225 protein-coding genes, 5 tRNA genes and 2 riboswitches (2 of these 232 running past the window's edge) are annotated in these 227,785 nt (G+C 62.4%); of the genes, 154 read left to right on the top strand and 76 right to left on the bottom strand.

Features of this window, described 5'->3' with window-relative positions:
- The 3 genes in view from BGO80_RS17485 to BGO80_RS17495 are tightly spaced (each overlapping or abutting the next) and all read right to left on the bottom strand, a layout consistent with a single transcriptional unit that may run on beyond the window.
- Positions 1-1,048 carry the 5' portion of an FUSC family protein gene (locus tag BGO80_RS17485; protein WP_286722645.1) on the bottom strand. The gene continues 944 nt to the left of window position 1, outside the view, so 1,048 of the gene's 1,992 nt are visible here — the first part of the coding sequence; its start codon is at positions 1,046-1,048; its stop codon lies off the left edge, out of view.
- Positions 1,029-2,072 (bottom strand): multidrug transporter subunit MdtN, encoded by a 1,044-nt coding sequence (gene mdtN / locus BGO80_RS17490; protein WP_286722647.1) that lies wholly within the window; start codon positions 2,070-2,072, stop codon positions 1,029-1,031. The genes BGO80_RS17485 and mdtN overlap by 20 nt, the downstream gene beginning before the upstream one ends.
- Positions 2,072-2,350, bottom strand: coding sequence for a YtcA family lipoprotein (locus BGO80_RS17495; RefSeq protein WP_286722649.1), 279 nt, complete (start codon positions 2,348-2,350; stop codon positions 2,072-2,074). The genes mdtN and BGO80_RS17495 overlap by 1 nt, the downstream gene beginning before the upstream one ends.
- A 194-nt stretch (positions 2,351-2,544) precedes the next feature.
- Between BGO80_RS17495 and BGO80_RS17500 the strand changes: the two genes are divergently transcribed.
- The 3 genes from BGO80_RS17500 to BGO80_RS17510 all read left to right on the top strand — a co-directional run bounded on the left by BGO80_RS17500 (position 2,545) and on the right by BGO80_RS17510 (position 6,198).
- Positions 2,545-3,279, top strand: coding sequence for a tetratricopeptide repeat protein (locus BGO80_RS17500; RefSeq protein WP_286722651.1), 735 nt, complete (start codon positions 2,545-2,547; stop codon positions 3,277-3,279).
- A gap of 30 nt (positions 3,280-3,309) precedes the next feature.
- Positions 3,310-4,779 carry a ribosome biogenesis GTPase Der gene (der, locus tag BGO80_RS17505; RefSeq protein ID WP_126151261.1) on the top strand — a complete coding sequence of 490 codons (1,470 nt, stop codon included), beginning with the start codon at positions 3,310-3,312 and terminating at the stop codon, positions 4,777-4,779.
- Between the two features lie 132 nt (positions 4,780-4,911).
- Positions 4,912-6,198 (top strand): hemolysin family protein, encoded by a 1,287-nt coding sequence (locus BGO80_RS17510; protein ID WP_126151262.1) that lies wholly within the window; start codon positions 4,912-4,914, stop codon positions 6,196-6,198.
- A gap of 449 nt (positions 6,199-6,647) precedes the next feature.
- On the opposite strand, the gene BGO80_RS17515 is transcribed toward BGO80_RS17510, so the two are convergent.
- From BGO80_RS17515 to BGO80_RS17570, 12 genes are all read right to left on the bottom strand, one after another.
- Positions 6,648-7,241, bottom strand: a complete 594-nt coding sequence (locus BGO80_RS17515; RefSeq protein WP_286722653.1) for a GNAT family N-acetyltransferase — start codon at positions 7,239-7,241, stop codon at positions 6,648-6,650.
- 2 nt (positions 7,242-7,243) lie between these two features.
- Entirely contained in the window at positions 7,244-7,978 is a 735-nt protein-coding gene (locus BGO80_RS17520; RefSeq protein ID WP_286722667.1) for an SDR family NAD(P)-dependent oxidoreductase, read from the bottom strand.
- Entirely contained in the window at positions 7,978-9,468 is a 1,491-nt protein-coding gene (gene purF / locus BGO80_RS17525) for an amidophosphoribosyltransferase (RefSeq protein WP_386849521.1), read from the bottom strand. Before purF ends, BGO80_RS17520 begins: the two co-directional genes overlap by 1 nt.
- Before the next feature lie 147 nt (positions 9,469-9,615).
- Positions 9,616-10,242: a CvpA family protein gene (locus BGO80_RS17530; RefSeq protein ID WP_286722668.1), complete on the bottom strand. Its 627-nt coding sequence runs from the start codon at positions 10,240-10,242 to the stop codon at positions 9,616-9,618.
- Positions 10,243-10,353: 111 nt separating this feature from the next.
- Positions 10,354-11,754 carry a DNA repair protein RadA gene (gene radA / locus BGO80_RS17535; protein WP_286722669.1) on the bottom strand — a complete coding sequence of 467 codons (1,401 nt, stop codon included), beginning with the start codon at positions 11,752-11,754 and terminating at the stop codon, positions 10,354-10,356.
- 15 nt (positions 11,755-11,769) lie between these two features.
- Complete coding sequence (locus tag BGO80_RS17540) at positions 11,770-12,354, bottom strand: DUF1697 domain-containing protein (protein WP_286722670.1); 585 nt, start codon at positions 12,352-12,354, stop codon at positions 11,770-11,772.
- Between the two features lie 379 nt (positions 12,355-12,733).
- On the bottom strand, positions 12,734-13,861 hold the full coding sequence (gene alr / locus BGO80_RS17545) for an alanine racemase (RefSeq protein WP_286722671.1): 1,128 nt from the start codon (positions 13,859-13,861) through the stop codon (positions 12,734-12,736).
- Positions 13,862-13,863: 2 nt separating this feature from the next.
- On the bottom strand, positions 13,864-15,348 hold the full coding sequence (locus BGO80_RS17550) for a replicative DNA helicase (RefSeq protein WP_126151270.1): 1,485 nt from the start codon (positions 15,346-15,348) through the stop codon (positions 13,864-13,866).
- A gap of 235 nt (positions 15,349-15,583) precedes the next feature.
- Positions 15,584-16,150 (bottom strand): 50S ribosomal protein L9, encoded by a 567-nt coding sequence (gene rplI / locus BGO80_RS17555; RefSeq protein ID WP_353744216.1) that lies wholly within the window; start codon positions 16,148-16,150, stop codon positions 15,584-15,586.
- Positions 16,151-16,343: 193 nt separating this feature from the next.
- Positions 16,344-16,598, bottom strand: a complete 255-nt coding sequence (gene rpsR / locus BGO80_RS17560; RefSeq protein WP_067450285.1) for a 30S ribosomal protein S18 — start codon at positions 16,596-16,598, stop codon at positions 16,344-16,346.
- Between the two features lie 18 nt (positions 16,599-16,616).
- Complete coding sequence (rpsF, locus tag BGO80_RS17565; RefSeq protein WP_126151272.1) at positions 16,617-17,021, bottom strand: 30S ribosomal protein S6; 405 nt, start codon at positions 17,019-17,021, stop codon at positions 16,617-16,619.
- 241 nt (positions 17,022-17,262) lie between these two features.
- Complete coding sequence (locus BGO80_RS17570; protein WP_286722673.1) at positions 17,263-18,747, bottom strand: sensor domain-containing diguanylate cyclase; 1,485 nt, start codon at positions 18,745-18,747, stop codon at positions 17,263-17,265.
- 168 nt (positions 18,748-18,915) lie between these two features.
- Here BGO80_RS17570 and fabD point away from each other — a divergent pair, with 168 nt between their 5' ends.
- The 8 genes from fabD to BGO80_RS17610 all read left to right on the top strand — a co-directional run bounded on the left by fabD (position 18,916) and on the right by BGO80_RS17610 (position 26,682).
- Positions 18,916-19,866 (top strand): ACP S-malonyltransferase, encoded by a 951-nt coding sequence (fabD, locus tag BGO80_RS17575; RefSeq protein WP_286722675.1) that lies wholly within the window; start codon positions 18,916-18,918, stop codon positions 19,864-19,866.
- A 48-nt stretch (positions 19,867-19,914) separates the two neighbouring features.
- Positions 19,915-20,652 (top strand): 3-oxoacyl-[acyl-carrier-protein] reductase, encoded by a 738-nt coding sequence (gene fabG, locus BGO80_RS17580; protein WP_126151275.1) that lies wholly within the window; start codon positions 19,915-19,917, stop codon positions 20,650-20,652.
- Between the two features lie 296 nt (positions 20,653-20,948).
- The gene (locus BGO80_RS17585; protein WP_046103861.1) at positions 20,949-21,185 is read left to right on the top strand and encodes an acyl carrier protein; all 237 of its coding nucleotides are present in this window, start codon (positions 20,949-20,951) and stop codon (positions 21,183-21,185) included.
- Positions 21,186-21,213: 28 nt separating this feature from the next.
- Positions 21,214-22,476, top strand: coding sequence for a beta-ketoacyl-ACP synthase II (gene fabF / locus BGO80_RS17590; protein WP_126151312.1), 1,263 nt, complete (start codon positions 21,214-21,216; stop codon positions 22,474-22,476).
- 159 nt (positions 22,477-22,635) lie between these two features.
- Positions 22,636-23,751 carry an endolytic transglycosylase MltG gene (mltG, locus tag BGO80_RS17595; protein ID WP_286722681.1) on the top strand — a complete coding sequence of 372 codons (1,116 nt, stop codon included), beginning with the start codon at positions 22,636-22,638 and terminating at the stop codon, positions 23,749-23,751.
- Positions 23,748-24,638 (top strand): YicC/YloC family endoribonuclease, encoded by an 891-nt coding sequence (locus tag BGO80_RS17600; protein WP_286722683.1) that lies wholly within the window; start codon positions 23,748-23,750, stop codon positions 24,636-24,638. Before mltG ends, BGO80_RS17600 begins: the two co-directional genes overlap by 4 nt.
- A 9-nt stretch (positions 24,639-24,647) precedes the next feature.
- Positions 24,648-25,286, top strand: a complete 639-nt coding sequence (gmk, locus tag BGO80_RS17605; RefSeq protein ID WP_223214238.1) for a guanylate kinase — start codon at positions 24,648-24,650, stop codon at positions 25,284-25,286.
- Positions 25,287-25,452: 166 nt separating this feature from the next.
- The gene (locus BGO80_RS17610) at positions 25,453-26,682 is read left to right on the top strand and encodes an MFS transporter (protein ID WP_286722684.1); all 1,230 of its coding nucleotides are present in this window, start codon (positions 25,453-25,455) and stop codon (positions 26,680-26,682) included.
- Between the two features lie 32 nt (positions 26,683-26,714).
- Here the strand turns inward: BGO80_RS17610 and rsmA are convergent, their stop codons facing one another.
- From rsmA to BGO80_RS17635, 5 genes are all read right to left on the bottom strand, one after another.
- Positions 26,715-27,557: a 16S rRNA (adenine(1518)-N(6)/adenine(1519)-N(6))-dimethyltransferase RsmA gene (gene rsmA / locus BGO80_RS17615; RefSeq protein WP_286722686.1), complete on the bottom strand. Its 843-nt coding sequence runs from the start codon at positions 27,555-27,557 to the stop codon at positions 26,715-26,717.
- A complete protein-coding gene (gene pdxA, locus BGO80_RS17620; protein ID WP_286722688.1) occupies positions 27,554-28,555 on the bottom strand; it encodes a 4-hydroxythreonine-4-phosphate dehydrogenase PdxA in 1,002 nt (333 codons plus the stop codon). The genes rsmA and pdxA overlap by 4 nt, the downstream gene beginning before the upstream one ends.
- A 94-nt stretch (positions 28,556-28,649) precedes the next feature.
- Positions 28,650-29,546, bottom strand: coding sequence for a peptidylprolyl isomerase (locus BGO80_RS17625; RefSeq protein ID WP_126151280.1), 897 nt, complete (start codon positions 29,544-29,546; stop codon positions 28,650-28,652).
- A 100-nt stretch (positions 29,547-29,646) separates the two neighbouring features.
- Positions 29,647-30,717: an LptF/LptG family permease gene (locus BGO80_RS17630; RefSeq protein WP_286722690.1), complete on the bottom strand. Its 1,071-nt coding sequence runs from the start codon at positions 30,715-30,717 to the stop codon at positions 29,647-29,649.
- Complete coding sequence (locus BGO80_RS17635; RefSeq protein ID WP_286722693.1) at positions 30,714-31,781, bottom strand: LptF/LptG family permease; 1,068 nt, start codon at positions 31,779-31,781, stop codon at positions 30,714-30,716. Before BGO80_RS17635 ends, BGO80_RS17630 begins: the two co-directional genes overlap by 4 nt.
- A gap of 146 nt (positions 31,782-31,927) precedes the next feature.
- Between BGO80_RS17635 and BGO80_RS17640 the strand changes: the two genes are divergently transcribed.
- Together BGO80_RS17640 and BGO80_RS17645 are read left to right on the top strand one after the other, a co-directional pair.
- Positions 31,928-32,374, top strand: a complete 447-nt coding sequence (locus tag BGO80_RS17640; RefSeq protein WP_286723077.1) for a DNA polymerase III subunit chi — start codon at positions 31,928-31,930, stop codon at positions 32,372-32,374.
- On the top strand, positions 32,371-32,988 hold the full coding sequence (locus BGO80_RS17645; protein WP_286722694.1) for a YitT family protein: 618 nt from the start codon (positions 32,371-32,373) through the stop codon (positions 32,986-32,988). Before BGO80_RS17640 ends, BGO80_RS17645 begins: the two co-directional genes overlap by 4 nt.
- A 54-nt stretch (positions 32,989-33,042) precedes the next feature.
- Here the strand turns inward: BGO80_RS17645 and BGO80_RS17650 are convergent, their stop codons facing one another.
- From BGO80_RS17650 to BGO80_RS17665, 4 genes are all read right to left on the bottom strand, one after another.
- Positions 33,043-33,864: a DUF4344 domain-containing metallopeptidase gene (locus tag BGO80_RS17650; RefSeq protein WP_126151284.1), complete on the bottom strand. Its 822-nt coding sequence runs from the start codon at positions 33,862-33,864 to the stop codon at positions 33,043-33,045.
- Positions 33,865-33,895: 31 nt separating this feature from the next.
- Positions 33,896-34,759: a DUF4344 domain-containing metallopeptidase gene (locus tag BGO80_RS17655; protein WP_286722697.1), complete on the bottom strand. Its 864-nt coding sequence runs from the start codon at positions 34,757-34,759 to the stop codon at positions 33,896-33,898.
- Positions 34,760-34,833: 74 nt separating this feature from the next.
- A complete protein-coding gene (locus BGO80_RS17660) occupies positions 34,834-35,256 on the bottom strand; it encodes a cupin domain-containing protein (RefSeq protein WP_286723078.1) in 423 nt (140 codons plus the stop codon).
- Positions 35,257-35,261: 5 nt separating this feature from the next.
- Positions 35,262-37,139, bottom strand: a complete 1,878-nt coding sequence (locus tag BGO80_RS17665; protein ID WP_286722699.1) for an ABC-F family ATP-binding cassette domain-containing protein — start codon at positions 37,137-37,139, stop codon at positions 35,262-35,264.
- A gap of 194 nt (positions 37,140-37,333) precedes the next feature.
- Here BGO80_RS17665 and BGO80_RS17670 point away from each other — a divergent pair, with 194 nt between their 5' ends.
- The 4 genes from BGO80_RS17670 to BGO80_RS17685 all read left to right on the top strand — a co-directional run bounded on the left by BGO80_RS17670 (position 37,334) and on the right by BGO80_RS17685 (position 41,805).
- Complete coding sequence (locus tag BGO80_RS17670; protein WP_286722701.1) at positions 37,334-37,750, top strand: hypothetical protein; 417 nt, start codon at positions 37,334-37,336, stop codon at positions 37,748-37,750.
- A 178-nt stretch (positions 37,751-37,928) separates the two neighbouring features.
- Positions 37,929-39,113: a GGDEF domain-containing protein gene (locus BGO80_RS17675; RefSeq protein ID WP_286722702.1), complete on the top strand. Its 1,185-nt coding sequence runs from the start codon at positions 37,929-37,931 to the stop codon at positions 39,111-39,113.
- A 93-nt stretch (positions 39,114-39,206) separates the two neighbouring features.
- Positions 39,207-39,629 carry a nucleoside-diphosphate kinase gene (ndk, locus tag BGO80_RS17680; RefSeq protein WP_126151290.1) on the top strand — a complete coding sequence of 141 codons (423 nt, stop codon included), beginning with the start codon at positions 39,207-39,209 and terminating at the stop codon, positions 39,627-39,629.
- 235 nt (positions 39,630-39,864) lie between these two features.
- Positions 39,865-41,805 carry a DEAD/DEAH box helicase gene (locus BGO80_RS17685; RefSeq protein WP_286722705.1) on the top strand — a complete coding sequence of 647 codons (1,941 nt, stop codon included), beginning with the start codon at positions 39,865-39,867 and terminating at the stop codon, positions 41,803-41,805.
- Positions 41,806-41,862: 57 nt separating this feature from the next.
- Here the strand turns inward: BGO80_RS17685 and BGO80_RS17690 are convergent, their stop codons facing one another.
- The gene (locus tag BGO80_RS17690; protein WP_286722707.1) at positions 41,863-42,474 is read right to left on the bottom strand and encodes a MarR family winged helix-turn-helix transcriptional regulator; all 612 of its coding nucleotides are present in this window, start codon (positions 42,472-42,474) and stop codon (positions 41,863-41,865) included.
- A gap of 140 nt (positions 42,475-42,614) precedes the next feature.
- On the opposite strand from BGO80_RS17690, the gene BGO80_RS17695 reads away from it, so the two are divergent.
- Positions 42,615-44,201, top strand: coding sequence for an MDR family MFS transporter (locus BGO80_RS17695; RefSeq protein ID WP_286722709.1), 1,587 nt, complete (start codon positions 42,615-42,617; stop codon positions 44,199-44,201).
- A 51-nt stretch (positions 44,202-44,252) separates the two neighbouring features.
- Here BGO80_RS17695 and BGO80_RS17700 read toward each other — a convergent pair whose 3' ends face one another.
- Both BGO80_RS17700 and BGO80_RS17705 read right to left on the bottom strand, forming a co-directional pair.
- Positions 44,253-46,124, bottom strand: a complete 1,872-nt coding sequence (locus BGO80_RS17700) for a flotillin family protein (RefSeq protein WP_286722711.1) — start codon at positions 46,122-46,124, stop codon at positions 44,253-44,255.
- Positions 46,124-46,762, bottom strand: coding sequence for a YqiJ family protein (locus tag BGO80_RS17705; protein WP_164550418.1), 639 nt, complete (start codon positions 46,760-46,762; stop codon positions 46,124-46,126). The genes BGO80_RS17700 and BGO80_RS17705 overlap by 1 nt, the downstream gene beginning before the upstream one ends.
- Positions 46,763-47,109: 347 nt before the next feature.
- Here BGO80_RS17705 and BGO80_RS17710 point away from each other — a divergent pair, with 347 nt between their 5' ends.
- Entirely contained in the window at positions 47,110-47,730 is a 621-nt protein-coding gene (locus BGO80_RS17710) for a hypothetical protein (protein ID WP_126151294.1), read from the top strand.
- 205 nt (positions 47,731-47,935) lie between these two features.
- Positions 47,936-50,026, top strand: a complete 2,091-nt coding sequence (locus BGO80_RS17715; protein ID WP_286722714.1) for a molybdopterin-containing oxidoreductase family protein — start codon at positions 47,936-47,938, stop codon at positions 50,024-50,026.
- Positions 50,027-50,109: 83 nt separating this feature from the next.
- Here BGO80_RS17715 and BGO80_RS17720 read toward each other — a convergent pair whose 3' ends face one another.
- The gene (locus BGO80_RS17720) at positions 50,110-50,877 is read right to left on the bottom strand and encodes a sulfite exporter TauE/SafE family protein (protein ID WP_286722716.1); all 768 of its coding nucleotides are present in this window, start codon (positions 50,875-50,877) and stop codon (positions 50,110-50,112) included.
- A 280-nt stretch (positions 50,878-51,157) separates the two neighbouring features.
- Here BGO80_RS17720 and BGO80_RS17725 point away from each other — a divergent pair, with 280 nt between their 5' ends.
- The gene (locus tag BGO80_RS17725; protein WP_286722718.1) at positions 51,158-51,598 is read left to right on the top strand and encodes a glyoxalase superfamily protein; all 441 of its coding nucleotides are present in this window, start codon (positions 51,158-51,160) and stop codon (positions 51,596-51,598) included.
- Positions 51,599-51,732: 134 nt separating this feature from the next.
- Positions 51,733-52,371, top strand: a complete 639-nt coding sequence (locus tag BGO80_RS17730; protein ID WP_286722719.1) for a glutathione S-transferase N-terminal domain-containing protein — start codon at positions 51,733-51,735, stop codon at positions 52,369-52,371.
- 36 nt (positions 52,372-52,407) lie between these two features.
- Here the strand turns inward: BGO80_RS17730 and BGO80_RS17735 are convergent, their stop codons facing one another.
- Positions 52,408-52,905: a DUF2147 domain-containing protein gene (locus BGO80_RS17735; RefSeq protein WP_286722721.1), complete on the bottom strand. Its 498-nt coding sequence runs from the start codon at positions 52,903-52,905 to the stop codon at positions 52,408-52,410.
- Between the two features lie 181 nt (positions 52,906-53,086).
- A complete protein-coding gene (locus BGO80_RS17740; protein WP_126151299.1) occupies positions 53,087-53,374 on the bottom strand; it encodes a PRC-barrel domain-containing protein in 288 nt (95 codons plus the stop codon).
- Positions 53,375-53,519: 145 nt separating this feature from the next.
- On the opposite strand from BGO80_RS17740, the gene BGO80_RS17745 reads away from it, so the two are divergent.
- From BGO80_RS17745 to BGO80_RS17760, 4 genes are all read left to right on the top strand, one after another.
- Entirely contained in the window at positions 53,520-53,660 is a 141-nt protein-coding gene (locus tag BGO80_RS17745) for a DUF418 domain-containing protein (protein ID WP_286723079.1), read from the top strand.
- A gap of 322 nt (positions 53,661-53,982) precedes the next feature.
- Positions 53,983-54,444, top strand: a complete 462-nt coding sequence (locus BGO80_RS17750) for a hypothetical protein (RefSeq protein ID WP_286722722.1) — start codon at positions 53,983-53,985, stop codon at positions 54,442-54,444.
- Between the two features lie 3 nt (positions 54,445-54,447).
- Positions 54,448-55,218 (top strand): hypothetical protein, encoded by a 771-nt coding sequence (locus tag BGO80_RS17755; RefSeq protein ID WP_286722724.1) that lies wholly within the window; start codon positions 54,448-54,450, stop codon positions 55,216-55,218.
- 237 nt (positions 55,219-55,455) lie between these two features.
- On the top strand, positions 55,456-56,733 hold the full coding sequence (locus BGO80_RS17760; RefSeq protein ID WP_286722726.1) for a tyrosine-type recombinase/integrase: 1,278 nt from the start codon (positions 55,456-55,458) through the stop codon (positions 56,731-56,733).
- Here the strand turns inward: BGO80_RS17760 and BGO80_RS17765 are convergent.
- Positions 56,690-57,223, bottom strand: coding sequence for a helix-turn-helix domain-containing protein (locus BGO80_RS17765; RefSeq protein WP_286722728.1), 534 nt, complete (start codon positions 57,221-57,223; stop codon positions 56,690-56,692). The two genes, BGO80_RS17760 and BGO80_RS17765, sit on opposite strands and share 44 nt — an antisense overlap.
- A 109-nt stretch (positions 57,224-57,332) precedes the next feature.
- Here BGO80_RS17765 and BGO80_RS17770 point away from each other — a divergent pair, with 109 nt between their 5' ends.
- The 26 genes from BGO80_RS17770 (at position 57,333) to BGO80_RS17895 (ending at position 74,436) form a co-directional block, all read left to right on the top strand.
- Complete coding sequence (locus BGO80_RS17770) at positions 57,333-57,521, top strand: helix-turn-helix transcriptional regulator (RefSeq protein ID WP_286722730.1); 189 nt, start codon at positions 57,333-57,335, stop codon at positions 57,519-57,521.
- Positions 57,518-57,844, top strand: coding sequence for a hypothetical protein (locus tag BGO80_RS17775; RefSeq protein ID WP_286722731.1), 327 nt, complete (start codon positions 57,518-57,520; stop codon positions 57,842-57,844). Before BGO80_RS17770 ends, BGO80_RS17775 begins: the two co-directional genes overlap by 4 nt.
- Positions 57,845-57,895: 51 nt before the next feature.
- On the top strand, positions 57,896-58,291 hold the full coding sequence (locus BGO80_RS17780) for a hypothetical protein (protein ID WP_286722733.1): 396 nt from the start codon (positions 57,896-57,898) through the stop codon (positions 58,289-58,291).
- Complete coding sequence (locus BGO80_RS17785) at positions 58,288-58,506, top strand: hypothetical protein (RefSeq protein WP_286722735.1); 219 nt, start codon at positions 58,288-58,290, stop codon at positions 58,504-58,506. The genes BGO80_RS17780 and BGO80_RS17785 overlap by 4 nt, the downstream gene beginning before the upstream one ends.
- The gene (locus tag BGO80_RS17790; protein WP_286722736.1) at positions 58,506-58,982 is read left to right on the top strand and encodes a hypothetical protein; all 477 of its coding nucleotides are present in this window, start codon (positions 58,506-58,508) and stop codon (positions 58,980-58,982) included. The genes BGO80_RS17785 and BGO80_RS17790 overlap by 1 nt, the downstream gene beginning before the upstream one ends.
- Positions 58,979-59,464: a hypothetical protein gene (locus tag BGO80_RS17795; protein ID WP_286722738.1), complete on the top strand. Its 486-nt coding sequence runs from the start codon at positions 58,979-58,981 to the stop codon at positions 59,462-59,464. The genes BGO80_RS17790 and BGO80_RS17795 overlap by 4 nt, the downstream gene beginning before the upstream one ends.
- Before the next feature lie 144 nt (positions 59,465-59,608).
- A complete protein-coding gene (locus tag BGO80_RS17800; protein ID WP_286722740.1) occupies positions 59,609-59,920 on the top strand; it encodes a DUF6074 family protein in 312 nt (103 codons plus the stop codon).
- A complete protein-coding gene (locus tag BGO80_RS17805) occupies positions 59,920-60,132 on the top strand; it encodes a hypothetical protein (RefSeq protein ID WP_286722742.1) in 213 nt (70 codons plus the stop codon). The genes BGO80_RS17800 and BGO80_RS17805 overlap by 1 nt, the downstream gene beginning before the upstream one ends.
- A gap of 7 nt (positions 60,133-60,139) precedes the next feature.
- The gene (locus tag BGO80_RS17810) at positions 60,140-60,448 is read left to right on the top strand and encodes a hypothetical protein (protein ID WP_286722744.1); all 309 of its coding nucleotides are present in this window, start codon (positions 60,140-60,142) and stop codon (positions 60,446-60,448) included.
- Positions 60,449-60,590: 142 nt separating this feature from the next.
- Complete coding sequence (locus BGO80_RS17815; RefSeq protein ID WP_286722746.1) at positions 60,591-61,826, top strand: phage portal protein; 1,236 nt, start codon at positions 60,591-60,593, stop codon at positions 61,824-61,826.
- A 9-nt stretch (positions 61,827-61,835) separates the two neighbouring features.
- Entirely contained in the window at positions 61,836-63,488 is a 1,653-nt protein-coding gene (locus BGO80_RS17820; protein WP_286722748.1) for a phage major capsid protein, read from the top strand.
- A gap of 11 nt (positions 63,489-63,499) precedes the next feature.
- Positions 63,500-63,886: a hypothetical protein gene (locus BGO80_RS17825; protein ID WP_286722749.1), complete on the top strand. Its 387-nt coding sequence runs from the start codon at positions 63,500-63,502 to the stop codon at positions 63,884-63,886.
- Between the two features lie 148 nt (positions 63,887-64,034).
- Positions 64,035-64,232: a hypothetical protein gene (locus tag BGO80_RS17830; protein WP_286722754.1), complete on the top strand. Its 198-nt coding sequence runs from the start codon at positions 64,035-64,037 to the stop codon at positions 64,230-64,232.
- 502 nt (positions 64,233-64,734) lie between these two features.
- Positions 64,735-65,070, top strand: coding sequence for a head-tail connector protein (locus BGO80_RS17835; RefSeq protein WP_286722756.1), 336 nt, complete (start codon positions 64,735-64,737; stop codon positions 65,068-65,070).
- Positions 65,070-65,447 carry an HK97-gp10 family putative phage morphogenesis protein gene (locus tag BGO80_RS17840; protein ID WP_286722758.1) on the top strand — a complete coding sequence of 126 codons (378 nt, stop codon included), beginning with the start codon at positions 65,070-65,072 and terminating at the stop codon, positions 65,445-65,447. The genes BGO80_RS17835 and BGO80_RS17840 overlap by 1 nt, the downstream gene beginning before the upstream one ends.
- Complete coding sequence (locus tag BGO80_RS17845) at positions 65,444-65,773, top strand: phage head closure protein (protein WP_286722759.1); 330 nt, start codon at positions 65,444-65,446, stop codon at positions 65,771-65,773. The genes BGO80_RS17840 and BGO80_RS17845 overlap by 4 nt, the downstream gene beginning before the upstream one ends.
- Position 65,774: 1 nt before the next feature.
- Positions 65,775-66,164, top strand: a complete 390-nt coding sequence (locus BGO80_RS17850) for a phage terminase small subunit P27 family (protein ID WP_286722760.1) — start codon at positions 65,775-65,777, stop codon at positions 66,162-66,164.
- The gene (locus BGO80_RS17855; protein WP_286722761.1) at positions 66,136-67,764 is read left to right on the top strand and encodes a terminase large subunit; all 1,629 of its coding nucleotides are present in this window, start codon (positions 66,136-66,138) and stop codon (positions 67,762-67,764) included. The genes BGO80_RS17850 and BGO80_RS17855 overlap by 29 nt, the downstream gene beginning before the upstream one ends.
- Before the next feature lie 67 nt (positions 67,765-67,831).
- A complete protein-coding gene (locus BGO80_RS17860) occupies positions 67,832-69,922 on the top strand; it encodes a tape measure protein (protein ID WP_286722763.1) in 2,091 nt (696 codons plus the stop codon).
- Positions 69,919-70,542, top strand: coding sequence for a hypothetical protein (locus BGO80_RS17865; RefSeq protein WP_286722765.1), 624 nt, complete (start codon positions 69,919-69,921; stop codon positions 70,540-70,542). The genes BGO80_RS17860 and BGO80_RS17865 overlap by 4 nt, the downstream gene beginning before the upstream one ends.
- A 14-nt stretch (positions 70,543-70,556) precedes the next feature.
- The gene (locus BGO80_RS17870) at positions 70,557-71,873 is read left to right on the top strand and encodes a phage tail protein (RefSeq protein WP_286722767.1); all 1,317 of its coding nucleotides are present in this window, start codon (positions 70,557-70,559) and stop codon (positions 71,871-71,873) included.
- Positions 71,874-71,876: 3 nt separating this feature from the next.
- Positions 71,877-72,278 carry a hypothetical protein gene (locus BGO80_RS17875; RefSeq protein WP_286722769.1) on the top strand — a complete coding sequence of 134 codons (402 nt, stop codon included), beginning with the start codon at positions 71,877-71,879 and terminating at the stop codon, positions 72,276-72,278.
- Between the two features lie 34 nt (positions 72,279-72,312).
- The gene (locus BGO80_RS17880; RefSeq protein WP_286722771.1) at positions 72,313-72,735 is read left to right on the top strand and encodes a hypothetical protein; all 423 of its coding nucleotides are present in this window, start codon (positions 72,313-72,315) and stop codon (positions 72,733-72,735) included.
- Entirely contained in the window at positions 72,719-73,066 is a 348-nt protein-coding gene (locus BGO80_RS17885; RefSeq protein ID WP_286722773.1) for a hypothetical protein, read from the top strand. The genes BGO80_RS17880 and BGO80_RS17885 overlap by 17 nt, the downstream gene beginning before the upstream one ends.
- A 13-nt stretch (positions 73,067-73,079) precedes the next feature.
- On the top strand, positions 73,080-73,472 hold the full coding sequence (gene gp17, locus BGO80_RS17890) for a tail completion protein gp17 (RefSeq protein ID WP_286722776.1): 393 nt from the start codon (positions 73,080-73,082) through the stop codon (positions 73,470-73,472).
- A gap of 1 nt (position 73,473) precedes the next feature.
- Complete coding sequence (locus tag BGO80_RS17895; RefSeq protein ID WP_286722779.1) at positions 73,474-74,436, top strand: hypothetical protein; 963 nt, start codon at positions 73,474-73,476, stop codon at positions 74,434-74,436.
- A 158-nt stretch (positions 74,437-74,594) separates the two neighbouring features.
- Here the strand turns inward: BGO80_RS17895 and BGO80_RS17900 are convergent.
- A tRNA-Ser gene (locus BGO80_RS17900) sits at positions 74,595-74,684 on the bottom strand.
- Positions 74,685-74,829: 145 nt separating this feature from the next.
- Positions 74,830-75,723 carry an N-acetylmuramic acid 6-phosphate etherase gene (locus BGO80_RS17905; protein WP_286722781.1) on the bottom strand — a complete coding sequence of 298 codons (894 nt, stop codon included), beginning with the start codon at positions 75,721-75,723 and terminating at the stop codon, positions 74,830-74,832.
- A 225-nt stretch (positions 75,724-75,948) separates the two neighbouring features.
- Between BGO80_RS17905 and BGO80_RS17910 the strand changes: the two genes are divergently transcribed.
- The 5 genes from BGO80_RS17910 (at position 75,949) to BGO80_RS17930 (ending at position 82,481) form a co-directional block, all read left to right on the top strand.
- The gene (locus tag BGO80_RS17910; protein WP_126151301.1) at positions 75,949-76,737 is read left to right on the top strand and encodes a GntR family transcriptional regulator; all 789 of its coding nucleotides are present in this window, start codon (positions 75,949-75,951) and stop codon (positions 76,735-76,737) included.
- Positions 76,734-77,762 (top strand): SIS domain-containing protein, encoded by a 1,029-nt coding sequence (locus BGO80_RS17915; protein WP_286722783.1) that lies wholly within the window; start codon positions 76,734-76,736, stop codon positions 77,760-77,762. Before BGO80_RS17910 ends, BGO80_RS17915 begins: the two co-directional genes overlap by 4 nt.
- Positions 77,759-78,919, top strand: a complete 1,161-nt coding sequence (nagA, locus tag BGO80_RS17920) for an N-acetylglucosamine-6-phosphate deacetylase (protein ID WP_286722785.1) — start codon at positions 77,759-77,761, stop codon at positions 78,917-78,919. The genes BGO80_RS17915 and nagA overlap by 4 nt, the downstream gene beginning before the upstream one ends.
- 460 nt (positions 78,920-79,379) lie before the next feature.
- Positions 79,380-80,822, top strand: coding sequence for a porin family protein (locus tag BGO80_RS17925; RefSeq protein WP_126151304.1), 1,443 nt, complete (start codon positions 79,380-79,382; stop codon positions 80,820-80,822).
- Between the two features lie 231 nt (positions 80,823-81,053).
- Positions 81,054-82,481 carry an OmpA family protein gene (locus BGO80_RS17930; RefSeq protein ID WP_286722787.1) on the top strand — a complete coding sequence of 476 codons (1,428 nt, stop codon included), beginning with the start codon at positions 81,054-81,056 and terminating at the stop codon, positions 82,479-82,481.
- Positions 82,482-82,491: 10 nt separating this feature from the next.
- On the opposite strand, the gene BGO80_RS17935 is transcribed toward BGO80_RS17930, so the two are convergent.
- Positions 82,492-83,379 carry an alpha/beta fold hydrolase gene (locus tag BGO80_RS17935; protein ID WP_286722789.1) on the bottom strand — a complete coding sequence of 296 codons (888 nt, stop codon included), beginning with the start codon at positions 83,377-83,379 and terminating at the stop codon, positions 82,492-82,494.
- Between the two features lie 243 nt (positions 83,380-83,622).
- Between BGO80_RS17935 and dapA the strand changes: the two genes are divergently transcribed.
- Both dapA and smpB read left to right on the top strand, forming a co-directional pair.
- Positions 83,623-84,498 (top strand): 4-hydroxy-tetrahydrodipicolinate synthase, encoded by an 876-nt coding sequence (gene dapA / locus BGO80_RS17940; protein WP_126151307.1) that lies wholly within the window; start codon positions 83,623-83,625, stop codon positions 84,496-84,498.
- Between the two features lie 6 nt (positions 84,499-84,504).
- Positions 84,505-85,005 carry an SsrA-binding protein SmpB gene (smpB, locus tag BGO80_RS17945; RefSeq protein ID WP_126151308.1) on the top strand — a complete coding sequence of 167 codons (501 nt, stop codon included), beginning with the start codon at positions 84,505-84,507 and terminating at the stop codon, positions 85,003-85,005.
- Positions 85,006-85,567: 562 nt separating this feature from the next.
- On the opposite strand, the gene BGO80_RS17950 is transcribed toward smpB, so the two are convergent.
- Positions 85,568-86,119: a LabA-like NYN domain-containing protein gene (locus tag BGO80_RS17950; protein WP_286722792.1), complete on the bottom strand. Its 552-nt coding sequence runs from the start codon at positions 86,117-86,119 to the stop codon at positions 85,568-85,570.
- A 198-nt stretch (positions 86,120-86,317) separates the two neighbouring features.
- On the opposite strand from BGO80_RS17950, the gene rpoZ reads away from it, so the two are divergent.
- The 13 genes from rpoZ to BGO80_RS18015 all read left to right on the top strand — a co-directional run bounded on the left by rpoZ (position 86,318) and on the right by BGO80_RS18015 (position 100,670).
- Positions 86,318-86,686, top strand: coding sequence for a DNA-directed RNA polymerase subunit omega (gene rpoZ / locus BGO80_RS17955; RefSeq protein WP_126152075.1), 369 nt, complete (start codon positions 86,318-86,320; stop codon positions 86,684-86,686).
- Between the two features lie 211 nt (positions 86,687-86,897).
- Positions 86,898-89,180, top strand: coding sequence for a RelA/SpoT family protein (locus BGO80_RS17960; RefSeq protein WP_286722794.1), 2,283 nt, complete (start codon positions 86,898-86,900; stop codon positions 89,178-89,180).
- Positions 89,170-89,763, top strand: a complete 594-nt coding sequence (pyrE, locus tag BGO80_RS17965) for an orotate phosphoribosyltransferase (protein WP_286722795.1) — start codon at positions 89,170-89,172, stop codon at positions 89,761-89,763. The genes BGO80_RS17960 and pyrE overlap by 11 nt, the downstream gene beginning before the upstream one ends.
- A 166-nt stretch (positions 89,764-89,929) precedes the next feature.
- Complete coding sequence (gene acpS / locus BGO80_RS17970; RefSeq protein WP_126152078.1) at positions 89,930-90,349, top strand: holo-ACP synthase; 420 nt, start codon at positions 89,930-89,932, stop codon at positions 90,347-90,349.
- 30 nt (positions 90,350-90,379) lie between these two features.
- The gene (lepB, locus tag BGO80_RS17975) at positions 90,380-91,204 is read left to right on the top strand and encodes a signal peptidase I (RefSeq protein WP_286722797.1); all 825 of its coding nucleotides are present in this window, start codon (positions 90,380-90,382) and stop codon (positions 91,202-91,204) included.
- On the top strand, positions 91,201-91,908 hold the full coding sequence (gene rnc / locus BGO80_RS17980; RefSeq protein ID WP_286722799.1) for a ribonuclease III: 708 nt from the start codon (positions 91,201-91,203) through the stop codon (positions 91,906-91,908). Before lepB ends, rnc begins: the two co-directional genes overlap by 4 nt.
- A complete protein-coding gene (gene era / locus BGO80_RS17985) occupies positions 91,905-92,828 on the top strand; it encodes a GTPase Era (protein WP_286722801.1) in 924 nt (307 codons plus the stop codon). Before rnc ends, era begins: the two co-directional genes overlap by 4 nt.
- A 145-nt stretch (positions 92,829-92,973) precedes the next feature.
- Positions 92,974-93,678: a DNA repair protein RecO gene (recO, locus tag BGO80_RS17990; RefSeq protein ID WP_286722803.1), complete on the top strand. Its 705-nt coding sequence runs from the start codon at positions 92,974-92,976 to the stop codon at positions 93,676-93,678.
- 157 nt (positions 93,679-93,835) lie between these two features.
- Positions 93,836-95,041: an aq_1923 C-terminal domain gene (locus tag BGO80_RS17995; protein WP_286722805.1), complete on the top strand. Its 1,206-nt coding sequence runs from the start codon at positions 93,836-93,838 to the stop codon at positions 95,039-95,041.
- Positions 95,038-96,225 carry an aq_1923 C-terminal domain gene (locus tag BGO80_RS18000; protein ID WP_286722807.1) on the top strand — a complete coding sequence of 396 codons (1,188 nt, stop codon included), beginning with the start codon at positions 95,038-95,040 and terminating at the stop codon, positions 96,223-96,225. The genes BGO80_RS17995 and BGO80_RS18000 overlap by 4 nt, the downstream gene beginning before the upstream one ends.
- Before the next feature lie 180 nt (positions 96,226-96,405).
- Entirely contained in the window at positions 96,406-98,706 is a 2,301-nt protein-coding gene (gene parC, locus BGO80_RS18005) for a DNA topoisomerase IV subunit A (RefSeq protein ID WP_286722808.1), read from the top strand.
- A gap of 41 nt (positions 98,707-98,747) precedes the next feature.
- Positions 98,748-99,098, top strand: coding sequence for a VOC family protein (locus tag BGO80_RS18010; RefSeq protein ID WP_286722809.1), 351 nt, complete (start codon positions 98,748-98,750; stop codon positions 99,096-99,098).
- Between the two features lie 198 nt (positions 99,099-99,296).
- Positions 99,297-100,670 carry a hypothetical protein gene (locus tag BGO80_RS18015; RefSeq protein ID WP_286722810.1) on the top strand — a complete coding sequence of 458 codons (1,374 nt, stop codon included), beginning with the start codon at positions 99,297-99,299 and terminating at the stop codon, positions 100,668-100,670.
- Between the two features lie 30 nt (positions 100,671-100,700).
- Here BGO80_RS18015 and BGO80_RS18020 read toward each other — a convergent pair whose 3' ends face one another.
- Both BGO80_RS18020 and BGO80_RS18025 read right to left on the bottom strand, forming a co-directional pair.
- Positions 100,701-101,147 (bottom strand): hypothetical protein, encoded by a 447-nt coding sequence (locus BGO80_RS18020; protein WP_286722811.1) that lies wholly within the window; start codon positions 101,145-101,147, stop codon positions 100,701-100,703.
- Between the two features lie 9 nt (positions 101,148-101,156).
- The gene (locus tag BGO80_RS18025) at positions 101,157-102,629 is read right to left on the bottom strand and encodes a DUF4344 domain-containing metallopeptidase (protein ID WP_286722812.1); all 1,473 of its coding nucleotides are present in this window, start codon (positions 102,627-102,629) and stop codon (positions 101,157-101,159) included.
- Between the two features lie 276 nt (positions 102,630-102,905).
- On the opposite strand from BGO80_RS18025, the gene ku (BGO80_RS18030) reads away from it, so the two are divergent.
- Both ku (BGO80_RS18030) and ligD read left to right on the top strand, forming a co-directional pair.
- Complete coding sequence (ku, locus tag BGO80_RS18030; RefSeq protein ID WP_286722813.1) at positions 102,906-103,763, top strand: non-homologous end joining protein Ku; 858 nt, start codon at positions 102,906-102,908, stop codon at positions 103,761-103,763.
- Positions 103,764-103,765: 2 nt separating this feature from the next.
- The gene (ligD, locus tag BGO80_RS18035; RefSeq protein WP_286722814.1) at positions 103,766-106,312 is read left to right on the top strand and encodes a DNA ligase D; all 2,547 of its coding nucleotides are present in this window, start codon (positions 103,766-103,768) and stop codon (positions 106,310-106,312) included.
- A gap of 233 nt (positions 106,313-106,545) precedes the next feature.
- Here ligD and ku (BGO80_RS18040) read toward each other — a convergent pair whose 3' ends face one another.
- Together ku (BGO80_RS18040) and BGO80_RS18045 are read right to left on the bottom strand one after the other, a co-directional pair.
- Complete coding sequence (ku, locus tag BGO80_RS18040) at positions 106,546-107,352, bottom strand: non-homologous end joining protein Ku (RefSeq protein ID WP_286722815.1); 807 nt, start codon at positions 107,350-107,352, stop codon at positions 106,546-106,548.
- Between the two features lie 54 nt (positions 107,353-107,406).
- Positions 107,407-108,402: a LacI family DNA-binding transcriptional regulator gene (locus BGO80_RS18045; RefSeq protein ID WP_286722816.1), complete on the bottom strand. Its 996-nt coding sequence runs from the start codon at positions 108,400-108,402 to the stop codon at positions 107,407-107,409.
- Between the two features lie 223 nt (positions 108,403-108,625).
- Here BGO80_RS18045 and BGO80_RS18050 point away from each other — a divergent pair, with 223 nt between their 5' ends.
- From BGO80_RS18050 to BGO80_RS18095, 10 genes are all read left to right on the top strand, one after another.
- Positions 108,626-109,324 (top strand): 6-phosphogluconolactonase, encoded by a 699-nt coding sequence (locus BGO80_RS18050; protein WP_286723081.1) that lies wholly within the window; start codon positions 108,626-108,628, stop codon positions 109,322-109,324.
- A complete protein-coding gene (locus BGO80_RS18055; RefSeq protein ID WP_286722818.1) occupies positions 109,317-110,090 on the top strand; it encodes a sugar isomerase domain-containing protein in 774 nt (257 codons plus the stop codon). The genes BGO80_RS18050 and BGO80_RS18055 overlap by 8 nt, the downstream gene beginning before the upstream one ends.
- Positions 110,087-111,238: an N-acetylglucosamine-6-phosphate deacetylase gene (locus BGO80_RS18060; RefSeq protein ID WP_286722820.1), complete on the top strand. Its 1,152-nt coding sequence runs from the start codon at positions 110,087-110,089 to the stop codon at positions 111,236-111,238. Before BGO80_RS18055 ends, BGO80_RS18060 begins: the two co-directional genes overlap by 4 nt.
- The gene (locus tag BGO80_RS18065) at positions 111,235-112,506 is read left to right on the top strand and encodes a neutral/alkaline non-lysosomal ceramidase N-terminal domain-containing protein (protein WP_286722821.1); all 1,272 of its coding nucleotides are present in this window, start codon (positions 111,235-111,237) and stop codon (positions 112,504-112,506) included. Before BGO80_RS18060 ends, BGO80_RS18065 begins: the two co-directional genes overlap by 4 nt.
- A gap of 49 nt (positions 112,507-112,555) precedes the next feature.
- Positions 112,556-113,857, top strand: a complete 1,302-nt coding sequence (locus tag BGO80_RS18070; RefSeq protein WP_286722822.1) for an ABC transporter substrate-binding protein — start codon at positions 112,556-112,558, stop codon at positions 113,855-113,857.
- Positions 113,858-113,929: 72 nt separating this feature from the next.
- A complete protein-coding gene (locus tag BGO80_RS18075) occupies positions 113,930-114,817 on the top strand; it encodes a carbohydrate ABC transporter permease (RefSeq protein WP_126152098.1) in 888 nt (295 codons plus the stop codon).
- A complete protein-coding gene (locus BGO80_RS18080; protein WP_126152099.1) occupies positions 114,814-115,677 on the top strand; it encodes a carbohydrate ABC transporter permease in 864 nt (287 codons plus the stop codon). Before BGO80_RS18075 ends, BGO80_RS18080 begins: the two co-directional genes overlap by 4 nt.
- Complete coding sequence (locus BGO80_RS18085) at positions 115,674-116,924, top strand: AGE family epimerase/isomerase (protein ID WP_286722823.1); 1,251 nt, start codon at positions 115,674-115,676, stop codon at positions 116,922-116,924. The genes BGO80_RS18080 and BGO80_RS18085 overlap by 4 nt, the downstream gene beginning before the upstream one ends.
- The gene (locus tag BGO80_RS18090) at positions 116,925-118,001 is read left to right on the top strand and encodes an ABC transporter ATP-binding protein (protein WP_286722824.1); all 1,077 of its coding nucleotides are present in this window, start codon (positions 116,925-116,927) and stop codon (positions 117,999-118,001) included.
- 700 nt (positions 118,002-118,701) lie between these two features.
- Positions 118,702-119,010: a Dabb family protein gene (locus BGO80_RS18095; RefSeq protein ID WP_286722825.1), complete on the top strand. Its 309-nt coding sequence runs from the start codon at positions 118,702-118,704 to the stop codon at positions 119,008-119,010.
- Between the two features lie 35 nt (positions 119,011-119,045).
- Here BGO80_RS18095 and BGO80_RS18100 read toward each other — a convergent pair whose 3' ends face one another.
- Together BGO80_RS18100 and BGO80_RS18105 are read right to left on the bottom strand one after the other, a co-directional pair.
- Positions 119,046-119,783, bottom strand: a complete 738-nt coding sequence (locus tag BGO80_RS18100) for an arginyltransferase (RefSeq protein ID WP_286722827.1) — start codon at positions 119,781-119,783, stop codon at positions 119,046-119,048.
- 117 nt (positions 119,784-119,900) lie between these two features.
- Positions 119,901-120,419: an RDD family protein gene (locus tag BGO80_RS18105; protein WP_286722829.1), complete on the bottom strand. Its 519-nt coding sequence runs from the start codon at positions 120,417-120,419 to the stop codon at positions 119,901-119,903.
- Positions 120,420-120,574: 155 nt separating this feature from the next.
- On the opposite strand from BGO80_RS18105, the gene BGO80_RS18110 reads away from it, so the two are divergent.
- Complete coding sequence (locus tag BGO80_RS18110; protein WP_286722830.1) at positions 120,575-121,513, top strand: DMT family transporter; 939 nt, start codon at positions 120,575-120,577, stop codon at positions 121,511-121,513.
- A gap of 18 nt (positions 121,514-121,531) precedes the next feature.
- On the opposite strand, the gene hemB is transcribed toward BGO80_RS18110, so the two are convergent.
- Positions 121,532-122,542: a porphobilinogen synthase gene (gene hemB, locus BGO80_RS18115; RefSeq protein WP_286722831.1), complete on the bottom strand. Its 1,011-nt coding sequence runs from the start codon at positions 122,540-122,542 to the stop codon at positions 121,532-121,534.
- A 96-nt stretch (positions 122,543-122,638) separates the two neighbouring features.
- Between hemB and BGO80_RS18120 the strand changes: the two genes are divergently transcribed.
- Entirely contained in the window at positions 122,639-123,028 is a 390-nt protein-coding gene (locus tag BGO80_RS18120) for a DUF6163 family protein (RefSeq protein WP_126152107.1), read from the top strand.
- Positions 123,029-123,037: 9 nt separating this feature from the next.
- Here BGO80_RS18120 and BGO80_RS18125 read toward each other — a convergent pair whose 3' ends face one another.
- Entirely contained in the window at positions 123,038-123,772 is a 735-nt protein-coding gene (locus tag BGO80_RS18125; protein WP_286722832.1) for a helix-turn-helix domain-containing protein, read from the bottom strand.
- Positions 123,773-123,927: 155 nt separating this feature from the next.
- Between BGO80_RS18125 and BGO80_RS18130 the strand changes: the two genes are divergently transcribed.
- The 8 genes from BGO80_RS18130 to nusB all read left to right on the top strand — a co-directional run bounded on the left by BGO80_RS18130 (position 123,928) and on the right by nusB (position 130,674).
- On the top strand, positions 123,928-124,347 hold the full coding sequence (locus BGO80_RS18130) for a hypothetical protein (RefSeq protein WP_286722833.1): 420 nt from the start codon (positions 123,928-123,930) through the stop codon (positions 124,345-124,347).
- Positions 124,348-124,632: 285 nt separating this feature from the next.
- Positions 124,633-125,142: a transcriptional regulator LdtR gene (ldtR, locus tag BGO80_RS18135; RefSeq protein WP_126152110.1), complete on the top strand. Its 510-nt coding sequence runs from the start codon at positions 124,633-124,635 to the stop codon at positions 125,140-125,142.
- Between the two features lie 265 nt (positions 125,143-125,407).
- Positions 125,408-126,673, top strand: coding sequence for a L,D-transpeptidase family protein (locus BGO80_RS18140; RefSeq protein ID WP_286722834.1), 1,266 nt, complete (start codon positions 125,408-125,410; stop codon positions 126,671-126,673).
- A gap of 294 nt (positions 126,674-126,967) precedes the next feature.
- A complete protein-coding gene (locus BGO80_RS18145) occupies positions 126,968-127,180 on the top strand; it encodes a DUF6898 family protein (RefSeq protein WP_126152112.1) in 213 nt (70 codons plus the stop codon).
- Between the two features lie 73 nt (positions 127,181-127,253).
- A riboswitch (ZMP/ZTP riboswitch) is annotated at positions 127,254-127,337 on the top strand.
- Between the two features lie 119 nt (positions 127,338-127,456).
- Positions 127,457-128,755, top strand: coding sequence for a serine hydroxymethyltransferase (gene glyA, locus BGO80_RS18150; protein ID WP_126152113.1), 1,299 nt, complete (start codon positions 127,457-127,459; stop codon positions 128,753-128,755).
- A 370-nt stretch (positions 128,756-129,125) separates the two neighbouring features.
- Positions 129,126-129,593, top strand: coding sequence for a transcriptional regulator NrdR (gene nrdR / locus BGO80_RS18155; protein WP_286722835.1), 468 nt, complete (start codon positions 129,126-129,128; stop codon positions 129,591-129,593).
- A 115-nt stretch (positions 129,594-129,708) separates the two neighbouring features.
- Positions 129,709-130,182 carry a 6,7-dimethyl-8-ribityllumazine synthase gene (locus BGO80_RS18160; protein ID WP_126152310.1) on the top strand — a complete coding sequence of 158 codons (474 nt, stop codon included), beginning with the start codon at positions 129,709-129,711 and terminating at the stop codon, positions 130,180-130,182.
- Positions 130,183-130,674: a transcription antitermination factor NusB gene (gene nusB, locus BGO80_RS18165; RefSeq protein WP_126152309.1), complete on the top strand. Its 492-nt coding sequence runs from the start codon at positions 130,183-130,185 to the stop codon at positions 130,672-130,674.
- Between the two features lie 202 nt (positions 130,675-130,876).
- Here nusB and BGO80_RS18170 read toward each other — a convergent pair whose 3' ends face one another.
- Complete coding sequence (locus BGO80_RS18170; RefSeq protein WP_126152308.1) at positions 130,877-131,314, bottom strand: outer membrane protein assembly factor BamE; 438 nt, start codon at positions 131,312-131,314, stop codon at positions 130,877-130,879.
- A 166-nt stretch (positions 131,315-131,480) separates the two neighbouring features.
- Here BGO80_RS18170 and BGO80_RS18175 point away from each other — a divergent pair, with 166 nt between their 5' ends.
- The 11 genes from BGO80_RS18175 to BGO80_RS18225 all read left to right on the top strand — a co-directional run bounded on the left by BGO80_RS18175 (position 131,481) and on the right by BGO80_RS18225 (position 141,188).
- Positions 131,481-132,008: a ubiquinol-cytochrome C chaperone family protein gene (locus tag BGO80_RS18175; protein ID WP_286722836.1), complete on the top strand. Its 528-nt coding sequence runs from the start codon at positions 131,481-131,483 to the stop codon at positions 132,006-132,008.
- Positions 132,005-132,553, top strand: a complete 549-nt coding sequence (locus BGO80_RS18180) for a YceD family protein (protein WP_126152306.1) — start codon at positions 132,005-132,007, stop codon at positions 132,551-132,553. The genes BGO80_RS18175 and BGO80_RS18180 overlap by 4 nt, the downstream gene beginning before the upstream one ends.
- A gap of 83 nt (positions 132,554-132,636) precedes the next feature.
- Positions 132,637-133,707, top strand: a complete 1,071-nt coding sequence (gene plsX / locus BGO80_RS18185) for a phosphate acyltransferase PlsX (protein ID WP_286722837.1) — start codon at positions 132,637-132,639, stop codon at positions 133,705-133,707.
- Positions 133,704-134,681: a beta-ketoacyl-ACP synthase III gene (locus BGO80_RS18190; RefSeq protein WP_164550493.1), complete on the top strand. Its 978-nt coding sequence runs from the start codon at positions 133,704-133,706 to the stop codon at positions 134,679-134,681. The genes plsX and BGO80_RS18190 overlap by 4 nt, the downstream gene beginning before the upstream one ends.
- Positions 134,682-134,911: 230 nt before the next feature.
- Complete coding sequence (locus BGO80_RS18195; protein WP_126152304.1) at positions 134,912-135,223, top strand: integration host factor subunit alpha; 312 nt, start codon at positions 134,912-134,914, stop codon at positions 135,221-135,223.
- 27 nt (positions 135,224-135,250) lie between these two features.
- Entirely contained in the window at positions 135,251-135,706 is a 456-nt protein-coding gene (locus BGO80_RS18200; RefSeq protein WP_126152303.1) for a MerR family transcriptional regulator, read from the top strand.
- 877 nt (positions 135,707-136,583) lie between these two features.
- Entirely contained in the window at positions 136,584-137,534 is a 951-nt protein-coding gene (locus BGO80_RS18205) for a sugar ABC transporter substrate-binding protein (protein WP_286722838.1), read from the top strand.
- 86 nt (positions 137,535-137,620) lie between these two features.
- Positions 137,621-138,745 carry an ABC transporter permease gene (locus tag BGO80_RS18210; protein WP_126151685.1) on the top strand — a complete coding sequence of 375 codons (1,125 nt, stop codon included), beginning with the start codon at positions 137,621-137,623 and terminating at the stop codon, positions 138,743-138,745.
- A 2-nt stretch (positions 138,746-138,747) separates the two neighbouring features.
- The gene (locus BGO80_RS18215; RefSeq protein ID WP_286722839.1) at positions 138,748-139,530 is read left to right on the top strand and encodes an ATP-binding cassette domain-containing protein; all 783 of its coding nucleotides are present in this window, start codon (positions 138,748-138,750) and stop codon (positions 139,528-139,530) included.
- 65 nt (positions 139,531-139,595) lie between these two features.
- Complete coding sequence (gene iolG / locus BGO80_RS18220) at positions 139,596-140,633, top strand: inositol 2-dehydrogenase (RefSeq protein WP_286722840.1); 1,038 nt, start codon at positions 139,596-139,598, stop codon at positions 140,631-140,633.
- A gap of 84 nt (positions 140,634-140,717) precedes the next feature.
- Positions 140,718-141,188: a hypothetical protein gene (locus BGO80_RS18225; RefSeq protein WP_286722841.1), complete on the top strand. Its 471-nt coding sequence runs from the start codon at positions 140,718-140,720 to the stop codon at positions 141,186-141,188.
- 1 nt (position 141,189) lies between these two features.
- On the opposite strand, the gene iolB is transcribed toward BGO80_RS18225, so the two are convergent.
- From iolB to BGO80_RS18255, 6 genes are all read right to left on the bottom strand, one after another.
- The gene (gene iolB, locus BGO80_RS18230) at positions 141,190-141,990 is read right to left on the bottom strand and encodes a 5-deoxy-glucuronate isomerase (RefSeq protein WP_286722842.1); all 801 of its coding nucleotides are present in this window, start codon (positions 141,988-141,990) and stop codon (positions 141,190-141,192) included.
- A complete protein-coding gene (locus tag BGO80_RS18235; RefSeq protein WP_206437873.1) occupies positions 141,935-142,186 on the bottom strand; it encodes a DUF3329 domain-containing protein in 252 nt (83 codons plus the stop codon). The genes iolB and BGO80_RS18235 overlap by 56 nt, the downstream gene beginning before the upstream one ends.
- 59 nt (positions 142,187-142,245) lie before the next feature.
- Complete coding sequence (gene iolE, locus BGO80_RS18240) at positions 142,246-143,163, bottom strand: myo-inosose-2 dehydratase (RefSeq protein ID WP_286722843.1); 918 nt, start codon at positions 143,161-143,163, stop codon at positions 142,246-142,248.
- Between the two features lie 221 nt (positions 143,164-143,384).
- Positions 143,385-145,232, bottom strand: coding sequence for a 3D-(3,5/4)-trihydroxycyclohexane-1,2-dione acylhydrolase (decyclizing) (gene iolD / locus BGO80_RS18245; protein WP_286722844.1), 1,848 nt, complete (start codon positions 145,230-145,232; stop codon positions 143,385-143,387).
- 260 nt (positions 145,233-145,492) lie between these two features.
- The gene (locus BGO80_RS18250) at positions 145,493-147,406 is read right to left on the bottom strand and encodes a bifunctional 5-dehydro-2-deoxygluconokinase/5-dehydro-2-deoxyphosphogluconate aldolase (RefSeq protein ID WP_286722845.1); all 1,914 of its coding nucleotides are present in this window, start codon (positions 147,404-147,406) and stop codon (positions 145,493-145,495) included.
- 161 nt (positions 147,407-147,567) lie between these two features.
- Positions 147,568-148,401, bottom strand: coding sequence for a MurR/RpiR family transcriptional regulator (locus tag BGO80_RS18255; protein ID WP_286722846.1), 834 nt, complete (start codon positions 148,399-148,401; stop codon positions 147,568-147,570).
- A gap of 125 nt (positions 148,402-148,526) precedes the next feature.
- On the opposite strand from BGO80_RS18255, the gene BGO80_RS18260 reads away from it, so the two are divergent.
- Positions 148,527-149,642 carry a Gfo/Idh/MocA family protein gene (locus BGO80_RS18260; protein WP_286722847.1) on the top strand — a complete coding sequence of 372 codons (1,116 nt, stop codon included), beginning with the start codon at positions 148,527-148,529 and terminating at the stop codon, positions 149,640-149,642.
- A 116-nt stretch (positions 149,643-149,758) separates the two neighbouring features.
- On the opposite strand, the gene BGO80_RS18265 is transcribed toward BGO80_RS18260, so the two are convergent.
- Positions 149,759-150,730, bottom strand: a complete 972-nt coding sequence (locus BGO80_RS18265; RefSeq protein ID WP_286722848.1) for a DMT family transporter — start codon at positions 150,728-150,730, stop codon at positions 149,759-149,761.
- A gap of 99 nt (positions 150,731-150,829) precedes the next feature.
- A riboswitch (FMN riboswitch) is annotated at positions 150,830-150,979 on the bottom strand.
- A 249-nt stretch (positions 150,980-151,228) separates the two neighbouring features.
- Between BGO80_RS18265 and BGO80_RS18270 the strand changes: the two genes are divergently transcribed.
- The 3 genes from BGO80_RS18270 to BGO80_RS18280 all read left to right on the top strand — a co-directional run bounded on the left by BGO80_RS18270 (position 151,229) and on the right by BGO80_RS18280 (position 156,121).
- On the top strand, positions 151,229-152,851 hold the full coding sequence (locus BGO80_RS18270; RefSeq protein WP_286722849.1) for an ABC-F family ATP-binding cassette domain-containing protein: 1,623 nt from the start codon (positions 151,229-151,231) through the stop codon (positions 152,849-152,851).
- Positions 152,852-153,291: 440 nt separating this feature from the next.
- Entirely contained in the window at positions 153,292-154,710 is a 1,419-nt protein-coding gene (locus tag BGO80_RS18275; protein WP_286722850.1) for an MFS transporter, read from the top strand.
- A gap of 112 nt (positions 154,711-154,822) precedes the next feature.
- Positions 154,823-156,121 carry a diguanylate cyclase gene (locus BGO80_RS18280; RefSeq protein ID WP_286722851.1) on the top strand — a complete coding sequence of 433 codons (1,299 nt, stop codon included), beginning with the start codon at positions 154,823-154,825 and terminating at the stop codon, positions 156,119-156,121.
- Between the two features lie 75 nt (positions 156,122-156,196).
- Here the strand turns inward: BGO80_RS18280 and BGO80_RS18285 are convergent, their stop codons facing one another.
- The 5 genes from BGO80_RS18285 to BGO80_RS18305 all read right to left on the bottom strand — a co-directional run bounded on the left by BGO80_RS18285 (position 156,197) and on the right by BGO80_RS18305 (position 162,438).
- A complete protein-coding gene (locus BGO80_RS18285) occupies positions 156,197-158,200 on the bottom strand; it encodes an aldo/keto reductase (protein WP_286722852.1) in 2,004 nt (667 codons plus the stop codon).
- A 28-nt stretch (positions 158,201-158,228) separates the two neighbouring features.
- A complete protein-coding gene (locus tag BGO80_RS18290; protein ID WP_286722854.1) occupies positions 158,229-159,308 on the bottom strand; it encodes an ABC transporter ATP-binding protein in 1,080 nt (359 codons plus the stop codon).
- A 12-nt stretch (positions 159,309-159,320) separates the two neighbouring features.
- Positions 159,321-160,139 (bottom strand): carbohydrate ABC transporter permease, encoded by an 819-nt coding sequence (locus tag BGO80_RS18295; protein WP_126151669.1) that lies wholly within the window; start codon positions 160,137-160,139, stop codon positions 159,321-159,323.
- Positions 160,136-160,966, bottom strand: a complete 831-nt coding sequence (locus tag BGO80_RS18300; RefSeq protein WP_126151718.1) for a carbohydrate ABC transporter permease — start codon at positions 160,964-160,966, stop codon at positions 160,136-160,138. The genes BGO80_RS18295 and BGO80_RS18300 overlap by 4 nt, the downstream gene beginning before the upstream one ends.
- 197 nt (positions 160,967-161,163) lie before the next feature.
- Positions 161,164-162,438: an ABC transporter substrate-binding protein gene (locus BGO80_RS18305; protein ID WP_223214267.1), complete on the bottom strand. Its 1,275-nt coding sequence runs from the start codon at positions 162,436-162,438 to the stop codon at positions 161,164-161,166.
- A gap of 130 nt (positions 162,439-162,568) precedes the next feature.
- On the opposite strand from BGO80_RS18305, the gene BGO80_RS18310 reads away from it, so the two are divergent.
- The 3 genes from BGO80_RS18310 (at position 162,569) to BGO80_RS18320 (ending at position 166,777) form a co-directional block, all read left to right on the top strand.
- The gene (locus tag BGO80_RS18310) at positions 162,569-163,456 is read left to right on the top strand and encodes a helix-turn-helix domain-containing protein (protein WP_223214266.1); all 888 of its coding nucleotides are present in this window, start codon (positions 162,569-162,571) and stop codon (positions 163,454-163,456) included.
- An 11-nt stretch (positions 163,457-163,467) separates the two neighbouring features.
- On the top strand, positions 163,468-165,552 hold the full coding sequence (locus BGO80_RS18315) for a CHASE2 domain-containing protein (RefSeq protein WP_286722855.1): 2,085 nt from the start codon (positions 163,468-163,470) through the stop codon (positions 165,550-165,552).
- A 220-nt stretch (positions 165,553-165,772) separates the two neighbouring features.
- The gene (locus BGO80_RS18320) at positions 165,773-166,777 is read left to right on the top strand and encodes a DUF4214 domain-containing protein (RefSeq protein ID WP_286722856.1); all 1,005 of its coding nucleotides are present in this window, start codon (positions 165,773-165,775) and stop codon (positions 166,775-166,777) included.
- Between the two features lie 78 nt (positions 166,778-166,855).
- Here BGO80_RS18320 and BGO80_RS18325 read toward each other — a convergent pair whose 3' ends face one another.
- The 6 genes from BGO80_RS18325 to BGO80_RS18350 form a co-directional block, all read right to left on the bottom strand.
- Complete coding sequence (locus tag BGO80_RS18325; RefSeq protein WP_286722857.1) at positions 166,856-167,836, bottom strand: phosphotransferase enzyme family protein; 981 nt, start codon at positions 167,834-167,836, stop codon at positions 166,856-166,858.
- 58 nt (positions 167,837-167,894) lie between these two features.
- Positions 167,895-167,971 (bottom strand) — tRNA-Pro (locus BGO80_RS18330).
- A gap of 138 nt (positions 167,972-168,109) precedes the next feature.
- Entirely contained in the window at positions 168,110-169,396 is a 1,287-nt protein-coding gene (locus BGO80_RS18335) for an O-antigen ligase family protein (RefSeq protein ID WP_126151664.1), read from the bottom strand.
- On the bottom strand, positions 169,393-170,916 hold the full coding sequence (locus BGO80_RS18340; protein ID WP_126151663.1) for an undecaprenyl-phosphate glucose phosphotransferase: 1,524 nt from the start codon (positions 170,914-170,916) through the stop codon (positions 169,393-169,395). Before BGO80_RS18340 ends, BGO80_RS18335 begins: the two co-directional genes overlap by 4 nt.
- A gap of 66 nt (positions 170,917-170,982) precedes the next feature.
- Entirely contained in the window at positions 170,983-172,119 is a 1,137-nt protein-coding gene (locus BGO80_RS18345; protein ID WP_286722858.1) for a glycosyltransferase family 4 protein, read from the bottom strand.
- 5 nt (positions 172,120-172,124) lie between these two features.
- Positions 172,125-172,679 carry a polysaccharide biosynthesis/export family protein gene (locus BGO80_RS18350; RefSeq protein ID WP_164550453.1) on the bottom strand — a complete coding sequence of 185 codons (555 nt, stop codon included), beginning with the start codon at positions 172,677-172,679 and terminating at the stop codon, positions 172,125-172,127.
- A 151-nt stretch (positions 172,680-172,830) separates the two neighbouring features.
- Here BGO80_RS18350 and BGO80_RS18355 point away from each other — a divergent pair, with 151 nt between their 5' ends.
- Together BGO80_RS18355 and BGO80_RS18360 are read left to right on the top strand one after the other, a co-directional pair.
- Positions 172,831-175,257 (top strand): GumC family protein, encoded by a 2,427-nt coding sequence (locus BGO80_RS18355; protein WP_286722859.1) that lies wholly within the window; start codon positions 172,831-172,833, stop codon positions 175,255-175,257.
- 13 nt (positions 175,258-175,270) lie between these two features.
- A complete protein-coding gene (locus BGO80_RS18360) occupies positions 175,271-176,311 on the top strand; it encodes a polysaccharide deacetylase family protein (RefSeq protein WP_286722860.1) in 1,041 nt (346 codons plus the stop codon).
- On the opposite strand, the gene BGO80_RS18365 is transcribed toward BGO80_RS18360, so the two are convergent.
- Positions 176,301-176,528 carry a DUF2842 domain-containing protein gene (locus BGO80_RS18365; RefSeq protein WP_286722861.1) on the bottom strand — a complete coding sequence of 76 codons (228 nt, stop codon included), beginning with the start codon at positions 176,526-176,528 and terminating at the stop codon, positions 176,301-176,303. The genes BGO80_RS18360 and BGO80_RS18365 overlap by 11 nt on opposite strands.
- A 78-nt stretch (positions 176,529-176,606) precedes the next feature.
- Between BGO80_RS18365 and BGO80_RS18370 the strand changes: the two genes are divergently transcribed.
- The 6 genes from BGO80_RS18370 to BGO80_RS18395 all read left to right on the top strand — a co-directional run bounded on the left by BGO80_RS18370 (position 176,607) and on the right by BGO80_RS18395 (position 181,543).
- Positions 176,607-177,668: a COX15/CtaA family protein gene (locus tag BGO80_RS18370; RefSeq protein ID WP_286722862.1), complete on the top strand. Its 1,062-nt coding sequence runs from the start codon at positions 176,607-176,609 to the stop codon at positions 177,666-177,668.
- A gap of 208 nt (positions 177,669-177,876) precedes the next feature.
- Positions 177,877-178,341, top strand: a complete 465-nt coding sequence (gene rplM, locus BGO80_RS18375; protein WP_126151657.1) for a 50S ribosomal protein L13 — start codon at positions 177,877-177,879, stop codon at positions 178,339-178,341.
- A gap of 1 nt (position 178,342) precedes the next feature.
- Positions 178,343-178,822 (top strand): 30S ribosomal protein S9, encoded by a 480-nt coding sequence (gene rpsI / locus BGO80_RS18380; RefSeq protein ID WP_126151656.1) that lies wholly within the window; start codon positions 178,343-178,345, stop codon positions 178,820-178,822.
- 180 nt (positions 178,823-179,002) lie between these two features.
- Entirely contained in the window at positions 179,003-179,290 is a 288-nt protein-coding gene (locus tag BGO80_RS18385; RefSeq protein WP_286722863.1) for a GIY-YIG nuclease family protein, read from the top strand.
- Positions 179,291-179,354: 64 nt separating this feature from the next.
- Entirely contained in the window at positions 179,355-180,002 is a 648-nt protein-coding gene (locus BGO80_RS18390) for an SdpI family protein (RefSeq protein ID WP_286722864.1), read from the top strand.
- Between the two features lie 167 nt (positions 180,003-180,169).
- A complete protein-coding gene (locus BGO80_RS18395) occupies positions 180,170-181,543 on the top strand; it encodes a dicarboxylate/amino acid:cation symporter (protein WP_286722865.1) in 1,374 nt (457 codons plus the stop codon).
- Positions 181,544-181,750: 207 nt separating this feature from the next.
- Here the strand turns inward: BGO80_RS18395 and BGO80_RS18400 are convergent, their stop codons facing one another.
- Positions 181,751-183,007: a cytochrome P450 gene (locus BGO80_RS18400; protein ID WP_502686565.1), complete on the bottom strand. Its 1,257-nt coding sequence runs from the start codon at positions 183,005-183,007 to the stop codon at positions 181,751-181,753.
- A gap of 134 nt (positions 183,008-183,141) precedes the next feature.
- Here BGO80_RS18400 and BGO80_RS18405 point away from each other — a divergent pair, with 134 nt between their 5' ends.
- From BGO80_RS18405 to BGO80_RS18435, 7 genes are all read left to right on the top strand, one after another.
- Positions 183,142-183,387: a BrnT family toxin gene (locus BGO80_RS18405; RefSeq protein ID WP_286722866.1), complete on the top strand. Its 246-nt coding sequence runs from the start codon at positions 183,142-183,144 to the stop codon at positions 183,385-183,387.
- Positions 183,384-183,668 (top strand): BrnA antitoxin family protein, encoded by a 285-nt coding sequence (locus tag BGO80_RS18410; protein ID WP_286722867.1) that lies wholly within the window; start codon positions 183,384-183,386, stop codon positions 183,666-183,668. The genes BGO80_RS18405 and BGO80_RS18410 overlap by 4 nt, the downstream gene beginning before the upstream one ends.
- A 13-nt stretch (positions 183,669-183,681) precedes the next feature.
- Positions 183,682-183,912, top strand: coding sequence for a hypothetical protein (locus tag BGO80_RS18415; protein ID WP_286722868.1), 231 nt, complete (start codon positions 183,682-183,684; stop codon positions 183,910-183,912).
- 4 nt (positions 183,913-183,916) lie between these two features.
- Positions 183,917-184,243 carry a hypothetical protein gene (locus BGO80_RS18420; protein WP_286722869.1) on the top strand — a complete coding sequence of 109 codons (327 nt, stop codon included), beginning with the start codon at positions 183,917-183,919 and terminating at the stop codon, positions 184,241-184,243.
- A 242-nt stretch (positions 184,244-184,485) separates the two neighbouring features.
- Positions 184,486-185,115 carry an ATP-dependent Clp protease proteolytic subunit gene (locus BGO80_RS18425; RefSeq protein WP_126151647.1) on the top strand — a complete coding sequence of 210 codons (630 nt, stop codon included), beginning with the start codon at positions 184,486-184,488 and terminating at the stop codon, positions 185,113-185,115.
- 173 nt (positions 185,116-185,288) lie between these two features.
- Entirely contained in the window at positions 185,289-186,566 is a 1,278-nt protein-coding gene (gene clpX / locus BGO80_RS18430) for an ATP-dependent Clp protease ATP-binding subunit ClpX (protein ID WP_126151646.1), read from the top strand.
- A gap of 206 nt (positions 186,567-186,772) precedes the next feature.
- The gene (locus BGO80_RS18435) at positions 186,773-187,948 is read left to right on the top strand and encodes a GGDEF domain-containing protein (protein ID WP_286722870.1); all 1,176 of its coding nucleotides are present in this window, start codon (positions 186,773-186,775) and stop codon (positions 187,946-187,948) included.
- On the opposite strand, the gene rocF is transcribed toward BGO80_RS18435, so the two are convergent.
- Entirely contained in the window at positions 187,949-188,917 is a 969-nt protein-coding gene (gene rocF / locus BGO80_RS18440; protein ID WP_286722871.1) for an arginase, read from the bottom strand.
- A 272-nt stretch (positions 188,918-189,189) separates the two neighbouring features.
- On the opposite strand from rocF, the gene lon reads away from it, so the two are divergent.
- From lon to BGO80_RS18455, 3 genes are all read left to right on the top strand, one after another.
- Positions 189,190-191,616 carry an endopeptidase La gene (gene lon, locus BGO80_RS18445; protein ID WP_126151715.1) on the top strand — a complete coding sequence of 809 codons (2,427 nt, stop codon included), beginning with the start codon at positions 189,190-189,192 and terminating at the stop codon, positions 191,614-191,616.
- A gap of 152 nt (positions 191,617-191,768) precedes the next feature.
- Positions 191,769-192,041 (top strand): autorepressor SdpR family transcription factor, encoded by a 273-nt coding sequence (locus BGO80_RS18450; protein WP_286722872.1) that lies wholly within the window; start codon positions 191,769-191,771, stop codon positions 192,039-192,041.
- A complete protein-coding gene (locus BGO80_RS18455) occupies positions 192,034-192,681 on the top strand; it encodes an SdpI family protein (protein WP_286722873.1) in 648 nt (215 codons plus the stop codon). Before BGO80_RS18450 ends, BGO80_RS18455 begins: the two co-directional genes overlap by 8 nt.
- A 270-nt stretch (positions 192,682-192,951) precedes the next feature.
- On the opposite strand, the gene BGO80_RS18460 is transcribed toward BGO80_RS18455, so the two are convergent.
- Positions 192,952-194,283, bottom strand: a complete 1,332-nt coding sequence (locus tag BGO80_RS18460; RefSeq protein ID WP_286722874.1) for a glycosyltransferase — start codon at positions 194,281-194,283, stop codon at positions 192,952-192,954.
- 411 nt (positions 194,284-194,694) lie between these two features.
- Here BGO80_RS18460 and BGO80_RS18465 point away from each other — a divergent pair, with 411 nt between their 5' ends.
- From BGO80_RS18465 to BGO80_RS18525, 13 genes are all read left to right on the top strand, one after another.
- Entirely contained in the window at positions 194,695-195,909 is a 1,215-nt protein-coding gene (locus BGO80_RS18465) for an LL-diaminopimelate aminotransferase (RefSeq protein ID WP_126151641.1), read from the top strand.
- 70 nt (positions 195,910-195,979) lie between these two features.
- A complete protein-coding gene (rlmC, locus tag BGO80_RS18470; protein ID WP_286722875.1) occupies positions 195,980-197,128 on the top strand; it encodes a 23S rRNA (uracil(747)-C(5))-methyltransferase RlmC in 1,149 nt (382 codons plus the stop codon).
- Between the two features lie 80 nt (positions 197,129-197,208).
- Complete coding sequence (locus BGO80_RS18475) at positions 197,209-198,189, top strand: ABC transporter substrate-binding protein (RefSeq protein WP_286722876.1); 981 nt, start codon at positions 197,209-197,211, stop codon at positions 198,187-198,189.
- A 102-nt stretch (positions 198,190-198,291) separates the two neighbouring features.
- A complete protein-coding gene (locus tag BGO80_RS18480) occupies positions 198,292-199,263 on the top strand; it encodes an iron-siderophore ABC transporter substrate-binding protein (RefSeq protein ID WP_286722877.1) in 972 nt (323 codons plus the stop codon).
- Positions 199,264-199,517: 254 nt separating this feature from the next.
- On the top strand, positions 199,518-200,858 hold the full coding sequence (locus BGO80_RS18485; protein WP_286723086.1) for a homoserine dehydrogenase: 1,341 nt from the start codon (positions 199,518-199,520) through the stop codon (positions 200,856-200,858).
- Positions 200,859-200,895: 37 nt separating this feature from the next.
- Positions 200,896-201,882 (top strand): class II fructose-bisphosphatase, encoded by a 987-nt coding sequence (gene glpX / locus BGO80_RS18490; protein WP_286722878.1) that lies wholly within the window; start codon positions 200,896-200,898, stop codon positions 201,880-201,882.
- A gap of 47 nt (positions 201,883-201,929) precedes the next feature.
- Positions 201,930-202,304, top strand: a complete 375-nt coding sequence (locus BGO80_RS18495) for a VOC family protein (RefSeq protein ID WP_286722879.1) — start codon at positions 201,930-201,932, stop codon at positions 202,302-202,304.
- Positions 202,305-202,467: 163 nt separating this feature from the next.
- The gene (gene recJ, locus BGO80_RS18500) at positions 202,468-204,258 is read left to right on the top strand and encodes a single-stranded-DNA-specific exonuclease RecJ (RefSeq protein WP_286722882.1); all 1,791 of its coding nucleotides are present in this window, start codon (positions 202,468-202,470) and stop codon (positions 204,256-204,258) included.
- A 236-nt stretch (positions 204,259-204,494) separates the two neighbouring features.
- Positions 204,495-205,730, top strand: a complete 1,236-nt coding sequence (locus BGO80_RS18505) for an SAM-dependent methyltransferase (protein WP_126151634.1) — start codon at positions 204,495-204,497, stop codon at positions 205,728-205,730.
- Between the two features lie 184 nt (positions 205,731-205,914).
- Positions 205,915-206,856 (top strand): ABC transporter substrate-binding protein, encoded by a 942-nt coding sequence (locus BGO80_RS18510; RefSeq protein ID WP_286722883.1) that lies wholly within the window; start codon positions 205,915-205,917, stop codon positions 206,854-206,856.
- A gap of 3 nt (positions 206,857-206,859) precedes the next feature.
- Positions 206,860-207,885 (top strand): FecCD family ABC transporter permease, encoded by a 1,026-nt coding sequence (locus BGO80_RS18515; protein WP_286722885.1) that lies wholly within the window; start codon positions 206,860-206,862, stop codon positions 207,883-207,885.
- Positions 207,882-208,934, top strand: coding sequence for a FecCD family ABC transporter permease (locus BGO80_RS18520; RefSeq protein ID WP_286722887.1), 1,053 nt, complete (start codon positions 207,882-207,884; stop codon positions 208,932-208,934). The genes BGO80_RS18515 and BGO80_RS18520 overlap by 4 nt, the downstream gene beginning before the upstream one ends.
- 14 nt (positions 208,935-208,948) lie before the next feature.
- Positions 208,949-209,776, top strand: coding sequence for an ABC transporter ATP-binding protein (locus BGO80_RS18525; RefSeq protein WP_286722888.1), 828 nt, complete (start codon positions 208,949-208,951; stop codon positions 209,774-209,776).
- A 76-nt stretch (positions 209,777-209,852) separates the two neighbouring features.
- Here BGO80_RS18525 and BGO80_RS18530 read toward each other — a convergent pair whose 3' ends face one another.
- The 6 genes from BGO80_RS18530 to BGO80_RS18555 all read right to left on the bottom strand — a co-directional run bounded on the left by BGO80_RS18530 (position 209,853) and on the right by BGO80_RS18555 (position 214,352).
- The gene (locus BGO80_RS18530; RefSeq protein WP_286722889.1) at positions 209,853-211,403 is read right to left on the bottom strand and encodes a hypothetical protein; all 1,551 of its coding nucleotides are present in this window, start codon (positions 211,401-211,403) and stop codon (positions 209,853-209,855) included.
- A complete protein-coding gene (locus tag BGO80_RS18535; RefSeq protein ID WP_286722890.1) occupies positions 211,400-212,353 on the bottom strand; it encodes a glycosyltransferase family 2 protein in 954 nt (317 codons plus the stop codon). Before BGO80_RS18535 ends, BGO80_RS18530 begins: the two co-directional genes overlap by 4 nt.
- A gap of 690 nt (positions 212,354-213,043) precedes the next feature.
- Positions 213,044-213,118, bottom strand: a tRNA-Glu gene (locus BGO80_RS18540).
- A gap of 44 nt (positions 213,119-213,162) precedes the next feature.
- Positions 213,163-213,237 (bottom strand) — tRNA-Glu (locus BGO80_RS18545).
- A gap of 74 nt (positions 213,238-213,311) precedes the next feature.
- On the bottom strand, positions 213,312-213,788 hold the full coding sequence (locus BGO80_RS18550; protein ID WP_286722891.1) for a YcbK family protein: 477 nt from the start codon (positions 213,786-213,788) through the stop codon (positions 213,312-213,314).
- A gap of 147 nt (positions 213,789-213,935) precedes the next feature.
- Positions 213,936-214,352, bottom strand: coding sequence for a VOC family protein (locus BGO80_RS18555; RefSeq protein WP_286722892.1), 417 nt, complete (start codon positions 214,350-214,352; stop codon positions 213,936-213,938).
- A gap of 240 nt (positions 214,353-214,592) precedes the next feature.
- Between BGO80_RS18555 and BGO80_RS18560 the strand changes: the two genes are divergently transcribed.
- Together BGO80_RS18560 and BGO80_RS18565 are read left to right on the top strand one after the other, a co-directional pair.
- A complete protein-coding gene (locus tag BGO80_RS18560; RefSeq protein ID WP_286723088.1) occupies positions 214,593-215,168 on the top strand; it encodes a cold-shock protein in 576 nt (191 codons plus the stop codon).
- A gap of 80 nt (positions 215,169-215,248) precedes the next feature.
- Positions 215,249-215,746, top strand: coding sequence for a DUF192 domain-containing protein (locus BGO80_RS18565; protein WP_286722893.1), 498 nt, complete (start codon positions 215,249-215,251; stop codon positions 215,744-215,746).
- A 50-nt stretch (positions 215,747-215,796) separates the two neighbouring features.
- Here the strand turns inward: BGO80_RS18565 and trhA are convergent, their stop codons facing one another.
- Positions 215,797-216,486 (bottom strand): PAQR family membrane homeostasis protein TrhA, encoded by a 690-nt coding sequence (trhA, locus tag BGO80_RS18570; RefSeq protein ID WP_286722894.1) that lies wholly within the window; start codon positions 216,484-216,486, stop codon positions 215,797-215,799.
- Between the two features lie 167 nt (positions 216,487-216,653).
- Here trhA and BGO80_RS18575 point away from each other — a divergent pair, with 167 nt between their 5' ends.
- Positions 216,654-217,115 carry an ArsR/SmtB family transcription factor gene (locus BGO80_RS18575; RefSeq protein WP_286722895.1) on the top strand — a complete coding sequence of 154 codons (462 nt, stop codon included), beginning with the start codon at positions 216,654-216,656 and terminating at the stop codon, positions 217,113-217,115.
- A 57-nt stretch (positions 217,116-217,172) separates the two neighbouring features.
- On the opposite strand, the gene BGO80_RS18580 is transcribed toward BGO80_RS18575, so the two are convergent.
- From BGO80_RS18580 to BGO80_RS18590, 3 genes are all read right to left on the bottom strand, one after another.
- A complete protein-coding gene (locus tag BGO80_RS18580; RefSeq protein WP_223214271.1) occupies positions 217,173-217,952 on the bottom strand; it encodes an HAD hydrolase-like protein in 780 nt (259 codons plus the stop codon).
- 127 nt (positions 217,953-218,079) lie between these two features.
- A tRNA-Arg gene (locus BGO80_RS18585) sits at positions 218,080-218,156 on the bottom strand.
- An 89-nt stretch (positions 218,157-218,245) separates the two neighbouring features.
- Entirely contained in the window at positions 218,246-219,289 is a 1,044-nt protein-coding gene (locus BGO80_RS18590) for a LacI family DNA-binding transcriptional regulator (protein ID WP_223214262.1), read from the bottom strand.
- 223 nt (positions 219,290-219,512) lie between these two features.
- Here BGO80_RS18590 and BGO80_RS18595 point away from each other — a divergent pair, with 223 nt between their 5' ends.
- The 8 genes from BGO80_RS18595 to BGO80_RS18630 all read left to right on the top strand — a co-directional run.
- On the top strand, positions 219,513-220,742 hold the full coding sequence (locus BGO80_RS18595) for an ABC transporter substrate-binding protein (RefSeq protein ID WP_126151621.1): 1,230 nt from the start codon (positions 219,513-219,515) through the stop codon (positions 220,740-220,742).
- Between the two features lie 75 nt (positions 220,743-220,817).
- Complete coding sequence (locus BGO80_RS18600) at positions 220,818-221,708, top strand: carbohydrate ABC transporter permease (protein ID WP_223214261.1); 891 nt, start codon at positions 220,818-220,820, stop codon at positions 221,706-221,708.
- 55 nt (positions 221,709-221,763) lie between these two features.
- A complete protein-coding gene (locus BGO80_RS18605; protein WP_126151620.1) occupies positions 221,764-222,645 on the top strand; it encodes a carbohydrate ABC transporter permease in 882 nt (293 codons plus the stop codon).
- Positions 222,646-222,649: 4 nt separating this feature from the next.
- Entirely contained in the window at positions 222,650-223,735 is a 1,086-nt protein-coding gene (locus BGO80_RS18610) for an ABC transporter ATP-binding protein (RefSeq protein WP_126151619.1), read from the top strand.
- A gap of 173 nt (positions 223,736-223,908) precedes the next feature.
- On the top strand, positions 223,909-224,658 hold the full coding sequence (locus BGO80_RS18615) for a sugar phosphate isomerase/epimerase family protein (RefSeq protein WP_286722896.1): 750 nt from the start codon (positions 223,909-223,911) through the stop codon (positions 224,656-224,658).
- A gap of 4 nt (positions 224,659-224,662) precedes the next feature.
- Positions 224,663-225,805, top strand: coding sequence for a Gfo/Idh/MocA family protein (locus BGO80_RS18620; protein ID WP_286722897.1), 1,143 nt, complete (start codon positions 224,663-224,665; stop codon positions 225,803-225,805).
- Between the two features lie 162 nt (positions 225,806-225,967).
- Positions 225,968-227,026, top strand: a complete 1,059-nt coding sequence (locus BGO80_RS18625) for a sugar phosphate isomerase/epimerase family protein (RefSeq protein WP_126151616.1) — start codon at positions 225,968-225,970, stop codon at positions 227,024-227,026.
- 132 nt (positions 227,027-227,158) lie between these two features.
- Positions 227,159-227,785, top strand: the 5' portion of a protein-coding gene (locus BGO80_RS18630) for a Gfo/Idh/MocA family protein (protein ID WP_126151615.1). The gene runs 525 nt beyond the window's last position; 627 of the gene's 1,152 nt are visible here — the first part of the coding sequence; the start codon lies at positions 227,159-227,161; its stop codon lies beyond the right edge, outside the window.

Consider the following 227,785-nt stretch of genomic DNA (forward strand, 5'->3'; position numbering starts at 1 on the left):
CGGTGTAGATGCCATAGGTGATGAACACCGCCAGCAAGGTCTTGAGCGCGAACTGCGCGTAAGCGGGATTGGTAAAGGTATCGGCAGGCTCTTTGGGCGCCGAAGCAGGGCGCGCGGGCAGCGCCATCGCGCCACACCAGATGCGGCCCATCGCGTCAGCGGTCGCGGCGAGGGGGCGCGCCGCGCGGGTATCGGCGACGAGCGGCGCGTGGTGGCGTGTCGTGTCGCGCTGCTCGATGCGCTGCGCCAACTGCTCGATTCCAGTGGCCAGCCGCTGATCGGCAACGGCGCTCAGGCTCAGCGCCAGCAGCTCCTGCGCCTGTGGCAGCAGAACGTTGAGCCTTGCTGCCTCGTCCGTGCCCTGGAATCCGAACGCTGCGCCCAGCCGCGACGGCGAGGCCAAAGCGCCGACATTTTCGCGGAGCAGCGCGTCGGCTTGTTTAAAAGCACCCTCTTCGCGCCGCAAGAGCGCCGCGCTGGCCAGCAAGCGCCTGGCCACGGCCTGCCGCACCAACCTTGCCGGATTGGGGCCGATCAGCGCATTGACCAGCACCAGCACCGCCATGGGCACGAACACCACCACCCACATCCAGCTCAGCGCCCGCGACATCAGTTCCGGAATGGGCACGAAGTCGTTAAGCGTCATCACGAATGCGAAGACGAATCCCACCGTCGCGGCGATCGGACCGGCCTTGGTGGCAACGGAAAAATACATGCCGGCAAAGGTAAAGCCGGCCATCAGCGCCAAGCGCAGCATCGGCTCGTCCGAGGCGATCTGCAGAAACAGCAGACCCAGCCCGATGCCCACAGTCGCCGCGATGATGAGGCCCAGGCCGATCAGGATGCCGCTTGCCGCATTGTCGCGACTGGCAAAAAAGATGAGGTAGCAGGACAGGGCCGCTTCCGGCACCTGTTGGCTCATGGAAAACGCCACCACCAGCACGCAGCACAGCGCCATGCGCACGGCAGCGCCCAGCCGCCCCTCGCGCGGCCGCAAGTCCTCGGCGACAATGTCGAACAGGCCCGGCCTAGTGTTCGGCCGCGACATGTTCGGCGTCCGCGTGACCGGTGACCACCACGATGGCCGACGCGCCGACGCGCATCAGGTCCGCTGGTGGATCCTCGATTTCGACATAGACCGGGAAACGCTTCGCAACCTTCACCCAGTTGAGCGAATTGGAGATGATCGGGAGGCCTAGGATATTGGCCGCATCGGCCGAGCGCACGCCCCAGCCAATGGCCGACACCTTGCCCCGAACCGTCGCCTGCGAATTGGCCATGATGAACACCTCGACGCTGTCACCCACGGCGATATTGGGCAGTTCAGTCTCCCGGAAAAAGGCCACCGCTTCCCATTGCGCCGTGTCGATCATGGCGAATACGGTCTGGCCGGTGATCACATATTGCCCGGCGGGCATTGTAAGCCCCGAAATGATGCCGTCGAAGGGGGCACGCACCGTGGTATTGTCGAGATCGCGCTGCGCCAGCGCCACCGTCGCCTGCGCCGTATCCACCTGCGCCTGTCGCGTATCCAGCGTGCCGATCACCTGGCTCGCGCCCTGCGACTGCTGCAGCGATTGTTCGAGGCTCACAAGCGCGTCATTATAGGCGGTGCGAGCCTGGTCGACCTGCTGCGCGGTCACGAAGCCGCGGTCGAGCAGCGGCGTCAGCCGGTCCAGCGTCTGCTTGGCCAGGTCGGCATTGAATTGCGCCCGCTCGATCTGTTTCTGCGCCACATCGGCATTGGACTGTTCGGTGGCGATATTGCGCTCACCCTGCGCCAGTTCCGATTGCGCCGCGCGCAATTCTGCCTGCGCCTGGTCCAGACGCAATTGATAGGGCTCGGGGTCGATCTGGAACAGCACATCGCCCTGCTTGACCGCCTGATTGTTGTGCACCGCGATGGAAATGATCCGCCCCGGCACGTTGGAGGAAATCTGCACCACCGGCGCCTCGATCTCGGCGACGTCGGAGCGCGGATTGGCCAGGCCATTGCTCCAGGCCAGAAAGATCATGAAGGCGGTGAGCGCGAAGATGGCGTAGCCGAGGATTTTTCCGATGATCGGGCGCATCAAACCGTCCCCGTCCAGAGCATGTAGAGTCCGATGCCGAAGCTGATCGACAGGCAGAGATAGACCAGCGGCGGCGCCGGCAGGTGCTCGTCGATATGGGTGGCGATGAACAGCGCCCGCATGGCGACGGCCAGCACGATTCCACCCACTGCGCAGATCACCCAGGCCGGAAAGAACGAGCCGAACACCGAAATCGAGGGTGCACGCGCAGCGCTGCTGCTGCATCCCTGCACCAGCAGGGCGACAAGGGCCAATGCCCCGAACCGCTGAGATTTCACCGTGCACCCCTTTACCAAACCGCCCGGCCGTCGCATTGCCCGAAAGCAGGCGAAGCCACGGCCCATTGGCCCGCTCTTACTCCTAAACAGGGTGCTCGACCAGTTTGCGGTGATCAAGCCGCCCTGCGGTTTGCATTCGCGGGTGCGCGTGATAAAGCTGCGCCAAATTTGGAACGAATTGGTTCAGGCTGGCCATGTCGCAGGACAATATCTTTCGCGAAGTCGATGAAGAGCTCCGCTCCGACCGGATGCGGGCGCTTTGGCGTCGCTTTGCCCCCTTCGTAATTGGCGGCGCCATCGCCATCGTGGCCCTGGTTGCGATCAACGAGGGCTGGGCCTGGTATAGCAATAGCCAGTCGGCCAAGGCCTCGGACGAATACTACGCCGCGCTCAACGCCGCCGATGCGGGCGATCTCGCCGGGGCGCAGGCCCAGCTCGATACACTCGCCAACGGTTCGGGCGGTTACGCCGTACTGGCCGGCTTCCGTCGTGCCGCGCTGCTCGCCGAGCAGGGCGACAGCGCCGGCGCCGTGGCGGAATATGACGCGCTGGCCAATGCACAGTCCAATCCGCGCCTGCGCGAACTGGCTTTGGTGCTGGCGGCCAATATCCTGGTCGATACCGGCACCCTGGCCGATGTTGAAACCCGTATTGCCTCCGTCGCCAGCGACGATAGTCCGCTGCGCCGCGTCGCGCGCGAGCGCCTCGGCCTCGCCCAGTACAAGGCCGGCGATTTCGCCGCCGCTCAGGCCAGCTTCGAGGCCGTGCTCAACGACCCGCTGACCCAGACCCCGACGCGCAATCGCATGGCCTACTATCTCGGCCAGCTTTTGTCGGATGGCGTCACCACCGTCCCCACCGATGCCGAAGTGGCTGCCGATGCCATTGACGCCGCCGTGCAGAGCGAAGCCGCGCCTGCGGCCGAATAGTCGCGTTCTCGCGGCGGAAGGATACCGGCCATGACGGTCACACTCGCCATTGTCGGCCGCCCCAATGTCGGCAAGTCGACGCTGTTTAACCGCCTGGTTGGCCGCAAGATCGCGCTGGTCGACGACACGCCCGGCGTCACCCGCGATCGCCGCGAAGCCGAAGGCCATATTGCCGATCTCAGCTTCCGCGTGCTCGATACCGCCGGCTATGAAGACGTCACCGACGGTAGTCTCGAAGACCGCATGCGCCAGCAGACCGAGCTGGCCATCCGCGAAGCCGACATCATCCTGTTCATGATTGACGCCCGCGCCGGCGTCGTGCCGCTCGACCAGCGCTTTGCCCAGGTTTTGCGCAAGGCCGGCAAGCATGTGCATCTGGTGGGCAACAAGGCAGAGAGCAAATCGGCCGAAGCCGGTCTGGTCGAGGCCTTCAAGCTCGGTTTCGGCGAACCCATCGCCCTCTCGGCCGAGCATGGGCTGGGCCTTTCCGAGCTCTATTCCATCGTGTCCGCCGCCATTGACAAGGCGGAGGAAAAGAAGGCCAGCGACGCCGCTGCCGAAGCTGAGGCAGCTGCCGATCTCGATATGCTGCCCGAGGTCGATGTCGACATCACCCCGGACATGCTCGAAGGCGAGGGCGACGAGGCGACGCTGCGCTGGAACCCGCGCCGCCACCTCAACGTCGCCATTGTCGGCCGTCCCAATGCCGGCAAGTCCACTTTGGTCAACCGTATGGTGGGCGAAGACCGCGTGCTCGTCGGCCCCGAGGCCGGCATTACCCGCGACAGCATTCTCGTGCCGTGGGAATGGGAAGGCCGCACCATCAACCTGGTCGATACCGCCGGCATTCGCCGACGTGCCCGTGTCCAGGAAAAGCTCGAAAAGCTGGCCGTGGGCGACAGCCTGCGCTCCATCCAATATGCCGAAGTCGTCGTGCTGCTGCTCGACGCCACCATCCCCTTCGAAAAGCAGGACCTGGCGCTGGCCGATCTGGTCGAGCGCGAGGGCAGGGCCATGGTCATCGCCCTCAACAAGTGGGACCTGATCGAGGACAAGAACAAGGCGCTGTCCGAGCTGCGCGAGGCCTGCGAGCGCCTCTTGCCGCAGCTGCGGGGCATCCCGCTGGTGACCCTGTCGGGCCTCACCGGCAAGAATATCGACCGGTTGATGGACGCCATCTTCGCCATCGAGCGCAGCTGGAACGCCCACGTTTCCACCGCTCGCCTCAATCGCTGGCTGGCCGGCATGCTCGAGAGCCATCCGCCTCCGGCCGTTTCCGGCCGCCGGCTCAAGATGCGCTACATGACGCAGGCCAAGACCCGTCCGCCCAGCTTCATCATCTTCGCCTCGCGCCCCGATGCCGTGCCGGCCTCGTATCAGCGCTACCTCGTTAACGGCCTGCGCGAAGCCTTCGACCTGCCGGGCACGCCCATTCGCCTGTGGATTCGCGGCAATACCAAGAACCCCTACGACGACAAGAACGCGCGCCGCATCGGTTGATCTCGGGGGAGGGGCGGTGCGCAGGCGCTGTCCCTTCATCCTTATGGTCTCTTTACGTGTTTCCGCTTTGCCCTATAGTGCGCGCCACTGAAACACCCGCCATGGGTTGCGGCGTGTAATTGAAGCACTTTGGTGTTAGAAGAAATCCTTATCGTCGTCGTTCTGATTATCGTGAACGGCGCCTTGGCCATGTCCGAACTGGCCGTTGTTTCCTCCCGTCCCGCGCGCCTCAAGGCGCTGGCCGATCAAGGCAATAAAGGGGCGGCCACGGCCATCAAACTGGCCGAAGACCCGGGCAAATTCCTGTCCTCCGTGCAGATTGGCATCACCCTGGTCGGCATCCTGTCGGGCGCCTTCTCCGGCGCCACTCTGGGTGCGCGCCTCAGCGAGGGTCTGAAAAGCATTGGTGTTCCCGTCAACATCGCCGATGTCGGTGGCGTGGGCCTCGTGGTCGTTGTGATCACCTATTGCTCGCTGATTTTGGGCGAATTGGTGCCGAAGCAGATCGCCTTGCGCAATCCGGAAGCCGTCGCCTCCCGCGTGGCCCAGCCCATGGCCATTCTTGCACTCATCGGTACCCCGATCGTCTGGTTCCTCGATATCTCGGGCAAGCTGGTGCTGCGCCTGCTCGGCCAGACCGGCCAGAGCGAAGAGTCGGTGACCGAAGAAGAAGTGCGCACCATCATTGCCGAAGCCACGACAGCCGGCGTGCTGGAAACCGGCGAGCATTCGATGATCTCCGGCGTCATGCGCCTCGCCGATCGTTCGGCACGCGGCATCATGACCCCGCGTCTCGACGTCGAGGTCATCGACGTTCAGGACAGTTTTGTGGACAACCTGCGCATCATCCTCAACAGCACCCATTCGCGCCTGCTGGTGCAGGATGGGGACGCGGATTCCATTCTCGGTGTGCTGGCGCTTTCCGACCTGCTGCCCGATCTTGCGGCTGGCCAGCAGCCTGACCTGCGCAAGTTGGTCAAGCCGGTGCCTGTTGTCATGGAGCATTCCGACGCGCTGGACGTGATGGAATCCATCCGCAAGTCCAAGGTGCAGATGGCGCTGGTGGTCGACGAATACGGTCATTTCGAAGGCATCGTGACTTTCGGCGACGTGCTTGAAGTCATCACCGGCGTCTACAACGAAGAACCGGGCGACGATCCTGTCGTGGTGCAGCGCAAGGATGGCTCCTGGCTGGTCGCCGGCTGGATGCCGGTCGACGATCTCAGCGAGCGCTTCAAGATCAGCATCCCCAAGGACGCGCGTTACGAGACCCTGGCCGGCTTCATCCTGGCCAATCTCAACCACCTGCCGGCCGTGGGCGAAACCTTCGACCGCGAGGGCTGGCGCTTCGAAGTCGTCGACCTCGACGGCCACCGCATCGACAAGGTGCTGGTATCCTCCCTCGTCGTCCCGAGCTGATCGTGACCTAGTCGCCTGTCGACGCTCCCCTTTCGGGGAGCGTTTTTGTATGGGGCAGGGCGCGTTATCGCCCTCCTGGCCTTCCCAAGCTCGACGGGCGCGAATTGGCGCTGCCTGATGGCGCACCGCCTCCTCCCCCACCATTCCGCCCTCGGGCTCGTTGCACGTGTCGCGCCGAAACCGAGATCATTTCAACTTTGAGGTGGACTCTGGGCGCTCCCCTCAAGGGGACGTGTTCATTTGATCGCGTTGGGAGGCACGGAGCCCTCGGCTCCTGCTCTCCCTCCCCCTTCTACAGGGGGAGGTTAGGTGGGGGTGCTGCAGGTTCAGCAAACTCCCATCAACAAACGGGTTCCTGGATGGTTCAGCACCCCCACCCCGGCCCTCCTCATCAAGGGGGGAGGGAGCGATGGAGCGATGGAGCCGCATCAACCAGAACGTGAACCGCCCTAAATATCCATCCCGAACCAGGCCGTGGTGCCCACCACCTGCTGCTCGATAAAGCCGCCACTCTTCCAGAACGCAATGCCGCCGCTATTACCGGCATTGGCGCCGAGGTGAATACCGCTCACCCCTGCCAGGCGAGCCGCGTCCACCCAGCGCTGCAACAGCCGTGTGCCGACTTTCTGCCCGCGCAGGCGCGGCAACAGGTTCATGTGGATATGGGCAGGAAAGCGCGCCACCAGCTCGGCTGGTGTCCTGTGTGGCTTGATGATGGCGGCGACGCGGCGGCTATCGGCCTCTGTCAGGTCCTCGACCGCTGCATATTGCGCGCGCAACGCCGGCCACCACTGGTCTTCGAGCTTTTGGGCAAAGCGGTCCGTGTCATAGGTGCCCACGATATAGCCGGCCACGCCCAAATCGTCTTCGGCCACCAGTACCTGATCGGGCTCGATAACCGCGTAAGGCGCGGCATAGAGATGCCCGATCAACTTGGGATGGTTGTGCAGCGGCGACGCATCGCGACCGGAATCGCCGGTCACGAGGCAGATATGGTAAAGCGCCTCAAGGTCGTCGGACCGGTAGGGGCGCAGCTCCACCATGGTCAGAGGTCGCCGAATTTGCCGCTGGGCATGTCGAAGAGCCGCCCGTTTTCGGTGAGCGTGGGGCTCAACAGGTCGATCAGCTTTGGCGCGATCTCGGTCGGTTGCGGCAGGGTTTCCGGGTCTTCCCCCGGCATGGCCTTGGCCCGCATCGCCGTGCGCACGGCACCGGGATAAAAGATGTTGGCGCGGGCCTTGCTCTGCTCCAACTCGCCGGCATAGGACTTCACCAGCGCATCCAGCGCCGCTTTGCTGGCGGCGTAGAGCCCCCAGAACGGGCGCGCCGAGCGGGCGGCAGACGACGACACGAAGACCGCGCGTCCTGCCTCGGACTGGCGCAGCAGCAGGTCGAGCGAGCGCAGCAGGCGGTAATTCGCCGTGACGTTGACGGCCATGACCTTGTCGAATTCGTCAGGCTTGATGTGGCTGACCGGGCTAAGCACGCCCAAAAGGCCGGCATTGGCAACGAGCCCATCGAGATGTCCCCAACGCTCATAAATTGCGGCGCCGACGCGGTCGATGGCGTCGCCGTCGCGCAGGTCCAGCGGCACCAGCGTGGCGGAGGAACCGAGCTCCTGGATGGCGTCATCGAGTTCCTCGAGACCGCCGACCGTGCGGGCGACAGCCACCACATGGGCGCCGCGACGTGCCGCTTCCAGCGCCGCCGCATAGCCAATGCCGCGCGATGCGCCGGTGACCAATACGACCTTGCCCGCCAGTTCCTTGTTTTCAGCCATTAGCCCGCTTCCCTCAGCATCGAAATCTGCTTGGGGTCGTTCATGGTCCGGCCATTGAGGTCGGTCAACTGTGTCGGATAGTCGCCGGTGAAATAGTGGTCGGTAAACTGCGGCGCCTTGGGATCGCGCTTCTTGCCGCCCACCGCTTCGTAGAGCCCGTCAATGGACAGGAACTGCAGCGAATCCGCGCCGATGAACCGGCACATGGCCTCGATATCGGCATATTGGTTGGCCAGCAGCTTGTCGGGATCAGGCGTGTCGATGCCGTAATAATCGGAGTGGAAGATCATAGGGCTGGCGACGCGGATATGCACTTCCGTCGCGCCGGCATCGCGGATCATCTGCACGATCTTGAGCGAAGTGGTGCCGCGCACGATGGAATCGTCGATCAGCACCACGCGCTTGCCGGCGATTTCGGCCCGGTTGGCCGAATGCTTGAGGCGCACGCCAAAGGCGCGGATCTGCTGGGTTGGCTCGATGAAGGTACGGCCCACATAGTGGTTGCGGATAATGCCCAGCTCGAACGGGATGCCGCTCTGCTGCGCAAAGCCGATAGCCGCGGGCGTGCCGCCATCGGGAACCGGCACCACCACATCGGCTTCGACCGGGGCTTCCTTGGCCAGGTTGATGCCGGCATTCTTGCGCGCCTTGTAGACGCTGCGGCCGGCCACCATGCTGTCGGGGCGGGCGAAATAGACATATTCGAACAGGCATGGCCGCTCGGGCACCTTGCGGGCCGGCTTACGGGCATCGATCGAAATCGAGCCGTCCGGCTGGATCTCGCAGATGATCACTTCGCCATTTTCGACATCGCGCACATATTTGGCGCCGATAATGTCGAGGGCGCAGGTTTCCGAACAGAAAATAGGCTTGCCGTCGAGCTCGCCCATCACCAGTGGGCGGATGCCCACCGGGTCGCGCGCCGCGATCAGCTTGGTGCGCGTCATTGCCAGCATGGCATAGCCGCCCTCCATCTGGCGCAGCGCGTCGATGAAGCGGTCGCTGGTGGAGGAATGGCGCGAGCGGGCGATCAGGTGCAGCACCACCTCGGTGTCCGACGTGGACTGGCAGATGGCGCCGGTGGCGATGATCTGGCGGCGCAGCGTCAGCCCATTGGTGAAATTGCCATTATGGGCAATGGCGATGCCCCCGTCTTCGAGTTCGGCGAATAGCGGCTGCACATTGCGCAGCGCCACTTCGCCGGTGGTCGAATAGCGGGTATGGCCGATGGCGATGGTCCCGGGCAGCTTGGCCAGCACGGCGGGGTCCGTATAATGGTCGCCCACCAGCCCCATATGCTTTTCCTGGTAGAACTGGCGGCCGTCAAAGCTGACAATCCCGGCTGCTTCCTGGCCGCGATGCTGCAGCGCATGCAAGCCGAGAGCGGTCAGCGTCGAGGCGTCGGTGTGCCCCAAAATGCCGAACACGCCGCACTCTTCATGCAGCGTGTCCCCAGAGAGATCGAAATCGTCATCGCTCGGATGGGTCACCTGGGTCTCCATGCCAAAAATCATGTCCGCTGGGGCGGCGGGCCTATCGCCTGGCCGATTGCCAACGCCAATAGCGCAAAATCCTGTCGGCCACCACGGATAAGTGTGGCCGGCATGCCTGAACGGGGCGCAAGGACCCGTCCGAGATCAGCTTCGTGTTTGCACTTCGTCTACCGGGTCGGTCGGATCGACCGTGCCGTCGAGCGAGGGATCGACGCCATCCAGGCCGCCAGCAGGCGCCTGCGGATCCTCGGTCAGATTGGCCCCACCGCCCTTGATGACTTCGGTGACCTTCTGCTCGAGCCCATCGGGCAGCATCGAGATCAGCGTCTCGCCCATGCTGCGCAACTGCGGCAGCGACTGCGAATTGCGCGCCCAGTCCGGCAGGTTGCTGCCCAGCAGCCACAGGCCGAAAATGGTGATGACAATGGCAATCAGCACGCCGCGCAGCACGCCGAAGACGAAGCCCAGCGTCCGGTCGATCGGTCCGATGCGGCTATCGACGACAAAGTCGGCGATGCGCATGGTCAAAAGGTGCAGCACGATGAGGGCGACGATGAAGGTCACCACCACGGTGGCGATATTGGCCACCAGCTCCTCGGCAATATATTGCTGCGCGATTTCGGGGTGGTAGAGATACATATAGACGGCGATCGCGGCCGAGCCGGCCCAGGTGGCCAGCGACAGCACTTCGCGGGTGAGGCCCCGCGCCGTCGCCAGGATCGCTGAAATCAGCACCAGTACGCCCACACCAACGTCAAATGCAGTCAGCATATATCTTCGCCTAGTTTTACTTGCGCCCCGGCCTTGAGGGGACCATTAGCCGCTTTGATCGCCCCTGCCAAGGGCGGCGGTCGCGCTTGCATGAAAACTCTTTGTTAACTTTTACCACCCTTCCGGCTCTGGCATGGGCTTCTTGCCATTGGCGGCGATGCGGCTGACCATGTCGCTGAGCTGGGCATATTCGGTGACCTCGAGCCCCGGTGCCTTGTCGGCCGCCCCCAGCCGCCCCGTCGCCACCGAACGGAAGCCCAGCTTCTGTGCCTCGCGCAGCCGCAGCGCCCCATGCACCACCGGCCTGACGCCGCCGGCCAGCGAAATCTCGCCGAAATAGACCGCTTCCGCCGGCAGGGGAGAACCGGTCAGCGAAGAGATCAAAGCCGCCGCAACCGCCAGATCGGCCGCTGGCTCGTTGATTTTGAGACCGCCGGCCACATTGAGATAGATGTCATTGGCCCCGATGCGGACGCCGCAGCGCGTTTCCAGCACCGCCAGCACCATGGAGAGGCGCGAGGAATCCCAGCCCACCACGGCCCGACGCGGCGTGCCGAGCGGGGAGGGAGCCACCAGCGCCTGGATTTCGATCAGCAGCGGTCGCGTGCCTTCCATGCCGGCAAAGACGGCGGAGCCCGCCGCGTCCTTGTCGCGCTGGTCGAGAAACAGGGCGGAGGGGTTGGCGACCTGTTCCAGCCCGCGCTCGGTCATGGCGAAGACGCCGATCTCGTCGGTGGCGCCATAGCGATTCTTCACCCCGCGCAGGATGCGGAAAGTGTGGCTGCTGTCGCCCTCGAAATAGAGCACAGCATCCACCATGTGCTCGACCACGCGCGGCCCGGCGATCTGGCCGTCCTTGGTGACATGCCCCACCAGCACCACCGCCGCGCCGCTCTTCTTGGCCATACGCGTCAGCGCCTGCGCCGAAGTGCGCACCTGCGTCACCGTGCCCGGTGCCGAGTCCACTCGGTCGGTCCATAGCGTCTGGATCGAATCGATGATGACGAGATCAGGCGGGGGCCCGCTTTCCAGCGTGGCGAGAATGATCTCGACATTGGTTTCGGCCGCCAGCAGCACGCCGGCATCGCCCAGGCCCAGCCGCTGCGCCCTCAGGCGCACCTGCGCCACCGCCTCTTCGCCCGACACATAGATGACCCGCTTGCCCTTGGCCGCCAGCGCCGCCGCCGATTGCAGCAGCAGCGTCGATTTGCCGATGCCGGGATCGCCACCGACCAGGAGTGCAGAGCCCTTCACAAACCCGCCACCGGTGACCCGGTCAAGTTCGGCGAGCCCGGTCACCACGCGCGCGGCGCTTTCGGTCTCGCCCGATAGCGGCACCAGATTGGCCGGCCGCCCATTGGACTTGGCGGCTTTCGGCCCCGCGCCCACGCCGGAATCCACGATCTCCTCGACCATGGAATTCCACTCGCCGCAGGCATCGCACCGGCCCTGCCAGCGCGTCGAGACAGCGCCGCAGGACTGACAGATGAATTGCGATCGATTCTTGGCCATGGGTCGTTTCGTTCTCTATTCGGCGCAGCTGGCGGCATTGGTGTTCTGGCGGGTCGCTCGCTCCCGCACCTTGGCGGCGATCTTGCACATGCTGCTCCAGCTGCGCGCAGTGTTGAGGCCGCAATGCTTGTCGATGAGCCGGATCAACCGCGAGGACTTCGCCACATCCCGGGTGAAGTCGACAATCAAATGGTCCGAGACCACATGTGTCTTCTCCGGGCCGTCATGGTCGCCAAGCCAGGCAAAGTCCGGCTTGTCGGAGCCGAAGAAGAACACGGCGGTTTCTGCCGGACGATCCCTGGCCGCCGCGGCGATCGGATCTGCCGCGATCAGCGTCTCCAGCAGGGCAGGGCGCCGCACGATCGGGGCCACATTCTCTCCCAGCCCGAACCCGCGCAGCACCACGCGCATCGCTTGTCGGGCGGCAGTCGCATCCCCTGCAAAGTCGGCCACCATATTGCCGGTGTTGAGCACTGTTTCCGGCGCCAGGAACCCCGCCTCTTCAGCAGCCTCCCGCCACTGCCCCATCCCCATCAGCCGATGCGTCGCCGGCCCAATGGCGCGCAGCAGGATGACATAGGGGTGGGCTTGATGAGGCAAAAGCAGGGTCTCTCAGCACGATGCCGGACGCTATCACCGTGCCTGTTTTGTATCAAGAACAAAAAGAGAACTACGTTGTGGATACACTCCGGAATGACCCGAACTGACCTGTGGGTAAGAGGGCTCTGCCTCAACAGGCACAACGATCACTGGTCCGCCCTCGGGCTCGGCCCGAGGGCCTGTCAGCGCGCCACCAGAGTGGCACTGACGCGCGTGGGGCTTGGCCTTTGGGTCGAGCCCGAGGGCGGTGTGGTGGGTGGGACGCCGCCTGCCCGCGAGATAGAGCGAGGAACCAACAGCACTCTCTGCGCCAAGGTCCGTCACCTCTGCCCTCCCCCTGTTTGAGGGAGAGGCCGGGTGGGGGTTGTGAGAGAACGCCCTATTCCGGCAGCCGTCCGTCCCCGACATAGTTCCGGTTGTACCGCCCCTTGAGGCTGGTGAGCATCTCATAGCCGATAGTGCCGGCAGCGTCGGCCTGGTCGTCCACGCTCACATGCGGCCCGAACACCTCCGCGCCCTCGCCCGGCATCGGCAGGTCCGATCCCAGTTCGGTCACGTCGATGACGGAAATGTCCATGGAGATGCGGCCAACCACCGGGCAGAGCTTGCCGCGGATATAGACCTTGCCACCCGGCCGCTGATTGGTGCCCGAGAGCGAGCGGAAGAAACCATCGGCATAGCCATGGGCGATGATGGCCAGCTTGGAATTGCGGTTGAGCGTATAGGTGGCGCCATAACCCACCGATTCCCCGGTCCGCCCCTCGGTAACCTGCAGGATCGGCACATGCAGCGTTACCACTGTGCCCATGGGGTTCTTCCGGCCCGCCACGGCGCGACCGCCATAAAGGGCAATGCCCGGCCGCACCATCTGGAAATGATAGTCGCGCCCGGTCATCAGGGCGGACGAATTGGCCAGTGACGCGGGGATGCCGGGAAACTGCGCCATGACCGAACCGAACAGCGCCAGCTGGGTACGGTTCTTTTCGTGGCTTGGCTGATCGGCACAGGCCAGGTGGCTCATCACCATTTGCGGGGCATAGCCCAGCCGCTCGATGCGCTCGCGCACCAGCGCCGCCTCGTTGAGGCGGAATCCCAGCCGGTTGATGCCGGTGTCGAAATGGAAGGCGCTGGGATAGGCCTCATTGCGCTCGATGCACTTGCCCAGCCATTCCTCCAGCATCGCCATCGAGCCGATGACCGGCATCAGGTTCTGGCGGATATAGAGATTTGCGGCGCCCGGATAGAGGCCGCCGAGAATGAAGATATGCGCATCGGGCAGGGCGGCGCGCACCGCCATGCCTTCGTCTGGCGTCGCCACGAAGAAGAAGCGGGCGCCAGCGGCATGCAGCGCCTTGCTCGACATGTCGATACCGGTGCCATAGGCGTCGGCCTTCACCACGGCGGCAGTCAACGCGCCGGCGCTCACCTTGTCGAGGGCGCGCCAGTTGCGGGCCAAAGCGCCCAGATCGATGCTCAATTGCCCGCCAAGGCCAGAGGTCAGCGTCATGCCTATTCCATGCGTTCGGGCAGGTAGTCTGCCCGAGCAAGGTTACCAAAGCGGGTAAACTGCGCCTCGAAGCTCAGCTGCACCGTGCCGGTGGGGCCGTGACGCTGCTTGGCGATGATCACTTCCGCCTTGCCGTGCACTTTTTCCATTTCCGCCTGCCAGGTCAGATGTTCGGGCGTACCCTCCTTGGGCTCCTTGTTCTTGAGATAGTATTCTTCGCGATACACGAACAGAACCACGTCCGCGTCCTGCTCGATAGAGCCCGATTCGCGAAGATCCGCCAGTTGCGGATGCTTGTCGTCGCGGGCTTCCACCTGGCGGGAGAGCTGCGACAGCGCGATGACGGGCACTTCCAGCTCCTTGGCCAGGGCCTTGAGCGTGGTGGTGATCTCGGTCAGTTCCTGCACGCGGTTCTGGCTCGAGGCTTTCGAGGAGCCGGACAGCAGCTGCAAATAGTCGACGATCAAAAGGTCGAGCCCCTTCTGCCGCTTCAGCCGCCGCGCCCGCGCCGCCAGCTGCGCCACGCTGAGACCGCCGGTATCGTCGATATAGAGCGGCACCTTGCTCATGATGTTGGACACATCGACCAGCTTGGTGAACTGGCTGTCATGGATACGGCCGCGGCGGATGTCCGAGGAGGAAATCTCCGCCTGCTCGGCCAGAATACGCGTGGCCAGCTGTTCCGAACTCATTTCCAGGCTGAAAAAGCCGACAATGCCGCCATCGACGGTCTTGCTGTGTCCATCGGCGGTCACGTCGCCGCGCCAGGCTTTTGCGACATTGTAGGCGATATTGGTGACGAGCGAGGTCTTGCCCATGGCGGGGCGGCCGGCCAGCACGATCAAGTCCGAGCGCTGCAATCCGCCCATCTGCCTGTCGAGGTCGTGCAGGGCCGTGGCGACGCCGGAAAGCCCGCCATCGCGCTGAAAGGCTTCGCCAGCCATCTGGATGGAGGCGGTCAGGGCGCTCGAAAAGCTCTGAAAGCCCCCGTCATAGCGACCCTTTTCGGCCAGCTGGAACAGCTCGCCCTCCACCTTTTCGATCTGCTTGACCGGCGTCATCTCGACATCCGATTCATAGGCGACCGACACCATTTCCTCACCCACGAGGATCAGGCTGCGGCGAATGGCCAGGTCATAGATCGCCTGCCCATAGTCGGCGGCGTTGATGACCGTAGTTGCCTCGGCGGCGAGGCGCGCCAGATATTGCGCCATGGTCAATTCGGGCAACAGTTGGTCGGGCAGGTGTGTCTTGATGGTGGTCGGGTCGGCCGATTTGCCGGCGCGGATGATTTTGCCGGCAATCTCGTAGATATTGCGGTGCACCGGCTCGTAGAAATGCTCGGGCATCAGGAAGTCGGCGACGCGATAGAAGGCGTCGTTATTGATCAGGATCGCGCCCAGCAGTGCCTGTTCGGCTTCCACATTGTGGGGCGCGAGGCGGAAGGACTTTTCTTCGGCGATAGGCAGCCTAGCAATCTCGGCCATGACGGTTCCTGGGGTGTTAACCTTTCTTAATCACGCGACTCGGGCATGAGTCTTGGGCTAACGGCGCGCCGGTTAAGTTAGTGCGAATGGCGGCTGTGATCACTGGGGACAACGGGGAATGTGATCGTCCGGGCTTGTGCCGGGTGTGGGCTGATTCTTTGTCGGCCATTGCTCCGCAAAATGCAAAAGGCCGGGCGCTGGGCCCGGCCTTTCGACTGTGGTTTGGCGGCGAAGACTACTCTTCGAAGCGGTCTTCCAGGGCCGCATCGGCCTGGCCAGCGGCGAAGTCGCCGCCTTCGTCGGCTTCGAAAGTGTGCACGGTGACGTCTTCACCGGCAGCCTGGCGCTCGGCTTCGTCGCCCGAACGGGCCACGTTGACGGTGATCGAGACGGCAACGTCGGCATGCAGCGACAGCGACACGGTGTGGACGCCGACCGACTTGATGGCGTCGGGCAGGTCGACCTGGTTGCGCTGGATGGTGAAACCGTCATTGGCCAGAGCCTCGACGATGTCACGTGCAGCGACCGAACCATAGAGCTGACCGGTTTCGCCGGCCTGACGGATCAGCACGACGGCATGACCGTTGAGACCTTCGGCGATGCCGGCAGCGGCATTGCGGCGCTCTTCGTTGCGCTGCTCGATGTGAGCACGCTCGTTTTCGAAACGCTTGCGGTTGGCTTCCGTAGCGCGCAGGGCCTTGCCCTGGGGCAGGAGGAAGTTACGGGCAAAACCGTCCTTGACGTTGACTTCGTCGCCGATGGTACCGGTGCGGCCGATGCGCTCGAGCAGAATGACTTTCATGTCTTTTATCCTTTGGCTGTCCCGCCTCGTAGGCGGTTAGGAGCCGCGAACCATTCGCGACCCCAGCTTTGGTGGAGGCAAACTGGATGCCACCACCATCGTCACCACCCGGCTTGACCGGGTGGTCCATACTTCCGCGCCGCTGGATTGCCCGGTCAAGCCGGGCAATGACGGCAATCAGGAAGTCTGTGTTTTACTGCACTGCGTAGGGCATCAGGCCGATGAAGCGGGCGCGCTTGATGGCACGAGCCAGTTCACGCTGCTTCTTGGCAGAAACGGCGGTGATGCGGCTCGGCACGATCTTGCCGCGCTCGGAGACGTAGCGGCTCAGCAGGCGCACGTCCTTGTAGTCGATCTTCGGCGCGCCTTCACCCGAGAACGGGCAGGTCTTGCGACGACGCTGGAACGGGCGGCGGGCCTGGGAAGTGGTAAGGTCTTTAATAGCCATTTTTACTCGTTCCTTATCTTAGAAGCGGCGCGGACGGCGTTCGCCGGAGAAGCCACCGCGGTCGCCACCGGGACGGCCACCGCCATCGCGGTCATCGCGATCGCGCTTCTGCATCATCGCGGACGGGCCTTCTTCCAGCTCGTCGACGCGCACGGTCATGAAGCGCAGGATGTCTTCATTGATGCGCATCTGGCGTTCCATCTCGGCAATGGCAGCAGCCGGAGCGTCGAGGTTCAGCAGGGTGTAGTGCGCCTTGCGGTTCTTGCGGATGCGGTAGGAGAGACCCTTGAGGCCCCAATATTCGTTCTTGGTCACCTTGCCGCCGCCCTGGGCCAGGATGTCGGTGAGGGCCGTGGTCAGTTCTTCGACCTGCTGCTGGGACACGTCCTGGCGCGCGAGGAAGATATGTTCGTAGAGGGCCATTGATGCGCCTTCCTTTCGAGTTTCACTCAGCAATGCCTGGCGCGGAGCCCCTTCGAAGCCGGAAAGGCGTCAAAGCAGTCTTGCAAAGAGCGGGAACACGGGAGGCCGGGTTCGAAGAACCCTATCTTTCCCAAAGCATGGTTCGGAGAACCTTGTCTTTCAAAAGGAAAAACCCTCCGTTCAGCCCCCGGCCAAACGAATTGCTGGCGTCGCTATAGGGGAACCGGCTCGGTCTGGCAAGTCACATCGTCCGTCTGATGACGTTGCGACGCCGCGGCGCTGACGGTTTTGTTGTCGGCGCCTCGGTGGGCCGGTGCGGGCAAGGAGCGGCGCTGACGACAAGGTTTCGCCCGCCATGTTTGGCGGCGTAGAGGGCCGCGTCGGTGACCGCGAGCAGTTCGGTCTGATTGCAGCCAGACGTGCCCATGCCGACGCCGATGCTGACCGTGGCATGGATTGCTACCCCGTCCGGCGTCAGGATCGCGGTGGCGGCTATCGCCGCGCGCAAAGCCTCGGCTGTCGCAAGATTGGCCGCATCGTCGGGTTGGGCGAGAATGGCGGCAAATTCCTCGCCGCCAAGGCGACCGATTATGGCCTGCTGCGGCAGGGCTTGGCGCATCACCTCCGCCAGGGTCCGCAGCGCATTGTCGCCCGTGGCATGGCCAAAACTGTCATTGATCGACTTGAAGTGGTCGACATCGAGCATCAGCAAGCCGAACGCGCCGTTTCGGCCACTGACCTGCTGATTGAGACGGGTCAGGAAAGCGCCGCGATTGAGCACGCCGGTCAGCGGATCGTGGGCCGCCAGGTGCCGCAACTCGGTGTGCATGCCGCGCCAGGCGCTGCTGATCGCCGAAACCGCAAAGGCGCCCATTGCCATCATGCCGATCGAAAGCCTGAAGGATGTGACTTCGGCCGGGGTCACCAATTCATAGGGCAGGCGGAAATAGCCCAGCGGTACCGCAATCAATATCCAGGTGCAGGTCGCCGCGGTCAGGATGGCACTGGCGAATGGCCGGAAAACGATGGCGCACCACAAAAGACCCGGCACCACATAGGTCGGTGCGCCCGGACCGCCAATGCCGCTCATCGACAGGATGAGTACGGAAAGGCATGCCAGTGCCCCATATTGGTGCAGCCTTTGCTGGCTGCTGCGGGACAGGAAGCGCAAGGAGCCGGAGGCGGCAGCCAGCACCAGTGGCAAATAGAGGGCGTAATTGACAAATTCCGCCGCCAGCCAGATGCCGAAAGCGCTCCCCGCCGGCATTCCAAACAGGATGGGGCCGCTGAGCCCGCCGGCCACTGCAGTGGTCACCGAAGCCACGGCAACGACGACAATGGTCATCACCACGTCTTCGGGCGATCCCAGCCGCAGCGGGGTCACGCCACGCCATCGGGCGAGCGTGAAGCCGGCCGCAATGCCCACCAGATTGGCGCCATTGAGCAGGACAGTGCTCAAAAGGCTCGAACCCGCGTAAAGGTCGCCCAATCCATAACCGATGATCGCGCCGATCCAGACGAGCACCCGATTGGCGCGCGGCCGCACCAGCAGCCAACCCAGCAGCAGCGCATTGGCAGGCCAGATGCTGGCCAATGAGAACAGAAAGCGCGAGTGAATGCCGACGAGGCAGGCCGCCAAAACCATGACGCACACGACAAAGGCTTCGACCAGCGGTATGTCGAGATCGATTTTCCAACGGTGGCCCTGACTTGGCCCGTTCAGCATCGTATCCGTTCTCCTCGCCAGAGCCTCGCGCACATCCCCTAAGAAAGTGTGCGTTTGGCCCATGGGGGTTTACGCGCCTTGACTCTGCCACAACCAGACTGCAAAGCCGCAGGTAAGCGTGCGCTCAGTTAACGAAGTGGCGCATTGAGGTCTTTAGAGGGGGCGCAGATGTCCGTTACAGCATTCACTTTCCCGGGGCAGGGCAGCCAGGCCGTGGGCATGGGCAAGGATCTTGCCGCCGCCTATCCCGAGGCTCGCCAGGTCTTTCAGGAAGTCGATGAAGCCTTGGGCGAGCGCCTGTCGGCCACCATGTTCGAGGGCCCCGAAGATATTCTGCGGCTTACGGAAAATGCCCAGCCGGCGCTGATGGCAGTCAGCATGGCGGTCATCCGCGTGCTCGAAGCGCGCGGTGTCTCCATCAAGGACCACGCCAAATTCGTCGCCGGCCACTCGCTGGGTGAATATTCCGCCCTCTGCGCGGCTGGCACCTTCACCATTGCCGATGCCGCCCGCTTGCTGCGTACCCGTGGCCAGGCCATGCAGAAAGCCGTCCCCGTCGGCCATGGCGCCATGGCTGCCCTTCTCGGGCTTGATGTCGAAACCGCGCGTCAGGTCGCGGCTGAAGCCGGGCGTGGTGAGGTCTGCGACGTTGCCAATGACAACGCGCCCGGCCAGGTCGTCGTATCCGGCGCAACCGGCGCCGTCGAACGCGCCGTCGAAATCGCCAAGACCAAGGGCGCCAAGCGCGCTCTGCTGCTGCCGGTCAGCGCCCCTTTCCACTGCTCCATGATGCAGCCGGCCGCAGACGCCATGGCCACGGCCCTCGCAGAAGTCAGCATGCAGGCGCCGGTGGTGCCGTTGGTCGCCAATGTGCTGGCTGCGCCGATTTCCGACCCGGCCGAAATCCGCCAGCGCCTCGTCGAACAGGTCACCGGCGTCGTCCGCTGGACCGAGAGTGTCTCCTGGCTCACCACGACCGGGGGCGTCACCAACCTGGTCGAACTCGGCTCCGGTAAGGTGTTGACTGGCCTCGCCAAACGCATTGCGCCCCAAGCCACTGCCCAGGCCATCGGCACTCCGGCCGATATCGATGCTTTCGTCGCCCAGCTCGGTGCTTGAATCACCATCTGAAGTGCTTGACTCTGTTTCTCTTCCAAGAGGCCTTAAATGTTTGATTTGACAGGTAAACGCGCACTCGTCACTGGCGCCAGCGGCGGTATTGGTCGCGAGATCGCCAAGGCCCTGGCCGCTGCAGGGGCCACTGTTGCGCTTTCGGGTACCCGCATCGGGGCGCTGGAAGATACGCAGAAGGAAATCGGCAAGGACTGCCCGATCCTGACCGCCAACCTTTCCAAGCTCGAGGAAGTCGACAAGCTGGTCCCGGCTGCCGAAGCGGCCATGGGCGGGCTCGACATTCTGGTCAACAATGCCGGCATGACCCGCGACAACCTCTTCATGCGTATGAAGGATGAAGAGTGGGACGAGGTCATCGCCGTCAACCTCACCGCCGCCTTCCATCTCAACCGCGCCGTGCTCCGCGGGATGATGAAGCAGCGCTGGGGCCGCATTATCGGCATCTCCTCGGTTGTGGGCGTGATGGGCAATCCGGGGCAGGGCAACTATGCCGCCTCCAAGGCCGGCCTTATCGGCATGAACAAGGCTCTGGCTCACGAAGTCGCCAGCCGCAACATCACCGTCAACTCCATTGCCCCCGGCTTCATCGCCTCGGCCATGACCGACGAGCTCAACGACAAGCAGCGCGAGTCGATCCTCTCCAGCGTGCCGGCCGGTCGTCTCGGCACGGCCCAGGAAATCGCCGCATCGGCCGTTTTCCTGGCCAGCGATGCAGCCGCCTACATCACCGGACACACGCTGAATGTGAACGGCGGCATGGCCATGATTTGACTTCGAACCGTCCCGCAGGGCAAATCTCTCCTGTGGTGAGATTTGAGGTGAGAAGGCCATGAGAGCTGTGCTCGAATGGCAAGCGAGGCCAAAAGCCTTGGAAACCGGGCAGAACGCGGTTGGCTATTGCGTATGAAACGTGTTACGTCGCGCCGCGTTTACCCTTGCCGGTCTGCCTTGCAGGCGCCCATCGGGCCGCTTACACTGCGTCCGAGCAAGCCAACACAGCTTGAAGAATTGGCGATCCGCCAATAAGAAGCGAAACGAAACGTCGATTTCTAAAAGGGAAGTCAAATATGAGCGATGTCGCTGATCGGGTCCGCAAGATCGTTGTGGAACACCTCAATGTGGATGCCGAGAAGGTCACCGAAAAGGCCAGCTTCATCGACGATCTGGGTGCAGACTCGCTCGATCAGGTCGAACTGGTCATGGCTTTCGAGGAAGAATTCTCGGTCGAGATTCCCGATGACGCCGCCGAGTCCATCCAGACCTTCGGTGATGCCGTCGCTTTCCTGACCAAGGCCACCAGCTGATCTGGGGGCTAGGCCGCTGACCATGGAATTGCGCCGAGTCGTCGTCACCGGATTGGGACTTGTCACGCCTCTTGGGTGTGGCGTTGAGCCTACCTGGGCCAACATCCTTGCCGGTAAGAGTGGTGCCAAGCGTATCGACGACTTCCAAGTCGACGATATTGCGTGCCAGATCGCCCACCGCCTTCCATTGGGAGACTATGCCGATGGCAAGTACAATCCCGATGAATGGATGGAGGTGAAGGAACAGCGCAAGGTCGATCCTTTCATCGTCTATGCCATGGCTGCGGCAACGCAGGCCATTCAGGATGCCGGCGTCGAACCCAAGACCCAGGAAGAACAGGAACGCACTGGCGTCCTGATCGGCTCTGGTATAGGCGGTGTCGGCGGCATCTATGATGCGTCGGTGACCCTGCACGAAAAGGGTCCGCGCCGCATCAGCCCGTTCTTCATCCCCGGCCGGCTGATCAACCTTGCCTCCGGGCAGGTGTCGATTCGCTTCGGCCTCAAGGGCCCCAACCACTCCGTCGTCACTGCCTGTTCGACCGGTGCGCATGCTATTGGCGATGCGGCCCGTCTGATCGCGCTGGGTGATGCGGACGTGATGGTTGCAGGCGGTGCGGAAAGCTGCGTCAACCGGCTGTCTCTGGCCGGCTTCGCTGCTGCCCGTGCTCTGTCCACCGGCTTTAACGACAACCCCACCGCGGCTTCGCGTCCCTATGACAAGGATCGCGACGGTTTCGTGATGGGTGAAGGCGCCGGCATCGTCGTGCTCGAGGATTACGAGCGCGCCAAGGCCCGCGGCGCCAAGATTTATGGCGAAGTGATCGGTTATGGCCTGTCGGGCGATGCCTATCACATCACCGCCCCGTCGCCCGATGGCGATGGTGGTTTCCGCGCCATGAGCGCGGCGATCAAGCGCGCTGGCATTTCGGCCGCCGACATCGACTACATCAATGCCCACGGCACCTCGACGCCGCTTGGCGACGAGATCGAACTGGGCGCGGTGACCCGCGTTCTGGGCGATGCTGCCCCCAAGACGGTGATGAGCTCCACCAAGTCGGCCGTTGGCCATCTGTTGGGTGCTGCCGGTTCGGTCGAGGCCATCTTCTGCCTGCTCGCCATGCGCGACGGCATCGCGCCGCCGACGCTGAACCTCGATAATCCCTCGGTCCAGACCGAGATCAATCTTGTGCCGCACAAGCCGCTCAAGAAGGAAATCAATGTGGCCCTGTCCAACAGCTTCGGCTTTGGCGGAACCAATGCCACGCTGGTCATGCGCAAGGTCAGCTGATTTTTCCACCTTTTGTGAGGGGCACATCGCGTTAACGCGCGATGTGCCCCTTGTTTTTGTCGCGCGTCATGCAAACAATGCAGTCGCTTCGCCATAGTTTGGCGCAAAAGATAATGAAACAAGGCCGCAACAAGGCCTTTTGCGAGTGAAGCCGATACCATGAACGACCGCAGGACACGCCGCCGCCGCCGCTCGGGCAACGCCTTGATCGACGTCTTGAACGGCATGTTGACACTGCTGGTCATCGGTCTCGTCGTCGTGGGCGGCGGCTTCTTCTACGTCGCTTCGCAGTATTACGGCGCCGGTCCGGTCCAGGAAGAACGCACCTTCCGCGTCGAATCCGGCAACACCCTGACCACCACCGCCAATCGCCTCGAGGAGCAGGGCTTTATCTCCAACGCGCTGATTTTCAGCCAGTTCGGCGGCAGGGTCGAGAAGAACACCGTGGTCAAGGCCGGCGATTTCAGCATTCCCGCCCAGGCCAGCATGTCCGACATTTTGCGCGAGCTGACCGAGGGCAACCCGATCCGTTACGCCGTCACGATTCCCGAAGGCTGGACCGCCTGGCAGGTGCTGCGCCGCCTTGCCGACGATGACCGGCTGACCGGCGAAATCACCACTCTGCCACCGGAAGGCTCGATCCTGCCCGGAAGCTATGATTACACTCCCGGCGATACCCGCCAGTCGGTGCTCGACAAGATGCAACTTGCCATGACCCAGGCGCTTGCCACCGTGTGGGAGGGCCGTGTCGCCGACCTGCCGCTCAAGTCACCAGCCGAGTTGCTGATTCTGGCGTCCATCGTCGAAAAGGAAACCGGCGTCGCCTCCGAGCGCCCCGAAGTCGCTGCCGTCTTCGTCAATCGCCTGCGCACCGGCATGCGCCTGCAGTCCGACCCGACCATCATCTATGGCATTACCCTGGGTCAGAGCACGCTCGATCGCGGCATTCGCCGCTCGGAAATCGAGCAGAAGACCGCCTACAACACCTACCAGATCGACGGCCTGCCGCCGACGCCCATCGCCAATCCAGGCATCGAGGCCCTGCGCGCCGTCGCCAATCCCGACACCCACAAATATCTCTACTTCGTGGCCAAGGGCGCAACCCCGAGCGAGGGTCACGTCTTTGCCGAGACCTATGCCGAGCACCAGACCAATGTGGCTCGCTATCGCGCCATAGCCGCCGAGGCTGCGGCACAGGCGGAGGCCGAGGCTGAGCAGGCCCGCCAGGCGCTTGAGGCCGAGCAGGCCGAAGAAGCCCAAGACAGCGCACAGTGAGCGGCCCCATTGCCAGCATGACCGGCTACGCCCGCGCCGAACGCGCGGACGGGCCGCAGCGGGTCCGCCTCGAGATCCGCTCTGTAAACAGCCGCAATCTCGACATGCGGTTACGCCTGCCGCCCGGTTTCGACGCGCTGGATATTCCGCTGCGCCAGGAAATCTCCCGCGCTCTGTCGCGCGGCTCCATCAATCTCGTCGTTACCCTCGAACGCGACAGCGGTGGCGGTACCGTGCGCGTCAACCCGGTAGTGCTCGAAACGGTACTCGCGGCCATGGAGACACTCTCCGCCCGCATTTCCCCCAGCGCACCGCCGGCTCTCGAAAACATCCTCGCCTTGCCGGGCGTGCTGGTGCTCGACCAGCCGGCGATTGCCGAAGACGAGGACGGTATTGCGGCCCTGGTCATGGACTGCGCCGCCGAAGCCATCGAGCACCTCTGCGCCATGCGTGTTGAAGAGGGCAGGGCCACCGCCATGATTCTCAACGGTGTCCTCGACAGCATCGAGGCATTGGTTTCAGACGCCCAGGATCATCCGGCTCGCGCGCGCGAGCACATCGAGGCGCGGCTGCGCGCCCAATTGGCCAATCTTGTCGCCGATGCCGGCCTGCCGCCGGACCGGCTGGCCCAGGAGGCGCTGCTGCTCGCCACCAAAGCCGACATCCAGGAAGAGCTCGATCGCCTCCGCGCCCATATCTCGGCGGCCCGCAAGCTCATTGCCGATGGCGGGCCGGTCGGCCGCCGCCTCGACTTCCTCGCCCAGGAATTCAATCGCGAAGCGAATACGCTCTGCGCTAAGGCGAACGCAGTGGAGCTCACCGCGATCGGTCTTGACCTCAAGGCGGCGATCGATCAACTACGCGAGCAGGTTCAGAACATCGAATAGAGTGCTCAGATGGAATTTCAGCGCCGCGGCGTGATGCTGGTGATTGCTTCCCCTTCCGGCGCCGGAAAGTCATCGATTTCGCGCTCGCTGTTCCAGCAGGACCCCAATATCCGTCTGTCCGTGTCGGTGACCACGCGCGCGCGGCGCAGCGACGAGGTGGAGGGCACGCACTATTATTTCGTTGATGTACCCACCTTTAACCGCATGAAGGCCGAGGGCGGCCTGCTTGAATCGGCCGAGGTGCACGGCAATTTCTACGGCACACCGCGTGCCAAGGTCGAAGAACAACTCGCCGCCGGCAAGGATATTCTGTTCGACGTGGACTATCAGGGCACCCTGCAGCTCTATGAAAAATGCCGCGCCGACATGGTGACTGTGTTCATCCTGCCGCCCACCATCGAAGAGCTCCGCGCTCGCCTCGAGCGCCGTGCCCAGGACAGCGTCGGCACCATCGAAAAGCGCCTGCGCAATGCCCGTATCGAGCTCGATCACGCCGGCGAGTATGACTATGTCATCATCAATCGCGATCTCGAGCAGTCGGTGCAGAACGTCCGGTCAATCCTCGCCTCGGCCCGGCTAAAGCGCGAGCGCCAGCTGGATTTGACCAGCTTTGTCAAAGACTTGCAGCAGCAGATCGATTCTCTTTGAGAGGGTGAGGTGCAGTTATTCCAAGGCCCCCGATCGTCACGCTCGGGCTTGCCTCGTGGGACCTGCACTTTGCGAGGCCGCAGGACGTAAAGGCCCCTCGGCTCAAGCCCGAGGGTGACAAAGTAGGCGCGGAAATGATCGTGCTTGTCGGCTTTCGGTGCCAGTCATGACCAGCCCTGCCATTCGGCGCGGCACGCCGGCATTTATTCGCGCCAATGTGGCCTTCTTCCTTTCGGCCTTCTCGGTTTTCGCCTCGCTCTACTCCGTGCAGCCGCTGCTGCCCATGTTCGCGCAATATTGGGTGCGCGATGCTGGCACCGCCTCTCTTGCCCTGTCCGCAACCACGGCGACCATGGCGCTTGCGCTTATCCCCGCGAGCCTCCTGGCCGATCGTCTCGGCCGCCGCACGCTCATTGTCAGTGCCTTGTTGCTCACCGCCATTCTCGGCTGTCTGCTGCCATTCACCCAAGTGTGGTGGCAACTCATCACGCTGAGGACGCTCATGGGCATCAGCCTGGCAGGTGTCCCGGCCGTGGCCATGGTCTATCTCTCTGAGGAAATGGATGCTGACGCTCTGGGCTATTCCATGGGGCTCTATATCGGCGGCACCGCCCTTGGCGGCATGGCTGGTCGTGTCATTTCCGGCATACTGTCCGACTTTCTCGGCTGGAGGGTGGGTACAGGCGTCCTTGCCGGTCTCATCCTTGTGGCCGCGATTGCCGTGGCCGTGCTGCTGCCGCAACCACGCCAATTACTGCGCGATCCCATCCGCCTCGGTGAATTGTGGCGGCGATGCCTTGCCAGCTTTTCCGATGCCGCACTGCCCTGGCTGTTTGCCAGCTCATTTCTGCTGATGGGCGGTTTTGTGACGCTCTACAATTATGCCGGTTTCCGGCTCGCCTTGCCGCCCTTTGCGCTGAGCCACTCGGCCGTCGCCGCGATCTTTCTGGTCTATATGCTGGGCAGCGCCAGCTCGACCTGGGCCGGGGCGCTGTCGCAGCGTCTCGGGCGTCGCAAGGTCTTCTGGGCGCTGGTCGCCATGCAGGGACTGGGTGTCGCCATCACCGCCGTGCCGTCCACCCCGATTGTCATCGCCGGCCTGGCCGTCGCCACAATGGGCTTCTTCGCCGCCCATGGCATCGCCAGCGCCTGGGTCACCCGCCGCGCCCGTATCGGCAAGGCGCAAGCCTCGGCTATCTACCTCGTCGCCTATTATCTGGGCGCTTCCATTCTCGGCACTCTGGGTGGCTTTGCCTGGACGGCCTGGGGTTGGCCCGGCGTCATGCTGGTATCGGGCGGCGCCGCGTTTCTGGCCTTGCTGGTAGCGATACGGCTGGTCTTCATCGCGCCGCTCTCAATGCCCGAAAGCACACCTGAGCCAACTTCGATGGATTAGCTCTGTGGGGGCCCGGGTCCTTCGAAAAGATCTTATCGCAGGTCCGGTAGCACCCGCGCCATGGCGAGAAAGGCCGCGATCGGCAATTCCTCTGCCCGCTCGTCGCCCTTGAGGCCTGCGGCGGCCAATAGACCCTCCACCGGCACACCGAGCGCTTTGAGCGATTGCCGCACCATCTTACGACGCTGTCCGAAGGCAGCCTTTGTCACCTGTTCGACCAGCTTGACCGGCAGGTCCGGTTCAACCGGTTTGGGCACCAGATGCACCACGGCCGAGGTGACATTCGGTGGCGGCACAAAGGCCTGGCGGCCGACATTGAAGGCGATCCGCGCCTCGGTGCGCCAGCCGGCGAGCACACCAAGCCGGCCATAGGCGTCGTCTCCGGGCTTGGCAACGATACGCTCGGCCACCTCGCGCTGGAACATCAGCGTCAGGCTTTCGAAGAAGGGCGGCCAGGGCTCCATGGTGAGCCAGCCGGTCAGCAGCGGCGTGCCGATATTATAGGGCAGGTTGGCAATGATCCGCGTCGGTCCTTCCGCCAGCAGCCGATAATCCATCTCCATGGCGTCGCCCGAGATCACCGTAAGGCGATTGGGATAGGCCTCGGCAATTTCGGCCAGCGCCGGAAGCGCACGCGCATCGCGCTCGATGGCAACCACCTCGCGTGCGCCTTCGGCTAGGAGCGCCCGGGTCAGCCCGCCGGGCCCCGGCCCCACCTCGATGACGCGCACGCCTTCCAGCGAACCCCCGACCCGGGCGATGCGAGCAGTCAGATTGAGGTCGAACAGGAAATTCTGCCCCAGCTCCTTCTTGGCCCGGAGGCCATGGGCAGCAATGACCTCACGCAGCGGGGGCAGGGAATCGATCTGGCTCATGTGGTGGTTTCAGTCATTCTGTCGGCCAGGGCGATGGCCGCGGCAAAGCTGGTGGCCGATGCTGTGCCCTTGCCGGCATGGTCAAAGGCGGTTCCGTGGTCGGGCGAGGTGCGTACTATGGGAAGGCCCAGCGTGACATTGACACCGGCGTCAAAGGCCACGGTCTTGATCGGGATCAGCGCCTGGTCGTGATACATGGCCAATACGGCGTCATAGCTGCGCCAGTGTGGCGGGAAAAACAGCGTATCGGCAGGCAGCGGCCCGACGGCATCGATTCCATCGGCCCTGGCCTTTTCGATAGCCAGTGCGATCACGTCGATATCCTCCCGCCCGATGGCCCCGCCTTCACCTGCATGCGGATTGAGGCCAGCCACAGCAATGCGCGGATCGGCGATGCTGAAGCGCCGCCGCAGATCATAATCCATGACGCGCAGCGTGTGGTGGATCAGCTCGGCCGTCATCAGCCCTGGCACGTCCTTGAGCGGCACATGGATGGTCAGCGGTACAGTGCGCAGATCCTCATGCGCCAGCATCATCACCGGCAGCGGCACGACGTCGTCTTCGGTACAGAGCGCAGCCAGGAACTCCGTATGGCCGGGAAAAGCAAAGCCGGTGTGATAGAGCGCGCCCTTGTGGATCGGCGCCGTCACCAGCCCTCGACACTCTCCGCGCTGAATGGCGGCTACCGCCTCGGCAATGGCTGCGACCACCACGGCGCCGGCGGCGTCATGCGGCTGGCCCGGCTGGTCGGGCACGTCGCCCGCAATGTCCCAAACGGGGAGGGCGCGCGCGAAGATTGCCGCCGCATTAGCCGCAGTAGCGGCTTCGATGGCGATGTCGAGCCCCAGCCGCGCCGCGCGCGACCGCAGGAAGTCGATATTGCCGAAAACGATGAAGGGCGGCAGGGCGCGTTCACCGCGGCGGGCGAACAGCATCAGGATGATGTCGGGTCCGACGCCCGCTGGCTCACCCATGCTGATCGCCAGCGGTTTGGTCATTTCGGCCCTCGGGCGGACGGAGGGATGTGCATAACACGAGGCTCCGGCCGCATCAGTCAGTCTCAGGCGTTGTCGCCGTGTCCGCAAGACCGGATCAGTTGTAGATGATCTTGGCGTTCTTGCGCAGCGTTGCCAGATATTCCTCGGTCTTGCCCTTGAGCGCGCTATTGCCGGCTTCGGCTTCCAGTTCGCTCTTCACGAAGGTCAGGTCCTGCGCCTGCACCTTTTCGCAGATCGCCAGCATCGAGACGCCGGAATCGACCACGCGCGGCTTGGTGATGCCACCGACATTCAGACCGGCCAGTTCCTTGGCGATCGGGTCGGGCAACTGGGTTGCATGGCGACGGCCGACATCGATCACGGCGGCGTCGGTATAGGTCAGCGAGAGGTCGACGGCGGTATCGCAGCCGGCAAAGCTCGAACGATAGCGATTGGCCTGGCCGGTGCGGGCGCCCGAGCCCTGGCCCACAAAGATGATCTCTTTGAGGATGTAGTCGAAATTCTGGTAGTCAGCGATCTTGCTGGCGGCGCGCTGGTCGAGTTCGGCGTCCGAAATCTGCACCTGCGACATCACCGCGCCTTCGACCACCGCGTTCCATGCAATGGCGGCACGGAGGCGATCCTTGAGCGTATCGGTGTTGATACCGCCCTGGCGCAGCATATCGGCCAGCTTGTCCTGGCTGACCTTGAGATTGCGCGCAATCTGCAGAAACGCCTCATCGACCTGCGCATTGGACACGTTGACGCCCAGGCGCTTGGCCTCCGCCATCTGAATGGCCTCAGTGATCAGCTGCTCCATGGCGCCGTTACGTCCGGTATTGTTGCCTTCCAGGCGGAACAGGCGCAACCGCTGGTCGACCTGCACGTCGGAAATCTGCACGCCGTTGACGGTAACGACAGTGGCGGCGAACGAGGGCGCGACGGCAGTAAACGCCATGGCCAGGCCGAGGATCGCGGCGCCTGCGACGCGCCGAAGAGAAGCAAAGGTCATGTTTGTGTCCGCTTTCTGCAACCCGCCTTCAATGAGGCGTCTGGTCTGCGCTGTCAATTGCTGGATGAATACGGCCAAAATCCGGACCCTCACGACTTGGTCAGGTCCATCCGTCCTCTTTGTAGAGCATGATGGTTATTCCCACGAAAATGGCGATCAGCGCTGGCGCGACTGCAGCGAAAACCGGGTCAAGCACGCCGGTGGATCCGGCGCGGTCGGCCATTTCGGTGATCACGAAAACGATGAAGCCCAGCACCATGCCATAGAGCACCGACGGCCCCAGTTGGGCATTGCGACGGTACCCGGCGGTGAAGGCAAAGGCGATGAACAGCGAGCCGGTAAGCACCAACGGCAGCGCCATCAGCTTGACCAGCCGCATCGTGCTGGCCGCGCGGATCGAGGGATCGGCCACCCCGCGCTGCAACATGTCGACCAGCTCGAAAAAGGTCGTGTCCTCGGTGGAGGCCAGCTTGAGATTGATTTCGCTGGGTGTCGAGCGGGTGGGAAGGGCGAAATTCAGCACGGTGCGCGCCGGCTGGTCGGGGGAGCGGGCGATGGCGACGGGAAACACCCATTGTCCGGTTTCGAGCCGCGCTTCGCTGGCCTCGAGCCTCGGAATGTCGCTAGCGCCCAGCTGGAACACCGTCACCTCGCCCAGCACCGCGCCGCCGGCCGACATGCTGCGCGCCAGCATCACGTAATGGGCGCCGTCGCCTTCCTGCTCCAGCCAGATTTCGTCTGCCGGCGTCAGCAGCACCGCCTGGCCGGGCGGGGTCGGGGAGAGCTCGCGATTGACCCTCGTGCTGATCGTCTCGGCGCCCAGCGCGATGACGAAACTGATCACCATTAGCGCCAGGGTCGGCGCCCTTACGGTGCGCCACAGCGAAATGCCGCTGGCCTTGATGACAGTCAGTTCGTGGCGGGCCTTGAGGTCGACGAAGCCGATAATGGCGCCGAGCAGCACCGTCACTGGCAGGGTCTTGATGGTCCAGCGCACCGCGCTCATCGCCACCATCAGGATGGCGAGGCCGATACCCTTTTCCTGCGCCACATAGTTGAAGCGCCAGGTGTCAAGCGACTCCACCAGCGCGATCAGCCCGTAGAAAATGAAAACGGTGGCCCCGATGCGAGTGGCGAGGCGGTTGAGAACGAGCCAGTCGATGCGGGTCATGCCGGCTCCTCGATAATTGGGCGCGGCCACAGCCGCACGGCCAGGACGACGCCGGATATGAGGATCAGAATAACTGCGCCGGTGCCCATGCCAAGGGGGCTATAGGCACTGAGTCCGCGTTCGGCGAAACCGCAGAGCATGACGATGGCTTCCAGCGGCAGCCGCACCCGCGTGCGCCGTCCCGAGGGAAAACCGGCCAGCGCCAGGGCCAGGAGACATATCGCGATCACCCGCAGTCCCTCGGCCGAACGATCGAGCAGACGCTTGGTGATTTCGGGTGTCCATTCCCCGGTCTCCATAGCCTGGCGCACCATCTGGAAGCTGTCGGTCTCCGACAAGGGATCGCCGGCCGCAAGAGGCTGGCTCAGGCTATCGACGCTGATGTCATAGCGCGCGAAACGCACTTCCGAATAGCGCCCATCGGCCTCCACATATTGCAGCGCGCCATTATACAGCTCGATCACATAGAATGCGCCGTCACTCGACACCCGGGCCCTTTCGGCTACATAGGTGCGCCGCGTCTCCGGATTGCGTCGGTCGTCGGCAAAAAACTCGATGACTTCACCCCCGGCGCGACGGCCGCCGATCAACAGCACGACGCCCGGCGTCACCTGCGTGAACCGGTCGGGCTTCAGCGTCGAACTCACGAGATCGGCGGCAATCTCCGCCGCCAGCGTGTTCACCCGCTTATTGGCCAGCGGTTCGACCACATGGGCCAGCAACAGCACCGCGGCGACGGCCAACCCTCCGACCACGAGGCTCGCGCGCCATAGATCGCCCAGGCCGCCGCTGATGTGGATGATATGCATTTCATGGCTGGTCTGCAGCGCCGAGAGCGCCCGGACCATGCCGATGCCGATACAGATGTAGAAGAAGGACAGCAGCAGTGGCGGCATGGTGAACAGCGCCTGCACCGCCAGCGTGTCAAATCCCTGGCCCTTGACCGACACCACCTCGAACGAGCGTAGGCAATTGACCAGCCAGAGCAGGAAGCAGACGATTCCCGTCAGGATGAGGGCATCGGTTGCAAACAGCCGCGCCAGATAGGTGGTGAGCTTCCTCATCGAAACCGGGTCGTTCTGTCCATGGTCGAGCGTGGTCGGTGGTGCGCACCATGAGCGAATCCGTGGTGCGACACAATCGCTCCCTGCATAGCCGCCAGCGCAGCGATTGTCTGGCAGAGATCATGGCGAACCGATATGGTGAGACCATGGCCGAAATTCTGTTCTATCATCTCGAAACCCGTCCGCTTGAGGCCGTCGTGCCCCAACTGCTCGAAAAGACGCTCGAGCGGGGCTGGCGTGCCGTGGTGGAGGTGGGCTCACTCGAACGGGCCGAAGCGCTCGACGCGCATCTCTGGACCTATCGCGACGACAGCTTTCTCGCCCACGGCCTGGCCGGCGAGGAGACCGACGCCCATCAGCCGATCTTGCTGACCACCGAGAACGACAATCCCAATGGCGCCGCCGTGCGCTTCTTTGTCGACCGGGCGGTGCCGAAATCCGGCGAGGGCTATGAGCGGCTGGTTTACCTCTTTTCTGGCCTCGACCCAGACGCCGTGGCCGAAGCGCGCGAAGCCTGGCGGCAATTGCGCGACGGCAATGCGGTTACCTATTGGCAGCAGACTCCCGAAGGCCGTTGGGTGAAAAAGGCATGACCCCCGACCTCTCTTCGCCCAGCCGCCACAAATTCCACGAGGATGTTTTCGCCATCCTCATCGGTACCACTTTGGTGGCCTTGGGAATCGCGCTTTATGGCCACGCCCAGCTTACCACCGGCAGCACGGCCGGCCTGGCGCTGCTGGTGCAATATGCCACCGGCATTCCCTTCGGCTGGGCCTTCTTCGCCATCAACCTGCCGTTTTACATCCTCGCTGTGCTGCGCATGGGCTGGCCCTTTGCACTCAAGACCATGGTCAGCGTCGCGCTGGTCTCATGGATGGCGACCCAGATCCCGGCATGGGTACAGATTTCCCATATCGAGCCGCTGTTCGCAGCGCTGGTGGGCGGCGGGCTCATGGGCCTCGGCATTCTGTCGCTGTTCCGCCACAAGGCCAGCGTCGGCGGCATCAATATCCTGGCGCTCTACCTGCAGGAGAATTTCGGCATTCGCGCCGGCTACTTTCAGCTCGGTGTGGATGCAGTGATCCTGGTGGCCGCCTTCTTCATCCTGCCGCTCGACCGCGTGGTCTATTCCATTCTCGGCGCGCTGGTCCTCAACCTCATCATCGCGCTCAATCACCGGCCCGGCCGCTATGTTGGCTTCAGCTGACCGGGCGGTGACTGCGGTGTCCAGACCCGCCTATTCGGCGGTGTCCAGACCCGCCTATTCGGCGGTGTCCGACCAGCCGACAATGTCGTAGAGATAGAGGTAGTAGAGGTCCTCGGCCAATTCGTAGCAATAGGTCACTTCGCTGTCGCTGGGAGAGTAGTAGGCATTGGCCTCACCGCATTGCGCGGCGCGGAAGGTGACGGGGCCGGGGAGTACGTAATTGCTCATCACCAGTTCGGCCGCATGCTCCATGATGCCGCGCGCCTTGAGCTCCTCGGCGAACATCTCATAGTCGCCGGCATCCTCGTAAATGACCTCGATCGGCGCGCCTTCGTCCTTGTCCACCGCATGAGGCGCCAGCAGGGTTTCCCACGATGTGGCCGCCTGCTCGTAGGTATAAGAACAGGCTTCCTGCTGGTCAGTGTCCATCTCGTAATTGTCGGCGGTTTCCCCGAAGGCGTCAGGGTCCTTGCCCACCATCAGGCACACCATGTTGTAAGCGCGCTGAATGTCGAGGCTGTGGTCGGTATAGTAGGAAAAATCCTCGAGGCTCGACCCCGTGGAATTGACCGCGTTGAAGTACCAACCATCGGCGCTGTCGACGAGGGCGTTGTAGCTGTCCTCGTCGCTGTCGTCGGTCAGGAGCCAGATGGTGGCGAGCGTATCCACCGCATCCTCTTCCTTGCCCAGCACCGGCAGCCCCAGCTCGCCCACCAGCATGTGTCCGATCTCGTGATACATGGTAAAGGCAGCGTCGTGCATGGCGAAGTCCATGGCCTGTGCCAGAATTTCGTCATCGCTCTCCTGTGCGTAGGCGCCCCCCGCCAACCCGCACACGCAAATCGTCGCCGCCAATGCTGCACGCAGTGCCGTCATGATGTCCCCCGGGGCCCTCGTCCCCACAAAACTAGATTTCGCCGGACTTTTCCTTGCCCGCGCCGGTCGGTCGCGTCACCGGAGCCGCCGGTTCGGGCAGTTCGTCGACATAGAGCTGCATGTAGTCCTGCATCAGCTCGTAGCAGAAGATGATCTCAACCGTGTCGGCGTAGTAGAAGGCATTGGCCTCGCCACAGCGCCGCGCATTGAAGCGCACCGGGCGAGGAATATTGTAGCTCTGGCGGATTTCCTCGGCCACCTGGTCGAAGATACCGCTCGAGCGGAAGGCGTCGGCCGCCAGCTTCAGCTTGCCGCCGGCATCGTGATAGGTCACCGTCACCTGCGCACCATCGCCGGATTTGCTGCTGCCCGGCTTGAGCAGGCCGCGCAGGCTGCGGTCGATCAGGCTATAGTCGAGATCGCAGGTGTCCTGTCGGTCGCGGTCGAGCGCATATTGGTTGGCGATGGGCCGGAAGGCATTCTGGTCGCTGCCCACCATCAGGCACACGATCTGGTAGGCGCGCTGCTTGTCGAGACTATGCGCGGCGGCATAATCGCTTTCGACCCCACCGCTGTCATAGGCCACGCCCGACAGCATCCAGCCCTGCGCCGCATCGGCCAGCACCTGGTCGGTGTCCGAGGTCCGCTTGTTGAGCAAGACCCAGGTGGCGAGATTGTCCGCCGCATCTTCTTCCTTGCCCAAAACTGGCAATTGCAGCTGATGCACCAGAAGGTGTGCCACCTCGTGATAGAGCACGAAAAGGCTGTTGTTACGGGCAAAACGGACTGTGTCGGCGCGCTGTTGCTTGTTCAGCCCCGACATGTCCTGCGCTATCGCCGGGGCAGCAAGGGGAGCCAGAAGCGCCAGAACCAAAAGTAAGATAACGCGACGCATTCGGGGCCATCCAGCCGAAACTGCCCCCAGCAAACGGCAAGTGCCGCGCGCTGTCAATGTCAGACGCATCCCGGTCAAACCGCTTTCGGTGACCAGCCCTTCTCAGCCAGCTCGAAGCCCGAGAATTCAAAACCCGGTGCCACCGTACAGCCCACCAGCGTCCAGGCGCCCAGCGAGCGGGCGGACTGCCAGCCCAGATGCGGCACCAACACCTGCGGCCGCTCCCCCTTGCCGAGGTCGGGACCCAGAATATGCTCGTCAATGCCGACGCCGCCCGAAATCGACAGCGCAATCGGCGCCCCGGCATACCAGTGCCAGACCTCGACCGCATCGACCCGGTGCCATTGTGACACCTCGCCCTCTTCCAGCAGATAATAGATGCAGGTGGAGCGCGCTCGCCCGTCGACGCTTTCGGCGTCCTTGAAAGTCTGCACGAACCAGCCGCCCTCAGGATGGCGTTCCATCCCAAGAGTGGCAATGATGTCCTTGGCCGTCATCTCGCTCATGCCCGTTCCGCCTCTTCGAGTTCGGCGCTCAGCGCCAGCCAGCTTTCTTCGGTCTGCTCCAGATCGGTGGCAAAGCGCGCCTTGTCCTTGCCCAGCGTGATCAGCCGATCCGCCGGGCCGTTATAGACCTTGGGGTCGGCCAACTGCGCCTCGATCTTTTCGATTTCCTTGGCCAGCCGCGACATCTTGGTCTCGGCGTCCTTGATCGAGGCCTTGAGCGGGGCCAGTTCGGCGCGGCGCGCCGCTGCCTCCTGCTTGGTCAGCTTGCGCTCGGCCCGGGCCTCCGATGGGCCGCCCTTGCTGTCCCGGTCCTTGGACGAGGTGATGTTGCGCTGATAGCTGTCGAGATCCTCGTCCAGTTCGCGAATGGTCCCGTTCTCGGCGATCCACAGCGTGTCGCAGGTGGCTTCGATCAGGTGCCGGTCGTGGGAGATGATCAGCACCGCGCCCTGATATTCGTTGAGCGCATAGACCAGCGCATCGCGGCTATCGATGTCGAGATGGTTGGTCGGCTCGTCGAGGATCATCATTGAGGGCCCGGCGAAGGTGATGAGCCCCATCAATAGCCGCGCCCGCTCGCCACCCGACAGGTTCTGGGCCTTGGTGTCCATGCGGCTGGTGGTCAGCCCCATTTGTGCCAGCCGGCTCCGGCGCTTTGCCTCGTTGTCGAGCGGCATCAGCGCCGTGACATGCTCCAGCGGCGTTTGCTCGGGCTTGAGCTTGTCCATCTGGTGCTGGGCGAAATGAGCGATCTCAAGCTTTTTGTTGATCTTGAGCGCACCATCGAGCACCGGGATGTCGCCGGCCAGCAGCTTGGCGAAGGTGGACTTGCCATTGCCATTGACGCCGATCAGCGCGATGCGGGCATCCGGGTCGATGCGCTGGGTGACATTGCGCAGGATCACCTTGTCGCCATAGCCGGTCGACACTTTGTCGAGCGTGATCATCGGCGTCGGCAGGTCCACCTTGGGCTGCTGGAACTGGAACGGGGCCGCATACTCGTCGAACATCGCCTCGGGGGGCTTCAGCTTTTCGATCATCTTGACGCGCGCCTGGGCCTGCTTGGCCTTGGTGGCCTTGGCCTTGAAGCGGTCGACGAATTTCTGCAGATGCGCGATCTGCTCCAGCGTCTTTTCGCGGCTCTTGTTGTTGAGCTCCATCTGCATGCGACGGGTCTGCTCGAACGTGTCGTAATTGCCCTTGTAGAAGGTCAATTTGCGATGCTCGAGATGCACGATCGAATTGACCGCCTTGTTCAGCAGGTCACGATCGTGGCTGATGAGGAAAACTGTGTAAGGGTAGGTGGCAAGGTATTTTTCCAGCCACAGCGTGCCTTCAAGATCGAGATAGTTGGTCGGCTCGTCGAGCAGCAGCAGGTCCGGCTGGCTGAACAGTACCGCCGCCAGGGCGACGCGCATGCGCCAGCCACCCGAAAGTTCGCGCGTCGGCGCGTTCTGCCGGTCCTGCTCGAAGCCCAGGCCCTTGAGAATGGACGAGGCCCGCGCCTCGGCGGTATGGGCGTCGATATCGGCCAGCCGCGTATAGATTTCCCCGATCCGGTCGGGGTCGGTAGCGGTCTCGGCTTCGACCATCAGCGCCGTGCGTTCCTTGTCGGCGGACAGCACCACGTCGAGCACCGTCTCGTCGCCAGCAGGAGCTTCCTGCGCCACGGCCCCGATGCGTGCCTTCTTGTTGACCTCGATCGAACCCGAATCCGCGCCGATATGACCCTGGATCAGGTGAAACAGCGTGGTCTTGCCGGTGCCGTTCTTGCCGACGAAGCCGGCTTTGACATTGTCGGGCAACACAAGATTGGCGTCTTCAAGCAGCACGCGACCCTGAATGCGATAGGTGAGATTATTGATGGTCAGCATGGCAGTGGCTCAATCCGCTGGCGTCGACCCCGCGCGCGCCGGATGGGGCAGGGGACGCATGAAACTCTTGCCGCACGACTTAGGGGCTCGCTGCAGATAAGGCAACCGCGCGTCACGCCGAGGACGCTTTTGGGCGCATCCATCTCCACGCTTTCCGCGTTTGGGTGTCGACCCCATTGTCCGGAGAAATTCTCATGCTTTCCAACCGCTTCGCCGCTCTTGCCCTTGTCGCCACCGTGCTGACCATGCCTGCATTGGCCGAAGATAAGACCAAGGACGCGCCCGCTGTCCCCTCCGCCGAGCAGACGCTCCGCCTCAAGGACCTCGATGCAACCCGCATCAACCCCAATCAGATTACCATCGAATTCGAGTATGATGGCGGCGCCTGCGAGCAGGTCGGACCTGCCGAAGTCGGTGAACTGGTCGATGGCACGCTGTCGGTGACCTTCCCGACCATCTCGACCGCTGAAGTCTGCACCATGCAGGTGGTGGAGATCGAAGTCGAACAGACCATCCAGGCCGAACACATCGTCTCCAAGGTTGACGTGACGCTCAACGCGCCTGACGGCAAGACCATCGCCAGCGGCACCACCGATGTCGATCACGACTAAGCCATTCCGCAGCACCCAAAAGCCTGCTCCGTTCAAATCTGCGGGGCCAGGCCTTCTTGCGATCACCGTCATTACACAACCTTAAGCATGCTGTGGCAGAAACGGAGGCGATGCGGCCCTGGATCGGCCGCACCGGCGTCACCTGTCCCGGCGGCCCGGCACCCGCGAGATTTGTCACATGTTCGCCGCGACCCTTCCCATCCTGGTCAACATTTTCGTGGCCGGGATGTTCGTCGCCAGCTTCCTTACCATCGCCCAGCTCAATCCCGGCTTTGCCAATATTCGTTGGATCGCACTGAGCTATGCATTCGGCCTGCTGACGCCGCTGGCAGAACTGCTCTTGCCCCTTTCCCCTTGGCCCGCGCCGTTCATGATCGTCAGCTATGGGGGCATGCTGATCGGCCTTGTGCTGATGGCCCCGGCACTGTCGCTGCTTTATAGCCGCCAGCCTTATTGGGGATGGGCCTTCGGCATCATCGCCTCCGGCATTGCCCTACGCGTCCTGATCTGGGGCGGACAGCGCAATGAGTTCTGGTACGAGCTGCTCTATCAGCTGCCCTACGCAGCGGCCGCCTTCTTATGCGCTGCGACCATACTCCGCCATGGTCGCAAGACTGGCCTCGACACCGCAGCCGCTTCGCTTTTTGCCGTCATCGGCGTGCATTTCCTCCTCAAGCCTCCGGCTGCCGTCTATTTCGGCTCCGGCGCCTCCGCTCTCGACTATTCCAAAACCACCTATGCGCTCATCTCTCAGGCCAGCTCTGGTGTTCTGCTAATCGGTGCGGGGTTGCTGGTGCTGGTGAATGCGCTGCAAATGGTGGTCCTGCGGGACCGCAACGACGCTATGTCAGACCCTCTGACCGGCCTGTTGAACCGACGCGGCCTGCATGCGGCCTTCCAGAAATTGACCGCTCAACGCAGTGGGCTGAGTGCCACCATCGCCATTCTCGACATCGATCATTTCAAGGCGATCAACGATGCCTTCGGCCATGCCATCGGCGATGAAGTCCTGCGCAGCGTGGCTGAGTGCCTTGAGGGCAACCGGCCGGCCAATGCCACGATTGCCAGGATCGGCGGCGAGGAATTCGTGCTGTTGACGCCCTGGCAGGAGGAAAGTCTGGCGCGACTGGCCTGCGAAAGCCTGCGCATGGCCGTGCGACAGCTTTCCCTGCGGAAAGTCGACAGTGTCGCCGTCAGCATCGGCTTTACCCCTGTGGCGCCCGGGGAGGACCTGTCGCAGGCCCTGGCCCGCGCAGATCGGGCCCTTTATGCCGCCAAGGCGAGCGGACGCGACCGCTGCGTCTTCGAACCCTTGGATGGGTCGCTCCAGTCCGGCCGGGCCACGTTGCGCCTGGTGCAGTGACCGGGGCACAGTCTGCGCGCCCCGTCTTGCGTCCGACACAAGTGACCGCTAAAAGGCCCCACCTTTCCCAAGCAAGAACTAGGACTGACCGCCATGGCAATCGAACGCACCTTCTCCATCATCAAGCCCGATGCCGTCCGCCGCAACCTGATCGGCAAGATCCTCACCAAGTTCGAGGAAGCTGGCCTGACTCCGATCGCCCTCAAGAAGATCCACATGACCCGCGCCCAGGCCGAAGGCTTTTACGCGGTCCACAAGGAACGCCCCTTCTTCGGTGAACTCGTTGAGCAGATGATTGCTTCGCCGGTCGTGGTCCAGGTCCTGGAAGGCGAAGGCGCCATCCTCAAGAACCGCGAAATCATGGGCGCCACCAACCCGGCCAACGCGGCCGAAGGTACCATCCGCAAGGAATTCGCTCTGTCCGTCGGCGAAAACTCCGTGCACGGTTCGGATGCTCCCGAAACCGCCGCTGAAGAAATCAAGTTCTTCTTCAGCGATGACGAACTCGTCGGCTAATATCCGGCAAAGAAACAAACTTGGTTGTCACCCCGGCACCGGCCGGGGCCTATCCTGAGATCGGGCCGCCCGCCGGGCGGCCTTTTTGCTTGTTCGTGCTATAGTACCGAACGTTGACCGGTCCGCCGCCATGATGGCCAGGACCCCATTGATGGAACACCCCATTATTGTCGGAGCTTCCCGCATTGCGCCGGGGCACGGCACCCATGGTGTATCCCGCTCCGAAAGAACAACATTGTCACTGCCTGAAACCATTTCCCCCCCGATCGCCCGTGCCCTCCAGGCCAAGGGCTATGAAACCCTGACCCCGGTCCAGTCGGCCGTCATCGAAGACAACACGGCCGGCCGCGACCTGCTGGTCTCCGCCCAGACCGGCTCGGGCAAGACCGTCGCCTTCGGCATGGCCATCGCCCCCACGCTGCTTGGCGACGACCGCATCCTGCCGCCGCCCGGTGCGCCGCTGGCGCTGGTCATTGCCCCGACGCGCGAACTGGCCATGCAGGTGCAGCGCGAGCTGACCTGGCTCTATGCCGAAACCGGGGCCCAGACCGCCCAGGGCGTTGGCGGCATGGATCAGCGCACCGAGCGCCGCGCCCTTGAACGCGGTGCCCATATCGTGGTCGGCACCCCCGGCCGCCTGCGCGATCACATTACACGGGGCGCACTCGACATGTCGGCCCTGCGGGCTGTCGTGCTCGACGAAGCCGACGAAATGCTTGATCTCGGCTTCCGCGAAGATCTCGAATTCATCCTCGCCGCCGCACCGGAAGATCGCCGCACCCTGCTTTTCTCCGCCACCGTGCCCAAGCAGATTGCCGAACTGGCCAAGACCTTCCAGAAAAATGCCCTGCGCATTACCGCCGCAAGCTCCGGCGAGCAGCATGCCGACATCGAGTACAAGCTCATGTCCGTGCCGGCCGCCGAACGTGAGAATGCGGTCATCAACACTTTGCTCTGGTACGACAGCACCAATACCATCGTCTTCGCCTCCACCCGCGAAGCGGTGAAGCATCTCTCGGCGCGCCTGCACAATCGCGGCTTCGAGGTCGTGACCCTCTCCGGCGAACTGAGCCAGGCCGAGCGCACCAGCGCCCTGCAATCCATGCGCGATGGCCGCGCACGCATCTGCGTCGCCACCGACGTGGCCGCGCGCGGCATCGACCTGCCCAATCTCGATCTCGTCATCCACGCTGACCTGCCGATGAATGCCGAGACCCTGCTGCATCGTTCGGGCCGCACCGGCCGGGCAGGGCGCAAGGGCACCTGCGTCGTCATCGCCCCGGCCCACCGCAAGCGCGTCGCGCTTTCGATCCTGCGTACCGCTAAGATCGAAGCCGAATTGATTGTCCCGCCCTCGGCCGAGGCCATTGACGCGCGCTATCGCGAATCCATCCTCGCCAGCCCGCTCCTGACCGAGCCGGTCACCGATGACGAGCAGCCCAGCGTCGCCAGCCTGATCGAAAAGTGGCCGGCCGAGGCTTTGGCAGCCGCCTATCTGCGCATGCAGCTTGCGGCGCGCCCGGTGCCCGAAGAGGTCACGGCCATCGCCGAAGACACCGGTGATCGCACGCCGCGCTCGCGCGATGCCTTTGTCGGCGGCTCCTGGTTCAAGGTGTCTATTGGCCGCAAGCAGCGCGCCGAACCGCGCTGGTTGCTGCCGATGATCTGCAAGGCCGGTGGGGTCACCAAATCTGCGGTCGGTTCCATCCGCATCTTCGACACCGAAACCCATTTTGAGGTCGCGGCCGACAAGGTGGACTCTTTCCTCCGCTCGGTCGGCAAGAACGGGACCGGTGAGAAGGGCGTCTATATTTCCGCAATCGACGGGCCCGGCGAGCGTCCTGATCGTCAGGAACGCCCACAGTCCAAGCGCCGTCCGCCCGGCCCGCCGGAAAAATACGATCCAAGCAAGCCGCGCCCGGAAAGGGCCGACCGCAAGGAACGCTATCCCAAGCCGAAGTCCGACGACTTCGACACCTTTATGGAAACGCCCCGCCCGGTTCGCGAGGCCAAGCCAGCCAGGGCGGAAAAGCCCTTCGTCGCCAAGGACAAGCCGGTCTCCAAGGACAAGGGCAAGCCGCAATGGTCCAAGCCAGCGGCCGAAGGCGAGGCCCGCCCGCCCAAGAAAAAGACCGCCAAGCCCAAAGACCACAAAAAGCCCCGCGCCGCCGACTGATCGACACATACAAACGCCCTGCCTCATTAAGGCAGGGCGTTTGCTTTTGTTTGATCGCTAAACCTCTTCCGGCACCTTGCCAGCCATGGCAATGGCCTCGATCAGCTCGTCGATCTCAGGCCCGTGGCGGTCGGTCACCGCATCGATCCCGTCGGTCCAGCGTGAGAATCGCTTGAGCAGTGGCACGAAGGCGGCGATGTCTTCGGGTGACCAGGTGCCGAGAAAGTCTCCCAGGATCAGGTATTTGTAGGCGCGGACCGCATCGACCACGGCCTCACCCTGCGCCGTGAGTTCGATAATGGTACGCCGCGCATCGGCTTGGCTCACCGCCCGCCGCGCAAAACCGCGATCCACCATCTCGCTGACAAGCCGGCTGGCGCGCGAGGGGTCGATAGCAAGCCGATCGGCCACCGTCCCCACCATGGTTTCCCCCTGGCTATCACCGAATTCGGGGGCGGGCCCGGCAATCGCCGACAGTACGTCCAATTGCGCCAGGTCGATGTCGATCTTGAGATCGATCAGCGCCCGGTTGCCCAATTCCCGCTTCATCGCCCGGCGGCGCCAATGCTGCAGCATGCCATCGATATCCATGACCGCTGCGGTCGTCTCGGCAGTGACGCCGGCACGCTGGAGCAGGGCATTGATTTCGGTTTTGGTGCTCAAAGGCATGGAAGCCCTCTTTAAATTGCATGTCGCCAACAATTGCATGCTATTGACATGTAATTGCTGAGGGCACATGTATGCCCCCACATTAGAATATGCAAGGGCCGACGCCGGACGCCGACCCTCTGTTTTTGAGGATTGCCCCAATGTCTCAACCCACGCAACCGGCCGCCGAGCCGCAGGATCAGTCCGTGCGGCTGGTTATCGGCGCCGTCGCGGTCACGCTGCTCCTGGCCTCGCTCGGCCAGACCATCGTCTCCACTGCACTCCCCACCATTGTCGGCCAGTTGGGCGGGCTTGATCACCTCACCTGGGTGGTGATCGCCTATCTCCTGAGCTCCACCGTCGTCGCCCCGATCTATGGCAAACTCGGCGACCTCTATGGCCGCAAGATCGTGCTGCAGGCGGCCATCGTCATCTTCCTTATTGGCGCCGTGCTCTCGGCAATGGCGACATCAATGACCTTCCTCATCATTGCTCGTGCCATACAAGGCCTCGGCGGCGGCGGCCTTATGGTCGTGGCCATGACCGTGGTTGCCGACATCATCCCACCGCGCCAGCGCGGCAAGATCCAGGGCCTGTTCGGGGCCGTCTTCGGCGTGGCGACGGTGATCGGGCCGCTGGCCGGCGGCTTCATCGTCGAGCATCTGTCCTGGCAGTGGATTTTTCTCATCAACCTGCCATTGGGGCTGTTGGCGCTGGCCGTGATCGGCTTCGCGCTCAAGCCCCGCGCCGAACGGGTGAAGCACTCCATCGACTATGCCGGCTTCGTGCTGCTTTCGGGTGGCCTCACCGCCTTCGTGCTCGCCACGTCGCTGGGAGGCAATACCTGGCCCTGGTTCTCGGTCGAGATCATCGGCCTCATCGTCCTGGCCGTGGTGGCGCTCGGCGCTTTCCTCTGGGTCGAATCCCGCGCCGCCGAGCCCGTGCTGCCGCTGACCCTGTTCCGCAACAACACCTTTGCCGTCACCAGCGCCGTCGGCTTCCTGGTCGGCATGGCCATGTTCGGCTCCATCACCTTCCTGCCCATGTATCTGCAGCTCGCCAAGGGCATTTCGCCGACCGATTCCGCGCTGCAACTGGTGCCGATGATGGTGGGGCTGATCGGTGCCTCCATGGCCTCGGGCTTCATCATGACCCGCACCGGCCGATACAAACTCTTGCCGACCATAGCCACGGCGGTGCTCACCCTTGGCCTGCTGCTGCTTGCCAATATGCAGCTCGATACGCCGTCCTGGCAGGTCGCGCTCTACATGTTCCTGGTGGGTGCGGGCATCGGTCCGGTCAACAGCGTCAGCGTCACTGCTACGCAAAATGCCGTAGCCCGCGAGATCGTGGGTGCCGCAACGGCCGGCGCGACTCTGTTCCGCCAGATCGGCGGCTCCATCGGTGTCTCGATCTTCGGCGCCATCTTCACCACAGGCCTCGCGTCACGCCTCGGCGATATCATGCCGGCCGGCCACGGCGGCGGCACCTCCAGCTTCAGTGCCCAGGCCGTTGCGGCCCTGCCTGAACCCGTCCGCACCATGGTGCTCGAAGCTTTTGCCAGCGCCCTGCATCCGGTGTTCTTCACCGCAGCCGGCGCCTCTATCCTCGCCTTCGGCCTCAGCTTCCTGCTCGAAGAACGCACCCTGGCCAACACCCTTCGTCAGGAGCCCAAGGCCGAGATCGACGCAGAAGAATCCGCCACCGCCGCCATGGTTGGCGCACCCGTCAGCGCCGCCGCCCGCTGAAACGCCTTCTCCTCCCCCTGTCTCAGGGGGAGGCCGGGTGGGGGCCTCTACCTACTTCCGCCCCTTCGGCGCCGCCGGATTTGCTTGCGTCACCGAACTCGCCAAGCCATCCAGCGTCCCGCCGCTTAGCCCCAGTTCGCTCATCAGTGCATCGATAAGCGGCGCCTGGCTGCGATAGCGCAACGCCGCGGCAACGGCCTGATCGGCGAGGCCACCACTGCCCGGGCCACCGGCGCCGTCGCCACCGCCCGCAGCATTGCCGCCCGCGCCGTTCAGCCCATCGACATGCAGGATCTTGATACCGTCGATATTCTGCATCGGCTTGACGCTCTCGGCGATGATCTGCGGCAGTGCCTCGATCAGCTTGATCCGAACCTGCATGGCGATCTGCTCGGGGCTCAGCGTATTGCTGGCCTCGTTGATATTGCGCTTGCCTTCCGCCTCGACCTGATAGGTCGCCGCTAGCGCTTCCGCCTTGAGCTTTTCGGCTTCCGCCTGACCGGAGGCGCGCAATTTTGCCTGCTCGGCATCGGCCTGTGCCGCAATGCGCAGGGCCTCGGCGCGGTCGGAAGCCACGGCTTTTTCGGCCTCAGCCGCCACGGTCACCGAAATCGCCTGCTGCTCGGCTGCCTTGCGCGCCTCGATCAGCTGAATGGCCTTTTCGCGCTCGGCCACGGCGGTCTGGCGGGCCGTGCTCACCTCTTCGGCGGCCTTGGCGGCAACGGCGCGCGCCTCGTCGGCTGCAGCATCGGCCTGAGACTTTTCCTTGCTCTTGATCGAAACGGCGATATCGCGCGCCTGTTCCGCCAGCGCGATCTGCTTGGCCTTTTCCACCGCTGCTGCTTCCACCGCCAGGGCCGTGGCGATCTCGCGCTCCTTCACCACCTGCTCGGCGGCGATATCGGCCTGGCGCACCTGCTGCGCGGCGCGGATGCGGGCCTCTTCCGCCTCGCGCTCGCGCTCCGACTGCTGCTGCTTGATCAATGCGGATTGCTCGGCCAGCCGGATCTGGATTTCGCGCTCCTGCTCGAGCCGGGCAAATTCCTTGTCGCGGGCGATCTGGTACTTTTGCGCTTCCGCCTCGAGGTTCTTGCGCTCGATCAGCACCTGCGTTTCCTGCTCGATATCGTTGCGGGTCTTGCGCCGCTCCTCGATCGCCTGCGTCAGCTTGGTCAGGCCCTCGGCGTCGAAGGCATTGTCGGGGTTGAAGAATTCGCGATTGGTTTGGTCGAGCCCGGTCAGCGACACCGATTCCAGTTCCAACCCGTTCTTGAGAATGTCTTCCGAAACCGCTGCCTGCACCTTCTGCACGAAGTTCACCCGCTGTTCGTGCAACTCCTCCATCGCCATTTCGGCGGCCACTGCGCGCAGCGCGTCGACGAATTTGCCTTCTACCAGTTCCTTGAGCGCTGCCGGCTCCATGGTGCGCCGGCCCAGCGTCTGGGCGGCATTGGCGATGGATTCCACCACCGGCTGCACCCGCACATAGAATTCGGCCTGCACATCGACGCGCATGCGGTCCTTGGTGATCAGTGCCTGGTCTGCCGCGCGCCGCACTTCCAGGCGCAGCGTGTTCATATTGACCGGGATCTGTTCATGCAGCACGGGAAACACCAGCGCGCCGCCATTCATGATCACCTTCTGCCCGCCAAAACCGGTGCGCACAAAGCTCACTTCCTTGGAGGACCGGCGATAGAGCCGCGAAAAGATCAGGCCGATGGCGAACAGTGCCACCAGGATCACAGCGATCGTGATCAGGATGTCGTAGATGGGCTGGGACATGGCGGGTAACTCCTGGTTTTGGGTCACGGCGTCGAATGAGGTTTGCCCGCCATCCTCGAGCGGCGGCTGGGGCAGGGCGGTGGTGGCATCGGGCGGCTGGATCGTGTCACCCGCCGGCTTGGTCTTGACCTTGTCGACCATCAGTCCACCGGCTTTAGCCGGGTGATGACACGGAAAATGCTGCCTTCCTGGCGCACGATCACCACTTCGGAGCCTTCCGGCAAGGTCTGGTCGACATCCTGCGGCTCCACCAGCACATAATGGGTTTTACCGTGAATATCGGTGAGCTTGGCTTCCGCCGGCCTCCCGATGCTGGCTGAGCCACGAAACACGGTGGCAACCCGACCGATGAATTCGGTGGTGCTGACCGCATCGGTTTCTTCCTTGGGCACAATGCGCGCCAGCGCATGCCCGATGTGGTGGGTCGCAACCAGGCCGGCGGCCGCCGCAGGCAGGCTGGCGATCCAGGGATTGAGCGTGAAGTCGAACAGCCGGCGCAGCACTTCCTGCTCGGCAAAGCCAATCAACCCAAAACTGGTCAGAAAGACGATCAGCACCACCAGCGCCGGCAGGCGGCCGAATGAAATCCAGCTCAGGAATTCGCTGAGAGGACCGAGCTCGAAATCGGGAGAGTCGGCGTCGAGATCCGGCAGGCTGTTGTCCACCGCAGCGCCAGGGCTGATGCCGATCACCAGGCCGGCGAGTTCGACCGCCGCCAGGGCCAAAGTCAGCCCCAGCGCCACCGCAAAGGGCGCGGTATCGCCGGCAAAAAACTCCATGCTTTCCCTCCCGAGAGGCAGGTCCTGGCCGGGGTAACCGGGCGGGCCGGTCACACTATCGGGCCAGCGCGCGCCTGGGGTCAAGCATTTGTGAAGCTGGCAGGCCCTAGTGGACGGCATCGGCAAGCTCATTCCACAAGGAAAATTCCCAATTTCGATCAAATGCTTATGCAAGTGCGTCGAATCATTTTGCCAAGCCTTTGACTCATCGCATGAGGCCATTTCGTTCCGTCTTCGGACGCTCCCGACTTTGGCGAAATTGTGAATGGCGAAAATCCCGCCTTCGCGTAGGCTTATGCGTGAACCTGCCGATTTGCGTCGCGGCCCTCATTGCGGAGAAGACAAGCGTGCCCTTGCGTTGGCAGGAAGTGGCTCTGCCACTCATGACGATCACGATGCTGATCATCCTCAAATACATTCCGGCGACGGCCCATTTACCGCTGTCGCGCGCTGCCGGCGTCGTAGCCTTTGGCTATGCGGCCTTCCTCGCGCTCCGCCTGGTACAGTCCGAGGACGGCATCATGGTCGAAGGCGGTTGGGCCGAATTGCGCCCCTCGCTGGTCGAATATTTCGCCTGCTATGGCTCGGCCGCTCTCGCCGCCATCCTGCTCTTCGCCGTCATCGTCATGGGCAGCGCGGCTGATACCACCCAGCTTGTGGCAACCTATATCGCAGTCCTGTTCCTTGCCGCCGGTTCGGTGGGGATCGGCGTCGCCGGCCTTTTCACTCAAACCCGCTGGGATAATCGTCAGGTGCGCCACCGCTCTGCTGCCGGGCGTGAAACCACCATCGACTGGTCCGATGTCCGCGCCGTTCGCCCCAATTGGCGCGGCATCACCATTTCAGGCACCACCGGCCGCATCACCTTCTCCCAGTTCCACGGCGGCGCCTCCCAACTCGCCAAGCACGCCGCCACCCGCGCCAAGCGTAACGCTGAGACCGCGACCAAGGCCTTCGCGGCCTCGTGATGGGTCTGGCCCCCACCTGTCCTTCCCCTGGAGAAGCGGGATGAGAAGAGGCGGGGCGCAAACTTGGCAGCATGCTCGATCGGTCCCTCCCCCTTCTTCAGGGGGAGGTTAGGTGGGGGTATTTCCCAGCCCCATCACCCCGCTTTGTCCCTTCCATCACCACAATCCGTTTGCCGCCATGGCCAGCCTCATCTAGCGTTCTTCCATGAACGCCCCAGCCCCCGCCCGCACCATCCGCTCCGTCTGTCCGCATGACTGTCCATCGGTCTGCGCGCTCGATGTCGATATTCTCCCCGATAACAGCATCGGTCGGGTGCGCGGCGCCAAGGACGATCCTTACACCGCCGGCGTCATCTGCGAAAAAGTCGCCCGCTATGCCGAGCGTATCCACCACCCAGACCGCCTGATGCACCCCATGCGCCGGGTTGGTCGCAAAGGGGCAGGGCAGTGGCAGGCCATTTCCTGGGAGGAGGCGCTGGACGAGATCGCCGCCCGCTTCCTCTCGGTGGAAGCCGAGCATGGGCCCGAGTCCGTCTGGCCCTATTTCTATGCCGGAACCATGGGCCATGTGCATCGCGACGGCATTGAGCGCCTGCGCGCCGTGCGTGGCTATTCCCACCAATACGACACGATCTGCATCGGCCTTTCCTGGCCTGGCTACATTGCCGGCACCGGCCTGCTCGGTGGCGTCAATCCCGAGCAGATGGCCGAGAGTGACTGCGTCGTCATCTGGGGCACCAATGCGGTGCATACCCAGGTCAATGTCATGACTCACGCCATGCGCGGCCGAAAACAGCGCGGTGCGAAAATCGTGGTCATCGACATCTATCGCAACGCGACCATGGAACAGGCCGATATGGGCCTCGTCCTCCGCCCGGGCACCGATGGCGCGCTTGCGGTGGCGGTCATGCATGTGCTGCTGCGCGATGGCCTCGCCGATCGTGAATATATGGCCAAATTCACCGACTTCGGCCCCGATTTTGAATCACATCTTGAAACCCGCACGCCGGAATGGGCGGCGGAAATCACCGGCCTCACCGTCGCGGAAATCGAGGCCTTTGCCCATCTCGTCGGCAAGACACCAAAAACCTTCTTCCGCCTCGGCTACGGCTTTTCGCGCCAGCGCAACGGTTCCACCGCCGTTCACGCCGCCCTGTGCATTCCGGCCATGACCGGCGCCTGGCAGCATCGCGGCGGCGGCGCCTTCCATTCCAATTCCGGCACCTGGCAATTGGATAAATCGCGCGTCGAAGGCACGCATCTGCAAAAGGGCAATCCGCGGGTGCTCGACATGTCCGAAATCGGCCCGATTCTCACCGGCGACGCCAAGGCGCTGCAGGGCGGCAAGCCGGTCCACGCCATGATCGTGCAAAACACCAATCCTGCTGTCGTGGCCCCCAATCAGCGCCTGGTGCGCGAAGGCCTCTTGCGCGAGGACCTGTTCCTCGTCGTGCATGAGCAGTTCATGACCGAAACGGCTGAACTGGCCGATATTGTGCTTCCGGCCACCATGTTCCTAGAGCACAACGACTACTACACCCGTGGCGGTCACACCCGCGTGCTTTATGGCCCCAAAGTGGTCGATGCGCCGGGCGATACCCGCTCCAACCACGAGGTCATCAACGCCATCGCTCTGCGGCTGGGCAGCGACGATCCGAGTTTTCATGTTTCCGATCGCGACGTCGTGGCTGACACCTTCGCGCGCTCGAACTATCCGGCTCTCGAAGAGGTTGAAAAGACCGGCTATATCGACCGCGAGCGTCCCGACGATATCGCCCGTTTCGCCCATGGTTTCGGCTGGCCCGATCGCCGCTTCCGTTTCGAGCCTGATTGGCAGGAAGTGGCCGACAAGAAGGGATATCGCTGGTCCTGCGATCCCGCCGATATGCCGCGCTTTGCCGACCATTGGGCGGTGAACGAGCCGACTGATGCCGAGCACCCCTTCAAGCTCGCCACCTCTCCGGCCCGCGCCTTCCTCAACTCATCCTTCAACCAGACCCCAGGCAGCCTCAAGCGCGAGGGCGAACCGTCGGTTTTCATCCATCCAGAAGACGCTGCTCGTCTCGATATCGCCGAAGGCGATGCCGTGCTGGTCGGCAATCGCCGCGGTGAAGTTGAACTCACCGCCCGTATCCACACCGGCCTCTGCACCGGCGTGCTCATCGCAGAGGGTCTGCATCGCAACAAGGCGCACCGGCGCGGCCAGGGCATCAACACCCTCACCAATTCCGACCCCGCGCCCCCCTTCGGCGGCGCCGCATTCCACGATGCGGCGGTGTGGGTGCGAAAAGTCTGAAACGCTCGACGTCCCCTTGCCCAACCACCGGCCGTCACCTCGGGTCAAGCCCGGGGGTGACGATCGAGCAATAGGCGGATCACTTAGGCAAAATACGCCGACCAGAAGAAGTACGCAGTCATCCCGATGCCGTAGACGATGACGCCCACGCGGATCCAGTTGCGCGGTATGTACTGGGCCAGCCGCGCCGCGACATAGCCGCCAATGGTCACGCCCACCAGCGCAATCGAGCCGTGATACCAGTCGATGCGGCTGTTGAAGGCGAAGCGCACCACGGCCACCAGTGCCACGATGGACGACACATAGAGCTTCAACCCGTTCATGGCGTGAATGTCGGTCATGCCGGCCAGCGCCAGAAAGGCCAGCAGCAGAATGCCCAGCCCGGCATTGAAGAACCCGCCATAGACACAGACAGCCGCCAGCAGCGCCAGCAACAGCGCTGCACCAACCATTTGCATGCCCTTCGCGCCGCTATTACGCGCCTTGACCGCGGCATTGATCTGGTTGCCGAAGATGAACAGGGTCACCGCAAACGCCATCAACCACGGCACCACCTTGGAAAACTGCTCTTCCGAGACCACCAGCAGCAATTCGGCGCCCAGATAGCCGAACACGGCAGCGATGATGCCGTACAGGATCAGCTTGTCCTTGTGCGGCGCCATTGCCTTCCAATAGCCCACGGCGCCGCTGGCATAGCCGGGCAGGGCGGCATAGGTATTGGATGCATTGGCCAGGATTGGCGGCACGCCTGAGAACAAAAGCGCCGGAAACACGATGAACGAGCCGCCGCCGGCGAGCGAATTGACTGCGCCGCCCAAAAGACCGGCCACCAGCAGCAGAATTTCTGTCATTCATCAGCCCTCTTGCCTCTCTTCCTCCTAACCTCAACTTCGGCAATGTCCCAACACAATTGTCTGATCGGGCCATCACCGCGATTGATTGGCCCACTCTTGACTTCTGCCTGGCTCAAGAGCATCTAAACCATGGTTGCTGGCGCCTGCCGCCCGCGGATCGTGTGATCCATGGTGAAGTCCAGCCTCGTTTGTGACCCCTTCGGTTCTTCCTCCCAGGGCGCATCATGGCAATGCGGGCTCCCATGTAGAAAGTCGCCTCCCCTCGGAGAGACCGATCATGTCTTATTCACTCGATACCCCCTCCGCCCAGACTCTGAAGTCAGAGGCCAAGAGCCTGCGTCAGGATCGTGCCCGCGCCGGGCAGATGCTGACCCATAGCGCGGCCCTTGAAGAGGTGGCGCGCGCCCACGGCTTTCGCGATTGGAACACCGCCCGCGCCGCTTTGCCGGAACGCGTCGCCGTGCCCTTCCAGGTGGGCATGCGCGTCAAGGGCTTTTACCTCGAACAGCCCTTCACCGGCCTCTTGCTCGGCGTGCAACTGGCGCACAACATGCAGAATTACACGCTCACCATTCACTTCGACGAACCGGTGAACGTCACCCCGACCTTCATGTTTGCCGCCCTGCGTCAGCGGGTCGTGACCACCGTGGACATCCATGGCGTCTCGCCCGCCCTGCGCGGCAATGGCCAGCCGCAAATGCGCGTCCTGCGTGCCTAGCGGATGACAACGGACCTCTTCCTTCCCGTCTCCCGGCGGGAAGGAAGCATTGGGCCAATCACCGCGTGCCACACCTTGTCTTTCATCGGCAGCTGCCGATATACCTTGAGGACTGAAACCAAGGATGGCTCGCCATGACGACGCAAACCAAGCCGATCGAGGCCTATTCGCTGCCGACCCCGAACGGACAGAAAGTTCACGTGATGCTCGAAGAGCTGGGCGTGCCGTGGACCTATCATCGCATCGACATTTCCAAGGGCGAGCAGTTCAAGCCCGAATTCCTGGCCATCTCGCCGAACAACAAGATTCCCGCCATCGTCGATCCCGAAGGTCCGGGCGGCGCCCCGATCTCAGTGTTTGAATCCGGCGCCATCCTCAAATATCTCGCCCAGAAGTTCGGCAAATTCTACCCGACCGACGCCCGTGCCCAGGTCAAGGTTGATGAATGGCTGTTCTGGCAGGTGGGTGGCTTCGGTCCCATGTTGGGCCAGAACAACCACTTCTCGGTCTATGCGCCGGAAAAGATTCCTTACGCTATCAAGCGCTATAGCGAGGAAACCCTGCGTCTGTTCAAGGTCCTGGACACCCAGCTCAAGGACAAGGACTTCATCGCCGGCGACATTTCCATTGCCGATTTCGCCGCCATCGGCTGGGCTCAGTCCTGGGAGCGCTATGGCGCCACCAAGGCCGATTATCCCCATGTCCATGCCTGGCTCGATCGCATGGCTGCTCGTCCCGCCACCGTGCGCGGCCTCGAATACGGCAAGGCCTGATCATTTGCAGCACGGTCCGGCCATCCGGACCGTGCGCTACTCCGCCGGCTCCAGCACTTCCTCGGGCGGCACCCGCACCCATTCTTCGCCGCGGCAGATGGTGTTGAACAACACGCAGCCATTGAGCCTGATGCGCTCGCCGCTCAGCAGTTCGACATAGCCCGAATAGGTATTACCGTCCTCGGGGTTATAGATTTCCCCATCGAGGATGTAAGGCTGGCTGCCCGGCCGCAGCGTCAGGATTTGCAGCCCCAGCATGGGCCGGTCGCGCAGGGCAGGGTCCTTGTTGCGAAAGTCGAAGAATTCCTCCGGCCGCATAGCCGCCGCAGCTTCCGCCTCGGCACCGCTCAGCAGTCCCTCTGGCACCACGATGCGCGACAATACCCCGCAATAGCCCGTTTCGCAGGCGCTGATCGTCACCTCCGACCGCAACAACGTGCGCCAGACCCCGACCACGGGATCAGCCATTTGCGCCGACGCGCTGCCAATCGACAGCATAATCGTCCCCACCACCCCCGCAAAAATCTCTTTCACGAGACTGTCTCCCCGCCTGCAAGATTCGGCCACGCCTGGCTCGCTACAGCTTGCACATTTCCACTGCCCGACAAAGTCGGCACGAACGTGGCCGAGATATCGCTGCGACTGGACAGAACTGAACAAAAAGAACGCCCGGCACGAGGCCGGGCGTATCTTCAGAACCTTGGTGACAGCACGATCAGTGCTTGTGCTCGGGCATCTGCTCAAGCTGATCCTTGGTCCAGGCGGTCACCGCATGAACGTCGCCGTTCTCGTCGCGCATGAAGTCCAGATCGCTCAGCGGCACGGCGACCGGCTTGGCACCGATGCCAAGAAAACCGCCCACATCGATGATGACGGAGTCCATTCCATGCACGTGGTCGACCTTGCCGACCTTGTGGTCGTCGGCGCCGTAAACGGAAGCGCCTTCAAGGATGGACGGGGTGAGTTCGGCAGGGCTCAGACGAACATGGTTTACATGATCCATTTGGTATTCTCCTCGTGGTTGTAAGACCTTAACCCCAGCACTGCCTGAAGGTTCCGCGGTCAAATTTCGGTCAGCCGAGGGAACGAAACGGGCTGTCGGTGCGCGCCTTGTCAGTGTTGTGAGACCATCGCCGACACTCACCCAGGTGCTGCTGGTGGACGTCGCAATCTACGCCCTACAACTGCTTCTCAGCCGGGCCTGGCTCTCCCACTTCCGCTACGGCCCCCTGGAATGGCTGCTCCGCGCCATCACCAATCTCTCTTTGCCCCGCAACCATCGGCAATAATCCGAGCAAACGCTGCGCCGCTGTTGAGCAGATACGAACTGCCTCAACAGCGCCCCGCCCCCAAATAACCGCGATCGCGCCCTGACCCAAGAGACGCTATTCTGCCCAGGAATAGGTTGCTAGCCCTTAGCTCCTTCGAGAGCTTGCTGCCCTCCTATTTCGCCCATCGCTTACGGAGCGCCAGCTCTCCAAAAAGGTCAATCTATTGACATCCCTTGAAAATAAATCCGTTTGTCACATGTATTAATAGGAACATATGATGAATTTCTTGATCGGTTGCTGAAATCTGGCAAGTATGTGCTCCAGCGTGAAGGGGAGCGGGATGACTAATAGGGTACATATCGACGCGCCTGCTGGCGTCGTTGAAATAGAGGGCGAAAAGGAATTTGTGGAGGGGCTCTTAGCGAAGCTGTTTCCTCTTTTGGAAGATGCAGGGTTCGGAAGCCGCCCGCCCAACGGAACGTCTGTGCAAATCGACAGCGCACCGGGAGAGGCCGAGGATGGGGCAGCGGAACCAACGTTAAAGCCCAAGGCCAAGAGGCGAAGAGTTAGCGCGCCACCAAAGGGTCAATCTTGCGCCGCCAGGATTTTGACTCTCAGGGACGAAGGGTTCTTCAAAGATCACCGGTCAAGCACGGAGATCGTTGAAGGCCTAAAGTCCAAAGGTTGGACACATGCCCCCAACCAAGTTGGTGCTGCTTTGACACAAATGTTTGCACGGGGCGACATCCAGCGCACCAAGGAAGGCAACGGGGCATGGAAGTATTTTTGGGACAGGGGCTGATCTTTGAGTCTCCCCAACCTCAAGGACACGCTCCACAGAATCCCGGCCGGACTTCGCGACCCACTGATCGAAGAATTCGAGCAGGCGCTTGACGAATACCGTGCCGCAGATTGGGAGAAGGTCGGACTAAAGGCGGGAAAGTTCTGCGAAATCGCATATTGCGTGTGCGCTGGGCACGCGACCAGCATCTATGCACCTACCCCGTCGAAGCCGAGTAACTTCCCGCAAGCCTGTCGTAACTTAGAGCAACACAACGGAACGAAAGGCAAGTCACTGTGTATGCAAGTTCCCAAGGTGCTTGCAGCGCTTTATGAACTGCGGAACAATCGAGCAATCGGACACGTGTCCGCTGAGGTAAGCCCTAACCACATGGATGCGGAGTTTTTTCTTCGCGGTATGAAGTGGGTGATGGGTGAATTAGTCCGCAACTACTCTCAGCTCCCGCTCGCAGATTCTTATTCCGTGGTCGAGGCAGTCACCGCTCGAACTTTCCATATGGTGTGGTCGAGCGGCGATGTTCGAAGAGTGCTCGAGCCAGCGAAGACGTCAGGTCAAAAGGTGCTCATTCTGCTTTACGCCGAAAGCAAGCCGGTACGCGTAGCGCAATTGCAAGCATGGGTAGAATATAAAAATGGAACTGATTTTAAACGCAAGGTTTTGAAGGACCTCCATACGAGGGCGTTGGTCCATTTTGACGAGAAGGCGGCCACAGTTCAAATTTTGCCGACAGGTCAGGCGCATGTGGAGAAATCTGGTCTTCTCGTTGCGAGGTGACCAAGATGCAGCTGATCAAACTGCGGGCCGGGTACAACGGAACAATCAGCAATGTCAGGGAAAGTGGCGGAGAGGAAGGGATTAAAACGTGTTCCTCTGCTATTGCCTCAAGAAGCCTGATATGTCCCGGTTTTTCTAGCATTTCTGACGATCCCGCGCCGTCGATAGAACTATCCAATTCTCGCTAGACCCCACTCAATCACCCCTATACAGTGGGGAAAGGAGTGGGGAAACGACATGCGCGCAAGCCAGATCAATAAGCTTTCGGCCCGTAAGGTTGAGACGGTTCGAGACGCCGGCAGACATAGCGATGGCGGGGGGCTCTACCTCAATGTCAGCCCTGGTGGCACGAAGTCATGGGTCTTCATGTACGCTTGGCAGGGGCGCCGCGTAGAGATCGGGCTGGGAAGTCTCCGCGATATGCCGCTCGCTACGGCCCGCCAGAAGGCGCAGGAGTACCGCGAAGGGCTGGCGCTAGGCATTGACCCCAAAGCCGCTAAGCGGGCCGCTGCTGCCGTCTCCAGCGCCGTTTCATTTGGTGAGGTGGCCGAAGGCTTCATCAAGGACAATGAGAACGGATGGCGCAACCCCAAGCATGTCGATCAATGGCGATACACCTTGAGCGTTCGTCGCGATGACAAGGGCCAGTTCCTGCCCAATGATGGCTATTGCGTCTCTATCCGCAACAAGAAGCCTGATGAGATCGGCACCGAGGACATTCTGCAGATCCTCAAACCGATCTGGCATGAGAAGCCAGAAACAGCCCGCCGTGTGCAGGGTCGCATTGAGCGAGTGCTAGACGCCGCCAAGGCCCGAAACCTTCGCACAGGTGAGAACCCTGCCCGGTGGAAAGGCCATCTCGACAAGTTGCTGGCCAAGAAGAGCAAGGCCGCGGTGAAGCACCATGCGGCTATGCCCTATGCCGAAGTCGGCACCTTCCTCGAAAAGCTCTGGCTCAATCCGTCATCGTCCAACATGGCGCTGGCTTTCACCATCCTAACCGCCACCCGGAGCGGCGAAAGCATGGGCGCCCGCTGGCCGGAGTTCGACCTTAAAGCCAAGATATGGACCATCCCACCGGAGCGCATGAAGGCGCGGAAGCAGCATGTCGTTCCGTTGTCGCCATCAGCGCTGCAGATCCTCGACATCATGGCAGAGAAGCGGCGCCCCGGCTTCGACTTCGTGTTTCCCGGCTCACAGGGCAAGTCTGGCCGGTTGAGTGTGATGGCGCTGGCGATGTCGATGCGCCGGCATAAGGCTGGGGACTACACCCCCCACGGCTTCCGCTCCGCATTCCGTGATTGGGCAGGTGATGAAACGACATTCGACCGGGCCGACATCGAGCAATGCTTAGCCCATACTGTCGGCAACGAGGTGGAGAAGGCCTATCGGCGCGGCAACGCTCTGGAGAAGCGCCGCATCATCATGACTGCGTGGGATGACTTCCTGTCGGGCCGCGAGGTGGAGAACGTCACTCCGATTCATCGTCGGGCGGGGGCGTCAACTCGCCGCTGAGATACTTGCGCAAGAGTTGCACGGAGCGCGAACCATCTGGCAACGCAGAGGGAGAAGAAATCCTGCGCAGGTTTCGGTGAAAACCTTCTTCCACCAGAAGCTTGTAGGCCTCCTCCTTTGCTTCCTCTATTGCCTCCTGCATCTCATGGCCTTGCATTCCTCTTCGCTCAGCCACAGACTCGAGACTGGCGACTAGCGCATCAAGAATAGTCTGTACGTTGTCAGCCAGCTTTGCCGGGGCGGGTTCGGTGAAACGAATGCCGACGCCGCCTATGGGCGATGGCTCGCCATCTGCAATGAATGAGACCCCAGCCTCTTCTAGCGCCTTGCGGACACTCGCGATCGTCGCCTCTTGGGCGTTTGCCGTCCCCTCTACCCCTTCAAGCCGCTTTACGGTGCCAAGAGAGACTCCCGCCCTTTGCGCGAGTTCTCCCTGTTCCATTCTGGTGACCGCTCTTGCAGCTCGTATCTGCTCCGGCGTGATGCTCATAGTACTAATGGTCTCTCGCTAATGCTCTAAAGGTCGCACAGGTATTGACAAGGGTCAAGAAGTGTGAGATGTATAGCCCTATCACAACGAACCTGGAGTGCAAAGCTCGATGAGCGAAACCTACCGCAGCATGAAGGAGATCACCGCCAAGCGCGGCATTTCCGAGAAGACCGTATACGCCTGGATCAAGAAGGGGATTTTCCCCAAGGGCGAAAAGGTTGGCCCGAAGGCCGTCCGCTGGAAGGATTCAGTGGTCGAAGAAGCGTTTGCCAACATGGCAGGAGGGAACACGCAGTGACTGACTTCACTTACCTGACGAAGGAATATTTCGCCGCCCACACACTGGAGCAGAACATCGCATGGCTTGACACTCTTGTGACCGTGTCAAATGCCATCGAAATCAAGGTCCCGGGTGATCGTGATCAGCAAGAGCGCGTCGATAGCGCCGTCCGTATCTGCTCCAAGAAGATTCACCTCATTGCGGACGACGCGGATGTTCGCATTCCGGCAGATCTGGACGAGGCCCGAGACCGCCTCGCCATCCTCGCAATCCGTGCCCAGTACTCACGAGACATGACGAATATCCACCGCCTTATCGAACTGGTCGAAGCGGCGGAATAGTGCCGGGCGGCACCGCCGCCCCTCCCCCCAACATCAAAGGAGAATTTGAACATGTCCACCGACATGACCGGCGAAGCTGTGGCCGCCGAAATCACTACCCGCGAAGCTCTGCACGAGGGCTTTCAGCACATGCATCTCGTCCTTGGTGTATTCGAGATGAACCTCGAACGCGCTGCCATGTTCCGCTACCAGAAAGCGGAGGAATATCCAGAAGATGGCCGCAATCTCGAAGCCGCGAACCTTCTTGATCGTCTCGCCAAGGAGTTCCCCAAGCTCCCAGGAAAGGATTTCACCGTCCCGTTTGCGTTTGCTCAAGGTGTCGATGGCCTCCGGGAATCCGAAATCATTCACGAATACCTTAGCCGCGTCGGCTTCGACCACTTCCCCGCCGACGCAGGCGAGCTTGTCCGCGACCTAACGGCCCGCCTTGTGGGAGAAGACGCATGACCAACAAAGAAGTCTATGCCGAGCTCGAACGCGTCTCGTCCCTGTTGTCGGCCATCGATGCCCTGTGGCCGAAGGGGGCACCGATGGACACCGCCACCACTATGGCGGGGCTTGCGCTGCAGGCCGGCGAGATCCTGTCTATTGTCATGAACGACATGGATCTGGGTGTCCCGGAAATGCCCGAGATGGTGTCCATGCGGGAACGCCCGAACTGATGGAAGCGGCAATCGACTTTGACGCTGCAAAGCTGGAGGGCGCGAACGCGGTATCTCGCGCCCGCCAGTTCAAAGACCCCGATCAAGCGGAAGCGTTTGCGGCCATCATCGGGCGCATCGAGCAGGCGGAAAAATCCCCGCCTGTTCCCTCTGGCGTTCGCGCCGAACTAATGGCGTTCTGCGGCAATGCAGCGAGCGTGGAGCTGTTCCTTGCAGGGTTGTATCTGCAAGTGAAGTACATGGGCGAAAGCATAGCCACATCAACATTTTCCCTGTTCCCCGGATTGGGGATGGAGTTCGAAAAGTGCTCTGCCGTCACAGATGCCACCCACGAGGCCTTACAGGCGTCGATCCTGGCTTCTCACATGGATCGGCCTATCACGGCTGACTTCCTCGCGGCAACTGCACACGCTGCTTTTGAGGCCCGACTGCTGGCACTCATGGAGGCGTCCGGCGCGGAAGGTGGCACTGCTTGACCTACCAAGCCAACCCCAGCCGTCGCGAGTGGATGACGGCAGACGGCGGCTTTCTGCCTCTTAGGCTGGGGATGCTCCTATCCCCGGCCTATCAGGCCCGCACGAGGCCGCTAGCGCTGATATTGGAGCGTCTGGAGATCGAACACCTTCGCCACGGCGGCAAGCACAATGGCGGGCTCTGCGTGTCGTATCGGCAATTCGAGGAATATGGCGTGTCCCGCCGCACCATTCGCCCTTCCCTGTCACTGGGGGAAGCGCTGGGGCTGATGCAGGTTATCCAGATTCAGGAAGTGGCCGGCGATATCCGGCCCGAGAACATGTATCGGCTTACCTACGTTCCCGAGCGGGACAAGAAGGCCCCTACCGACGAATGGCGATATGTGACCGCCGATCAAATCGCCAAGGCAGTGGAAGAGTTCAGGGCGCGCACCACCACGAAGAAGGGCCAGACCGAGGCCGAAACCGACTTCAAGGCAGCATGAGGAAAATCATGTTCCCAGTGCCATTTCCTACAATCCCCCGGTGCCACTTCCTGCATGTGAATGGCCTCCATCGGTGCCACTTCCTGCAAGCTCTCGGTGCCATTTGGGATACTATCTATTATATCTGGGGGGAGGATCTTCAAAATGGATGACCTTCCACTGTTCTCGTGGACACCGCCGGAGCCCCCGCCGAAGGTAGTTCCGTTCCCATTGGCGCGTCGTCTGGGGAAGGTCAAGGACGTGGTGGACAAGCTCGCAACCAAGACCACACAACGCCATGTAGAGTCATACCGCGAACAGGTGACCGAAGCCCTTCAAAGGCAGATGACCGGCCATGGCATTACTCAAGAGGTCCAAGCCAGAGAGCTCGCCATGTTCTGGCAGGCCGTCGCCTCAGAGATGGCCCGCCGTGGTATAGGTGGACTCAGTGGCAACAAGGGGCCGGGAGCGGCGTAATGGAGGATGAAACCATGACAACGAATGCTGTGCTGAAACCCGATTTGCGAGACCTGATCCGGGCATTTGAGGCCGGTCGCCGGAGAGCATTGGAGAACCTCGCTCGCGACGTGACCTCTCCAGACATGGACATCGAGCAAGTCCAACTGGTCGCGATGTATCAGACGGCGATACAGGCGGCGCGTGAGACCATCGAGACGATGAAGGAATGATCGGTCAATGAACGAACACCTAGAGGCCTTGTCGATTTACCTGGCCACCCTCACGCCATCGCCTTCCGGCTGGCTGACACTGGACCGCGATCGAGCTGCCGCCTCCGTTGGTGTCGGCCGCGTGAAGCTGGCTCGAATTCTCTCAAAGGCTGAGAAAGCACTCGGAATTGAGGTGAAAGACGATCGAATCCGCTACCTGAGTCAGGACGAAATTAATTCGCGGGACAATAAACCCAAAGTGGCGGCTGCATTGGCAGCAATCGACGCACTGATGACGCGAAGACAGGGTAAAATGAGTCGAGTTGCACCACTCTAGGCTCTAAGACTGTTGCTATCAAACGTCTTGCTATCGAGCAGAATCAATAGCAAAAGCCGTACAACGCAACAACTGCGAACATCATAGCCCGCTCGGTTTCCACCGCAGCGGGTTTTTCCTTTTCCACATCGATGGAGGCCGCATGGTTTGGCCATTCAACCGGACGCCGGATCGGCGCACCGTCGATACGTCGCGCACCTGGCTGGTCGCAGGGGGGCAGGTTCGGGCGGTACAATCCGATACCGACCTGCTCGAACTGCTTGGCTTGGTATCTGGTGCCGACGGCCTGCCGAGCAGCTTGCGGCTACGGGCGGAATCGTACTCCCCATCCGCCGCTTGCCTGCGCATTATCTCGACATTGGCAGCATCGGCCCCGGTGCATCTCTACCGCCGCACCGAAGGCGGGAGCCGTGAACGCGAGCGCGATCATGCCATTGAGGTGCTGCTAGGCCGACATGGCTTTGCCAATCCGTGGACCCCTGCCAATCGGCTCATTCGTGACATGGTGCAGACGGCGCTGGTGGATGGCGAAGCCTTCGCCCGTGTGATCCGCGCTGGCAGGCCCCGCACGATCCGCGAAGTCCAGATTCTCGAAAAGGCCACCGTAGAGTATGACGCGGCCACGCAAGAGCCGACCTACCGGATCACGCTCAAGAACGGCCGCCAGGAGGTGCTGGGCTTCACCGATGTGCTGCACATCAAGGCCCCCGCTGGCTGCTCTCCGGTGAAGAATGCGTCAAGGGCAATCGAGCTGGGCTTGCACCTTGAGCGGACGGCAATTGCCTTGTTCAAGAGCGACGGGCGCCCTGCCTGCCTGCTGAAGTTCAAAGGCCGTGTTGATCCCGAAGCCGCGAACAAGGCCGCTGATCAGTGGCTCGAAGACGTCAAGGATGGACGCCCCGGCGTTCTGGGTGGCGATGTTGAATATATCCCGCTGACTATGAAGTCCGTGGATGCCGAGTTCGGCGCCACCCGCCAGGCGCAGGTGTTGGAAATTGCCCGTCACTTCGGCCTTAGCCCGACACTCCTGGCCGAGCTTGCCGACGCCTCGCTCAATAATTCTGAAGCACTCGGAAAGCAGACGGTGCAATTCACAATCGGGCCTTGGTTGTCCGAAATTTCCGGGGCCATTTCGCGCTGTATGCTCACCCCCGAAGAGCGCAAGACCCTGTATGTCGAGCACGAGACGGCGGCGCTGACTTCTGCCGATGCGAAGTCCACCGCCGAGGCGCTTCGCCTACTTGTTGGCGGCCCCATCGCCACCCCGAACGATGGCCGCGCCCGCCTCAACATGCCGAAGATCGACGGGGCGGATGCCCTTTATCCGGTTCAGGGCGCCAGCCCGAACGCCACCGGCAATTCTGCCCCCGCCGCATAAGGCCAGACCATGACAAAACCCGATCTGAATCAGGTCCGCACCTTGGACCTGAGCGTCCGATTCACGTCTGCCGATACCGGCGTGATCGAGGGCATCGCCTCTCGCTGGAATGAGCCCGACGCCTATGGCGACATGGTTCAGCCTGGCGCTTTCTCAGCTTCTCTCGCTCAGCACCGCACCAATGGAACGGCGCCTGCCATGCTGTGGCAGCACCGCGAACCGTGCGGGCTCTGGGAGATCATCGAAGAACGGGCCGAAGGCCTGTTCGTGCGGGGACAATTCGCCCTCGCCACAGAAACCGGCAAGCAGGCTTTCGAGCACGCCAAGGCCGGTACGACAACCGGGCTCTCCATCGGCTTCCGCTACGTGGATGTCGAGTTCGGCCCGGAAGGCGAATGGATCGTAAAGGCCGTTGACCTGCACGAAATCAGCCTGACCCCCACGCCGGCAGCGCCCCGCGCCCGGATCACGAACGTTCGCAACATTGGAGGCACCATGCCTGAAGCGATCACCACGCCGGAAGCCCCGGCACCCGAAGTCCGCGCCGTCGCCACCCCGGCACCGGCTGCGACCCCCGTGCCCGATCTGGAAGCCCGCTTTGCTGAGCTTCAGACTCGCCTTGATGACATGGAAGTGCGCTCCCAGCGTGTTCCGGCCACGGCTCGCAACGAGAACGAACAGGTCGAACGTGAGGTTCGTGCCCTGGCTTCCTATCTGCGCACCGGCAACGATGCGGAAGTTCGTGCCGCTTCGACTTCCAGCGATCCCGATGGCGGCTTCTTCGTGCTGCCGACCGTTGATCGCACCATTCGCAATCTGCTCAACGATATCTCGCCGCTGCGCCAGCTTGCCGATGTCGTCACAATCAGCGGCGACACCTACACGCGTTACTACTCCACCGCCGAAAGCGGTGCGCAGTGGGTCGGCGAGCTCGACACCCGGCCTCAGGACACTCCCCGCCCGTCGCTTATCGAACATAGCTACGGGGTCCGAGAACTGTACGCCGCTCCGGCCGGCTCGCGCCATCTCTTCGAAGATGCATCCTTCGATGTCGCCGCTTGGTTCAACAACTGGGTGGCCAATGATTTCGCCGTGACCGAAGGCGCTGCCTTCCATATCGGTGATGGCGTCGGCAACAAGCCCAAGGGCATTGCGACCTATCCGATTGTTGCCACTGGTGACGCAACCCGCGCATGGGGCTCTATGGAGTACCTGCCGGCTGGTCACGCATCGGCACCGACCGATGATAACTGGGCCAAAGCCCTGATTAAGCTGGTGCTGACTGTGCATCCGCGCTTCCGCCAGAACGGCGCTTTCCGCATGCACAATTCGACCCTGATCCGCATTCGCGAGATCCAGGACAGCAATAAGCGCTTTATGTTTGCCGATCACGGCAACCTCAGCGACTCCCCCGAATCCGGTCATCTGCTGGGATATCCGGTCCATATCGACAACACGATGGACGAAATCGGCACCGACAAATTCCCGATCGCCTTCGGGGACCATAAGGCCGGCTATGTAGTGGTCGATCGCCAGGGCATCCGCGTCGAACGCGATGCGGTGACCCAAAAGGGCAAGATCATTCTCGACACCTACAAGCGCGTTGGTGGCGGGCTTGGTGATAGCCGTGCGGTGAAGTGGCTCAAGGTTGCGACGGCGTAAGGAGCAGAAACATGAAAGACCTCATCTCCCACATCAAGGTTTCGCCTGCCCTCGCACCCGCCGTGCAGTCCGCAGCCACCACCGGCGCCGCGATCGATACTGTCGGTTTCGCTTCGCTGGTCTTCGCCATCCACTCCGGCGCTATCGTCGGTGACGGCGATTTCGCTGTGAAGGTCCAGCATTCGGACACCACCACCAGCGGCGATTTCGTTGATGCTCCGGCCGCCGCTGTGCAGGGCTCCGTTCCTGCCACGCTCGAAGCGGCCAGTGCGTATAAGCTCGCTTACGTGGGTAGCAGGCGTTATGCGCGCATCGCCGTGACCAAGGCCGGCGGCACGTCCATCGCCCTTGGCGCTACCGCCATTCAGGGCCACGCATCTCTGGCGCCCGTCGCCTAACCAGATTGGGCGGTCTTCCTCATCAGTGTGATCGCCCGATACCGCCGAACGTGAGCATTCGCTCAAGTCCCCATCCCGGCGTTCGGCATGGCCCGCGCAGTTCCTCCTATCCTGCGCGGGCTTTCCCTGAATCATCAGGAAAACCCAAATGAAGCTTGAGCCCCGCGTTTGTCTATGGTCCGGCCTGCTATTCAGGCCCAGCCATCCAGGTCAGCTATTCTACTGCAAGTCAGCAGCCCTTGCCTTCGAGCGAAGCAAGCTCACCGCTATCGTATTGAGCCCTGAGGCCAAGGCCACCATCGCCTGGCAACTCAATCAGAACAGCTATGCCGAGCAAGCCGCCTAGGCTCTGTACTTGCGGGAAGATCGTGTCATCTGGCCAGACCTGCCCATGCAACGCAGCCAGACGAGCCGAAGCCATGCGCAAACGAGGCAGTGCGCATAGCCGAGGTTATGGGTCAGACTGGCGACGAGAGGCCGCTGCCTTCCTGTCCCTCCCACAGAACAAGCAATGCGCGGTGTGCGGCAAGCCTGCAAAGGTCGTGATGCACCTCATCTCGATACGCCTTCGTCCCGACCTCCGCATGGACAAGCGGAATTGGCGACCTGGTTGCCATAGCTGCAATGCCAAGGAAGCCGCCTATGGCTATGCGCTTTCGAGCCTCACTGACGGGCGAAAGCCATAGCCGCCACCCCAGCACCAGAATCGGCGCAATGGCCGCCAGCGAGCCGCGCTAATGGATGGACGGGGGTATGCGAAGGCAATGGGCGATCGATCAGAGACAGCCCGCCCCATGCAAAAAAATACAGCCCCGCTCCGGTTTTTTCCGAATTTAGGAATCTAGCAAATGCCAGACGAGCCCGCACCCATCGCCACGAGCGAAACCGCAGTCTGGGACTACCTCCAAGTAGATCGCGACCCATTCTTCGGCCGGCCTGCCGACGAAACTTTCATCCGTTCGCTGATCGTTGCTGCCGAGCACCGGATCCAGCAATTTTGCGGTGTCCACCCCGTAGACATGGAAACCGTGCCGCCGAACATTGAGGCCGCGATCCGGCTCGACGTGGCGATTTATTACTTCAACCGGTTCGCTCCGGTATTGCCGCACACGTGGGATGAACTGATAGCACCCAATCGGGTCTGGGGCTTTGGCGGCGCACCGGTTGAAGAGGGGGCGCCCTGATGGTCAAGATAGACGGCCTCGAGCAACTCAGCCGCAAGCTGAAGGCGATGCCGGTGGAAGCGAAAGCCGGGATACGGAAAGCGCTCGAAAAATCAGCCGATGAAATGGTGGCGATGGCCACGGCCCTGGCGCCGGTCGATCACGCTGACCTCAAGGACTCGATCAAAAAGGTCGATGGCAAGCACGAACTTCAAGTCTTCGTGCGGGCTGGCGACGACGCGGACGCGGACCATGCGGCATTTGTCGAGTTCGGGAATGCCGAAGGCGTCGAGCCGATCCCGTTTTTCTGGCCGTCATATCGAGCCATGAAAAAGCGCCATCGCGGCCGGCTGACCCGAGCGATCAACGCCGCTGCAAAGAAGGTCGCCGGATCATGACGACACTCGACCCCGGCGAAATGCGGTCCCGCATTCAAATCCAGCGCGCCACCACCGTTACCAGTAGCGGTTTCACCACCGAAGTCTGGCACAACTACCAGGCGCTCTGGTCGCGTGTGCGTTACCAGTCTGGCCGCGAATTTCTTCAGGCAGGACAAGTCTCTAGCTCGCATGTCGCGGTCTTTTCGATCCGCTGGCGCAACGATCTTAAGCCCTATGACAGGATCATTCACGAGGGCAAGGTTTGGAACATCACCGCGATTATCCCGGTGGGCCACAAAGTCGGCGTCGATCTGCACGCCACCTCACTCAATCTGGACCCGTGAAATGGCCGACAATGTTATTGCGCTGGTCCAGCCGGCGCCCCGTAAGTACACGCCCCGCGCTCCATCGACACTTGGCCCTGTAGGCAAAGCTGAGTGGAAAAAGGTTATCACCCGCCTTGGGGAAAACCTGACAGACGATCACCTGGCGCTGGTGCAGAGTTATTGCGAGGCGTTCGAGGCTTCGAGTGATTGCGCCGCGACGTTGAAGAAGCAGGGGCGTTTTCTTCAAGGCCTAAAGGGTCAACCGCCGAAGCAACACCCGGCGGTGCGCGCTCAGCTCGCATATAGCCAGCAAATGCTGAGGCTGGCCGAGAAGTTGGGCATCGTCTCCGGCGCTACTCCGAAGGACAAGAAAGTCCCTGATGGACCTTCGGCCCCATTGGATTATTGATGACTCGCCGCTCCCTGATCCGTGGGGGCTAGGGCAAAAGGCAGTCGACTTTATCGAGACGCTCATTTTGCCCAATGGCGAGCCGTTTACGCTCATCCGCGAGCAGGAACGGATTGTTCGCAAGGTATTTGGCGACGTCGATCCTGTCACCGGCCGGCGCAAGGCGCAAACCGTTTACCTCCACCTTCCCTCTGGCTCCGCCAAATCCACGCTCGCCGCTGCCTGTGCCCTCCTGTTGCTTTGCCATCCTGATTTCCGCATTCCCAATGGCCAGCTTGTCATTGCCGCTGCTACCCGAGAGCAGGCCCGTGGGACTGCCTTTGGCATAGTTGAGGGGTTTGTTCGCCGCAGGTATCCGGACGATGACGATCTAGCCAGCAAATACCGCATTGTCTCGAATGCCCTGACTCAGGAAATCGAGCATATTGCCAGCGGCTCCATGCTGAAGGTCACCAGCCGTTCACCGGGCGCCAACGAAGGGCAAACCCTGCTCTTCATCCTGGCTGAAGAGACCCACGCGTGGACCCGGCAGGCGGATCGATTGTGGGACGTTCTCCTGAAAGCTCAGGCAAAGATCACGGCCACCACGCCGCTTGCTATGGTGGCAACAACAGCAGGCCAAGGCGTCGGTGGTATTGGTCACCGCCTCTACACCATCAGCAGGGATATCGCCTCAGGAAAGGTACACAATCCTTCTTGGCTTCCCGTGGTCTATGAAGCCGACGCGGACGACGATTGGCGCGATGCTGAAGTCTGGAAGCGGGTCACGTTCGGGCTGGGCAAGTACAAGTCGCTAGACGTTCTCCGCAACCTGGCGATGATCGCAGAGACCAGCGCCACGGCACGGGCCGAATTCCAAAGATACCATCTGAATCAGTGGCTTTCCGGCGTTGGCGATCCGTGGATTGACCTAGGAATATATGACGCTGCGGAAGGCTTCGACCTCGAAGAGGTCAAGCATCTGCCATGCTTCATTGGCGTGGACATGGGGGCAACCTCTGACCTGACGGCAGCGGTTCTGGTGTTCTATGACGCGGAAGCAAAGCGCTTCTATGTTCTGCCGAAACTATGGGTGCCCGCCGAGTCCGTACAGCAGCGGACCAACGATGATGGTGTGCCCTATATCGAATGGACGGAAGCCGAACTGATCGAGGCCACCGAGGGTAGCTCAATCGACGAAGACGCGATTGAAGCCTACATCCGCGATATGGCCGACACGTACGATGTCCAGCGCATCGGCTTCGACCCGTGGCAGGCCCGACGCATGATGTCGCGGTTGCTAGACGATGGCTTACCGGTGGTGGAAATCCCACAGCGTTATTCGCTGATGTCTCCATCGATGAAGGCGACCGAAAAGGCGATTCTGGACGGCAGATTTCACCATGGCGGACACGATGTCTTGCGGTGGTGTTTTGCCAACGTGCCGACACCAAAACCAGACCCCAACGGCAATATCAAGCCGACCAAAACGCACTCACGGTCTCTCAAGATCGACGGTGCTGTTGCCGCGATCATGGCAGTGTGCCTGGCCGCTGTATTCGATGAAGAGCGCGAGCTTTCCTACGAAGACCTTACCGGGCGCTCTGCGCCGTCTGCGTAACCAATAGGTTCCCGAAATGGTAGATAACGCACAATTGGCGCGCCTCGTAGTTTCGCTCGAGGCGAAAATGGATCAATACAACAAAGCCTTGGCCAAGGCCGATGGCGATACGAAGCGCACCTTTTCGAGAATGAAGGCGAGCGGGCAGGATTTTGCGAAGTCGTTTCGCGAGATCGGCACCAGCATCGCCGCCGTCTTCGCCGGGGCTCAAACCCTGCGCGGAACGGCGCGCTTGCTCGACGCGGCAACCCAAGTTCGCAACGCGTTGAAGGTGGCCGGGTACGAGGGCGAAAACCTTACGCGCGTTTATGACTCGCTGTTTGAATCGGCGCAAAAGAACGCGGCTCCGATTTCGAGCCTGGCTACCCTGTTCAGTCGCATCAGCCTGGCACAGAAAGAACTTGGCGCCTCTACCGAGGAAATGCTGGCTTTCACGGACCGCATTAGCCTTGCTCTCCGTGTTGCCGGGACCGACGCGCAGACGGCAAGCGGTTCGTTGCTCCAACTGAGCCAAGCACTGGGCGCCGGCATCGTTCGTGCCGAGGAATACAACTCGATTTTGGAGGGCACTCCAACCATAGCGCAGGCTGTGGCCGATGGGCTGGACGAGGCTGGTGGCAGCGTCTCGAAGCTCCGCACGCTCATCAATGATGGCAAAATCAGCTCACAGGCGTTTTTCCGGGCTTTCGAAGCCGGCAGTGTCGTGCTCGAAGAGAAGGTTTCTGGATCCGAGACAACCGTCTCACAGAGCTTGGTTCGCCTGCAAAACGTTCTTCAGGATGCGGCCGGCAAGTTCGACCAGACTACAGGCGCAAGCGCCGGGTTTGCGGAAGCTATCGACGGTCTTGCCGGCAGCATCGAGCGTCTGACCGAAAACGAGCGCCTGAACTGGCTTCTTAAGCGGTTCGATGAACTCGGCAACCAGATGTTTGACGGGACCATTCGCGAACTCGACGCCATCGGCGCCGCAGTCGAGCAGGTGGCGCAGTTTTTCGAGGGTATCAACGCCGCTGCGCCAACCACCGAGGAGCAGTTGGCGGGGATTGAACAGGCGCTGATCAATCTCAAACTGAATTCGGCCGGCATGTTCGGCCCTGAAGTTACCGCCGCTTTTGCTGACTTCATCGACCAACTTCTTGCCGGTCGCGGAAGCGCGGAACTCGCGGCCGATGCCATTGCTGCGCTTGGGGACGCTGACCCCAACTTCGCGCGCCTTGAAACCAAAATCGGCGGCCTGGTAGAGCAGTTTATCTCCCTGCGCAATGCAGCCATCGCGGCACACCTCGCGGCGGCTAATTCCGACGATATAGGCGCCGCTCCCTCTTGGGCAGAGTTCGGCAAGACCTTTACGCCACCGAAACCAGTCAAGCCGGTGAAGCTGTCAGACTATCCAATCCTTGGGGGTAGCGGGTCCGGTGGGCGATCCAAAGCAGTCAGCGAAGCCCAGCGGCAGCAGAAGGCCGTTGATGACCTAATCGCATCGCTCGAACATGAGCTTGCCGTGGTCCATGAGTCCGAGCTGCAGCGCAGGATTTCGAATGAGCTCCGTCAAGTCGGTGTCGAACTGACCAGCGAAGAGGGAAAGCGGATCGCAGGCTTGATCTCGATGGTTGAGCGAGAGACCAAGGTTCGGGAAAAGGCCTCCGAATCTATGCGGGCCACGCTCGAAACCATTGGCGACGTGCTGGGCGACGTCTTCAGCGGCGCTACCAAGGATTTCGACGCATTCCTAGACAACGCCATGCGCGGCTTTGCCCAGCTGGGAAGCCAAAACTTAAACGACCTGTTCAACCTGGAAAATTGGGCAAGCCCTCAAACCGGCGCGGCTTTGGATGGCGCATGGATTGGCCCTGACGGTTACGCGACTATCTTAGGCGACGCCGTGAAGTCTGGCGCTAAAGACGGCTCGCAGTCCGGCATTTTTGGCGGTCTTGGTCAGCTTTTTGGCGGTCAAGGCGGCAGCATGCTTTCGGCCGGCCTAGGCGGTCTAGGCATGGGCTATCAATCGGCCAATCCACTCATGGGCGGCCTTGGTGGGGCGTTGTCTGGCTTCTCCGCAGGCGGTCCCATCGGTGCTGTCATCGGCGGTCTTGGTGGCGAGGTGGGGCCACTATTGAAGCCTCGCCCCTCATTCGAAGATGAAAGGGTCGCGGCATGACGGCCGTCAACGTTTTTCGCATGCATGACCGCATCGTCATGCACTCTGACGCAGCAGCTTATACGGACGGGGCGCCACCCATCTTTGTCGGTGAGGTAACGAAGACTTTCACTTTCCCTGGGAAGCGAATGGCCGTTGCAGTGCGGGGGCCTTCGCCTTCCGTCGCTCACATCGCCGCCACGTTTGGCGATGCATTTGCTGACATCGGCGCGGCAAGGAAGGGGAACAGGTTCTTCCGGTCCATGGTGCCCGCACTGCTCGATTATTGCCGAATGACGACGCCTAGCCAACCGCATTTCCAAGCCTTCTTGGCGGGATGGAGCGACGGCAAAGCCGACTCCTTTATGGTCACTAGCGAGCAATCGCCCTACCACCTGATGGACCTTCCCGAAATTGCAGGCGCGCCGGTTCCGTCTATCGATCCGGGCATTGATCCCGCTGACTTCCGCCCCGAGCGCGATGGCCTCAGGCTCATGGAGGCGCAGCGAAAATCGGGGTTCTCCTTGGGCGGACACGTCCTCGCCACCACGATATGGGCGGACATGATCGAACAGGCGGTGATCCACCGTTGGGGGGACACCCCCGGCTTGCCGCTTAACGCCATCGCCAATGATGCCTAGAAGATAGGTGGACAATGCCAATATCGCTAATTGCTGTCACCGCGCTTGCTTCTGCGAGCGTGGTGGGCGGCTATAACCTCGTGATCTCGTACTCTGCACCAAGCGGACAGGGCTGCCGAAGCTATATGCAGCCGGCCAAGTTCGAAATCTGGGAGGCGACGACCAATAACCGCGCCGCCGCCACCAAGATCGCGGAGACTGTGCTGCCGGTCTATACCCGCTCTGGGCTGACCGACCTCAACACCCGCTATGTCTGGGTTCGGGCAGTTGACCCGGCTGGCAATCTTGGGGTGCAGTATCCAGCTTCGAATACCGCCGGACAGCCCGTGGCAGCGCGCGCCGTGTCCCCGACCGATATCCCCAACGGATCGATCTCGACCGATAAGCTGGCCAACAATGCGGTGACGCGCGAAAAGATCGGCAACGGCGCGGTCACATCCGACCAGCTCGCATTGCTGGCCGTGAACGAACAGAACATCGCCAACAATGCGGTATCGGTGAACAAGATCGTCAATCAGGCGATCACCGAGGCCAAGCTGGGTAGTGGTGCTGTCACAGCGGCTAAGGTTGCGGCCGGCGCTATCTCCACCGAGAAGCTGGCAGCAGGGGCGGTCACTGCCGACACCATAGCGGCCAATGCCATTACCTCGACCAAGATCGCAGCGGGCGCCGTCACTGCCTCCGCGATCCTGGCGGGCGCTATATCGGCTGAGAAGATCGGCGCAAGCCAGATCACCGCCGAAAAGATGGCTGCCAATAGCGTATCCACCAACTCGCTGCAGTCCGACGCGGTGCGTGCGCGTCACATTTTCTCCGGCTCAATCGAGGCGGGCAAGATCGCTGCCAATGCAGTGTCTGCTGAGAACCTGCAGGCTGGCGCCATTGTGGCAGGCAAGATCAGCGCAGGCGCGATCGATACGTCGAGCCTGATGGTCAACGGCGTCGTCATCACCGACAAGGTGGCTGGCAATGCCATCACCGATATGGTCGTGTTTACCGGCAATGGCGAGCAAGGCATCCTGGCCTCCGGCAATTTCACGGTCACCACTGGACGGGTAATGATCATCGCGGCGGGCTTCCTGGATCGCCCGACCTCTGGCTCAGAAGTCACCGGATATATTCGATACTCGTTGAAGTATAACGGCGCCGAGATGAAGTCGTATCGGGCCTTTTACGACGATAACTTCGCCTTTGGCGTCTCATTGGTCCATGGGCAGAACATCAACCCCGGCACCTACAATTTCACCTTTCACGCGGACAATGAGAGCGGGCTGGCATACTGGAAAATGCTGCCCGGCTCGACCTTCGCAATCATGAACCTCAAGCGGTGAGCCATGAGCGATTTCGCATTTACCATCGTGCGCAGCGAGGACGGTCTCGTGACCAGCTCGGGGCAGGCCGGCTCGGACCTGCAGCTACAGACGCAGTTCGACTATTGCCCTGAAGGACATGAAATCCATGCCGGCATCGAGATCATGCCGGGCTGGCGATATGTCGATGGCGAGTTCGTGCCGCCGCCGCCAGAGCCCGTCACTGTCGAGATGGTGAAGCGCGAGGCTGGCCGCCGTCTGAAATACACCGACTGGTATGTGACCCGCGCTGCTGATCCGACCGACGGCCGTCCGGTGCCGGAGAGCGTCATGGCCGAGCGCGCCGCCCTGCGGGCCGCTGCTGAACGGTTGGAGGCCATGACGCCCATACCGCCGGACTTTCGATCCGAAGAACACTGGACCTGATGCCCGCTTCGGCGGGCTTTTTTACGGAGTCAACATGTCTGAAAATACTCGCCGCCTGCCTTTCCCTGAGGCCGGCGAAGATGCCTATGTCGAATTCAATCTCGAAGCCATGCAGGCGCTCGAAGAGGAATTCGGCCCAGAATACTACGGCAAAATCCAGTCCGCGCTTGAGGGCTTTAACATCGCAGCGCTGACCAAACTTGCCTCTATTGGTCTGCACGATGGCACTATGAAAACGGCGCTCAAGAAGGTCAGCCTTCGCGCGGTGGCTGGTAAGCTGGGTGATGGCCTGGCGCTTTTCACGCACGGCTGCACGCTCACCGAGCTACGCGAACAGCGCAGCGAGGAAATGGCGTCAATGATGATGCGGGCCAAGGTCGCGGAAATCATCGCTATGCGCGAGGTTAGCCTTGCCGGCCTCCAAAACCCACCGGCCGCAGATGACGACGCCGCTTGACGCCTTGGCCTATGACGGCCCCTTGCCGGAACTTCCCGACCGGCTTGGGGCATGCCGCCTATTCGCGATTGAGGATCAGCGCATCCCCGAGAACCTGCGCGCCACGGTAGGCATGGGCTGGTCAGGGCGGCCGCTTGCTGTGTCGCTCCTCCGGTGCCACCCCTCAGCGGTGGCGGCCGTCTACGCGGCAGCGCTGCCAGATCGGAAATTCTCAGCCCTTGCCGCCGAATGGCCTTTGGCTGCGCTCGCCCGCGCCGCCTTTGGACTCTATGCGCGCACCCTCTGGGGCGGTGAATCAGCTGCCCTCGAATGGCTGGCAAACCGCCGCTAAAAAGGAATTCCCCGTGTCAGCAATTTCCATCGTCTCCGCGATCCTCGCGGCAGACAGCGCGGTCATGGCCGTTGCTTCCTCGATTTCGCCCATCGCAGCACCCGAAACCGTGACGCGGCCGGCGCTGGTTTTGCATCTTTCGCGAGAAACCGACGAGCCCACTTTGCGGGGGGCTGGCCTCTATCCGGAAGCGGAATTCGTCGTTGACGCGCTGGGGGAGTCGTTCGGCGCCGCCAATGCTTTGGGCGACCTGATAAAGGGCGTACTAACGAACTGGCGAGGCACGATCACGGGAGCCGAGGTCAGCCATATTCTCCCGAGCGGCATCGACCACTTCGACCGTGGCGAGCGCGGAGACGCGTGGCGCCGCCGTCTGGGGTTCCGGATACGCTATCGGACGGCATGAGATGGCCGTTCAGAGGAAGACGTACAGCGGTCCCCGCATCAAATACGGCAAGGGCGCATTCGGCGGCTTCGAAGAGTTCAGGTACGGCTCTAAGCAGCCATCCAAGGCCAAACTCCCATCTATCTCGATCCAGAAGAACGACAAGGTTCTCAGCCAGTCTCAGCGCGCCGTTGCTGCTGATCGGCTGGCGAACATAATGGAACACGCGGAGCCGTCGCCCTGGTCTTATGAGGGAGATGCCCGCGCCGGCCTGCGCATCGCGATGGTAGAAGCTGGGAATGGCTGGCAGGCGTCGGATAGCGAAGCCGAGCGCATTATCGCCAGCGCCTTTGCGAAGCTGGGCAAGACAGTTCGCCCCAGCCCCGAAGAAGGCCAGCGCTACATCACCACCGGCCCCGACTATTGCCTGTGGTGCGCAGGCCCGTTGGACGATGACGACAAGATCAAGGGCCGCCGCTTTTGCTGCCCCGAGCACGCGAAGGCGTCCAAGGTCCATTGGGACTATCCTGGTTACGAGCTTTCCCCAATCGCCTGGCACGCCGGTTACATTCTTCGGTTAGACCGGGCGGAAACGAAGCTCTGCGCGGCGCCGTCTTGTGGCAAGCCGTTCAAGACGACCAGCCCCAACGCGGCCACCTGTTCGCCCGCGTGCGCAAAGGAGTGGCAGGCCTCGAAGCTCGATAAGCGGCACTGCCTGCGTTGCAATGAAGAATTTCAACCAATGAACGAGCAGGCGCTCTATTGTACCGATCGGTGTCTGCACTTGACCAAGGAGCACCGGAAGAAAAAGCAACGTCACGAGGCCATTGCCGAGCAGCCCGAGCGCATTTGTGCCAACGAAAAGTGCGGCAAGCCCTTCCGCCCCCAGAGGGTAGGCAGGGCCTCAGATCGGTTCTGTTGCGAGAAGTGCCGACGCGCTGCCGAGTATCAGCGACTGAAGGCCAAGGCCAGCGAAGGCCCATAGCCATGCGCGTTACACGCATCCCTTGCGCCCGCTCCCATCCGGGGGCGGGCCTTTTTCGTTGCCCGGTTGATTCGAGCATCTCAGTGGGGCTTAAAGTGGGGAAGACTTTTGGATCGCGGATAAAACCTGATATTTATCAACGCGATAAAAGGAAATTCTGGCGGAGAGGAAGGGATTCGAACCCTCGAGACCGTTCCCGATCTGCACCCTTAGCAGGGGTGTGCCTTCGACCACTCGGCCACCTCTCCGGTGAGGGTCTGATACAGGCACCCATGGCTCGATTGCAAGGGCTTTGTGCCCAAGGGCCGCAATTTCCCCAGTGGCGGAAATCCGCCGCCGTTGGGGGCGTAAGGGGCAGTGAAGCCTGGCTGCTCCGGCTGCGCCGTTTCGCGCCTATTCCAATTCCGCCAGGGCGGGCCGCAGCTTGCCGCCGCAGCGGACCAGTATTTCGTTAGCGGCAGCGATGGAGCCGCATCCCGCCGCGATCAGCACCGCCGGCTTGACCGCGCCATCGCTGACATCGAGCGCCCGCTCGGCCTTTTCGGCATCGACGCCGGTAATGGCCATGACGATTCCCCTGGCGCGTTCGCGCAGCTTGGCATTGTCGGCGATCACATTGACCATGTAGCCGTCATGCACGTGCCCCAGATGAATCGCCATCAGGGTCGAGATCAGGTTGAGCGCGATCTTTTGCGCCGTTGCCGCGCCCATGCGGGTGGAGCCGGCGATCACTTCGGGCGGGGTGGGCAGATGCACGCTCACATCGGTCACCGAAAACAGCGTGGCGCCGGCATTATTGGCGATGCCGATGCTGCGCGCCCCAGCGTCCCGGGCCGTGCGCGCCGCTGCCAGCGGGTAGGGGGTATTGCCACTGGCCGAAACCGCAATCAGGCAGTCGCGCGACGTCGGCTGCAGCTTTGCCACCGCCGCACGCGCGGCCTCCCCATCGTCTTCCGGCCCGCCCTGCATATGGATGAGCGAGTCCATGCCACCGGCCAGCAGCACCACGATCTGTGCCGGGTCGATGGCATAGGTGCCCGGCAGTTCCAGCGCGTCCGCCAGCGCCATCAGGCCAGAACTGCCTGCTGCCGCATAGATCAGCCGGCCGCCTGAGGCGATGGCATCCGCTGCCAGCTGCGCCGCTGCCGCCAGTTGCGGCAGGCTGTCCGCGACACTGACTGCCGCCTCGGCCTGTGCCCGCGACAGGACCGACAGGATGTCGGCGTCCGGGCGCTGATCCAGCCCCGCGCCATCGGGGTGGCGGCGTTCGGTCTGTCGTGTGGCCATCTCGCTCTCCTCTGCGACGATAATGCCAAAAAAATACCACTTGTCCAGCTGCCGCCCAGCAGCCATAACCATCCGCTATAAAAGGCCGTTAGCGAACAAGGCGATGCCCGATTTTGCGGAGCCCACGCTGTTTGCACTTGGCGGATGGTATTTTATTGGTATTGTCTTTTGCGCAGGGCCCGGCCGGTTTTCGGCGGGGCCTGTCTTGGATTTGAGAGGGTTTGAGTGGCGGACGCGTCCGGAAATCTGTTCACAGACGGCCCAGTCGTGCTGCCCCTGGGCGGCCCGCTCTATCTCCAGCTCAAGCGCTGGATCGAAGATGCCATAAAGCGCGGCGCAATCAATCCCGGCGATGCGCTGCCCTCCGAGCGTGACCTGGCCATCAAGACAGATGTCTCGCGCGTCACGGTGCGCAAGGCGGTGCAGCAACTGGTGCAGGATGGCGTGCTGGTGCAGCGCCACGGCTCCGGCACCTTTGTGGCCCAGCAGGCGCAGCGGGTCGAGCAATCGCTGTCCCAACTGACCTCCTTCACCGAAGATATGGCGCGGCGCGGCATGGCGGTACGGGCCGAATGGCTCGATCGCGGCCTTTACCACCCCTCGACCGAGGAAACGGTGATCCTCGGACTCGGCGCCGGCGAACAGGTGACGCGCATCGCCCGCCTTCGGCTCTCCGAAGATACGCCTTTGGCCATCGAGCGTGCCAGCTTGTCCTCCTCCATCCTGCCCGATCCGGACCTGATCGGCGATTCTCTCTATAAGCATCTCGAAAAGTCCGGCAATCGCCCTGTTCGCGCCATTCAGCGCATTCGAGCCGCCAATCTCAGCGATGCCGATGCGCATCTGCTTCTGGTGCCGGTGGGGTCGGCGGGCCTGTTCATAGAGCGCATCTCTTATCTGCCGTCCGGCCGCGCCATCGAGTTCACCCGCTCCATCTATCGGGGCGATACCTATGATTTTGTCGCCGAGCTGCGCCTGGGCGACGCTGCACCCGCAGGAGCCGGCAAGCCATGACAGCCATGACCCATATGCGCCGCGAGATCGAGGAGATTCCCGAAGTCGTGGCGCGCTTCCTTTCTGCGTCATCCCCGGTGCTGGGCGAGGCCGCCGCCCGGCTGCGCACCGAAGATCCGGCCATGGTCATCACCATCGCGCGCGGCTCTTCCGATCACGCCTCGGCCTATCTCAAATATGCCATCGAGCTGACAATGGGCCTGCCGGTGGCCTCGGTCGGGCCCTCTATCGCTTCCATCTATGGACGGGATCTGCGCCTCTCCCGCGCCGTGGCGCTGGCCATTTCGCAGTCCGGCAAGAGCCCCGATATTGTCGGCATGGCCCAGTCGGCCCGGCGCAGCGGTGCCACGACCCTGGCCATCACCAATACCGCCGGCTCGCCGCTCACCCAATCGAGCGATTTCACCATTGAACTGCATGCCGGCCTCGAAAAGAGCGTTGCCGCCACCAAGACCTTCGTGACCTCGGTGGTCGCGGGTCTGGCCTTGTTGGCGCACTGGAGCGGCGACGTCGAGCTGCAGCGCGCCGTCGCCGCCTTGCCCGAGCGCCTGGCCGGGGCGGTTGCCTGCGATTGGTCTGAGATGATCCCGGCGCTCGATGGGCATAGCGCCCTTTATGTGCTGGGGCGCGGTCCGGGTTTCGCCATTGCCAATGAAGCGGCGCTGAAATTCAAGGAGACCTGCGGCATCCAGGGCGAGTCCTACAGCGCCGCTGAAGTCATGCATGGGCCGGTGTCCATCGTCAACCCCGGCTATCCGGTGCTCGGGCTTGCCGCTCGCGACGCCGCCGAAAAGTCGGTGGCGGACATGGCGCACAAGCTGGCCGGGCAGGGGGCGAGTGCTTTTCTGACCAGCGACCTGGGAGGCGCCGCGCGACGCCTGCCCTTTGCCGCCACTGGTCACCCGATCACCGACCCCTTGGCGCTTGTGGTGTCCTTCTATGGCTTCGTTGAGGCTTTGGCCCGCCATCGCGGCCTTAATCCCGACGAGCCGCCAATGCTCAAGAAAGTCACGGAAACATTATGAGCCAGCTTCTCGCCTTCACCGGAGCCCGAATTTTTGACGGCAATGCCTGGCATGATGGTTCGGCACTGCTGGTCGAATTCGGCTATGTCGCCGGCATCGTGTCGACCGACGCCCTCCCGGACAATGCCGAGCGCCACGCGCTCGATGGCGGCATGCTCGTCCCCGGCTTCATCGACCTGCAGGTCAATGGCGGCGGCGGCGTGCTGTTCAACAATGCGCCGACTGTGGAATCCATCCGCACGATATGCGCCGCGCATGCCCAGTTCGGCACCACCGCTCTGCTGCCGACGCTGATCACCGACACCGCCGCGGTCAATATCGAGGCCATCGCTGCCGGCGTGGAAGCCTGGAAGCAGCGCGTGCCGGGCTTCCTGGGCCTCCATCTCGAAGGTCCACACCTGTCTTTGGCGCGCAAGGGCACGCACGACCCCGCTTTGATCCGCCCGATGGATGCTGCCGATCTGGCCCGCACCGTCGCGGCAGCGCATGACCTGCCCAATCTACTCTGCACCGTCGCCGCCGAAACGGTGACGCCCCAGCAGGTGGCGGCCCTTGCCGGGGCCGGTGCCGTCGTCAGCATCGGCCATTCCGATGCCAGCTACGACGTCACCAACGCCGCCTTTGCCGCCGGGGCCACAATGGCGACGCATCTGTTTAATGCTATGAGCCAATTGGGCAATCGCGAACCCGGCGTGGTCGGCGCCGTACTGTCCAATCCCAATGTCTTTGCCGGGCTGATTGCCGACGGCATTCACGTTCACCCCGCCGCCATTGCTGCCGCCTTGCGCGCCAAGGTCGGACCCGGACGCATCTTCCTGGTCACCGATGCCATGTCGCAGACCGGTACCGACCTCAAAACGCTTACCCTCAACGGCCGCACCATCACTCGTGCCGATGGCGCGCTGCGACTGGCCGACGGTACCCTTGCCGGCGCCGACCTCGATATGATCGATGCCATCACCTTTATGGTCGATCACATCGGTCTCGATTTCGAGGAAGTCATCCGGATGGCCTCCCTCTACCCTGCCGAGGCGATGGGCATTGCCGACACTTATGGCCATCTGGGCCATTCGGCGGTGGCCAATTTCGTGCATCTTTCCAATGAGCGCGCCGTGCGCTCCACCTGGATCGGAGGCGAGGCCGTCTGGTCTGCCTGATTGCTTTCATTCGCTATTTGCAAGCGTCCCCGCCTTCGCGAGGCGGGGACTTTTTTAATGCGGTTCACCGCAATTGTGTCAGCGCTCCGCCCAGACTGTGTCCGGTCGCCATATCAGGGGCGCTGGTCCACCACCTGCGATTGGTAACCGGCTTCTTTCTGAAAACGTCTTGTTTTAGAGGCCTTTAACCTATTGTTAGGGGTGCTTAACACTTGGTTTCAATCTGTGTGCTGAATCTGCAACATCCGCATGGCAACCAGATTGTGGCAGCCTCGAAAGCCGGTTTCGGCGATTGCGTCCTGTTTTTGCATGCGTAGAGTGGGTCTTGCGAATCCATGCATGGGATCGTTTGTCGGTCGCAACGCGACGGCAACACACAGCACCACGAACAGTGTGGTCGCGTTTCGACAAACCGCTGGGTAACCGGCACCAAAAAATGACTGACTTTGGAGGTCAATTAATGAAACTCAAGAGCCTTATCCTCGGTTCTGTTGCTGCCGCTGGTCTCTCGACCGCTGGCTTCGCTGCCGATCTTGGCGTTCTCACCTCGCTGGACGTCTGCGACGCTCTCGGTCTTTCGGGCCTGACCATCTCGTCCGACACCAACTGCCTGCAGATCTCGGGCGAAGTGAAGTATGAGTTCCAGTGGGGCGACTACGCTGCCAACTGGAATGGCGGTACCAACCCTGCTTGGATCAACAGCCATGCCGGTGGCCGTAACGTCATGGACAACGACAGCGTCGTCGTCGGCGGCGTGACCTATGACAACGACTGGCGCTCCAAGGTCGAAACCTGGCTGAAGTTCGTCGGCACCGCCGACAGCGATTTCGGTCCGGCTTCCGCCACCATCAAGCTGAAGTCCCTGACCGACACCGTCTTCACCAACGAAGGCTACAACGCTGCTGGCGTTTATGTCGGTTCGACCGTTGGCGGCGACGCCACCACGAACGGCGCTGGCTCGAACGGCGCTTGGATCGTTGACGAAGCTTTCGTCTCCGTCGGCGACACCACCGTGATCATGGCTGGTAAGAAGGGCTCCGTTGCCAACTTCGGCGATGACGAACCGTTCAACTGGCTCGGCCTGTTCAACTCTGACGCCGTCGATAAGGGCGTCATGTTTGCCAAGAACCACCCGAAGACCGGTGGTCATGTTATCCAGGTCGTTTCCGATCTCGGTAACGGCGTTGGCGTGAAGCTCGGCCTCGAAAACCTCGAAGGTTCGACCTCTGACGCCTTCAACGGCATCCCTGCTCGCAATGGTGGTCAGGCTGCTGGTACCCTCGTCGGCGTTCTCGAATACGCTGGTGAAGGCATCACCGCTCACGTCACCGGTCTTGCTGGTGGTGTGCTCGACGGCGTTGTCGAAGACTGGGCTGTCCATGCTGGCGTGACCGGCACCTTCGACGCCTTCAAGGTCCGCGCTGCCGGTGCTTTCTCGAGCCACGCTGCGAACACCAACTACTGGAACGTTCTGGGTTCGGCTCAGGCCACCTTCGACATGTTCACCATCGCCCTGTCGGGTGAAGCTGCTGGTGGCCAGGTCGGCGGCGTTGCTCTCGCTAACCAGGTTGGCGTCGGCGGCTCCATCGGCGCAACCGTCACCGAAGGCGTGAGCATCAACCTCGGTGGTCGTTGGTACGACGAAAACACCGCGATTGCTAACACCGAAGGCTACCAGGTCGCCGCTCAGCTCGTCGCTGCTGTGACCGAAACCATCAAGATCACCGGTGAAATCGGCGTCTACGGCACCAACAAGCCTGTTGCTGTCCAGCAGACCGACTTCTACGGCAAGGCCGAACTGGCCTGGGCTCCGGGTGGTGGTTTCACTTCGTCCATCGCTGGCGAAGCTCACCAGAACGGCGCTTACAAGGTTACCTTCAAGGCTGCCAAGGCCTTCCAGTAATCTCTGCCTCGCTTATGCGAACGGAAAGGCCCGGCTCATGCCGGGCCTTTCTGTATATGGGCCTCAGTTCGCCCGCGGCGTCGCGACAGGGCGCTCACACATGCATCTCTTGGCCGCGACGGCTGGTGAAGTGTGCGTGATCTTGGGGGCGGAGACGCGTTTTTCTTTGTGACGCCTGCCGAATTATCCTAGTTTCACCGCCGTGGCGGCAATTTCAGTGGATTGATGATGTTGAGGAATCTGCTCTTTTGGGTGGTGTCGGGCACGGCTGTTGGTTTGCTCGCCAGCACATCGGCCCTGGCACAGGTCGCGGTCGATACGAAACCGCCGGTTTTGCTGGCGCAGATCACCAGCGCTCCGCCCTCACGCTCGGATTCTTCGATCAGCCTTCCGCCCCCGCGCATTTCCGACTACTGGATGAGCATCAGCCTCCAGCCGGGCGGGGTATTGGTTTTTGACGGTTACGCGCCCGACGCTGCAACACGCGACCGCTTTGCTGAGGTGAGTGGGGCCGACGTCAACTGGCTCAAGCTCGGCAGCGGTGCTCCGGCTCAATACCAGCAAGCCACCGAACTCGGACTGACCCTGCTTTCGAAACTGTCCGAGGGCCGCTTTGCGCTGCGCGCCAATGTGGTGACCATTTCGGGAATAGCCGCAACGCAGGCCGACTATGACGCCGTCCAGTCGGTGCTGGCGGCAGGTGCCCCCGCTGGTGTCGTCCTGGCCATGGCCGAAATCCGCCCGCCCGTCGGCGCTGAAGCCAATGTCGCGGCCTATGGCTGGAGTGCGGTGAAGCAGGCCGGTGGCCAGGTCGAGATTGGCGGCATGGTGCCGTCCGCTGCGGTGCAGCAGGACTTGGCCGGCCGCGTGTCTACCGCGCTTACCGACAAAAGCCAGATCAACGCCGCCGCGCCAGAGGGTTTTGCGGCGCAGGCCGAACGCGCCGTCGCAATATTGGACCTGCTATCCGAGGGCCAGGTGGCGTTCGACGGCACCATGTGGTCGGTCACCGGCAAGGGCCAGGAAGCCGACAGCATTGCCGCGATCGCAACCATTCTCGGCACGGGCGCGTCGGCCTGGAATGTGAATGTGACGCCGGCGCCGGTTGTCGCAGTTGCGCCCTCTGAGCCGGTCGAACCCGTGACCCCGCCAGCCGAAACGCCTGCTACGCCTCAACAATCTGCGCCTGCGTCCACCGAGTCGGAAGCGCCGGCGGCCCCTGCCGTCGTCGAGCAGACCCCGGCGCCCGCCGCTGTGTCTCAACCCGCCTCAGGCGCTTCAAACATTGCGCTTTGTCGTGACGAGGTGAATGCCCTGTCGGCCCAGAACGCCATTCTGTTCCAGTCCGGCGCCGCCGTACTGGCGCCTGGAGCTGCACCCGTTCTCGACAGCTTTGCCACCAGCCTCAATCTTTGCCCCGACGCCGTCATCCATATTGAGGGTCACACCGATTCCGATGGCGACGACCAGCGCAATCTGGTGTTGTCGGTGTCGCGCGCCGAAGCTGTGGTCAATGCCTTGATTCAGCGCGGTGTTTCCCCTGATCGGCTCTACGCCATTGGTTATGGCGAATCCCAGCCGGTGGCCAGCAACGACACACAGGATGGCAAACGCAGGAATCGCCGCATCGTCGTGAGCGTGCTCGAGGAGCACGAATAGCAGCGCCGGCTCAGGCGGCCGCGTCGGCCTGGGCGCGTTCGGGATCGATCACGAATTGCGCCACCGCCTGGACTTCCTCGATCTGGTCGAACAGGGCAGGGGAGCCCTGGCCGGAAATGATCAGCGCCAGCGCCTCAGGTCGGCGGCGGGTCATTTCCTCGAAGGTTTCGCGCCGCAACTGATCGGTCAGCTGCGTGCGCAACATCATCAGCGGCGCGCATTTGAGCGCGTCGAAAAGCGGCCACTGCGCCACCAAGACGTCGTCGAAGTTGAAGCGCTTCAACGGATCGAGCAGTCGGGGGTCGAAGAGCGGCCGCGCCCGACCGCGCTTGTCGAACCAATGGCTGCGCAGAGCCAGTCCGTCCAGCGCCTCTTCGCTGCTGCCGGGATAGTCGCCGGCCAGCATGCGACGGAACCCGGCCTTCACCGCCTTGGCGCTCCTAAGGCCCTGAATATGCGCCATATTGTTGCGCAGGCGGACGATGCCGCGTGAGTCGGCCACCGGCCCGGAATCGAGCAGGATCGTCCCCGCGATCAGCAGGGGGTGCGACGCGGCCAGCAGCATTGCCACCTGTCCGCCATGCCCTTGGCCGAGCAGCATTGCGCGGCCAATTCCCAGCGCGCTCAGGATGTCAGCAACATCTGCGGCATCGTTGATCGAATTATAGTCCTCGGTGCGAAGCCGATCGTCAGATCGGCCGCGTCCCGGCAGGTCGATGAGCACCACGGGCCAGTCATCCAGCCCCAAGCGTTTGAAATATTGAACGAAACTTGTGAAGTCGCTCATATTGCGATGATAGCCGGCAAGGCACACCAGGGGCGTTCGACCGTCGCCCAGCCGGCCATCGACATGCACCGCCGCCGTGATCCGGGGATTGGAAAGGGCGATGCGCTGCACGGGCAGACCCGTGAAGGTGGGGTGGTCGCTGGCTACTTTTCGCTTCTGCAGGAACGCAAACATATGCTCATTTACCGGCGCCACCGGCCTGGCCACAAGTTGGATTTGTGTCGCGAGACCCGCCTTGTCGCAGAAGGCAGTTAAAAGTATGGTGCCGCTCGTCCCTGCGGGAGGCATGGGACACAACACACCCCTATCGGCCGGCGTTCAGCTCCGGCACCCAAATCAAGGAATATCGACAAAATGCTGCGTGGTTCGATTACGGCACTCATCACCCCCATGCGTGACGGGGCCGTGGATGAGAAAGCCTTCGCCAGCTTTGTCGATTGGCAGATTTCCGAAGGCACGCATGGCCTGGTGCCCGTCGGCACCACGGGCGAAAGCCCTACGGTCAGCCATGAAGAGCACAATCGCGTCGTCGAGATCTGTGTCGAGGTCGCCAATAAGCGCGTGCCGGTGATCGCCGGTGCCGGGTCGAACTCCACCGCCGAAGCGGTGTCGCTGGCCAAGCATGCCGAAAAGTCCGGCGCCGATGCCGTGCTTTCGGTCGTGCCCTATTATAACAAGCCCAATCAGGAAGGCCTGTTCCAGCATTTCTCCGCTGTCGCCAAGGCCATCGGCATCCCGGTCATTCTCTATTCGGTGCCGGGCCGCACCATTGTCGATCTTTCCGTCGACACGATCGTGCGTCTGCGCGATGCCCATCCCAATATTATCGGTGTCAAGGACGCGACCGGCAGTCTCGAACGCGCCACCATGGAACGCGTCAAGCTGGGCGATGATTTCATCCTGCTTTCGGGCGATGACAGCACCGCCCTCGGCTTCAATGCCCATGGCGGCAATGGCTGTATTTCGGTGACAGCCAATGTTGCGCCGCGCCTGTGCTCGCAGATGCAGGAGCTTTCCCTGGCCGGCGATTTCAAGGCAGCCCGCGCCATCAATGAAAAGCTGTCCTATCTCCACAAGGACCTTTTCATGGAGCCCAATCCGGCTCCGGCAAAGTATGTGGCCAACCGCCTCAACCTCTGCGCCAATGAAATGCGGCTGCCGCTGATCCCGATAAGCAAGGCAACGCAGGACGCCATGGACTTTGCAATGGCCCATGCAGGTCTTATCTAACCCTTCATGGCACAGCAGAAGAACGACAAGAGCAAGAATGGTTGGATCAGCCACGGTCTCGTGGCTGAAAACCGGCGCGCGCGCTTCGATTACGAAATCGGCGACACCATCGAGGCCGGCATTGTCCTGACCGGCACCGAGGTCAAGTCGCTGCGTCTCGGCAAGGCGCAGATCACTGAGTCCTACGCCTCTCCCGAGCAGGGGGAACTGTGGCTCATCAATGCCCATATTCCCGAATATCTACAGGCCAATCGCTTCAACCACAGCGAGCGCCGCCCGCGCAAACTGCTGATCAGCAAGAAACAATTGGCGCGGCTCGACGCCGATGTGGCCCGCGCGGGTAACACCATCGTGCCGCTGAAGCTCTATTTCAACGATCAGGGCCGCGCCAAGCTGCTGATCGGCGTCGGCAAGGGCAAGAAGAACTACGACAAGCGCGCCACCAGCCGCGACCGCGACTGGAACCGCGACAAGGCCCGCATCATGAAAGAAGGCGGCCGCGGCTGAGCGCCCACCGAAAGGCAAGCTTACGCCACAGGCGTGACCTGAGAGTGTTTCGCGCGCTCACCAATTGGGATTTGGGGCCCTGCGCGACAGGTGAAACGCGCACCAGGCCGCCCTCGGGGTGACCCGAGGGCCTGTCCGCAAGCCACCATACATCACTGCTGCGCATTGAAATTGGCTCTCGGGTCGAGCCCGAGGGTGGTCTGGCGGGATATGGTGTGCCAACACGCCGCTCCATCGCCTCCCTCCCCTTGAAGGTCAGGGCTATCGCATATGGACTTATCGGTCACGGGCTCTCATCCCCCACCCCCAACTCTCCCCGCAAGGGGGAGGGAGTTCGGGCGGCGCTTTGGGTAAAATCTTACCCCAAGCACGACGCGTCTCCTCCCCCTTGACGGGGGAGGTTGGGAGGGGGTGTGCAGCAGGCACAAACCCATATGCGATAGCCCGGCCTGGAGGGGGAGGGCAGGGGTTGGGCAGTGACACACCGATGGACCCCCTCCCGCAATCCCGCCCCTCAACGGGGAGGCGAAAGAGCCCTGGGTCCACTTCAGTTTGGAATGGTCTAAGCCTCAGCCGGCTTTTGCACCTGTGGCCGGCCAACCGTCCGCGCCAGCTCCGCGACGTCGAGGAAAAAGTCGGCCTGGCGGCGCAGATCGTCTGAAATCATCGGCGTCGAGGTGGCCAGCGTCGAGACCACCGTCACCCGCTTGCCCTTGCGCTGCAGCGCCGCCACCAGCGCGGTAAAGTCGCCATCGCCGGAAAACAGGATCAGGTGATCATAATAGGGTGATTGCTCGAGGGCATCGACCGTCAGCTCGATGTCCATATTGCCCTTGATCTTGCGGCGCCCCATGGCATCGGTGAACTCCTTGGCCGGCTTGGTCACCACCGTATAGCCGTTATAATCAAGCCAATCGATCAAAGGGCGGATCGAGGAATATTCCTGATCTTCCACCAGGGCTGTGTAGTAATTAGCGCGCAGCAGATATGCCTTGGCGCTGAATTCGGTGAGGAGTTTTCGGTAATCGATATCGATGCCAACGGCCTTCGATGTTGCATAAAGATTGGCGCCATCGATGAAGAGCGCGATTTTCTCGCGTGGATCAATTGCCATAATAATGCTCCGACTGAAATGCTTTGTAGTTGAAAATACGCCACCCGCGTCCCCAGGGGCAGCTTTGAAACTAAGAATGCGTTTAAATTCGCTATTCGCACATTTTCGGCGAGGCGACAAGCTCCGCCCCTTAGCCTTGTCATCGTGGACTGCATCGTGTAAGGCAGGCCTTCATTCCCCCAAAGTGTGGAGACGTTTGTGGCACGCGTCACCGTTGAAGACTGCATCGAGAAGGTCGAGAATCGCTTCGATCTCGTCCTCATGGCCGCTCACCGCGCGCGCATGATTTCCTCCGGCGCGCAGATCACCGTTCCCCGCGACAATGACAAGAATCCCGTCGTTGCCCTGCGTGAAATCGGCGATGGCACCATTTCTCCTGATGATTTGCACGAAGATCTGATTCATTCGCTGCAGAAATATGTCGAAGTCGACGAACCCGAATCCAGCGCCGCTCCGCTGATCGAGAGCGCCGGTGATGACGATTCGATCAATTTCGATACCATCAGCGAAGAAGAACTGCTGCGCGGCATCGAAAGCCTCGCTCCGCCGGAAAGGCGCGATGACTGAAAGCCGTCCCACCAGGGCAAATCGCTCCGGTGGAGCGATTTAAACTGAGCAGACCGAAACGCTGCTCGTAGGGCGAGCGGCAAACAACACAATTGCCGTTGCCTCGCACCGCGTGGCGACTATATCAAAAGAGCGTCCGGCCTGCGTCGGGCGCTCTTCTCATTTCCAAAACAGGCGCTAAGCTCATCCATAAGAGCGAGCGGCTAATCATATGATGCGTCAGTACGAGCTTGTCGAACGCGTTCAGGCCTATAACCCGAACGCCGACGAGCAATTGTTGAATAAGGCCTATGTCTACGCCATGCAGAAGCATGGCTCGCAAAAGCGCGCCTCTGGCGACCCTTACTTCAACCACCCGCTTGAGGTCGCGGCGATCCTCACCGAACTCAAGCTCGACGATGCCTCGATCGCCGTGGGCCTCTTGCATGACACTATCGAGGATACCGACGCTACCCGCGCCGAAATCGATCAGCTGTTCGGCGGTGAAATTGGCACCATTGTCGATGGCCTGACCAAGATCGAGCGGCTGAACCTGGTGTCCCGCGAAGAGGCGCAGGCCGAAAACCTGCGCAAGCTGCTCCTGGCCATTAGCCAGGACGTGCGCGTGCTGCTGGTCAAGCTGGCCGACCGCCTGCACAATATGCGTACCTTGCAATATATGCGCGCCGACAAGCAGCAGCGCATTGCCCAGGAGACCATGGATATCTATGCGCCGCTCGCCGGCCGCATGGGTATGCAGGATATGCGCAACGAGCTGGAGGACCTCAGCTTCCGCATCCTGCATCCGGATCACTACGAAGCGATCACGGCGCGTCTGGATCAGATGCAGGCCGACCATCGCGAGACCATCGATACGATCACCTCCGAGCTGACCGACCGGCTTTCCGCCGAAGGCATCACCGCGCGGGTCAAGGCGCGGGTTAAGTCGCCCTATTCGATCTTCTCCAAGATCGAGCGCAAATCCATCGCGCTGGAACAGCTGTCCGACATGATCGGCTTCCGGGTCGTCGTCGGCTCGGTCGACCAGTGCTACAAGACGGTAGGACTCGTCCACACCGCCTGGAAAGTCGTGCCGGGGCGGTTCAAGGACTATATTTCGGTCCCCAAGCACAACGACTACCAGTCGATCCACACCACCATTGTCGGGCCCAGCCGCCAGCGCGTCGAACTACAGATCCGCACCGAGGAAATGGACCGCATCGCCGAATTCGGCATTGCCGCCCATGCGCTCTACAAGGATGGCGCCTCGGCCAATCTCGGTCGCATCGAGAGCGAATCCCAGGCCTATGGCTCGCTGCGCCAAACCATCAGTCATCTGACTTCGGGCATTTCGACCGAGGATTTTCTCGAATACACCAAGCTTGAGCTGTTTCAGGACCAGGTGTTCTGCTTCACCCCCCGCGGCCGGCTGATCGCGCTGCCCCGCGGCGCCACGCCCATCGACTTCGCCTATGCGCTGCATACCGATATCGGCGATACTTGCGTTGGTGCCAAGATCAATGGCTTGATCCTGCCGCTGGTGACGCAATTGCGCTCCGGCGACGAAGTCGAAATCCTGCGCGACCAGAACCATCGCCCGCCCTCCAACTGGATCGGCATTGCCGCCACCGGCAAGGCCCGCGCCGCCATTCGCCGGGCGGTGCGCCAGACCGCCACCCAGCGCGCTTTTGCCCTGGGCGAAAACGTGCTCTCCATGATGTTGGAGCGCGAAGGGGTTATGCTCGATGAGAGCGAAGCCAAAACTCTGGCCGAGGCGTTGGAACAGCCCAATAAGCGCGACCTGCTGATCGCCATTGGCGAGGGCAAGATCGGCAGTGAGGACCTTGGCAATGCACTCGCCCAGGTCAAGGGCATTCGCAAGCGCCGCCGCAAGCTCGACCTGCCGGTGGCCGACACCGCCGATGGCTGGTTCGCCCTGCGTGCCACCGATCAGTTCCGCTTCCGCGTTCCCGGTGGCCAGCGCTCGGGCAGTCATGCCAAGGCGGCCCTAGCCCAGCTTGATTTCCACACCCCGGTGCAATTGTCGGGGGAGGGCGTCGTGCCGGGCGATCGCCTTGTCGGCATTCTCGAGCCCGACCGGCCGATTACCGTTTATCCCATCCATTCCGATGCGCTGATGGACAAGCACGACAGCGACGTGGCCTGGGTCGATGTCCGCTGGAACCTGCAGGGCAGTGAAGAACGGCTCTATCCCACCGTTATTTCCATGGAATCGGTCAACAAGCCCGGCTCGCTCGCCCAGATTTCGTCGGCAATCGCCGCCTGCGAGGCCAATATCAACAATCTGGTGATGCGGATGATTTCGCCCGACTTTCACCAGATGATCTTCGAAATCGAGGTGCGCGACCTTGCGCAACTGACCGATGTTCTGGCAACCCTCAAGCGCAGCCCCGGCCTTTCGGCCGTCCAGCGCGCCGGCCTCCGCGAGGCCAGCATGATTTCGACGCTGGAATGGGATGGCAGGATCGACAGGAGTGCGCGCAATGACGAATGAGGATGTTCTAGCCATTTTCCGCGAATGCGGTGCCATGCTGGAGGGACATTTCATCCTGTCGTCTGGCCTGCGCTCGCCGGTTTTCCTGCAGAAGGCCAAGGTGTTCCAATATGCCCACCAGACCGAAAAGCTCTGCAAGGCTCTGGCCGAAAAGATCCGCGCAGAAGGCTATGGCGATGTGACCAAGGTGGTGTCTCCGGCCATTGGCGGCATTATTCCCGGCTACGAAACCTCCCGCCATCTCGGCGTTCCCGCGCTTTACACCGAGCGCGTCGATGGCCAGTTCGAGCTGCGCCGCGGCTTCGAGATCGAGCCCGATGACAAGGTCATCGTCGTCGAGGACATCGTCTCTACCGGCCTCTCGATCCGCGAATGCGTTGATGCCCTGCGCAAGATCGGCGCCAATGTGGTCGCCGCCGCCTGCCTCATCGACCGCTCCGCCGGCGAAGCCGATGTCGGCGTGCCGCTGGTCTCGCTGATCCAGTACAAGGTCCCTGCCTATCCGGCCGACCAGCTGCCCCCCGAACTCGCCGCCATCCCCGCCATCAAGCCTGGCAGCCGCGGCATCCAGGGTGTGAAGTGATCTTCGCAAGCCCCCCTCATCCGGCGCTGCGCGCCACCTTCTCCTCGAGAGGGAGAAGAATGGTCCGGCGCACCCCTCTTGTTCCTCTCCCTCTCGGGGAGAGGGTGGATCGGCCAAAGGCCGAGACGGGTGAGGGGGCTTTCGCAACACACATTGAGGCGGCATCATGATCATCGGCCTCGGCTCCGACCTCATCCAGATACATCGCGTAGAGCAGACGCTTATCCGCTTCGGCGACCGCTTCGTGCAGCGCTGCTTTACCGAAATCGAGCAGAAAAAATCCGATCGCCGGGCTCAGCGTGCCGCCTCCTATGCCAAGCGTTTCGCTGCCAAGGAAGCCTGTTCCAAGGCCCTGGGCACCGGCCTTAGTTTCGGCGTTTATTGGCGCGACATGGGCGTGGTGAACCTGCCGTCCGGCAAGCCGACCATGCATCTGACCAATGGCGCCGCGCGTGCTCTGGCCCGGCTTGTGCCGGCGGGACACGAGGCCCATATCCATTTGACCATTACCGACGATGCTGGCCTGGCTCAGGCCTTCGTCGTCATCGAAGCGCTGCCCGTTGACCCCAAAGGCGCAACTGTCTAACGCTTTGGCACCGCCTGAACGGGGACCACAATGACTCAACCTGCCGACAAGCCTGCCCAGAAATCCGCCGCCAGCGAGTGGTGGGATACGCTGGTGGTCATTGTCGAAGCGCTGCTCATCGCCATCGTGCTGCGCTTCTTCCTCTACCAGCCCTTTTCCATCCCCACCGCCTCGATGCAGCAGACGCTGATGATCGGCGACTACTTCGTCGCCAATAAATTCGTCTGGGGCTATGGCAAGCATTCCTTCTCGCTGGGCCGCTACGGCGATTTCGCGCTGCTCGACTTCGAGCTGCCGATCTCCAACCGCATTTTCGGCCGTGATCCAAATCGCGGCGATATCGCGGTGTTCCGCCCGGTGCCGCAGAATATCGAATATATCAAGCGCATCGTCGGCCTGCCGGGCGACAGGATCCAGGTCAAGGAAGGCCGGCTCTTTATCAACGGCACCATGGTCGAGCGCGAACTGGTCGGAACCGCGGAAGATACAGACAGCAATGGCGATACCCGCCAGGTCCAAGTCTATCGCGAAACCTTCCCGGAAGGCACGACCCACATCATCCAGGAAATCGGCGACAACCTGCCGCTCGACAACACGCCTGAATATGTGGTCCCCGCTGGCCACTATTTCATGATGGGCGACAACCGCGACCGTTCCGCCGATAGCCGTGTGCTGAGCCAGGTCGGCTATGTCCCCGCCGTCAATCTCATCGCCAAGGCCGAGGCGCGCTTCTTCTCCATCAAGGACAACCTGCCGCCCTGGCAGATCTGGCAGTGGCCCGCCAATGTGCGCTGGGATCGCATGTTCCAGTCGGTCTATGGCAATGGGCCGTATGACACCACGGAAGCGCCGTGAGCCGTCGCGACAAGGGACACGAGAAGCTGCAGGTTCGGCTGGGCTATAGTTTTGCCGATGTCGGCCTGCTCGAACGCGCGCTGAGTCATTCCAGCGCCATCTCGCCGGGCAAGCGCATCGAACAGTCCTATCAGCGGCTCGAATTTCTCGGCGACCGGGTGCTGGGCCTGGTTGTGGCGGACATGCTCTATGCCCGCTTCCCCAAATCCAATGAAGGGGAGCTGAGCCGCACGCTCAACACCCTGGTGCGCAAGGAAACCTGCGCCGATATCGCTCGCAAGCTCGATCTCGGCAAGGAACTGATCCTGGGCGAAAGCGAGGCGAGAACCGGTGGTGCCGAAAAGGACGCCATTCTCGGCGACGTCACCGAAGCCATTATCGGCGCCATCTTTCTCGATGGTGGTCTCGAGCCGGCATCGGACTTCATCCGGCGCTATTTCACCCAGTTCCTCGCCGATGGTCAGGCCAACCGCGCCGACGCCAAGACCACGCTACAGGAATGGGCCCAGGCCCGTGGCCTCGAACCGCCGGCTTATCTGCAGGTCGAGCGGCGCGGCCCGGACCATGCACCCGAATTCACCATTGCCGTCGAGGTCGCCGGTTTCGAGCGGATCGACGCCACCGGCCCATCCAAGAAGATCGCCGAACACAAGGCGGCCGAGATGTTTCTCATCGCCCAGAATGTTTGGAAGGAAAAGAAGTGAACACACCCTCCGAACTGGCCGACACCTCCTGCGGCTTCATCGCCCTGGTCGGTGCGCCCAATGCCGGCAAGTCGACGCTGCTCAATGCCCTGGTGGGCACCAAGGTCTCCATCGTTACCCACAAGGCGCAGACCACCCGTAGCCAGGTGCGCGGCGTGCTGACGCTGGATCAGGCCCAACTCGTCTTCGTCGATACGCCGGGCATCTTCGCGCCCAAGAAGCGGCTTGAGCGCGCCATGGTCGAAAACGCCTGGGGCGGGGCAGGGGACAGCGACATCGTCGCCTTCATCATCGATGCCGACCGCGGCGTGACGCCCGATATCGAAACCCTGCTCGAGGGCCTCGAAAACATCCGCCAGCCCAAGGTGCTGATCCTCAACAAGATCGACACCGTCAAGCATGAGAGCCTGCTCGCCCTGTCGCAGAGCCTCAACGAGCGCCTGCGCTTTGAGGCGACCTTCATGCTCTCCGCCCTCAAGGGCCACGGCGTCAAGGATTTCATCGACTGGTGCATCAAGCACATCCCGCCCGGCCCCTGGCATTTCCCGGAAGATCATCTCACCGATCTCACCATGGCCATCACCGCCGCCGAGATCACGCGCGAAAAGCTGTTCCTGCGCGTCCATGACGAAATCCCCTATAACGCCACGGTCGAAACCGAGAGCTTCAAGATCCAAAAGGACGGCTCCTACAAGATCGACCAGGTGGTCTATGTCAGCCGCGACAGCCACAAGAAGATCGTGCTCGGCGCCGGCGGGCAGACCATCAAGGCCATCGGTGCCGAGGCCCGCAGGGAGCTGATGGAAATGTACGAGGTGCCGATCCATCTCTTCCTCTTCGTCAAAGTCCGCGAAAAATGGGCCGACGATCCCGAGCGCTACCGCGAAATGGGCCTGGAATTTCCAAGTGGAAAGAACTGAACTCTTATCCCTCGCCCTCTCGGGGAGAGGGTGGATCGGCCAAAGGCCGAGACGGGTGAGGGAACGTCTCGCAACCTCCCCCTCATCCGGCGCTGGCGCGCCACCTTCTCCCCGAGGGGGAGAAGAATAGGGTGGTGCCCGACCTATGGAATGGACCGGTGAAGCCCTGCTGATCGGCGTCCGCCGCCACGGCGAAACCAGTCTCATTGCCGAGGCCATGGTGGCCGGACGCGGGCGCTATCTCGGCCTCGTGCGTGGTGGCCGCTCCAGCAAGCTCTCGCCCGCGCTGCAGGCGGGCAACACCGTGCAGCTGACCTGGCGTGCCCGCATCGAAGATCACCTCGGCACCTTCACTGTCGAATTGCTGCAGGCCCGCGCCGCCGAGCTGATCGCCGACCGCGACCGGCTCTATCTCAGCCAGCTGGTCTGCGAACACCTGCGGCTCCTGCCCGAGCGCGATCCACACGATCGTCTCCTCGGCAAAGCCCTGATGCTGATCGATAATCCTCCGGATGGCGTCGAGCTGGTGCGCTTCGAGCTCGACCTGCTCGATGAGCTCGGCTACGGCCTCGATCTCACAAGCTGTGCCGCCACCGGTGTCACCAGCGACCTCAGCCATGTCTCGCCCAAGACTGGCCGCGCTGTCTCGCGCGTGGCGGCCGAGCCCTATAAAAACCGCTTGCTACCGCTGCCCAGTTTCCTCGCCGCCCGCGGCAATGCCTCGCCCGATGACATTGCCGCCGGTCTCCGGCTCACCGGGCACTTCCTCGACAAGCTGGTCTGGTCCGCCCGCCGCCTCGATCCTCCGCCCACCCGCGACCTGCTGCTGCAACGCCTCCTCGCCCGTTAAGCCTCGCGCATCAGCACTGATGACAAGTCCCTGCTGACTTGTTATAGCTCACTGAGTGCATAAAGTCCGGATCGTGCAGCCGGCCTGTGCGCTGACCTCATGCCGGGGGGCATGACATCGCCCTTTCCCCACAAGGGCGCTACTGGAGGGACCAGGAATGAACTCTGTTCGCCTTTTGACGGCGTCCAGCATGCTTGCCGTCTTCGCGGCCGGCCCGGTGCTGGCGGCGCCTGTCGACGACTTCTTTGAACGCCTCAATGCCTGGCTCGAGCCCATTGGCGGCTCGGTGACGGCGAGCGTGCCCATCGGCAAAAACAAGGCCGGCCCGCTGACCCTGAAGGACGTGGCTCTGATCGCTCCGAACAACACCACGCCGCTCGGCGCCTCGGTGGAGTTTGGTACGGTCACCACCCTGGATGGCGACCTGATGCTGGTGGACAGCATCATCATCAACAAGTTCGATCACACCAATGATGATGTGCGGGTCAGCGCTGACAAGATTACCCTGTCGAACGTATTGCTGCCGCCCCTCGACGCCACCGACCCCTATCTCTTTGCCCAGATATTGGGTGGCGTGGCGGTGGAAAATCTGCTCGTCGACGACGGCGTCTCCACCGCCGACATTGATCTGCTGAGCTTCGTTCTCAATGCCGATCCCGAAATCGGCACCACCAGCCCCACCGCCTTCTCGGCCATTGTCGAGGTCGTCGGATTGACCATGCCCGAACAAGCGCTGCGCGCCTTCGACTTGGATAAACTGGCGGGTTGGGAAGACTATCTGCTCGACCAGCAGGCCGATATTTATCTGCCGATCCATTGGGACACCACCAATGGCAATTTGACCGTGGCCGACTTCGAGTTCACCACCGACACCCTCGGCACCTTCGCCGTCGGCGTACAGCTCGGTGGTGTCACCATGGACGTGTTGAGCGAGCTCGCCGCACTGGGCGCCGACCAGGCCGATGGTTCGCCTTCCGATCTCTCCGGCCTGCAGGCCACGGCCGTCCGGCTGATGAGCCAGCTCACCTATAGCGCCGGCAAGCTGGTGATCACCGATGGCGGCGTCGTGGACTTCATGCTCAACGCAGCCGCCACCGAGCGTAAGACCACGACCGAACAGGCCATTGCTGCCGCCATCGACGCCGTCGACGATGGGCTCTCTTCGATCAAGGCCTCCGACACTCTGGTCGAACAGGCCACCCAGTCCCTTGCCCTGCTGCTGCAGGAAGGCGGAACACTCGGCATCGATGCCTTCCCTGAAAAGCCGGTCAGTATTCTCGAGCTTGCCGCCCTCGGTCAGACGCCGGCGGCCCTGATCGACCGGCTCGGCGTGGAAGTCGTGCATGTTGAGGGGGATGAATGAAAATGCGTAACCTGCTGATTTCCATTGCTGCCACCGCACTGCTGGCTGTCCCGGTCCAGGCAGCGCCGATCGATGACTTCTTCGCGCGCGCCAACCAATATCTGGCTGAACTTGATGGCTCGCTGAGTTACGCCATTGGACCCGGCTACGATGCCAACACCACTGGCCTGCAACCTCTGGTGCTCACCAGCCCGGACGGCACCGCCGTGACGCTGGGCGAAAAGGCCTATGTCAGCTCGGTCACTACCTTGCCCGGCGATCTGCTCTACGCCCAGGGGCTGCACATCTCCAATTTCGACCGCACCGAGGACGGCACGCGCGTGCGTGTTGGAGCGTTGATCGCCGATGTGTTGCTCCCGCCGTTGGGCATGACAGATCCGATGCTGCTGGCACAGGGGATTGCGGGCCTGTCGCTCTTCGACTTCACCCTCGAAAGTTCCGGTGTAACGGTCAGCTTCGATAGCGCCAGCTACTTCCTCAATGTCTTGCCCGAGCGCGGGTCGGCCGACCCTGCCACCTTTGAATCCACCGTGGCCTTGGACGGATTTCTCGTAACCAAATCCTTACTGGATAAGGTGGGCGCGCCGCCGGTCCTCGCGCCGCTCATAGGCCGCAAAGTCGACCTCGACATCCGCTTCAACTGGCGGCGTGACACAGGCGCAATCGATCCGTTCTCGATCGAGATTGGCTCGCCCGACTTCGGCGACCTGGCCTTCAGCGTCGGGCTCAACGGCATAACCCAGGAATTGCTCACGGCGCTGGCAGAAATCGGCCAGGCGCGCGCTATCGGCACAACCGACACCGACGGTGCCGCGCTCCAGGCCAAGCTGATCCCGCTCTTCAGCCAGGTCACCGTTTCCGCGATCTTTTCCGGCATCTTCAACGAGGGCGGCGCTGCCATCGTCCTCGACCAGGTTGCACAGGAAACGGGTCAGTCCACGACCAAGCTGATCCAGTCTGCCTCCACGGGCCTGCGCGACACCTTGCTCGCCAACGAACTCGACACCCTTGCGCTGCCGGCCGGCGATGCACTCTCGGCGGCTCTCTCGGACGGCGGCGGCGTCATCATCTCCGGCTATCCGGCCACCCCGCCCAGCGTGCTCGAACTGATCGCTCTGCAGACGCCCAAGGCCATTGCTGCTCGGCTCGACCTGCAGGCCAAATACGACGAACCCACGCCCTGAGGCGGCTCGATCTTGGGCCTCTGGCATCAAACTGAACGAAAATGCGTCGGCGAGCCCTAAATCGGCTTGCCGGCGATGCAGCAAAGGGTGGAGAACCGGCAGAAATCCGCCGCTTTGCTGTGGGAGCGCCGCGCTGCGGCTATACTCTGCTCCTGATTCGTTCTCACGAGTGTGCCGTCCATGTCCGATGCCGATACCAAACCGCCTGCCGACGACCAGCGGATCGTCGATCTCAAGCAGGCGCTTGAAGAGCGGTATCTGAGCTACGCGCTCTCCACCATCACCCAGCGCGCGCTGCCCGATGCGCGCGATGGACTGAAACCCGTCCATCGGCGCATCATTCATGCCATGCGCCTGCTCAAGCTCGATCCGGGCCAGGGCTACAAGAAAAGCGCCCGTATCGTCGGCGACGTCATCGGTAAATTCCACCCCCATGGCGACCAGTCGATCTATGACGCGCTGGTGCGTCTGGCCCAGGATTTCGCCCTGCGCTATCCGCTGGTCGATGGGCAGGGCAATTTCGGCAATATCGACGGCGATAGCCCGGCGGCCATGCGCTACACCGAAAGCCGCATGACCGATGTGGCGACGCGCCTGCTCGAAGGCATCACCGAGAACGCCATCGACTTCAAGCCGACCTATGACGGCGAGGACGAAGAGCCCATGGTGCTCCCGTCCAACTTCCCTAACCTCTTGGCCAATGGCTCCACCGGCATCGCCGTGGGCATGGCTACTTCGGTGCCGCCGCACAATGTGGTCGAGCTCTGCAACGCCGCGCTCAAGCTCATCCACAATCCTGCCACCACCACCGAGGAACTTGTCCATACCGATCTCAGCGCCCCGCCGAGCATGGACGATCTGGTGCGCGGTCCCGATTTCCCCACTGGCGGGCAGCTGGTGGAAAGCCGCTCCTCCATCGTCCATTCCTACGAGACCGGTCGCGGGGCCTTCCGCCTGCGGGCCATCTGGCACAAGGAAGAAAAGGGCAGGGGCGTCTACCAGATCGTGGTGACGCAGATCCCCTATGGCGTGCAAAAGTCCCGCCTCGTCGAAAAGATCGCCGAACTGCTGCTGGCCAAGAAGCTGCCGCTTCTGAAGGACGTGCGCGACGAAAGCGCTGACGACATTCGTCTCATCCTCGAGCCGCGCGCCGGCACGGTCGATGCCGTTATTCTCATGGAACAGCTGTTCAAGCTGACCGAACTCGAGCTGCGCTTCCCGCTCAACCTCAACGTGCTCGACAAGGGCACGGTGCCGCGCGTCATGAGTCTGGCCGACGCGCTGCGCGCCTGGCTCGATCACCGCAAGGTGGTGCTGGTGCGCCGCAGCCAGCATCGGCTGGAGCAGATCGCCAGCCGCCTGGAAGTGCTCGAAGGCTATATCATTGCCTATCTCAATCTCGACGAGGTGATCCGCATCATCCGCGAGGAGGACGATGCCAAGGCCAGCCTGATCGCGACCTTCGAGCTGACCGACAACCAGGCCGAGGCCATTCTCAACATGCGCCTGCGCTCGCTGCGCAAGCTCGAGGAAATGGAGCTGCGCAAGGAGCATTCCAACCTCACCGACGAGAAGGGCAAGCTCGAAGCTCTCCTGGCCTCCGACAAGCGGCAGTGGGGTGAGATCGCCAAGCAGGTCGAGGGGTTGAAAAAAGCCTATCCGCTGTTCGAAGCCGATGGCACCACCCCGCACGCCCTCGGCGCCCGTCGCAGCATTTTCGGCGACGCCCCCAATGCCGACGCCGCCGAAATTACCGAAGCCTTTATCGAGCGCGAGCCGATCAGCGTCATCCTCTCCGAAAAGGGCTGGATCCGCGCCCCGCGTGGCCACAATGCCCCGGTGGACGAAAAGGGCTTCAAGACCGGCGATCGGCTGAAGCTGGCGATCAACTGCGAGACCACCGACAAGCTCCTGATGCTCACCACGGGAGGGCGGGTCTATACGCTGGGTGCCGACAAGCTGCCCGGCGGCCGCGGGCAGGGCGAGCCGGTGCGCATCATGGTCGATATCGAGGAGGGGCAGGACATTGTCGACCTCTTCGTCTATCGCCCGGGCGCCAAGCGCATCATCGCGTCATCGGGCGGTTACGGATTTATCGTGGGCGAGGACGATCTCGTCGCCAATACCCGCAAGGGCAAGCAAATCCTCAATGTTTCGGCGCCTGACGAGGCCCGCCTGATCGTGCCCTGCGATGGTGATCGCGTCGCGGTCATCGGGCAGAACCGCAAGCTTCTGGTCTTCCCCATGGCCCAGCTCGCCGCCATGAGCCGGGGCAAGGGCGTCCGCCTACAGCGCTATAAGGATGGCGGCATTTCCGACCTCAAGACCTTCTATGCCGCCGATGGCCTGACCTGGACCGACTCCTCGGGCCGCACCTATTCCAAGCCGATGGAAGAGCTGACCGACTGGCTCGCCGACCGCGCCACCGCCGGCCGCCAACCCCCCACCGGCTTCCCACGGAACAACCGCTTCGTCGGCTGATTTTTGTACCGAGATACAAACCCTGCGGCCAAGGAGGTCAGATGACCGTCAGACGTGTGGTCGCCAATATCGCCACCGAACAATTGGACCTCGCCAGGGCCTTTTATGGCGACCTGCTGGGCATGAGCATCGGCATGGACCATGGCTGGATCATCACCTTTGTCGGTGAAGGCCAGTCCAGCCCGCAGCTCAGTTTTGCAGTCGAAGGCGGATCGGGCACGCCGGTACCGGACCTCTCCATCGAGGTGGACGACCTGGATTCTGTCCTCGCGCGCCTTGGCCAGGCCGGCTATCGGCCCGAATACGGTCCGGCGACCGAACCATGGGGCGTCAGGCGCTTTTTCGTGCGCGACCCGTTTGGCCGGCTTCTAAATATTCTCAGCCACCTCTGAACCGGATTCAGCGTCTCAACCGATCCGCCTAAGCCACTCAACGGAATCGCAATTCCCCACCCATTGCGACACCCAAAGCCTTGTTGCAGGAGAGGCGCAGCCGCTCTAGTCTGCTTATGCGCACCAGCATTATCCCGGCAATGCTGCGCTGCGGAACATGCGACAGCGTCGGTTTAGTGGTTTGTGGGTAGCAGGCACATGAACACGTCCGAAGCCCGCAAGGTGGGCGCGCATCGGCTCTCCGGCTGGCAGGCCATCGCCAACTATTTTCAGCGCAATCCCAGCACCGTGCGCCGCTGGGCGGCCGAGCATGGGCTGCCGATCCATCGCCCCGCCGGCACCATGGCCCGCAAGGGCGCCGCTGTCTTCGCCTATCCCGAAGAGCTCGACGATTGGCTGCGGCGCTTTACCTCCGGCACCGCCAGTGTCCACTCGGCCACCGATCCCCAACCTCGGCCCGACGGCCTCATCTTGCCATCGGCTCCGCCGCGCACTGGCGCATCGCGCAAAACCCTCGCCCTTGCAGCGGCCGTCGCCGCGCTTGCCCTGGTTACTCCGCTTCTTCTGAGCCTCGGCGACGCTTCGTCGCGACCGCAACCGGACGTGCCAGCCTCGAGCGAAGTCAGTCGCGATCTCTATACCGACGCCGTCTATCTCGTCGAAAAACGCACGCCCGATAGCGTCACCCAGGGCGCGGCCATTCTGCAGCAATTGACCCGCAGCGAACCGGCCAACAGCCTGGCCTGGGCGCAACTGGCTACCGCTTACAATCTTATGGTCGAGTATGGCGAGATCGACGCCGCTACCGGCTATCAGCGCTCGCGCGACGCCGCTCAACGCGCTTTGGAGTTGGACTCCACCCTCGCACAAGCCATGACCGTGGTGGCTGATATCGACTTCTTCTGGCTGCGCGACATGAAGGCCGGCCTCGCGCGCTTCGAGCAGGCGCTGGTACGCGATCCCGGCGATGTACAAACCCTGCATTGGTATGCGTCGGCCCTGGCACTATCCGGCGAACCCAGTCGCGCTCTAGTCGAAATCCGCAAGGCCAAATATGCCGACCCCAATTCCCGCTCCATTCGCGTATCGGAGGCGATCATTCTTCTGGCGGGAGGGCAGGCGGCGGCAGCGCGCGAGGTTCTGCAAAGCCTCGTTCGCCACGAGCCATCCTACCGTAACCCCTATCGATTTCTGGCCTTTGTCGAACTCGGCCGCCAGAATTACGAAGCCTACCTCGCCGCCTGGACCCAGCGCTTTGCCCTGACGCATGATGCAGAGGGGCAGAAAGTAGTCGATGCCGGGCGCCGGGGCCTGGCAGAAGGCGGGCCCGACGGCATGCGCAGTGCCATGGCCGCCGCGGTTTCAGGCGATGACGTACGCACCGCCCTTGAGCCCTATTTCCTCGCCCATGTCGATGCACTTGCCGGCTCACCGGCAGACGCCATCGCCTCGCTCGCGCGCATCGAGACCCGGCACGCCTTCTACTATTCCATCGACCCGGCCTTCTCGCATCTCCGCCAGGACGCAGAATTCCAGGAGGCCCTGCGCAGCATGAAACTGCCGGTGCTCTGAACTCCGCAGGCCGGTGGTGCGCCGTCTCCGCTACATTCGCTGGCACGCATAAAGCTGGCGGTTCATTACGTAGCTGCCGGACGGATCGCGCTGCTCGTAATTGTAGCTCATTGTCCTGCCGTCAGGGCCCGGCTGCGCCAGCATGATCAGCATTTCCGGCATGGTCCCGAATTGCGACTGCTGCATGCCCTGCGCTTGCGCCATAAAATGCCCCTGGTCGACCTTCCACTGGCCTTGCACCTGAAACTGTGTCTGCCCGCCAATGCCCATATAGGCGCCCTGCGCCTCCATGCTGCCGCCGGGATAGACCCCCATCACATACTGTTTGACGTAGCCGCTGGTGCGCTGGCCCTGCTGGTCGAGCTCGGTATAGGTCATTTCACACTGCCAATTGCCTTCGAACTGCGCCAAGCTGGGCGCGGTGCCGGCCAGCATGCCGGCAATGGCAAGTGCTGCAATCCATATCGGTCTGCTCATATTACCCTCTCAGTTGAGGCCAAGGCTGGCCTTGGTGATCCCTTCGGGTTCCGCCACGGTCCAGAAGAAGTGCTCGATGCCCTCCCAGCACATGACGATCCGCGCATTTTGGGGGTCATAGAAGGCGTTGGCGGTGCCGCAATCGGCAAAGACGATGTCGAGGTCGCGCTGCCAGACCAATAGGGTCTCGATATTGGCTGCGAACTCCTCGAACAGGCGAAGGTTTTGCAGTTCGGTCTGCAGCCCCTTGCCGAAAGATGTCTGGGACGGCTGGTACGACACCTTGAGCGCGGCGCCCTTGGCGTTGGCGGGTTGCATGCCGGGATATTCGCCGCCCTGATTGCGGGCAAAGGGCTGCACGATCAGTTCCCAGGCGCGATTGCGCTTGGCGAAGTCGACCTCGCAGCGGCTGCGCTCCCGATCCGGGAACTGCACCCGGTCGGCCAGCCCCTTGAAATAGGTGGGCGACGATCCGTAGATGATGCAGAGCGTGTTGCGGAACCGCGCTTCGCCGGCCGAGTGCTCGTCATACCAGGGCAGCTCCATCCCCTGCTGCTTGGAGCGCGAGGCGTCGTGATACCAGAGCAGGGTGGAATAGCTCACCATCTCGGTGAGGAACGCCACCATTTCGGGCGCCATGCCCTGGGTGTCCCTGAGCATGGACGACAGCACCAGCGCCGAAAACTCGTCCACCGTGTCTTCTTCCGAACCGGTTGCGGGAATGCCGAGTTCCCCGATCATGGCGTGGCCCAGTTCGTGGGCGAACACGCCCAGCGCGCTGCCCAGCATCATCGCCGAGATTTTTCTCTGCGTTTCGCTGACCGGGCCTGGCGCCTTGTCGCCTCCGGGCAATTCGGGGGGACCATTCCCCCCTGGCAATTCTGGCGGTCCCTGGGTGGTCTGCGCAAATTCGGGCAGGGTGTTGAGCGGCGCCCAGTCGGCCATGCCCTGCTTCCAGACCAGGCTTGTTGCGGTGATCTGGCCCGCGGCCAGCGCCTCGAGCACCTGCTGGCGGGTGACCGGGCCGATCGGTTGCCCGTTGACCCCGACATAATAGCCGCCATCATTGCCGCCCGCGGGATCTGGTTGTGGTCCGGGTCCAGGTTTCGGCCCCGGCTCGGGCTGTGGCGTCACGCCGCCGCCGCCGCGCATGAAGACATATTCCTCCATGCCCTTGTCGCCCATGATCCCGATGGTGATGCCCTGCGGGCTGTGCAGCGCCTGAAATTGTACCTGCTGGCCATTACTGAAGGTCAGCACGCCGGTGACATTCTCACCACCATCGCTCTGGCCATTGAGTGTGCCGCTGGTCTGGCCAGACAATTGGCCGGTCACCGTGCGCCCTGATTGCTGCAGGCTGAGATTGATACCCTGCGCCGCCCCGCTCCCGGCATACTGCCCCGTCATATGGTCGGCCCGTGCCGCCGTCATGAATGCAAGGCTCGCCAGAACGACCACCACCAGCCGCGTAACATGGGACATGGTCCCCTCCCGTGCATGTGGCGGCCGCGACACTGGCGCCCTCCAAGGCATGCGCCAATCCGCCCCCACCAGGCTCGACATGTCTAAAACACTATCAATCCCAGCGGCTTGGGTGGATGGTGCAACTACGCTGAAGAATGCCTATGAACGCTCATTTGCCGCCAACGACGACAGTCACCTCCGCTTTGCCGCGTTCAGGGCCCGACGCCGTGGGACGATGCGGAACAAAGCCCTCGCCACCCCGTTTATCTCTGTCATCGGAACGAGGAGAGGGCAGTGGCACCGCGTGCAAACTGGAAGGGCTTTCTCAAGGTGGCGGAGCTGACCTGCCCCGTCGCGCTATATACCGCCGCCTCCACCTCCGACCGTATCGCCTTCCACACCCTTAATCGTGCCACCGGCCATCGCGTACGCCGGCAGTTTGTCGATAGCGATACCGGCAAGCCTGTCGAGCGCGACGATCAGGTGAAGGGCTATGAGGTTGGCTCCGGCGAATACATCACGCTCGATCCCGAAACCGTCGCCGCCGCCGTGCCCGACAGTGACAAGACCCTCGATATCAGCAGCTTCATCGCCTGCAGCGAGATCGACGATGTCTATTTCGACAAGCCCTATTATCTCGCCCCCGCCGGCCACGATGCCGATGAGGCCTTTGCGCTCATCCGCGACGGCATGAGCAAGCGCCAGGTGGCGGCGCTGGCGCAGACCGTATTGTTCCGCCGCGTCCGCACCGTGCTGATCCGGCCGCATGGCAAGGGCCTCATCGCCACGACGCTCAATTACGACTACGAAGTGCGCTCCGCCGACGCCGCATTCGAGGATGTGCCCGATTTCAAGCTCAAGGGCGAAATGCTGGAGCTGGCGGAACACATCATCAAGACCAAGCGTGGCAGCTTCGATCCCGCCAAATTCGACGACCGTTACGAGGCGGCGCTGGCCGATCTGGTCAAGGCCAAGCTCGAAGGGCGCAAGATCGAAAAGCGTCCACCGCCCAAGGACGACAAGGTGGTCGATCTCATGGCCGCCTTGCGAGAAAGCGCTGGCATTTCCGCCAAAAAGACCAGAAAAGCCGCGCCCGCCAAAAGGGCCGCTGCCAAGTCCAAAGCCGCATCACTGCGCAAAAAGGCCAGCTGATCATGGCCACGCTCGACACCTATCGGCAAAAACGCAATTTCAAATCCACCACCGAGCCCAAGGGCCGCAAGGCCCGCAAAGCGGGCAATGCCTTTGTCATCCAGAAACACGACGCCACGCGCCTGCACTACGATCTGCGCTTGGAAATGGACGGCGTGATGAAAAGCTGGGCCGTTACCCGTGGCCCTAGCCTCGTGCCCACGGAAAAACGCCTCGCCGTCCATGTCGAAGATCATCCGCTCGAATATAACGCCTTCGAGGGCACCATTCCCAAAGGGGAATATGGCGGCGGCACCGTCATCATCTGGGACCGTGGCACCTGGACGCCGGTGCACGATCCCGAAAAGGGCTATGCCAAGGGGCATCTCGAATTCGAGCTCAAGGGCGAAAAACTCTCCGGCCATTGGCACTTGGTCAAGATGCACGGCAAGCCCGGCGAAAAGCGGGAAAACTGGCTGCTGATCAAGGGCGAGGACGACGCAGCCCGAACGCCCGACCAGCCCGATATTCTCAAGGAGCGTCCGGAATCGGTCAAAACCGGGCGCGATATCAAGGATGTCGCCGGCGAAGCGCCCGGCTGGTCGTCGAAGACCGGCAAGATCACCAAATCCGCCGCGCTAAAATCTTCCAAGTCACCCGTAGAGCCCGAGCCCGAAACCACGCTTCCTGATCCCGCCGGCGTCAAGGGCGCCAGGAAAGCCGCACTCCCCGATTTCGTCGAACCCACATTGGCGACGCTCATGGCCGCGCCGCCTCAGGGCGAGCGCTGGCTGCACGAGATCAAGTTCGATGGCTATCGCCTGCAAGCGCGCATCGAGGCCGGCCGGGTGAAACTCCTCACCCGCAGCGGCCACGATTGGACGAAGAAGTTCGGCAAGGACGTGGTCTCGGCGCTCCAGTCGCTCCCCCTCGGTTCGGGGCTGATCGACGGCGAGCTGGTGGTCGAAAACGGCGCTGGCGCTTCCGATTTCTCCGCTCTGCAGGCCGATCTCAGCGAAGGGCGGATGGATCGCTTCGTCTTCTACGCGTTCGATCTGTTGTTTCTCGACGGCTATGATCTGCGCGCGCTGACGCTGGTCGAGCGCAAGGCCATGCTCGAGCAGGTGATCGGGGCGGGGCAGGGGCTCCTGCGCTTCAGCGGACATTTCGAAGAAAATGGCGGGCTGGTGCTGCGCCATGCCTGCCGCCTCAGCCTGGAAGGTGTCATCTCCAAGCTCCGCGATGCGCCCTATCGCTCCGGGCGCAGCAAGGGCTGGATCAAGTCAAAATGTTCGGCACGCCAGGAATTTGTCATCGGCGGCTATGTGCCGTCCTCAACCTCCCGACAGGCCATCGGCTCCCTGGTCCTGGGCGTCTACGATGAGGGCCGGCTCGACTATGTGGGCCGCGTTGGCACCGGCTTTTCCGCCACTGTCGCCGCCGATCTGTTCAAGCGGCTGAACCGGCAGCGCGTCTCCGAAAGTCCCTTCGCCGAAAAACTCACTGCTGAACAGGCGCGTCAGGTGCGCTATGTCCGCCCCGAGCTCGTCGCTGAGGTCGAGTTCCGCGCCTGGACGGCCGACGGCCATCTGCGCCACGCCGCCTTTCGTGGCTTGCGCGAGGACAAGCCGGCAAGTGAGATTGTCCGCGAGGTCCCCAAGGCGAAATCCGACATGGCAAAGGCCCCACGCCGCACCGTCACGCTCACCCATCCCGACCGTGTCTACTGGCCCGATGCCGGGGTGACCAAGGAGGGGTTGGCCGATTATTACGCGGAAGTCTGGCGCTTCATGGCCCCCTATATCGTCGGCCGTCCGCTGGCCCTGTTGCGCTGCCCCAGCGGTATCACCGGCGAAAAATTCTTCCAGAAGCACGCCTGGAAGGGGCTCAACAAGCATATCGTTCTAGTCAAAGACCCCAAGGAGAAAGACAAGGACGCCGCGCCCCTGATCGCCATCAACGATCTCGATGGGCTGATCGGTCTCGTGCAGTCCGCGGTGCTCGAAATCCACCCCTGGGGCTCGACCATTGCCAATTGGGAACAGCCCGACACCATCATCATGGACCTCGATCCCGGCGATGGCGTCGGCTGGGAGGCGATCATCGCCGCAGCCGAAGAGGTTCGGCAACGCTTGACCGATGCAGGCCTGGCAGCCTTCGTTAAAACCTCGGGCGGCAAGGGTCTGCACGTCGTCGCGCCGCTCAAGCCCAAGGCAAAGTGGCCCGAGGTCAAGGCCTTCACCAAGGCCATCGCCGACAGCATGGCTTCAGACAGTCCCGACCACTATGTCTCGACCATCACCAAGTCAAAACGGCGTGGCAAAATCCTCATCGACTATCTGCGCAATCAGCGCGGCATGACCGCCGTCGCCCCCTATTCGACCCGCGCCCGCCCCGGCGCCGCCGTCTCCATGCCCCTGGCCTGGGACGAGCTGAGCCCCGCTATCGGCCCGGACTATTTCACCGTCCTCAACACCCCGACCCGCCTCGCCGCCCTAAAATCCGACCCCTGGTCCGACTTCCACACCGCCGCCAGGCCCCTCGCCCCGCCAAAGCGCCAGGCCAGGTAACCGCCTCTCCCAATCCACCGACTGCCTCTCTCCCACAGCTCCGCCCTCGGACTTGATCCGAGGGCCTCCCAGATAGGGCGACGGGCCGATGCTTTTGGCTAACCTTTGCCCATCAAGCGATGCAACTCCTCCCCCTGCTTTAGGGGGAGGTTGGGAGGGGGGCGCACGCCCAAACCCATATGCGATAGCCCTGCACCTCACGGGCAAGGGAGGCAAAAATGCACTCAGACTGTCTATCGCGACCGCGTCTTGCCCGTCTCCGCCCCGATGCTTTTGCGCAGCGCGTCCATGATATTGATGACATTGCTGGCCGGTTCTTCCGCGCTCTGCTTGGGCTTGGCGATGCGCTTACCCTTCTTCTTGGCGGCGATGATATCGAGCAGCTTGTCCTGCACCGGGTCATCGACCATCTTCGGGTCCCATGCGGTGGTGCGCGCGTCGATCAGTTTGGTGACCATCGTCATCAGCTTGGCGTCGGACTTGCCGCTGCCTATGCCGGCAAAATAGTCGGCCTCGTCCCGCACTTCATCGCCATAGCGCAGCGTCCACAGCACGATGCCCTTGCCCCGCGGCTCCAGCATCACCGCGCGCTCGCGCCGATACATCACCAGCCGGGAAATCCCCACCGTGCCGGTCGTCGCCATCGCCTCGCGGATCACCGCAAAGGCCTCTTCGCCCACCGGATCGTTGGGCGCCAGATAATGCGGCGTGTCGTACCAGATCCACTCGATGCTATCGCGCGACACAAAGCTCTCGATATCGATGGTGCGCGTGCTTTCCAGCGCTACCGCATCGATCTCGTCGTCTTCGAGCATGACGTAGTCGTCTTCGCCGCGCTGATAGCCTTTGACCTCGTCATCCTTGTCGACCGGCTTGGCGGACACCGCATCGACATATTGGCTGACCACGCGATTGCCGGTCTTGGCGTTGAGCGTGTGGAACCGCACCTTCTCGCTGTCCGATGTAGCCGGCGTCATCGCGACCGGACAGGTGACCAGCGAAAGTTTGAGATAGCCTTTCCAGAACGAGCGTGGTGCCATGGCCTGTGTTCCCGGGAGATCGGACAGCAACGGCACCACCGCGCCATTCGTTCCTCAGCCGGCCGCGGGGCCGGTCGTGCCGCGCACCACGAGGCTAGTATTGAGCACATAGCGCACATCGCGGATGGCGTTGTTCTCGAGAATGTCGATCAACAGCGTCAGCGCCGTCTTGCCGGCCTCCACCGAGCGGTTGGAAACGGTGGTCAGGGCAGGGTAGGTGGCCGCCCCCAGCACGTCGTCGCAGCCGACTACCGAAAACTGCTCGGGCACCGAAATGCCCCGGTCGAGCAACTCCGCCAGCATGCCCTGCGCCGTCAAATCGTCGAAGGCGATGGCGGCGGTAGCGCCGGTGGCCAGCACATTGGCGGTGATCCGCCGTCCGGATTCGAAGGCCGCATACTCGTTGGAAATGACGCTGACCTCCATCCCCAGCTGCCGCGCCGAGCGCCGGACGGCGTTGCGTCGCTGCTTGTTCGACCACGACCCATGCGGGCCGCTGACATAGACCAGTCGCTTGTGGCCCAGCGCCGCCAGATGCTCCACCGCCTCGGCCACGCCGGTGGCGCTATCGATCAGGACGCGGGGAATGCCCTCCACGTCGCGATTGATCAGCACTAGCGGACGGCGCGTGCTATGCGCCACGATTTGTTCGTCCCCCAGGCGCGAGGAGGCGAGTACGAAGCCCTCCACCTGCCCGCCAAAGCGGCCGATCAGCTTGTCTTCCTGCTGCGGGTTTTCATCCGAATTGCCCAGGAAAACGCAATAGTCCGAGCGATCCGCCTCGGCCTGCGCCGCCCGAATCAACGGCGGAAAGAACGGATTGGCGACATCCGGCACGATCAGCGCAATATTGCCGTGGCGGCCGGTGCTGAGGGCCCGGGCGGTGTGATTGGGCACATAGCCGAGCTTTTCGGCGGCAGCGAAAATCTTGCTGACCGTGTCGGCGCTCAGCATTTCCGGGCGGGTAAAGGCGCGCGAAACGCTCGACTTGGTCACGCCAGCCGCTTCCGCGACCTGATTGATCGTCGGCCTCGTCCGTCGCTGCGTCATGCCCATCCACCCCCGTCGCGTCTGCTTCTCATGCCATGATCACGGGCGTAAGCATAGCCGCTTGACGTGCAACCGGTTGCATAACATAAATGCTGCGTCCGAGTGTGCCGGATGGGCCGCCGGAGTTTGGAGGATTTCCGTGACGTCGCTAGCAACTTCCCCCGCAACCGCCACGCGTCAGGCCGGGCAGATGAATGTCCGGGTCTTTGAAAGCCGCGATCTCATGGGAGCTGCTGCCGCGCGCGACATTGCCGGGGCGCTGCGCCAGGCGCTCGCCGCCAAGCCCCATGTGCGCATGGTTTTTGCCGCCGCACCCAGTCAGTCCGAAGTGCTCGCCGCCCTGGCCAGTGCCCCTGATCTCGACTGGACCCGCGTCACCGCCTTCCACATGGACGAATATATCGGCCTCGCCCCGACGGCGCCCGAGCGCTTCGCCCATTGGTTGGACCTGCACCTGTTCGACCGCGTGCCCTTCCATCAGGTGCACCGCATCGTCCCCGAGCCCGATCCCGCCGCCGCCGCCGCGCGCTACGCCGCTCTACTGGCCGAAGCGCCAATCGATATCATCTGCCTCGGCATTGGCGTCAATGGCCACATCGCTTTCAACGATCCCCCGGTTGCCGACTTCGCCGATCCACTCGACGTCAAGATCGTTGTCCTCGACGACGACTGCCGCCAGCAGCAGGTCGATGACGACTGCTTCCCCCGCTTTGAGGATGTGCCCGAACAGGCCATTACCCTCACCGTGCCGCGCCTCATGCGCGCCGAAAAGCTGTTCTGTGTGGTGCCCGGGAGCCTCAAGCGCGACGCCGTGCGCGCCGCACTATACGATCCGATCAGCACCAGGTGCCCGGCCTCGATCCTGCGCCAGCATCCTGATTGCACGCTCTATCTCGATACGGAGTCCAACCCCGATGCCTGAGACCATTGATGCCGATGCCCTCTGCGCGGGCTATCTCTCCGACGTCACGGCGCTGATGCAGTCCATTCTGGTCGATGAGCGCGATGCGCTCGATCGTGCCGCCAGCCGCGTCGCCGATCAGGTCGCCGCCGACCGCCTGGTGCATGTCTATGGCCCCGGTGGCCATTCCAATCTGGCGGCGCAGGAAATCTTCTTCCGTGCCGGCGGCCTCATGCATGTCAGCGCCATTCTCGACGAAGGCACGCTGCTGTCCAACGGCGCCCTGCGCTCCATGGCCATCGAGCGCACGCCCGGCTATGGCAAGGTAGTGATCGACGACCAGCGCCTGCGCGAGGGGGATCTGCTGATCCTCACCAATGCCTATGGCATCAATGCCGCGCTCATCGATGCCGCCATCACTGCCCGCCAGCGCGGTGCCTTCCTCATCGGTTTCAATTCGCACGCCCATGCCAATGGCAGCGCCGCCACCCATCCGGCTCGCCATCCAACCAGGCAGAACCTGCACGATATCGTCGATATCGCCATCGACACAAAGGTGCCGATTGGTGATGCTCTAGTTACCGTTCCGGGCGTCACAGAAAACATTGCGGCAGTCTCCACCTTCGCCAATGCCTTTGCCCTCAATTGCCTGGTGATCCGCACCGTGGCCAAGCTGGCCGAGCGCGGCCTCGAGCCGCCGATCTGGCGCAGCGGCAATGCGCCGGGCGGCGATGAGGCCAATGGCCGTTTCCTCGCCCGCTTCCGCGATCGGGTGCGCTGGCTATGAGCGAAGCGGGCCGCATCATTGGACGCGACCCGGCCACGGGGCAGGGGATCGCGGTCACCGTCGCTGATGGCCTCGTCTCCGCCATCGAGTCCACGGCGTTTGGCGCCGACGCGCCCTTTCTCTCTCCCGGCTTTGTCGACCTGCAGGTGAATGGCTATGGCGGCCACGATCTCAATGACGGCCCGCCCAGCCGCGAGACGCTGGAAAGCCTGGCGCGCCTGCTCCTTGCCGCCGGCACTACCAGCTTTGCCCCGACGCTGATCACCGCCAGTCAGGCCCAACTTTGCGCCGGCCTTGCTGCCATCGCAGCCGCGCGCAAGGCCAGCCCCATGCTGGCCGCCATGATCCCTTTCATTCATGTCGAAGGCCCCTCGCTCGATCCGGCCGATGGTCCGCGTGGCGCGCATCCGCTTGAGCATGTCCGCACCCCAAGCCTCACTGAATTCGCGCTCTGGCAACAGGCCGCCGAGGGGTTGGTCGGCATGGTGACGTTGTCGCCGCACTACCCCGAGGCGCCAGCCTATATCGCCGCTCTCTCTGCCCAGGGCGTGCTGGTTTCCATCGGCCATACCGGCGCTACGCCCGAACAGATCGCCGCCGCCGCCGCTGCCGGTGCACGTCTGTCCACCCATCTCGGCAATGGCGCTGCCAGCCTGCTGCCGCGCCATCCCAATTTCATCTGGTCGCAATTGGCCGATGACCGGCTCACCGCCAGCTTCATCGCCGATGGCCACCATCTTCCCGCCGCCACGCTCAAGGCCATGCTGCGCGCCAAGACGCTCGACCGTGCCATTCTGGTCTCCGACGCTGCCGCCCTGGGCGGGCAAAAGCCGGGCCGCTATCGCACGCCCATCGGCGGCGAGGTCGATGTTTCCACGGACGGGCGCCTCAGCGTCGCCGGCACGCCTTATCTTGCTGGAGCCGGGCACCTGCTGGATCGCAATATTGCCTTTGCCATCGACGCGGCGGGCCTCTCGCTGCCCGATGCCCTGCGTCTCGCCAGTGCCAATCCCGGCGCCTTTGCCGGTGATCGCGGCAAGCTGGTGCTTGGCGCGCGCGCCGATATCACGCGCTTTCATTGGTCGCCGGGCGATTTCAAGCTCGGCATGGTCGATGTCTTCCTCGCTGGCCAGAAGGTGCTGCCATGATCCGTGCCGGCGTCGCCACTGTCGATATCACCCCGTCACCCGGACTGCTGCTGGCCGGCTTTGCCGCGCGCACCCAGCCATCCACCGGCACCCATGACCCGCTCACCGCCCGCGCTCTCGTGGTCGAGGATACGGCCGTGGTCGTGCTCGACGTCATTGGCCTGCATGAAGACATGGCTGCGCGCATCCGCCAACGCTGCTGTCTGCCCGAGGACAATGTCATCGTCGCCGCGACGCATACCCATGGTGCGCCGATATCCATGCTTGGCCGTCTTGGCCGCGATGCCGATCCGGCCTTCCTCAAACAGATGGAAGACGGTGCCGTCGAAGCCATTCGCCTTGCCGCCGAGACCCGTGAGCCGGCCACCCTCCATGCCGGCATGGGCGGTGATCCCGCTGTCGCCTGGAACCGCCGGCATGCCGATGGCCCGCTCGATCGTTCCGTGCCGGTCATTCGCATAAGGGCGGAAGACGGGCGCTGCATCGCCATCATGGCCTCCTATGCCTGCCACCCGGTGGTGCTGGCCGCCGACAATCTGCAGATGACCGCCGACTATCCCTTCTATGTCAGGCAGGCGCTGGAAGCGGCCCATCCCGGCGCAACGTCGCTTTTCCTGACCGGTTGCTGCGGCGATGCCAATACAGGTCACACCGCCCAGGCCTCCTGGACCCTTGCCGCAAATGCCGAGCGCACCTTTGTCACCGCCGAGCGCCTCGGCAGGCGCATTGCCGAGGCGGCACTAATGGCCGAGGAGCGCCCGATGCACGGCCCGGTCGGCGCGACCCATCAGGAGCTCGATCTCCAGCTGACCCGGCTCGAAGAGTCGCCGCTCGAAACCCTCGCCCACCAGTGGCGTAACGAACTGCCCACTGCCGAGCCGGTGCGCACCATTCTCCTGACCCACTGGGTCGAATGGGCCGAGCGCTTCGCCACCGTCACGCCCGGTCTCTGGCGCGCCCGCGTCAGCCTGCTCGACTGGTGCGGCGTGCCCATCGTGGCCATGCCGGGTGAAATTTTCAGCGAAACCGGGCTTTCGGTGCGCAGCGCCGTACCGGATCGTCCGGCCTTCGTCCTCGCCTATGCCGAGAGCAATCCCGGCTACATTCCGCCGGCCAGCGAATACCGCTTTGGCGGTTACGAAGTCAGCGAAGCGCACCGCTTTATCGGCATGCCCGGCGCCTTCGCCCCCGGTTCCGCCGAGGCTTTGGCCGAGGCGGCACGCACCTTGCTGCAACAACGCCACTTGACAGCGCAACCGGTTGCATAACAAACTTGCTTATCGCCTGTAGGGAACGGACGACAAAAGGGAAACAATGATGAAACGCGTATTTGAGCAGGGCCGCAGCCTGCGGTTGAACGCTATCCAGCTGGCGCTTCTGGGCGGTGCCGCCCTAGCTGCCACCAGTGTGTCGGCACAGGAAATCCGCGTCTGGAGCGGCTATCCGGAACTGGCGCCGTTCTATGAGCACGTCGCCGAGGGCCTCAAGGCCGAATTCCCCGATCTCACCGTGCGGGTCGAGGCCATCGCCCTGCGCGAGCACGAAAAGCGCCTGGCACTGGGCCTGACCTCCGGCGAAGCCGCTGAAGTCATCGAGCTCGGCACCTCGACCGCCACCCGCTATCTCGAAAACGAACTGTTCAACAAGGCGCCCGACGATGTCGCCGCCTTCGTCAATGACACCGCCAATTTCAACGAGTTCTTCCGCAATTCCGCCAGCTATGATGGCACCGTCTATGGCGTGCCACTGTTCCGCGGCCAGAGCGCGCTCTACTACAATACCGAAATGTTCGAGGCTGCCGGCCTCACCACCCCGCCGACCGATATGGCGGACTACACCAACTATGCCGAAAAGCTGACCCAGCGCGACGCCAATGGCGCCCCGACCGTCTCGGGCTGGAGCCTGCGCCTCTCCGGCGGCGGCCAGGGCATTGCCGAAAAATTCTGGATCAACATGTTCCAGTATGGCGAAAACCTGGTGGAACAGAATGCCGACGGTCTCTGGAAGGCCGACTTCGCCAATGAACAGGGCCGCGCCGCGCTCAAGCAGTATCTGGTGAACGTCCACACGCTCAAGACCGTCACGGTCGAGATGCCGGCCGATGCGGAAGCCTTCGAGCGTGAACAGACCGCCATGTTCATCCGCGAGTCCTGGGTCATCGGCGACATCGCCGCCAAGGCGCCCGATCTCCCCTATGCCACCGCCACCCTGCCGCGCGGCTCCATCGTCGCCCCGGTCTCGCTGTGGGTCACCGGCGAGGGTGAAAAGGAGGCGGCTGCCTGGGCCTTTGCCGAGGCCACCAACGATCCGGAAAACCTCCTCTGGCTGCTCGACAATGTCGGCTGGCTCCCCAACCGCGCCGGGCTCGACTATAGCGCCATCCTCGAAGCCAAGCCGGCCCTGGCAGCCTTCGTCGACTACCCTGAAAGCTACGAGTTCTTCTCCCTGCCCAATATCGGTCCGGTGGAAGAAATCCTCACCCGCACCGCCGCCCGCCTGACCGAAGCCTTTGCCAATCCGGCCCTGGCCGAGGATGATGCCGCGATCGACGCCGTGCTGGTTGCCATGCAGGACGAGATCAACGGTCTGCTCGACCGCGAAGGCCTGCTCGCCAAGTAAAACCCGCTCTCGGCCCCAACCATAACGATCCGGGAGGGTATCGCCCTCCCGGACCCATCAGCGGAGAATACAATGCTGCGGCGCAAGAGATGGCTGTTCGCCATGCTCGCCATCCTGCCCACGCTGGCGATCTTTGCCTGGCTGCGCATGTTCCCCATTGTCGAGACCCTGCGTCTCAGCCTGCACAAATGGGACATCCTGTCCAAGAACAAGCCATTCATCGGCCTGGCCAATTTCCAGGAGCTGATGGGCGACAGGCTGTTCCACGAGGCGCTTCTCAACACCACCATCATTGCGTTCGGGGTGCTGATCATCACCATCCCGACAGCCATGGTGCTAGCGGCGCTCATCCATTACCGCACCCGCTCGCGCGCCTCCGGCTTCTACGAAACCGCGATCTTCCTGCCCCATGTCGTGTCGCTGGTCCCGGCAGCCATGGCCTGGAAGTGGATTTTCGATGCCCGCCTCGGACCGCTCAATGCGCTGCTGAGCTTTTTCGGCATCCAGCCGCAGGCCTGGCTCTTCGATCCGACGCTCTCGGTCATCAGCGTCATCGTGCTCTGCTCTTGGCAAGCACTGGGCTATGCCGTGCTGATCTATCTGGTCGGCTTCAAGAGCCTGCCGGTTTCGCTCTATGAGGCCGCCAAGCTCGACGGCGCCTCCGGCCCGCAATCCTTCTGGTTCCTCTCCATCCCGATGCTGAAGCCCATCACCCTCTACGTGTCCGTGGTGACCCTGGTCTCCGGCTTCAACGTCTATGCCCAGGCCTTCGTGCTCGCCTCCGACGCTCAGGGTGCGCCCGGTCGGCAGGTCCGCGTGCTGGTGCTCGACATGCTCGAAAACAGCTTCCGCAATTATCGCGTCGGCTATGCCGCCTCCGAGGCCGTGGTGCTGCTGCTCATCGTGCTGGTGCTCACCCTCATTCAGTTCTCGCTGCTGCGTGAAAGGGGCCGGGCATGACGCGCAACACCACCCAAACCGGCAAGAGCCGCCGCCTCAAGCGCATGCTGGTCGATCGCGGCATCGACGTGATCCTGATGGTCTTCAGCCTGCTCATGCTGCTGCCGCTGGTCTTCCTCGTTTCCAACGGCTTCAAGACGCCGCAGGAAATGCTGGCCTGGCCGCCCACCATCATTCCGGCCAATCCGACCACCGACAACTTCGCCGCCGTGCTGCAGGATACCCCGCTGCTGCGCTGGATTCTCAACAGCATCCTCTTTGCTGTCCTGTCGACCCTGGCGATCCTCGCCACCTCCTCGATCGCCGGCTACATCCTCGCCAAGTTCAAATATCGCTCCCTCAGCGTGATCTTCGCCCTGATCCTCGCCACCGCCATCGTGCCGTTCGAGGTCTATATGATCCCGCTCTATTTCCAGGCGCAGAGCCTGGGCATCCTCAATAGCCTCTGGGGCCTCCTCCTCGGCTATCTGGTGATGAGCTTCGGCATCTTCCTCATCCGCCAGAACGTCATCCACTCCATTCCCGACGAGCTCATCGAGGCCGCACGCATCGATGGGGCAGGGGAGCTGTGGATCTTTTTCCGCATCGTGTTGCCGCTTCTGCGCGGCGCCTTGGGCGCGCTTGGCGTTCTCGCGTTCTTCCAGGCCTGGACCGCCTTTGCCTGGCCGATGATCGTTGCCACCAATCGCGAGGCCTACACCATCGAGGTGGGCCTGGCCCTGTTCCAGACCGGCTTCACCGTCGATCTCGGCCGCCTCAGCGCCGCCTCGGCCTTGGTGCTGATCCCCTCGATCACCCTCTTCGTCATCCTGCGCCGCAATTTCGTGCAGGGCGTCGCCAGCACGGGCCTCAAGGAATGACCGGCACACCCAACCCTTTCCTCGCCGAGGCCAGCCGCACCTATATCGAGGCCAATGCCGGCACCATGCGCTGGCTGCTGGCCCGCCCCAGCCTGGGCGGCTTTCTCAACAGCAAGCAGAACAGCATCACGCTGGCCGACTATACCGCCGCCGATGGCCTGCGCGGTCCCGCCTATACCTATGGCTGGATTCAGGGCAGGGGGCTCGAAGCGCTGGCCGAACACGCCGCCTTCTTCGCCGACAGCGATCCGGCGCTCAGCCAGCAGATCGACGCCGCCGGGCGCAGTCTCTATGCGCGCCTGGTCGCCCTCTGGGCGCAGAATGGCCATGCCTATTTCTGCTACGACGCCGACCTTAATCCGGTCATCGCCCATAAGGACGGCTCCACATCGCCCCAGTCCCGCCCGGCCGATATCTTCACCTATTCGGACATTTTCGTGCTCAAGGGCCTCATCGCCGCCGCAGCGCGCTATGACAGCCCCGAGACGCGCGACGCCTATATCGCCCAGTTGCCCGCCATCGTCGCTGCCATCGAAACCGGCCGCTTCCAGATGGACGAGAAGCGCGAATTGAGCGCTGCCGCGCTCGCCGAGCAGCCGGACGATTTCGGCCCGCGCATGATCCTGCTCGGCGCCGCCGGCCTGCTCAAGCGCATCGGCCGCCCCGACGCCGCCGACTTCGCCCCGCGCTTCGTCGCCCACGTCCTTGAGCGACATTTCGATCCCGCTTCCGGCCTATTGCGCAACGTCCCCGGCGGCGATGCCTGCAATGTCGGTCACGGCATCGAACTGGTGGGTTTCGCCCTCGATTTCTTCCCGGACAGCCTCGACACAGCCACGCTGGAGCGCCTGCAGACCGTCCTCATCGCCTCGTTCAAGGCCGGCTTTCATGGCCCCGGTATTCGCCTCGCGGTTGCGGTCGCCGATGGCACGCCGCAAAGCCCCTATTGCCCCTGGTGGTCGCTGCCCGAAACCATCCGTGCCGCCGCCCTCTGCTACGAGCGCACCGCCAACCCGCAGGTGCTCGCCATCTGGCAAGCCGCCCATGCTGCTTTCTTCCAGCATTTCTGGCGCGGCAAACCGGCGCTTGCCTATCAGACACTCACCGAAAACGGCCCGGTCGATTATGTCCCGGCCACGCCCGATCTCGATCCGGGTTACCACACCGGCCTCAGCCTCTCGGCGGCCATCCATGTGGCGCAGCGCCTCGGCGCGGGCCGCCTCTCCAATCCAGACACAGGTGCATAAATGGCTGCCGTCGACATCCGCAACGTTGCCAAGTCCTTCGGCCCCACCGACATCATCCGGGACGTCAATATCGCCGTTCCCGATGGCGCCTTCGTGGTGCTGGTCGGCCCCTCGGGCTGCGGCAAGTCCACCCTGCTGCGCATGATTGCCGGGCTCGAGGATATCGACCGGGGCGAGATCGCCATCGGCGACCGCGTCATCAACGATGTCGAACCCAAGCACCGCGACATCGCCATGGTGTTCCAGAATTATGCGCTCTATCCGCATATGACCATCGCCGAAAATATGGGCTTCTCGCTCCGCCTGGCGCGCCAGCCCAAGGCCGAGATCGACCAGCGCGTCGGCGAGGCCGCCCGCATCCTCGGCCTCACCGATTATCTCCACCGCTATCCCAAGCAGTTGTCCGGCGGTCAGCGCCAGCGCGTCGCCATGGGCCGCGCCATCGTCCGCCAGCCTCAGGTCTTCCTCTTCGACGAGCCGCTGTCCAATCTCGACGCCAAGCTGCGTGTGCAGATGCGCGCCGAGCTCAAGGACATGCACGCCCGCCTGCAGACCACCACCATCTATGTCACCCACGACCAGATCGAGGCCATGACCATGGCCGACCTCATCGTGGTCATGCGCGGCGGCGTGGTCGAACAGTTCGGCACCCCGCTCGACCTCTACGACTTCCCCGCCAACATGTTCGTCGGCAGTTTCATCGGCTCGCCGGCCATGAACTTCCTCGAAGGCCATGTCCGCTCTGTGGATGGCGCCATGCTCTTCGAAACCGCCAGCGGCACCCGGCTGGCGCTCGATGCAGCCACCTCTGAACTTGCTGGCCGCGCCGTGACCCTGGGCATCCGCCCCGAACATTTCTCGCTGTCGACAGACGGGCAGGGGCTCACCGGCACCATTTCGAGCATCGAGCCCACCGGTTCGGAAACCTTCATCGTCGTCAATCTCGGCCAGGACAAGGTCTCGGTCCTCCTCCGCCAACGCCTCATCGCCCATCCCGGCGACCCCATCACCCTCACCGTCCACCCGCAGTCTGCCCACCTCTTCGACACCACCACAACAACACGCATCACGAGCTAGATTTTTCACGTTTTGGTTGACGCAGCTCCATCGCCCCCTCCCCCTTGAGGGGGAGGGCGGGGTGGGGGGTGGTGCAGCGACACACCGATGGACCCCCTCCCTCAATCCCTCCCCTCAAGGGGGAGGGAGGCGAAAGCGCGCTGAGTCCACCTCAGTTTGAAATGGTCTAGATCACTTCAAACCGAGATGAATTTTAGGCTCTTTGGCGTACCAACAAGCCCGACACTGTCCTTGGGTAGGGAAACCAGCCGGCGCCTGTCACCGACCTTTCCCAGAACGCGATGCAACTCCTCCCCTTCTCCAGGGGGAGGCCGGGTGGGGATTCTGTAGGCTCAGCAAACTCCCATCGGCGAACGGATTTTCGGTTGGTTCAGCGCTCCACCCTCAATCCCTCCCCTCAAGGGGCAGAGAGGCGAAAGGGCCCTGAAAGCGTTACCAATAAGCCCGACATAAAAACCGCCCCTGGCTAGGATAAACAGCCGGCGCCTGTCACCGACCTTTCCCAGAACGCGATGCAACTCCTCCCCCTTCTCCAGGGGGAGGCCGGGTGGGGGTGTGCAACACGCTCAAACCCCCTGTGCGGTCTTCACCCAACAAACGCCCTTCCGCCCTCGGCTCACCCCGCGCCCCATCTTGCCACGCCTCATCCGGACTCTATGCTTGAGCATCCTCGGCTAACCGAATCTGGAGACTCGGCAAAATGATCCGTCACTGTGTGTTCGCCCGCTTTCGCGCCGATGTGACCGAAGAGGCGCGGAACGGTATTTACGCCGAACTTGAATCTTTACGTGAAGTCGTTCCCGGCTTCCTCGCCATGAGCGCCGGCCCCAATATCTCACCCGAAGGTCTGCACAAGGGTTTTACCGAGGGTTTCGTCATCGACTTTGCCGATGAGACCGCGCGCGACGCCTATCTGGTCCACCCCGCCCATCAAGCTGCCGGCGGCCGCCTGGTCGCCGCCCTGGATGGCGGCATTGACGGTCTCATCGTCTTCGATATCGCTGTGTAATCGCGGCCGAAAGCATCCACGCATCCCGCCAACTGTCACCGCTGTGGTTGTAGCGGCACCCAGCCCAGCGGACCGCGCTGGACTTCCAATGGCTGGAAATGCGCCTTGTAGGCCATTTTTGGGGAGTTCTCGACCCAGTAGCCGAGATAAACATAGCGCAGATTGGCGGAGCGCACCTGGGCGATATGGTCGAGAATCAGGAAAGTGCCGAGGCTGCGATGCGTCAACTCGGGATCGTAGAAACTGTAGACCATCGAAAGCCCGTCCGGCATCACATCGGTGAGTGCCACGGCTATCAGCTGTTGGTCGGGATGGTCGCGGAGCCGATATTCCACCAGCACTGACTGCACCGGCGTGTCCTCGACCATGTATTCATAGTCCTGGAAACTCATCTGCGTCATCCCGCCGCCGACATGGCGGGCATCAAGATAGCGCTTGAACAGTTCGAACTGCTCCGATGTCGCCGCCGTCGGACGCACGGTGATGGCGATGTCGCTATTGCTGTTGAGCACGCGTCGGAAGCGCCGCGACGGCGCGAAATCGCCGGCCACTATGCGCACCGATTGGCATGCATTGCACCCCTCGCAGGCCGGGCGATAGATCAGGTTCTGGCTGCGGCGAAAGCCATTGTCGCTGAGCAGATGATGCAGCGCCGAGGCCCGACGACCCGTCAGATGCGTAAACAGCTTCCGCTCCGTGCGTCCCTCGAGATAGGGACACGGCATGGCGGCCGTCAGGAACAATTGGGTGTTGTCAGGGGTCTGGTCGGTCATTGGCGAGCCAATTGCGCAATACCCCAGTGTAACCGCCCCAACCGTCCCCGGCAACGCCACCGCAGTCACTTTGGCGTCTTTTCGGAAAAGCCCGGTTGGCGCGCTGAGGCCCGCGCCTCAATAGGCGTCCAGTTCCTCGTCCCGCATCCGCTGCCAATGGCGGATCATCGGCGAGCGGCGGACCATGAGCGTGCCCATGATCAGGTCGTGGATCATTTGCCGGCGCGGCGTGAACAGCGCGAACAGCACCGCGATCGGCCAGGAAATCCAGAATGTCGCCCAGAACAGCAGGGCGTGGAAGAAGGCCATCCAGCCATCCAGCGGCTGCCCACGGGTCGGGGTCAGCACGATATCCATCGCCTGCATCCCGATGGTGGCACGCCGGTTCGAACCGAGCGTGGCCGCATAATAGATCACCACCGCTGCCGGCACGAAGAAGAAGATCGAGAGCCAGCCCAGCCCGAGCGTGAAGATACCCAGAATGAAACCACCCATCGCCACCGCCATCACGATGAACGAAATCAGCACGGTGTCGATCATGAAGGCCGCGAGCCGGCGCGTCAGCAGCCCCTCGAACAATTCGGGGGCCGTTTCGGGATCGGGCAGCATCGGGCGGGCGGAATATTGGGTGCTCATGGCTGACAAATTGTCACGGAAAGGCCGCAATGCAAGAGGGGCGGGCACAGAAATGATCCCGTGGCTGTCCCCCAGGCACTGCCGGGGCTAGACTGGCGCCAATCCCCCTCCTTACGAGTCGCCGGAACTAGCCGGCGCCGCCCCGGAAGCCATTCATGTCCAAGCCCGTTTCGCCCGCGCCGCTGACGCATCAGCCCCTGCGCGGCCTCGTCCTCATTTTGGGCGCGACGCTGCTCTTCGCCTATAACGACACCACCAACAAGCTGCTGATCACCGAATACAACGTGCCCATGGTAGCGGCCATCCGCTACATCACCCATTGCCTGCTGATGCTGGCTCTGGTCGCGCCGTTCCACGGACGCGACATGGTGCGCACCACGCGCACCGGGCTGGTGCTGGTTCGCGCCGCCAGCCTTGCCTTGGGCTCATTCCTGGTCAGCCTGGCCCTGCAGCGCATGCCGGTGGCCGAAACCACGGCCATCGTCTATCTCTGCCCGGTGCTGGTCGTGCTGCTGTCCGGCCCGCTGCTCAAGGAGAAGGTCGGACCAACCGCCTGGCTTGCGGCCGTGTTGGGCTTTGCCGGCGTGCTGCTCATCGCCCGGCCGGGCAGTGGCCTCGATCCGCTCGGCGTGTTGTTCGTGCTCGGCAATGTGGTTGTATCAACCGCCTATAACCTGCTCTCGCGCGTGCTGGCGCATACCGAGCGCACCATGGCCATGCTGTTCTATTCGGCCCTGGTCGGTGCCATCGGCTTCGGCATTTTCCTGCCCTGGACCCTCCACGGCGCCGCGCCGACCGCGCTGCAACTGGTGCTGTTCGCCGGCCTTGGCGTTTCCGCCTGGCTCGGCCACTACCTCTTCACCCAGTCCTATCGTTATGCCCCGGCGGCACTGGTCGCGCCGATGACCTATATGCATCTGGTCTGGGCCGGCGTCCTTGGCTGGCTGGTCTTCGGCCATGCGCCCGAGCCCATCGCCCTGGCCGGCATGGGCCTCGTCGCCATCGCCGGCATGATCAGCGCCATCCGCCGCCGCCGCGGCCAACGCCCGGCCCAGCTCGCCGCCGAAGATGGTACGACGGAACGCGCGGGTTAGAACGGCCGGGAAGTCCGGTCAGCCCAGCTTCCGCGCCATTTCCAGCGCGTAATAGGTCAGAATCCCGTTCGCGCCGGCGCGCTTGAAGGCCCAGAGGCTTTCGAGCACCGCCGCATCGCGGTTGATAGCGCCGGCGGCCCCCGCCAGCTCGATCATCGCGTATTCCCCGCTCACCTGATAGGCATAGATCGGCACATTGAAGGCGTCGCGGGCGCGGCGCACGATGTCGAGATAGGGCAGGCCGGGCTTGACCATGATCGAGTCCGCCCCCTCGGCGATATCCTGTTCGATTTCCCGCATCGCCTCGTCTGAATTGGCGTAGTCCATCTGATAGGTGCGCTTGTCGCCCTTGAGCCGGCTGCCCGAGCCGACCGCCTCGCGGAACGGCCCGTAGAAGCACGACGCATATTTGGCGGCATAGGACATGATCTGCACCTGCTCGAAGCCTGCATCGTCGAGCGCCGCGCGAATGGCGGCGACGCGGCCATCCATCATGTCGGATGGAGCGATGATATCGGCGCCGGCCCGCGCCTGCACCAGCGCCGACCTGACCATGGCCTCGACGGTTTCGTCGTTGAGGATTTCGCCGTCGCGCACCAGCCCGTCCTGGCCATCGCTCGAATATTCGTCCAGAGCCACGTCGGCGATCAGCCCGATTTCGGGCACCGCATCCTTGATCGCCGCCAATGTCCGGCACATGAGGTTGTTCGGATTATAGGCCTCGGCGCCATCCTCGGCGCGCAGATGGTCCGGCGTATTGGGGAAAATCGCCAGCGCCGGAATCCCGGCATCGCGTGCCGCCTTGGCCGCCTCCACCATCAGATCGATGGACCGCCGCTCCACCCCCGGCATGGTCTTGATCTGGGTGCGCTCGTTCTGCCCTTCGATGACGAAAAGCGGCCAGATCAGGTCGCGCGGCAGCAATTGGGTCTCGCGCACCATGTCGCGGCTCCATTCCGTGCGCCTTGTGCGGCGCAAGCGGTGCCCGGCCAGAAAGGACATGTCGTGGCGGGGCCAGTTCTGCGTCATGGGTCGTCTCCTGTTCTGCCGGCTCCTTAGCAGGCGCACCGCGTGCTTTCCAAGGCAATGCTTGTCGCAGGGGCAGCCAGGCGATATTGGAGAGCCATGCTGTTCAAGGCTCCCGCCCTCGCCATCTATATCCGCATCATCGCCATCGTCGCCCTGCTGCTGGGGTTGAACGATGCCGCGCGCCTCTTGGGCATCAATCTTGGCGCAATCAGTCCGCTCGAGACCATGGGCTCGACCGCCTTCGCCTATCTCGGCGTTTTCACCGTGGCGCGGCTGTTCGCATCGGTTGGCCTGTGGATCAAATCCAGCTGGGGGGCCTTCCTGATGATGGCCACCACCGTGGTCGAGCTGGCGCTCTATATTGCCGGCAATCCCGATGTACGCATCTCCGCCATCGGCTTCGGCATCCGTATCGTGATCGCCGCCGCCGTCATGGTTGTGTTCGTTCTCGACCTGCGACTCAATCGCGCCCACGCCGCCGACTGAGTCCTGACCTCACACCGCCGGGTGAAACTGCTCGATGGTGATTTCCTCGGCCAGCGCATCCTGCGGCCCGCCAAAGCTGGTTACCGTGGTGAACCAGCGCGTCACCGCCCCTTCGATGCGGAATTCCAGCGGCAGCAGCGCCAGGTGCCTTTGGCTCTCATGGGCATGCACCAGCGCCGCCGCATCCTCCTGCCGCAAGACCCGCGCCAACACCTTGGCCGGCTCCGAGGCCGGTCCATGCCGGCGCACCGCCTCGCGCAGCCGATGCACCAGATAGCCCGCGACCTCCGGCCAGTTGAGGATCGACTCGCGCGTCGGCCCTGGCTGGCACACCAGGTCTGCGAGATTGTATTGCCGCGGCGTGGTCTCGCTGGCGCCGATCAGTGCCAGGGCCGGCGCATTGGCCTCCAGAATCCAGAATGCCCCGTCGAGCACGATGGCGGGGTAGGGCATATGCGCCCCGAGCAGCAGCAGTGCCGCCCGGCGCAACTCTGCCATGGAAGGGCTCAGCCAGTCGCTGTCCCCGAACTGCGGCGCAAATCCGGCCGCCACCAAGAGCGCATTGCGCTCCCGCAGCGGCAGTCCCAGCGCCTCGGCCAGCCGCAGCACCATGGCGGCGCTCGGCCGTGCTCGCGCTGTTTCGAGAAAGGACAGATGGCGCGGCGAGACCTCGGCGGCCATGGCCAGGGCCATCTGGCTCATGCCACGGCGGCTGCGCCAATCGCGCAGGGCGGTATCAAACATGGCCTTTTGCTCCTCGCCGCACACTGACCCGTCGGTCAATTTCGTCCCATCCACATTGCCCCGATCGGGGAAACAATTCCATTACCTCTGAGGGAATTGCGGTCATGACCTGCGCTGGCCAATGGTGGCGGTCGAACCCATTGGGAGACCCGAACATGACTGCCTTGACCCCCGCCGCACTGCTCCGCGACCCCCACACCATCTACCGAGCCGATACCGGCATTTGCGTGGGTGGCGCGCTGCTGCTGTTAGCTCTCGCCGAGCCTCTGAGCCAGCTGCTTGGCTGGCCCCTGCCATCGGCGCACCTCACAGCTGCCGGCATCTTCCTCCTGTTCTGGGCGGCCTGTAACTACGCAATCGGCAAAATCGCCCGTCCCGCGCTCGCTCTGGTCTGGCTCAATATCGCCGGCGACTGCAGCTGGGTGCTCGTCTCGATCGTACTGGCTTCGGTACATGCGTCCACACTCACCCCTCTGGGCATGGCTTTGCTTCTGGGGCAGGCGGCTGGGGTTGGCCTGGTGATCGCCACCAAGCTGGCTGGCGTCGCCCGTCTGACCCATCCGCTGTCGGCCTGACGCTTTCCCAGAGGTCGCCAAGCCGCCACGCCCTGGTTCGCCGCTGGCGGTCCGGGGCGTCGTGCCCTTGGGGCGCGGAATGGAAAACAGGACCTGAACGGGGTCTTTACCCCTCGGAAAGGTTACAATTTTATCACCCGGTGTAACGAAGCATAAAGGCAAATTATCATTGCTTTCCAGTAAGATAGTTTTAAGCGTGCGGCTTAGGGCGATCTTAGTCGGGTGGCCGTAGTTTGGCCTCATGAGATGCGAAAAATCGCACGTTGATTGAACAGTGAGGCACAAATGGCAATCAAATCGAACGCAGCTGAAGCCCTGGCACCGACCCAGACCGAAAGTCTCAAGCCCCTCTACCTGGAAGCCGTTGCACGCGTCGAGCGTCTGCATCGCCGCCTGCTCGACCTGATCAAGGACGAGTTCGACCGCATGGGCTGGGATGACATCAACCCCGTACAGGCCCTGTTGATGTTCAACATCGGCGATGCCGAGCTGACCGCCGGCGAACTGCGCTCGCGGGGCTACTATCTCGGCTCGAACGTTTCCTACAATCTCAAGAAGCTGGTCGAAACCGGTTACATCTTCCAGGAGCGCTCGCGCACCGACCGTCGTTCGGTCCGCATCCGCTTGACGCCCAAGGGCGAAGAAGTGGCAGAGGTCATCGACGAGCTCTATGACCGTCACCTCAAGTCGATCGACAAGGTCGGTGGCCTGGGCGACGACGAATTCGACGGCCTCAACAAGGCTCTCGCTCGCCTGGAACGCTTCTGGGTCGACCAGATCCTCTACAAGCTCTGACAGCATGGCCCCTGAGCAGGGGACATCGCATGGGTCCCGCGCGTGTTGCCTCCGTGCTACACCTGTGCGCGAACGCCGGCCGCAAGGCCGGCGTTTCTTATTTGCGCCGCATTATCAGTTCAGCCCCTGTTACGTGGTTGGAAACCATTTCCTGACTATGGGTAAAACGGGCCGGATGGTTCACAAGGCGTTGAGGCCGTTGTGATGCCGGTCTTTGCGATGATATCGCGCCAGTGATCAGGCTGGTGATCTATTGGGTGACTCAATGCGGCTGACTCGACGTTCCTTTATCCAAACTCTTGCCGTGGCCGGCGCCGCCGCCACGCTGCCATCTGCCTATGCTCAGGACGCTGGTGAATCCGTCTGGGACATGATCGGGCGAAATCGCGTTCTGCGCGACGCTGACCAGGGCGGCAACACCGCCACGGCCCAGGCGCTGATCGCCACCAATGAGCCGATCCTGTCCTTTGACACGCTTTATAATCTGCAGCTGGCCATTTCCCAGTACGAGCCCTTTGTGGCCGCCGGCGGCTGGGAAGAAATCCCGCAGCAGGCCTATGGCCTCAATCTCGGCAAGTCCTCGCAGGCCGTTGTCGCGCTCAAGCGCCGCCTGATCTCTTCGGGCGATATGCCGCTGACCGACCGCATCAACGATCTTTTCGACCAGCCCACCGATCTCGGCGTCCGCGCCTTCCAGGCTCGCCATGGTCTCGTAGTCAATGGCCAGGTCGACGAAGCCACCTGGTACGCTATGAACGTGCCGGCTGCGACCCGCCTGCAGCAGCTCTATCTCAACTATACCCGCGTGCAGAAAATGGCCGCGGAATTGTCCGATCGCTATGTGGTGGTGAACATTCCTGCCGCCACCATCGAAGCCGTTGCCGGCGGCATGGTCGAGCAGCGCCACACCGCCGTGGTCGGCCGCGTCGAACGCGCCACCCCGATCCTGGCCAGCAAGATCCACCAGATCAATTTCAATCCCTACTGGCACGTCCCCAAGTCGCTGGTCCGCCAGGACCTGACCAAGTATATGCAGCAGGACCCGCAATACCTGGCCAAGCAGCATATCTTCATCTACGATGGCAGCGGCAATACCATCGATCCCACGACCATCGACTGGTCGAACATCACCGATACCCAGGTGAATTACATGTATCGGCAGGAGCCCGGTGCTGAAAATTCCATGGGCCACTGCAAGATCAACTTCTTCAACAAGCACGACGTTTATCTGCACGACACGCCCTCCAAGGCGCTGTTCGGCGAGAACGCTCGCTTCCACTCTTCGGGCTGCGTGCGCGTCGAGGGCGTCAACGAAATGGTCACCTGGCTGTTGCGCGACAATGGCGACTGGGATCGCGGTCGCGTCGACAGCACCTTCGCCTCGCTCCAGCGCCTCGATGTCGCTCTCAAGGTCCAGGTGCCGATCCACACCACCTACATCACCGCCTGGGCCAACAAGCAGGGCACCGTCAGCTTCCGCGACGACGTCTATAAGTTCGACGAGCAAGGCAAGATCACCTTCGACGCCTGATCCTCCTCCCCGTCGCGAAACCAACCAAACCTCCGGATTTTCCGGAGGTTTTTGTTTTTGGGGGCGTACGGTGCGGAGCTTTTTCGCGTGGCAAAGAGAGTTCGGCTCCTGCTCTCCCTCCCCCTTCTACAGGGGGAGGTTAGGTGGGGGTTCTGCAGGCTCGGCAAACTCCTATTACCGAATGGTCTCTCGGAGAGTTAAGACCCCACCCTCAATCCCTCGCAAGGGCAGCGCGCCGCACAGGCGTTGAGACCCCTCGTCAAATCCTGTAGCGTCCCTATCGCAGGAGGAGCGATGAGCCAGGGCCAGGTCTTTTTCGAATTTACCCAGGTCGGGCAGATGATGCGCGTCGCCGCCATCGACGAGGCCACCGGCATCGAAGTCGTGGTCATCGCCCCGGTCAACGCCGCCAAGGGGCACATGGAACGCCTCGCCATGGCCAAGCTGCGCAAGAAGCTCGAGACCACGGCCACCGCTCCGCTCCCCACCCGCGGCAAGCTCGCCTGACCATTTCGCCCCGTGCTCCGCCGCGATGCGACCGATCGCCCCTTCACAGGCGCGCGGTTCTGCGCCATAACGGAGCCGTTCGCGCGACTGGCGAGAAAGAGATGGGCAACCATCGGGGAACGCGAACCTTGTAGAGCCGCTCGCCTGGGCACCCATCCGTAAACCAGGGGAGCCCTATGCCTTTTGCTTATCCCTCCCGGCCTTGGAATCGTGCTTCGCAGCATGATATGAGCGCCGTCATGTCCACCCATTCGTTTTCCGCGAGGTTTTAGTCCCATGAGCGCCACATCGTCCTCGCTCTATCCGCAGTTTTTCTCCAATACGCTGGCCGAGACCGATCCCGAAATCGCCCAGGCGATCCAGGATGAACTGGGCCGCCAGCGCCACGAGATCGAGCTGATCGCCTCGGAAAACATCGTCTCCCGCGCCGTTCTCGAGGCGCAGGGCTCGATCATGACCAACAAATATGCCGAGGGCTATCCGGGCAAGCGCTATTATGGCGGCTGCCAGTTCGTCGACGTCGCCGAAACCCTGGCCATCGAACGCGCCAAGCAGCTGTTCGGCGCCAGCTTCGCCAATGTGCAGCCCAATTCCGGCAGCCAGATGAACCAGGCCGTGTTCCTGGCCCTCTTGCAGCCCGGCGACACCTTCATGGGCCTCGATCTCAATTCCGGCGGTCACCTGACCCATGGTTCGCCCGTAAACATGAGCGGCAAGTGGTTCAACGTCGTCTCCTATGGCGTGCGCAAGGACGATCATCTGCTTGATATGGACGAAGTCGAGCGCCTCGCCCATGAGCACAAGCCCAAGCTGATCCTGGCCGGCGGCACCGCCTATTCGCGCATCTGGGACTGGAAGCGCTTCCGCGAGATCGCCGACTCCATCGGCGCCTATCTCATGGTCGACATGGCCCACATTGCCGGCCTCGTCGCCGGTGGCGTGCATCCCTCGCCGGTGCCCCATGCCCATGTCTGCACCACCACCACCCACAAGAGCCTGCGCGGCCCGCGTGGCGGCATGATCCTCACCAATGACGAGGATATCGCCAAGAAGATCAATTCGGCCGTTTTCCCCGGTCTGCAGGGCGGTCCGCTGATGCATGTCATCGCTGCCAAGGCCGTGGCCTTCAAGGAAGCCCTGCAGCCTGAATTCAAGGCCTATGCGCAGCAGGTCGTGGACAATGCCCGCGCTCTCTCCGACACGCTCAAGTCCCATGGTCTCGACGTCGTCTCCGGCGGCACCGACAACCATCTGATGCTGGTCGATCTGCGCCCCAAAAACGCCACCGGCAAGCGCGCCGAGGCGGGTCTCGGCCGCGCCTACATCACCTGCAACAAGAACGGCATTCCCTTCGATCCGGAAAAGCCCTTCGTCACCTCCGGCATTCGCCTCGGCACTCCGGCGGGCACCACCCGTGGCTTTGGTGTGGCCGAATTCCAGGAGATCGGCTCGCTGATCGTCGAAGTGCTCGATGGCCTGCGCGAAGCCAATTCCGACGAGGGCAATGCCACTGTCGAGGCGGCCGTGCGCGAAAAGGTGAAGGCGCTCACCGCCCGCTTCCCCATCTACGCCTGATTTGACCGACACTGGGGTGCCCGACCGGGCACCCTCACCAAACAGGTCGAGTCATTTTCGTCATGCGAACACCGCCGGTGCCCTTTCGCCTCCCTCCCCCTTGAGGGGAGGGAATGAGGGTGGGGGTCCATCAGTGAATCACTGAACCACCCCCCACCCCGGCCCTCCCCCTCAAGGGGGGAGGGGGCGAAGAATCGAAGCTCAACCGCTAAAAGCAAATACGGCCTCATTTAAACCGCCCTGCATCTCACGGCATAAGCCCCTGTTTTGCGCTCGAAAAATCCCGGTGAACGGGGATGACAGCGCCCGAAATCCGCGCAATCCTGCGCCCCGACTCAGCCGATGCCGCTCACAAGGGAGCAACCAACTCATGCGCTGCCCCTATTGTGGCAATGACGACACCCAGGTGAAGGACAGCCGTCCCACCGAAGATTCCGGCGCCATTCGCCGCCGCCGCGTCTGCAATGGCTGCGGTGGTCGCTTCACCACCTTCGAGCGCGTGCAACTGCGCGATCTCACCGTGGTGAAAAAGACCGGCCGCAAGGTGCCGTTCGATCGCGAAAAACTGGCCCGCTCCATCAATACCGCTTTGCGCAAGCGCTCCGTCGATCCCGAACGGGTCGAGCGCATGATCTCGGGCATTGTCCGCCAGCTCGAAAGCCTGGGCGATGTCGAGGTCACCTCCGACCAGATCGGCGAATATGTCATGGAAGGCCTGAAGGGTCTCGACGACGTGGCCTTCGTGCGATTTGCCAGCGTTTACAAGAACTTCTCCGCCGCCGACGACTTCCGTTTCTTCCTGGCCGAACTGGCGCAGGACAAGGATGTCGAGGAGTGACGGCGTCGCGCCGGTCTCCTGTTCAAGATAATCTGCATTTGCCGGCCAGCCTCACCTGCCGGTTTATCTTCGCTTGCGCTATGATTGGCGCCCAGGCAGGGCAGGGAGGTTGATCATGGACTCTTATGGCGAGCGGTTTGCCATCGCGCCGGGTTCGGCTGACGGGCAGCATTTTCTCATTGTCGAGGGGCGGGCCTATCCGGCCATTGCCGATGAGATGAGGCGCGGGGCCATCGCCGCGCTCGAAGCGGCTGGCGCAACCCACGAGACAATTGCCGTTCCCTCCGCTATGGAGGTGCCGATGGCCCTGGCCATGGCGCTGGAAGTCGGCGACCATGACGGCTATGTCGCCCTTGGCTGCGTCATGCGCGGCCAGACCAATCATTACTCAGCCGTGGCCGGAGAGAGCATCCGCGCCCTGGTTGAGCTTGCCATGGTCGATGCCTTGCCCCTGGGCATTGGCATTCTCACCGTGGAAACCGAAGCGCAGGCCCGGATCCGGGCCAATGTGAACGATCAGGATCGGGGAGGGGATGCGGCCCGCGCCGCGCTCGCCCTGGCTGCCATAAAGATGAAATTGAACGCCTGAATGACCGACTATCCCAAACGCGATCCCCAGACCAAGCGCGCCGCCAATCAGCGCGGTGCTGCCCGCCTCGCCGCCGTACAGGCGCTGTATCAGATGGATGTGGGGCGCGCGACGCTCGAGGATACGCTGGCCCAGTTCGGCGCCTTCCACCTCGGCCGCGAGATCGAGGGCGAACAATATCTGCCGGCCGATGCCGATTTCTTCCGCCAGATCGTCAGTGGCGTTGCCAAGCACCAGCTGCAGATCGATCCCGCCGTCGATGAGGCACTGGCTGAAGGCTGGCCCATGGAACGCGTCGATGCCACCCTGCGCGCCATCCTGCGCGCCGCCGCCTTCGAGCTGCTGCGCCGCAAGGATATCCCCGCCAAGGTGGTGATTACCGAATATGTCGACGTCGCCCGCGCCTTCTACGAAGACGACGCCAGCGGCCTCGTCAACGCCGCCCTCGACTCCATCGCCCGCCGCGCCGGCGTCGACATGGACGCCAACTAGCCACTTCCCCACCGCCCCCGGGATTAAGTCCGAGGGCGGAACAGTGGCCTCGTCCACATCTCACCCAGAACGCGATGCAACTCCTCCCCCTCCTATAGGGGGAGGCCGGGTGGGGGTGCGCGCTCCACGCTCAAAAACCCCAAAAACAAAAACGCCCCGCTCGGAAGAGCAGGGCGCCTGAAACTCGTCAATCCAGATCGAATCAGAACGACTGCAAGATCTGATCGATGAAGGTGCGATCTTCGCCGAAGGACTGGGTGCGGCGGCTTTCGATGGTGACGACCTTGCCGTCGGCCAGCGAATAAACGGCCTTGTCGACCACCTTCTTGCTCTTGTCGAAATAGATGGCGAGCACCGTGCGTTCCTTGACCATGGTCAGGCCGAACGAGGTCTGCTCGACCTTGGTCTCGACATAGTACCAGGCCGACTGATCGCCGAAAGTGTTGGTGGACTGGGGCGAACCGAGCACCAGGGTCACCAATTGCTGGCTCTGGCCCGGACGAATCTGCGCCATGGCCGCATCGGAGATTTCATAGCCCTGTGTGCGCTTGGAGATCAGCGACGTGCTGCTGGAGCAGCCGGCGAGTGCAACGGCCAAGACGGCAGCGGCAACGGAGGCTTTGGCAATACGCAGGTGCATGAATTTGACTTTCCCGATGGCTCTCGACTATAGGCGTGACAACTAGGCGCGTGCCCACTGGCCGCCGGAATGTGTAGCTGTCAACGCGGCTGTCTGGCAAGCTGGCAATGAACCGGCATCCTCAACCAGCCTGTGTTTGACCGATACTGCTGCGGAGCGCAATCCCATGATTTTCTCCCTGTTCCGCAAGGACGCCGCTACGGAACCCGTTTATTCCGCCTACAATTCCATTGTGGCGCAATCCCGGCAGCCCAAATTCTATGCTGAATGGAATGTGCCAGATAGCGTCACCGGCCGCTTCGACATGATCAGCCTGCATATGGCTCTGGTCTTCCGCCGCCTGCGCACCGGCCCGAAATCTGCCAAGGATTTCAGTCAGGCGGTGTTTGATCTGTTCTTCAAGGACATGGATCGTTCGCTGCGGGAAATGGGTGCCGGCGATCTCGGCGTCCCCAAGAAGATCCAGAAGATGGGCAACCTCTTCTTCGGCCTGCTCGCCGCCATCAACGAGGCCATGGATCGCAATGACGACGACGCGCTGGCCGGCGTGTTGTCGCGCAATATCTTCGACGGCAAGGACAGCCCCGATGTGCGGGCGCTGGTGGCCTATGTGAAGGCGCTGGACGACAAGCTCGCCGCCCAGTCGCTGGATGATCTCACCGCCGGCAGGATCGATTTCGAGGGTGTGTTGTGAGCCAGTCCGCCCCCCTGTTCGACGCCATCGTCCGCATTGATCGTCTGCCCGCCGGCGGCCGATCGGTGGACGTCAATGCCGATGAGAAGACCTGCGCCGCCATTGCCGAGGCGATGAACATCCTGGGTGTCGAGCGCTTCAAGGCCCATCTCAGCGTCACGCCGCTGCGCGGCGGGCTACGTGCCCAGGGCCGGATCGAAGCGCGTGTCATTCAGGCCTCCGTGGTCACCTTCGAGCCGGTTCCCGAGGACATTGCCGAAGACGTCGATCGCGTCTTCCTGCCGGCGCCGCGCGGCGCCCAGGCGCCCACGCCGGGCTCGGAAGTCTTCATCGATCTCGACGACGAGGATTTTCCCGACCATATCGACGGTCCCGAGGTTGACCTCAGCACGCTGTTGCTGGAAACCCTCGCTTTGGCCCTCGATCCCTATCCGCGGCGCGAGGGCGAGTCGCTGTCCGAACTCGAGGATCTCCTCGATGAGCCTGAGGCGGGCCCCTTCGCCAAGCTGGCCAAACTCAAGTCGGACAAGGGCGACAAGGACTGAGGCGTCTCGCTACGGGGGTTGCACCGACCCCCTGATGGGATATGTTTGCATGCCCGCCCAGGTGGGCCGAAAAACAGGCTGAAATGACCGACGCAATAACGATTTCCGTGGACGCCATGGGTGGCGACAACGCCCCGCGCGCCGTGATCCACGGGGCCTATCTAGCCCTGCGGGAACGCAAGCAGACACGCTTCATCTTTCATGGGCGCAAGGAACAGATCGAGCCTTTGCTCGAGGAATTTCCGGCACTCAAGCCTGCGTCGACGGTCAATCACTGCGATACCGTCATCGCCATGGACGAAAAGCCCAGCCAGGCTTTGCGCAAGGGCAAGAACGTCTCGTCGATGTGGATGGCCATCCAGGCGGTCAAGGACGGGCACGCCGATGTCGCCATTTCCGGCGGCAATACCGGTGCGCTGATGGCTATGGCCACCTTCTGCCTCCGCCCCATGGAAGGCATTTCCCGCCCGGGCATCGCCGCCATCTGGCCGACCTTGCGCAGCGACATCATCGTGCTCGACATGGGCGCCACCATCGGCGCCGATGCGCGCCAGCTGGTCGATTACGCCATTCTCGGCTCGGCGCTGGCGCGGGCGCTGTTTGATTCGGATTCACCCACGGTCGGCCTGCTCAATGTCGGCACCGAGGAGGTGAAGGGGCTCGATTACATCAAGGAAGCCGGCAAGATCCTGCAGCAGGCCAGCGGCGCCGGCTTCACCTATCACGGCTTCGTCGAGGGCGACGATATCGGCAAGGGCACTGTCGACGTGGTGGTGACCGAAGGCTTTGTCGGCAATATCGCTCTCAAGACCGCCGAGGGCACCGCCCGCCAGGTCGGCACCTATCTCCGCAACGCCCTTAAGGCCAATCTCATGAGCAAGATCGGGGCTCTGTTCGCCTCGTCGGCGCTCAATGCCCTGCGCCGCAAGATGGACCCGCGCACCGTCAATGGCGGCGTGTTCATGGGCCTCAACGGCATCGTCATCAAGTCCCATGGCGGCACCGACGAGATCGGCTACAAGAGCGCTCTGGGCCTTGCCTACGAAATGGCGCGCAGCCGCCTGATCGACAAGATCGGTGACAGCATGCAGCACTTTCCCATCCACACAGCGGCCCCCAGCGCGGCGCCCGAGACCGAGGCCAAATCGGCGTGACCAGAACCCGTTCCGTTATCCGTGGTGTCGGCAGCTATCTGCCGGCGAACGTCGTCAGCAATGCGGAACTCGCCAAGACGGTCGATACGTCCGACGAGTGGATTCAGCAACGCGTCGGCATCAAGCAGCGCCACATCGCCGCCGAGGGTGAGTTCACCTCCGATCTGGCCGTTGCTGCTGGCCGCGCCGCTCTCGAGAATGCCGGTCTCACCCCCGACGACATTGACCTGATCATCGTCGCCACCACCACCCCGGATTACACTTTCCCCGCCGCCGCCACTCTGGTGCAGATGAAGCTGGGCATGTCCCATGGCTTCGCCTTCGACATCCAGGCCGTATGCTCCGGCTTCGTCTATGCCGTCACTACCGCCGACAGCTACATCAAGAACGGCCTCGCCAATCGCGTGCTGGTCATTGGCGCCGAAACCTTCTCGCGCCTGCTCGACTGGACCGACCGCACCACCTGCGTGCTGTTCGGCGATGGTGCCGGCGCCGTGGTGCTGGAGCGCGTCGAGCTGGCCGAGGGCGAGCCGGAACGCGGCATCATCGCCTCGGCCCTGCGCTCGGACGGCAAGCACTGGGACAAGCTCTATGTCGATGGCGGTCCCTCCACCACCGGCACCACCGGCCATGTGCACATGCAGGGCCCCGAAGTCTTCCGCCACGCCGTCGGCAAGATCACCGACGTGGTCTATTCGGCACTGGAAAAATCCGGTCACACCGTCGCCGATCTCGACTGGTTTGTGCCGCACCAGGCCAATCGCCGGATCATCGAGGGGGCAGGGGCCAAGCTCGGCCTGCCGCCCGAAAAGGTGGTGATGACGGTCGAGCAGCACGCCAATACCTCCGCCGCCTCGGTGCCGCTGGCGCTGAGCGTCGCCGTCGCCGATGGCCGCATCAAGCCCGGCGACCTGGTCATGCTCGAGGCCATGGGCGGCGGCTTCACCTGGGGCGCGTCGCTCATTCGCTGGTAGACGTAACTCAGCGCATTGACCTCAAGCCTTTCAAGGCGTTAGTGTTTCTCCGGGTGGAGGAGCCCGACGCTGGAACCGGGGGCGATGGGGTCAGACGGTGGCGTCGACAGGGAAGGATTCCCGAACGAAACGGCTCGGCTCGTGGGGAGTCGTGCCCGCTGCAAGGCATTGCTGAAATATCGATGCCCTGCCGGCCGGGAATTGTGACCTTGGACTGCACGGGGGTTTGAATGGCTCAGAAGACGATTACACGCGCCGATCTGGCGGAGGCCGTCTATGGCACCGTTGGCCTGTCCCGCACCGAATCGGCGGAACTGGTCGAGCGCGTTCTGGAACTGATTACCGATGCGCTGGTAACTGGCGCCAATGTGAAACTTTCCTCTTTCGGCTCCTTCCAGGTCCGCTCCAAGAACGAGCGTATCGGCCGCAATCCCAAGACGGGCGAGGAAGTCCCGATCCTGCCGCGGCAGGTTCTTGTGTTCAAACCGAGCAACGTGTTGAAGTCCAAGATTAACAAGTCTATGGTCGACGCTGGAAAGTAAGGCTTTCTTGCGTAAAGGAACCCCGGTTTGGACAAGTCGCCCGACGCCTTCCGAACCATCTCAGAAGCAGCTGAGGAACTCGATCTTCCTCAGCACGTCTTGCGATTCTGGGAGACGCGTTTCCCCACCATCAAGCCGCTGAAGCGCGGCGGTGGCCGGCGCTATTACCGGCCCGAGGACGTGATGCTGCTGCGCGGCATCCGCCATCTGCTTTATGATCAGGGTTTTACCATCAAGGGCGTGCAGAAGATCCTCAAGGATCAGGGCCCGCGCTATGTCATTGCCGTGGGCGAGGGCAAGGGCCTGGATGAAATCCTGCCGCTGATCGAACAGGCCGAAGCCGCCAGCGACGAAGCCGAAGTCGAAGAAGCGCTGATGACAGCCAGCCCGGCGCTGGACGACGAATCGCGCAACCAGCTCTCCGATGTGCTGCGCGAACTGCTCGAGTGCAAACGCATCCTCGAACGCGCCCGCGAACACTGACGCCGCCGCAAACGCGCCCTTGCGGCTCCCCCCTTATCGCCGCGCTATCCCCCAGCCCCACCCACCGGCCGTCACCCTCGGGCGAAGACCCGAGGGCTTTGCCCTTCTTGCACCGTCGCTAGGTGCAGCTTCTAGAGCGTTTCGCGTTCTGGTTGATGCGGCTCCTGCTCTCCCTCCCCTTCTACAGGAGGAGGGTCGGTGGGGGTGCTGCAGGTTCAGCAAACGCCCATGAACGAACGGGCTCCTGGATGGTTCAGCACCCCCTCATTCCATTCGAGCAGAGCTCGAACGGCCTTCTGACCTAAAATCGCTCCACTGGAGCGATTTTGCCTCCGGCACGGGTCGAAGCCGATCAAGGGGGAGGGAGTTCGGGCTGCGTGTTTGGCAATATTTCACCTGGCACTCGATGCGGCTCCTCCCCCTTCTTCAGGGGGAGGTTGGGTGGGGGTGTGCAGCACGCTCAAGCCCATATGCGATAGCCCTGCCCTTGCGGGGAGGCCTGGGGTGGGGGACGAGACCCCCTGCGCGTGTCACCGCGCGCCCGTCACGCGCGATGCCAATATCCCTCGCATCAAGTTCGAGTGCAGAAATGGTGGTGGCCACAAGCGCCCTTCCTCCGACCTGCCTTCCTCATTTTAGAACGAACGTTCCAAAACCATTTCGTCGCACTCAAATCCAGCCCAGCTCCCCAAAACACCAACACCCGCAATCGTTTGCGCGCAGCCACCCCGCACCAAGCCTCCGTAGCACTGCCCAGCATCTGCTCCCAGCCAATCCAGTCTTGACGGCTCCCTTCAAAAATGGAATGTTTGTTTCGTTAAGAAAATGCTGCGGATGAAACATTCTGCATGTGAACCATGAATCTGGGAGGATTATCATGAGCTTTGTTGTCAAGGGACTGTCCGCGCTCGCCATTGCGGCGCTGGCCCTGCCGGTCGCCGTGACCCCTGCTGTCGCCGAGGGAGAGCGCTTCGTGCTGGTGTCGCACGCGCCCGATTCCGATAGCTGGTGGAACACCATCAAGAACGCCATCGCCCTGGCCGGCGAGCAGATGGACGTGACCGTTGAATATCGCAATCCGCCCACAGGCGACCTCGCCGACATGGCCCGCATCATCGAGCAGGCCGCTGCCTCCAATCCGCAGGGCATCATCGCCACCATTGCCGATTATGACGTGCTCAAGGGCCCGCTCTCCGACGCCGTGGCGCGTGGCATTCCGGTGATCACCATCAATTCGGGCACCATCGAGCAGTCCAAGGAAATCGGCGCGCTGCTGCATGTCGGCCAGCCCGAATACGATGCCGGTTTCGGTGCCGGTGAGCGTGCCAAGGCTGCCGGGGTCACCAGCTTCCTCTGCGTCAACCACTACATCACCAATCCCGCCTCGGTGGAGCGCTGCCAGGGCTTTGCCGATGCGCTGGGCGTTGACCTGGGCAATCAGATGATCGACGCCGGCCAGGACCCGGGTGAAATCCAGTCCAAGGTCGCCGCCTATCTGCAGACCAATCCCGATACCAATGGCATCCTGACCCTCGGGCCGACCTCGGCGCACCCTACCATTGCGGCGCTCGACGCCAATGGCAAGGCCGGCGCCATCTTCTTCGGCACCTTCGATCTCTCCGGCGAAATCGCCACCGCCATCAAGGCCGACACCATCAACTTCGCCATCGACCAGCAGCCCTTCCTGCAGGGCTACCTGCCGGTGGTCGTGCTGACCAATCTGTCGCGCTATGGCGTGGTCCCCGGCAATTCGATCAATTCGGGTCCGGGCTTCATCACCAAGGACAATATCGATCTGGTCGAGAAGTTTGCCGGTCAGTACCGCTAAGCCGAAAAGGGGCCGCGTCAGCGGCCCCATCCCTCTCGACGCGGCCGCAGCGTCCGGCGCGTTTTCCCCGATCGAGGAATGTTTCGATGAGTGAGCAGCCTGTGGCCGCGCCTCCGGTCGACGAGCGCGTTCAGCGCCAGTCGCCCCTGCGCCGGGCCTTCGTGCGCCCAGAATTGGGTGCCATGGCCGGCACCGTTCTCGTCTTTATCTATTTCGCCATCGTCGCCGGCGGCACCGGCATGTTTGCCGCTGACGGCATCATGAACTGGGGCGTGGTCTCGGCCCAGTTCGCCATCATCGCCGTGGGCGCATGCCTGCTGATGATCGCCGGCGAATTCGACCTCTCCGTCGGCTCGATGATCGGCTTTGCCGGCATCGTCATTGCCCTTCTGAGCGTCCATATGGGCCTGCCCATGTGGGTGTCGATCATCGCCGCCTTCATCACCGCCATGCTGATCGGCGCGGCAAATGGCTATCTGGTCATCAAGACCGGCCTGCCATCTTTCATCGTCACCCTGGCCTCGCTCTATATCCTGCGCGGCCTCACCATCTACCTGTCCATCTCCACCACCCGCCAGACCATTATCGGCGGCGTGCGCGAGGCGGCGCAGGGCGATTGGCTCGCTGCCCTGTTCGGCGGTAAGGTTTTGGGCTTCGTCTTCACCTGGATGGCCGATATGGGCCTGATCGCCACCTTCCAGGCCGGCAACAAGGCGGGGCAGCCGGTGGTCGATGGCATTCCCATGCTGATGGTCTGGGCGCTCGCCCTCATCATCTTCGCCCATATCCTGCTGACCCGTACCCGCTTCGGCAACTGGATCTATGCCGCTGGTGGCGATGCCAAGGCGGCCCGTTATGTTGGCGTGCCGGTAGACCGGGTCAAGATCGCCATGTTCGTGTTCTCGGCCTTCTGCGCCACGGTCTTCGCCACCTGCCAGGTGATGGAATTCGGCTCGGCGGCTGCCGACCGCGGCCTGCTCAAGGAATTCGAGGCCATCATCGCCGTGGTTATCGGCGGCGCGCTGCTCACCGGCGGATATGGCTCGGTTATCGGTGCGGCGCTCGGCGCGCTCATCTTCGGCGTCGTACAGCAGGGTCTGTTCTTCGCCGGCGTCGAAAGCTCGCTGTTCCGGGTGTTCCTGGGTGTCATTCTGCTGCTGGCAGTGATCCTCAACACCTATATCCGCCGTCTCATCACCGGGGAGCGCTGATCATGGCCGATACGCCTCTCATTGAACTTGTCGATATCAAGAAGCAGTTCGGCCCCGTCATCGCTCTTAATGGCGTCTCCGTCTCGGTCATGCCGGGTGAGTGCCATTGCCTCCTGGGCGATAATGGTGCGGGAAAATCCACCTTCATCAAGACCATGGCCGGCGTCCACAAGCCGACCTCGGGCGAAATCCGCATGAACGGGCAGAAGGTCGATTTTGCCAATCCGCGCGATGCCATGGAGGCGGGTGTGGCCACGGTCTATCAGGACCTGGCGATGATCCCGCTGATGTCGGTGACCCGCAATTTCTGGATGGGCCGCGAGCCCCGCAAGGGTTTTGGGCCGTTCCAGTTCCTCGACATGGACGAGGCCAATCGCGTCACCATGGCCGAGATGCGACGCATGGGAATCAATCTGCGCGAGCCCGACCAGGCGGTGGGCACCTTGTCGGGTGGCGAGCGCCAGACCGTGGCCATCGCCCGTGCCGTCTATTTCGGCGCCAAGGTGCTGATCCTCGACGAACCGACTTCGGCCCTCGGCGTGCGCCAGACCGCCAATGTGCTGGCCACCATCGACCGTGTCCGCAAGACCGGCATCGGCATCGTGTTCATCACCCACAATGTGCGTCATGCCATGGCCGTGGGAGACCGCTTCACCGTGCTCAACCGTGGCAAGACCCTGGGTACTGCTCGGAAGGGTGAGTTGAAGCCCGAGGAGTTGCAGGACATGATGGCTGGCGGCGCGGAACTGGCCGAGCTCAATACCTCACTGGGCGGCACCGTCTGACCCAGCGACCGCAGCGAAATTCCGGCCGGGCAGGGTGTCCGGCCGCTTGTTTGGAGAGACTACACATGACCGTTCGTTTCGGCCTGCTCGGCGCGGGCCGCATTGGCAAGGTTCACGCCAAGGCGGTGACATCCAATCCCCTGGCCCGGCTCGTCGCCGTCGCCGACGCCTTTCCCAAGGCCGCGTCCGATCTTGCGGCCCAATACGGCGCCGAAGTGCGCAGCATTGAAGAGATCGAGGCCGCCAGCGACATCGACGCGGTGGTCATCTGCACGCCGACCGATACGCATGCCGATCTGATCGAGCGCTTCGCTCGCGCCGGCAAGGCCATCTTCTGCGAAAAGCCCATCGATCTCGATGTCGAGCGCGTCAAGGCCTGCCTCAAGGTGGTTGATGCCGAAGGCGGTACGCTGATGGTCGGCTTTAACCGCCGCTTCGACCCGCATTTCCAGGCGGTCAAATCCGCCATTGCCGAGGGCCAGATCGGCGATGTCGAGATGATCACCATCATCTCCCGCGATCCCGGCGCCCCGCCGGTCGACTATATCAAGCGTTCGGGTGGCATTTTCCGCGACATGACCATCCATGATCTCGACATGGCCCGCTTCCTGCTCGGCGAAGAGGTCGATACCGTCACCGCCTTTGGTTCGGTCCTGGTCGACAAGGCCATCGGCGAGGCCGGCGACTATGACAGCGCCTCGTTGATCCTCACCACCGCCTCGGGCAAGCATGCCACCATCTCCAATTCGCGCCGCGCTACCTATGGCTATGACCAGCGCATCGAGGTTCATGGCTCAAAGGGCTCGGTCGCGGCCGAAAACCAGCGTCCGGTCTCGATCGAAATCGCCAATGGCAATGGCTATACTCGCCCGCCGCTGCACGACTTCTTCATGACCCGCTATACCGAGGCTTATGCCCGCGAAATCAGCGCCTTCATCGATTGTGTTGAATCGAAGTCTCCGGCTTCGCCCAGCGGGGTCGATGGCCTCATCGCCCTCGCCCTCGCCGACGCCGCCCTGAAATCGGTCAAGGAGGGCAGGGCGGTCAAGGTCAGCGAAATCACCGGCGCCATGGCCGACAAGAGCGTGTTCCAGGGGCGGTAAAGGGCTCACAACGCTCGATATCTGGCGTATGGGAGAAGGCGTCCATCCGATGCCTTTTCCTTTTTCCGATAGCCTCAAGAGCCCATGAAATATCTTCCTCTCATCGCCAGCCTGCTGATCGTCTCACCCGCCTTCGGCCAGGGTGCCGAGCCACTCTCCGTCTTCACTCTGCGCGGTGACTGCGAGGAATTGCGCGTGGGCGAACAAAACCTGCTCGCCATCTGCGCCGACGAGTTCATGCAGGTGTCCTATGACGGCGGTGCCATGGAGTTCTCGATCTGGACCGATGATCCCACCGGCCGCTTCTTCGTCTTCTCCGGCATGGCTGAGCGCACCGACGCCGGCTTTGCCGTGCAGCTCGACAGCATCATCGAAAGCAAGGACAGCGCCGGCGAGGATATCACCGAGCATCGGGCCAATGGTCAGTGCGCGCTGAGTGGCGACCCTACGGCCGCTCCGGCGCAATACAAGTGCACCGCCACCGACGCCAATGGCCGCGACTACGCGTTCGCCTTCCACACGGACGGCAGTCAGCCGGAAAGCATGCTCGACTGAATTACCCCAGCATCCACTCATGCTCGGCCGCATTGTGGAATTTCCACACGCGCTTCGGGCCTGCCATGACGTTGAGATAATAGAGATCATACCCCGCCGTCGTCGCCACCGGATGATAGCCCCGCGGCACCAGCGTCACGTCGCCATCCTCGATCGCCATCGCCTCATCGAGGCTCCGATCGTCGGTATAGACCCGCTGAAACGCAAAGCCCTGCGGCGGGTTCATTCGGTGATAATAGGTCTCTTCCAGCAGGCTCTCATGCGGGAGATTGTCCTGGTCATGCTTGTGCGGCGGATAGGACGAGGTATTGCCCTGCGGCGTGATCACCTCAACCACCAGCAGCGCATTGGCCGCCCCGTCATCCTCCGGCATGATATTGTGCACATGCCTGACATTGGCGCCCTTGCCGCGATGGATCTGCTTATGCGTCCCCGCCGGGATCGCCCGCGCCTTGAAATCGCCGCCCCCCGGCGCCGAGCAGATCGCCAGCTCCAGATCGGTGGTCGCATCCACCGCCCAAGTGGCACCCGCGGGCACATAGAGCGCCCACGGCGCCCCCTCGAACGGGCTCATCCGCTCGCCGAGCTCACCGAAATGCTCGCCATCCACGGCAAACCGCCCCTTGCCGCTGACCAGCACCAGGCACACTTCGCGCGCGCCGGTGGCCTCGCCATAGGCCTCGCCCGGCTTCAGCCGATGCAGGCCGAAGCCGACATGTGTCCATCCCGCCGAAGCGGGGGTCACATCATGGATCTTGCCGCTCGTCGCCGTCGGGCGCACGAGGAGGGGGGATTTGCTCATGGTTCGGCTCCTCCTTGGGGAAGGCGTAGAAGAAATTGTAGAGCGAGTAAGCCAGCGCTGCGCCGACCAGGATCATCCACAGCTGCTCGCCGGTATAGAACACTTCCCAGCCCAGCCAGATGCAGAGGAACACCACCACGGCAACCCGCCGCCACAGCGGCCGGAACCAGCTTACTTCGTTTTCCTTCAGCGCCATGCCATCGCCTCCCGCTTGATTCAATCCGGTAAGGCTTTAGCACAAGCGCTTCGAAAGACTCACCCTTTCGGGAAACCCTCGGTCTCGACGGTGTAGCCGGCCGCCGTCATCACCCGCATCAGCTCCTTGTGGCCCACCTGGGCCATTTTGAGCGGCGGATTGGCCACCGGGTCCTGCTCGGCCTCGACCACGAACCAGCCCTCATAGCCATAGTCCGCAAAGCGCTGCACGATAGCGCCGAAATCCAGCGATCCATCGCCCGGCACGGTAAAGGCGCCCAGCGCCACCGCATCGAGAAAGCTCTGCCTGCTGCGATCGAGCCCATCCACCACCGAGCGGCGGATATCCTTCACATGCACATGGTTGATGCGCGCATGATGCTTGTCGATTGCCCGCAGCACGTCGCCGCCGGCAAAGGCGAGGTGCCCTGCATCGAGCAGCAGCGGAATGCCTGCCCCGGACGCGGCCATGAAGGCATCGAGCTCCGCCTCGGTCTCGACCACGGCGGCCATGTGGTGATGATAGGACAGCGGCATGCCCTGCTCGGCGCACCATTCCCCAAACGCCGTCACCCTGCGCGCATAGGCCTGCATTTCGTCGTCCGACAGGCGCGGCTTCTGCGCCAGCGGCACGTCTCGCTTGCCCTGGATCGAGCGGCCGACTTCGCCATAGACGATGCAGGGCGCGTTCACCGCCTTGAACAGCTCGATCATCGGCGCGATGCGGTCCTTGTTGGCCGCCAGTTCCTCGTCCACCAGCGTGCCCGAGAACCAGCCTCCGCACAGCGTCACATCGGCCGCGCGCAGGATCGGCAGCATGGTCGCCGGATCGTCCGGAAACCGCCGGCCCTTCTCCATGCCGGTAAACCCGGCCGAGCGCGACTGCCGCAAACACTCTTCCAGCGACACGTCATCGCTGAGTTCCACCAGATCGTCGTTCCACCACGCGATGGGCGACATGCCAAGTTTGGCTTTCATGCTTCTCTCCTGCGCCCTACAGCGCCAAAACCCTTCACCCGTCTCGGCCTTTGGCCGATCCACCCTCTCCCGCAAGGGGAGAGGGGTGAGCCGGTGGATGTTCAAAACGCGGTGCCTCCCTTTTCCCCCACGGGAGAAGAATGGATCGACGGGCACCTTCTATTCCTCTCCCTCTCGGGGAGAGGGTGGATCGCGCGAAGCGCGAGACGGGTGAGGGGGCCTTACCCCGCCCGCTGCGCCCGCAATGCCTTCACATAGGCCTCGCGCGCCGCATTGACGCTGGGTCGTTCGCTCACCTCCGGCACCGCCACATCCCACCAATGCCCACCGGCCTCGGTGGTCACCAGCGGATCGGTATCGATGACAAACACATGCACACCGCCGGCCCCTTCGCTCTCGGCCAGCGCCGTTTCCAGCTCTGCCACCGAAGCCAGCTTCTTCGCCTTGGCGCCCATGGATGCGGCATGCGCCGCAAAATCCACGTTCGGCATTTCGACATGGAAAGTGTCGCGGAACAAATTGTTGAAATTGGCGCCACCGGTGGCCATTTGCAGCCGGTTGATGCAGCCGAAGCCGGAATTGTCGAGCACGACCACGGTGAGCTTGAGGCCCATCATCACCGCCGAGACGATTTCCGAATTCATCATCAGATAGGAGCCGTCGCCGACCATCACCACGACATCGTCTTCCGGCCGCGCTAGCGCCACGCCCAGCCCGCCGGCGATCTCGTAGCCCATGGTCGAAAACCCATAGTCGAGGTGATAGCTGCCCGGCCCATCGGCGCGCCACAGCTTGTGCAATTCGCCCGGCAAACCGCCCGAGGCGCAAACCAGGGTGGCCTTTGTCCGGCCGCGCTGCACGGCGCCGATAACCTGCGCGTCGGAGGGCAGTTCGACATTGCTGGCAGCCCGTGCCGCATCGGCGTCAGCAAGCCAATCTTCCTTGAGTTTCAACGCTTTCTGCGTCCAGGCGGACTCAACCTGCCAACCCATCAGCGCCGCATCCAGCGCTTCGAGACCCACCCGCGCATCCGCCACCAGCGGCAGCGCGTTGTGCTTATGCGCGTCGAAGGGCTGCACATTGAGCCCGATGAGTTTGAGATTCTCGTTCTTGAACAGCGCCCAGGAGCCGGTGGTGAAATCCTGCAGTCGCGATCCCACCGCCAGCACCACATCGGCTTCTTCGGCCAGCGTGTTGGACGCCGAGGTGCCGGTCACCCCGACCGAGCCCATATTGAGCTCGTGCACATGGGGTAGGGCGCTCTTGCCCGCCTGCGTCTCCATCACCGGAATGCCGTGCTCCTCGGCAAAGGCGGCGAGGCTCTCGCTGGCTTCCGAATAGAGGACGCCACCGCCGGCAATGATCACCGGCTTCTTGGCCAGTTTTAGCGCCGCCGCGGCCGTGGCGAATTCGTCGGCATCCGGCATGATCCGGCGCGGCACCCACACCTTCTCGGCGAAGAAGCTCTCCGGGTAGTCATAGGCTTCCGCCTGAACGTCCTGGCAGAGCGACAGCGTCACCGGCCCGCATTCCGCCGGATCGGTCAGCACCTGCATGGCGCGGCGCAGCGCCGGAATGATCTGTTCGGGTCGCGTGATGCGGTCGAAGTAGCGGCTTACCGGCCTGAAGCAGTCATTGACGCTCACCGTGCCGTCGCCGAAGTTTTCGCCCTGCTGCAGCACTGGATCGGGCAGGCGATTGGCGAACACGTCGCCCGGCAGCAGCAGCACCGGAATGCGGTTCACATAGGCAAGCCCCGCCGCCGTGACCATGTTCAGCGCGCCGGGCCCGATCGAGGTGGTCGCGGCCATGAAGCGGCGCCGGAAACTGGCTTTGCCATAGGCGATGGCGGCGTGCGCCATGCTCTGCTCGTTCTGGCCGCGATAAGTCGGGAGCTGATCCTTGACCGCATAAAGTGCCTCGCCGATCCCCGCGACATTGCCATGCCCGAAAATCGCCCAGACCCCGCCGAAGATCGGCAGCTTCTCGCCATCAATCACAGTCATCTGCGCCGTCATGAACCGCGCCACGGCCTGCGCCATCGTCAATCGAACAGTTTTTTGGCTCATTGCCGTTTCCTCAATAATCCTTCACCAGGGCTGCCCCCTCAATTCTTCTCACCCTTTGGGAGAGGCTGGATCGGCCGCAGGCCGAGACGGGTGAGGGGGATGCCGCAGCGCACTAGGGCGTTTCAAATTCTGGTTGGTGCGGTTCCATCGCTCCCTCCCCCCTTGAGGGGGAGGGCCGGGGTGGGGGGTGGTTCAGTGACAAACCGATGGACCCCCACCCTCATTCCCTCCCCTCAAGGGGGAGGGAGGCGAAAGCACCACTAACCCGCACGCTCCCAAATCTCCACCAGCGCCCCGAACCGTTTCGCCATATCGGCAACGGCCTCCTCGTCGCTTATCTTCCCATCCAGCCAGGCCCGCGCCGCATCGGCAAAGATCGTGCGGCCCACCGCAAAACCCTTGACCGTGCGCGCCGACTTGGCCGCCTTGAACCCGGCCTCCAGCTGGTCCTGCGGCGCATCCAGCCCCAGCAGCACGACGCCACGACAGAGCGGATCGCGCGCTTCGATCACCGCGTCGGTTTGGGCCCAGGCCGCCACATTGTTCTGTGGCTCGAGCTTCCACCAGTCCGGCTTGATCCCGGCATCGTAGATCTCGGTCAGCGCCCGAGCCACCGTATCATTCTCGAGTGGTCCATTCTTGCCAGCAATGATCTCGACCAGCAATTCGCGGCCGACCTTGCGGGCGGCATCGAAGGCCGAGCGCAGCTTGGCGATCTGCTCCTGGCGCAACGCCGCCGCATCATCAGGATGAAAGAAGCACAATACCTTGATGCAATGGTCCACCGGCCACTCGACCAGGCGCGAGCCCAGATCCTGGGTAAACTCGAACTGCAGTGGCCGCGACCCCGGCAGCTCGATCGGCTTGGCGACCCAGAAATTTTTGAGGGCACCGGCCGCATAAAGCGCATCGCGCCCATATTTGTCGTCGAGCAGCGTGCCGAAGCCGTCCCGCCCATCGGCCACCTGCGCCGCCGCCTTGATCGCCAACACCTTGAAGTCGGGAATGCGCGCCAGCTTCTGTGCATCGCCCCCGACCATGTCCTCGAACTGGCTGCGATGGTCTATGGCCAGCGCCTTGAGCGCGGGGATGGGACGACGACGTGTCGTGGCCCAGTGCACATGGTTGATCGCCTCGTCCTTGCGCAGCGCCCGCTCCTTGCTGCCATGCTCGAGGAAAAACTGCAGTTCGGTCCAGGTCGGAATTTCGGGTGCGCAGAGCAGCCGGCTCACCGCAAAGGCGCCGCAGGCATTGGCCCAGGTGGCGCTGGTGGCATGGCTCTCGCCGCGCAGCCAGCCGCGCAGGAACCCGCTCATAAAGGCGTCGCCGGCCCCCAGCACATTATAGACCTCGATCGGAAATCCCTTGCCGACAATGCCGTCTTCGAGATCGTCGGGAATGGCGCCGTCATAGACAATGCAGCCCATGGGACCGCGCTTCAGGACGATCACGGCGGAGGAGAGGGACCGCATCGTCCTGAGCGCAGCGTGGAGATCGTCGGCACCAGCCGCGATCAAAACTTCTTCTTCAGTGCCCACGATCAGATCGCATTCTGGCAGCACTGTCTTGAGATGTGCCGAGACCTTGTCCGAGGCGATATAGCGGCTGTCGCCGGCATCGTGCCCGGCCAGGCCCCAGAGATTGGGGCGGTAATCGATGTCGAAGACGATCTTGCCACCATTTTCGCGGGCAATTCGCATCGCCTTGCGCTGCGCCCTGTCGCTATGCGGCTTGGAAAAATGCGTGCCGGTCACCAGCACCGCACGGGCCGAGCGAATGAAATTCTCGTCGATATCGCCCTCATCCAGAGCCGCATCGGCGCAATTGTCGCGATAAAAGATCAGCGGGAACGACTTGTCATTCTCGACCGCCAGCAGCACCAGTGCCGTCAGGCGCTCGGGATCGGTGACCATCCCGGCCGTTTCGACACCCTCGCGCTCAAGTTGCTCGCGGATGAACCGGCCCATCTGCTCATTGCCGACGCGGGTGACAAGCGCCGATTTGAGGCCCAATCGCGCCGTACCGACCGCGATATTGGTGGGGCAGCCGCCCACCGATTTGGCAAAGCTGGCAATATCCTCGAGCCGCGTGCCGATCTGCTGGCCGTAAAGGTCCACCGAGGCACGCCCGATGGTAATCACATCGAGCGGTCTGTTCGCCAATTCGGTAGTCACCCTTATCTCTCCCGCGCTCTGTCGTCATCGCTTCGCGCTATGATGCGCTTCAGGAATAATGAAATACAGGTTCTGAAACTGCGTCAAGATAGAATATACGTTCCGAACGTGGAATGTTCAGAATTCGTTCATATCGCGGTCAGGAAACACGCATCGGAAGGTCAGCCGCGGCGGCGCTTTTCTGCGACCGACACGGTCAGCGCCATGGCAAAGGCCATGCTTCCCGACAGCGAGCGGAAGCCGGCATGGTCGGCCTCGACCAGTTCGAACCACACGGTCGAGCACTCGGCCAGCGGCGAAAATGCCGAGTCGGTCAGCGAGACCAGCGGCACATTGCGCCCAGCCAAAGCCCGCGCCTGCGCCGCGCTTTCCGAGGCATAGGGCGAAAAACTCACGGCGAAAGCGGCATCTTTTTCGCTGGCAAAGGCCAGGAGATCGTCATCGATTCCCGCCGCCGTCCCCACCAATTGGCACCGCACCTTCAGCTTCCCAAAGGCATAGGCCATGTAGTTGGAGATCGGATAGGAGCGCCTTTTGGCGATGAGGTAAATGGTCTCTGCTCGCGCTAAGATACTGACAGCACGGTCGAAATTCTCCGGGTCCACCACATTGGCGAGGCTGTCGACGCTGCTATGCGCCGCTGAAATGAACTTGTTGAGAATGCCAGCGCTCTCCGAAAGCGCCGGCCCGCCTTCCTCGAGACTACGCAGCCGATCCTCATAGCTGGAATTGCGTTCGCGCAGGCGTAGTCGGAACAATTGCTGCAGTCCCGAAAATCCGTCGAAGCCAAAATGCTGCGCAAACCGCACCAGCGTGGAGGGCTGCACCTGCGCCGAACTGGCAATGCTCGCCGCCGTACCGAAGGCGATCTCGTCGGGATGATCGAGCGCATAGGCCGCCACCTGCGTCAGCCGCTTCGGCAATTCCGCCTTGCGCCCCAGAATAGCCATCCGCAACGCCTCGAAATCCTGCGGCGGCAGCCCCGAACCCGTCATTTTCACTCACCCCATCACCAACACCTCCTCCTACCACAAACCCCATTTTCCTGACCAGCAGCCCCATTCCAAAACCGGAATGAATGTACTATTGAACATGCGTTTCATTGTGGCGGAGGGATGGAATGAAATCTTCGATCGGCGTTGGCCTCATCGGCACCGGCTATATGGGCAAGTGCCATGCGCTCGCCTGGACCGGCGTGAAGGCAGTTTTCGGCGACGGGCCGCGCGTGCGCCTCGAGCATCTGGCCGAGGTCAGCCAGGAGATCGCCGACCGCAAGGCCGAGGAATTTGGCTTTGCCCGCGCCAGCGGCGACTGGCGGGCGCTGATCGCCGATCCCGCCGTCGATGTCGTCTCCGTCACCACCCCCAACGCCTTCCATGCCGAGATGGCCATCGCGGCTCTGGAAGCCGGCAAGCATGTCTGGTGCGAAAAGCCCATGGCGGTGGCGCTCGACGATGCAATGCGCATGGAGGCTGCGGCTCGGGCGAGCGGCCGGGTCGCCGTGCTCGGCTACAATTACATCCAGAACCCGATGATCCGTCACATCGGGCGGCTTCTGCAGGAAGGCGCCATCGGCGCGGTCAACCATGTACGCCTCGAAATGGACGAGGACTTCATGGCCGATCCCCAGGCGTTGTTCTACTGGAAGAGTGAGGCCAGTTCCGGTTATGGAGCGCTTGACGATTTCGGCGTGCATCCACTCAGCATGCTCTCCGTGCTGTTCGGGCCGGTCACCAAGGTGTTCGCGCATCTGGCAAAGCCCTATCCCGACCGGCCGACCAAAGAGGGTACGCGCCGAAATGTCGAAACCTACGACATTGCCAGCGTGCTGGTCGAACTGGGCGATGGGATCAGCGGTGTGCTGGCCTTCAACCGCTCCGCCTGGGGCCGCAAGGGCCGCATCGCCGTGCAGATCTTCGGCTCCAGGGGCAGCATCACCTATGACCAGGAGCGGATGAACGAGCTTCAGCTCTACAGCACTGCCGACCGCGCCAGCGAACAGGGCTTTCGCACTATCCTCGCGGCTCCGGTGCACCCACCCTATGACCGCTTCATTCCAGCGCCCGGCCACGGCCTTGGCTTCAACGATCTCAAGATCATCGAATGCCACGAATTGCTGCGCGCCATTCGCGACGAGCCGGCCCGTGTGATCAATTTTGCTGCAGGTCTGCAGATCGAGAAGACGGTGCACGCCATGGCCCGAAGCCATCATGAGGGGCGCTGGGTCGCGCTGTAGCCCTCTGCGCCGGAACCGCCCCAATCCCGCAAATCACAACAATCACCCTCGGGTTGACCCGAGGGGACTGTGTTTTGCGAACCTGTCGGAACGTGGCGAATACTGGAGGGAGCCGATCAGGCGGCCGCCAGGCTCGCCTTGGGCCCATTGTCACGTTCGGCCCAATAGATCAGCGCCGATGCGGCAACGATCAGCAGGGCACCGGGCCAGAACCAGGCCGAGGGCACCTGGCCGAGAGCGATCCATCCGAGCAACCCGCCCAGCAAAACCTTAACATCGGCAAAGGGCTGCAGATAGGTAGCGTCGGCATTGCGATAGGCGAAGGCGAGCAGATATTGCGCCGCTGCCGTCAATGCGCCGAGCAGGAGCAGCAGCACGAGGCCATTGCCACCCGGCAGGGCAAAGGGGAAGCCCGGCGCCATGCCAACGGGCAGCACGCCCGCAAAGGCATTTGCCGCCAGCAGAATCGCGAGGTGATTGGGCGTCATCAGTACCAACAGCGAAATAGTCAGCGTTTCCGGGCGCTCGCCCTTGCGGGTCAGGTGCTTGGTCAACACGTCTGTTGCGGCCCAGAGCGCAGCGGCGGTAATCGGGATCAGCGCCTGCAGGCCGATCCCTTCCGTCCCCACGCCGGAGATGATGATCGCACCGGCAAATCCCAGCATGGCGGCGACCATCCGGGCCAGCGACACTTTCTCGCCCAGCAGCAGGACCGAGCCGATGATGATGAACAGCGGACCGGTGGCCAGTAGCGTCACCATCTGCCAGATCGGCACGCCGGACGCGTAACCATAAACGAACACATGCACGCCCAGCGCCGATACAAAAGCCCGGATTTCGTGGGCGATCGGATGCGCCGTGCGCAGATTGTGGAGACCGATGCGCAGGATCAACGGCAGCGCCAGGATAGAGGCAATGAGATATTGCCAGAAGGCCATGCCAGTCGAACTCATGCCGATCCCGCCATACTCGACCGGGGTGGGCAGGATGGATTGCAATGTGTTGGAGCCGGCAAACACCAGGCTTGCGGCCAACATGAACAGCGCGCCCGTGGTGGCGGCGTTGCGGGAAGAGGAAATCTGGTTCATTCGTCGTCCTTTCCGTAACCAGTTTCCTCAGGGTTACGGGAGACGACAGGCCGGAACAGCGCGGCCCAATAGGCCACGCGCGCCCGGCAAGGCGCTTGGTCCCGTTCTCTTTCATCCGGACTATACCGTCGGCTCCGGAGTCACACCGGATCTGCTGACCCCAGGGACCAAACGGTCCAAAGGCGCTCGCGGGCTTGGCATTGCTGCCTTACCGCCGGTGGGGAATTTCGCCCCGCCCTGAGAACAATGCAGGCGAACCTGCACGAGAATAATTAGGGCAGGGCGCGGCCTGCGGCAAGTAAGCACATAGGTGTAACTGTGCGGCTTTCGCGAACGATGTAGAAAATCTGTTCGCAAAACCGCCGGTTCGTTTCGCTCATGGCATGGCCGTAACACGATCAAAAAACCGTTCCGCCTTGCGTCTGGTGCCTTGGGGTGTTTAAGAGCGGCCCAGGTTTTTCGGCGCGCGATCTTGCGTGCATATCCAGGTTTTCGCGCATGATCCGCCTCGAGAGTATCGGCAAGCAGAACGGCAAGCAGATTGTCTTCATCGAGGCCTCAGCCACGCTGATGCGGGGCGAAAAGGTCGGTCTGGTCGGTCCCAACGGCGCCGGCAAGACCACGCTCTTCCGCATGATCACCGGCGAGGAACAACCCGATGAGGGCCAGGTCTCCATCGATCGCGGCACCTCCATTGGCTATTTCAGTCAGGATGTCGGCGACATGTCCGGCAAGCCGGTGGTGGCCGAGGTGATGAATGGCGCTGGCCCGGTCAGCGAGTTGATGGCCGAAATGGCAGAACTCGAGGCGGCCATGGCCGATCCGGACCGCGCCGACGAGATGGACGAGATCATCACCCGCTACGGCGAGGTGCAGGGGCGCTTTCAGGAGCTCGACGGCTATTCGCTGGATGGTCGGGCGCGCGAAGTGCTGGCCGGCCTGGGCTTCAGCCAGGAGATGATGGACGGTGATGTCGGCGCGCTCTCGGGTGGCTGGAAAATGCGCGTGGCGCTGGCCCGCATCCTGCTGATGAAGCCCGATGTGCTGCTGCTCGACGAACCGAGCAACCATCTCGACCTCGAAAGCCTCATCTGGCTCGAGAGCTTTCTCAAGTCCTATTCCGGCGCGCTGCTGATGACCTCGCACGATCGCGAGTTCATGAACCGCATCGTCAACAAGATCATCGAGATCGATGCCGGCAATCTCACCAGCTATACCGGCGACTACGACTTCTATCAGGGCCAGCGCGAGATCACCGACCGTAACCAGCAGGCCCAGTTCGAGCGGCAGCAGGCTATGCTGGCCAAGGAAATCGCCTTCATCGAGCGCTTCAAGGCTCGCGCCAGCCACGCCGCCCAGGTGCAGAGCCGGGTGAAGAAGCTCGACAAGATCGACCGGGTGGAGCCGCCCAAGCGCCGGCAGACCGTCGCCTTCGAGTTCCGCCCTGCGCCCCGTTCGGGTGAAGACATCGTCCTGGTGAAGGGCGTCGACAAGGCCTATGGCAGCCGAACCATTTATGACGGGCTCGATTTCCACGTCCGGCGGCGCGAGCGCTGGTGCATTCTCGGCGTCAACGGTGCCGGCAAGTCGACCCTGCTCAAGCTGGTGGCCGGCACGTCGGAGCCCGATGCCGGCACGGTAAGCCGCGGGCCGAGCGTCAAGATGGGCTATTTCGCCCAGCACGCCATGGACGTGATCGATGGCGACGACACTGTGTTTCAGGCGCTGGAATCGGCCTTCCCCCAGGCAGGGCAGGCGCCGCTGCGGGCGCTGGCCGGCTGCTTCGGCTTCTCGGGCGACGATATCGAAAAGAAGTGCCGCGTGCTCTCCGGCGGTGAAAAGGCGCGTCTTGCCATGGCGCTGATTCTTTTCGATCCGCCAAATTTCCTGGTGCTGGACGAGCCCACCAACCACCTCGATATCCAGACCAAGCAGATGCTGATCGAGGCGCTTTCGGCCTTCGAGGGCACCATGCTCTTCGTCAGCCACGACCGCCATTTCCTCGCCGCCCTCTCCAACCGCGTGCTGGAACTGACCCCCGATGGCGTCCACACCTATGGCGGCGGCTACACCGAATATGTGCAAAGCACCGGCCAGGAAGCCCCGGGTCTGCGGAGCTAGGCCTTTCATGTTTCGGTTGAACTCAAGGGCCTGAGGGGCGCCAGTCGGTGCTGCCTGTCGGCACGCGGTATCCCACCCACCGTTCCGCCCTCGGGCTCGCCCCGAGGGTCAATCTCCGCGATCACCAGCGCCGCAAGGCGCCCGCCGACAGGCCCTCGGATCAAGCCCGAGGGCGGAGCGTCGCTCGGTGGCCCCGTGCGCCGAAACCTAAAGATCCCAAAACATTTCAAGCGCAGCTGGCCTCCCACGACGCGAAGCAGCTCCTCCCCCTTCTCTAGGGAGAGGCAGGGAGGGGGTGTGCAGCCCACTCAAATCCATCGGCGCTAACCCCGCCAACACCGGAGTGATATCCCCCTTGCACAAATTCTGTGCATCCCCCGATTGCCTTCCGCCATTTACAGGTTTAAACAAGACAAATCTTGTTTAATTGGAATGCCGAGATGTCTGAGACAGTCGAGGGCCGGTGGGCCGAGATTTTTGGACCGCGTTATCTGCCGGTCACCACCATTCTGGCGCTGGGCGTCACGCTCTTTGCCTTCAATGCCTTCCTCTCGGCTGCAGCATTGCCGTCCGCGGTGCACGAGCTGGGCGGCGTCGAGGTCATCTCCTGGGCTACGACCCTTTATCTGGTCTTTGCCATTGTCGGCGGCGCCGCTGCCGCCATGCTCAAGCGGCGGCTCGGGTCGCGGGGGGCACTTGTTGGGCTCGCCCTGGTCTTTCTCGTCGGCACGCTGATCGCCGCCATTGCCACCGACATGACGCAGGTGCTGGTCGGTCGCGCAGTGCAGGGGCTGGGCGAGGGCGTTGTTGCCGCACTCTGCTTCGCGCTCATCCCCGAACTCTTCCCCAGCCGTTTGGTGCCAAAAGTGTTTGGCATGCAAGCGGTGGTCTGGGCCGTGGCCGCCTTTGGTGGCCCCGCAGGCGCTGGCGCCCTCACGGAGTTGATCTCCTGGCGCGCCGCCTTTCTCATCAACGTGCCCTTCGTGCTGATCTTCGTCACGATGGTGCTCATGGTGGTGCCGCGCGCCGAGCGGGCTCCAGACGCCCACGGTTTCCCCGGTCTCAGGCTCCTGACCATTGGTGCCGGGACCATGCTGGTGGCGCTGGCAGCCGTGGCGGCTCCTCTGCAGGCGGCACTTTCGCTTGTGGGCGCTGCGGTATTGCTGGTGGCCGCCGTCTGGCTGGACCGGCGCGCCGACCACCGCCTGATGCCGCCCGACGCCTTCTCCTTCAACACCGCTGTCGGCTCCGGCCTCTGGATGTTCCTGTTGATGCCGGTCGCGGGTGCGGCCACGGCCGTCTATCTCATCATGCTCTTGCAGCAGCTCTGGGGCTACGGTCCCACCCAGGCGGCCATCACCGGTGCCGTGATGGCGGTGGCCTGGAGCCTTTCCTCGGTGACGGTGGCCAATGTGCGCCAGCGCTCCACCCGTCGCATTCTGATCCGGACTGGCCCGCTGCTGCTGGCCGCCGGCCTCGTCTTGGTGCTGATCGGGCTCGAAGCCACGCAGTTGCCGGTCCTGCTGGTCGGACAAGTTCTGATCGGCATGGGTTTTGGCACCTGCAACGGCTACACCATGCTCACCATCATGGAGGCCAGCACCGAGGCCGAGCGCGATCGGACCTCGGCCCTGTTGCCGACCACCCAGTCAGCGGGCAATGCCCTCGGGGCGGCACTGGCCGGTGTGGCCGCCAATGCGGCCGGCTACCCTTTGGCTGTGGAAAAAACCGAGGTACTGAGCTCTATCGTTCCGCTCTTCGTCATGGCCGCCTTGTTCGCAGTCCTGGCATTTTTTGCAGCCTTGCGCATGGTGGCCCTGGCAAAGAAAACACCTGTGAACACCTTCGCCGAGGGTTAAATGCGATACGTTGGTTTTGGGTGTTGTTAACCCACCGAAAATAGGGTCGCGGCGTTCCTTTGTCTGAGACCGACCCATCCATGGGAAGCTCATAGTTCAGCGAGATATTCCCATGCTCAAGCTCTTCAAGACGCGGTCGCTGCGCTTCTGGGTCGCCTTGGGCATGATCCTCGCCGTGGCGCCGCTCACCTTCTCGGCCATATTTGGTTATGTGGTGCTCAACCGCGGCGTGATCGCTGCTTTCCATGACGTGTCGGAACGGCAGAGGACCGAACTCGGTCCCCTGCAGGATCTGCGTATCTTGGTCTGGGATACGCTGGTGCCGATCGATGAGCACATCAATGAGGGCGGCTCACAGCGCCCCTTGCTCTATCGCGAATTGCGCGGCCGCATCGAGACCGGCTTTGCACAGGTGCGCGCGCAGTTTTCCAATGATCCGCAGGCCCTTATCCATCTCGACAATGCCACGGAAAGCTGGGCGACCGCAGACACTCATGCCACCGAGCTCACTGCCGAAACGGTGGCGGCCGACGATCCTGAGGCCGAGCGCAAGGCGCGCCTGTTCCATGGCCACATCGCCGCGGTATCCGACCGCCTGGGCCAGGCCTATGCTGTGATCGCCGGCGCGGTTCAGGCCGACTACGACAATGCGGTTGGATGGAGCGAGAGTGCCACGATCATCTTCGCCGTCTCCCTGGGGCTCTCGCTCCTGGCCATGATTGGCGGCGTGGCGCTGGTGGGCCTGATCATGTCGCGCAGCGTCGACAGGCTGGTCGATGGCGCGGCCCGCTTCGCCAGTGGCGACCGTCATCATCGCATCGATATCAGCGTGCCGCCCGAACTGAGCCGGGTGGCGCAGGAGTTCAACCGCATGATTGCGCGGATCGAGGCCTCGGAGACGGCGCTGGCCGATCTGGCGCGCGTCGATGAATTGACCCAGCTGCATAACCGCCGCGCCTTCGACGAGGCTCTGGCCCGCGCCCATGCATCATATCTGCGCGGATCGGGTTCGGCCACGCTCGTAACGCTCGATATCGACCATTTCAAGCAGATCAACGACACCCATGGTCATGCCGCTGGCGACGCAGTCTTGCGCGCCTTTGCCAATACCGTGCGCAAATCCCTGCGCACGTCCGATCAGCTCTATCGCATTGGCGGCGAGGAATTCGCCATCATCCTCTCCCAGACCGAACCGGAAATGGCGATCGATCTCGCCAACCGCATTCGCGAGGCCGTTGCCGCCCAACCCATCGCCTATCGCGACCAGGATATCGCCATCACCATCAGCCTCGGCCTTGCCAGCCTCGCCGATGGTGCAAACCCCGCCGAAATCGTCGAAGCTGCCGACGCGGCTCTCTATCGCGCCAAGTCCTGTGGTCGCAACCGCGTTGTTTATGGCAGCGCCAGCTGATCTCCGGCAACCATCAGCTCCGCCGCGCGACCGCGCAAATAAAAACGCCGCCCCTTGGGGCGGCGCTTGTTTTTGTCAGCCCTGTTCGAGCCATTTCACCTGTTCGGGCGTGAGCTGGATATCGAACGCCTTGAGGCTGTCCTCGAGCTCCACCAGGCGACGCGGCCCGATCAGCGGCACGCTGGGGAAGGGCTGGGCCAGCACATAGGCCAGCGCCACATGGATCGGCGACTGGCCGAGCTTCTGTGCCAGTTCGATGGCCCGGTCGCGACGACCGAAATTCTGCTCATTGTACCAGACCCGCACCAGTTCCTCATTGTCCCGCTTGTCGCGACCGGCGAGGTCGGTGAAGAAGCCCCGGGCCTGGCTCGACCAGGAGAAATTGGTCACCTGGCTATCGATCAGCCACTGCTTGAAATCAGGGGTGGAGGCGGTAACGCACCCGCCCCAGATCGGGTCCAGCATTTCGGCCAAAGCGAAGTTGTTGGACAGCGCTTGCGGCGGCGTCTTGCCATTGGCCTTGGCATAGGCAATGGCCTCGCTCATGCGCTCCTTGGTCCAGTTCGACCCGCCATAAGGCCCGCGAATGCGCCCCGCCTTGACCTCGGCATCCATGGCATCGACGAATTCGCCCACCGGCACGTCGGTATTGTCGCGGTGCATGAAATAGACGTCGACATATTCGGTCTGAAGCCGGTCCAGCGACTGCGTCAGCTGCTTGGCGATCACGTCGGGATAGACCAGCGGCGAATGCGCCCCCTTGCCGATCACCACGGCCTCTTCGCGCACGCCACGGCTCTTCTGCCATTCGCCGAACAGCTTTTCGGTATAACCGCCGGCATAGATATAGGCGGTGTCGAAGATATTGCCACCACGTTCCCAGAAGGCGTCGAGCAGGATGGCGCCAGATGAGAAGGTGCGGAAATCTTCAAAGCCCATCGCTACGGCCGAGGCTGGCTTGTCGAGGCCAGGGATCGAGCGCTTGGGGATGACACCCTTGTTGGGGCCGAGGCTGCGATTGTCCAGGGTCTTGGTGCGCACGCTGGACTTCTCGACGGAGAACTCGATACCGGCGTCGCTGCGCCACTTGTCGAGCACGCGCAGATTGCCCAGCGTGTCATTCCAGCTCATGCCCGGCGCGTCGAATTCCTGCTTGCCGGCGAGGATGGCCTGCGACGCTGCTTCCGCCTCGAACGAATAGACATGGGCGCTTTCATTGACGCTGATCACCTCGGTCTTGCCGCCCTTGATCACCTCGATCTTGCCCAGGCCCTGGTCGCGATTGCCGCCAGCGAACCAGAAGTCCGGCACCTCGATCCGGCCTTCAGAGCCATGGATGCGCAGCACATTGTCAAGATTGGCCATGACGGCGCAGGACACCTGTGCGACCACGCCATTGCCGAAGCTCAACAGCGCAGCTGCGAAATCGTCGGTGCCCTCGGCATTGAGATGGGCCGTGCCGGCGACCTTGACCGGATCGGCAAAGGGCTTGCCCGTAGCTGCCCCCACCAGCAGGCGCGCCATTGAAACGGGATAGCAGCCCACATCCATGATGCCGCCCCCGGCCAGTTCCGAGGCGAACAGGCGATGCTGCGGTTGGAACTTGCCCATGTTGAAGCCAAAGCTGGACTGGATCATCCGCACTTCGCCGATCACGCCGGATTTCACCAGTTCGATAATCTTCGCGGTCTGCGGATGCAGGCGATACATGAAGGCTTCACCGGCAAAGGTGCCAGCCTTGCGATGGGCATGGAACACCGCGTCGGCCTCATGTGCCGACAGTGCCAGCGGCTTTTCCACCAGCACATGCTTTCCCGCTTCCGCAGCCTTGATCGCCCATTCTGCGTGGCCGGTATGCGGCACCGCGATATAGACCGCGTCCACGTCCTTGTCGGCCAGCAGCGCGTCATAGCCATGCACGATGCGCGCGCCGGGAAATTCCTCGGCAAGGCCCGGCTTGCCGGGATTGCGGGTGGCGATGGCGTTCAATTCGCCATGTTCGGCCTGTGCCACGCCGTCGCGGAAGGCCTTGGCGATGCTGCCCGGACCGATAATGCCCCAGCGGATTTTCGACGTCATTTTGATAGTCCTACGAAATTGAGAAATTCTAGCGGAGCCGCTGGCCCTGTTTGTCGAACAGATAGGCCCTGGCGGGATCGATGGAGACGGTGATGCGCTCGGCGCTGGTTTCGTGACGCGACTCCTCGCGCTCGATGATCAGCGGATCGCCGTCGGTGCGGGCATAGACATAAGAGGTTGTGCCCAGATGCTCGGCCACGTCGACATCCACGGTGATGTCGACGCCGCCCATGCCGGCGGCCGCGAAGTGTTCGGGGCGCACGCCCAGCGTCACCGCTTCGCCCATTTCGGCTGAGGTGATCGGCAGGGTCAGGCGCACATTGCCCTGCTGCGGCAGCGCCAGGGTGACACCATCAGCCGACTTTGCCACCACGCTTGCCGGGATGAAGTTCATCTTCGGCGAGCCGATGAAACCGGCGACGAACTGGTTGGCCGGGTCGTCATAGAGGTCCAGCGGCCGCCCGGTCTGTTCCACCAGCCCATCGCGCAGCACCACGATCTTGTCGGCCAGCGTCATGGCCTCCACCTGGTCGTGGGTCACATAGATGATGGTGGTCTGCAATTCCTTGTGCAGCCGGGCGATTTCGATGCGCATATGCACGCGCAATTCGGCGTCGAGATTGGACAGCGGCTCGTCGAACAGGAACACTTCGGGATTGCGCACGATGGCGCGACCGATGGCAACGCGCTGGCGCTGGCCACCCGAGAGCTCCTTGGGATAGCGGTCGAGCAGCGGTCCCAGCGCCAGGATGCGCGCTGCGTCGTCGACCAGCCGGGCGATCTCGTCCTTCGGAACCTTGGCGAAGCGCAGGGCAAAGCCCATATTTTCGCGCACCGTCATATGCGGGTAAAGCGCATAGGTCTGGAACACCATGGCGATGCCGCGCTGCGACGGATCGACATCGTTCATGCGCTTGCCGCCGATCTCGAGATCGCCGCCACTGATGGTTTCGAGCCCGGCGATCATGCGCAAGAGGGTGGACTTGCCGCAGCCCGAGGGCCCGACAAACACCACGAACTCCTTGTCGCCGATGTCGAGATCAACACCCTTGATGACATTCACCGCCCCGAAGGACTTGCGGACATTGTTGAGACGAACACTGCTCATGGGGTGAAGACCTTATTTAACCGCGCCCAGCATGCCTTCGACGAAGCGGCGCTGGAGCAGGAAGAAGATGATGAGAGTGGGCAGGGTGGCGAAAATCGAGCCGACCATGACGACGGCGAAGTCAGGTGTGTAGCCCTGACTGAGCGTGGCGACGACCAGGGGCAGGGTCTTCATGTCGTTGGTCTGCAGCACGATCAGCGGCCACAGGTAATTGTTCCAGTGCGTCATGAACACGATGATGGTTGCCGCCGCATAGGTGGAGCGCATCACCGGCATGTAGACGAAAAGGAAGATCTGCCATTCCTTCAGCCCGTCAATGCGGGCGGCATCGCGCAATTCGTGCGGAAAGGCCTTGGTCGCCTGACGGAAGTAGAAAATGATGAAGATCGACGCCACCGAAGGCAGGATGATCGCCTGATAGGTGTTCATCAGCTTGAGATTGGCCATCAGGATGAACAGCGGGATCATCAGAGCCGCGAACGGTACCGACAGCATCAGGAGCAGCACTGCGAACACCCGCTCCTTCATCCGCGTGCGGAAGATCTCGAAGCCGTAACCGGCCAGCGACGAGATGAGCAGGGTCAGCAGCGTGCCCACCCCGGCAATGAAGAAGGAGTTGAAGAACACGCGCGGCATGTCGGCCGAGGTGAAGAACACCTCGATATTGCGCCATAGCGCATCACCGAAAGTGGATTTGCCGCGAATGAGGTCGGCATTGGTATTGGTCGAGCCAACCACCATCCAGAAGAACGGAAACACCGACACGAAGGCCGCGAGACTGAGCGCCACATAGGTGGCGCCACGTCCGATAAGGGCGAGGGGATTGCTCATGCGCGGCGATCCCTGGCAGCGAGAAACTGGAAGAAGCTCAGGATGGCCACCAGGATCACGATGACATAGGACACCGTGGCGGCATAGCCGAAGCTGGGCATGAACTTGAAGCTGAGATTGTAGATATACATCGACAGCGTCAGCGTGGAGTCCGAAGGCCCGCCCTGGGTCAGCAGGTTCGGCTCGTCGAACAGCTGCAGCGTGCCGATCGTCGAGATGACGGCGGTGAACAGGATCACCGGCTTCAGCATCGGCACGGTGATGTACCAGAAGCGTGCCCAGGCAGGCACGCCGTCGATCTTGGCCGCTTCATAGATCGAGCGGTCGATATTCTGCATGGCGGCCAGGTAGAAGATCATGTTGTAGCCAGTCCAGCGCCAGGTGATGGCCGAGATGACCACGACCTTGGCCCAGAATGGATCGGCCAGCCACGGAATGGGCGAGCCGATGATGTGCAGCCCCATCAGCATCTGGTTGATAATGCCGTCGGCGGCGAACATCGCCTTGAAGGTCACCGAATAGGCCACGAGCGAGGTGACGCAGGGCAGGAAGATGGCGGTGCGAAAGAAGCTGCGGCCCCATAGGCGCGGATCGTTGAGCGCGCTGGCAAACAAGAGTGCCAGGATCAGCATGACCGGCACCTGGATAGCCAGGAAGATCAGTGTATTGGTGAGCGCCCGGATGAAGATCGGGTCTTGGGTCAGCCGGATGATATTGGTCAGCCCGCCGAAACTGAACTGCATGCCGCGCCCGACCTGGAAGCTCATCCAGAGCGACCAGATGATCGGGTAGATCATGAAAATGCCGATGAGGATCAGCGCGGGCATGACGAAAGCCCAGCCATTGATCCGCTCGTTGCGCGCCAGATGCGATTGCGCCACGCCGTGGTCCTCCCTTGCCGACCAAATCCCTGTCATCCCCGAGCCCCGAGCCTGCGGCGCCCGCCGCCTGATCGATGACCCCCGCCATGACGGCGAGGGCCTCGGGGAGGCCGGAAGCGGCGAACCGCTTCCGGATTCCGGTGTTACTGGGTCTGCTGGCGAACCTGGGCGTCGATCTGGCCGATGATCTCATCGACATTGCCGCCGCTGGTGATGGCCGGAATCTGCGCGACTACGGCGGAGTCGGCTTCTTCGGTGAAGATGCCGTAGTTCACCGGCGGGATCGCAGCCAGCCAGTTGGAGAAGTTCTGCCACACAGGGGCGCCGCCGAAGAATTCGTCGGTGGCCTTGTAGGCTTCGCCTTCACGTGCGGCCAGCAGCGAGCCGAGCGCGCCCTGGTTGACCAGGATCTTCTGATAGAAGTCCACGTCCTGGCCCCAGACGGTGGCGAGGAAGTCGATCGCGGTTTCCTTCTCGGGCGCCGAAGCGAGCACGTACCAGCTCGAGCCGCCGAGATTGGAGGCATTGACCGAAGACTCGATGTCGCCTAGGCGCGGCACCGGCGCCACGGCCCACATGCCGGACTGATCGGCATTGGCCTTGATCGTGGCGGTCATCCACACGCCGGTGGGCGTTGCCAGCGTATCGCCGGAGGTGAAGCTGCCGGTATATTCGGTCCAGCCGGCAACCGGCTTGGTGATGCCGGCGGTCAGCAGTCGCTGATAGGTCTCGATGGTGCTCTTGAAGGCCGGGTTGTCGGCGATGGTCACATTGCCGCTGGCATCGAAATACCAGGTGCCTGCCGACTGCATCATGATGCGGAACAGGTCAGAAGCGTTCGGGTCGATCGGCAGCAGGATCTTGCCGGTCTTTTCCTTCACGGCCTTGCCGATCTCGATCAGCTGGTCCCAGGTGATGTTTTCGAGGTCGGCCGCAGTATAGCCGGCTTCTGCCAGGGCGTCGGAGCGATAGAACAGGCCCGTCACGCCGGAGTCGAAGGGCATGGAATAGGTCTGGCCGTCGACGGTCGAGACTTCCACCTTATAGGGGGCGAAGGCCGAGTAATCGATCTTGTCGGTCAGCGGTTCGAACGCGCCGGGGAAGGACAGGAGGTATTTTTGCGCGCGATAGTCTTCGACCAGCACGATGTCGGGAAGACCGTCAGTGGTGCCGGAGGCGAGCTGGGCCTGCAGCTTCTGCTCCATCGCCGCCTTGTCGAAGATCTGGATGTCGATGGTGGCGTCGGGATGGGCGGCCTTGTAGCGCGAGAACGCCTCTTCCATCGTGGCCCCATTGAAGTTGGGGTCCCAGCACCAGACAGTGAGCTGCTGGGCCGTCGCAGCGGTAACGCTGAGCAGGCTGGCGCCGGTCATGATCGTGGCAAAGGTGCGCGTCCACCGCGAAGTGATGCGGGTCATCATAGTTCCTCCCTTTTCGTTTGCTCTTCCTCTGAGCGCTACCTAAGCTAACGGTCAGGTTGGTGCCGTCACTCTCAATGGGTATTCAGATTTGGCGGAAAGTAAGATTAGTCGTACTTATTACGAGCCTTTGATCGACGGCGTCGAGGGCCTCCCCGGCGAACTGCGGCTGTTTCATGCTGCGCCATTGGTGATGCGCGCGCCGCACTGGCATGCGCAGGTCGAGGTCAACTTCATCGTCAAGGGCTGGGCCCATTACAAGATGAGTGGCCACGAGGTCACCTTTGCGGCCGGCGACCTCGCCCTGTTCTGGGGCGGACTGCCCCACTGGCTGGATGATGCTTCCGACGATCTGGTCTATGCTGGCGGACATCTGCCTCTGGTGCATTTCTTCCGCCTGCGCCTGCCCTCGGCCATGCAGGCGCGGTTGATGCAGGGTGCGACGCTTCTGACCCATGCCACCGATTCCTCGGACCCGGTCAATTTCGCCCGCTGGAACAGCTATGCGCGCTCTGGCGACGCCATGAAGGCCAGCGTGGCGGTCGACGAAATGCTGCTGCGGATCGAGCGCATCCGCTTCGAGCCCTATGCCCTGCTGCCCGAGGCCACGGAAGTGCGCGAAAATGGCGAATTCGACCAGCACGCCTCGCCGGTCGTGGTGCGCATCTGCGAATACATCGCCGAGAATTTCCGCGAGGATATCGACTCCATCGACATCGCCGTGGCTGCCGACGTGCATCCGAAATACGCGATGAACGTCTTCAAGAAGTCCACCGGCATGACGCTGAACGACTATGTCAACCTCATGCGCCTCAGCTATGCGCAGGCACAACTGATGCAGGACGACACCAATGTGTTGCAGGTGGCCATGGATAGCGGCTTCGGCTCGCTCAGCGCCTTCAACAAGTCGTTTCGCAAGGTGGCAGGCATGTCGCCGAGCGATTTCCGCCGTGAGGTTCGCTGCCGCCCGCGCCTGTCCAGCCAAAGCCAGTCGGCCGCCGATGCGCGCGTGAACTGATCGGGCAGGGCATGGGCAAGAGGGGCTGGGCGGCGCTGGTTTTCGGCCTCATCGTCATCATCGCGCTCACCCTGCTGCGCGCGGCCGACCCCTATCCCGTGCAGATGGCGCGCGAAACCAGCTTCGATGCCCTCCAGCAATTGCGCCCGCGCGAAGCGCCGCCAGGCCTGCCCATCCGCATCATCGACATTGACGAAAACTCCCTTGCCGCCATCGGTCAATGGCCCTGGCCCCGCAACACCATGGCCGAACTTGCCGAACGACTGACCGAGTTGGGCGCGGCAGCCATCGCCTTCGACATGCTGTTCAGCGAACCCGATCGCTTGTCCGCCATGGCGGGGCAGGGCGGTGACAACGATGCCCGTTTTGCCCAGGCGCTGGCCCGCGGTCCCACCATACTCAGCCTGTCGCAGAGCGTTCGCGCCCGGCCCTCGACGCTGGTACCCAAGGGGGGCCTGGCGATGACCGGCGACGACACCCTGGCGAGCCTGCCCGAACTCGGCGGTACGGCGCAGCCGCTCGCTGTTTTGGCAGATGCTGCAACGGGGCTCGGCATTGCCAGCCTCGGCCAGGGCGAGGCCGGCATTGCCCGCCGTCTGCCGCTACTCTGGCGCAAGGACAGTGCAGTTTTTCCAGCCTTGGGCATCGAGGCCCTGCGGGTCGCCATGGGGGAAACGACGCTGGTGGTGCTCGGCGGCGCGGGGGACGGCGCGGCGGTGGAGTCAGTCCGCGTCGGCGATTTTTCAGTCCCCACCGGCCCCAGCGGCGACATGTGGCTCTACTATCGGCGCTTCCCGGCCGAGATGTACCTGCCGGCCGAATCCGTGCTGGGCCAGGACTATCAGACCCTTGCGCCGCTGGTTGCAGGCCACATCGTCCTGGTCGGCACCTCGGCCAGCGGCCTTCTCGACATCCGCGCCAGCACCCTTGGCGAGGCCGTGCCGGGCGTTTCCATCCACGCGCAGGCGCTTGAACAAATCCTCAGCGGCAGCTTCCTTGATCGGGCCGACTGGGTTGGCGGCCTCGAAATCGTCAGCTTTGCCCTCTCCGGCCTCGCCATCGTGCTGGCCGTGATCGTCACCGGCCCGATCATCGGGCTGATAGTGTCGCTGCTGGTCGCAGCGGGGCAGGTGGGTGTCAGCTGGTGGGCCTTCACCGGTCCGGGCCTCTTGATCGATCCCAGCTTCGCCCTGTTCGGCGCGCTGGTTCTATACGCCGCCATGGCCTTCTTTCGTTTTGCCGTCACCGACGCCGATCGCCGACGCATCCGACGGGCCTTTGCTCACTATGTCGAGCCCTCGCTGCTTTCCCGCATCGAAGCCGACGGCAATCTGCTCAAACTGGGCGGTGATGTGCGTGAATTGACGGTGATGTTCTCCGACGTCCGCAATTTCTCCGCTTTGGCCGAGCGCAGTCCCCCGTCCGAACTCGTCGCCATTCTCAATCGCCTGTTCGCCGCCCTCGGCGCTGCCATCGTCAAGGAATTGGGGACCATCGACAAGTTCATGGGCGACGCGGTCATGGCCTTCTGGAACGCGCCGGTCGATGTCGATCGCCATGCGCTCCATGCCTGTCGAGCGGCGCTTTCCATGCGCGCGGCACTGGAGACGCTGAACGCGGAAGCCGGTCGCGAGCCCATAGCCATTGGTATCGGCATCGCCACCGGCCCGGCTTTGGTCGGCAATATGGGGTTCGAACAGCGCTTCGATTATTCCTGCATCGGCGACACGGTCAATGTCGCCAGCCGCATCGAGGGCGCGTGCAAGCGTGTTGGCCACGAAATCCTGGTGACGGAAGCAACGGCCAAGCAGGCGCCGGAGCTGGCATTTCTCGATGCTGGCGCGGTGACTCTCAAGGGGATGAGTGGCCGCGAACCCATCCTGCTGCTTGTCGGAGACTCCGAGCTGCGCGACAGCCCCGCTTTCATCGCCTTGAAAACCGCGCATCAAGCCATGCTGCTCGATCTCGCCAATGGCCTCGCGGGCTCGCCAGCCCTGGACGACTGCCTGCGCCTGGCCCTGCAGGTCGACGGCCGCCTCGTCTCCTTCTACGCCGCATGTCGCCACCGCCTCGACGACTTTGCGCGGCGCACCTAGGCAAATCCCCATAGAAAAAGCCTCCGTCACCGGGGGAAGGTGCTGGAGGCTTTCTCGCGTCATGTCATGGGCATGCGCTTCATAAACGCGACAATCGGCAAATGGTTCCCGATGCCGGAACGTTTTGCTTTTCCATCACGTTCATCCCCGGTTCAGGCTCGCGATGCCATAACGGCGCCGTACTCGTGTGGCCATATTAGGCTTGTAGTTGGAGGTACTTATGGCAAAAGTCGTCGTATCGGTTGGCACAGATTTCCTGCACCAGCCAAAATGGACCGGGCAGACCTATCTGCAGAACAGCACGCAGATCGCGATTACCGCCAATGGCCGCACCGACGTCTACGAGGGCTACGGCTTCAGGTATGACGGCAACGGCAATATCTATGCCGGGACTTTGACATCCTATACGCAGTATGCCGGTAGCATCCAGACCTTCAAGATCAGCGAGCTGCAGCTGCCGATGACCACCGTGGCCAGCTTCGCGCGCACCGGCGATGTGCCCGGTCTCATCACCAACATGCTGAGTGGCAACGACACCATCTTCGGGTCTCAGTATCGTGACGTGCTTATCGGAAGCAGCGGCAACGACTATATCTATGGCGGTGGCGGCAACGACGAAATTTATGCTGGCAACGGCAACGACACCATCACGCTCGGCCGCGGCAATTCCTTCGTCGATGGCGGCAACGGCTTTGATGTTTTGAGCCTGCCGGGCCACGCCTCCGGCTATTTCAAGGCGCAGACCAGTCAGGGCTGGCAGTTCTGGAACAATGCCGAGGGCATTAATGTCAACGCTGTCTCGATCGAGCGCGTGCAGTTCTCCGATGGCATCTTGGCCTTCGATATCGCGGGCAATGCCGGTCAGGCCTACCGCCTCTATCAGGCAGCGTTCCACCGCACGCCAGACACCGAAGGGCTGAGCTACTGGATCAAGGAAATGGACAAGGGCGTCCGGCTCAATGCCATTTCCGATAGTTTCATTCACTCCCCGGAATTTGCGCGCGTCTATGGAGATCAGAGCACCGTCAGCAACGGGCGCTTCGTGGAACTGCTCTATGTCAACACTCTCGGCCGTGTTTCGGACCAGCAGGGTTTTGACTATTGGGTCAACAAGCTCAACACCAATCAGACGAACCGTGCCGACCTGCTCGCCTTCTTCTCCGAAAGCAATGAGAACAAGGCCAATGTCGATCCGCATATCCATGACGGTATCTGGTACGTCTGATCAGACGATCTGCTTTGAGATTGAGCCGGGCCCGCACAATGATGCGGGCCCGTTCATTTTGTCCAAGGTAATAGGCGCTCAGCCCCACGCCGCCCGCCGCACCGCCAGATAGCGTTCCGCCAGATCGGCTGTGCCTTTGGCGAAGCCGGGGGCGTGGGTCTGGGCCAGTGTGGTTTCGGCGTGGGAGCCGATCCAGGCGAGCAGCGCCATGCGCCGCAGCAGGATCATCGTGTCAAGCGTGGCGATGTCACTGGCTGAGAGCGGCCGCACCCCTCGATACCCATCCAGCCAGGCCGCCTTCAGTGCCGGCACGGATGCATGCGTTTCGTGAAACGAAATCGCCGCCGCAAAATCGTAGGTGAACCAGCAGAAGCCGCAATCGTCGAAATCGATCAGGCTGACATGCTCGCCATCAACCAGCACATTGCCCAGCCGCATATCCGCATGAACCAGGCCGTAGCGGTCCCCAGAGGTGCCATAGGCGGCCAGGTCCTCGCGCAAGGCGGCATCGAGACAATCGAGAGTGGCGCGAAGGGTGGCGTCCACATCTGGCCCCTTGCGCCAGTCACCCCAGAGCCCGTCCGCGTCGAGAATGCTCTCGGCCGTCCAGGCCTGACGCTGAAACCCCTCCGGTCGCTGCCAATCCATGACATGCAGGTGCATGCGCGCCGCATAGTCGCCGAGCACACGAAACAGGCCCTCGAGGTCCTGTTCCGGCGTTGGCTCGCTCCCCGGCAGGAGATCGAACAGGACCGCAAAGCGCCCCTCTCCATCCGGCGTTTCGAACCGCTGCAGCAATTGGCCATTGGCTCCCGCCAGGGGCAGGGGGATCGGCAGCGCGGTGTCGCGCCGCAGCGCCGCCATCCAGGTCAGCTCACTGCTGATCGTGTCGCCGTTCTGGTAGTCCGGCCGATGCACGCGCAGCATGTAGGATGGCCGGCCGGGCGCATCGAAACGGAAAGTGTGATTTTCGGAATGATTGACCAGGCGCGCAGTGGCGCCCTGCAATTGCGGCCACAGGGACATGGCGGCGGCCAGATCGCTTTTGCGCAGCGTCATCAGCAGTTCCGGCAATACGATGCCGGCTGGGACAAGGCGCGCGGCGGATTTGGTGAAATGGTCGGAGCGGCCGGATTTGAACCGACGACCCTTTGTCCCCCAGACAAATGCGCTACCAGGCTGCGCTACGCCCCGACTAGGCAAATGGGGCTTTTGAAGCAAGCCCCTAAATGGGCTTGTGAAAACAAAACGGACATTCTTCCCGTTTTGCACATGCCAGCTGCCTGAGCTGGAAGCGCTGGCGAGCCCGCGCACCCCCTGCGTCAAATCAGGCTAGATCAGCATTTCGTCGCGGGGCGCACTGCGGCGGCGGTCGTTGTGAATGGCGGTCGAAAGCCCCCAGACCAGTCCGATCAGCAGATAGATGTGCCGCCAATGGTCGGAATCGATGATTGCCGATTCGCCGACCACGAGCGCATAGGTCGCGACCACCGGAATGGCCAGCAATCGGTAGGGCGACGGCCGGGTGATGATGGCCACGCCCTTCCACAGCGTGCCGAACACCAGGATGTAGAAGAAGGCCGCGCCGCCCCAGCCATAGACATGGATGACCGAGACGAAAACGTTATGCGGCTCCTCGATGATGCGCAGATTGCGGAATTCGCCGGGGCCCAAGCCCCAGGGATTGTTGAGCGCCAGCTCGAAGGCATAGCCCTGGCGGCCAAAACGGCCGGTCTCGCCGGTATCGTAGTTCTGCGAGGTCAGGCGCGCCGCGAAGAGGTCGGAAACCTCGGGGATGGACAACAGCCCCGCCATGGCCACGACGAGGAAAAATGCGCCACCCAGTGCCATCAGCATGATGCGTGCCTTGTCGCGGGCATTGGCTTCCAGCAAGAAGACCAGTCCCAGCACGACCGCTGAGGACAGCGCGAAATGCGCCCAGCCAGCGCGCGAAAAGCTGACAAAGACGCCGATGAACAGCGCGACATAGACCCCGCCGGCGATAATCACCTGCCAGCCGCGACCAAGCAGAATGCGCTGCAGCGCGAACATGGCCGGCAGGACCAGGAAGGGGGCGAAGACGTTGGGGTCCTTGAAGGCGGCCTTGGCGCGGCCATAGCGCACGAACAGATCAGCAGCCGGCATGATGCCGAGATAGGCCAGCGTACCGATGACAGCCGAAAGCACAGCAACTGCCGTATAGGCCGTCATGATCAGCCGCATCCGCTTGATGGTGCATTCGGCGATGAAATTGGCGACGAAATAGCTCGTGATCATCAGGAAGATGGTGACGATCGAAAAGATCAGCGCCTCGCTGATGGTGTTGTACCGCACCTGGAAACAGGCGATCAGCGCGAAGGGCGTAAACCCCAATATGATGGCCAGGAGTCCGAAGGTTGAGCGATAGAGCCCAACCCCACCCATGAGTGCCAGCAGCAGCACGAAGACGAAGGCCAGCTCATAGGGCGAGGGCTCGAAGAAGACGATGCCACCTGAAAAGATCCAGATCGACACCATGATGTCGAGCAGCCGCGTGGCCCGGCGTTTTGCAGCAGCATGGCCGGCCCCAGCGGAGCCGGCCATCGCCAGGCGCCCGTCAAAGGTGGCCGTTGCGCTCAATATGCGTTCTCGTTCTTCGAGATCAGCGAGACCGGCGTCATCAGCAGGATGTAGAGATCCAGCAGGATCGACCAGTGCTCGATATAATAGAGGTCGTGGTTCACCCGCTGCATGATCTTGTCGATCGTGTCGGTCTCGCCGCGCCAGCCATTGATCTGGGCCCAGCCGGTCATCCCCGGCTTGACCCGATGGCGGGCAAAATAGCCTTCGACAGCCTCGTAATAGAGCTTGTTGTCCGCCTTGGCCTGCAGCGCATGCGGACGCGGCCCCACCACTGACAGCTCGCCCTTGAGCACATTGAACAGTTGCGGCAGTTCGTCGATCGAGGTCTTGCGAATGAAGCGGCCGACGCGTGTGACGCGCGGATCGCCCTTGGTCACCAGCTTGGCCGCGGCGCCGTCGAGCATGTCGGTCCGCATCGAGCGGAATTTGTAGATGCGGATCAGCTCATTGTTGAAGCCATGGCGGTTCTGCATGAAGAACACCGGCCCCTTGCTCTCGAGCTTGATGGCGATGGCGGTAATGATCATCACCGGCGCCAGCAGGATCAACGAAACAACTGCGACCACCTTGTCGAAGACCCACTTGAACACCAGGTTCCAGTCGGAAATCGGCCGGTCGGCCATGTCGAGCACGGGCACTTCGCCGATATAGGAATAGGCCTTGTCGGTGAAGCGCAGCTTGCTCATATGCGCCGAGAGACGAATATCGACCGGCAGCACCCAGAGCTGGGTCAGCATGTCGAGTACGCGCTTTTCGGCCGACAGCGGCATGGAGACCAGCACCAGGTCCACCCGCGTCCGCCGTGCGAAATGGATGAGGTCGGAGACCCTGCCCAGCTTGTGCACCCCGGCGACCATATCTGGCGAGCGCTCGCCATCGCGGTCATCGAACAGGCCCAGTAGATTGATATCCTTGTCGGCGCCGGCATGGATCTGGTTGATCAGCTGCTCGGCATCCTGGCCGCCGCCCACGATCACGGTGCGGCGCTTGAGCTGTCCCTGTTCGGTCCAGCGCTGCACCAGCCCGCGCAACAACAGCCGATAGGCCACCAGCACCGCCGCGCCGGACAGGAACCAGGACAGGAGCCAGACACGCGAGACCATGTCGCTGGCCTTGAAGAAGAAGATGGTGACGGTGAGCAGGATCATCACTGCTGCCCAGCCGGCAAGCACGCGCCCCAGCTGTCCGAACAGATCGCGATAGGCCGCGATGCGGTGCGAGCGCACGACGTTGAAGGCCACATTAGCCAAGAGCGCTGTAACCAGCACCACCGGAATATAGAAATAGTCCTGCGCCGGATCGACATATGCCAGATGGATGCCATAGCCCAGCGCGGCAAGCAGGAAGGCCTCGACGATCTGCGCGATTCCGGAAATCACCGCGCCGGAAAGCGTCGGCTCTGGCTGCTTGCGAATGATCTCCTCGGCAGCCCAGGACAGGGGCTGGCTGTCGGCTTCGTCGACGACATGGCGCCTTGAATGGCGCTCTATGGCCCTTTTGGGATCAATCTTGAACATGATGCGACTACCGACAAACGCACTACCGTCGGTATCTTCCACATCAGGCGTTTAAAGTCGGTGAAGTCAGCCCTGCGCATTGCCGAGACTGCGGTAATACAAGGCTTCGATGGCGTCGGTCATCACCGCGAGCGAAAAGCCGGCCCGGATATGCTCGAGGCGACGGAGCATTTCGGACGCGGCCGCATCGGGGTTGTCCAGAAAAGCCTGCATGGCGCCGGCGAGCGCTTCGGCATCGTTGGCGGGCACCAGACTTGCAGCAGTGGGGCCGAAAATCTCGGGAATGCCCCCCACATCGGTGGATATGACTGGCAGCCGCGCCGCCGCTGCCTCCAGCACCACATAGGGCAGTGATTCCGCCAGCGATGGCACCACGGCGCAGCGACCCATCGCGAACACCTTGCGGGCATGCTGGGAACCCACCAATTGCACTGTGTCCGCAATGCCCAGACTGGCGAGTCGGTTTTCGAGCGCGGCGCGCTCTGGGCCGTCCCCGGCCATCACCAGCCGTACTGGACGACCATCCGCACGATGCAGGCGGGCCATGGCCTCTGCCAGCGGAAAAATGCCCTTGAGCGCGCGCAACTCGCCGACAAACACGAAATCGGCGGCATCGTCCACGGGTTGAACCGGCTCGAATTCCTCCGGCGCCAGGCCGTTGTGAATCACTTCGGTGGGGCAGGTGGGGGCGGCGATCAGCCCGGCATAGGTTTTTTGCGCATAGGCGCTTTCGAAGATGATCGCCGCTGTCTTGGCCATCAGCATCTTCTCGAGCTGGTGAAACAGCCGCCCCGAAGCCGAACTGGCCGGAAAATGCAGCACCCCGCCATGCGGCGTATAGAAGGCAATGGCCTTGCTCGAGCCGTAGCGGATCAGCCGGGCATAAAACCCGCCTTTGGCTCCATGCCCGTGCAACACATCGATCTTGAGGCGACGCGCCAGCTTGGAAATGGCGAATGGAGTCGTCACATCGCCCTTGCCGAACAGCCGGGGCATGGGAAAGCGGTGAATACCCAGTGCGGCAAAGGGTTCGAGCGCGGCCAGCCGGGCTTCGGTCTGGGTGTCATTGGTCAGCGTGTCGACCACCAGACCCACTTCATGCCCGCGGGCGCTGAGCGCCCGGGTGAGGTCGGCGACATGGCGGAACAGGCCGCCGACCGGCGCGCGCATGACCTGCAGGATGCGCAGGGGTTCTCGAGCCATCTGGCCTAGAACCAGCGTTCGTTCACGACGATGGTATCGCCCGGATAGATCGGGAAATCGAGGTCGACTCCGCCCTTCACCATTTCGGTGCCCTGGCGCCGATAGACCAGCACCTTGTTGCGGTCTGCGGTGTCGGTAAAGCCGCCGGCCGTGCTGATGGCGGCGCGGGCCGTCATGCCGAACACATAAGGGAACTGGCCAGAAGTGCGCACTTCGCCCTGAATGAAGAAGGGCCGATATTGCTCGACTTCCACGGCGACGTCGGGATTGCGCATATAGCCATTTGCCAGCGCGCCGGCGAGCCGGGAGGCGGCATTGGCGGTGGTGGCGCCACGCACCTGCACCGGACCCACCAGCGGGAAGGCGATGGCACCGTTATCGTCCACACGATAGCTCTTGCTGAGTTCGGCGTCACCATAGACCGACACGCGCACGACGTCGCCGGTGTCCAGCTGGTACGGCCCCTTGGTATCGACCAGATAGGTCGATGGTCTCGTGCTGACACAGGCAGCAAGCATGGGAACAAGCAGAACGATGAGTAGGGCTGAAAGCCAGCGCATGGCGGTCTCGCGCATTCGAAGATGGGCCCAGCATCGCTGTGCATGGTTAAGATTTTCCTTATCGGGAAATGCCCTCATGCGAATTGCGAAAGCGATTAACTGAATGTTGACCACGATTGGCCGACACTTCGGCAAATTCCGAGGGTTGGCCATGGCACACGATTCTTCAGCTTATTCCGACGCACGCATCGATATCGGTGCGGTGACCGGCGCTGTCGTGAAACGCTTGCCGCGCATCCTGCTGGTCACGCTGGTGCTGTTGGCGCTGACCTTCGTGGTGCTGATGTTCCTGCCACGGCTCTACGAGTCCTCGGCCTCGATCCTGGTCGAGCCGCGTTCCAATTCTTATTCGCGCGCCTCCAACGAGGCCGCGCCGTCGGTCAGCGGCAATGAGGCTGGCGTGGTCTCCAGCCAGATCGAGCTGATCAAGTCGCGCGACACGCTGCTTCAGGTCATTGACCAACTGGACCTGCGCTCGGTTCCCGAGTTCAACGGCTCGCAGGGCGGTTTTTCCCCCATGGCCGTCATTACCCAGCTGATGGGCCGCCAGTCGGCGCCGGTCAGCGTCGATGAGACCGTGCTCAATACGCTCTATAGCCGCCTGACAGTGGTGCAGGAGCGTGATTCCCGCCTTATCTCTGTGCTCGTGCGCTCCACCAATCCGCAGCGTGCCGCCGACATCGCCAATGCTATCGCCAATGCGCATGTGAGCCGTCGTGCCCAGTTGTCCATTTCCGACACGGCCGAAGCCTCGACCTGGCTGCGTGACGAGATTGCCCGGCTTCGCCTGTCGGTGCAGGAAGCAGAAACCGCCGTGGCCCAGTTCAAGGTCGACAACGACCTGTTCACCGGCCAGAACAATACCAGCCTGCTCGACCAGCAGCTCTCCACCATTGCGACCCAGATCAATTCCGCCCAGGAGCGCAAGAACACCGCCCTGTCGCGCGCCGCCCTCATTCGCGGCCTGATCGAGCGTGGCCAGCCCATCGAGGGTGTCAGCGATGTGCGCGCATCGGTAGTGATCCAGCAGCTTAGCCAGGAAAAGGCGCAGTTGCAGGGCGAGAGGGCCCAGCGCTCCGCCACGCTTCTGGCCAGCCATCCGGCCATCCGTGCCATTGACGCGCAGATCATCGAACTGGATCGCCAGATTCGCGCCGAAGGCCAGCGCGTCGCCTCGGCTCTCGAAGCCGAAGCGCAGATCGAGGCCGATCTCGAAACCTCGTTGCAGGCCGACCTGACCCGCGCCAAGACCGAAGCCTCTGTCGCCACCAAGGACACTGTTGCCCTCGATGGCCTGCAGCGCGAGGCCAAGGCCCAGCGCGATCTGCTCGAAGCCTATCTCCTCCGATACAACGAAGCCTCTTCGCGCGTCGAAACCAACTCGGCCCTGCCGGACGTGCGCGTGGTGAGCGTCGCTGCACCCTCGGTCAATCCGGCCTTCCCGCAGACCGCTCTCATCATGCTGGCCGTCGGCCTCGTCTCCTTCATGGGCCAGATCGGCGCCATCATCTTCCGCGAGCTGATGTCCGGCCGCGCCGTCGTCGAGACCCAGCAGGTCGAGCCACAAGTCGCTGCCGCCGTGGACCACGCCGCTCCCATCAACGCCGAAGACGAGGCATTCCACGAGGCCACACCTCTTTATGAGGCGCCGGCGATGGGTGAGCCGCATGACGTCGAAGATACTCCCGACCTCTACGAGGCGCCTGATATCTATGACATGCCCGAGCGCCCCACCTTCGCCCATGCGCGCCGTGCCGCCGATGTCGAGGAGCCTGTCCTTGCGTCCAGCGAGGACGAGCCTGAACTGCCGATGTTCAAGGACGACGAGGCCGCCGTGGTCCCCGACGCGATCGATCATCAGCATGCCGCCGCCGCCAGCAGCTTCATGGAGGCGCTGATGTCCGAGCCGGAATACCAGCCGCGCCGTCCGGCCAAGGTCCAGCCGCAGGTCGTCGAGCCGGAACCGGTTGCTGCTGCTATCGCCGCGTCGGAGCCGGCTCCGCAGCCGCGCCGCGCCCCGCGCCGTCCGCCGGTGATCGTGCAGTATGACGATCTCGCTTCCGATCTCGTGCTGGGACGCTCGCACCTGCTGCTGCTCGCCGACCACAGCGCCAGCCTGCCGAGCCGCTACCTCGCCGAAGACCTGGTGCGCGACTCGCTGGCCAAGGGTCTCAGCGTTGCCCTGGTCGATGCCGGCACCGGCCGCCAGACCGAGGAACTCGGCCTCACCGACCTCAGCACCGGCGAGGCCAGCTTCGGCGATATCGTGCAGAAGTCGGCCGACAACAGCTTTGCCGAAATCAGTTGGGGGCAGGGCCTGGCCATCGACGCGAAGTCCAGCAAGCCGCTGACCCTGGTCGACGCCCTCTGTGACATCTACGAGGTCGTGGTGGTGCTGACCGGCCGCGTCGGCCGTCAGTCCTCCCTCTATAGCTTTGCCGAGCTCGAAGGTCGCATCATCCTGGTGGCCGGCGAGGAAACCGATATCGAGGATGCCGAATTCGTGCGCGGGCGGTTGATGGATGCCGGCCTGCCGCGCGTCGAGGTTGCCCTTCTCGCCGAGTCGGTCGCCGCTTGAGGCGGAGCCTGGCATGTCGCTGAAATACACGGCCATCCGCGCCGCCTTCGAGGTGCTATGGCTCTCCGGCATGCCGCACCTGTCGCGGCTTTTGTCGCAATCGCGCGGGGTGATCTTCACCCTGCATCGGGTGCTGCCCGAACCCCCCGCCGCGTTCTCGCCCAATGCCATCCTGCAGATCACGCCAGACTTTCTCGATTACTGCATCGAGCGCGTGCGCGACCTCGGCATCGACATTGTGTCGCTCGATGAGGCCATGACCCGCCTCAGCGCTACCGAAAAAGGGCGGCCCTTCGTCGTCCTCACCTTCGACGACGCCTATCGTGACAACCTCACCCACGCCCTGCCCATACTGCAGCGCCACGAGGCACCGTTCACCCTCTACGTGCCCACCGCTTTCGTCGACGGCGTCGGCCAGATCTGGTGGCAGGCCATCGAAGATATCATTGCCCGCCAGCAGGCCGTAGTTTTCACCGAGGATGGCGAAACCGAATATGTCGACACCATCACGACACGGCAGAAGGCGGATGCCTTCGCGCGCCTCTATTGGCGCATGCGCAAGCTGCCAGAGCCCGAGCGGCTCAAACTGCTCGAAGAGTTCACCGGTAATTACGGATATGACCTCGACGTGCAATGCCGCGAGCTCATCATGGACTGGCAGCAGCTGCGTCTCTTTGCAGACAATCCGCTCTGCACCATCGGCGCCCACACCGTGAACCATTACGAACTCGCCAAGCTCCCCCCTCTACAGGCGGCGCGCGAAATGACCCAGTCGGCCGACATCATCGAAGCCCAGTTCGGTACGAGGCCGCAGCATTTTTCCTATCCGCTCGGCGGTCCGCTCTCATGTGGTCCACGCGAATACGAATTGGCGCGGGAGGCGGGGTTCAGCACCGCCGTCACCACCCGGCCGGGCGGTCTCTACGCCCACCATGCCCAGACGCCGTGGTCACTGCCACGCGTCTCGCTCAACGGCTACTTTCAGCAGCACCGCTATGTCGATATTTTCGCCAGCGGCGGGCTCTTCACCCAACTTGGCAAGATCACCGGCTAGTCTGGCCAGGCACGTCATTAGGCCGGGCCATCCAGCGGATGATGACCATCGAGGGCAGCAGCCACCCCATGCCGGCAACGACGAAATAGCCGATCAGCACCAGTCCCGGCAGCCCCTCGGGCAGCATCAGGTAGATCGCGGTCGCCAGCACGCACCACAAAACGATCGACCCCACCAGCAGGAAAGCTCCGATCAACTTGCGGTTACGCTGCGTCATGTGCGGCATCTGGGCTGTTGCGACTAAACTGAGCTGGCATTACCACTCCGCCAGCCCCACCGATACCGGAAAAGTGCCGTGACCTCCTTGCAAGATGCCGCACCAGGCCAAGTCAGCTTCGCCAGCGACCGTCTTCGTCCCGTTCGCATCTGGCTCTACGGCCTCGCCGCCTTCGTGCTGCTGATCGTGGTGGTCGGCGGCATTACGCGTCTCACCGAGTCTGGTCTGTCGATCACCAGCTGGAAGCCTATCTCCGGTGTCATTCCGCCGCTCAACGACGCCGAATGGCAGGCCGAGTTCCAGGCCTATCAACAGATCCCGCAATATTCGGTGGTCAATTCCTGGATGAGCCTCGATGATTTCAAGTTCATCTTCTTCTGGGAATGGTTTCACCGCCTGCTGGCGCGGGCGCTTGGCCTGGTCTTCCTCGTGCCCTTCGTTGTCTTCCTTGTTCAGAAGCGCCTTTCGCGCGAACTGGCGCTGCCGCTGTTCGGTCTCTTCATCCTTGGCGGCTTCCAGGGCGCTTTGGGCTGGTGGATGGTGACGTCGGGCCTTACCGAGCTCACCTCGGTCTCCCAATATCGCCTCGCCGCCCACCTCACCGCTGCCTGTCTGCTCTTCGTGGCCCTAATCTATGTTGCCCGCTCCATCACCCCCGGCCGCGTCATCGGTCATGTCAGCGGCTTCCACATGGGCACGGCCGCGCTTCTCCTCTTGCTCGTGATCATGCAGATCGGGGCAGGGGCCTTTGTCGCCGGTCTCGATGCCGGCATGGGCTACCAGACCTGGCCGCTGATGGATGGTGCCATCATCCCCAAGGGCCTCTTCATCATGGAGCCTGCCTGGCGCAATCTGTTCGAAAACGCCATGACCGTGCAGTTCATTCACCGCGGCATCGCCTATCTCATCACCGCCTATATCGGCTGGCTGATCTGGCGGCGGCACAAGGATGGCGGCTTTGGCGGCGTCCATGGCTGGCTACCCCGCATCGGCGTCATCCTGCTGCTCCAGGTCTGCCTGGGCATTGCCACCCTGCTCGCGGGCGTGCCGATCGGCCTCGCCGTCGGTCACCAGGCGCTGGCCTTCATGCTGGCTGGCCTCGCCATGGGCTATATCGCCGACATGCGCCGCGTGCGCTGAAGCCCCAAGCGAAGTGGCGCCACTTCAGCGTCACTTCCACTATTCCAGACGGTATGGGGTGGCGCGGTATTATAATACCGCTTTTATAAGCCACTGAAAACGCTTATCTTTTTCAATGCACTTGACGGGTCATGGAATCTCCCATACACCCCGCCGCGAACGAGCCATTCCCCTGCGGTCTGGCTGCATGAATCTTAGGGATTTCAACATGAGCACTTACTCGGCAAAACCGAGCGAGATCGAGAAGAAGTGGATCCTCATCGACGCCGAAGGGCTGGTCGTGGGCCGTCTTGCTTCCATCATCGCCTCGCGTCTGCGCGGCAAGCACAAGCCGACCTTCACCCCGCACATGGACATGGGTGACAACATCATCGTCATCAATGCCGACAAGGTGAAGCTGACCGGCCGCAAGCTCGACCAGCACCGCTTCTACTGGCACACCGGTTATGCCGGCGGCATCAAGGACCGTACTGCTCGTGAGCTGCTGGAAGGCCGCTTCCCGAACCGCGTCCTCGAGAACGCTGTGCGCCGCATGATGCCGGGCGGTCCGCTGACCCGCGCCCAGCTCAAGAACCTGCGCGTCTATGCCGGTGCTGAGCATCCCCATGAAGCGCAGAACCCGGCTAAGCTCGACGTTGCTGCGATGAACTCCAAGAACGTCCGGGTGAAGTAATATGGCTGAAACCATCAACTCTCTCGAAGACCTCGGCACTTCCGCTGCCGCTCCGGCCAACAATGCTCCGGTTCACACCCAGAAGCTGGACAGCCTCGGCCGCGCCTATGCCACCGGCAAGCGCAAGAACGCCGTCGCTCGCGTCTGGATCAAGCCGGGCAAGGGCACGCTGACCATCAACGGCCGCGAATTCTCCAAATATTTCGCCCGTCCGGTGCTGCAGCTGATCGTCAAGCAGCCGATCGTCGCTTCCGAGCGCCTCGACCAGTACGACGTCAACGTCACCGTTGCCGGTGGTGGTCTCAGCGGTCAGGCCGGTGCCGTTCGTCACGGCATCTCCAAGGCTCTCACCTATTTCGAGCCGGCCCTGCGCCCGGTCCTCAAGAAGGGTGGCTTCCTGACCCGCGACAGCCGCGTTGTCGAGCGTAAGAAGTACGGTAAGGCCAAGGCCCGCCGCTCCTTCCAGTTCTCCAAGCGTTAATCGCTGGATCGAACCAAGTTCAAAAAGGGTCGCGAAAGCGGCCCTTTTTCTTTGTCACACCACCAATCTTCGCCTGCTAGGCCCACTCGTTACCCTCGCACTGCCTGCCCCCACCGGTCGTCCCCACCGCTCGTCACCCTCGCGCTTGACGCGAGGGCTCTCTCTGCCGACCATCCTGCGATGGCGGGCTACACCTACATCCTTGCAAACCACCCACGCGGCAAAATCTATGTTGGCGTCACCAACAACCTTGTTCGCCGTGTTTGGGAGCATCGAGAAGGTGTCGCCGACGGCTATACCAAGGAGCACACCATCAAGCAGTTGGTGCACTTTGACGTCCTCGAGACCGTGCGGCTCGCGATCCAGAGGGAGAAGAACCTCAAGCATTGGATACGCGCCTGGAAGGTGGCGCTCATTGAGGAGCACAACCCTGAATGGCGTGATCTTTGGGACGAAATCACCCGATAAACGCCCTCGCGCTTGACGCGAGGGCTCTTGCGGTCGGGCACTGGCCTGCCATATCCATCCCGCCATGCAAAACCTCGTCACCCGCTTCCATGCCCTCATTCTCACCGTGACGGTCGCCATGGCGGCGGTGGGGTTCCTGCATATTCCGGCCAACTATGCCTTCCCCGCCCACTGGCAGGGCAGCATCCCGGATTGGCTGTGGCCGCGCGATGTGGCGCTGGTCGTGGCGCCCCTCGTCCAGATCGTGCTGATGGCAGGCTTCTTCGTCCTCGGCCGGGCGCTCACCAAGAACCACTTCGCCAAGGTTCAGCACATTCTCGATCCCGCCCTGACCCTGGCACTCGCCGTGGCCGCCGCCTGCCAGCTTGGCCTGCTGGTCATGGGCAATGGCTCCGATCTCGACCTCATCCGCTTTACCGGCCTTGCTTTGGCCGGCGCGCTGCTGGTGCTTGGCCTTGTGCTGTTCGAGGCCGAGCGCCACACCTATGCCGGCATGCGCATGCCCTGGCCGATCGCATCCGATCGCGGCTGGCGCATTGTGCACCGCGTCGCCGGGCTCACCAGCGGCCTTCTGGCCTTCGCTCTTGCCGCTCTGGTCTGGATAGATCCGGGGCCAGGTCCCATGGTGATCGCCCTCGCCACGAGTCTCCTCACCCTGCCAGTCATCGCTGCCCTCGCTACCCTCATTACCCTCATTACCCGCCGCCTGTGAGCGGATTTTCTCGATGATCGGCATTGGGCGATAGAATTATCTTCCGCGCGCTACGCAAAGGGAATGTCATGCGCTGAACTTCGTCGGCGTCAGGCGTATGGTCCTGGCTAATTGTGAGGCACGCTGCACAAGCCTTGTGCGAGCGGTCTTCTCTGACGAGGTTTGTCATGCCAACTACCGTTTCGGCCGGCGCTGCGCCACGCGCGCCAAAGCCGCTCTACCGCAATTTCGGCGTTCAGGTGCTTGCCGCCATGGTCATCGGCCTGGTCCTGGGCTTCATCGCCCGCACCATGGGTCCTGATGCCGCCGGCAATGCCAATTGGCTGACGGTCACCCTTGCCACCATCGGCTCGTCTTTCGTCTCGCTGCTGCGCGCTCTGGTGCCGGTACTGGTCTTTACCGCCATCGTTGCCTCCATCGCCAATCTGCGCGAGCTCAACAATGCCGCCAAGCTGGTGTGGCAGACGCTGCTCTGGTTCGCCATCACCGCGCTGATCGCCGTGGCCATCGGCATCGCGCTGGGCCTCATCATCCAGCCCGGCGTCCATACCGCTGTCACCGAAGCCGCGGCCCGCGCGCCATCCTCCACCGGCTCCTGGCTGGACTTCCTCAAGGGCCTGATCCCGTCCAACTTCATCGGCCTGCAGGCATCGACCCGCGTCTCCGATACCGGCGCGACCACAAGCCTCAACTTCAACGTGCTGCAGATCCTTATCGTCGCCATCGTCGTCGGCGTTGCAGCCCTGCGCGTCGGCCCGGCCGCCGATCCGTTCCTTGCCTTCAACCGCTCCTTCCTCAAGATCATCCACAAGGTCCTGTGGTGGGTCATTCGCCTGACGCCCATCGGCACGATCGGCCTGCTCGGCAATGCCGTCGCCGTCTACGGCTGGGACGCCCTGGCGCAACTCGGCTGGTACGCCGCCGCCATCTATATCGGCCTCGTCCTCGTGCTCTTCGTCGTCTATCCGGCGCTGCTCCAGGCCAATGGTCTCAACCCCATCCGCTATTTCCAGAGCGCATGGCCCGCCATCCAGCTCGCCTTCGTGTCGCGCTCGTCCATCGGCACGCTGCCAGTGACCGAACGCATCACCGAAAAGAATCTCGGCGTACCGCGTGAATATGCCTCCTTCGCCGTGCCGCTCGGCGCCACCACCAAGATGGACGGTTGCGCTGCCATCTATCCGGCGATCTCGGCCATCTTCGTCGCCCAGTTTTTCGGCATCAGCCTCGGGCTTGAGCATTATCTGCTGATCGTCTTCGTCTCGGTCATCGGCTCAGCCGCCACCGCCGGCCTTACCGGCGCCACGGTCATGCTGACGCTGACCCTGTCCACCCTCGGGCTGCCGCTCGAAGGCGTCGGCCTGCTGCTGGCCATCGACCCCATCCTCGACATGGGCCGCACCGCGGTTAACGTTGCGGGCCAGGCCCTGGTGCCCACCATCGTCGCCAAGCGCGAGGGCATTCTGGATCAGGCCACCTACGACCGCGGCGAAAGCGTCGAAAACCTCGACGCCGATGCGGATGCTGTTCCGGCGCAGTAAGAATGCTACGAAATGAAGAGGGGGGCCGAAAGGCCCCCTCTTTGTATCTTAAAATGCGCAGTCCCTCACAGATCGTCACCCTCGGGCCTGACCCGAGGGCTCTTTCTTCGCGCAGGCCAGGCAGCCAAGACCCCTCGGGTCGAGCCCAAAGGTGACGGCTGGTGAGCGAATGAAAGAGGGACGTATGGCCCACCGCGACGCCACCAGCTACCGCCAGCTCACCATCAGCCTCTCCAGCCCATGGAAATGATACACATTCCCATAGCGCGGCGGCTCGGCAATCCTGAGCTTCGGCAGCCGTTCGAACAGCACCTTCATGGACTCTTGCAATTCGATCCGCGCCAGCGGCGCGCCGATGCAGAAGTGAATGCCGGCGCCAAAACTGACATTGGCGCCATCGGTGCGGAACGGGTCGAACCGGTCGGCATGGGCGAAGCGTGCCGGATCGCGATTGGCGGCGCCGAGCATCAGCCCCACCACATCGCCCTTGCGCAGCGGGATGCCGTTGAGTTCGGTGTCGACAAGCGCATAGCGAGTGAACAGATGCAGCGGCGCGTCGAAGCGCAGGCATTCCTCCACCGTGGCCTCCGCCTGCTCAGGCGTCACAAACAGCGTCTTCGGATCGATGCCGCTTTCGAGGATGGATTTGACGCCATTGCCAGTCGTATGCACCGTCGCCTCATGGCCGGCATTGAGCAGCAGGATAGCGGTGGACATCACCTCGTCCTCGTCCAGCACATCGCCGTCGCGGTCGGTGGTCAGCATATGGCTGAGCAGGTCCTCGCGCGGCGCCTTGCGGCGCTCGGCGATCACTTCCCGCAGATAGGCAGTGAAATCTGCCGCTGCCTGATTGGCGTCGAGCTCGGTCTCGCGGGTGACATTGTACATATACATCGTCACCATGCGGTTGGACCAATTGAGCAGCTGCGGCGCCATCTCGGCCGGCAATCCGATCATCTCGGCAATGATGATGGCCGGGATCGGCGCGGCGAAAGCCTTGATCAGGTCGACGCTGTCCTCCCCCTCGAAGCCATCGATCATCTCGTGTGCCAATTGCCGGATGCGCGGCCGCAACTGCTCGACCTGGCGCGATACAAATGCCCGGTTCACCAGTGTACGAAGCCGTGTGTGGTCGGGCGGCTCGAGATTGAGCAGGGAATGCTTCTCAGTCAGATCGAAATCCGCGACATGGGGCTTGGGCGCCGGCAGGCCGATCTCCTCGCGGCTGGCGACATGCAGAATGTCCCGGCCGAACCGCTTGTCGCGCAGCAACAGGCTCACGGTCTTGAAGTCGGCGAAGCACCAATGGCCATATTCCTCCCAGAAGAAGGCCGGGTGGGTAGCATGCTGGCGGGCATAGAAAGGGTAGGGGTTCTGGTAGAAGTCCGGGTCCTGCGGTTGGGCGCTGGCGCGCAGCATGTCGGGGACATCGGTGATCGGCTTGACTTGAATAATGGCGGCCATGGATATGCGGGGGCTCTGCGACGCTTTTATCGATTGGTCAAATCTACGGCCTTCCAGCCGCAAAGCAATCGCCATCGACGCCTCTTTCGCCTCTGGCAAAGTCATTGGATCGCCCTATTTAATGTGATACATAAATGCAGATTGTGTGGGACGAACCAAAACGGCTAGCCAATTTGGTCAAGCATGGCCTCGACTTCCGCGACTTGACGCTGGAATTTTTCGAGAACGCAAGTTTTGAGGATGGCAAACTCGGCCGTCGCATTGCCGTTGGCTGGCTTGATGGCGCAGGCATCACAGTGATCCATGTCAAATATGGGCTTGAAGCTATTTCGGTGATTTCGATGCGGCCCATGAGTGCACGTGAAAGGAGGCAGTTTTGAAGGAATTTGGAGAAGGCCTTGGTTTTACCAAGGAAGATTGGGATGCCGTCGACTCTCCGGAACTGACGGACGAGCAACTCGCAGAGATGAAACCTCTCTCTGAGTATGACCCCGACTTATACGCCCGCATCCGCCGCGCGCGTGGCCGTCCGCCTGTCGATACCCCCAAGCAGCAGATTTCCCTGCGCCTCGACCCCGACGTCATCGAAAAGTTCAAGGCCACAGGAAAAGGTTGGCAAGGACGCATCAATGATGTTCTGAAGGCAGCCAAACTCGACTGAGGATTCTCGACCCGTGAGCGACCTGACCGTTTCCGCCGCCATCGACGCCATCTACGCCTCGATCAAGAATGACAACGAAGACCTCGACACCCACATCGCTGCCCTCAAGGCGGCAATGGCCAGGGAAGGTGTCAAGGAAGCCACTTTCCAAACCGCCAAGCTGGCCCAGGGCAACCGCCAGGGCCGCAAGCTGATGCAGGCCTATTTCCGCAAGAAGGGTGTTGCGGTCGGGTTCACCGACTAGCCCGATGGATTTTTGGCAAGGCGCGTTTCTGGTCTTCATACTGGTATCGCTGACCGGTGCGATTGCCTGGGACTCCGTGCTTGGCAACAAGTTCAAGAACATCGAGACCAGACAGCTGGCCGATCCCAGGCTGCGGCCGCACATGGACCTGTCGAAAATTCCCGGCTCGGGCAGGGCGTACCGCGCAAAAGACCAGGCATTACGCCTGGCCGAGCCTGAACGCAGCGCCGCCCTGCGGGAGTGCGCCAGGCTGCAGACCTATATACGCATTGTCTGCGGCCTTATCGGTCTGGTTTTCCTGGCCATGGTCGTCTCCCTGCTGATCCGCTAGGGGATGCGTTCACCCTGATCGGCGGTAGATCGATCTGCCTATTGAAGCGCGCCTCATTGCCGCCTATCTGTGCCTTTACCGCCCATTAAGGCGGCATAGCCTGCAATCGGCCTGTCGCGCTGATTCGATATTCCGACATGCCCTCTGACTTCGCCACATGCGCGTTCGGGGAAGGGGCATGGTCCATCCAACCAAGTGCACCATCCGGCTCGCGACGCGGACAGGTGCCAAGGGGCAATCATATGCGGGATCCGCACGATCTTTACATGAACACGCTCGTACCCATGGTGGTCGAGCAGTCGAATCGGGGCGAGCGCGCCTTCGACATCTATTCGCGCCTCCTGCGCGAGCGCATCATTTTCGTGACCGGTGTGGTCGAGGACAACATGGCCTCCCTCATCGTGGCACAGCTGCTCTTCCTCGAATCGGAGAATCCGAAAAAGGAAATCGCCATGTACATCAACTCGCCCGGCGGCGTGGTGACGGCTGGCCTTTCCATTTACGACACCATGCAATTCATCCGCCCCGCCGTTGCCACCATGGTGATGGGCCAGGCCGCGTCCATGGGGTCGCTGCTGCTCGCAGCCGGTGAAGCCGGCATGCGTACCTCGCTTCCCAACTCCCGCATCATGGTCCACCAGCCCTCCGGCGGCTTCCAGGGTCAGGTCACCGACATCCTGATTCATGCCAAGGAAGTCGAGGGTTTGAAGCGGCGTCTTAATCAGATTTATGAGAAGCACACGGGCCGCACTTACGAAGAAATCGAGAACGCTCTCGAGCGTGATCGCTTCCTCAGCCCGGAAGAGGCCAAGACCTTTGGCCTCATCGATTCCATCCACGAAAAGCGCGCCGTCCCCGAGGCTGCAAGCTGATTGCTGCGCGTTAAGCACAATGCTGGTGCGCCGTGGACTGTGATCCAAGCGCAATTGCACCCAGCCGGAACGGCCTTTAAGGTCGTTTCGGCTTAGACTTTCTTTATGTCTTGCGCGTTACGGTCTCCGTTAGCGCTTGAACAAGGGGGCCCTCAGTCCCCGGGAGTGACAGGATGTCCAAAGAGACAACGAACGGCGAAACCTCGAAGAACACGCTCTACTGCTCGTTTTGCGGCAAGAGCCAGCACGAGGTTCGCAAGCTGATTGCCGGCCCGACTGTCTTCATCTGTGATGAATGCGTAGAGCTGTGCATGGACATCATCCGCGAAGAGAACAAGACCTCCATGGTCAAATCCTCCGACGGAGTGCCCACCCCAGCTGAGATCTGCAAGGTGCTGGACGACTACGTCATTGGCCAGTTCCGCGCCAAGCGCGTGCTGTCCGTGGCCGTCCACAACCATTACAAGCGCCTGCACCACGCGACCAAGAACCAGGATGTGGAACTCTCCAAGTCCAATATTCTGCTGATCGGGCCCACCGGCTCGGGCAAGACGCTGTTGGCGCAGACGCTGGCGCGTATTCTCGACGTGCCCTTCACCATGGCCGACGCTACCACGCTGACCGAAGCCGGTTACGTGGGCGAGGACGTGGAAAACATCATTCTTAAGCTGCTCCAGGCCGCCGACTACAATGTCGAAAAGGCCCAGCGCGGCATCGTCTATATCGACGAAGTCGACAAGATTTCCCGCAAGTCGGACAATCCCTCGATCACCCGTGACGTGTCGGGCGAAGGCGTGCAGCAGGCCCTGCTCAAGATCATGGAAGGCACTGTCGCCTCCGTGCCGCCGCAGGGTGGGCGCAAGCATCCGCAGCAGGAATTCCTGCAGGTCGACACCACCAATATCCTCTTCATCTGCGGCGGCGCCTTTGCCGGCCTCGAGAAGATCATTTCAGCGCGTGGTGAAGGCTCCGGCATCGGCTTCTCGGCCACCGTCAAGGACCCGCAGGACCGCCGCGTCGGCGATCTGCTCAAGGACGTGGCACCGGAGGACCTGGTGCGTTTCGGCCTGATCCCGGAATTCATCGGCCGTCTGCCGGTTCTCGCGACCCTCGAAGACCTCGACATTCCGGCGCTGATCGAAATCCTCACCGCTCCGAAGAACGCTCTGGTGCGCCAGTACCAGCGCCTGTTCCAGATGGAAGAGGTCGAGCTCACCTTCCACGAAGATGCCCTCAAGGCCATCGCCGAGAAGGCCATCGAGCGCAAGACCGGTGCCCGCGGCCTCCGCTCCATCATGGAAGCCATCCTGCTCGACACCATGTACGACCTGCCTTCGCTTGAAGGCGTCGAGGAAGTGGTGATCAGCGAGGATGTGGTGAAGGGCAAGGATGTGCGTCCGCTCTACATCTATTCCGAGCGCAAGAAGGAAGACGAGCCGGCAACCGCCTGACGTCTGCATCCAGATCGAACCTTTGGGAACGCCGCAGGCTTCAACGAGCCGGCGGCGTTCCGCTTTTTCACCGGTTCATCCCTCGACGCCGCAGCCCCATAGGCCGCTCGGCGCTCGGTACTTCTACCTAACTAAAACCATTAATTTACGGCCTTTGGCTTAGCTTGCGCCAAGTGACGGTTGCTTGGGTCCGTCGGAGGCGCGTTTTGAGTACGGCATTGGAATTGGACATGCCGACATTGGTGGTGGCGCGTATCGTCAGCATCATCGTCTTTGCCATTGCTGTTCCGATCATGACGCTCCGCCGGGATCGTCCGGAAACCATCATGTTCTGCCTGGCGCTGTTGATGGCGGTGTTCAGTTGGGCGGCGGTCATTCCGGCCGTGCTCACCCGCAATATCTTCCTGGTGGCGATCTATGGCGGCTGCGTCACCTCTATCATTGCGCTGCAATGGGCCGCCGTCGTTGCGATGACCGGCCGGCGCGTGCATCGCGCCTGGTTCATCACCCCGCCCGTCAGCGCCGTGGCGGCCATATTGCTGCTACCGATCACCGCCGAACAATCGGCCATCGTCATCGCCGTGGTGCTTAGCGCGCAATTGGGCGCTGCAGCGGTGTTCGTGCTGATCCATGGGCGTCAGGTGGTGCGGCCCAGCACCGCCGTGCTGCTGGCCATGGGCTATAGCGTATCGTTCGTCAGTGCCATGTCCCGACCTGCCGAGGCCGTGTTTCTGGGGCGCATCGATCTCTACGCCATCAGCGGTGATCCCTCCAATACCTGGCCATTCTTTGCCAGCTATATCGGCACCACGCTCATTACGCTGTCCTGGCTTGCCGCCCTCAAGGATCGCGCCGAAGCCCGGCTCGCCGAGCTCGCCTTCCGCGACGAGCTGACTGGCCTGGTCAATCGACGGGCGCTGCATGAAGGTGGCTCGAAACTCTGGCACCAGTCGATGGGGCAGGGCACCGCCTTCACCTTCGTGGCGCTCGATCTCGACTTTTTCAAACAGGTGAACGACCGCTGGGGACATGATGAAGGCGACCGGGTCCTGGCGGCTTTTGGGGCCACCATCAGTGACGCCAAGCCCAAGCCGGCAATTGCTGCGCGCATGGGCGGCGAGGAATTCTGTCTCATCTATCAGGGCGCCGACGCCAACACCGTGCACGGCTTCGTCGAGCGGCTGCGCGATGAATTCGCCGCCGGCCTGCGCCTGCCCGATGGGGCACCTGTGCGCTTCAGCGCCGGCATCGTTCAGTCCAGCGTGGGCGATGACGGCATCAACTCGCTCTATCGCCGCGCCGACCAGACACTCTACGAGGCCAAGGCCAGCGGCCGCGACTGCGCCATCATCGGCCTGCCGCAACAAGGCCGCGCCGCCTGATCATTGCTCTGAGACAAACTCCATCGGTCCGGGCTCCTCGCCCATGATCGATCGCCCAAACAGGCTCGCCACCAGGTCCACCAGCAGCGTCGCGCTCTTGCCGCCGTGGTCGAGAAAGGGGTTGAGCTCGACCACGTCGAGCGAGCCCACCACGCCGCTGTCATGCAGCATTTCCATCATCAGATGCGCCTCGCGATAGGTCAGTCCGCCCGGCACCAGCGTCCCGCCGCCCGGTGCAATGGCGGGGTCGAGACTGTCGACATCGAAACTGACATGCAGATGCGCGCCGGCGGCCTTGGCGCGGTCGATCACCTTGGCCAGCGCCGCCACCACGCCCAACTGGTCGATCTTGCGCATGTCGACCACATCGACGCCGCGCGCCTGCACCAGCCGGCGCTCGTCGCGATCCACCGACCGGGCCCCGAAAATGCAGACATTGCGCGGATCGATCCGGCCCAGCCAGTCGCCGGCAAAACTGTCATCGAAGCCGGGCTCGCCGCACAGCAGCGCCAGCGGCATGCCATGCAGATTGCCCGAGGGCGAGGTGTCCGGGGTGTTGTAGTCGGCATGCGCGTCGATCCACAGCACATGCACCGGGCGCCCCGCGGGCAGGCAATGGCGCACCACCGCGGAGACCGTGCCCATGGCAATCGAGTGGTCGCCGCCAATGAACACTGGAAAGTGACCTTCATCGAGAATACCGAGCCCCGCATCGCTGACGCGTTGCGCCAGGCTCAAGACGTCGGACTTGCGCTCGTCGGGGAGACGCCCGCTGGATGGGTTGGTGGAGATTTCCGGCTGCGGCCGGCGCAGGTCGCCGTGGTCGGCGACCATATGGTCGAGATCGATCAGCGCCTCGATCAAGCCAGCGACGCGCAGGGCTTCCGGCCCCATGCCACAGCCGCGCACCGAGGCGCCGGAGGCCGTTGCGACACCCAGAAGGTCGATGCGTTTTGGTCGTGCGGTCATAGGTGCTGTCCGTCCTCTGGTTTCGATGGGCGCCGATATCCCGGTGCGTCGCCCAACGCCTTGTTTCCTAGGCACATTGGTGTTTCCGTCATTCGGCACATATCTCCTGTGCGAAGTAACGCTAACGGTCACAAAAGCGCAAAGGTTGACTTGCGGCGCACCCGGTCCACCCTATTTATTAACCTGAATCGCCCAGCCTTTCGTGACTGGGCAGTCGCAATAGGGTGCGCCAACCAGAATTCCTCCCCGGCGCACCCCGGAAAGGAAATATGATGTCGGACGTCAATCCCACCGGCGAAATCGGCCGGGACCGGGTTTACCCGGTTCTTCCCCTGCGCGACATCGTCGTCTTCCCCGGCATGATCGTTCCGCTCTTTGTCGGGCGCGAAAAATCGGTCAAGGCTCTGGAAGAGGTTATGCGGGACGACAAGCACATTCTTGTCGTGACGCAGAAGAACGCGCAGGACGATGATCCGGCGCCGGACCAGATCTATCCCACGGGCACCATTGCCACCGTTCTGCAACTGCTGAAGCTGCCGGACGGCACCGTCAAGGTGCTGGTGGAAGGCCTGCATCGCGCTGTCATCGACCGCTATCTGCAGACGGACGAATATTTCGAGGCCGAGGCCTCCGTGCTGCCCGAGCCCGTCGAAGACGCCACCGAAGTCGAAGCTTTGGCCCGTTCGGCCCAGAGCGAGTTCGACAACTACGTCAAGCTCAACAAGAAGATCTCCGCCGAGGTCGTCGCCGCGGTCGGCCAGATCGAGAACGCCTCAAAGCTTGCCGACACCATTGCCAGCCACCTGGTCATCAAGATCCCTGAAAAGGAAGATCTGTTGTCCACGGTCTCGGTCATCGAGCGATTCCAGAAGGTCATCGGCCTGATGGAAGGCGAGATCGGCGTGCTGCAGGTCGAAAAGCGCATCCGCTCCCGCGTCAAGCGGCAGATGGAGAAGACCCAGCGCGAATACTATCTCAACGAGCAGATGAAGGCGATCCAGCGCGAGCTGGGCGATGGCGAAGACGGCGCCAACGAGATCACCGAGCTCGAAGAGCGCGTCGCCAAGACCAAGCTCTCCAAGGAAGCCCGGACCAAGGCGGACGCGGAGATCAAGAAGCTCAAGGGCATGAGCCCGATGTCGGCCGAAGCCACGGTCGTCCGTAACTATCTCGATACGCTTCTCGGGCTCCCATGGGGCAAGAAGAGCAAGGTCAAGCGCGACCTGGCTCTGGCCGAGAAGGTGCTCGACGCCGATCACTATGGCCTCGAAAAGGTCAAGGAGCGCATCCTGGAATATCTGGCCGTGCAGGCCCGTACCGGCACGCTCAAGGGCCCGATCCTCTGCCTCGTCGGTCCTCCGGGCGTCGGCAAGACCTCGCTGGGCAAGTCCATCGCCAAGGCCACCGGTCGTGAATTCGTCCGCATGGCCCTCGGTGGTGTGCGCGACGAAGCCGAAATCCGCGGTCACCGCCGCACCTATATCGGCTCCATGCCCGGCAAGATCATCCAGTCGCTCAAGAAGGTGGGAAAATCCAACCCGCTCTTCCTGCTCGACGAGATCGACAAGATGGGCCAGGACTTCCGCGGCGATCCGTCTTCGGCCCTGCTCGAAGTGCTCGATCCGGAACAGAACAACACGTTCTCCGACCACTATCTCGAGGTCGATTACGACCTCTCGGACGTGATGTTCGTGACCACCTCGAACACGCTCAACATTCCCGGCCCGCTGATGGACCGCATGGAGATCATTCGTCTCTCCGGTTACACCGAAGAGGAGAAGCATGCGATTGCCAAGCAGCACCTCATTCCCGAGGCGGCCAAGGAAAACGGCGTGGCACACGGCGAGTTCGTGATGTCCGACGAGATGCTGATGAAGGTCATTCGCGGCTATACCCGCGAAGCCGGCGTCCGCAATCTCAAGCGCGAAATCTCCAAGCTGATGCGCAAGGCGATCACCGACATCGTGCGCACCAAGGTCAAGTCGATCACCATCGACGATGAGCGTCTGGCCAAATATCTCGGTCCGGCCATCTTCAAGCATGGCGAGATCGAAGCCGAATCCCAGATTGGCTTGGTCACCGGCCTGGCCTGGACCTCGGTGGGTGGTGAAATCCTCACCATCGAAGGCGTGATGACGCCGGGCAAGGGCCGCATGTCGGTCACCGGCAACATCAAGGAAGTGATGAAGGAGTCGCTGACCGCGGCTACGGCCTATGTGAAGTCTCGCTGCATCGAATACGGCATCAAGCCGCCCATGTTCGATACGCGCGATATTCACGTCCACCTGCCCGAAGGCGCCACCCCCAAGGATGGTCCCTCGGCCGGTATTGGCCTGGCCACCGCCATCGTCTCGGTGATGACCGGTATTCCGGTGCGCAATGATGTCGCCATGACCGGCGAGATCACGCTGCGGGGCAGGGTGCTGCCCATCGGCGGCCTCAAGGAAAAGCTCCTGGCGGCGCTGCGCGGTGGCATCAAGACCGTGCTGATCCCCGAAGAGAATGTCCGCGATCTCCAGGAGATCCCGGATATCGTCAAGGAAGGCATGGAAATCGTTCCGGTCAGCCGGATGGAACAGGTGATCGAGCGCGCCCTGGTGCGCAAGCCCGAAGCCATCGAATGGAATTTCGATGAGCAGCCGGCTGTTGCCAGCACCACCGAGCCCACCGACGACGCAACGGCCAACATCACCCACTAAGCCCTTGCACACCAACCAGAAAATGGCGGCCTCCGGGCCGCCATTTTTGTTTGTGCATGGCGTTTCGAAATTGAATACGACGAGTTTTATTTAGTGTTGACTCTAATTAGCTAAAGAACTAATTAGATGGACAGCGAAAGAGAGATCCCGAATTGAGCATCAACACGGTTTTCGAAGCGCTGTCCCATCCGGTCCGACGCAAGGTTCTGGCCTTGCTCAAGCGTGGCCCAATGAGCGCGGGCGAACTGGCCGAACATTTCTACATCAGTAGACCCACGCTCTCGGTTCACTTCAACAAGCTCAAGGAGGCCGAGCTTGTGGCCGTCGAGCGCCAGGGGACGAGCCTGATCTATCACCTCAATACCAGTGTGCTCGAAGAAGCACTTGCCGGTATTTTTGACCTTACGGAGCCCAAAGATGGCTGATCGTCCAATCCTCAACCTGTTCAACCGCGTGCTGTTTGCCGTGCTCGTGGCGATCACGATCGCCGGCTTCTTCCTTGTGCCGCTTGACCGGGACCTGCCTGTGCACTGGGATATCAGCGGCGTGCCTGACGCCTTTGCGCCCGCCGCCTTCACGCTTTTGATGCCATTCGCCCTAGTGGTCTTCATCGTCGCTGGCATGGCCATCCTGCGCCCCGCCGGCCTGCGCCAGGACTTTGAAGCCGGACGCCACGTCATTCATGCCACCATCAGCCTGATGCTGGTACTGGCCATGGTCATCGCCGGTTCGACCATCGCCGTCGGCCTCGGTCAGATCGTCGACATGCCGCGCCTCATTGCCTTCGTCGTCGGCGCCATGGCCCTCGTCATCGGCAATTACACGCCCAAGATGCAGCAGAACTGGGTCGCCGGCATTCGCCTGCCCTGGACGCTGCGTGATCCCCACAACTGGCGCGTGACCCATCGCTGGGGCGGTCGCCTGATGATGATTGCCGGACTCGTGATCGTCATCGCTGCGATCATCAACCCACCCTCCGAAGTGCTGTTCATGATCATCACGGCATCGCTCATGCTCGCCAGCGCCACGGCCGTCGTCATCAGCTACGCTCTGGCCCGGCGATGAACCGATAGGGATTTTTGATCTCCGACACGCCAGGCACAACGATCACCACGCCGCCCTCGGGCTTGATCCGAGGGCCAATCTCAGCGCGAACCGGTTCCCATGGTGTTTGCCGACAGGCCCTCGGGCAAGCCCGAGGGCGGCATGGTGGGGGGCATCTACATCTCACCGCAAACACGATAATGCTCCTCCCCCTTCTTCAGGGGGAGGTTGGGTGGGGGTGTATCAACTCCGATCCCTCAACGCTCCCGATCGGGCGGATGCAACCCAACCCTAAACCGCCTTCTTCAGCGGCAGCTTCTTGCTCTTGGCCTTCGCCTTGCCGCGCTTGACCTTGACGGCGCCAGGCACGAAATGGGCCATGACGCGCTCGATCACCTTGATCGCCTTGTCGCAGCCATCCTCGCCATGCAGTTGCTCCGCCACATCGGCGGCGCTGCGGCGATAATGTTCATTGGAACTGAGATCGGCCAGCGCTTCGGCGAGCGCTTCTGCCGTCAGTTTGCGCAGCCGGATCGGCTTGGGGCCGCATCCAAGCTCATAGACGCGTCGTCCCCAATAGGGTTGGTCGATGGCCTGCGGTACGACGAAAGTGGGCCGCCCCAATTGCAGGCCCGCCGCCGTGGTGCCGGCGCCGCCATGGTGAACCACGGCGCTGACATAGCGGAACAGCTTGTCATGCGGCGCCTTCTCGATCGGGAAAATGGTCTCGGGCAGGTCGCTGGGATCGATGCCACCCCAGCCGCGCGCCACCACTGCGCGACCACCCCATTTGGCCACCGCCTCCTTGAGAATGCGGGTATTGCGTTCCGCGCCAAACGGCATCGAGCCGAAGCCGATATAGACCGGCGCTTCCCCGGCCGACAAAAACGCCTCGAACTCCGGCGTCGGCTCCCAGCCCGTCCGGTCGCGCAGCGTCCAGTAGCCGGTGACCAGCGCCGTCTTGGGCCAGTCGCGCGGTCGCGGCGACACGATCGAGGAATAGGCATAGAGCGTGGTCAGCGGCGAGCCGTCGGTATTGGTGAAGACGCCGCCCATCTCGCGCGATTCGAGCCCCATCAGCTCGCGTCGCAGGCGATTGCGCGGCAGGTTCCAATAGGCCTGCTGCATGGCAGCGGCAGTATAGGACAGCTTGTTGAGCGTCGGGCCCAGATCGTCGGCGACGTAATACATCGAAAGCGGGAATTCGCTGGTCGAATTGAGCGGCTGCAGCGCCGTCATGATCGCCGGCACTTTCAGCGCCTCGGCAATATCGATGCCGAAACTGGTATTCATGTTGACGATAATGGCTTCGGCGCCCTGGCACATCCGCCAGGCCGCACGTGCCGCGGTATCGATGATCTGCTGACCCTGCTTGAGCATCCATGGGCCATTCATGAGCATGGAACTGCTCATGGCGTTCTCGAACCGCGTCTCTTTGAGGAAGGACTGAATGGAGGGACCCAGCGAGTGAAACTCGAGGCCGAGACCGGTAATCAGGCCCTCGAAATCCTCCGTCGCCCCCAATACCGGCGTGTAGCCGCGCTCCTGCAGGGCAATGGCGAGCGCGAGATAGGGCTGAACGTCGCCTTGCGTGCCGATGGTCACCAGGGCAATACGTTTCAACTTAAAACCTCACTCTGTACCGTTCATCCGCCGAACGTTGGCACGCATCGGCCCATTTACAAGCCCTCGGCGAGGATTTATGAACGGCGTATCGATAGCTGTTTTGATTACAAAAATCGCATCTGAAGGGCAAGAGACATGGCGTCTCCGTTCACTACTGCAATGGTTGGAGCAATGCTCGCCGGCATGGTGACCGCGGCCGTCGCAGCCGCCGCTGCGAACGCCCGATAGCTCTTCCCATTGGCCACAGCGTGGCCGGGAGGAGCCGAATAAGCCAGTTTCTTCACCAGCCGGGTTGCTTAACCCGTTCAGAACCATAATTCCGCGATAATCGGGCTCTTAAGGTCGAGCCCAGCGTTACCGGACGCGTCGCGGCCAGCTAGGCCCCCATCCGGGCCACCGAGGAATCACATGAGCGAAGTTTTCCATCGCATCCGCCGTCTGCCCCCCTACGTTTTCGCCCATATCGACCCGATCAAGGCCAAGCTGCGCGCCGAAGGCGTCGACATCATCGACCTGGGCATGGGCAATCCCGACATGCCGACGCCCGAGCACATCGTGGCCAAGCTGCAGGAGACGGTGAAGGATGGTCGCACCCACCGCTATTCCACCTCCCGCGGCATTCCCGGCCTGCGCAAAGCCCAGGCCAGCTATTATGGCCGCCGCTTCGGCGTGAAGCTGAACCCGGACACGCAGATCGTGGCCACCCTTGGCTCCAAGGAAGGCTTTGCCAATATGGCTTCGGCCATCACCGCCCCCGGCGACGTGGTGCTGGTGCCCAACCCGACCTATCCGATCCATTCCTTCGGCTTCATCATGTCCGGTGGCGTCGTGCGCTCCATGCCGGCCGATCCGAACGAGGATTTCATGCGCTCGCTGGATCGCGCCGTGCGGCACTCGATCCCCAAGCCGATCGCGCTGGTGCTGAACTATCCGGCCAACCCGACCGCCTACACCGCCGATCTCGATTTCTACACCGAGGTCGTCAAATATTGTAAGGCCAACGACATCTTCATCCTCTCCGATCTCGCCTATTCCGAGATCTATTTCGATGAAGACGCCCCGCCGCCATCGGTGCTGCAGGTTCCGGGCGCCATCGATATCACCGTCGAATTCACCTCCATGTCCAAGACCTATTCCATGCCCGGCTGGCGCGTGGGTTTTGCGGTCGGCAATGAGCGGTTGATCGCGGCGCTGGCCCGCGTCAAATCCTATCTGGATTATGGTGCCTTCACGCCGATCCAGGTCGCCGCCGTCGCCGCCCTCAACGGCTCCGACGAGGTGATCGAGGAAGTCCGCAAGGTCTACAAGAACCGCCGCGACGTCATGGTGGAGAGCTTTGGCCGCGCCGGCTGGGATATTCCGGTCCCCAAGGCCACCATGTTTGCCTGGGCGCCCATTCCTGCTCAATATGCGCATATGGGCTCGCTCGAATTCGCCAAGCTGCTGATCCAGGAAACCGGTGTTGGCGTCGCGCCCGGCGTCGGCTTCGGCGAATATGGCGATCAATATATCCGCCTGGCCTTCGTCGAAAACGAACACCGCATTCGCCAGGCCGCGCGCAACGTCAAGAAGTTCCTCGGCGGCAAGGCCAGCCAGGGCAATGTGGTGCCGCTCACCGCCTGATCCACAGGCAGGTTTGATGTAATCCGAGGAGGCGGTGATCCCGCCTCCTTCCATTTTACGGGGTCGTCTGGTGCAGGCAGGGGCGAGCGCCGCCATGCAGTGCGGCTATTACGATCAGGGCGTCTGCCGCTCCTGCACGCTCATGGGCATGGACTATGCCGCCCAGATTACCCGCAAAAGCGAGCGCCTGCACACTCTTCTCGCCGCCTGGCCCGGTGCGCATTGGCTGCCGCCGCAGCTCTCCCGTCCCGCCGGTTTCCGCAACAAGGCCAAGATGGTTGTCGGCGGCAGTGTGGATCGGCCCACTCTCGGCATCCTCGATGCCAGCCAACACGGCGTCGATCTCACCGCCTGCGGCATTGTCTCCCCCGGCCTGCGCGCCGCCTTTGCGCCCATCTTTGCCTTCATCACCCTGGCGCGCCTCACCCCCTATGATGTCCCCAGTCGCCGCGGCGAACTCAAGCATGTGCTGCTGACCGAGGCGCCCGATGGCGCGCTGATGCTGCGCTTCGTGCTGCGCTCCACCGAGCCGCTGGGCCGCATCCGCAAACACCTGCCCAGCCTGCTATCCGCGCTGCCGCAACTGCATGTCGTCACCGCCAATCTCCTGCCCGAGCACAAGGCCGTGCTCGAAGGCGAGGAGGAAATCGTGCTTGGCGACAACGACACCCTGCCGATGCGTCTGAGCGATCTGGTGCTGCATCTGCGCCCGGCCAGCTTCTTCCAGACCAATACCGATATCGCCATCAGTCTCTATAATCAGGCCCGTCAGTGGATTGATGAAGTCGGCGCCGCCTCGGTCTGGGACCTGTATTGCGGCGTCGGCGGCTTCGCCCTCCATGTTGCCGCGCCCGGCCGGACGGTGCACGGCGTCGAAGTCAGCGCCCCGGCCGCCGAATCGGCACGCACAAGTGCTGCTGAGGCGGGGCTGGCCGATGTCACATTCGCCGTCGGCGACGCCACCGCCCTCACCGCCGAGCACGCCCCCGACGCCGTCATCGTCAATCCGCCGCGCCGTGGACTTGGCGAACGCCTCTGCGCCACGCTCGAAGCCTCCGGGGCGCCGACCATCATCTATTCCAGCTGCAATGCCGAGACCCTTGCCAGGGACATTGCCGCGCTGCCGTCCTACACGCTCGACCGTGTGCGGCTTTTCGACATGTTCCCGCAAACCGACCACTACGAAGTCATGGTTCTCTTGACCCGCCAGGCGGTCTGAACGCTGCCGCCAGTCAAATAATACATGACATGCAATATCAGCTTTTGTATGGAGAGCCATCTCCACGCAAAGGGTGACCCATGTCTCTTCGTTCTCTGCTTGTCTCCACGGCCATCGGCCTTGCTCTCGCCGGCGCCGCCGCCGCCCAGCAATTTCCCGTCACCATCGAGCACGCTTTGGGCTCGGCCACCATCGAGACCAAGCCAGAGCGGGTCGTGACCTGGGGGTGGTCGGCACAGGACGTGGTGATCGATCTCGGCATCGCCCCGGTCGGCATGCCCTTCTTCGCCTATGGCGGCGGCGAGGACGGCATTCTGCCCTGGACCGAGGAGGCCATCGCGGCGCACGGCTTTGCCATGCCCACTATCCTCCCCAACACCAATGAGCCGCCGCTCGAGGCCATTGCCGCGCTCGACCCTGACGTGATCATCGCGCCCTATTCGGGCCTGACGCCCGAGGAATACGAGGTCCTGAGCGCCATCGCGCCGGTGGTCGCCTATCCCGACAAGCCCTGGTTCGCCAGCTGGCAGGACGTGGTGACGCTCACCGGCCGCGCTGTTGGTCTCGAGGCGGAAGCCGAAAAGCTCATCGCCGATACCCAGGCCCATATGCAGGCCGAAGCCGACAAATATCCCGAGACCAAGGGCATGGTCTTCGCCAATATCGTCAACCGCAATGACGGCCAGGTGGCGGTGCGGATGGAGGGCGATCCGCGCGTGCAGATGTTCGTCGATGTCGGCATGGCCGCGGCGCCGCACCTTGATGGCACCGGCACGAACGACACCGGCATCGCCTATTTCGTCAGCTACGAGAATTTCGACCGCATCCCGGCCGACATGCTCATCAGCTTCTTCAACGATCAGGCGTCCTTTGATGCGTTCTTCGCCATGGACCTGATCAAGCTGTCGCCGCTGGTCGCCAAGGGGGCCTATACCAATCTCGTCGGCGAGGAACTCACCATGGCCGTCGGTGGCGCCGTCACGCCCCTGTCGATCCGCTGGGGCTTTGACAAGGTGATGGCCGAAGTCGGCCGCGCCGCTGCCGCAGCCAAGGCTCAGTAACCCGCAATCCACCGGCCGCCCGATTCTTCTTCCGCACAGGTGGAGGAGGGCAGGGCGGCCGGCCCCGGACGGCGCGACCGTCGCAACAGGAGTGTTTCCAAGATGATCAAGCAGGTTTTCCGCCTCGCCGTGGTTTTGGCCAGTGCGGTTTTCGCTCACGCCGCCCAGGCCCAGGACTTCCCCGTCACCATCACCCACGCCTTCGGCGAAACCACCATTCCCGCCAAGCCGCAGCGCATCGTCACCTGGGGCTGGGGCGCGCAGGATGCGGTCATCGCTCTGGGCGAAGTGCCGGTCGGCGTGCCCTTCTTCAGCTATGGCGCCGATGCCGAGGGCGTCCTGGCATGGACCCGCGAGGGCGTCGAAGCTCTGGGCGCCGCCTATCCGACTATTCTCCCCAATGCCGCCGAGCCGCCGGTCGAAGCCATCGCCGCCCTCAAGCCCGATCTGATCGTCGCCGTCTATTCAGGCCTCACCGAAGACGAATACAATGTGCTGAGCGGCATCGCTCCGGTCGTCGCCTATCCGGAAGGGCCCTGGGCCACCACCTGGCAGGAGACCATCACCATTACCGGCGAGGCCATGGGCAAAAAGGCCGAAGCCGAGGCCCTGGTCGCCGACCTCACCACCTTCATCGGCGAGGAAACCGCGAAATATCCGGAAGTCGCAGGCATCAGCTTTGCCGGCATCATGGACTATAATGGCCAGGTCGCCGTCTATGCCCCCCTCGATGCTCGCACAAAGTTCCTCGTCGATGCCGGCCTGTCCACGCCCCAGAGCGTCATCGACCGCGCCGAAGGCAGCGAGTTCTATTTCTCGGTGAGCTACGAGAATTTTGACCAGATCGGCGCCGACATCATCATTTCCTATTTCGATACGCCCGAAGCCGATGCGGCCTTCTTTGATAATCCGGTCATCGCCTTGGCGCCGCCTGTCGAAAAAGGCGCCGTCGCCCATGTCATCGGCCCGGACCTGATCTCGTCCATGTCGCCACCGTCCGCCCTCTCGCTCAAATGGGGCTATCCGCGCTATATCGAGCTGATTGCCGGGGCTGCCGAAGCCGCGCGGCGCTAATCCTGTGCGCTATTGTCCTGCGGCTTCGGCCGCAGGCAAAACTCCTATTGACGGCTAGGCACTTTCCTATGCACATGGCGGCCATTATGAGCGATATCCAGTCTTTCCGCCAATCCGTCGAAACCTTCATTTCCGCCCGGGGTTGGACACCCACCCGGTTCGGTCGAATCGTGGCGGGCGATCCGCTCTTCGTCTTCGATCTGCGGGACGGGCGGGAGCCGCGATCCGAAACCCGGGCGCGTATCCTCAAGGCCATGGCCGAATTCGGCGATGCCGATGGTCAGGCGCCGCTGCGCATTGGCGTGGCCGGGCTGGGCAATGTCGGCGCCACGTTGGTGCGCATCCTGCAGAAGGACGGCGCCGAGCTGACGCGAAAACTTGGCCGTCAATTGCAGGTCGTCGCCGTTGCCGCGCGCTCGCGTTCCCGCGACCGCGGCATTGATATTTCCGGGCTCGAATGGTTCGACGATCCCGTGGCCCTCGCCAAATGGGATGGCATCGATCTCTTCGTCGAGCTGATCGGCGGCGAAGACGGCCCCGCCTTTGCAGCCGTCAAGGCGGCGCTCGAAATCGGCCGCCCGGTGGTCACCGCCAACAAGGCGCTGCTGGCCAAGCACGGCGTCACCCTCGCCAAGATGGCCGAGGAAGCCGGCGCGCAGCTCGGTTTCGAAGCGGCCGTAGCTGGCGGCATTCCGGTCATCAAGACCTTGCGAGAAGGCCTGGGCTCTGCCCGCATCGCCAAGGTGTTCGGCATCATGAACGGCACCTGCAACTACATCCTCACCCGCATGGGCAATGAAGGCATCTCTTTTGCCGATTGCCTCAAGGATGCGCAGGCGCTTGGCTATGCCGAGGCCGACCCGACCTTCGACGTCGAGGGCTTTGATACCGCCCACAAGCTCTCCATCCTGGCCACGCTCTGCTTCGGCTACGAAATCGCGCCCGATCGCATGCGCATCGAGGGCATTTCGCGCATCACCCAGCATGACATCCAGGTGGCCGCCGATCTCGGCTACAAGATCAAGCTCCTGGGCATTGCCGAACGCACCGAAAACGGCATCGAGCAGCGCGTTCACCCCACCTTCGTGCCCAAGGGCTCGGCCATTGCCGGCGTCGATGGGGTCATGAATGCCGTGGCGCTCGAAACCGACCATGTGCATGAGCTGCTGCTGGCCGGCCCCGGCGCCGGTGGTCCGCCCACCGCCTCGTCGGTGCTATCCGACATTCTCGACATCGCCCGCGGCACCCGCGTGCCGCCTTTGGGCGTGCCTAGCGCCGAGCTGATGCCCTATCACGAGGCGCCGATGCGCGCCCATCCGGGCGGCTTCTACATCCGTCTCAGCGCCAAGGACGTGCCGGGGGCCCTGGCCGCCATCGCCACGCGCATGGGTGAAAAGTCGATCTCCATCGATTCCGTCATCCAGCGTTCCGATTTGAGCGCTAAGGCAGTGGCCGTCGATGGCTCCCCGACGCGCACCGTTGTGATGATTACTCAACAGACTTTGGAATCATCCGTGCGCGAAGCGCTTGCGGAGATTGCAGCGGACGGGTTCATTGTCGGCGAACCGCAATTGATCCGCATCGAGAAGCTCTGAGTCCGGCGCGGGCCGGGGCCCGCTGCCGGGAGGCAAAATGAAGCTCAGCAAGGTCGAAGACCGCAAGAACCCGGCCAATCTGCATCGCACGCTCACCCTGGAAATGGTGCGCGTGACTGAGCGCGCCGCCATTGCCGCCGCCGAATGGCGGGGCAAGGGCAATGAGCGCGCCGCCGACGACGCTGCCGTCGCCGCCATGAAAGCCGAGCTTGATCGCGTCGCCATCAGCGGCCGCATCGTCATCGGCGAGGGCGAGCAATATGAGTGCGACGATCTTTATGTCGGCCAGCCGGTGGGCGAAGGCGAGGGGCCTGCGGTCGATATCGCCGTCGATCCCCTGGAAGGCGTCACCCTCTGCGCCAAGAACCAGCCCGATTCCCTCGTCGTGCTGGCCATGGCCGAACGCGGCGGCCTGCTGAATGTCGCCCGCAACGTCTATATGCACAAGATCGCCATCGGCGCTGGCTATGCCCCAGACACCGTCCATGTCGAATGGTCGGCGACCGAAAACGTCACTTCACTTGCCAAGGCCAAGGGCGTGCCGGTCTCCGAAATCACCGCCGTGGTGCTCGATCGTCCGCGCCATGCCGGCCTCATCGAAGAGCTGCGCGTGGCTGGTGTTTCGGTGAAACTACTCAGCGATGGCGACATCGCCGGCGTCATTCACGCGGTGAACACCGAGGATACCGGCATCGACATCTATCTCGGCTCCGGCGGTGCCCCAGAAGGCGTGCTCGCCGCCGCTGCCCTGCGCTGTATTGGCGGCCACATGCAGGGCAAGCTCATCCTCGACACGCCCGACAAGCGCCTCCGCGCCAAGGAAATGGGCATCGAGGACCCGCACCGCATCTATCAGGTCACGGACCTTGCTTCCGGCGACGTACTCTTTTCGGCCACCGGCATCACCGATGGCTCCCTGGTCGATGGTGTAAAACTGCGCCGCAGCACCGTCGACACCAGCACGGTCGTCATGCGCTCCTGGAGCCAGACCACCCGCTGGATCAGGGCTCGCCACGCGCGATAGGCTTGTTCCCAAACGCTTCGCCTCTGCAAACTTTCCGGAGTTGAACCATGTTCTCCCACGTCATGATCGGCAGCAACGACCTCACGCGATCTAAGGCATTTTACGACGCAACCTTCATTGCCCTTGGCGGCAAAGCCGGCGAAGTCGATGCTGGCGGCCGGCTGGTCTATGCCCGCGACGGCAGCCGCCTCATGATCACGACGCCGATCAACGGCCAGCCGGCTACCGCCGCCAATGGCGGCACGATCGGCATTTTCGCCGAATCCGCCGACCAAGTCCGCGCCTGGCACACTGCCGGCACCGAAAACGGCGGCACCTCCGCCGAAACCCCACCCCATCTGCGCCCCAATGGTGTTTTCGTCGCCTATCTGCGCGACCCCGATGGCAACAAGCTCTGCGCCCGAACCCCGGCGCCGAAGTAAGGCCGGCCTATCAGCACCTAAATCGTCTCGCTCTTCCCCTTTCAGGAGAAGAGCCTCAATAACGCGATCCGGGGTGGCGGGCCGCACCGGACGACGGGCCCGTGCTGCCCCTGTCGTCGTGCAACCCCTTCCCACCCCGATCAAAATCGCCTAACCCATCGCCATGCCCGAAACGCCGCGCCCATTTCTCGACGTCTCACGGTCTGTCACGGGACGGGCCTGGGTGGATCGTCTGGACAGTGCGGCGGCGCGCATGGCGACGGCGATCAGCCAGCGCAGCGGCGTGTCCGATATTCTCGGCCGCATCCTGGCGGGCCGCGATGTCGGCCTCGAGGACGCGGCCTCCTATCTCGACCCCACCATCCGGGCCTTGATGCCCGATCCCTCGACCCTGGCCGATATGGATGCCCTGGCCGACCGGCTGGCTGACGCCATCATCGCCAGGGAGAAAGTGGCGCTGTTCGGCGATTACGACGTCGACGGCGCTTGTTCCTGCGCGCTGATGCTGCGCTTCCTGCGCCATTTCGGCCTCGATCCGCAGGTGCACATTCCCGACCGCATCTTCGAGGGCTATGGCCCCAATAGCGGCGCCATGGACAAGCTGATCGACGCCGGCGCCAGCCTCATCATCACGCTGGACTGCGGCACCACCAGCGAAAAACCGATTGCCCACGCCCGCGACGGCGGCGCCGATGTGCTGGTGATCGATCACCATCTGTCCGACCACGACCTGCCCAGGGCCAATGCCCTGGTCAATCCCAACCGTCCCGACGATATTTCCGGCCTCGGCTATCTCTGCGCCGCCGGCGTCACCTTCATGGTCCTCGTTGCCGTCAATCGCGCCTTGCGCAACCGTGGCGTTACCGGTCTGCCCGACCTCCTGAAACTGCTCGACCTCGTGGCGCTGGCCACGGTCTGCGATGTGGTGCCGCTGGTGGGCCTCAACCGCGCCTTCGTGCTGCGCGGGCTGGAAGTGGCGCGGCGCGGCGAACGGCCGGGCCTTGCCGCACTCGGTCTCGCCGCGCGCATCAGCGGTCCGATCAATCCCTACCATCTGGGCTTCCTCATCGGCCCGCGCATCAATGCCGGCGGCCGCATCGGCGACGCCGCGCTCGGCACCCGGCTCCTGGCGCTGGATGACGAACTCGAAGCCATGGCGGTCGCAGAACGGCTGGACGATCTCAATACCGAGCGGCAGCGCATCGAGGTCGAGGCGGTCGAACAGGCCTGCGCCACCGCCGAAGCCGAGATCGGTGCGGGGGAGGGGCCTCCGGTGCTGATTCTCGCCTCCGCCGACTGGCATCCCGGCGTCGTCGGCCTCATCGCCGCGCGCCTGAAGGAGCGGTTCGAGCGTCCCAGCTTCGCCATCGCGCTGCATCCCGACGGCACCGGAACCGGCTCTGGCCGCTCGGTCCCCGGTGTCGATCTCGGCAGCGCCGTCATCGCGGCCGTCGAAACCGGCCTCATCCCCAAGGGCGGTGGCCATGCCATGGCGGCGGGCGTCTCGCTGCGTCCCGGTGATATCGGCCCCTTGCGCGCCTTCCTCGCCGAACGGCTGGCCGCCAGCGTCTCCGTGGCCCGCGCTGCCTCCGCCCTCAAGGTCGATGCTGCGCTCACCGCCCGCGGTGCCTCGCTCGATCTGCTGCGCGCCATCGAAAAGGCCGGTCCCTTCGGCGCCGGAAATCCCTCGCCGGTTTTCGTCTTCCCGGCCCATCGCGCCCGCTTTCCGCAGATCGTCGGCAAGGGCGGCCATGTCAGCTTCACCCTGACCTCCGACGACGGCGCCCGCCTCAAGGCCATCGCCTTCCGCGCCGCCGGCACGCCCCTCGGCGACGTGCTGATGCGCGACAGCGACCAGCCGCTGCACTTTGCCGGCAGCCTTTCCCTCGACCATTATCAGGGCCGCGAGCAGGTGCAATTCCGCCTCATCGACATCGCTCGCCCCGAACGCTGACCACGCCGATGGATCCAAACCGCCGGTTCGACCGTATAGAGTGGTTGAACCGGGTCCCGCGCGGTTTGGATGGCTCGATGTGGCGCTTGCATCTGGGTGCATCAAAGCTAAACTGGACCCATGGCGTCATCGGGAAGGGTGTGTCGCCCACCTCCTAACGACGCCGCCGACGCTGAACCCTTGGCGATGGATGCACTTCGTCGCCGACTGAACGCTATATTTGGACGACGCGGCTAATGACCAAGACGGCGGTAGATCACTCTGAAACCGGCGCATCGGCCTGGACCCACTTCGTGTCCTGGCTCGTGGACTCGATTGGCTTCCGGCTGATCGGAAGTCCGAAATATGGCTCGGTGACAGTCATTTTTCCCAATGGTCACACCAGGACCATCGGCCAGGGCAATGGCGGCGAACACGCCACGCTCCGGCTCAACAATTTCAAGGTCATCACCGAGGCCATGCAGCGCGGCACGGTCGGCTTCGCATCGGCCTATATGAATGGCGACATCGACATTGATGATCTCACCGCGCTGTTCCGCTTTTTCCTGCAGAACCGCGACATGTTCGACAATGCCAATAAGGGCTTCTTCCACCGCGCCGCGTCGGACCTGCATTATCACATGTCGCGCCGCAACACGCTCGAGGGCTCCAAGAAGAACATTGCCGAGCACTATGACCTCGGCAACGACTTCTACGGCCAGTGGCTCGACCCCTCCATGACCTATTCCTCGGCCATCTTCACATCGGGTGACCAGAGCCTCGAGGAAGCGCAGCGCATCAAATATCGCCGCGTTGCCGACATGGCCGGCATCACGCCGGGCTCCAGCGTGCTCGAGATCGGCTGCGGCTGGGGCGGCTTCGCCGAAACCGTGGCGCGTGACTACAAGGCCAATCTGCGCGGCATCACCTTGTCTGCCGAGCAGCTGAAATTCGGTCTTGAACGCCTCAAGCGTCAGGGCCTCGACCAATACGCCACCCTGGTGTTTGAAGACTACCGCCACACCACCGGCCAGTTCGACCATATCGGCTCCATCGAGATGATCGAGGCCGTGGGCGAGGACAATTGGCCGAGTTATTTCCAGACCCTGCATGACCGGCTGAAGCCGGGTGGCACCGCTGCGATCCAGGCCATCACCATCAACGAGGCGGAGTTCGACGCCTACCGCTCCGGTCCGGATTTCATCCAGCGCTACATCTTCCCCGGTGGCATGCTGCTGACCAAGCAGGTGATGAACGATTTCGGCGAGCGCTATGGCCTGGTGCTCGAAAATGTTGAGACTTTCCGCCATTCCTATGCCCGCACATTGCGTCTCTGGCGCGAGCGCTTCCTCGAGCGCTGGCCGGTCATTGCCCCCATCGGCTATGACGAGCACTTCAAGCGCAAGTGGATCTACTATCTGAGCTATTGCGAGGCGGGTTTTGCCGAGGGCTCGATTGACGTCGGCATCTATCAGTATCGCCGGCCGGCATAGCACCTGTACACCAAATGTCCCGGTCGAACTTCGGCCGGGGCATCACCCCAATCATCCCTTTCCGCCCACCGCATTGCCATCCGCAAACCATCCAGGGCAGCCGCGCCGCGTGCGTAATTAAAACATGACTTGACCCATCAGATTATGGCGGCTAGGAAACCGTCAAAAATGGATGGCTTTTGTCATGTTCAAGCTCCTCTCCGTCACCGCGCTGGCCACCCTGGTCGCCATGGTTCCCGCTCACGCCGAATGGCGCTATGTCGGGGGTGACGGTGTCGAAGTCGTGCTCGACGCCGTGCCAGAGCGCATTATTGCCAGCCAGGACGCTGCCGCCGGTCTGATCCCGCTCGGTATTCGCCCCGTCGGCATCTATGCCGATAGCGTCATTTCCGACGCCAAAGCCTTGCAGGGGCTGGACCTGACCGGCATTGAGATCATCGGCCAGGCCTGGGGCGAGGTTGATATCGAAAAGGCCGCCGTGCTGCAGCCCGATCTGATCATCGGCGAGTTCTGGCCGCTCGAAACCACCTGGAGCGGCGGCAACGATGTGGTCAATGCCCTCACTCCGCTGGCGCCGCTTACCGGCCCCAAGCAGGGCGACTCCATCCTGACGCTGATCGAGGACTATGAAGCCCTGGCGCAAAGCCTGGGCGCAGATCTCGGCCAGCCGCAGATCGCCGCTGATAAGGCCGCATTCGAAACCTCCCTTGCGGCGTTCAAATCCGCCCTCGCCGCCAAGCCCGACCTGACGGCGCTGGCCGTATGGGCGGGCTCCGACGCGCTCTATGTCGCCGTCACGGCCGGCGCCGCCGAGCTGATGGATTTCGCCAATTGGGGCCTCAAGCTCATCGATCCCGAAGTCGCCGACGGTCGCGGCTATTGGGAAACGCTGAGCTGGGAAAACGCCGACAAATACCAGCCCGACCTGGTCCTCGTCGACAATCGCTCCCCCAGCACCATGGCAACCGCTGAAGCCCAACCCACCTGGACCACCATCAAGGCTGTCGCCGCCGGTCAGGTCGCTGAATGGCCCGCCTTTTGGCTCCGCAACTACCGCGCCTATGCCGGCGCGCTCGACCAGCTGACCGCCGCCATCAATGGCGCTGACGCAGAAATCGCCCCTTGATCCATGGTCGAAGCCCAGCACCAGCACAGGCGCCTCGCCCCGCTGATGCTGGGCCTGGGCGTGCTTGCCGCCGCCCTTTTTGCTCTGGTCGTCCTCTCGCTGACGGTGGGCGCGCGCCCCATCGCCTTTGAGACCATGTGGAACGCCGTCGTGGCGTTCGACCCCAATTCCACCGAACATCGCATCATCTGGGATCTGCGCCTGCCGCGCACCCTTGCCGGGCTGCTGGTCGGCGCTGCGCTGGGCCTGGCCGGTGCCGTCCTGCAGGGCGCCACCCGTAATCCCCTGGCCGATCCCGCCATTCTCGGCATCCATTCGGGCGCTTCGCTTTTCGTCGTGGTCGGCGTCGCCATGTTCGGCCTGTCGCAGCTCAGCGGATATGTCTGGTTCGCCTTTGCCGGCGCCGCTGCGGCCATGCTGGTGGTCTATTCCGTCGCCTCGCTCGGCCGCGAAGGCGCCACGCCGATCAAGCTGGCTCTGGCTGGCGCCGCGACCAACGCCGTCATGCAATCCTTCATCAGCGCCATTCTCCTCACCAGTACCCGCACCCTGGACGAAGTGCGTTTCTGGCAGGTGGGCTCGCTGGCCGGGCGCAGCATGGACATTGTGTTGCAGGTCTCGCCTTTCCTCGTTGCCGGCGCCATTCTGGCGCTCGCCTCCGCGCGCATGCTCGATGGCCTGGCCATGGGCGAAGATGTCGCGCGGGCGCTGGGACAAAAGGTCGGCCTGTCGCGGGCCGTCGCCGCGCTCGCCGCTGTGGTCCTGGCCGGCGCCAGCACCGCCGCCGCCGGTCCCATCGCATTTGTCGGCTTGACCGTGCCCCATGTCGCCCGCGCCATAACCGGTCCCACCTATCGCTGGATTTTGCCCTATTCCATGCTCCTCGCGCCGATCCTGCTGCTGGGGGCAGACGTGCTCGGCCGGGTGATTGCCCCGCCCGGTGAGGTGCAGGTCGGCATCGTCACCGCCTTTCTCGGGGCGCCCTTCTTCATCGCGCTGGTGCGCCGGCGTAAACTGGCTTCGCTATGAGCCTCGATCTCGGCCTCTCTCGCCTTGCCGGCGTGCGCAATGCCAATAGCCGGCGCCGCCGCCGCGTCAATGGCGCGCTCGTCCTCGCCATCGTCCTGGTTTTCACGCTGGCGCTCTATCTCGGCGACTACCCCGTCGCCCCCGGCGAAATCCTGCGCTCGCTGCTGTCGCCACTGACCGGCGCCGTCGACAAGGGCATTGATTTCATCGTCTTGCAGGTGCGTCTGCCGCGCGCCGTGCTCGCCATCCTGTCCGGCGCCGCCTTCGGCCTTGCCGGAATCATTTTCCAAACTCTTTTGCGTAACCCCTTGGCCAGTCCCGATATTATCGGGATTTCCCACGGCGCCAGCGCCGCTGCGGTATTCTGCATCATCGTACTCGGCTGGTCCGGGCTGGCCGTGTCGCTGGGGGCGCTGTCCGGCGCGGTATTGACGGCCCTGGCCATCTATTTCCTCGCCTGGCGCGATGGCATCACCCCCTATCGCATCGTCCTGATCGGCATCGGCATGGCCGCCATGCTCGGCGCCGTCATTTCCTACATCTTCACCCGCGCCCGCATTTTCGATGTGCAGCAGGCCATGGCCTGGCTGGTTGGCAGTCTCAATGCCGCCCGCGCCAGCGACTCTCTGGTGCTTGGGCTGGCCATGCTGGTGCTCATCGCCGCGCTGCTGTTTTTCGTGCGCGGCCTCGATGCGCTGGAACTGGGCGATGACTCCGCCCGTGGCCTCGGCGGCAATATAGAGCAGACCCGCGTCGGCCTCCTGCTGGTGGCCGTCGGGTTCGCGGCCTTTGCCACCGCCGCTGTCGGTCCCGTGGGCTTCGTCGCCTTCGTTTCCGGCCCCATTGCGCGGCGACTGCTGGCCGGGGCAGGGCGGGGCTTTCCCCAGGCGGCCGGCGTTGGCGCTGTGGTCATGCTGGGCTCCGACCTTGCGGCCCAGCATGCCTTGCCGTCCGTGCAATTGCCGGTCGGCGTCGTCACCGGTGCCTTCGGTGCGATCTTCCTGCTTTGGCTGCTCATGGCGTCCGGTCGCTCCGGTCGCGTCAACTGAATGGAGTGCGGTTCATGACCCTTTCTCACCAATTGCTCGCAGCGGGGCTGGACCTGGGTTATGGCGACCTCAAGATCGTCTCTGCCCTCGACCTCACAGTGCCGCCGGGTAAGCTGACAGTGATCGTCGGTGCCAATGCCTGCGGAAAGTCGACCCTGCTGCGCGGTCTGGCGCGCCTCCTGGCCCCCAGCCGCGGCGCCGTCTATCTTGATGGCAAGCCCATCCACCAGATGCCCACCCGCGACGTTGCCACCGTCCTCGGTGTCCTGCCGCAATCCCCGGTGGCCCCCGACGCCATTGTCGTGGCCGATCTCGTCGGCCGTGGCCGCTATCCGCATCAGGGCTGGTTCCGCCGCTGGACTCCCGAGGACGACGCCGCCGTCGCCGAGGCCCTGGCCGCAACCGATACCGCCGAACTGGCCGATCGTCCCGTTGATGAACTCTCCGGCGGCCAGCGCCAGCGCGTCTGGATCGCCATGGCCCTGGCGCAGCAGACCGACCTCCTGCTGCTCGACGAGCCCACCACTTTCCTCGACATCAACCACCAGGTCGAAGTGCTCGACCTGCTGACCGACCTGGTCAGGAATCGCGGCCGCACCGTCGTCGTCGTGCTGCACGACCTCAACCTCGCCTGCCGCTACGCCGATCACATCGTCGCCATGAAATCCGGCACCATCGTCGCCGAAGGCCGCCCCGCCGACGTCATGACCGAAGCGGTCGTCGCCAACGTCTTCGGCATGGCCTCCCGCATCGTCCTCGACCCCATCTCCGCCACCCCCCTAATCCTCCCCATCGGCCGCCACCACGTGGAAAGGGCAGTGACAGGGGAACGGGCGGGGTGAGGGTCGATCTGCACGAGGGCCAGAGTCCTACAAGAAAGTGCAGTGACGGGGGAATGGGTGGTGTGGGGGGGAAACGTTAGCGGCAATCGTCGAGCAATGTGCCGGGTACCTCATACAGAAGTACGCCGCCGACATCCTTGAGCGGCACGAGGTCAACCAACTGATGCACGGCTAGCATCTGGGAGTCGTCTGCAGATACCGCGAGAAGTGCCGGTTCCGGCTTGCAGTAGCGGCTGGGCCGACTAAGCCATTCATACCGTATGAGGCCACCGCGATCTACGGCAATCGGCGCGGCCGCTACGGCGTTGGGGGCGAAGAACTCATAGGGCATCGTGTTGGCGAAAGAACCATAGAAGGTGACAGGTTGCGGGAGCGCCTGTGTTTCGATGGTGTCTTCCAGTGCCACGAGCAGCGCGTTTGCCCACTCAGTCCGCATCAAATATCGGTCGCGAAATTGCGGTGAAAGAACAAATAGCGTGACTGATGAACCGATCAGGATCGTTGCTGTTGCCGCCACAAGTGCGTAACGGCGCCGCTCGGCGAGGAGTACGAGGACAGCGGCCTTTAGCGCTACAAGTCCGAACAGATAGTGCCGCACATCGATGTTCAACCTGGAATAGCTAACCAGTACAACGCCGATTGCTATTGAAACCACCGCCGAAACGCCCATTGCCACCCACAGCGCCGGCAGCGCAGCTCGATCGGTTAGGATTCTAAGTGCGACCTTTGCAACTAAGACGAGCATCGCGACCAGTACAAAAGCAAGCAGCAACTTGGCTGCAAAGACCGGTAGAGCGCCGCTGAGAATCGGCGCGTTCTGCAGTCCGTCCATCCCCACATAGCGATTGATGAAGATTATGGCCTGCTCCGAGAGCCGCTGTATCGCATTGTCAGCGTCGAACACGAGGTCATTGCCGACACCAACTGGCCGCACTCCGGTCAAACGGTTCGCAACCCCACCCACGGCGACACTTGCAAGCATTGCCAGTCCTGCGCGGCGAAGCGTTTGCAGTTGGCTGCTCTGAAAGTACATGACCGCGGCCACGCTCAGGAGTGCGACGAACAAGATCGCCCCGCGGGGCGGGGAGTCGCATGTCACTAAAGCAACACAAGAGAAGAGGACCAGTGCCGCCGAGTTTCGCCAAGGCGGAACGAAGAGGCTATGCAATGCAATAACTGAAATGATCGAGAGGGTAACACTCTGGAGGTGCGACTGCTGACCGATCATGAAGTCATACTCGGTATAGCCAATTGGGAAGAGGACCAGCAACGCAACCAAAATTGCCTTGCCGGTCGAAAATCTAGAAAGCCTTGCAAGTGCTTGAGAAAGCGCAAGAAAGCAAATCGATATGGCTACGGAGCACGCTACGGCATAAGCAGTATAGACATCTTCGACAAAAATCAGGGTTATGGCGACGAGCCATTGGGGCCGAAGAAAGATTAGGTCGTTTCCATAATAAAAATCTTTTGGAAACAGTTGTCCGCTGTCTCGAATGGCCCCGGCAAGCGTGATTGGCAGCGCCAAGTCGCCGTGATAAAAATGGCGAAAGAAAAAAATAAAAAATAACATCGAGGCTGCGAAGGCCAGGATGGTCGATGCGGCATAAGGAAATTTATTCAATTTCATTCGGTCACTTCCTCGACAATAAAGCGAGGACGTTTCTTTACTTCCATATAGATTTTTCCAACATACTCTCCCAATACGCCTATAGAGAGCAGTTGCAGGCCACCTAAGAGCAGTATTGGTAGAAGGGTAGAGGCCCAGCCCGGTACCACTTGGCTCGGCACAACAACGCGCTGGATGACCACATAAAGTCCGAGAAGGGCGGTCCCGAGAAAGACGAAGGCGCCGACGGCTGCGATAAGGCGCAGCGGAACGACTGAAAATGACGTAATGCCGTCAATAGCCAGCCGCAGCATTTTCCCGGCTGTATATTTGGTCGTGCCCTGTTCGCGGGCCTTGCGGGCATAGGGCACCAGCACCACGGAAAACCCGATGGTGGGAATTAGGCCCCGGAGGAATAGGTTCACCTCCTGATGTTGCAACAACGCCTCGAGCGCAGTTCGGGACATCAACCTAAAGTCGGCGTGATTTTCTATGATATTGACGCCAAGAAGCGTCAGCACACGATAGTAGGCATTAGCGGTGCTGCGTTTTAATGTGGAGTCTGAACTGCGGTCGGTTCTCACGCCGAGGGCAAGGTGCGCGCCGGCTTCATAGGCGGTGAGCATATCCTTGATCGCCATGATGTCGTCCTGCAAGTCTGCGTCCATAGTTATCACGACATCGCCACCAGCATGCGTCAGGCCAGCAAGCATGGCTGCCTGGTGACCAAAGTTCCGTGCAAGCTTGAGGCCTCTGATCTCCGTATTGGTCTCCGATAGGCCTTGGATCGTATTCCAGGTCTGATCCTTGCTCCCATCATCAATAAGCGTGATGCGGAACGAGGAAAGCCGATTGTCGTCGCTTTTTACCAGATCCCGAAAGAACGAGATCAAGACTGGGATTGTGCTGGGGAGCGCTTCCTCTTCGTGGAAGCAGGGAATGACGATTTCCGCAGCGTAGGATGTCTTCATTGTGCTCATGTTTCAGATGGCTGCCGACCTGCTGCGCCAGATTGCGGTCACAGCGCGATCTGGATGCCATCCCAGACGCTGGACGGGCGGGAAAACCGCTTCTTGCACCTTAGAGAGGCAAGAGAGCCTACGCCATGGAATCAAGACGCTGCGAAAAGTCGAAAATTAGCGGGCAATGGATGTTAACAAGTGCGGGTTCAGATGTCAGCATATGCGCGAGATGGCAAGCAAAAAACCGATTCAGATATAGCGTATTGTCTATCTATTTCATGATTGGCAGGCAGAGATTGTTCGCTGGGAAAAAATTCCCGCGTACATCAGGGCGGTCTGGTAAAACTACTAAGTGCGCGTTGTGAAATTTTGTTTCAGGCCTGCCTGCCAGTCAGTTCGGTGGCACCCTGCCTATTTTCGTCGGCGCAGATTCCGAGTCACGCGCATCGGGAGTGAACAGTGCGCTCGATGCTGTTTCTTGCAGGTAAGGGGGAATCGGCGCGCCGCAGTTATGGGCCGCTCTTCCTGCACCCCTATGCGTCACTCCGTCGGTTGAGAAATGATCTATGAGCCGTCGAGTTGGCACGGAGACGCCATGCTGCTTCAGATTGCTTGCGGGTCGCAGAAATATCTTACGTTGCTGAATGCATGTGCGCGTTCAGATTTCGTTCATAATGCGGTCATGTAGGGGATTTGATTTGGTACGCCCAAGGGGAATCGAACCCCTGTTTACGCCGTGAGAGGGCGTCGTCCTGACCGCTAGACGATGGGCGCACAATCTATCGCCTTTGTCTCCAACCGCCAAAAAGCGGGAGGAGTGGTACGCCCTAGGGGAATCGAACCCCTCTCTGCACCGTGAAAGGGTGCCGTCCTAACCGATAGACGAAGGGCGCATCAGCGCGATGGCTGTCGTATAGTTGGGCTCTTCACGCGACGCAACCCATTTCGTTGTTTCGCATCATTTTTTTCAACAGCCTGAGAAGGTGACCGGTCGATTATAGCCGCGCGGCCGGTCGCGAACATCGACGTGAATGAAGGTTCTGCCGGGGTAACAGCCCAATCCGCCTACGCCATTGGTGCGCATGGCGAATTCGATCAGCCGCGACTTATCCACACCCGGGATGTAGAAGTCCGCCGCCATGCACTTCATATGGTAGGAATTGTCGGCGCCGCCAGCGGCCGAATTGTTATGCGTGTCGCGATAGCCCGACTGCATCACCACCTTTTTCCCGAAATGCCCCTCGAATTCCCAGATCAGGAATCGCAGTTTCGGCGTCAGGCAAAACGCATTCACCGATTTGGACGAGACATAGGTGCCCCAATCCGAGCGCAGCCCGGAATAGGACGGGCCGCTGCCGCTGGCGAACATGGCCATAGGCACGCAGGCCGTGAGTGTGGCTGCCGTAACGAGAGTGGCAATGGCGGAGCGGAGCAGGGAGGGCATGGCGACTTTCCCGAGGCCGGATGTGGCGCGCGCGCAACAGGCAATGGGCCGTGGTTCTGGTCGCTAAAATTAGAACTGTTTCGCTAACCGCCCGCTAAGCGGCACGGTTAGCGTTTGCTTAATGACGCAATTTGCGCCGGCCGGGGCCTACCAGCTGCCGGTATTGGGCATGGACGCCCATGGCTCCTGCGGGTCGAGGCGGCCATCCTGGATCAGTTCGATGGAGATTCCGTCCGGAGAGCGAACAAAGGCCATGTGGCCATCGCGCGGCGGGCGGCTGATGGTGACTCCCATCCCCTGCAGATGCGCGCAGAGCGCGTAAATGTCCTTTACCCGGTAAGCGAGGTGGCCAAAATTTCGGCCTCCGCCATAGGTCTCGGGGTCCCAGTTATAAGTCAGCTCAACTTCGCCGCCCTCGTCGCCGGGAGCGCGCAGGAAGATGAGCGTGTAGCGGCCCTTCTCGTTTTCGGAGCGGCGCACTTCTTCGAGGCCGAGCCCGTCGCGGTAAAAGCGCAGGCTGTCCTCGATATTGGTGATCCGCACCATGGTGTGCAGGTATTTCATAGCTTTCTCCTCGATTAGGCTGGGTGCAGAAGGGGGTAACAAGGCTTTCCCAAGCGAGCAACGCCGCAGTGGCGATGCAGTGCCAACTATTTCGAAAGACCTTCTTAACTTTTCAGCCTGAATCGGCCAGAGTGATTCACGAGTGTGAGGAGTACCCGCGGTCGCAGCGGGCGCGTATGAGAAGGCGTTGCAATGGGGGCCAAGATCAACGGCGAGGGCGGTGAGTCCGACAGCCTGTCCATGGAGACTGGGCCGGATCACCATGAAAGCGGCAATGCCGCCGGCAGCCAGCAATCGCTCGATACGATCGAGATTTCAGGCTCCATCAAGTGGTTCGACGCTGGCAAGGGCTTCGGTTTCATCGTGCCGGACAATGGCATGGCCGATGTACTGCTGCATGTCACCTGTCTGCGCCGCGACGGCTATCAGACGGCCTATGAAGGTGCGCGCATCGTTGTCGAGGCGTTGAACCGCCCTGGCGGGTTGCAGGCCTTCCGCATCGTCTCTATGGACGAATCCACCGCGCGCCACCCCTCCCAAATGCCCGCACCGCGGACCCATGTCGTGGTGGAAGCCAGTTCCGGCATGGTGCGGCTCGAGGTGAAGTGGTTCAACCGCATTCGCGGCTTCGGCTTCCTGTCGGCCGGCGAAGGCACTCCGGACATCTTCGTGCATATGGAGACGCTGCGTCGCTTCGGAATTACCGAGCTCCGCCCGGGCCAGTTCGTGCTGGTCCGCTACGGCAATGGCCCCAAGGGCCTTATGGTCGCCGAAATTCGACCTGATGGTTGGGGTGAGGCGCCATCCTCGCATTGATGGCGATGCGCTTGCGCTGCCTGTCATTTTCGGCACCGGCACTAGCTGGGAGCCACCACGACCTTGAGGATAAACCCGCCGTGAGCAGCACTTCTGTTTCCACTTCATCCCCGTTTGCCGGGATGCGCCTCCTGCGGTCCTTGGGCGCGGCTGGGGTGGCGCTCCTGGTGGCCATGCCTTTGGCGGCCTGCAGCGACGAAAGCCGTCTGGTCCTCAAAACCGCTTCCGGCGATCATACATTCACGGTCGAAGTGGTTGATACGCCGGAATCGCGGGCGCGTGGGCTCATGTATCGGCAGGAATTGGCCGATGACGCCGGCATGCTGTTCGACTTCCAGTCTGAGCACCCCGTGTCGTTCTGGATGCAGAACACCTTCATTCCGCTCGACATGATCTTCATTGGGGCCGATGGATTGGTGAAGACCATTTATGTCAATGCGCGGCCGCACGACACCACCTCGATACCCTCACAGGTGCCGGTGCAATATGTGCTGGAGATTCCGGGCGGCCGTAGTGAGGAAATTGGCCTTGAGCCCGGCGATCGCGTCGAGCATGTGCGGATCAAGCCAGCAAACTGAACCGCTTTTCGCGAGCAAATACGCTGTTGGCCCTTGCTCCACGGGCTTGGTCAGATGCGCGCTACGATCATGCAGTCGATAACCGCCCACAGGTGCAGGCTGGCGCCGGCGACGACGCAGACATGCCACAAGGCATTCTGGAAGCGCAGCTTTTCCCAGAGATGGAAGATGATGCCGGCCGAATAGGTGACGCCACCCGCCAGCAATAGCCACAGCGTCGTGGCTGGCAGCACAGCGGCCAGCGACTGAAAGACGAGAACGCCGCTCCAGCCGATGGCCAGGTAAAGCACGATGGCAAGACGCCCAAATCGTTGCGGCATGATAAGTTTGAGGGCCACGCCAACCAGGGAGGCGCCCCAAACCAGGCTCATCATGACGGTGCCGACCGGCGTACCGCCGATGACAGCCAGAAATGGCGTGTACGACCCGGCAATGAACAGGAAAATGGCAGCCTGATCGAGCCGCGCCAAATGGCGTTTGATCGGCGAAACCGGCCAGAGATTGTAAGCCAGCGACACCCCGAGCACGACGATCAAGGTGCTGACATAGACCAACAGTGCCGGAAATGCCTCTGGCGCGGTGTGCAGCAGGGTCAGGGTCAGCAGGATGGATCCCGCGGCCACAGCCACGACCAGGCCCAGAATATGCACCGCAGCGTCGACGACGAGTTCTGCGACGGTGAACGGCCGCTGCTCGCGGCTCCACCAGGAATAGGATTGTGGTTTGCTGGTAATGGTCATGGCACTCTCCCTAGCCGCATCGTGTGGCGGAGAAATGACCAGTTCCTTGCCGGGGGCCCTCGAAAAGCGGTGACGGTAAAGCCGCGCCCAACAATCCTGGTGAACAACAGCTTGTTGTTCGCGCCAAGTGCTTGACGCGTAACGCTGCGCTTACTTTAACCGCTGGGATGAGCAGGAAATCCAAAGCCCCGATCGACGTCTTTTCCGCACTGGCCGACGCGACGCGTTGCCAGATTGTCGAGATCTTACGCGACGGGCCCGTGCCCGTTCACGAATTGGCCGAGCGTTTCCCAATCAGCCGCCCGGCCATCTCTCGCCACCTGCGCGTCCTGAAAGCGGCGGGTCTGGTCACCGAAGTGAAAAAGGGGCGAGAAAATTTCTACGCCTTCCAGCGCGGCCGCATTGCTGGTGCCGAGCGCTGGCTTGTCGCGATTTCGACCGCTCCACAAAAGCCTGGTGCCCACGCGAGCGAAGAAAAGGCGGCTCCCAATCGGAATGGGGCCAAGATCGCCGGAAAGAAAGCAAAGCCGGCCCGGCCGGAGCCAGCAGCGCCGCTGTCGGTAACCAAGACGAAAAAGCCCAGGCCTGAGCTAGAGCCCGCCCTGAACCAGATGGGTTTTGATTTTTAGCACTGCCCCCGCACGCTAAACGCGCGTCGTCAGAGAGTGGCGTCCGGAAGTTTGCGCTTAGAGCATCGGTGCGGGCAGGGGGTCGATCATCGACATCGCGTGCTCGTCGGGTTCGAACATGGTTTCGACGGCGCGCTGAAAGTCGGACGGCGTCCACATGATATGGCTGGGATTAAGCCGCGCCTCCACGGCCCCCAGGGCTGCGCGCGCACCCAAGGCGATCGGGCGGATCTGATAGCCGGTGACCTTTGAGGCAGCAAGGGCCGCAGAAATATCCTTGCGTTGGTCGCCGATATACCAGACCACGTCAGAGCGTCGCAGTTCCCGCCCGATATCGCCAAGTGCCGTAACGATGGAGTCGGGCCAGGGCTTGCCGCGCGGGACATCCTCGCGAAACACGCATTTGGAGAAGTACTTGCGCAGGTCGAAGGCATCGATCACGTCGTGGCCATAGCCGCGCCCAAGCCCATTGCTGACCAGGCCCAGTGTTACGCCTTCGGCCTTCAAGCGCTCGAGCGTCTCGCGCATGGCTTCGCATGGCAGCAGCATCTGCTCGACCGACTTGCGCCGCACTTTGTGAATGGCTTTGTGCACCAAAAGCTTGGGAGCCTTGGCCGGAGCAACGCTCATATTGCGGCGGCGCAGGCGGAAACGTGCGACCAGTCGGCCGCCCCGGTGCGAACAATCGTCCAGGAATTCCAGCATCTGCAGCACCCGCGGATTGACGTGGTGCACCAATGTTCCATCGAGATCAAAGAGAACGATGGTCGGTCGCTTCGCGTGTAAAGCCAGTGGATCAGCCCCCGTTTGTGGCAGCAAAGTGGCGCAAAACACCATCGAGGGCAAGCGCGCCGGGCCGCAAGAAGCCTTTACCCCAGGATTTCCGCGACTTTTCACGGGTCGGCATGACCAGCCTCGGAGACATCCAAGAACGGCGGTCGCGAATCGGTATGTGAGGAGAGGGTGGCGATCCCGACAGGATTCGAACCTGTGACCAACAGCTTAGAAGGCTGCTGCTCTATCCAGCTGAGCTACGGGACCGTTGCTGATATTTGCGGGTTTCCTTTAGCGCATTTTGGCGCAAAGAAAACCGCAAATGCCGCTGACGTGCCCGGTAGCTTGCGAATTCGCTAGGCGCTGGCAAGCTCGGCAGGGCGGCCGGTGCTTTCGCGGGCAATCAGTTCGGACTGCAACACGATCCGCAGGGGCGTGCCATTGCCCTGCCGCCCTTCGATCAGGTCTATCAGGGCCTCCGCAGCCATCTTTCCCAAGGTTTCGCGCGGCTGGCGCATGGTTGAAAGCGGCGGTGAGTAATGCGGCGCGACGCCGAGATCATCGAATCCGATCACGGAAATGTCGCGAGGGCACAAGATGCCGTGACGGCGGAGGCCGGAGAGAAAACCTATGGCGGATTCGTCATTGGCGGCAAAAACAGCGGTCGGCCTGTCGGCCAAGGTCATGTAGCGCGCCGAGGCGGCAAATCCACTATCCATCTCGAAACTGCCGCGAAACACCCATTCGGGTGCAATTGGCAGGCCCTCGCGATTCATGGCGCGGTTAAAACCGGCCAAGCGGTCACGCGCGACAACGTTCTGCTCGGGCCCGAAAATATGACCGATGCGGCGGTGCCCCAGCTCGATGAGATGCCTGGTGGCGCGCTCGGCCGCCTGGACATTGTCGGTCACCACCGTGTGAAAACCGGAATTGGGAATGTCTTCGCAGGCGACCACGAGGGGCACGGAGTAGGGGGCCGAAGTGATAACCCGCAGGTCGTCGGCGTTCAGCGAGCCATCGAGCAGCAATAGCCCGTCGGCCCTGTTGGAGAGCAGGTAGTCCTGCAGTCGTGTAGCCTGGTGGCCGAAATAGAGGTTGGCCACCAGCATGCCGTAGCCGCGCGCCGTCACCTCACGCTCGATGGCATCGAGGATCGACGAGAAGAAAGGATTGCGTATATCGGGCAGCGCAACGAGGATGGTGCGCGCCGAACGCTGGCGCAGCGACCGGGCTGTCTGGTTAAGCGTGTAACCGGTTACACGGACCGCCTCCGAAACACGGGCACGTGTGCCATCACTTACCCTCTCTGGCGAAGACAGGGCGCGACTGACCGTGGCGGTGGATACCCCCGCTGACCGCGCAACATCTTGAATCGTCGGCGTTTTTCGCTCTGGACGCACGCTGTCAGCGCCCCCTCTCGCCGCCAGTTATGCAATCTGTCTAAATCGATCTTGACATGTCCGCAAGACGTGTATGAAACTCCTGAAATCGATTGCACAACCTGTTTAGGCGGTCTATGCAATCGATTACACCGCGTTGCAGTCTTGCGCCTGAGGAAGGTTAGGGTTGCAGCGGGTGCATCGCTGGGGCGAATGCCCCTCGTGTTCGTTGGGAGGACAACCTATGAAAAAGTTTGCAGTGGTTGCCACATTGGCAACTGCTTTCCTCGGCTCAACCGCCGTTTTCGCAACCGACCTCGAAGTCACCCATTGGTGGACTTCCGGTGGTGAAGCTGCTGCCGTTGCCGAACTGGCCAAGGCATTCGACGCTTCGGGTGACAAGTGGATCGACGGCGCTATAGCCGGCGGTGGTGGCACTGCCCGCCCGATCATGATCAGCCGCATCACCGGTGGTGATCCGATGGGTGCAACCCAGTTCAACCACGGCCAGCAGGCCCTGGAACTGGTTGAAGCCGGGCTGATGCTCGACCTGACCGACGTCGCCGAAGCCAACAACTGGAAGGAAGTGATCTATCCGCCTTCCCTGTTGGACGCTTGTACCGTCGATGGTCGCGTCTATTGCGCTCCGGTGAACATCCACTCGCCCGAATGGCTCTGGCTGTCGAACAAGGCATTTGAGGATGCCGGCATTCCCGTCCCGACCAACTGGAACGAATTCGTTGCTGCAGGGCCTGCACTCGAAGCGGCAGGCAAGATCCCGCTGGCACTGGGTAACCAGCCCTGGCAGTCGGCCACCGCTTTCGGTGCCATCGCGATTGGCGTTGCCGGTCTCGATGTCTGGAAGCAGGTCAACATTGAAAAGAACATGGACGTTGCCGCTGGTCCGGAATACGCCGCAGTCTTCCAGGCTGTCGCCGACGCCCGCGCGCTGGCTGCCAATTCCAACGTCCAGGACTGGAACCAGGCCACCAACCTCGTGATCACCGGCGAAGCCGGCGGCCAGATCATGGGTGACTGGGCTCAGGGTGAATTCCAGGTTGCCGGTCAGGTTGCTGGTGAAGACTATACCTGTCTGCCGGGTCTGGGCCTTAATGCCTACCTGTCGACCGGTGGTGATGCCTTCTACTTCCCCAAGCTCAACGATCCCGAGAAGGAAGCCGCCCAGAAGCGTCTTGCCGCTCTGCTCGTCTCGCCTGAAGTCCAGGTTGCGTTCAACCTGAAGAAGGGCTCCCTGCCGATCCGTGGTGACGTCGATCTCGGCGCCGCGAATGACTGCATGAAGAAGGGTCTGGAACTGCTCGCTTCCGGCAACATCCTGCCGTCGGGTGACATGGTCTGGTCGCCGGACGTCCAGAAGCAGAACGAAGACCTGATGGTCGAATTCTGGAATTCTGACATGGCTCCGGAAGTCGCTCACCAGCAGTGGGTCGCCAACCTGAAGTCGGGTCTCTAATTCCGAACTAGCGCCGGGGCCAATCCTCAAACGGATTGGCCCCGGCTTTGTCTATTTGGGGCTTAGGAGCGCACGGTGGCAGGTTTGCATCCCGCACGATTGTTCAAAAATATAAACGCCAAGATCGCGGCCATTCCGATGGTTTTCACCGCGCTGGTGGTTTTTTTAGGCGGTACGCTCTGGACCGTCGTCTATTCGTTTACCAACTCGAAACTGCTGCCGCGGACGACCTTTGTCGGCTTTGAGCAATATGAGCGTTTGTGGGCCACCAGCCGTTGGGTTGTGTCGATCCAGAACCTCTTGCTGTACGGCGTTTTCAGTCTTGTCTTCACCATCGGCATTGGTTTCCTGCTGGCCGTACTCATGGATCAGAAGATCCGCTTCGAGGACGCCTTCCGCACCGTCATGCTCTATCCATTCGCCCTCTCGTTCATCGTGACGGGTCTGGTCTGGCAGTGGATTCTCAATCCGCAGTTCGGCATCCAGCACATTGTGCGCGGCTTCGGGCTAGAATGGTTTACCTTCGATCCCCTGAACAACCCGCAGACGGTGATGTTCGGCCTGCTCATTGCCGGTCTCTGGCAGGGCACGGGCTTTGTCATGTGCCTGATGCTCGCCGGTTTGCGCGGCATTGATGAGGAAATCTGGAAGGCGGCGCGTGTCGATGGCATTCCGCGCTGGAAGGTTTACCTCTTCATCATCATTCCGATGATGCGTCCGGTATTCATCACCACCCTAGTGATCGTCGCGTCCGGCATCATCCGCCTCTACGATCTGGTGGTCGCGCAGACCTCCGGTGGTCCCGGCAATGCCAGCCAGGTCCCCGCCATGTATGTCTATGACTACATGTTCCAGGCCCAGAACCTCGCACAGGGCTTCGCCGCATCCTCCATGATGCTGCTCTCGGTGCTCATCGTGCTCATTCCGTGGGCCTACCTCGAATTCGGAGGCAAGAAGCGTGGCTGATCTCACTGCATCTTCAGCGCCCGCGACCGCACAAGCGTCGTCCGCCGCGTCTGCTATGAACGGCCCGCGCGGGGCCAAGCCGAAGCGCCGCCTCTCGCCGCGCAATATCATGCTCTATGGCACGCTGTTCGTGGTCTGCGTCTATTATGCGCTGCCGCTCTGGGTCATGATCATGACCTCGCTCAAGGGCATGCCGGAAATCCGGCTGGGCAATATCTTCTCCCCGCCTGTCGAAGTTACCTTCCAGCCCTGGGTCAAAGCCTGGGCCGAAGCCTGTACAGGCCTCAACTGCGATGGCCTGTCGCGCGGCTTCTGGAACTCGGTGCGCATCACCGTGCCGTCCACCATCATCTCGATCCTGATTGCTTCGGTGAATGGCTACGCGCTGGTCAACTGGAAGTTCAAGGGCTCGGACATCTTCTTCACCATCCTGATCTTCGGCTCTTTCATCCCCTACCAGGTGATGCTCTATCCGATGGTGATCCTGCTGCGTGAACTGGGTGTCTACGGCACCCTGCAGGGTCTGGTCATCGTGCACTCCATCTTTGGCATGCCCATCCTGACATTGTTGTTCCGCAATTACTTCTCGTCATTGCCGGAAGAACTCTTCAAGGCGGCGCGTGTGGACGGGGCAGGGTTCTGGGGCATCTACTTCCGCATCATGCTGCCGATGTCGATCCCGATCTTCGTCGTCGCCGTCATTCTGCAGGTTACCGGCATCTGGAACGACTTCCTGTTCGGCGTGGTGTTTACCAAGCCCGAACTCTACCCGATGACGGTGCAGCTCAATAACATCGTGAACTCGGTCCAGGGTGTGAAGGAATACAATGTGAACATGGCAGCGACGGTTCTCACCGGGCTGGTGCCGCTTTTCGTGTACTTCGTCTCTGGCAGGCTCTTCGTGCGCGGTATTGCCGCCGGTGCCGTGAAAGGCTGAATGAATGGACTACTCAATCCAGGTCAAAAACCTCAAACTCGACTTTGGCTCGGTACATGTGCTCAAGAGCCTTGATCTCGACGTGAGCGAGGGCGAGTTCATCGTTCTGCTCGGCTCGTCGGGTTGCGGCAAGTCGACCCTGCTCAACTGCATCGCCGGCCTGCTCGACATCACCGACGGGCAGATCTTCATCAAGGGCAAGAACGTCACCTGGGCCGAGCCGTCGCAGCGCGGCATCGGCATGGTGTTCCAGTCCTATGCGCTCTATCCGCAGATGACGGTGCGCGGAAACCTCTCCTTCGGCCTGCAGAATGCGCGTATGCCCAAGGACGAGATCGCCAAACGCGTCAAACGCGCCTCCGAGATCCTGCAGATCGAGGCGCTGCTCGATCGTAAGCCGGCGGCCCTCTCCGGTGGCCAGCGCCAGCGTGTGGCTATCGGCCGTGCCCTGGTGCGCGATGTGGACGTCTTCCTGTTCGATGAGCCGCTGTCCAACCTCGACGCCAAGCTGCGCAGCGACCTCCGCGTCGAGATCAAGCGTCTGCACCAGCGCCTCAAGAACACCATGGTCTATGTGACGCATGACCAGGTGGAGGCCATGACGCTGGCTGATCGCATTGCCATCATGCGTGATGGCATGATCCTGCAGCTCGATACCCCGCACGCGGTCTATAACCGGCCGGTCAATCTTTACGTGGCAGGCTTCATCGGTTCGCCGGCGATGAATTTCCTCAAGGGCTCGATTGCCGATGGGTCCTCCGTCGTCAAGCTCGACGGTGTTTCGGTGCCGATGAACAACTACGCCTTCGACAGTAAGCCGACCGACGGACAGAACGTGGTTCTTGGCATCCGGCCCGAGCATATCAGCGTCGGCGCCGATGCGGCCAAGGCGTCGTTCCAGTTCGAAGCCGAAATCGAGATTGTCGAGCCCATGGGCTCCGAGCAACTGGCCTATACCCGCCTTGCGGGTCAGCCCGTAACCATCCGCTGCTCGTCCGATATTCCGATGGAAGCGGGCCAGAAGATCAATCTTGGCTTCGACGTGGCACGTGGCTCGCTCTTCGACGCCACCAGCGAAATGCGGCTCTAGTCGTTCCTTAACCATGGCGGCGCCCCAGGCGGGCGCCGTCGCGTCGTTTGTACGGCAAACCTTACTTTTGCGGTGCTCGGCCTGACCAGAGAGCGCGACAGTTTTTTGCCTGTCGGCTAACTCCATCGGCAGGCAGATGCGGCACCGCATCCCAACCCCGAAAAGAGGCCGAAATGGACTTTTCCTACCAGCTTTACAGTGCACGCAACGAAGCGTCGCTGGATGAAACCCTCAATACCCTGGCCAGCCTGGGTTACAAGCAGGTCGAGGGCTGGGGTGGCCAGTTCGCTGATCCCGCCGCGCTGGCGCAGAGCCTCAAGAATGCAGGCCTTACCATGCCGACCGCCCATATGGGCTACGGCCAGCTCGAAGACACCGATGCCGCGCTGAAGATCGTCGATCAGGTCGGCATTCAGACGGTCTATTGTCCGGCGCCCCCGTCGGAAGCCTTCCGCACCGGCGGTGGCAATTGGCAGGAATTCGGCGAAGGCCTGGCCAAGATTGCCGCCGCCTTCAAGGCCGCCGGCAAGGGCTTCGGCTATCACAATCACCACTGGGAGTTCGCCAAGGATGCCAACGGCAAGACGCCGATGGAACTGATCCTGGACGCCTCGCCCGACACACAGTGGGAAATGGACCTGGCCTGGGTGGTCAAGGCCAGTGAAGATCCGCAGTTCTGGCTGAGCAAGCTGGGCAGCCGCATCACCGCCGTCCACGTCAAGGACATCGCCCCCGCCGGCCAGAATGCTGACGAAGACGGCTGGGCCGACGTTGGTCACGGTACGCTCGACTGGAAGACGCTGATCGCTGACGTCAAGGCCAAGACCCAAGCGAAATATTTCGTGCTTGAGCACGACAAGCCGCTCGACGCCATCCGCTTCGCGCGCCAGTCCATGGACACTCTCAAGAGCTACGGAGTCTAAGCCAATGGCCAAGACCTATGGCGTCGGCATCATGGGTGCCGGCAATATTTCTGCCGCCTATCTCGGCCTTGCGCCCCTGTTCAAGGGCCTCGAGGTGCGTGCCGTGGCCGATATCGTTCCGGAGGCGGCCAAGCGCCGCGCCGACGAATTCAAGGTTGCCGCGCAGACGCCCGACGAATTGCTCAAAAACAGCGAGATCGACGTCATCGTCAACCTCACCGTTCCGGCAGCGCATTATCGCGTCTCGATGGACATCATCTCTGCCGGCAAGCACTCATATTCGGAAAAGCCGTTTGTGCTTTCCGTCGAAGAAGGCCTGTCGCTGAAAAAATCTGCCGACGAGCGCGGTCTCAAGGTCGGTTCGGCGCCCGATACTTTCCTGGGCGGCGCACACCAGCAAGCGCGTGACATCATCGATAGTGGCAAGCTCGGCAAGATCATGAGTGGCACCACGCACGTGATGAGCCGCGGCATGGAGCATTGGCATCCCAATCCGGACTTCTTCTTCCAGCCCGGCGGCGGCCCGATCCTCGATCTCGGCCCCTACTACATCACCGACCTCGTACACCTGCTTGGGCCAGTGAAGAAGCTTTCCGCGTTCACCAATATGGCGCGCAATGAGCGCGTCGTGACCGCCGAAGGCCCGAACAAGGGCAGCATCATCAAGGTTGGCACTCCGACCACCATCCACGGCATTCTCGAGTTCCACAATGGCGCCATCGTCACCATCGGCGCCAGCTGGGACGTGGCGGCGCATGGCCACCACAATATTGAGCTCTATGGCACGGATGGCTCGATCTTCGTACCCGATCCGAATTTCTTCGGTGGCGATCTCGTCACCGCGGCTCTCGATGGCACCCGTACGCTGGTGGCCGCATGGGATCACCCCTTCGGCAAGCCGAACCAGGGTCTCGACCAGCCCAATCCACGTGCCAATTACCGTTGTGCCGGCCTCGCCGACATGATGATTTCGCACGAAACCGGCCAGACCGCGCGTTGTGGTCTCGATGTGGCTTTGCACGTCGTGGAAGTCATGACCGGGCTGCTCAAGGCCGGCGAGACCGGCGAAGTTCTGACCCTGCAGACCACCTGCGAGCGTCCCCGCGCCCTCAATATCGAAGATGCTCGCGCTCTTCTAAAGGCTTGATGGACGTACCTCATTGACAGGCGCTCGGCGCCGGTCAACACTGCTGAATAAAATGTTGGGCGGCGAGCAATCGTCGCCCGACTAGCATGCGGCCCATACGCCGAAATCATAAGAACAAGCCCCGGCAGTGCGGTGTGCGGGGCCTCGAGAGGAGACCTCCCCATGGCCACCACTGTTAAAGGCCCCGCCATTTTCCTCGCCCAGTTCGCGGGCGATCAGGCGCCGTTCGATACGCTCGACAATATTTGCCGCTGGGCTGCCGGCCTGGGCTATAAGGGCGTGCAGATTCCGACTTGGGTTTCGAGCTTCATCGATCTCGAAAAGGCCGCCAATTCCAAGACTTACGCGGACGAAATCAAGGGCATTGTCAACAGCCACGGGCTGGAGATCACCGAGCTTTCGACTCACCTTCAGGGGCAGCTCGTCGCCGTCCACCCCGCTTATGATACGGCGTTCGATGGCTTCGCCCCGGCGTCCGTGCATGGCAACCCGAAAGCCCGCCAGGAATGGGCGGTGCAGACCATGATGAATGCGGCCAAGGCGTCAAAGAACCTTGGCCTTAATGCGCATGCAACCTTCTCCGGTTCGCTGGCATGGCCCTATATCTATCCTTGGCCACAACGCCCGGCGGGCCTGGTCGAAGAGGCATTCGATGAGCTGGCACGCCGCTGGACCCCGATCCTCAATGCCTTCGACGAGGCAGGTGTGGATGTCTGCTACGAAATCCACCCCGGGGAAGACCTTCATGACGGCGTCTCCTACGAGATGTTTCTCGACCGCGTGAAGAACCATCCGCGCGCCAATCTGCTCTACGATCCGAGCCACTTTGTGCTGCAGCAGCTCGACTATCTCGACTACATCGACATCTACAAGGATCGCATCAAGGCCTTCCACGTCAAGGATGCCGAATTCAATCCGACCGGACGCCAAGGCGTCTATGGCGGCTTCCAGTCCTGGGTAAACCGGGCAGGGCGCTTCCGCTCTATCGGCGATGGCCAGGTGGATTTCCCGGCGATCTTTGCCAAGATGGCGGCCAATGACTTCAAGGGCTGGGCCGTGCTCGAATGGGAATGCGCGCTCAAGCATCCCGAAGATGGTGCCCGCGAAGGCGCGGAACTGATCCAGAGCTATATCATCAGGGTCACCGAAAAGGCCTTTGACGACTTTGCGTCCGGCGGCACCGATCAGGCGGCGAACCGCAAGATGCTGGGCCTGAGCTAAGCACCATCAAGGGGATTCACCCCGGCGAATGCCGGGGCCCATCTTGACATGGCGAGATGCATCCCGGCCTCCGCCGGGATGACATCCGCTGCAGGATGAGGTTTGGTACCCAATACGTATCGGGAGAGAAAAATGGCAGAAAACGGCGCAAAGCGCATTCGCTTGGGCATGGTTGGCGGCGGCACTGGAGCTTTTATCGGCTATGTGCACCGCATCGCGGCCCGCCTTGATGGCGATTACGAACTGGTGGCAGGCGCACTGTCGTCGCGCCCCGAAGTGGCCAAGGAATCAGGCAAAAACCTCGGCCTCGCCGACGACCGCATCTACACCTCCTATGAGGAGATGGCCAAGGCAGAGGCGGCGCGACCCGATGGTATCCAGGCGGTCGCCATCGTCACGCCCAACCATATGCATTTCGGCCCGGCAAAGGCCTTCCTCGAAGCCGGCATCCACGTGATCTGCGACAAGCCGATCACCTCGACGCTGGAAGACGCTCGCAAGCTGGCCGAAATCAAGCCGAAGAACGGCGCCAAGTTCCTGCTGACCCACAATTACACGGGCTATCCATTGGTGCGCCAGGCCCGCGAACTGGTTGCCTCCGGTGCACTCGGCAAGATCCGCGTCGTGCAGGTTGAATATCCGCAAGACTGGCTTACCGAAGCGGCCGGCGATGACAACAAGCAGGCCGCATGGCGCACCGACCCGGCCCGTTCCGGCGCCGGCGGTTGTATTGGCGATATCGGCACCCACGCCTACAAC

The organism is Devosia sp. 63-57, assembly GCF_001899045.1.
Taxonomy (GTDB): Bacteria; Pseudomonadota; Alphaproteobacteria; order Rhizobiales; family Devosiaceae; genus Devosia; species Devosia equisanguinis.

Bases quoted from the DNA above. Each gene is read 5' to 3' on its own strand.
- BGO80_RS17905 (WP_286722781.1), bottom strand. From the start codon at position 75,723: ATGGCCACACGACAGACCGAACGCCGCCACCCCGATGGCGCGGGGCTG.
- BGO80_RS17855 (WP_286722761.1), top strand. From the start codon at position 66,136: ATGGACCTTCGGCCCCATTGGATTATTGATGACTCGCCGCTCCCTGAT.
- BGO80_RS17635 (WP_286722693.1), bottom strand. From the start codon at position 31,781: ATGAGGAAGCTCACCACCTATCTGGCGCGGCTGTTTGCAACCGATGCC.
- rpsI (WP_126151656.1), top strand. From the start codon at position 178,343: ATGGCTGAAACCATCAACTCTCTCGAAGACCTCGGCACTTCCGCTGCC.
- rpsF (WP_126151272.1), bottom strand. From the start codon at position 17,021: ATGGCCCTCTACGAACATATCTTCCTCGCGCGCCAGGACGTGTCCCAG.
- iolG (WP_286722840.1), top strand. From the start codon at position 139,596: ATGACCGTTCGTTTCGGCCTGCTCGGCGCGGGCCGCATTGGCAAGGTT.
- BGO80_RS17530 (WP_286722668.1), bottom strand. From the start codon at position 10,242: ATGCTGACTGCATTTGACGTTGGTGTGGGCGTACTGGTGCTGATTTCA.
- ldtR (WP_126152110.1), top strand. From the start codon at position 124,633: ATGGCAATCAAATCGAACGCAGCTGAAGCCCTGGCACCGACCCAGACC.
- hemB (WP_286722831.1), bottom strand. From the start codon at position 122,542: ATGACGCAGAACTGGCCCCGCCACGACATGTCCTTTCTGGCCGGGCAC.
- BGO80_RS17820 (WP_286722748.1), top strand. From the start codon at position 61,836: ATGACAAAACCCGATCTGAATCAGGTCCGCACCTTGGACCTGAGCGTC.
- pdxA (WP_286722688.1), bottom strand. From the start codon at position 28,555: ATGACCAAACCGCTGGCGATCAGCATGGGTGAGCCAGCGGGCGTCGGA.
- alr (WP_286722671.1), bottom strand. From the start codon at position 13,861: ATGACGCTGACCTCTGGCCTTGGCGGGCAATTGAGCATCGATCTGGGC.
- BGO80_RS18015 (WP_286722810.1), top strand. From the start codon at position 99,297: ATGAACACGTCCGAAGCCCGCAAGGTGGGCGCGCATCGGCTCTCCGGC.
- recJ (WP_286722882.1), top strand. From the start codon at position 202,468: ATGCCCGAAACGCCGCGCCCATTTCTCGACGTCTCACGGTCTGTCACG.
- BGO80_RS17610 (WP_286722684.1), top strand. From the start codon at position 25,453: ATGACCAGCCCTGCCATTCGGCGCGGCACGCCGGCATTTATTCGCGCC.
- BGO80_RS18010 (WP_286722809.1), top strand. From the start codon at position 98,748: ATGACCGTCAGACGTGTGGTCGCCAATATCGCCACCGAACAATTGGAC.
- BGO80_RS18055 (WP_286722818.1), top strand. From the start codon at position 109,317: ATGCCTGAGACCATTGATGCCGATGCCCTCTGCGCGGGCTATCTCTCC.
- BGO80_RS18130 (WP_286722833.1), top strand. From the start codon at position 123,928: ATGACTGCCTTGACCCCCGCCGCACTGCTCCGCGACCCCCACACCATC.
- BGO80_RS17885 (WP_286722773.1), top strand. From the start codon at position 72,719: ATGACGACGCCGCTTGACGCCTTGGCCTATGACGGCCCCTTGCCGGAA.
- BGO80_RS18070 (WP_286722822.1), top strand. From the start codon at position 112,556: ATGAAACGCGTATTTGAGCAGGGCCGCAGCCTGCGGTTGAACGCTATC.
- BGO80_RS18520 (WP_286722887.1), top strand. From the start codon at position 207,882: ATGAGCCTCGATCTCGGCCTCTCTCGCCTTGCCGGCGTGCGCAATGCC.
- BGO80_RS18475 (WP_286722876.1), top strand. From the start codon at position 197,209: ATGTCTCTTCGTTCTCTGCTTGTCTCCACGGCCATCGGCCTTGCTCTC.
- BGO80_RS18285 (WP_286722852.1), bottom strand. From the start codon at position 158,200: ATGACGTCGAAAATCCGCTGGGGCATTATCGGTCCGGGCAGCATCGCC.
- BGO80_RS17690 (WP_286722707.1), bottom strand. From the start codon at position 42,474: ATGCCTTTGAGCACCAAAACCGAAATCAATGCCCTGCTCCAGCGTGCC.
- glyA (WP_126152113.1), top strand. From the start codon at position 127,457: ATGAGCGCCACATCGTCCTCGCTCTATCCGCAGTTTTTCTCCAATACG.
- BGO80_RS18235 (WP_206437873.1), bottom strand. From the start codon at position 142,186: ATGGCGCTGAAGGAAAACGAAGTAAGCTGGTTCCGGCCGCTGTGGCGG.
- BGO80_RS18025 (WP_286722812.1), bottom strand. From the start codon at position 102,629: ATGTCCCATGTTACGCGGCTGGTGGTGGTCGTTCTGGCGAGCCTTGCA.
- BGO80_RS17915 (WP_286722783.1), top strand. From the start codon at position 76,734: ATGACAGCCATGACCCATATGCGCCGCGAGATCGAGGAGATTCCCGAA.
- BGO80_RS18420 (WP_286722869.1), top strand. From the start codon at position 183,917: ATGGATTTTTGGCAAGGCGCGTTTCTGGTCTTCATACTGGTATCGCTG.
- BGO80_RS18080 (WP_126152099.1), top strand. From the start codon at position 114,814: ATGACGCGCAACACCACCCAAACCGGCAAGAGCCGCCGCCTCAAGCGC.
- der (WP_126151261.1), top strand. From the start codon at position 3,310: ATGACGGTCACACTCGCCATTGTCGGCCGCCCCAATGTCGGCAAGTCG.
- BGO80_RS17810 (WP_286722744.1), top strand. From the start codon at position 60,140: ATGAACGAACACCTAGAGGCCTTGTCGATTTACCTGGCCACCCTCACG.
- BGO80_RS18275 (WP_286722850.1), top strand. From the start codon at position 153,292: ATGTCTGAGACAGTCGAGGGCCGGTGGGCCGAGATTTTTGGACCGCGT.
- BGO80_RS17860 (WP_286722763.1), top strand. From the start codon at position 67,832: ATGGATCAATACAACAAAGCCTTGGCCAAGGCCGATGGCGATACGAAG.
- iolD (WP_286722844.1), bottom strand. From the start codon at position 145,232: ATGAGCCAAAAAACTGTTCGATTGACGATGGCGCAGGCCGTGGCGCGG.
- BGO80_RS17995 (WP_286722805.1), top strand. From the start codon at position 93,836: ATGAACTCTGTTCGCCTTTTGACGGCGTCCAGCATGCTTGCCGTCTTC.
- BGO80_RS17520 (WP_286722667.1), bottom strand. From the start codon at position 7,978: ATGGCTGAAAACAAGGAACTGGCGGGCAAGGTCGTATTGGTCACCGGC.
- BGO80_RS18100 (WP_286722827.1), bottom strand. From the start codon at position 119,783: ATGACCGACCAGACCCCTGACAACACCCAATTGTTCCTGACGGCCGCC.
- BGO80_RS17500 (WP_286722651.1), top strand. From the start codon at position 2,545: ATGTCGCAGGACAATATCTTTCGCGAAGTCGATGAAGAGCTCCGCTCC.
- BGO80_RS18075 (WP_126152098.1), top strand. From the start codon at position 113,930: ATGCTGCGGCGCAAGAGATGGCTGTTCGCCATGCTCGCCATCCTGCCC.
- BGO80_RS17515 (WP_286722653.1), bottom strand. From the start codon at position 7,241: ATGGTGGAGCTGCGCCCCTACCGGTCCGACGACCTTGAGGCGCTTTAC.
- BGO80_RS18205 (WP_286722838.1), top strand. From the start codon at position 136,584: ATGAGCTTTGTTGTCAAGGGACTGTCCGCGCTCGCCATTGCGGCGCTG.
- BGO80_RS17880 (WP_286722771.1), top strand. From the start codon at position 72,313: ATGTCTGAAAATACTCGCCGCCTGCCTTTCCCTGAGGCCGGCGAAGAT.
- BGO80_RS18305 (WP_223214267.1), bottom strand. From the start codon at position 162,438: ATGACCCGCATCACTTCGCGGTGGACGCGCACCTTTGCCACGATCATG.
- BGO80_RS18345 (WP_286722858.1), bottom strand. From the start codon at position 172,119: ATGGCTCGAGAACCCCTGCGCATCCTGCAGGTCATGCGCGCGCCGGTC.
- glpX (WP_286722878.1), top strand. From the start codon at position 200,896: ATGAAGCTCAGCAAGGTCGAAGACCGCAAGAACCCGGCCAATCTGCAT.
- BGO80_RS18045 (WP_286722816.1), bottom strand. From the start codon at position 108,402: ATGACGCAGCGACGGACGAGGCCGACGATCAATCAGGTCGCGGAAGCG.
- BGO80_RS18095 (WP_286722825.1), top strand. From the start codon at position 118,702: ATGATCCGTCACTGTGTGTTCGCCCGCTTTCGCGCCGATGTGACCGAA.
- recO (WP_286722803.1), top strand. From the start codon at position 92,974: ATGGAATGGACCGGTGAAGCCCTGCTGATCGGCGTCCGCCGCCACGGC.
- BGO80_RS17705 (WP_164550418.1), bottom strand. From the start codon at position 46,762: ATGGAGTTTTTTGCCGGCGATACCGCGCCCTTTGCGGTGGCGCTGGGG.
- BGO80_RS18455 (WP_286722873.1), top strand. From the start codon at position 192,034: ATGGCTGATCGTCCAATCCTCAACCTGTTCAACCGCGTGCTGTTTGCC.
- BGO80_RS17760 (WP_286722726.1), top strand. From the start codon at position 55,456: ATGCGCGCAAGCCAGATCAATAAGCTTTCGGCCCGTAAGGTTGAGACG.
- BGO80_RS18485 (WP_286723086.1), top strand. From the start codon at position 199,518: ATGGCCGAATTCGGCGATGCCGATGGTCAGGCGCCGCTGCGCATTGGC.
- clpX (WP_126151646.1), top strand. From the start codon at position 185,289: ATGTCCAAAGAGACAACGAACGGCGAAACCTCGAAGAACACGCTCTAC.
- BGO80_RS18560 (WP_286723088.1), top strand. From the start codon at position 214,593: ATGGAGACTGGGCCGGATCACCATGAAAGCGGCAATGCCGCCGGCAGC.
- BGO80_RS18480 (WP_286722877.1), top strand. From the start codon at position 198,292: ATGATCAAGCAGGTTTTCCGCCTCGCCGTGGTTTTGGCCAGTGCGGTT.
- BGO80_RS17585 (WP_046103861.1), top strand. From the start codon at position 20,949: ATGAGCGATGTCGCTGATCGGGTCCGCAAGATCGTTGTGGAACACCTC.
- BGO80_RS18170 (WP_126152308.1), bottom strand. From the start codon at position 131,314: ATGCACCTGCGTATTGCCAAAGCCTCCGTTGCCGCTGCCGTCTTGGCC.
- BGO80_RS17645 (WP_286722694.1), top strand. From the start codon at position 32,371: ATGACCCCCGACCTCTCTTCGCCCAGCCGCCACAAATTCCACGAGGAT.
- BGO80_RS17725 (WP_286722718.1), top strand. From the start codon at position 51,158: ATGTCTTATTCACTCGATACCCCCTCCGCCCAGACTCTGAAGTCAGAG.
- BGO80_RS18340 (WP_126151663.1), bottom strand. From the start codon at position 170,916: ATGTTCAAGATTGATCCCAAAAGGGCCATAGAGCGCCATTCAAGGCGC.
- acpS (WP_126152078.1), top strand. From the start codon at position 89,930: ATGATCATCGGCCTCGGCTCCGACCTCATCCAGATACATCGCGTAGAG.
- BGO80_RS18355 (WP_286722859.1), top strand. From the start codon at position 172,831: ATGGCACACGATTCTTCAGCTTATTCCGACGCACGCATCGATATCGGT.
- BGO80_RS18260 (WP_286722847.1), top strand. From the start codon at position 148,527: ATGAAATCTTCGATCGGCGTTGGCCTCATCGGCACCGGCTATATGGGC.
- mltG (WP_286722681.1), top strand. From the start codon at position 22,636: ATGAACGACCGCAGGACACGCCGCCGCCGCCGCTCGGGCAACGCCTTG.
- BGO80_RS18385 (WP_286722863.1), top strand. From the start codon at position 179,003: ATGGCGGGCTACACCTACATCCTTGCAAACCACCCACGCGGCAAAATC.
- BGO80_RS18280 (WP_286722851.1), top strand. From the start codon at position 154,823: ATGCTCAAGCTCTTCAAGACGCGGTCGCTGCGCTTCTGGGTCGCCTTG.
- BGO80_RS18125 (WP_286722832.1), bottom strand. From the start codon at position 123,772: ATGTTTGATACCGCCCTGCGCGATTGGCGCAGCCGCCGTGGCATGAGC.
- BGO80_RS18395 (WP_286722865.1), top strand. From the start codon at position 180,170: ATGCCAACTACCGTTTCGGCCGGCGCTGCGCCACGCGCGCCAAAGCCG.
- BGO80_RS18495 (WP_286722879.1), top strand. From the start codon at position 201,930: ATGTTCTCCCACGTCATGATCGGCAGCAACGACCTCACGCGATCTAAG.
- BGO80_RS18575 (WP_286722895.1), top strand. From the start codon at position 216,654: ATGAGCAGGAAATCCAAAGCCCCGATCGACGTCTTTTCCGCACTGGCC.
- BGO80_RS17950 (WP_286722792.1), bottom strand. From the start codon at position 86,119: ATGGCAATTGATCCACGCGAGAAAATCGCGCTCTTCATCGATGGCGCC.
- BGO80_RS17675 (WP_286722702.1), top strand. From the start codon at position 37,929: ATGTTCGCCGCGACCCTTCCCATCCTGGTCAACATTTTCGTGGCCGGG.
- BGO80_RS17570 (WP_286722673.1), bottom strand. From the start codon at position 18,747: ATGCTGAACGGGCCAAGTCAGGGCCACCGTTGGAAAATCGATCTCGAC.
- iolE (WP_286722843.1), bottom strand. From the start codon at position 143,163: ATGAAAGCCAAACTTGGCATGTCGCCCATCGCGTGGTGGAACGACGAT.
- BGO80_RS17655 (WP_286722697.1), bottom strand. From the start codon at position 34,759: ATGCGTCGCGTTATCTTACTTTTGGTTCTGGCGCTTCTGGCTCCCCTT.
- BGO80_RS17640 (WP_286723077.1), top strand. From the start codon at position 31,928: ATGGCCGAAATTCTGTTCTATCATCTCGAAACCCGTCCGCTTGAGGCC.
- trhA (WP_286722894.1), bottom strand. From the start codon at position 216,486: ATGACCATTACCAGCAAACCACAATCCTATTCCTGGTGGAGCCGCGAG.
- BGO80_RS18365 (WP_286722861.1), bottom strand. From the start codon at position 176,528: ATGACGCAGCGTAACCGCAAGTTGATCGGAGCTTTCCTGCTGGTGGGG.
- pyrE (WP_286722795.1), top strand. From the start codon at position 89,170: ATGACGAATGAGGATGTTCTAGCCATTTTCCGCGAATGCGGTGCCATG.
- rsmA (WP_286722686.1), bottom strand. From the start codon at position 27,557: ATGAGCCAGATCGATTCCCTGCCCCCGCTGCGTGAGGTCATTGCTGCC.
- BGO80_RS18550 (WP_286722891.1), bottom strand. From the start codon at position 213,788: ATGCCCTCCCTGCTCCGCTCCGCCATTGCCACTCTCGTTACGGCAGCC.
- BGO80_RS18530 (WP_286722889.1), bottom strand. From the start codon at position 211,403: ATGAAATTGAATAAATTTCCTTATGCCGCATCGACCATCCTGGCCTTC.
- fabD (WP_286722675.1), top strand. From the start codon at position 18,916: ATGTCCGTTACAGCATTCACTTTCCCGGGGCAGGGCAGCCAGGCCGTG.
- BGO80_RS18390 (WP_286722864.1), top strand. From the start codon at position 179,355: ATGCAAAACCTCGTCACCCGCTTCCATGCCCTCATTCTCACCGTGACG.
- BGO80_RS18295 (WP_126151669.1), bottom strand. From the start codon at position 160,139: ATGAGCAATCCCCTCGCCCTTATCGGACGTGGCGCCACCTATGTGGCG.
- BGO80_RS18425 (WP_126151647.1), top strand. From the start codon at position 184,486: ATGCGGGATCCGCACGATCTTTACATGAACACGCTCGTACCCATGGTG.
- ligD (WP_286722814.1), top strand. From the start codon at position 103,766: ATGGCCACGCTCGACACCTATCGGCAAAAACGCAATTTCAAATCCACC.
- BGO80_RS18360 (WP_286722860.1), top strand. From the start codon at position 175,271: ATGTCGCTGAAATACACGGCCATCCGCGCCGCCTTCGAGGTGCTATGG.
- rpsR (WP_067450285.1), bottom strand. From the start codon at position 16,598: ATGGCTATTAAAGACCTTACCACTTCCCAGGCCCGCCGCCCGTTCCAG.
- BGO80_RS18465 (WP_126151641.1), top strand. From the start codon at position 194,695: ATGAGCGAAGTTTTCCATCGCATCCGCCGTCTGCCCCCCTACGTTTTC.
- BGO80_RS17715 (WP_286722714.1), top strand. From the start codon at position 47,936: ATGAACGCCCCAGCCCCCGCCCGCACCATCCGCTCCGTCTGTCCGCAT.
- BGO80_RS18110 (WP_286722830.1), top strand. From the start codon at position 120,575: ATGTCCAAGCCCGTTTCGCCCGCGCCGCTGACGCATCAGCCCCTGCGC.
- BGO80_RS18050 (WP_286723081.1), top strand. From the start codon at position 108,626: ATGGGAGCTGCTGCCGCGCGCGACATTGCCGGGGCGCTGCGCCAGGCG.
- BGO80_RS17800 (WP_286722740.1), top strand. From the start codon at position 59,609: ATGGATGACCTTCCACTGTTCTCGTGGACACCGCCGGAGCCCCCGCCG.
- BGO80_RS18510 (WP_286722883.1), top strand. From the start codon at position 205,915: ATGTTCAAGCTCCTCTCCGTCACCGCGCTGGCCACCCTGGTCGCCATG.
- BGO80_RS18555 (WP_286722892.1), bottom strand. From the start codon at position 214,352: ATGAAATACCTGCACACCATGGTGCGGATCACCAATATCGAGGACAGC.
- BGO80_RS17805 (WP_286722742.1), top strand. From the start codon at position 59,920: ATGGAGGATGAAACCATGACAACGAATGCTGTGCTGAAACCCGATTTG.
- smpB (WP_126151308.1), top strand. From the start codon at position 84,505: ATGGCACAGCAGAAGAACGACAAGAGCAAGAATGGTTGGATCAGCCAC.
- BGO80_RS17750 (WP_286722722.1), top strand. From the start codon at position 53,983: ATGACTAATAGGGTACATATCGACGCGCCTGCTGGCGTCGTTGAAATA.
- BGO80_RS17770 (WP_286722730.1), top strand. From the start codon at position 57,333: ATGAGCGAAACCTACCGCAGCATGAAGGAGATCACCGCCAAGCGCGGC.
- BGO80_RS18300 (WP_126151718.1), bottom strand. From the start codon at position 160,966: ATGCCCGCGCTGATCCTCATCGGCATTTTCATGATCTACCCGATCATC.
- BGO80_RS18140 (WP_286722834.1), top strand. From the start codon at position 125,408: ATGCGGCTGACTCGACGTTCCTTTATCCAAACTCTTGCCGTGGCCGGC.
- BGO80_RS17895 (WP_286722779.1), top strand. From the start codon at position 73,474: ATGGCCGTTCAGAGGAAGACGTACAGCGGTCCCCGCATCAAATACGGC.
- ndk (WP_126151290.1), top strand. From the start codon at position 39,207: ATGGCAATCGAACGCACCTTCTCCATCATCAAGCCCGATGCCGTCCGC.
- BGO80_RS17865 (WP_286722765.1), top strand. From the start codon at position 69,919: ATGACGGCCGTCAACGTTTTTCGCATGCATGACCGCATCGTCATGCAC.
- BGO80_RS18020 (WP_286722811.1), bottom strand. From the start codon at position 101,147: ATGAGCAGACCGATATGGATTGCAGCACTTGCCATTGCCGGCATGCTG.
- BGO80_RS18090 (WP_286722824.1), top strand. From the start codon at position 116,925: ATGGCTGCCGTCGACATCCGCAACGTTGCCAAGTCCTTCGGCCCCACC.
- gmk (WP_223214238.1), top strand. From the start codon at position 24,648: ATGGAATTTCAGCGCCGCGGCGTGATGCTGGTGATTGCTTCCCCTTCC.
- BGO80_RS18105 (WP_286722829.1), bottom strand. From the start codon at position 120,419: ATGAGCACCCAATATTCCGCCCGCCCGATGCTGCCCGATCCCGAAACG.
- lepB (WP_286722797.1), top strand. From the start codon at position 90,380: ATGACTCAACCTGCCGACAAGCCTGCCCAGAAATCCGCCGCCAGCGAG.
- BGO80_RS17780 (WP_286722733.1), top strand. From the start codon at position 57,896: ATGTCCACCGACATGACCGGCGAAGCTGTGGCCGCCGAAATCACTACC.
- BGO80_RS18580 (WP_223214271.1), bottom strand. From the start codon at position 217,952: ATGGTGTTTTGCGCCACTTTGCTGCCACAAACGGGGGCTGATCCACTG.
- BGO80_RS18625 (WP_126151616.1), top strand. From the start codon at position 225,968: ATGGCCACCACTGTTAAAGGCCCCGCCATTTTCCTCGCCCAGTTCGCG.
- BGO80_RS18535 (WP_286722890.1), bottom strand. From the start codon at position 212,353: ATGAAGACATCCTACGCTGCGGAAATCGTCATTCCCTGCTTCCACGAA.
- BGO80_RS18210 (WP_126151685.1), top strand. From the start codon at position 137,621: ATGAGTGAGCAGCCTGTGGCCGCGCCTCCGGTCGACGAGCGCGTTCAG.
- nagA (WP_286722785.1), top strand. From the start codon at position 77,759: ATGAGCCAGCTTCTCGCCTTCACCGGAGCCCGAATTTTTGACGGCAAT.
- BGO80_RS18215 (WP_286722839.1), top strand. From the start codon at position 138,748: ATGGCCGATACGCCTCTCATTGAACTTGTCGATATCAAGAAGCAGTTC.
- BGO80_RS17630 (WP_286722690.1), bottom strand. From the start codon at position 30,717: ATGACCCGCATCGACTGGCTCGTTCTCAACCGCCTCGCCACTCGCATC.
- BGO80_RS17730 (WP_286722719.1), top strand. From the start codon at position 51,733: ATGACGACGCAAACCAAGCCGATCGAGGCCTATTCGCTGCCGACCCCG.
- BGO80_RS17870 (WP_286722767.1), top strand. From the start codon at position 70,557: ATGCCAATATCGCTAATTGCTGTCACCGCGCTTGCTTCTGCGAGCGTG.
- BGO80_RS17875 (WP_286722769.1), top strand. From the start codon at position 71,877: ATGAGCGATTTCGCATTTACCATCGTGCGCAGCGAGGACGGTCTCGTG.
- plsX (WP_286722837.1), top strand. From the start codon at position 132,637: ATGACCGACGCAATAACGATTTCCGTGGACGCCATGGGTGGCGACAAC.
- BGO80_RS17670 (WP_286722701.1), top strand. From the start codon at position 37,334: ATGCTTTCCAACCGCTTCGCCGCTCTTGCCCTTGTCGCCACCGTGCTG.
- BGO80_RS17625 (WP_126151280.1), bottom strand. From the start codon at position 29,546: ATGACCTTTGCTTCTCTTCGGCGCGTCGCAGGCGCCGCGATCCTCGGC.
- BGO80_RS17825 (WP_286722749.1), top strand. From the start codon at position 63,500: ATGAAAGACCTCATCTCCCACATCAAGGTTTCGCCTGCCCTCGCACCC.
- BGO80_RS18525 (WP_286722888.1), top strand. From the start codon at position 208,949: ATGACCCTTTCTCACCAATTGCTCGCAGCGGGGCTGGACCTGGGTTAT.
- BGO80_RS18175 (WP_286722836.1), top strand. From the start codon at position 131,481: ATGATTTTCTCCCTGTTCCGCAAGGACGCCGCTACGGAACCCGTTTAT.
- BGO80_RS17840 (WP_286722758.1), top strand. From the start codon at position 65,070: ATGGTCAAGATAGACGGCCTCGAGCAACTCAGCCGCAAGCTGAAGGCG.
- BGO80_RS17665 (WP_286722699.1), bottom strand. From the start codon at position 37,139: ATGCTGACCATCAATAATCTCACCTATCGCATTCAGGGTCGCGTGCTG.
- rplM (WP_126151657.1), top strand. From the start codon at position 177,877: ATGAGCACTTACTCGGCAAAACCGAGCGAGATCGAGAAGAAGTGGATC.
- BGO80_RS17660 (WP_286723078.1), bottom strand. From the start codon at position 35,256: ATGACGGCCAAGGACATCATTGCCACTCTTGGGATGGAACGCCATCCT.
- BGO80_RS17960 (WP_286722794.1), top strand. From the start codon at position 86,898: ATGATGCGTCAGTACGAGCTTGTCGAACGCGTTCAGGCCTATAACCCG.
- BGO80_RS18160 (WP_126152310.1), top strand. From the start codon at position 129,709: ATGGACTCTTATGGCGAGCGGTTTGCCATCGCGCCGGGTTCGGCTGAC.
- BGO80_RS18515 (WP_286722885.1), top strand. From the start codon at position 206,860: ATGGTCGAAGCCCAGCACCAGCACAGGCGCCTCGCCCCGCTGATGCTG.
- BGO80_RS18120 (WP_126152107.1), top strand. From the start codon at position 122,639: ATGCTGTTCAAGGCTCCCGCCCTCGCCATCTATATCCGCATCATCGCC.
- BGO80_RS17815 (WP_286722746.1), top strand. From the start codon at position 60,591: ATGGTTTGGCCATTCAACCGGACGCCGGATCGGCGCACCGTCGATACG.
- BGO80_RS17765 (WP_286722728.1), bottom strand. From the start codon at position 57,223: ATGAGCATCACGCCGGAGCAGATACGAGCTGCAAGAGCGGTCACCAGA.
- BGO80_RS17740 (WP_126151299.1), bottom strand. From the start codon at position 53,374: ATGGATCATGTAAACCATGTTCGTCTGAGCCCTGCCGAACTCACCCCG.
- BGO80_RS17700 (WP_286722711.1), bottom strand. From the start codon at position 46,124: ATGGTCGACAAGGTCAAGACCAAGCCGGCGGGTGACACGATCCAGCCG.
- nrdR (WP_286722835.1), top strand. From the start codon at position 129,126: ATGCGCTGCCCCTATTGTGGCAATGACGACACCCAGGTGAAGGACAGC.
- BGO80_RS17830 (WP_286722754.1), top strand. From the start codon at position 64,035: ATGAAGCTTGAGCCCCGCGTTTGTCTATGGTCCGGCCTGCTATTCAGG.
- fabG (WP_126151275.1), top strand. From the start codon at position 19,915: ATGTTTGATTTGACAGGTAAACGCGCACTCGTCACTGGCGCCAGCGGC.
- BGO80_RS18605 (WP_126151620.1), top strand. From the start codon at position 221,764: ATGAACGGCCCGCGCGGGGCCAAGCCGAAGCGCCGCCTCTCGCCGCGC.
- parC (WP_286722808.1), top strand. From the start codon at position 96,406: ATGTCCGATGCCGATACCAAACCGCCTGCCGACGACCAGCGGATCGTC.
- BGO80_RS17550 (WP_126151270.1), bottom strand. From the start codon at position 15,348: ATGGCCGAGATTGCTAGGCTGCCTATCGCCGAAGAAAAGTCCTTCCGC.
- dapA (WP_126151307.1), top strand. From the start codon at position 83,623: ATGCTGCGTGGTTCGATTACGGCACTCATCACCCCCATGCGTGACGGG.
- BGO80_RS18325 (WP_286722857.1), bottom strand. From the start codon at position 167,836: ATGACGCTGCGCAAAAGCGATCTGGCCGCCGCCATGTCCCTGTGGCCG.
- BGO80_RS18505 (WP_126151634.1), top strand. From the start codon at position 204,495: ATGACCAAGACGGCGGTAGATCACTCTGAAACCGGCGCATCGGCCTGG.
- ku (WP_286722815.1), bottom strand. From the start codon at position 107,352: ATGGCACCACGCTCGTTCTGGAAAGGCTATCTCAAACTTTCGCTGGTC.
- BGO80_RS18595 (WP_126151621.1), top strand. From the start codon at position 219,513: ATGAAAAAGTTTGCAGTGGTTGCCACATTGGCAACTGCTTTCCTCGGC.
- BGO80_RS18270 (WP_286722849.1), top strand. From the start codon at position 151,229: ATGATCCGCCTCGAGAGTATCGGCAAGCAGAACGGCAAGCAGATTGTC.
- BGO80_RS18315 (WP_286722855.1), top strand. From the start codon at position 163,468: ATGGGCAAGAGGGGCTGGGCGGCGCTGGTTTTCGGCCTCATCGTCATC.
- BGO80_RS18225 (WP_286722841.1), top strand. From the start codon at position 140,718: ATGAAATATCTTCCTCTCATCGCCAGCCTGCTGATCGTCTCACCCGCC.
- rplI (WP_353744216.1), bottom strand. From the start codon at position 16,150: ATGAAAGTCATTCTGCTCGAGCGCATCGGCCGCACCGGTACCATCGGC.
- iolB (WP_286722842.1), bottom strand. From the start codon at position 141,990: ATGAGCAAATCCCCCCTCCTCGTGCGCCCGACGGCGACGAGCGGCAAG.
- BGO80_RS17790 (WP_286722736.1), top strand. From the start codon at position 58,506: ATGGAAGCGGCAATCGACTTTGACGCTGCAAAGCTGGAGGGCGCGAAC.
- BGO80_RS17850 (WP_286722760.1), top strand. From the start codon at position 65,775: ATGGCCGACAATGTTATTGCGCTGGTCCAGCCGGCGCCCCGTAAGTAC.
- BGO80_RS18085 (WP_286722823.1), top strand. From the start codon at position 115,674: ATGACCGGCACACCCAACCCTTTCCTCGCCGAGGCCAGCCGCACCTAT.
- mdtN (WP_286722647.1), bottom strand. From the start codon at position 2,072: ATGCGCCCGATCATCGGAAAAATCCTCGGCTACGCCATCTTCGCGCTC.
- BGO80_RS18400 (WP_502686565.1), bottom strand. From the start codon at position 183,007: ATGGCCGCCATTATTCAAGTCAAGCCGATCACCGATGTCCCCGACATG.
- BGO80_RS18145 (WP_126152112.1), top strand. From the start codon at position 126,968: ATGAGCCAGGGCCAGGTCTTTTTCGAATTTACCCAGGTCGGGCAGATG.
- BGO80_RS17650 (WP_126151284.1), bottom strand. From the start codon at position 33,864: ATGACGGCACTGCGTGCAGCATTGGCGGCGACGATTTGCGTGTGCGGG.
- BGO80_RS18060 (WP_286722820.1), top strand. From the start codon at position 110,087: ATGAGCGAAGCGGGCCGCATCATTGGACGCGACCCGGCCACGGGGCAG.
- BGO80_RS18320 (WP_286722856.1), top strand. From the start codon at position 165,773: ATGGCAAAAGTCGTCGTATCGGTTGGCACAGATTTCCTGCACCAGCCA.
- BGO80_RS18350 (WP_164550453.1), bottom strand. From the start codon at position 172,679: ATGCGCTGGCTTTCAGCCCTACTCATCGTTCTGCTTGTTCCCATGCTT.
- BGO80_RS17695 (WP_286722709.1), top strand. From the start codon at position 42,615: ATGTCTCAACCCACGCAACCGGCCGCCGAGCCGCAGGATCAGTCCGTG.
- BGO80_RS18195 (WP_126152304.1), top strand. From the start codon at position 134,912: ATGGCTCAGAAGACGATTACACGCGCCGATCTGGCGGAGGCCGTCTAT.
- BGO80_RS18620 (WP_286722897.1), top strand. From the start codon at position 224,663: ATGGCCAAGACCTATGGCGTCGGCATCATGGGTGCCGGCAATATTTCT.
- nusB (WP_126152309.1), top strand. From the start codon at position 130,183: ATGACCGACTATCCCAAACGCGATCCCCAGACCAAGCGCGCCGCCAAT.
- BGO80_RS18065 (WP_286722821.1), top strand. From the start codon at position 111,235: ATGATCCGTGCCGGCGTCGCCACTGTCGATATCACCCCGTCACCCGGA.
- BGO80_RS18610 (WP_126151619.1), top strand. From the start codon at position 222,650: ATGGACTACTCAATCCAGGTCAAAAACCTCAAACTCGACTTTGGCTCG.
- BGO80_RS17835 (WP_286722756.1), top strand. From the start codon at position 64,735: ATGCCAGACGAGCCCGCACCCATCGCCACGAGCGAAACCGCAGTCTGG.
- lon (WP_126151715.1), top strand. From the start codon at position 189,190: ATGTCGGACGTCAATCCCACCGGCGAAATCGGCCGGGACCGGGTTTAC.
- BGO80_RS17845 (WP_286722759.1), top strand. From the start codon at position 65,444: ATGACGACACTCGACCCCGGCGAAATGCGGTCCCGCATTCAAATCCAG.
- BGO80_RS18265 (WP_286722848.1), bottom strand. From the start codon at position 150,730: ATGAACCAGATTTCCTCTTCCCGCAACGCCGCCACCACGGGCGCGCTG.
- BGO80_RS18405 (WP_286722866.1), top strand. From the start codon at position 183,142: ATGCAGATTGTGTGGGACGAACCAAAACGGCTAGCCAATTTGGTCAAG.
- BGO80_RS18615 (WP_286722896.1), top strand. From the start codon at position 223,909: ATGGACTTTTCCTACCAGCTTTACAGTGCACGCAACGAAGCGTCGCTG.
- BGO80_RS18000 (WP_286722807.1), top strand. From the start codon at position 95,038: ATGAAAATGCGTAACCTGCTGATTTCCATTGCTGCCACCGCACTGCTG.
- rocF (WP_286722871.1), bottom strand. From the start codon at position 188,917: ATGACCGCACGACCAAAACGCATCGACCTTCTGGGTGTCGCAACGGCC.
- BGO80_RS17925 (WP_126151304.1), top strand. From the start codon at position 79,380: ATGAAACTCAAGAGCCTTATCCTCGGTTCTGTTGCTGCCGCTGGTCTC.
- BGO80_RS18255 (WP_286722846.1), bottom strand. From the start codon at position 148,401: ATGACGGGTTCGGGGCTGCCGCCGCAGGATTTCGAGGCGTTGCGGATG.
- BGO80_RS17785 (WP_286722735.1), top strand. From the start codon at position 58,288: ATGACCAACAAAGAAGTCTATGCCGAGCTCGAACGCGTCTCGTCCCTG.
- BGO80_RS17720 (WP_286722716.1), bottom strand. From the start codon at position 50,877: ATGACAGAAATTCTGCTGCTGGTGGCCGGTCTTTTGGGCGGCGCAGTC.
- BGO80_RS18290 (WP_286722854.1), bottom strand. From the start codon at position 159,308: ATGAGCAGTGTTCGTCTCAACAATGTCCGCAAGTCCTTCGGGGCGGTG.
- radA (WP_286722669.1), bottom strand. From the start codon at position 11,754: ATGGCCAAGAATCGATCGCAATTCATCTGTCAGTCCTGCGGCGCTGTC.